We start from the raw sequence: 226,592 nt of genomic DNA, 5'->3' as shown, positions 1-226,592 counted from the left end.
ACCACGCCAGCAGCTCGCCGCCGGCCAGTTCGGGCGCGTCCGGGAAGCCCACCGGCTCCAGCCGCCGCTCCGCCACGTACCCGGCCGCCCAGCGGTGCACCGACCCGGTGTGGCGCAGCAGGTCGGTGACGTGCCAACCGGGACAGGTGGGGACCGGGGCGTCCGTACCGGCCTGTTCGGCCACGTCGGCGAGCAGCTCGCCCTCTCGTGCGAGGGTCTTCACAAGTTCGGTGATCTCCATACCGGGAGTCTTATCAGCCCGCCCGCGACAATGGGGGCATGGATGGGGAACTCTTCCCGCGCGAGCGGACCCTGATCGCTCCCGGCGCCGTGCACGTGCCCGACTGGCTCGGGGCCGGGCGGCAGGGCGAGTTGCTGGCGGCCTGCCGTGCGTGGGCCCGTCCGCCGGCCGGCCTGCGCACCGTACGGACCCCGGGCGGCGGGGTGATGACCGCCCGGCAGGTGTGCCTCGGGCTGCACTGGTATCCGTACGGGTACGCACGCACCGTCGTGGACGGGGACGGGGCGCCGGTCAAGCCGATGCCGGGGTGGCTCGCCGAGCTGGGGCGGGAGGCGGTGGCCGCGGCGTACGCGGACGTGCCGGAGCTGCCCGGCCTTCCTGACCAGCCCGGCCTGCCTGACCCGGCCGACCCGGCCGCGGTCTACGACATCGCGCTGATCAACTTCTACGACGGCGACTCCCGCATGGGCATGCACCGCGACGCCGAGGAGAAGTCCGCGGCTCCGGTGGTCTCGCTCAGCCTCGGCGACACCTGTGTCTTCCGCTTCGGGAACACCGCCTCGCGCGGGCGCCCGTACCGGGACGTGGAGCTGCACAGCGGGGATCTCTTCGTCTTCGGGGGCGAGAGCCGCATGGCCTACCACGGAGTGCCGAAGGTCCTGCCGGGCACGGGCCCGCGGGACCTCGGGCTGACCGGGCGGCTGAACATCACCCTGCGGGTCGGCGGGCTGGGCTGAGCGGCGGCGTCCGGCACCCTCCGATCATGCGAGGATCGATGGCATGAACGGCAACGGGGCCCCGCCGCGGGTGGGGGATGTGACCACGCCATCCGCGTCCACGACCGCCACGCGGACCAGACTGGAACGCGGTCGCGGCGCGCTCGGGCCGGCGCTGGAGCTCGTGCACACCGGCCGCGCCCCGACCCGCGCGGTCCTGACGGCCGAGCTCGGGGTCACCCGCGCCACCGCCGGAGCCGTCGCCGCCGAGCTGGAGGCGCTCGGGCTGATCCGCGTGGACTCCCGCCCCGGCGGGGCCGGCGGCGCCCAGGGCCGCCCCTCGCACCGCCTCTCCGTGGCCGAGGACGGCCCGGTGGCGCTCGCGGCCCAGGTGCACTCGGACGGCTTCCGGGCGGCCCTGGTCGGCCTCGGCGGCCGCATCGTGGCCACCGCCCCCGGCAAGGTCACCGTCTCCGCCGACCCGGCCCAGGTGCTGGGCGCGGTCGTGGAGGCCGGCGCCGAACTGCTCGCGGACAGCGGCCGCCGCTGCGTCGGCGCGGGGCTCGCGGTCCCCTCGGCCGTTGCGGAGCCGGAGGGCACGGCGCTGAACCCGCTGCACCTGGCCTGGCCGGCCGGTTCTCCCGTACGGGCCATCTTCGCGGAGTGCGTGAAGGCGGCCGGCATCGACGGTCCGGCCCTGACCGGGAACGACGTCAACCTCGCGGCCCTGGCCGAGCACCGGCACGGCGCGGGGCGCAGCGCGCAGCACCTGCTGTGCGTGGCCACCGGGCACCGGGGCGTCGGCGGGGCGCTGGTGCTGGACGGCCGCCTGCACAGCGGAAGTTCGGGCCTGGCCCTGGAGGTCGGGCACCTCACCGTGAACCCCGAGGGACGGGCCTGCCACTGCGGCGGCCGCGGCTGCCTGGACGTCGAGGCGGACCCGCTGGCCTTCCTCACCGCGGCGGGCCGCAGCCCCGGCCCCGAGGTGTCCCTGCTCCAGCAGGCCCGCGACCTGCTGCGCGACGAACCCGCGGAGCCTGCGGTACGGGCCGCCACGGAGGAGCTGATCGACAGGCTCGGCCTCGGCCTCGCCGGCCTGGTGAACATCCTGAACCCGGACCGGATCATCCTCGGCGGCCTGCACCGGGAACTGCTGCACGCCGACCCGGAACGGCTGCGCGCGGTGGTCGCCGACCGCAGCCTGTGGGGGCGCAGCGGCGGCGTGCCGATCCTGCCGTGCACCCTGGACCACAACAGCCTGGTCGGCGCGGCGGAGCTGGCCTGGCAGCCGGTGCTCGACGACCCGCTGGGGGCCCTGGCCTAGGCCTGCCGATGAGGCAGGGCGTGGCGAGCAGGGAGTCGGCGTCCGGGCTACCCCGGTCCGGCGCCCACCGGCGATGCCACCGGTACGCCCGTCCCTACGGAGCTCGGGTCGAGGACTCCCGGGTCGAGGACTCCCGGGTCGACGGAGACGACCACCGTCCGCGCGGGTTCCCGTACGGGCCTGGTCTCGATGCGTACCGGCTGCTGGGGCGTCGCGGGGGCGGGGGCCGCCGTGAGCGAGAACCACACCACCTTGCCCGGCCCGTCGGGCTGCTGCCGCGCACCCCAGGACTCGCTGAGCGCCGCCACGAGGGCGAGGCCGCGTCCGCAGGTCTCCAGTGCGCCGGCCTGAACCTCGTGCAGCACCGGGAGCCGCGGATCGCTGTCGATCACCGAGACGGTGAGGCGCCCGAGGCGCAGTTCGATCTCGACGATGCAGGTCTTGTCCGGCTGCGCGTGGCGATGGACGTTCGTGAGCAGTTCCGTCACGCCGAGCGCAGCCCGGTCTATGAGCGGATCGAGCTGCCAGTGGCGCAGCTGTGCAGAAACGATTCTGCGGATTTGGCCGATCCGCGACGGCAAGGCCTGCAGTTCGACGACGCAGTGCCTGCGGGAATGACTGATCACGGCTGCGACTCCCCGACATGAGTGTTACGGGTGCTGCACCCTCGGTAATGCTCCACCAGGGTCACCCACGGTGCCGCGCAGTGCAACCGAACGCCATCGAAAGCAATGTGCATGGAAACCCAAAGCGAACGTTTGTGCAGGTGAGCGAGGTACATTGCGAAAGGAGGGGGCGAATTACACCCATGAAGGAGCGCGGCGCATGAGCACCACCGGCACCACCGGCAGCACTGGTACGACGGCCACCACCATCGACGTCGACCACAGCGACGCGGACTACCGCGCCTGGCTGAAGGAAGCCGTCCGCAAGGTCCAGGCCGACGCGAACCGCTCCGCGGACACCCACCTCCTGCGTTTCCCGCTCCCCGAGGAGTGGGGCATCGACCTCTACCTCAAGGACGAGTCCACGCACCCGACGGGCTCCCTCAAGCACCGCCTGGCGCGCTCGCTGTTCCTGTACGCGCTCTGCAACGGCTGGATCCGCCCCGGCCGCCCGGTGATCGAGGCCTCGTCCGGCTCCACCGCCGTCTCCGAGGCGTACTTCGCCAAGCTGATCGGCGTTCCCTTCATCGCCGTCATGCCGCGCACGACCAGCCCGGAGAAGTGCCGGCTCATCGAATTCCACGGCGGCGCATGCCACTTCGTGGACGACTCGATGAAGATGTACGAGGAGTCGGCGCAGCTCGCCGCCCGTACGGGCGGGCACTACATGGACCAGTTCACGTACGCCGAGCGGGCCACCGACTGGCGCGGCAACAACAACATCGCCGAATCGATGTACCAGCAACTCAAGCTGGAACGTTTCCCCGAGCCCGCCTGGATCGTGGCGACCGCCGGCACCGGCGGCACCTCGGCGACCATCGCGCGCTACGTGCACTACATGCAGCACGACACCCGCATCTGCGTCCCGGACCCGGAGAACTCCTGCTTCTTCGACGGCTGGACCAACAACGACCCGAACGCGAGCAGCGATTGCGGCTCGCGCATCGAGGGCATCGGCCGGCCGCGGATGGAACCGAGCTTCGTGCCCGGCGCCATCGACCGCATGATGAAGGTCCCGGACGCGGCGAGCATCGCGGCCTGCCGCGCGCTGGAGACGGCCATAGGGCGCAAGGCGGGCGGCTCGACCGGCACCGGTGTGTGGAGCGCCCTGAAGATCATCTCGGAGATGGTGGCGGAGGGCCGTACCGGCAGCGTCGTCACCCTGCTGTGCGACCCGGGCGACCGCTACCTCGACAAGTACTACTCCGACGAGTGGCTGGCGGCGCAGCGGCTCGACATCGCCCCGTACGCGAAGACCATCGACACCCTGCTGACGACCGGGGTCTGGCGCGAGCCTGCGGCCTGACCGGCCCGGCGGCCTGACTGGCCCGACGACCTGACCGGCCCGACCTGGCTGACCGGGTCCGTGGCGCGACCGTGACGGTCCGGGGACGAAAACGCCCTGGGTGCAGCCGAGTCGGCTGGTTACGCTGTGCGGACTTTTGCGCGGGGCGGAACATTGGGGGAGCCATGGCGGGCATCGAGTACAACAGACCAGAACGGGACGCGCGTACCCGGGCGACGCGGCTGGAGTGTCCGAGCTGCCGCCGCTCGGACGAGGTGCGGGCCGTCCCCGCCATCTGCGTGAGCGGACACAGCAGGTACCGGGAGGAAGCCGGCGGCGACCGGGGCATCAGCACCCTCGAGGTCGTCCCGAGGCTGGCCGAGGCGCTGGCCGTCGCCCCGCCGCCGCCGGTGACCGCGGGGCGGACGGCGCTGGGCGTGCTGCTGGTCCTGCTGTCGATCGGTACGTTCATCGGCGGCGCGGCGGGCGGGCACTGGTTCGCCGACGCGCCCGCGGCCGAGGTGGAGCACGGGTCGATGACGCTCTGGGGCGGCGCCACGTGGGCCACCGCGCCCGAGCCCGAGGCCGAGCTGCTGTTCCTGGCCTGGATCTCGGCGTTCGCCCTGCTGGGGGCGGTCCTGCTGATCGTCTCGGCCGTGCGGACCCAACGGGCGTTCCGGACCCGGATCGCGGCCGGCCGGGATGCCGCCGAGGAGGTCTGGTCCCGCGGCTGGTGCTGCGCGCGGTGCGCGGTGGTCCATCTCGGAACGGGGCCGGCGATGACCCTGCAGCAGTTCCGCGGGGCCGTCTGGGGTGCGGGCGGCTACGGAGACCTGGCCGAAGCGCACCGCGCGACCGGCACCGTGGCGGACCCGGCTACTGATCCGCCGCGCGCCGGGCGGTGAGCCGCGCGTCCAGCGTGCGGACCGCCGTGCGGAAGGAGTGGCCCAGGCCCGGGCGGGCGGCGGTCAGGCCGAGACGGAACGGGGCCGAGCCGTCCGCGGCGAAGGTCCAGCGGACGTGCGTGCCCGAGCCGGCCGGTGTCAGCCGCCACTCCTCCAACAGGGCTCGCACCCCGGGGGCGTTGGTCGTGTCGACCCGGTACGCGTAGCGCTGCTCGGGATCCGCGGCCATGATCGTCTCCTGGAAGCGCACCCCGCCCATCAACCTGACCTCGCGGCCCGCGCCGCCGTGCGTGGGCCGGGCCAGGGTCACCGCCTTGAACCAGCTCGGCCAGCCCGCCACTTCCTCGGCGAGCGCCTGGTACACGGCCTCGGGCGGCGCCGCCGCCTCGGTGGCGAAGACCAGCCGGATCGGTGCGTCGTCGATGAAGTCCAGCCCCACCGGACGGAGTCGGCGAGCCATGGCGGTACCCCCTGGGACGAGGTTCGGGATCTGCGTGGGCGTCACCATAGCCGGGCGGCCCCGAGAAGTCCGCTGCGATCTCGCACGGGTTACCCGCCCGGTTCCCCGCCCCGTTCCCGTCTCGGTGAATTCGCCCCCGCGTGGGGGATTCCCCCGGCGCGGGGCCTGGGCACGGGAGGCGGCGCGCGGGATGCTGGAGTCGCGCCGATCCCGCCCCCGCGAGCGGAGGCCGCTGTGCCCGACCGTCCCACCCCGGATCCTCCCCTCGCCCTCGAACTCCTCGTCCACGGAGTCGCCGGCGCCGCCCCCGGCGAGCTGCTCGGCGACCCGCGCACCGTCCGCGTCACCGGCGACTCCACCGCCGCCGTCTTCCGCCGCACCGAGGACGCCGACGCCGAAGCGCACCCCGAGCGGTACGCCGGGCGGCCCGTCCCCGAGGCCTACTGCTGGTCCCGGCTCACCTCCGGCAACGGCGCCCGCGCCCTGTGGCTGCTGCTCCTGCCCTTCATGGTGGCCAACCTCGCCCATTGGGCCCGGCCGGCCACGCCCGCCGCCGACCCCGCCCCGCGCGCGGTGCGCACGTACGGCGTGCTCGTACGGATCCTCGCGCTCAGCCTGACCGTGCTGCTGATCGCGGCCGCCTGCGAGGTGGCGCTCGACCTCTTCGCCTGGCAGTGCGCGGGCTCCGGCACGTGCACCGGCTCCCGCTCCTGGCTCGGCTTCCCCGCGCCCGGCGGCGGCTGGTGGGCCCAGCCGGGGCGCCGCCTCGCCCTCGGAGCGCTGGTCCCCGCCGCGCTGACCGGGCTGCTCTGGTTCCTGTCCAACCGCACCTGGAGCGCCTACGAGTCCCAGCCGCCGCCCGCCGGCTCCGCCGACCCGGACGCCGCCTCCGGGACGGCGCCCGCGCTCGGCCGCCCGGGATTCTGGTACGGCCGCCGGATCGTGGCCCGGCTGCGCGCCGCGCACACCGCCGCCGGGCTGCTCACCGTGGCGGTGGCCGTCGCCGTCCCCACGGCCCGCTACGACCGGCGGGCCGCCGCCCCCGTACTCGAAGCGCTCGGCTGGGTCATCCTGGCCCTGCTCGCCGCCGGCGCCGTCACCGTGGCCTGGGTCGTCTGCCGGCGCGGCCGCTCCGAGGTCCGGGCGGACCACCGGCTCGACCGGGCCGCCGTCGCGCTGCTGCCCGGCGCGGCCCTCGCCCTGCTCGCCGTCGTCGTCCTCCACGCCTGCTGGTCGCGCCCCGGCTGGGCCTCCACCGGGCGGCTCCCCGGGGACTTCGCCTTCGGGGTGCTCATGCTCGGGCAGGGCTGCTGCGTGCTCGCCCTGGCCGCCGTCGCCCGGTCCCTGCACCGGCGGGCCCCCGATCCGGCGGCCGCCCTGCACGGCCTCGGCGGGCCCGCCGTCGCCATGCTGGGCTGCGCGCTCGGCGGGGTGATGTCCGGCGGGGTCGCCCAGCGGGTCGCCGACTGGCTGGACGGCGGGGCCACGCCCGGGATGGCCGGCACCCCGCTGCCCGGGCCGCCCGTACTGCTGTCGTGGCAGGCCGCCGTGTTACCGCCGATGCTGCTCGTCCTGGCCCTGCTCGCCGTCTGGTTCGCGGTGCGCGGAGCCCGTGCCCGGGGCCGCCTCGCCGCGGCCGTGGCCGCCGAATACCCGGGGGAGGCGCCGGACGGGGCCCGCAGCCGCCGGATCGCCGGGGCGCGGACCGCGGCCGCGCTCACCGACTCCGCGCCCTGGTTCGTCGCGGCCGTCTCCGGGATCACCCTGGTGCTCGGCGCGGGCGCCCTCGCCGGGGCCTGGCTCAGCGGGCAGGTCCCGGGCGAGGCGGCCCGGGGGACCCAGCCGCTGCTCGAAGGGGCCGCCCGCGCCGCGCAGGACGCCGGGTCCTGGCTCATCGGCCTCGGCATCGCCGTCTTCGTCACCTGGGGCCGCCGCGCCTACCGGGACCCCTCCGCCCGCCGGACCATCGGCATCCTGTGGGACGTCGGCACCTTCTGGCCGCGCGCCGCCCACCCCTTCGCACCGCCCTGCTACGCCGAGCGCGCCGTCCCCGACCTGACCTGGCGAATGGCCGGCTGGACCGGCCGCACCGGCGGCCGCCTCGTCATCTCCGGCCACTCCCAGGGCAGCGTGCTCGCCGCGGCGGCCGTCTGGCAACTCCCGCCGCCCGCCCGCCGCCGGGTCGCCCTGCTCACGTACGGATCCCCGCTCGGCCGGCTCTACGGCCGCTGGTTCCCCGCCTACTTCGGTCCCGGGCCGCTCGCCGCCCTGCACGCCGAGGTCGACTGCTGGCGCAACCTGTGGCGGGCCACCGACCCCATCGGCGGCCCGGCGCTTCCCGGCGCGGGGCAGGACGTGGACCGCGGGCCGCTCGCCGATCCGATCGCCTACGGACGCAGCGTCCGCCACCCGCTGCCCGCGCCGATCCTGGGCCACTCCGACTACCAGGCCGATCCGGCCTTCGCCGCCGAACGCGACGCCCTGCTGGCCCGGCTGGACGCGGCCGCGCGGGGCGACCTGCCCGCTCAGCGGGCCCGTGTCAGCAAGGAGCGGGCAGGGCCGGCAGGGCCGGGAGATCCGCCGGGAACAGCAGGGTGAGCTCGTCCGTACTGGGCTCCGACAGCTGGGCCACCCGGCCCGCGTGCCGCTCCACCATCGACTCGAAGGTCTGGCGCGCGGTGCGGCCGTTGCCGAAGGCCGGCCCCTTCGGCAGCTCCGTGAAATACGTCAGCAGGGCCTCGGAGGTGCCCTCCCCGAGCCGGTACTCGTGCTCCTCCGCCTGCTGCTCGACGATCCGCAGCAGTTCCCCGGGCCCGTAGTCGCCGAAGGTGATGGTCCGGGAGAACCGCGAGGCCACACCCGGGTTGACGGTCAGGAAGCGGTCCATCTCCGCCGTGTACCCGGCGACGATCACCACCACCGCGTCCCGGTGGTCCTCCATCAGCTTCACCAGCGTGTCGATCGCCTCGCGCCCGAAGTCCCGGCCCGAGTCCTCCGGGGCCAGCGCGTACGCCTCGTCGATGAACAGCACCCCGCCGCGCGCCCGCTCGAAGGCCTCCTGCGTACGGATGGCCGTGGACCCGATGTGCTCGCCGACCAGGTCCACGCGGGACACCTCGACCAGGTGACCGCGCTCCAGCACCCCGAGGGAGGCGAGGATCTCCCCGTACAGCCGGGCGACCGTGGTCTTGCCCGTGCCGGGGGAGCCGGTGAAGACCAGGTGCCGGCGCACCGAGGCGGCCTTGAGGCCCGCCTGCTGCCGCCGCCGGCCCACCTCGATCATGTCGGTGAGCGCCCGCACCTCGCGTTTGACGCTGTCCAGGCCCACCAGCGCGTCGAGCTGGCCCAGCACCTCGCCGGAACCCCGCGCGGCCGCCGCCGCGCCGTCCTCCGGCCGGTCCGACGCGGGCCGCGGTACGGTCGCGGACGCCTGGGCCGGCGGCGGTACGGAGCTCTGCGCCGCCGTGACCGTACGGATCCCCGCCTGCGCCCCGGCGAACCCGCCGCCCGAGGCCGACTGGGCGGCCAGGCGCGGGCCCGACTCGTCGCTCGTGCACTCCTCGGCGAGCGGGCCGTCCTCCGCGAACTCGTAGCCCCCGCGGGCGCAGCGCTCGGTGTGGCAGCGGGTCAGGGTGGTGCGGCAGCCGTCTATGACGTGGAAGCCGAAACCGGAGCTGCCCGTCACCCGGCAGGCCGTGAAGGTGCCGCGGCCGCCCGCCGACACGTAGTACCCGGCCTCGGCCGGGGAGGTGACCGTGCACCGCTCCAGGGTCGGATCGGCGCCCTTGGTGACGATCACGCCGGTCTGCACGGCGTCGATGGTGCAGTTGGCGAGGGTGCCGCCGCTGCCGTGGTCGCGGAACCAGGCCCCGGTGGCCGCCTCGCGGATCCGGCAGTCGTCGAGCTGCGCGGTGGCCCCGTCGCTCACCGAGACGGCGGTGTTGCGGACCTGGGACAGGTCGCTGTCGACCACGTCGACGCGCGAGCCCCGGTCCAGCACGAACAGCGCGTCCGGAACGTCGTGCACCCGGCAGGAATCGAGGGCGACGGTGGCGCCGTCGCTGATCCACACCGCCGGATAGTCGCCCGTACTGTCGTGGATCTCGCAGGACTCGGCGTCCACCCGGGTGCCGGGGTCCCACACGGACAGACCGTTGCGGCCGAAGCGGCGGACCGTGGTGCGGCTGAGGGTGAGCACCGAACGCGACCGCAGGTCGACGGCGTTCTCCGGAATGTCGTGGATGTCGCAGCCGGCCAGGGTGAGGACCGCGTCGGTGTCGAGGGTGACCCCGTCGGCCGAGGTGCGGTGCACCGCGCAGTCGGTGAGCCGGGCCGTGGCACGGGCGGCGATCTGCACCCCGGCGCCCTTGACCTCGTACACCTCGCAGCCCAGCGCCTCCAGGCCCGAGCCCTCGCCCGTGACCCCGATGCCGGCGCCCGTGGCGTGGTGGATGCGGCAGCGCTCCAGCCGGGGCCGGCCCCCGCCGCGCACCGAGACGCCGGTCTGCCCGGCGGCGACGACCTCGCACTCCTCGAACACCCCGCCGCCGCCGTCCAGTACGGCGATCCCGACGCCGGCCGGGTTCTCCACCGTGCACCGCCGCACGAGGGGCCGGGCCCCGGGGCCGCGTACCTCGATGCCGGCCGCCGAGTGGGTGCTGACCCGCAGGTCCGTGAGCTCGGGGCAGCCGTCCTCCACCAGCAGCGCGGGCGCCGCCCGGTCCTGGCCCTCCAGGTACAGGTCCTGGACCACGGCCGAGGCGCGCACGGTCAGCGCGACCCCGTCGAGCGGGGCGATCCGCACCGACCCCAGCCCGCCCTCGGGTCCGCGCAGGGTGACGGCGTGGTGCAGCACCAGGTTCTCCCGGTAGGTGCCGGGGGCGACGGTCAGCACGTCCCCGTCGCCCGCGGCGGCGAGCGCGGCGGTCAGCGTCGGATACTCACCGGAGCGGCGCCGCCACCGCGAAGACCCGCCGTGCGTCACCTGGACCGTGCCCTGAACCATGGTGCTGTCGTGCCCCCACCCTCGTACTCGCGCTGCCGATGCGACCGAAGCCACTGAAGTCTGAAGTCACCGGAACCACTGGAGTCACCGTAGCGCGCGCGGAGCCGAAGAGGTGCCAGGTCAACTGCCCGCGCCCGCTCGACCCCAGTCCGGTCCGGCGGCCGCCCAGGCCCGGTCCAGACGTATGTACCGCCGATGCACGAGCCGTCGTACGACCAGGCGCCGGACCGTCTCGCCCAGCGCGGCCACCCCGATCGCGGCGGCCAGGCCGGCCATCCCCGCGTGGAACGCGGCCGCGGACGGGTCGAGCGGCTGCCCGACCAGCCGGCCGCGCGCATCGGTCCATATCCGGAACCGGTCGCCGGCGCGCGGCGGTTCCTCCGCGGCCGGCACGGTCCCCTCGTGGCTGCTGCCGTCCGGCGCGGTCCACGAGGCCACGATCTGCGTACGGCGCGGGGCGGTCCGCTGCGCCGACGCGTCGGCGGACACCTCCTCCTCCGCCGGCACCGGCGCGGGCCGGACCACCACCGCCGGCACGAGATGACGCTCCTGCCGCTGCTCCTGAGCCGCCTGCTGCAGCGTGCCGTCCACCCGGACGCCCGCGACCCATCCGATGGCCGGAGCCACCACGAGCACACACACCAGCGCGGCGAACGCCACCCATGCCTCGAAGAGATCGGTCGGCCGGCGCAGCGGATTGCGCCGCCAACGCCACACACCCATTGCTGTCCGCACGGTCCGGCTCCCCCAACTTGTGCCAGTCTCCCTCTGCCCACGTGTCCTGACTGCTCCAACGGCAAGGTCGTGCCTGTTGGTTCCAGCGCGGACGCGGAGCCCCCCGAAGGTGTCATTCCGAGCCGGCTGGTCAGTGCCGGCACGTCCTTCACCCTCTTCGCATCATGTGCGTCATTCGAGGACGCGGACCTCGTCGCCGACGCGCAGCGTGCCCAGCCGTACCGGCACCAGGAGCCGCCCGAACGCCAGCGACTTGCCGATCCTCCGGTGCTTCCCCAGGGTCTTCAGGGGTTCCTTGCCCCGCTGCGCCGTCCGCTGGTCGGTGGTGGTGACGACACACCGGCCGCATTCCCGGGCCCCGCGGAAGACGGCGTCGCCGATCGCGATGCGCCGCCAGCCGTCCTCCGCCCACGCCTCGGCGCCCGATACCACCACATTGGGGCGGAAACGGTTCATCGGCAGGGGACCCTCCTCGGGATGGTCCCCCTGCGCGATCAGCGAGTTGAGCGCGTCCAGCGAGGCGAGGGTGGTGATCAACAGCGGATAGCCGTCGGCGAGGCTCACCGTCTCGCCGGGCAGTGCGTAGTCCGGATCCACGGGACGCCGTACGGCCGGGTCGTCCAGATGCACCAGACGCACCGGCTCTTCGAGGTACGCGCTGAACCAGTCGGCCGCGGCGCTCGCCGCGACCACGGTCTCGACCTTCTTCCCGAACAGGACGACCGGCTCCAGCGGACCCGGCTCGGGCGCGTCCACGACCAGCTCCGCCATGCCCGGCGCGGTCACCGCGATCCGGCCGCCGGGCACCGGGCGGGCCGCCGCCAAGGCCAGCTGCGGATGGCGGCGTTGGGTGATGACGGTGCCCCCGGTGTCGACCAGCGCCCAGCGCCGGTCCCCGGACAGGCCCCAGGGCTCCACGGCCACCTCGTCGGGAGCGGTCCCCGCTACCGACTTGACGGGATGGATGTGGAGCGCCTGGACGTGCAAGTTCGACATGGGGGAATACTGCCAGCCCCCTCCGCTGCCCCGGCGCCTCCCGGTGGCCCGGTCAGTAACCACGCCCCTGGTACTGACGGCCGTACGGGTCCTCGTACGAGGCCGCGGGCACCGGCGCGGGCACCTGCATCGGCCGCGGCGCGGCCGGGCGCATGGCCTCGTACCCGGTGGCCATGGCGGCCGGGCGGGGCTGCTGCGGCTGGGGCTGCGGCACGTACCCGGTACGTGCCGGAACCGGCTGCTGCTGCGGGATGTACGGGGCGGGCGCGTGCTGCAGCGGCATCGGCTGCGGAGCGGCCTGCTGCTGGTACGGGTACCCGTACCCGGAGGTGTGCTGTTGCTGGGGAGCCGCAGGCGGCAGCGCGGGCAGCGCCGACGCCAGGGCCGGCAGGTACCCACCGCTCGAGTAGCCGGCACTCGGGGACTCGTAGGCGGACGGAACGCGGATCGGGGCGATCTGCGGAGTGCCCCGTTCGGCGACGAGGGAGTCGTAGATGGGGGTGTCCGGGAAGGAGGGCGCGGAGTAGTAACCGCCGCCATAAGTGGAGCGGGGGGAGGTCATGGGACCTAAGTTAAGCCCACGACTTCACCGGGTCCATAGCGAGGTGCCGTCAACACCGCCCTGACCTGCATCTTCGCAGGTCAGAGCCTCACCTTTCACTTGACGTTCACGTGCACGATTCGCCACTTCCACCCCACCTTGTTCCTACTCGTACTCACCGGTTGGGTGTTGCACCGACTTCGCGCTGACGCAGCGTCACAATGCGGTGACCTCGGATGACGCCGTGTCGGGCAGCAGTTCGCCGTTTCAGGCGTCGCTGGGACGGGCATAGGTTCGGCCCTTCCAGGACGCGCCGCGGCCCCGGTAGTGCTGAACGGCCGAGTCGACGGTCATCAGGAGGTACAGCAGGGCCGTGAACGGAAGCAGCGGAGCGAGCGCGGCGGGCTGCCGGTAGTAGCGCAGCATCGGCAGGTACGTGCCCGCCATCAGGAGCCAGGCGAGGCCTCCGGCCCAGGCGGTCGCGGGCCGTCCGGCCGCCAGCCCCGTCAGGAGGGCCGCCGGGGGCACGAGGTAGACGAGCACCAGCCCGGCGACCGTCCCGGCCAGCAGGAGGGGCTGGTGGCGCAGTTGGGCGTAGGCGCTGCGCGAGACCATCCGCCACAGATCGGCGAGCGCCGGGTACGGGCGCACGCTGTCCACCCGCTCCGCCAGCCCGAGCCAGATCCGGCCGCCGGAGCGGTGGACCGCGCGGGCGAGGGAGACGTCGTCGATGACGGCCTGGCGGATGCGGTCGGGGACCCCGGCACGCACGGCGGCCTCGGTGCGCAGCAGCACGCAGCCGCCGGCGGCCGCCGCGGTGCGGGCGGAGGGCCGGTTGATCCGGCGGAACGGGTATAGCTGGGCGAAGAAGTACACGAAGGCCGGCACGACGAGCCGTTCCCAGAGGCCGGCGACGCGCAGCCGGGCCATCTGCGAGACGAGGTCGAGGTCGGCGGAGGTGGCGGCGGCGACGAGTTCGCGCAGGCTGTCGGGCTCGTGCGCGATGTCGGCGTCGGTGAGGAGCAGGAAGTCGGGCTCGGTGGCGTGCGCGGTGCGGGCGAGCGCGATGCCGTGGCGCAGCGCCCAGAGCTTGCCGGTCCAGCCGGGGGCGGGGTCGCCGGGGGAGGAGACGGTGAGCGGGAGCCCGGGCTGCCCGGCGGCGAGCCGGAGCGCGAGGGCGCCCGTGCCGTCGGTGCTGCCGTCGTCGACGAGGATGACCTCGGCCTCGCCGGGATAGTCCTGGGCGAGGAGCGAGGGCAGGCTGCGGGGCAGCACCTCGGCCTCGTCGCGGGCGGGGACGACGATCGCGACGGACGGCCAGTGGGCGGGGGCGGTGCGCGGGGGGAGGCGGACGTCGGTCCGCCAGAACATGCCCTGGGCGAGGGTGAGCCAGAGCCAGGCGGCGAGGGAGGCGTAGGCCGCGCAGGCGGCGGTGAGGAGGCCCATGGCGGCAGTGTGCCGGGCCCGGGCGGACGTGTCGCGCATCCGCCCGCGCCGGGTGCGGCGGCCCTCGCCGGGCGGGCCAACGGCACCCGGCCCGGCCCGGGCGGGCCGGTGGCCCGCGGGCTGCGCCAGGCATGGTCCGGCGCGGGTGCGGCGGTCCCCGCGGGGCGGGCGTACGGCGCCCGGCCCGGCCCGGCCGGTGGCTCGCGCCGGGCATGGTCCGGCGGGGTGCCCTGGCTTTCGCAGGGTGGGGCGAACGGCGCCCGGCCTGGCCTGGCCTGGGTCGGCCGGTGGCTCGCGGGGTGCGCCGGGCGGGGGTGGCGGGGGTGGGTGTTGGCGGTGGAGGGCCCGGGCCGGGTGGGGGTCGACTAAGGTGGCCCGGTGAAGATCGCGCTCATGGACTCCGGAATCGGCCTCCTCGCGGCGGCCGCGGCGGTGCGCCGGCTGCGGCCGGACGCGGACCTGGTCCTGTCCTCGGACCCCGACGGGATGCCCTGGGGACCGCGGACCCCCGCCGACCTCACCGAGCGCGCGCTCGCCGTCGCCCGGGCCGCGGCCGAGCGGCGCCCGGAAGCGCTGATCGTGGCCTGCAACACCGCCACCGTGCACGCCCTGGACACCCTGCGCGCGGAGCTGGAGCCCGCCATCCCGGTCATCGGGACCGTACCGGCGATCAAGCCCGCCGCGGTCGCCGGCGGCCGCGTCGCGATCTGGGCCACCCCCGCCACCACCGGCAGCGCCTACCAGCGCGGGCTGATCCGCGACTTCGCCGACGGGGTCCGGGTCACCGAGGTGCCGTGCCCCGGGCTGGCCGACGCCGTGGAGGCCGCCGACGACGCCGCCGTGGCGGCCACCGTGGCCGCGGCCGCCGCGCTGACCCCGTCCGACGTCACCGACGTCGTGCTCGGCTGCACGCACTACGAGCTGGTCGAGACCGCCATCCGGGCCGCCCTCGCCGCGCGGACGGGGGGAGCCGAGCTCGTCTTCCACGGTTCCGCCGAGGCCGTCGCCGTCCAGGCGCTGCGCCGCCTCGGCGCCCGGCCGGAGCCCGCCCTGCCGCGCACGGGCGGACTGACCGTGCTGCGCAGCGGGCGCGAGGGTTCCCTGCCGGCCGCCGCGCTCGCGTACGCCGAGGGCCGACTGCTCGCGGGCCAGGGCGCGCCCGTCGGCTGACGGTCCGACCGGCGGCTGCGCGCGGCCTGCCGGGGGCGTCGCCCGGAGCTTCAGCGGGAGCCGGTGGCCGCGGTCCCGCCGGCCGCCGCGAGCCGCTGAGCCAGCGCCCGCAGGTCGTCCGCGTCCAGGACCCGCTCCCCGAACCCGGGCAGCGGGACGTGGAGCGCGGCCGTCCAGGACTCCGGGACCGCCCCCTGGCCGTACCGGGCTCCGGCCAGGGTCCCCGTCACCGCGGCCACCGTGTCGGTGTCCCCGCCCAGGTCCACCGCTGCCCGTACCGCCTCCGCGAACCCGGAGGTGGTCCGCAGCGCCCACACCGCGGAGCCCAGGCAGGGCCACACCGCCCCGTTGAACTCGGTGGCCAGGCCGGGATGCCAGTCGGGGGCGAGCACGCGGCCGTACCGCTCGCGGTGGTCCGGGTGCACCGCGGCGAGCGTCGCCGGGAGGGCGGCGAGCGGATCGGCGCCGTCCAGGGCGACGCGCACGAGCTCGTGCAGGACCGCCGTCCCCTCCCAGGCGGCCCGGTCGCCGTGCGTCAGCGCCGCGATCCGCCGCGCTGCGTCCATGGACCGGTCCCGCCCGGCGGCGGCGAAGTACACCGCCGAGGTGGCGGCCCGCATCAGGGAACCGTTGCCCGCCGCCCGCATGTTGACCTGGAAGTGCAGGGCGGCCGCGAGGTCCCACGGTTCGCCGTTCGTCAGGACGTCCTCGGTCTGGAGGCCGATGTCCTTGGGCTGCCCGGCCGCCCACCGCCGGAACCGGGCGAAGACGTCCGGGAGTTCGAGACCTCCCCGCTCCAGCAGGGACTCGCCGACCAGCACGGCCATCTGCGTGTCGTCGGTCGCCTCGCCCGGATCCCAGCCGCCGCCCCCGCGCATCTCCTCCCCGCGCGCGGTCAGTTGTCCGGCCGGGCCGAACTCGTACGGCGCGCCGAGCGCGTCGCCCGCCGCCGAGCCCAGCACGGCGCCCACGGCGCGGTCGAGGCGGGTGGTCACCGGGTCTCCTCGGGGCAGACGGCGGCCAGCAGGGTGCGGGCGAAACGGTCGAGGTCGTCCAGGCCGGCCGCCGCCAGGGTGGTCGGAGCGCCGGACAGCAGGTGGGGGATCGCGCCGTGCAGCGCGAGGGTGAGGGCGCGGGCCTGCTCCGGCCCGGCCGGCAGCCCGGCCGCGCCCAGCAGGTGTGCGTACGCGGCGAAGTCCGCCGCGGCGATCGGGTCCAGCAGCGCGGCCAGCCACGGCCGCCGTGCCCCCTCGCTCTGGAGCTCCAGGTACGCGAGGACGCGCGGCCGGCCGGGCCCGGCGACGTTCCGCAGCAGCCCGGCCAGCAGTGCCGCGAGCTGCTGCGCATCGGCGGGCCCCGGCCCGGCCCCGGCCAGGGACGCGGCCAGTGCCCGGTACTGCTCGACGCAGCGTTCGGCGACGGCCCGCAGCAGGGCGTCCCGGGTCGGGAAGTAGTTCTTGGCCGTGCCCGTCGGCACGGCGGCGGCCGCGTCGACGGCCCGGTGGGTGAGCCCGCGCCCGCCCGCTTCCGCCAGTACGGCGATGGCCGCGTCCCGCAGCCGGTCCCTCCGGTCCTGATTCACGTTGCCACCCTAACTACACCCGTGGTACCACAGATGTAGTACCACGGGTGTGGTAGTGGGGCTGGGACGCAGGTGAAGGGACGCGCCATGAGCAGCGAGACCGAGACCGAGACCGAAGCCGTGAACGAGAACGAGGCCGTCGTGGTCGGGGCGGGGGTCGGCGGGCTCGCCACCGCCATCGGGCTGCGCCGCGCGGGCTGGACGGTGACCGTCCTGGAGCGCCGCACCGCACCCGACCGCTACGGCACCGCCTTCGGCATCCACCCCACCGCCCAGGCCGCCCTCGACCGCCTCGGCCTCGGCGACGCGCTGCGGGCGCGGGCCGTCCCGTACCGTGACGCCCGTATCCGGCGCCCCGACGGCACGGTGCTGGCCGCCCTCCCGCTCGAACGGATCGAACGCAAGGCCGGCAGGCCGGAACTGCTGATATCCCGCCCCTACTTGATCGACGCGCTGCTCGCCGAGCTCGACCGGCTCGGCGGCGTACGGATCGAGTACGGGCACCGCCTCGCCGACGCGGCCGCACTCGCCGCCGAGCCGGACCGTCTGGTCGTCGGCGCCGACGGCATCAACAGCGTGGTCCGCACGGCGTACTTCGGGCACCGCAGCGGGCCGCGCCCGATCGGCACGGTCGCCTGGATCGGCATCGCCGGCTTCGAGACCGGCGTGTACGGCGAGACCTGGGGCGCCGGCCGCTTCTTCGGCATGACCCCCGTCGAGCCCGGCCGCACCAACTGGTACGCCACCGTCCCCGAGGCCACCACCGCCCGCGAGGTACGGGACGCCTTCGCCGACTGGCACGACCCCGTCCCGCGCGTCCTGGCCGAGACCGACCCGGCGACCTGGATCCGGTACGAGATGCGCCACCTCCACCCGGCACTCCCCACCTTCGTCGCCGACGGCCGGGTCGCCCTCGTCGGCGACGCCGCCCACGCCATGACACCCAACCTCGGCCAGGGCGCCTGCACCGCCCTCCTCGACGCCGAGGCACTGACCCGCGCCGTCGCCGCCACCGGCACCGCCGGCGGACCGTCCGGGCTGCCCGGCGCCCTGCGCGCGTACGACACCGAGCGCCGCCGCAGCGCCCAGCGCGTGGCCTTCGGCTCCCGGAACCTGCACCGCTTCATGACCGTCCGCCGGCCCGCTCTGCGCGACGCGCTCGTCGGCCTGCTCCCCGGCTGAGGACCCGCCGGCGGGCGCGCTGATCCGACCGGGCGAGGGGCAGTGGCGTACCGGCGCAACGTGAGTACGCTGCTACACATGACGGCTCACCCCCCGGGTCCGTTCTGGACGGGCCGGGCCTCCAACCGCGTGCAGTGGCTGCTCGCAGCGGCCGGCGCGGCCTGTCTGGCGCTCGGCATCGAGCTCGCCGTCGACAACGCCTGGACCTCCGGCTTCGTCCCGCTCCTCATGGCCGTGGCCGGCTGCCTCGCCGCCGGGCTGCTCATCCTCTACGGCACGCTCGCCTTCGTGCACGTCGCCGTCACCATCGACTCCGAGGCCCTGATCGTGCGCTGCGGCCACATAGGGCTGCCGCGCCGCACCATCCGGCTCACCGAGGTGACCTCCGCCCAGTTCCTCCCGCGGATCACCCCGCAGCAGTGGGGCGGCTGGGGCTACCGCTGGCGCCCCGAGAAGGGCACCGCGGTGATCGTCCGCCGGGGCGAGGGCCTGGAACTGCGCCTCGGCGACGGCAAGCTCTTCACGGTCACGGTCGACGACGCGGAGGACGCCGTCCGCGTCATCCGCGCCCACTTGCGCGCCCTCGCCCGCTAGGGCCTCTCCGGGCCGGTTGCCCGGTTGCCCGGGTGTCAGCGGGGGTGGACGCGGGTGACGCCGTACCAGTTCGCGACGCAGGTGGCGACCCAGTCGCGGTCGTAGTCCGCCGTGAAGAAGGGCTCGGCCAGGGCGCCGATGTACAGGGGCCGGTAGCCGACGTCCGTCGCCCCGTGGGCGGCCTCGGTGCGGATGCGGGCGTTCTGGGCGTCCCAGGCGACGGAGCGGGCGACCGTGGTCGTGGTGAGCTGGCGGACGTTCGGGACGAGCGCGGCCACCGAGGCCAGGGCGAGGCAGCCGGCCGCGACGGCGGCGGTCGCGAGGGACGCGTCGGCGGAGCGGCGGCCCGCGAGCCGCCGGCCGCCCCGGGCCCCCAGCAGGGCGCCGTAGCCGCAGAGCGCGAGTTCCATCGGCACGAGGAAGTTCGTCCACGTACGGGCGTACGTCCACCCGCTCGGGCCGTAGCCGCTGCGCAGGCCCACCACCACCGCGAACGACCCCAGCACCACCACGGGCACCGGCAGCAGCAGCGCGGCCGTCAGCATCCGGCGCGGGACGGCCCGCCGCGGCTCCCGCTTCCCGGGCGCCCGTCCCCGCAGGCCGCACGCCAGGCCCAGGAGGACGCCGACGGCGGCGGCCCCGAGGTAGGCCCACTGGCCGGTGACGGAGTCCCACACGCGCAGCCAGTCCGCGACGGTGCCCCGGAGTTCGCCCGCGGACAGCAGGGACTCCTTGTCCGGCTGCTGGGCCCGCCGCCACCGGGCGCCGGGCGAGGTGTAGAGCACGACCAGACCGCAGACGAGGCCGGCGCACCAGAGCAGGCACCAGGTGAACGGACGCCAGTTTCGTGCCAGGCCGAACCGGGGGACGCAGAGCAGCCCGACCAGGCCGGCGAGCAGACCGCTGACCAGCGCGAACGGTTCGCTCAGGGTGCCGAGCGCGAAACCGATGAGGAACGCCGAGACGAAACCGGCCACGCGGACGGGGGACCGCGGACCGCGGACGGTCCACAGGGCCAGCAGGACGGCCCACACGCCGATCACGCTCGGAACGGTGTGCGAGATCGTGGCAGGGGCCCACAGCAGCACCTGGTAGCTGCGGGTGCCCGCGAAGTAGACCAGCGCCTGGACGACCAGCGCGCAGGCGGTCAGGACCAGCGGCCGGGGCCGGCCGCCGAGGAAGCGGACGAGCTCACGCCCCAGCAGGACCAGCCCGGCGGTGAAGCAGACGACGATGACCGTCGGCAGGATCTTGATCCCGGCGAGTCCGTCACCGTAGACGACACCGCTCAGGAAGGCGTTGGTGACCCGGCCGTTCTGGGTCAGGTAGAAATCGGAGGTGATACCGAGGACTCCCAGGTCACGGGCCTTCCACGCGGCGCACCAGTCGTCCGACGTGGGCCGCACGTAGAGACCGAGGAAGCACCCGACGGCGATCAGGCCGCCGGCCGCCGCGACGAGCGTCGCCCCGGCCGCCGGGAGGAGCCCGCGCAGCAGGGGGCGGCCGCCCCTTCCCCCGCCCACCGCGGGGCCGGGGGCGTGGACGCCCTCGTCCTCCCTCGCAGCAGTGCTCATTCACCACCTCTTCGCAGCGGGCCCGCGAGCCCCCATCGTGTGCACGGCCCACCGCCCCCTGCATCCCGGGTGCGCCAGGACGGGTGGGGAGCCACGAGGCCCCTAGGCGTCCCGCGCTCACCCGGGCGGCGGGCGTTCCGTGGCAGCCTCCGCCCGGTGCTCCCAGGATGGGGAGGCCGGGTCCGCACGGGCCCGGGGCCGGCGGAGGGAGTGGCGATGCCCGGTGTCCTCGGCTGCTGGGCGGTCGCCACGGCGGCCTTCGCGAGCTTCACCGTCCCCCTGTGCCCCGCGGGCAGTCACGCGCCGCTGTCGGCTCTCGTCGCACCGACCGTCGGGCTCCTCTCCAACACGACCGCCGCCGAAGGGGTTCCGCCGGCCGTCGCCGACGGCGCGCGGTACGTCGACGGGAGCAACGTCCTGCGGCTGGCGTCGGGCCGGTGGAAGTACCTGCCCGCCGGCCGGAAGACGTCGCTCGTGGTCGCCGACGGCCATCCGCCGGCCGTGCGACAGATCGCGCAGAGCCGCGCCTGGCTGGCCTCCGGCCGGATCCCGGGCAGGTCGCCGGCCCAGCGCGCGGCGGCCGAGCGGGCCCTCCTCGCGATGCGCGCCCTGCTCCGGCCCAACGGCGCCGTGGCCGCGGGGTGGAGCCCCGGCTGGCAGTACTCCTGGCCGCGCGACTCCAGCTTCGCCTCCGCCGCGTTCGCGCACACCGGCCACGACGCGGAGGCCTACCGGATCCTGCGCTACAGCGCCGCGACCCAGCGCACGGACGGCACCTGGGAGGCGCGGACGAAGCTCGACGCCTCCGGCCCGCCCGACGGCAGGTGGTGGCAGCTCGACGCCAACGGCTGGGTCCCGTGGGCCACCTGGCAGTGGTACCAGACGGCCCCCTCGGCCACCCGCCGCCTCCGGCTGACCCCCCTCTACCCGATGATCCGCAAGGCGGCCGACCGCGCGGCGGCCTCCCTGCGGGCGGACGGGCTGCCGCCGGCCTCCCCCGACTACTGGGAGCTGATGACGGCCACCACGAACATCGGTACGGCCGCACCGCTGCTCGCCGGGCTCAACGCCTCCGCCGACCTCGCCCGGGAGGCGGGCCGGCCGGACGACGCGGCGCGCTGGGCCCGGGCGGCGCGGCGGCTCTCGGCCGGGATCTCGGCGCGGTTCGCCCCCCTGGGGTACCAGCGCACCGTCGACGGACGGCACGGACGCGACAGCGCGGTGACGTTCATGGCGCCCCCCTTCAACGCGGCCCCCGCCGGCCTGCCCGGCGCGCTGGACGCCACGTACCGGGCGCTGCTCCTGCCCAACGGGGGCCTGACCCCCGGAAACGACGCCACGGCGCCCTGGGGCGGGAACGCCTGGACGCCCAGTACGGCGCTCTTCGCGCTCGCCTGGGCCGCCACGGGGAGCCCGGCGAAGGCAGGACCGGTGCTCGACTGGGTGCTGGCCAAGCGGAACGCGCTCGGTGAACTGCCGGAGAAGGTGGACAAGGAGGGCAGGCCCGCCTCGGTCGCTCCCCTCGCGTGGACGGGCTCGATCGCGGTCCTGGCCCTCGTGGCGCTCGACGGCTCGGCGCTCCCCACCCCGCCGCTGCGGCCCTGAGGCCGGATCAGACCGGGTTCGTACCGTCACCGGGCGGCGGTGCGGTGCGGAGCCGCTCCAGCGCGGCCAGCAGGTGCCGGTAGGCGAGCCGTTCGGCCGCCACCGCCCGGCCGAGCGGCAGGTCGTGCGGATCGCGCGAGGACCGGGCCCGTGCCGCGGCCGCGAGCCGGAGCCTCCTCGCCCGGTCCACCTCGCTCCTGGCCGCGAGGTACGCCTCGTCGAGGAGCCGGTGGTCGAGGACCTCGGCGAAGGCGCGTTCCGCCAGGGCGTCGAGCCGGTCGAGGTCGCCGGAACAGCTCGCGGAGGCCTGCCCGGCGCAGTCTTCGTCGAGGGCCCGGGACAGCGATCCGAGGGCCGCGCCGAGCTCCGGATAACCCCAGGCCGGTGCCGTGTCGGTCCGGCACCCGGTGGCGAGGGCCACCAGCACGGCGGCGCAGGCCACGGCGCGGACCCTTCCCGGTCCCGCGCTCCCGCGCGCGGTGGAGCAAGTGGTCATGGGAGCTCCGATCACCGGCCCTGGGCCGGTCGGTCGGTCAGCCGGTCGGCCCTTCGGGAGCCGGCCCCGGCCGCCTCCCGACGTGGTGCCCGCCATCGTCGCCCGCACGGGCGGCCGCTGCCACCCGGAGCCGCACGACAGTGCGCTAGGGCCCGGCCTGCACCACCGTCGAGGGCTGGACGGCGCGGTGCCACGGGGAGGAGGGCGGGCGGCTGCCGGCGGGCTCGGATCCGGCCGGGGGAGCCGTCGTCACGTGGAGGCCGGCGTCCAGGCCGAGGGCCGCCGCGAGGGCCGTGCCGTCCGGCTCGGCCACGGCCGCCGGCGCGCCCGTGTAGAGCATCTGGGACTCGAACCAGGACGGCGCGTCGCCCGGGCCCGACACGCCGATCGTGCCCGTGCCCGCGCGGCCCGCGAGCAGCCCGCCCGTCACGCCGACGGCGCCGTAGCCGCCCTCGCCGCCCGCCTCGGTGACCGGGGAGAACGCCGGCGCCAGGCCGCCCGCGGTGGCCAGGCTCGTACCGACGGTGCCCGTGCCGGGGCGGCGGAACCAGAGGCGGACGCCGTCGCCCTGCGGGCTCGCGGACAGCGGGCCGGTGGTCGCCGGCAGGCCGGTCGGGAGGGGGCCGCCGAACGGGGCGTCCGGCGTCGGCTGGACCCAGGCCAGTACGGACTGGGCGGTGGCCGCGTACACGTGGCGGCGTCCCGCCGCGTCGGTCGCGGTGACCGGGTCGCCCTGCAGGGCGGCGCCGCCCAGCGACCGCCACGTGCCGAAGGCGCCGCCGGGGGTGTCCTGCGCGCGGGCGCGCAGGGTGCGCCGGGAGTCGCGTACGTACATGGTCATCCGGCCCGTGCGGTCCACGGCCACGGCCGGTGCGCTGATCGCCGAGGTGCCGGATATGTCGTCCGTGTCCGGGGTGCCGAGCGACTGCCACGGGCCGAACGCGCCGCCGGGGGCGGCCTGGACGGCGTACACGAGGTCGCGTCCGTACTCCTGGGGCGCGGTGCCCAGGGTGGTGCGGGTGCCGAAGACCGCGATCCTGCCGTCGGGGAGCCGGACGGAGGTCGCGCCCGCGTCGATCCCGGCGCCGGGCAGGAACTCGGGGCCCTGCCAGGGGGCCTTGGGGCCGCCGCGCGACCAGTACGCCATCCGGCCGTCGAGGACGGCGAAGGCCCACACCCGGCCGGCGGCGCCCTCGGTCATCCAGGAGGTGCCGTCGCCGCGGCTGTAGCGGATGGTCTGGTTCCAGCCGGCGCCGGTGGGCCGGGTCGCCGTCTTGCGGTCGCCGCAGCCGGCGGTGCTGCCGCACCAGTCCTGGTGGTCCGTCCACGCGTAGGTCTTGAGGTAGCCGAGCTTCTCCTCGGCGGCCTGCGGGTCGAGCGTCGGGGGCAGGGAGCTGTTGGGGTAGCTCACGTAGTTCTGCACCGAGAAGTGCGGCCGGTCCGCGGACCGCGCGTAGCGTTCGGCCGCGGCCTGTACGAAGCGGGCCCCGTACATGTGGTCCTGGTGGTCGAGGAAGGCCCCGCCGCCCTGCGCCCGGCCGGGGGTCGGGTCCTGCGTCCGTATCGTGGTCGGCCGGTACCGGGCGAAGACGTCCGCGATGGCCTCGACGGCCTGGTCCTTCGTGTACGAGAACCCGCTCTTGACCGGCGTCCCGGAGGTCAGCTGGGAGCCCAGGGCGGGTACCTTGCCGTCCCACAGGCCGCGCAGGCTGTCCGGATTGTCGCCGGAGATGCTGCGGGCCTCGCGGAGCTGCATCCATATGAGGTTGACCTCGGGCCGGGCGACGAGGACGTCCACCTCGGCGCTCCCGCCGCCGGCGGTGGGTATGGACGTGCGCTGCCAGGCGCTGGTCCGGTTGCCGGTGGCCATCTGCGCGTAGGCGGCCCGGATGCCGTTCTGCCGGGCCTCCGCGTAGGCGGCGTGGTCGGCGGGGCGTGCCGGGTCCTCCAGGTGCGGGCTGTGGGCCTCGTTCCTGCCGTCGGACTCGCCCGAGGTCAGGTACACCGTGGCGACCTTCACGCCCGTCGATATGGAGCGGCTCAGGTCGGGGTTCATGAAGAAGAGGTCGTCGTCGGGGTGCGCGACGACGTGGAGGACCGTGCCTTCGGTCACACTCGGGCGGACGGCCGCCTCGGGAGCCGCCGGCTCCGGTGCGTTCCCGTATCCGTAGGCCCAGGTCGTCACCCCGGCGGCGCCGATGGTGAGCGCGGTGAGCAGGGCCGCGAGGCGGGTGCGGCTGGCCAGGGACATGTACGACGCCTTGAGGATCGGTCCGGTGCGGAATTCCGCCGAGGGGGTGAGTCGGTGTCCCGATGGCTCCACCGCTTCCGGAGACGACCGGCCCCGATTATGCCCCGCGGGTTTGCGACTGACACACCCTCAAACGGCATATGAAATAAGTCGAGTTGAATGCGGCGTATGCGCTGGATATCCCATTTGTCATTACTTGGGTGGTGATCGCGGCGGGCCGGGACCAGCCCGGGCGCTTACCGTTGTCCGAGGCGTGGGGACGTACACTCCGCCAGATGAGCAGCAGTGTCACCCGCGCGGCCGGGAACGAGCCCTCGCAGCCCGCCGACGGAGCCCCGGCCGAGGCCGCGCCGCCCCACGCCACGGCCCGCGGCGGCGCCGCCGCGGCCCCCGCCGCCGCGCCGCGGAAGGGAGCCTGGCTGGTGCGCTCCCTGCTCGCCGTCCTCTCCGGCGTGCTGCTCTACCTCAGCTTCCCGCCCCGCCCCCTGTGGTGGCTGGCCCCCTTCGGCATCGCCCTGCTCGCCGGCTGCCTCCACGGCCGCCGCGCCCGGGCCGGCTTCGGCCTCGGCTTCCTCGCCGGCCTCGGCTTCCTGCTGCCGCTCCTCGTCTGGACCGGCGAGGAGGTCGGCCCGGTGCCCTGGCTGGCCCTGGTCGGCCTCGAAGCCCTCCTGATCGGTCTCACCGGCCTCGGCATCGCGCTCGTCAGCCGGCTCCCGGCCTGGCCGCTGTTCGCCGCCGCCGTCTGGGTCGCGGGCGAGGCCCTGCGCGCCCGGGCGCCCTTCGGCGGGTTCCCCTGGGGCAAGCTCGCCTTCGGGCAGGCCGACGGCGTCTTCACGCCGCTCGCCGCCCTCGGCGGCACCCCGCTGCTCTCCTTCGGCGTCGCCCTCTGCGGATTCGGCCTCTACGAAGCCCTGCGCATCGCCCGCAGCCACCCCACCCGCACCACCGCGGGGCTGGCCGCGCTCACCATCGCCGCGCCGATCGTCGCCGGACTCGCCGCCCGCCCGCTGGTCTCCGACGCGGCCGAGGACGGCACCGTCGTGGCCGCCGTCATCCAGGGCAACGTGCCGCGCCTCGGCCTCGACTTCAACTCCCAGCGCCGCGCCGTCCTCGACAACCACGCCAAGCGCACCCTCCAGCTCGCCGAGGACGTCAAGGCCGGCCGCGTACCGAAGCCCGACTTCGTCGTCTGGCCGGAGAACTCCTCCGACCTCGACCCGTACGCCGAACCCGACGCCCGCGCCGTCATCGACCAGGCGGTCAAGGCCATCGGCGTACCCGTGGCGATCGGCGCCGTCGTGTCCCCGGAGACGGGTCCGCTGCGCAACACGATGATCCTCTGGGACCCGGTCGCGGGCCCCACCGCGACCTACGACAAGCGCAAGATCCAGCCCTTCGGCGAGCGCATCCCGATGCGCTCCTTCGTCCGGCTCTTCAGCGCCGACGTGGACCGGGTGCGCCGCGACTTCGGCCCCGGCAAGGACCCCGGCGTCTTCGACATGGCCGGCAGCGGCGTGGGCATGGTCACCTGCTTCGAGGCCGCCTTCGACGACGCCGTCCGCTCCACCGTCCAGGACGGTGCCCAGGTCATCGCCGTGCCGAGCAACAACGCCACCTTCGGCCGGACCCAGATGACCTACCAGCAGCTGGCCATGGACCGGATCCGCGCCGTCGAACACAGCCGGACCGTCCTCGTCCCCGTCACCAGCGGGGTCAGCGCGGTCATCCGCCCCGACGGCAGGATCACCGCCGAGACCAGGATGTTCACCGCGGACGCCCTCGTGGCCGAGATCCCGCTGCGCTCCACCCGTACCCCGGCCACCGTCGTCGGACCGCTGCCCGAGTACGCGCTGTTCCTCCTCGCCGCCGGCGGATTCGGCCTGCTCCTGGCCCGACGGATCCGCGCGCGCCGGGCGGGCTGAGACGGGAGCCGGCTCCCCGGCCTCGTAGGGTCGGGGGATGACCACACCCGATTTCATCCGCGCCATCCGAGCCACCGCCGGGCACCAGCTGCTCCTGCTCCCCGGGGTCACGGCCATCGTCCTCGACGACCTGGGCCGGGTGCTGCTCGGCCGGCGCTCCGACACCGGCCGGTGGTCCGTGGTCGGCGGAATCGCCGAACCGGGGGAGCAGCCCGCCGAGACCGCCGTGCGCGAGGTGTACGAGGAGACCGCCGTGCGCTGCGTCCCCGAGCGGGTGGTGCTCGTGCAGATGCTGGAGCCGATCACCTACCCCAACGGCGACGTCTGCCAGTTCCAGGACATCACCTTCCGCTGCCGCGCGACAGGCGGCGAGGCGCGCGCCAACGACCACGAGTCCCTCGAAGTGGCCTGGTTCGAGGTGGACGCGCTGCCGCCGCTGGAGCCCTTCGCCCTGGACCGGATCCACCGGGCCCTGCGCGACGAGCCCACCTGGTTCGCGGCCCCCGCGGAGCTGCCGGAATAGGACGCGTCCGGCAAACCGGCCGGGTGTGGTCCGGCTCACCTGGGGATGGCCGGAAGCGCGCTGTAGGGTTCCGCAGATCCAACGGCGGTCACCGGACAGCCGTACGTTCGCAAGGGTGGTCGAGGGATGGGCGCGGGCAGTGCAGCCGGAGAGCCGCGACCGAACGGCGTCACGCGGGCCGATGCCGCACGTGACGGCAGTTCGCGCAAGGGAGCCGCGGGCGGACGCCTGGCGGTCCTCGACGGCGTCCGGGTCCTCGCCGCGCTCTCCGTGCTCTTCTACCACTACGTGGTCCTCGACAGCGCCTGGGGCGAACCCACCGAGGGCGTCTTCCCGGCCGCCCACGGGTTCGCCGTGTACGGCTGGCTCGGCGTCGAGATCTTCTTCCTGGTCAGCGGGTTCGTCATCTGTATGAGCACCTGGGGCCGGACCGTGGGCGACTTCGCGGTGTCCCGGATATCCAGGCTGTTCCCCGCCTACTGGGCGGCCGTGGCCTTCACCTCCCTCGTGCTGCTCAGCTGGCCCGAGGTGAGGAGGATCAAGGCCGGTGACGCGGTGGTGAACCTGTCGATGATGCAGGGCGGCATCGGGGTCCCCCACATCGACGACGTGTACTGGACCCTCTTCGTCGAGCTCAAGTTCTACGTCCTGTTCGCCCTCGTCGTCATGCGCGGCGTGACCTACCGCAACTGCGTCCTCTTCTGCGGGGCCTGGACCCTCGCGGGCGTGGTGGCCCCCGCCGCCGACAGCGGCGTGCTGTCCTTCTTCGCGGCGTCGTCCGCCTCCCCGTACTTCATCGCCGGCATCGCCTTCCACCTGATGCGGCGCTTCGGGCCGAACGCCGTCCTGTGGGTCGTCGTCGGCCTCCAGTTCCTCCTCGCGCAGCACCACGTGCACGACCGCATGACCGCCAGCCTGGGCCCGGGCGTCACCCAGCAGACGCCCCTCTGGCCCGCCCACGTGATCATCCTGCTCGGCTTCCTCCTCATGGCGGCGATAGCCCTCGGCGCCCTCGACGGCGTCCGGTGGCGCTGGCTCCCGCACGCCGGAGCGATCACGTACCCGCTCTACCTGATCCACATGCTGGCCGGGCTGACCTTCATCCACCACTTCCGTCACCAGGTGGCGCCCGTTCCCCTGGCCATCGGCGTCACCGCCGTCATGGTGCTGCTCGCCTGGCTCATCCACCGGTTCGTCGAACGCCCGCTGGGCCGGTTCCTGCGCGACCGGCTGCGGCGCGGCATCCAGGACATCCGCTCGGGCACCCCGGCCCCGCCCCCGCTCCGAGGGCTGCCGGCGCAGCCCTCCGCGCCCGAGGCGGAACGCATCCCGGCCGTCCGCTAGAGCCCCTGTCCGGGCCAGGCCGTCCAACCGGCGTCGGCCGCCTCCCGGTACAGCTCCACCGCCTGGTCGCCCATCACCGCGCTGTACGAGATCTCCGGCACGCTCCCGCCGCCCTCGTGGCCGCCGAGCACCCCGGCCAGCGCGCCGTCCACCAGCCAGGGGCTGCCACTGGTGCCGCCGCTGAGCTCCGGGCAGCCGATCCGCCGCTGGGTCTCGGAGAACAGGTCGGTGGTGTTGGAGCAGCGCAGCGGGGCCTCCAGGGTCCGCGGGTACCCGATGACCGTCGCCGCGGCGTCGTCCGGCTGCTCGGCGGCCACCGGGAATCCGCCCACGAGGTCCTCGACGGACCCGCTCTGCCCGCCGTCCACCGGGGCCACCGTCGCGAAGGCGATGTCGTCGTCCGGGTCCTGGCCCTCGGTCCAGCCCGGGGCGAGGTGCACCCCGGTGATCCGCCAGAGGCCGTACGGAGCCTCGCCGTCCCGGTAGCCCGGCGCGAAGACGGTGGTGTACGGGCTCTCCAGGCAGTGCGCGGCGGTGGCGATCACATCGCGGTCGTCGCTGCGCACCACGGCGGCGGTGCAGAAGTGCCCGCCGTCGAGCCCGTCCGCGAAGAGCGCCCCCACCCGGTCCGCCGTGGCGTCGGGCAGCGCCCACGCGGTGATCCCGAGCGGCGGTCCGGCCGCCGCGTCGGGCACGTCCACGCCGAGCAGCGCCGCCATCGCGGTCAGCGCGAGCAGGATCCGTGACGCCCGCCGCGCACGGATGCGCCGGGCCGGCCGGGGGAGCATGCGGTGGATCATGCTTCCACCCTGCCCGCCGAACCTATGTCCGGAGCCCGGTGTTCCGTATGAATCCCCTGTGAATCCCGTGGACCCGGAGTGAAATCCGGACGGCCGGGCCCGCGACGCTAACCGCGGCGCTCGTAGACCGTCACGCGGCGTCCCCGCACCTGCCGGTCCTCCACCACCGCGAACTGCTCCCGCAGGACCGCGGCCTTCGCCTTGTCCCGCTCCGCCGACGGGGCCTTCGCGACCTTCGCCGAATCAGTCACGAGCAGCACCCGCCGCTGCCCGAGCAGCGACGCCCGGATCCGCTCCGGTTCCGCCTCCTCGCCCTTGAGCGTGGCCGATTCGACCGGGGTCCGGGCCAGCGCCAGGTCGGTCAGGCCCGTGAAGGCGCCGGGGGAGACCAGCGCGGTGTCCCGCCGCGCGGCCGGCACGAACAGCACCGCGTCCCCTTCCCGCTTCAGCCGTTCCACCTCGCCGGCCACCGCCAGGACGTCGTCGACCCGGCTGGCCGGAGCCCGGTTGCCCAGCTCCACCGGCAGCAGGGCCACCACCGCCACCCCGACCACACCCGGCACGAGCAGGCCCGCCGCCCCCGGGAACCGGGGCGCGCACGCCCGTACGGCCGCGCCCAGCGCGGCGCCGATCAGCAGCGCCAGACCCGCCATCGAGAACAGCACGTACCGGTCCAGGAACAGCGGCTGGACCAGCGACAGTCCGATCAGCCCGAGCTGCGGCACCGCCAGCAGCGGCAGGCCCACCGCCGCCGCCGAGAGGTTCTTGCGATCGGGCCGGTCCGCCCACGCGCCGAGCCCGCCGAGGGCGAGGAGGATCCCCGGGCCGATCAGCATGTGCCAGGTCAGCGGCGGTATCCAGGACACCTGGTCCGACTGGCCCCGGCTGAACAGGATCAGCGGCAGCGCCCCCGCCACCGCGGCCGAACCGTACGCCGCCCAGCGCAGCCACACCCCGCGCCCGGCCCGCACCCACCACAGGGTCGCCGCGTGCGCGGGCAGGACCAGCAGCGACAGCCAGTTCAGCAGGGCGCACGCCAGCACCGTGATCCCGTACGCCGTCCAGCGCGGCCAGGCCCGCCGCCCGGGCCCGCTCTCCACGAGCGAGACCAGCAGCAGGGTCGACAGCCCGGCCCCGGCCGCGACCAGCGCGTACGGCCGGCCCTCCTGCAGGTGGAACTGGACGGCCGGCAGCAGCCCGAGGGCCAGCCCGCCGCCGAGCCCCGCCCAGAAGCCCGCCAGCCGGCTCCCGATCAGCGCCACGCACACGGCGGCGGCGGCGACCGCCAGCACCGACGGCAGCCGCAGGGTCGTCGTACTCGCGCCGAAGACCTCGAAGAGCCCGTGCATCAGCAGGTAGTAGAGCCCGTGCACGGCGTCGACGTTCCCGAGCATGCGCCAAATCTCGCCGGCCGGCCGGCCCGCGACCTGCCAGGTCGCCGCCTCGTCCCGCCACACGCTGTCCTGCCGCGAGAGCCCCCACAGACCGAACGCCACGGTCCACAGGAACGGAACGAGCCGGAGGAGGAGCCCGCGTCGGGCCGCGGATATGTGGCAAAGCATGAAGGTGTGGGGATCCTCGGTCTGGCGTTCGGGCGGAAGACACCAGTCTATGGACGACACGGACGGTTTCCGGACCGCCTGTTGTGCACGACGGAGCGTGATCGCCCGGTGCTGTCGCCCCTAGCCTCGCCGCAGGAGCACGAACGAGGGGCGGTACCCGGTGAACTGGCTCATCCACGACTACCGCGAGAGCGATCTCGCAGCGGTGGTCCACCTGATCGACACCACGGCCGAACTCGGCCAGGAGTCCGTCTTCTCGCTCGCCGAGTGCATCAGCGCGCTGACCGACCGCCAGCCCTGCGTGGTCGCCGTCCACCAGGGCGTCCCGATCGGCGCGGCCCTCGCCTGCGTCACCGGGGAGCGGGCCTGGGTCATGCGCATCGCGATCGCCGCCGGCTGGCGCGGCCGCGGCCTGGCCAGCGCCCTGCTCGTCGAGCTGGAGCGACGGCTCATCGCCGCGCGCGTCGGCCGCATCGCCTACGTCCTGCCCGAGGAGGACCTGCTCGGCGAGGGCCTGCTCAACGCCGGCTACACCCGGCAGCCCGCCGTCGCCTACTTCGAGAAGACCGAGCCCCTGCACGGACCGGCCGCCGGCCTCCTCGACGACCTCGGCGGCCGCTTCCTCCCCAACGACCTGTGGGCGAAGGTCGCCGGCATGGAGAAGGAGAAGGACCTCATCGAGCGGCGCGTGGTGCTGCCGCTCGCCGAGCCTGAGCGAGCCGCCTCGCACGGGGTGCGGCCGCCGCGCGCGATCACCCTCTTCGGCCCGCCCGGCACCGGCAAGACCACCTTCGCCCGGGCCATCGCCTCCCGGCTCGGCTGGCCCTTCGTGGAGCTGCTGCCCTCCCGCCTCGCCGACGAGGGCAACCTGGCCGCCGCGCTGCGCGACGCCTTCGCCCGGATCGCCGAGCTGGAGCGCGTACTCGTCTTCATCGACGAGGTCGAGGAGATCGCACCGGTGCGCACCGAGCCCGCGCAGCCGGGCGGGATCCACGGCGTGACCAACGAGCTGCTCAAGCTGATACCGGGCTTCCGGGAGGGCGACGAACGGCTGCTGGTGTGCGCCACCAACTCCATCCGCTCCCTCGACCCGGCCTTCCTGCGGCCCGGGCGCTTCGACTACCTGATCCCGATCGGCACCCCGGACGCCGGGGCGCGCGCCGCGATCTGGTCCCGCTACACGGCGGGGCGCGCGGACGTCGACGTGGCGGCCCTGGTGGCGGCGACCGAGCTGTTCACACCGGCCGACATCGAGCACGCGGCCCGGATCGCGGCGCAGGTGTCCTTCGAGCGGGACCTGGAGGCCGTGGGCGCGCGGGGCGCGGCCGCCGCGCAGCTGGGCGCGACCACGGAGGACTACCTGGCGGCGGTCCGGCAGTGCCGGCCGACGGTGACCCCGGCGATGACGGGCGAGTTCGAGGCGGACATCACGGCGCACGCCCGGTTCTGACCGGCGCCGCGCCCCCATGGACTTCCGTCCCCCGGTTGCGGCGGGGGAGGGAACGCGGAACGGCCCGCGGCCACTGCCCAAAGCGGCCGCGGGCCTCCCGCGCGGACTTGGCATCCGCGCCGGACGGCCGCCTTCCGCTCGGCCGGACGGCCGAACGCCGGGTCGGCTACCGTCAAGCCATGGGCTTCGTCATCTTCATGACCCTTCCGGGGCTGGCTCTGCTGCTCACCGCCATGGCCTTCCTCGACCTGGCACTGGAACGCGCGGGCCGCGCGGGCCTGCTGCCCTGGCGCTGGAACGGCCGCCAGGGGCAGATCTCCGCCACCGGCTTCGAGCAGCTGCACGCCAGTTTCTCGCCGGGCAAGCAGAACGAGCTCAAGGAACGGCAGAGCGCCCTCGTCCTGCGCGACGACGAGGAGGACGGCGCGCCGCCGCGTTCCCGCGTGGACCTCGACGGCGGGCTCGCCGTCATCCGGCTGCCCGCTACGGGGAGCAGCGGTACGTGAAGTCCACCGCGGCCGTGCGCTGCTCCGGGGACAGCAGGCGCAGTTCGGCCCGCGCGGGGTAGTTCCCCGCGCCCTGGAAGGTCCACAGCAGGTGCAGCCGGGCCTCGCGCTGTCCGCGCGGCACCCGCTCGGTCAGCTCCTCCGACTGCGTGCCGTCGCTGCGGACCCAGCGGTAGGTGAGGGTCCCCGGGCGCCCGTTGGTCCCGACGACGGCGACCACGTCGGCCGTCGCGTCACAGGGCGGGCCCTGGGGATCGGTGCTCACGGCCACGTTCCGGACCTCGATGCCGGGCCCGAACCGCTGCCACCCGAGGTACGCGAGGACGGCGGCCAGCACCACCACGGCGAGGGCGTACCGCCGCAGGCCGAGGACGCGACGGCGCCGGGGCGCGGCGACGGAGGCCACCACCACGGGGAACGGCGCGGGCATGGCCGCGGTCACCCCGGGCCCGAACCGGAGCACGGATCCCTCGACCCGGTCGGGGGTCACCTCCGGGGCCGCCGGCGGACCGGAGAACCAGTGGCTCCCGAGGACGGTGGCGCTGTAGTCGTCGCCCTCGGGGGCGCGGGGACCGGTCATCGGGGCACGTCCTGGCAGCGCAGCAGGTACTGGGAGGCCGACGCCGACTTGTTCCCGGCGGCCGGCTTCGTGGTCACCCGGACGCCTCCGTAGCACCCGCGGTCACGGGTGAAGGTGTGCGACTTGACCACGGTGACCGCCGAGCCGGCCTGGACCGTGAACGACTCCGTGCCGTCGGCGACGGAGAAGGAGCCCTGCGCACCGCCCAGGAACCACTCCAGCACCACGGTGACCGGCCCGGTGCCCTGCGACGCGACCGACACCGTCGCATCGCCCCGGTACACGCCGGTCTTCAGCGACACGTCGACCTTCGTGACCACCAGGGTCGGCGTCGGCGTCGGTGTGGGCGACCAGCTCACCGTCGGCTTCGGGGTGGGGCTCGGCGAGTACGACGGCGACGCGGACGGCGATGTCGATGCGGAGGCCGACGCGGACGTGGACGGCGAAGGGCTCGGGGACACGGAGGCGCCGGGACTCGGCGAAGCGGAAGCGGAAGGGGAGAGCGTCGGATTCGGGATCGGGGACGCCGATCCCGGCGGGGCCGCACTCGTCGTGGCGAAGGCGCTCAACGCCGAGGCCCCGCCGGGGGACGCGCCGATCGCGTCCGTGGTCAGCACCACCACCGCGCCCAGGACCAGCGCCACCCCCGCCGCGAGCCAGCCGCTGCGGCCGGGCGCCCAGCCCGAGCCGCTGCTCAGGGTGGTCGTGGCCACCGCCGTGGTGCCCGCCGCCGGGGCTCCCGCCGAGGGGAACAGCAGCGGCAGCAGCGCGGCCAGCGCCGCCAGCTTGCGCTGCCCGCGCTCCTCCCACTCGGGCCCGTACGCGGCCAGGGCCACGCCCTCCAGCTCCGCGACGAACGCCTCGGCGTTCTCCGGGCGTTGCTCGGGCTGCTTGGCGAGGCCGCGCCGGATCAGCGGTCGTACGGGCTCCGGGGCCTCGGTCTCCGGGACCGGCGCCTCGATGTGCTGGACGGCGAGCTCCGCGAAGTTCTCCCCGTCGTACGGCTTGCGCCCGGTGAGGCACTCGAAGAAGGTAGCCGTCGCCGCGTACACGTCGGCCGCGGGCGAGGCCGGCCGGCCCTGCCACTGCTCGGGGGCCATGTAGGCGGGGGTGCCGGCCACACCGGGTGTGGTGCCGCGGTTCGCCGCGATCCCGAAGTCCACCAGTTTCGACGAGCCGTCGGCCGCGACCAGCACGTTCTCCGGCTTGTAGTCCCGGTGGACGACGCCGGCCCGGTGCGCCGCCGCGAGCCCGAGCAGCGATCCCTTGAGGACCACCAGCGCGGCCTCGGCGTCGGCCTGCCCGGACTGCTTGAGCAGCGCGCGCAGCGAGATGCCGTCGACGAGCTCCATCACGATGGCCGCGCCGGCGGGCGACTCCACGTACTCGTACAGCCTCACGACGTACGGGGTCCCGAGCCCGCCCAGGAGGCGGGCCTCGGCCCGGAACTCCCCGACGAACGCGGGGTCCTCACGCAGCCGGTCGCTGAGGTACTTCACCGCGACCGCCGTGCCCGTGGTGTCGTGGACGGCCAGCACCACGCGGCCGCTGCCGCCCGCGCCGAGTTCCCGGACCTCCGTGTAACCGGGGACCGACCATGCCGCCCGTGTGTCCTTCATCGTTCCCGCCCCCTGTCCGGCTGTCCGCCGTACCGTGCCGTGCCGCACCGTGTCCCCGTGGCCGGTCGGTGACCGGCCACCCCCTGGGACACGGATCCGGCACGGCCGGTTCCCAACCGTGCGGGGGTGTCTCAGGCTGCGGCTCTCAGGCCGCGGCCGCCATCGCGCCGATCATGTCGTGCAACCGGTCGGCGGCCGCCCGTCCGAAGGCCGGGTCGTTGATGTGCGTGTCGTAGTCGTAGAGCCGGGCGGCGCTGCCCCGCAAGCCTTCGCGCAGCGCCGTGAACAGAGCCCGGTCCGCGCCGGGGTCATGGTACGGGCCGCCCGGCGATCCGAGCGTGGACAGTCCGCGGAGCGGGACGCAGACCGCCGTGGGGCCGGTCGCGACGCGGAGTTTGGCCGCGACCCGACGGCCGAGTTCCATGCATTCCTCCTGGTTCGTACGGATCACCGTGATGGACGGGTTGTGGACGTGGACGCCCCGGTCCAGGACCCGCTGCGGCAGGCTCTCCAGCGGGCCGAACTTCACCATGTCCAGCGCCCCCAGGCTCACCACCTGCGGGATCCCGGCCCGCCCGGCCGCACTGAGGCGGTCCGGGCCCGCGGTGAGGATGCCCCCGCACAGGTCGTCGGCGAGCTCGCTCAGGGTCAGGTCGAGGACGCCCGCGAAGATCCCCTGGCCGGCCAGGGTCTCCAGGGTGCGGCCGCCGGTACCGCTGACGTGGAAGACGAGCACCTCGTAGCCGAGGTCCGTCAGCCGCTCGCGCGCCGCGTCCACGCCGGCCGTGGTCACGCCCGCCATGCTCGCCGCGATCAGCGGGCGGGCACCCGCTCCCAGCCGGGGCGGGCGGCGCTCCAGGGAGGTGCGGGCGTAGGCCCTCGCCATCCCGGCGATCGCCGCGGCGGCGTTCGCCAGGACCGGTCCGGAGACGCTGTTGATCCCCGCGATGTCCACCACGCTGTACATCATCGTGATGTCCGAGGAGCCCACGTACGGGCTGACGTCCCCGGACGCCATGGACGAGACCATCAGTTTCGGTACGCCCAGCGGCAGGGCGCGCATCGCCCGGGTGGCGATGGAGGTGCCGCCGCTGCCGCCGATCGCCAGCACCCCGTGCAGCCTGCCCTCGGCGTGCAGGCGTAAGAGCGTCGCCTCCGCGCCGCGGGCCATCGTGGTCACGGCCGCGCCCCGGTCGGCGGCCGCGCGCAGTTCCGACAGTTCCGTTCCCGCCGCCCGGGCGACCGCGTCACGCGGCACGTCGGCGGGCACCCGGGGTTCGCCCATGATTCCTGTATCGACCAGTACCACTTCGACGCCGGCGCGCAGCAGCCTCTCGCGCAGCCAGCCGTACTCCACACCCTTGGTGTCCAGGGTTCCCACCAGCACGACGTTCGTCATATGTGCAATGTCCATGCAGGTGGGAGTGTTGGCAAGCGCAAGTACGAGTCAGCTCTCAAGGCCCCCCAGGAGCCCCAACAGCCGCTCCAGGAAAGGGACCTGAGACTTAATCAGCATTTTTTCGGCCAGTGGCGGAGCAAACCACGACACCCGGTCCAGCTCCGGGAACTCCTGTACGTTCCCCGAGTGCGGCGGCCACTCCATCGTGAAGGTCCCGGGCACCATCAGCTCCGGGTCGAGGTCCGCCTCCACCGCCCAGATGGTCACCAGCTTCCCGCTGGACAGCCGTACCTCGCCCAGCGGCAGGTACTCGCCCTCCGGCGGGGGCAGCCCGATCTCCTCGGTGAACTCCCGGCGGGCCGCGTCCCGCGGTGTCTCCTCCGGTCCGTACTCGCCCTTCGGGATGCCCCAGCCCCCAGCCTCCCGTCCGGCCCAGAGCGGGCCGCCCATGTGCCCGAGCAGGACCTCCACCCCGGACCGCTCCTCTTCCGGCCGTCCGCCGGTCCGCCGGAACAGGAGCAGTCCGGCACTGCGCTTGTGCGTCATGCGTCCATCCATGCCCCATCCGGAGCGGATCAGTGCTCCGGGTCGGTGTTCCGCGGTCGGGAGGACGTCGTCAGGAGAGCGTGGTCAGGAGGCCCTGGCCGGGAGGACCTGGTCAGTGGGCGTGCGGCCCCTGCCGGTGGACCGGCCCGTGCGCGTCCGCGCAGTGGGGGCCCGACGGGCCCTCGCCCGCGCGGCCCACGGTGAGGAGGGAGTCCTGCGTGTGGTCCACCTGGAGGGTGGTGTGCGTGATCCCGTACTCCTTGGCCAGCAGCCCCTCCAGGTCGCGGCGCACGGCGTGGCAGTCGCCCGCCGGCTCCACCAGCACGTGCGCGGAGAGCGCCGCCTGGCCCGAGGTGATGGTCCAGATGTGCAGGTCGTGCACCTCGGTGACGGGCGGGTGCCCGACGAGGCGGTCGCCGACCGCGTCCGGGTCCACATGGGCGGGAGCGGCCTCCAGGAGTATCCGGCCGGACTCGCGGATCAGTCCGTAGCCCGCCTTGAGCATCAGCACCACCACGACCAGCGTGGCGATCGCGTCCGCCTGCCGGAAGCCGGTGGTCAGCACGATCACGCCGGCGACGGCGGTCCCGATGAAGGCGAAGAGGTCGTTCAGGATGTGCTGGTAGGCGCCTTCGACGACGAGCGTGGAACGGTTGGCGCGGGAGATGCACCAGGCCGCGGCCACGTTGACGGCGATGCCGGCGAGCGCCGTCACCACCACCAGACCGCCCTCCACCGGCGGCGGATCCATCAGCCGGCGCACGGCCTCGTACGCCAGCCAGAGCCCCAGCAGGATCAGCGTCAGGCCGTTGGCCTGGGCGGAGAGTATCTCCGCGCGCTTGAGGCCGTACGTGAAGCCGCCGCGGGCGGGCCGCGCGGCCAGCCGCATGGCGATCAGAGCCAGGACGATCGAGACGGCGTCCGTCAGCATGTGCGCCGCGTCGGAGATCAGGGCCAGGGAGTTGGCCATGACGCCGACGACGACCTCGATGGCCATGAACCCGGCGATCAGACCCAGCGCGATCGCCAGCCAGCGGCGGTCGGCGTCCGCGGACACCCCGTGGCTGTGACCCGCGTGCCCGTTCCCGTGCCCGTGTCCGTTCCCGGGCCCGTGGTCGTGGTCGTCGTGCGCGTGGTCGTGCCCACTCATGGCGTCCCCCGTCTCATCGCGGCACCCGTGTGTTCGGATCCGTCGCGTGAAGTGAAGCGCACCCCGGCGAGATCGGCAAAGGCTGCAACGGGGACCGTTGTCATTACCCATAAGGGGCCTCTGACCTGCAATGATGCCGGGCCACTGCCGGGCGGGCGGGTTCATGGGAAAATCTGCTCATGGTCCAGCGCCCCGGTGTGCCGACCGCACCCGAGCTCGTCCTGGTGACCGACACGGGCTCCGTCGCGATGAGCCCGGGCCGGACCTACCACGTCGGCAGGGACCCGCTCTGCGAGATCTGCCTGGAGGACGCCAGGGTCTCCTGGCACCACGCCGTCCTGCGCCCGGAGGGCGACCACTGGACGGTGGAGGACGAGCACAGCACCAACGGCACCTGGGCCGACGGCCGGCGCGTCCACGAATGGAGCGTCGGTGTCGGCAGCCAGTTGCGGTTCGGCGACGCGGAGGACGGCCCGCGCGCCGTCCTCGTCGGTCCCCCGCCGCCCCCGCCGGCCGAAACTCCGCCCTCCGCCGCGCCGGACGCCGCGCACGCCGCCCGGCCGTCGGGGGTCTCGTCGCTGTCCCGGACCTTCCAGCGGCCGACCACCGTACGCCCGCTGCTCGCCCGTACCGCCGTGCGCATCGGCCGCGACCCGGAGAGCGACCTCTTCATCGACGACCTCACCGTCTCCCGCCGGCACGCCGAACTCCGCGCCCTCGCCGACGGCAGCTACGAGATCGCCGACCTCGGCAGCCACAACGGCACCTACCTCAACGGCACCCGCCTCGACCGCCGGGCCGCCCCCCTCCGCCAGGGCGACATCGTCGGCATCGGCCACTCGGCCTTCTGCCTCGTCGGCGACCACCTCGAGGAGTACGTGGACACGGGCGAGGTCTCGCTCGACGTCCAGGGCCTCACCGTCGCCGTCGACAAGGGCCGCAAGATCCTCCTCGACCGGGTCTCCTTCCCCGTCGGAGCCAAGTGCCTGCTCGCCGTCGTCGGCCCCAGCGGCGCCGGCAAGTCCACCCTGCTCGGCGCGCTCACCGGACTGCGCCCCGCCGACCAGGGCACCGTCCTCTACGACGGACGCGACCTCTACCGCGACTACGCCGAACTGCGCCGCCGCATCGGCCTCGTCCCCCAGGACGACATCCTGCACGCGCAGCTCACCGTGCGGCGCGCCCTCGGCTACGCCGCCGAACTGCGCTTCCCGCAGGACACCGCCAAGGCCGAACGCCAGGCCCGGGTGGAGGAGGTGATCGGCGAACTCGGCCTCCAGCAGCGGGCCGACCAGTCCATCCACAGCCTCTCCGGCGGCCAGCGCAAACGCGTGTCCGTCGCCCTGGAGCTGCTCACCAAGCCCTCCCTGCTCTTCCTGGACGAGCCCACCTCCGGCCTCGACCCCGGCATGGACCGCTCGGTGATGCACATGCTGCGCGGCCTCGCGGACGACGGCCGCACGGTCATCGTCGTCACCCACAGCGTGCTCAACCTCGACGTCTGCGACCGCCTCCTGATCCTCGCCCCCGGCGGCCGCACCGCCTACTTCGGCCCTCCGGAGAAGGCCCTCGGATACTTCGGCTTCGAGCAGTGGCCCGAGGCCTACGAGGCGTTCGAGAACGACCAGAACCGCGACTGGGCCGGGCAGTACCGCGCCTCACCGCTGCAGAGCCGCTACGTCGACGTCTCCGCCGGAAGGTCCCCGCCCCCTCCCGCGGGGGAGGCGGCACGGGCGTCCGGCGCCGTGCCGCAGCCGCCGCCCAAGGCCCAGAGCTGGGGCTCCCAGCTCTCCACCCTGATCCGCCGGTACACCGCCGTGCTCGGCGCCGACCGCACCTTCCTGGCCATCATGATCGGGCTGCCGTTCGTCATGGGCTGTCTGGCCCGTGCGCTGGCCGGCAGCGCCCTCACGGCCGAGACGGGCCTGAACGCGCTGTTCATCCTGGTCCTGGGCGGAGTCCTGACCGGCGCCGCCAACGCGGTGCGCGAACTCGTCAAGGAACGCGTCATCTACCAGCGCGAGCGCGCCGTCGGGCTGTCCCGGTCGGCCTACCTGATGTCCAAGGTGGTGGTCCTCGGCGTGCTCACCATCGCCCAGGCCGTGGTCCTCACCGTGGTCGGCCTCGCCGGAGTCGACACCAACGCCCCCGGCGGCAAGGGGATCTTCATGCCGCCGCTGATCGAGATCATCCTGGCCGTCGCCCTGCTGTCGTTCACCTCGATGCTGCTCGGCCTGGTGATCTCCGCCCTGGTGACCAAGGAGGAGGCCACCATGCCCCTGCTGGTCCTCCTCACCATCGTCCAGGCCGCCTTCTGCGGCGCCCTGCTGAAACTCTCCGGCGTCCCCGTCCTCGAACAGCTGGCCTGGTTCGTACCGGCCCGGTGGGCCATGGGCGCGATGGCCAGCACCACCGACCTCGGCGCGATCGTGCCCCTCAAGATCACCCAGGACCCGATGTTCGATCACAAGGCGAGCCTGTGGCTCCTCGACATCGGGATGCTGCTCGCCCTGTCCGTGCTGTTCATCGTGCTGGTGGCCCGGATGCTGCGCCGTACCGAGCCCGCGGTCATGAGGAAGTAGCCGCCCATGACCAGCCCCGGTCCGGGCGAGGACTTCCGGCCCACCCACATCGTCCCCCAGGAGGGTCTTCCCGCCTGGGAGAGCCCCGACGTGTCCCGCCCGACCGTGCCGCTCGACGGCTTCCTCCCGGTACAGCTGCTGTCCCGGCGCGGCGACTGGGGCGAGGTCCTGTGCGCCAACGGCTGGTCCGCCTGGGTGGACGGCCGGCTCCTGGTGTCGGTGCCGCAGCCCCCGCCGACGGCCGACAGGCCGCTCGCCCGTACGGAGGACGCACGGCCGCAGCTCACGCGCGCCGCCGAGGCCCTGGAGCGCTACCGGCGTGCCGTGGACGAGCTCGCCTCGGGCAGGACGGACGCCGACTCCTTCCGGCGGACCGTACGGGGGCTGCGGGCCGGGGTCGTCGTGGACGGGGAGTCCGTGTGGGTCTACGACGTGACGGCGGGGAAGTGGCTGTACGGCGACGAGAGCCGCCTGACGACCTTCGCGGTCGTGGCGGCACCGGGGGCCTCGCCCGAACCGCCGGCGCAGCCACCGCCCGCGCCGCCGACACCCACACAGGTGAGCGCGGGATCGGGCGTACCTCCGGCCCCGCCACCGGCCCCGGCCGACGAGGCCCGCGAGCCTGACGCGGAGCACGACACCACCCGGATCGTGCACACGCACGACCCCGAGACCGACTGAACACGATCCAGGGACCCGGCGAACCCGGGACCCGGCGAACCCGGGACCCGGCGAACCCGGGACTCAGCGACTACGGCACTCGGCGATCACGGGACTCCGGGCGCGGCCGGTGCCGCGGCAGGTTCGCCGACGCGGCCGCGGCGGTGCAGCGGGCGGGCCAGGAGCGCGCCCAGGAAGCCCGCCACCCCACCCCACAGCAGGGCGAGCCCGACCGTGCGCCACAGGACGGGATCCAGCAGGACCGTGCCGCCGAGCCCGTCCACCTCGCCGATGCCCAGCAGGGAGAGGCCGAACTGCGCCTGGATCCGCCCGAGCAGACAGACCGTCAGGGTCGCCAGGGCCAGGGCCACGCCCAGGTGGAGCGCGTGCTGCCAGGGCCGGACGTGGGCGGGGGACCGTACGGCCGCCAGCACGCCGGTGCCGAGCAGCAGGACGGCGGCCACGGCCACCAGCCACCACGCCCGGGAGTCGTGCGCCGCGAGCGAGGCCACGTCCACCGTGGCCGGCTCCGAGCCGCGCAGCACCTGGTCCAGGAGCTGCGGCATCGGCAGCCCGAACGGGCCGTCGACCCGGCCCTCCCAGGCGCCGCCGAAGCCCAGGGTGAAGGCGAGCCACGCGAGGTTCGGCAGCCCGAGCAGCATCACGGCGAAGGTCCGGGCGGCATGGCCCTGGGTCGCGGCCACCACCAGGCCGACCCCGATGCCGAGGACGACGTAGGCGAGGAGCAGCAGCATCGTGGCGAAGGCGGCCGGGCGCAGCGCCGCGTGGAAGCGGACCAGGCCGGCCGGGAGCGGGGCGCGGCGCGAGACCAGCAGGGCGATCAGCAACAGGCCCAGGATCCACAGCAGTCCGAAGAGGAGCGTGGCGGGCAGGTCGGCGCGGAACCCCACCGTCGGGGCGGAGTCGATGAGTTCGGCGATCACCCCGGCCGGGGAGTCGGCGGTGGAGAGGCCGAAGGTCTGCCGGGCCAGGAGCGCGGCGCCGGTCAGTGCGAGGAGCCAGAGGACCACCAACGGCAGGGCCCGGCCGATCAGTTCGCGGGGCCGGGCCACCGCCCGGTTGTGCAGGGGGTGCAGGAAACAGGAGCCGGCCGTGAGGGCGCCGGCCAGGCTCACCGACAGCGGGATCACCGACAGGCTGACGTCCGCCCCCGCCACGGGACCGGCGCTGCCCGACACCTCCAGCGAACCGCCGGCCGCCATCACGACGACTGCGGCGACCACACGGGGGAACGCGCCGCCCGGCAGATCGCCCGCGCCCGCGCACGCCAGCCCGGCGGCGGCGACCGCGGTCATCACGGCGAACCCCGCCACGACGGCGACGAGGGCGTCTCTCCATGCCCTCGCGGAGACCCCGGACGATGGTGATCTGGGTATCCGGCTCATCCTGCAACCGTGGCACCCTCGGCTTGCGGGCACCACCCGGATGGCGCACACAATGGTCCGCAGGGAACTCCCTCCTCCTGGGAAGAAGAGCCCGTGACCACGCAACCCTCCGGCCGGCCGCCCTCGTCAGAGCGCCCCAGCGGGCCGCCTTCCGGTCCGCTCTCGGGCGGGCAGCAAGGGCCGCCGCCACCCCCGCCCCCGTCCGCTCCGCCCACGCCGGGCCCGCCGGGCGGGCCCGGCGGCCCTGACAAGGGGCCGTGGTGGCGATCCGTTCCCCGACTGGCCACGGTGCTCGTCGCGGTGGTGGCGGTCGTCGCCCTGGCCGTCGTACTGACCCGGCCCAGCGGTACCGACAACGCCGGCGGGGAGGTCTTCCTCCAGCCGGCCGCCGCCACGGGTCCCGACCCGTTCACCGAGTCGGTCGCGACCACCCAGGACACGCCGCCGGAGAGCCCGGCGGCGTCCCCCACGGGCCCCACGGGCTCCAAGCCCCCCAGCTCGCCTGCGGGCACCACGACGGGCACCAGGAGCATCAGCGGCTCCGCGCCGGGCGTGTACGGGGGTACGAGGGACACCGCCAGCTGCGACGTCGAGAAGCTGATCGGGTCGCTGTCCGCGGACCCGTCCAAGAACGCCGCGTTCGCCTCGGCCCAGGGCATCCAGCCGCAGGCCGTCCCCGCGTTCCTCCGCTCGCTCACCTCGGTGCAGCTGCGGATGGACACCCGGGTCACGAACCACGGCTACCAGAACGGCAAGCTCAACGCCTACCAGGCCGTACTGCAGGCCGGGACGGCCGTGCTGGTGGACGACCGAGGGGTGCCGCGGGTGCGCTGCGCCTGCGGGAACCCGCTCGGTCCGCCAGTGGCGCTCAAGGCCGACCCGAAGCGCTTCGGCCAGACGTGGTCCTCGTACCAGCCGCAGAAGGTGGTGGTCATCGCACCGGCACCGACCGTGGTCCACAAGATCGTGATCTACGACCAGCACAACCGGAGCTGGTACGAGCGTGACAAGGGCAGCCACCACGGCAAGCCCGACCGGCCGGTGCCCCCGCCGCCGATCCACACGCCGACGATCATCCCGACGAAGCCGACGGGGACGCGCACCGCCCCGACGCCCACGGGTACCCACACGTCCCCGAAGCCGACGGACACCAAGACGTCCCCGACCCCCACGGACACCAAGACGTCCCCGAAGCCGACGGACACCAAGACGTCCCCGACCCCCACGGACACCAAGACGTCCCCGAAGCCGACGGACACCAAGACGACGCCGACGCCCACGGACACCAAGACGACGCCGACGCCCACGGAGTCCAAGCCGACGCCGACGCCGACGCCCACGGAGACCAAGACGTCGGCGACGCCGACGCCCACGGAGACCAAGACGTCGGCGACGCCGACCGAGACCAAGACGTCGGCGACACCGACGGAGAAGGAGACCCCCACGCCCGCGACGCCGACCGAGACGCACACGACGGCGTCGGCGGAGATCACGCCGGAGACGACGCCCGAGACCACCCCGGAGACGTCTACGAAGCCTGAGTCAGCGGCCCCGGCGCGGCCCGAGACCCCGGTTGCGCCGACGCCCGCAAAGCCGGAGCAGGAGCAGCAGCAGCAGGAACAGCAGCAGGAGGTCCCGGGCAACCAGTCCGAGTAGCCCGACAACAGCCTTCAGCGGCACCCCGGAGTGCACCGCTTCACCCGAACGGGCGAAGCGGTGCACTCGCGTGACCTGGCGTACCAGGAGCCGGGTGCCGGATCAGGCGCGGCTGCGCCGGGTCGGCGCGTCGCCCGCCGCGCCCACCGCGAGGCCGAGGACGAGCATGACGACGTAGCCGTAGATCTCGTAGCCGTCGGGGACGAGGAAACGGACGAAGCCCATGAAGTGGATCCAGCCGAGCCACTCGTGCAGGAGACCGCTCGCGCCGCCGACGACGAGGACGAAGGCGAGCAGCCCCGTGACGGCCGCCAGGGGGGATTTCGGGGTGGAGGAGGTCATGCTCCGACGGTAGGAGCCGGGCGCCGGCCACCGGATCGGCCTTAGGGCACTCGGCGCTCGTACTTAAGTATCCGATCCGGGGCGGGCGGGTCCCGTCGTGGGCGGGCCCGCGTAGATTCCGCAGACATGCGCCGCATCCACCGAACCCGCCGGGACTGGGCCGTCGACCTGGGGCTCTTCCTCTTCGCCGCCTGCTTCGCGGCGATCAGCTCGCAGTCCGTCCCGGTGGCGGAGGACCTCGGTCCGGGATGGCGGGCCGCCGACCAGGTGGTCGGCGGGCTGGGGTGCGCAGCGGTCCTGCTGCGGCGGCGCTGGCCGGTCCAGCTCGCCGTGGTCCTGCTGCTGGCGGGCAGCCAGGCGCACTATCTGACCGGTCCGACGATGGTGGCGGTGTTCACGGTGGCCGCGAGCCGGCCGTGGAAGGCCACGGCGTGGGTGGCTGCGCTGGCCTTCGCCCCGCTGCCCGTCTTCCTGTGGCAGCTGGCGGACATGCCCGAGGAGCGGGCGGGCTCGGCCGTGACGTACTTCGCCCTGATCGCCGGATCCATCGGCTGGGGGCTGTTCCGGCGGTCCCGGCAGCAGCTGATCGCCTCCCTGCGCGAGCGGGCCGAACTGGCCGAGGCGGACGCGGAGTCACGCGCGGAGCGGGCGCGGATGGAGGTCCGGGAGGAGATCGCCCGCGAGATGCACGACGTGCTCGGCCACCGGCTGTCGCTGCTGAGCGTGCACGCGGGCGCGCTGGAGTTCAACCCGGGCGCCCCGCGGGCCGAGATCGAACGGGCCGCCGGGGTGATGCGGGAGAGCGCCCACCTGGCCCTGCACGATCTGCGCGAGGTGATCGGCGTACTGCGGGCGGGATCCGGGTCGGGGCCGGCGGAGGGGGAACGGCCGCAGCCGGAACTGGCGGACCTGGCCCGGCTGGTGGCGGAGGCGCGGGCTGCGGGCGGCCGGATCGAGCTGGCCGGGCCGCCCGCGGAGGCCGAGCCGCCGCCCCTGGTGGGGCGTACGGCGTACCGGATCGTCCAGGAGGCGCTGACCAACGTACGCAAGCACGCGCCCGGCGCGGCCGTCGACGTACGGGTGGCCGGGGGGCCGGGGGACGGGCTCACGGTGGAGGTGCGCAACGCGCCGCCGCCCGGGCCGGATCGGGCTCCGGGCACGGAGGCAGCCCTCGGGAGAGCGGGTGCGGAAGCGGGTGCGGAATTGGGGGCGGGTGCGGGCGGCGGGCAGGGGCTGATCGGCCTGGCGGAACGCGCCCGGCTCGCGGGCGGGGAGTTGACGGCCGCCCCCGCCGAGGGCGGGTTCCGGGTGCACGCCTGGCTACCCTGGCAGGGCTGACCGAAGGCCGAGGGCCGAGGGCCGAGGGCAAAGGGACGAAGGCCCGGGCCGACGGGGACGAGGGAGGAGGCGCGGGTGATCCGCGTACTGCTGGTCGACGACGACGCGATCGTCCGGGCCGGGCTGCGCCTGATGCTGGGCGGGGCCCCGGACATCGAGCTGGTCGCCGAGGCCGCCGACGGGGCGGAGGTGCCCGGACTGGTCGCCGCCCACGCACCCGACCTGGTGCTGATGGACATCCGGATGCCCGGTGTCGACGGGCTGGCCGCGACCGAGGCGCTGCGGGCGCGGCCGGGGGCTCCGGAGGTCCTCGTCCTGACCACCTTCCACACCGACGCGCACGTGCTGCGGGCGCTGCGCGCCGGCGCGGCCGGGTTCCTCCTCAAGGACACGCCCCCGCAGGAGATCGTGACGGCCATCCGGACGGTGGCCGCCGGGGACCCGGTGCTCTCCCCGGCCGTCACCCGCCGCCTGATCGACCAGGTGGCGGGTGGCTCAGTGCAGGACGACCGGGTGGCCGCCGCCCGCGCCCGGCTGGCCTTGCTGGCCGAACGGGAACGGGAGGTGGCCCTGGCGGTCGGGCGGGGCCTGTCCAACGCGGAGATCGCGCGGGAACTCCACCTGGCGCTGCCCACGGTGAAGACGCACGTGTCACGGGTCCTGACCCGGCTCGACCTCAACAACCGCGTCCAGATCGCCCTGTTGGTCCATGACGCGAGCCCGCAGGACCCGCCCGGGTGAGGCGGGCCGGCGTCAGCGCGCCGTGCCGCCGCCCGGCTGCGCCACTTCCTCCGCCTGCCGCAGTGCGGCCTTGAGCGCGGTGTCGAGCGCCTGGTCCGCCGGGACCTTGACGTCGGGAACGACGCCCACGCCCTCCCAGTTGGTGCCGGTGACCGTGTTGATGCTCCGGGCCGCAGGCACGGTCACGAGCACGTGCGCGTCGACCGCGTGGCGGGCCGTGGGATGGGCGCCGCCGCGGGTCGTCGCACCGACGACGACGGCCCGGCCCTGGGCCTGCAGGGTGTACGCCACGTCCTCACCGCCGGAGAAGGTGGTCTCGCTCGTGAGCACGTAGACCGGGCGGTCGGTGTAGCGCGGCGCGGGCAGGTGCCCGGACGTCCAGTACTGGCGGGTCGTGTCGGTGGTGCGGTCGTAGATGTCGTTCAGGTGCACCTGGTCGTCGCCGAAGAAGTAGCTGCACCACATCGCGGCCCCTTCCGGCGCCCCGCCGCGGCAGCCGCGCAGGTCCAGCACGAGCGCGGAGCTGCCCGCGACCAGCTGCATGGCCGCGCCGATCACGCTCGCGCCCTCGACGGCGGTGGCGATGAGCCCGATCTCGATGAGCCCTATGTTGCCTTCGAGGTGCTCGACGCGGCGGACGCCCTGGTTCTGCTCCCTCAGCAGGCTGAGGAAGGCGGCCTTCCCGCCGTCCTCGTCCTCCGTTTCCAGGGACTGCGGCTCCTCGGTCCAGAGCAGGCGCAGGTGCTTGTCCGGGCACACCTCCTGGAGGTGCGCCGTCACGGTCTCGCAGAGGGTCGGCGCGTCCAGGCCCTCGTACGCGCCCGCCGCGAGCCGGCCGCGGATCGCGGCCTCGATGACGACGGCCTTCTCGGGGAAGACGTAGCCTGCACCGATCCGGTCCAGGGCCTGTTCGATGATCTGTTCGTTTGTAGGCATGGCGGGTCATGCTAGACGGCCAACAGGCCGCCGACCAACGGGATTTTCCGCGTACCGCGGCGCCTCGGACCGGCGGGGGAGGACGGCCGACCCGGAGGGTCCCGTGGGGTGGCCGTGTCCCACGGGGACACCGGCGGGGGAGAGTGAGACCCTGGCTGCATGGCCCGCAGGGGAAAGAACCCCGAGGTCGACTGGCCCGCGCGGCCCGATACGAGCCTTGCGCTCAACCGCATGGGCACGTTCGACTGGGACCTCGACAGCGGGCGGATGCATCTGGATCCCACCGCCCTCGAGGTCCTCGACCTGCGCCCGGACGAGTACAACGGCACCCCCGAGGGGCTGCGGGTGCGGCTGGCCCCCGCCGAGGAGGCCCGCCTCGACACCCGCGTAGCGCAGGCGATCAAGGACGGCCGAAGCCACTACGGGGCCTACGTCCGCACCCGCTGCCGGGACGGGGCGCCGGCCTGGACCCACATCCAGGGCCACATCCTGCGGCACCCGGACGGGCGCCCGTACCGCGTCATCGGGATCCTGCGCGACGCCGCCCACGACCCGGGCGAGCCCGGGGCTGCCGGGGAGCAGGCCGAGGGCCGGGCCCGGATGACGGGAGTCGTCGAGCGGACCACCGCGATCCTCGCCCACGCCCGCACCGTCAACGACGTGACCGACGTCCTCAAGGACCCCCAGGCCCTCGGGCACCTCGGCGCGGTCAGCGTGATGCTGGGCATCGTCGACGGAGGCCGCATCCACCTGGTCGCGGAGGGGCAGCTCGGCTCGTACGTACCGGAGATCGAGTACACGCGGATCGACGCGCGGTTCCCGATGAGCGAGGCCGTACGCACCATGCAGCCGGTCTTCCTCGTCTCGCGCGAGGAGTTCCAGCGCCGCTACCCGGAGCTGTGGCCGTACATCGAGCCGCTGTCCGTCCGCAGCGGGGTCTACCTGCCGCTGATCGCCCAGGGGCGGCCCATCGGGGCGCTCGGGCTGCTCTACACGCGGGAGGGGGAATTCACCGCCGAGGAGCGGAACCTGCTGATGGCACTGGGCAGCGGCGTCGCGCAGGGCCTCCAGCGCGCCATCCTCTTCGAGCAGGAGCACGACCTGGCCGAAGGGCTCCAGCGGGCCATGCTGCCCCGCCGGATCCCGGAGGTGCCGGGTGCGCGGATCGCCGTACGCTACCGGTCCGCGCGGATGGGGCAGGACATCGGCGGCGACTGGTACGACGTGATCCCGCTCGGCGACGGCCGGGTCGGGGTGATGATCGGCGACGTCGAGGGGCACGACACGGACGCGGCCGCCGTCATGGGGCAGCTGCGGATCGTGATGCGCGCGTACGTCGTCGAGGGGCACACCCCGGCGGCGGCGATGGCGCGGGCCTCGGCCTTCCTGCGCGAACTGGAGACGGAACGGTTCGCCACGTGCACGTACGCCGAGGTGGACCTCACCACCGGGATGATCCGGATGGTCCGCGCCGGCCACCTCGACCCGGTCGTCCGGCGCGGCGACGGCAGCTGCCACCGGATCCAGGTGGCGGGCGGGCTGCCGCTCGGGCTGCCGGCCCGCGAACAGCCCGGCACCGGCACCGGCTACCCCGTCACCAGTCTCGAGCTCCACCCCGGGGACACCCTCGTCCTGTGCACGGACGGCCTGATCGAACGCCCCGGCGCGGACCACGACACCGGCATGCGGGAGTTCATGGCCGCGGTCCACAGCGGCCCGGTCGACGTGGAGGAACTCGCCGACGTGCTGTGTGACCTGGTCGGGGACTCCGGCGGGGGCGACGACATGGCCCTGCTCGTCCTGCGCCGCCGCGGCACGCCCGGCGCGCGCGGCGGCGGTCCGCTGCGCCAGCGGCTGGAACCGGGGGACACGGAGGCGCCGGCGCTGGCCCGGCACCTGATCCGGGCGGCGGTGGCCGCCTGGGGAGCGCGGGACCGGGTCGACGAGATCGAACTGGCGGCGGACGAGCTGATGACCAACGCCCTCGTGCACACGGACGGCGGCGGCGACGTCAGCATGCGGCTCACGGCCCAGGGCCGGATCCGCGTCGAGGTCGAGGACTCCAGCAGCGCCCTGCCGAGGCGGCGGGAGGCGGGGGACTGGGCGGTGTCGGGGCGCGGCCTGATGCTGGTGGACCGGCTGGCGGACGAGTGGGGCGTGGAGCCCCGGGGCGGCGGGAAGTGCGTGTGGTGCGAGTTCGCCGTGGACGCGCCGGAACAGGCGGGCTGAGCACCGGCCGGCCGCCAGGGCCGTCCGGCCGACCGCTGCTCAGGGCTGTCCGGCCCGCCAGGCCCGGCCGGCCGTCAGGCCGTCACAGGCGGACGAGGGTGATCTCGGTGGCCTTCACGCTGGTCCACACCTCGGCCCCGTCGGCGAGGCCCAGCTCGGACGCCGCCTCCGGGGTGATCTCCGCGACCAGGTCGGGCGCATCGGCCGAGGCGATCAGCACGCGCAGCCGGCTGCCGACCGCGGTGATCTCCCGTACGGTGCCCGGCCAGACGTTGCGGGGGCTGCCGGCCGGGCGGTCCCGGTGCACCGACACCGCCTCCGGGGCGATGATCGCCAGCGCCTGCGCCCCCTCGGGCAGCGCCTCCGCGACGACGAGCCGTCCGCCCTCGGCGAGGGCCAGCCCGTCCGCCGACGCGATGCCCGGCCAGGCGTTGCGCCCCAGCATGCGGGCCACCCACGGGGAGCGCGGGTGCCGGGCCACCTCGGCGGGCGGCGCGTCCTGGAGGGTGCGGCCCTCGGCCAGTACGAGGACCCGGTCGGCCAGCGACACCGCCTCGACAGGATCGTGCGTGACGATGAGGCAGACCCCGCCGAAGCCGGCCAGGTGCGTGCGCAGGGTGTGCCGGACGCGGGCCCGCGTGGTCTGGTCGAGGGCGGCCAGCGGCTCGTCGAGCAGCAGCAGCCGCGGGCGGGCGGCCAACGCGCGGGCCAGGGCCACCCGCTGGGCCTGGCCCCCGGACAGCTGGGCCGGCTTGCGCTGGGCGAGGTGCCCGACGCCGAGCCGGTCCAGCCAGGCCTGCGCCTCGCGACGGGCGTCGGCGCGCGGTACCCCGTGCGCGCGCAGCCCGTACGCCGTGTTCGCCAGGGCGCTCAGGTGCGGGAACAGCGCACCGTCCTGCGGGACCCACGCGACCTGCCGCTTGTGCGGGGGCAGCGCGGTGACGTCGGCGTCGCCGAGCCGGAGGTCGGCGTGGGCCCGGGGGGTCAGGCCGAGCAGGGCCCGCAGCAGGGTGGTCTTGCCGGCGCCGTTCTCACCGACGACGGCGATGGTGGTGCCCGGTTCGGCAGCCAGAGTCAGCTGGTTGAAGCCGGTGACGGTGGCGTGCAGCGGCCAGTGGCCGGTCTCCTGCGGCGCCGGCGCCGGCTCCGGCGCGGACTCCGGCCGTGCGGCCGTCTCCGGGGCGCGCCCGGCGGCGGGCACGGCGCCGGGCGCCTCGTCCGGGACCGGCGGCGTGGCGACCGCCTCGCGGGCGGCCACCGGGGTCCCCGTCCAGCGGCCGCGCAGGGCGATCAGTACGGCCATGGCGATCGCCAGCAGCAGCAGCGAGACGGAGGTGGCGGCCTCGGGCTGGTCCTGGAGCAGCAGGTACACCTGGAGCGGCAGGGTCTGGGTGGTGCCGGGCAGGTTCCCGGCGAAGGTGATTGTCGCGCCGAACTCGCCCAGCGCCCGGGCCCAGGTGAGCGCGGCTCCGGCTATGAGGCCGGGGGCCACCATGGGCAGGGTCACCGTGAAGAACACGCGGACCGGCGAGGCGCCGAGCGAGGCGGCGGTCTCCTCGTAGCTCTGCTTGAGCCCGCCGAGGGCGCCCTCCAGGCTGATGACCAGGAACGGCATGGCGACGAAGGTGGCCGCCACGACCGCGCCCGACGTGTGGAAGGGCAGGGTGATCCCGAAGGCGTCCTCCAGCCAGGGCCCGAGCAGCCCGCGCCGGCCGAAGCCGAGGAGCAGGGCGACACCGCCGACGGTCGGCGGCAGCACCATCGGGAGCAGCACGAGGGAGCGGACCAGCGCCTTGCCCTTGAAGGGGACGCGGGCCAGCAGCCAGGCGAGCGGTACGCCGAGGAGCAGCGAGAGGCCGAGGGCCCACAGGGACACCAGGAGCGAGAGCTTCAGCGCCTCGACCACGCCGGGGCTGCCGAGATGGGTGCCGAGCTCGCCCCACTGGGTGCGGACGAGGATGCCGATGAGCGGCATCAGCAGGAACGCGACGGCGAGCAGCGCGGGGATGGCCAGGGTCAGCGGGGGCCGGGTGCGGGTGCGGAGTCTGCTCATGGGCGTTCCTGGCTGGGGAGGGGTGACGGCGGGGGAAGGACGGTACGGACGGTACGGACGGACTCGCGCGGGCACGCCGAGAGGGGCTGCCCGTCCCCCCGGACCAGACAGCCCCTCGTCATGCGGACGCCGGCGGCGCTCAGACCTTCTGGAAGCCCGCGTCCTGCAGGATCTTCTGGGCCTCGGGGGTGCTCAGCCAGGCCACGAACGCGGCGGCGGCCTCGGCGTTCTTGGACTGCTTCAGCGTGGCGGCCGGGTAGGAGGCCACGGCGTTCTGCTCGTCCGGGATGTCCACCGTGACGACCTTGTCGCCGGACTTGGCGGAGTCGGTCTTGTAGACGAGGCCGGCGTCGGCCTCGCCCAGCTCGACCTTGCTCAGCACGGCGCGGACGTTGGGCTCCTGGGAGACCGGCTTCACCTCGACCTTCTGGGCGTCGAGGATCTGCTTGCTGTAGCGGCCGACCGGGACCTCGGGCGCGGCGAGCACGACCTTGAGCTTGGTGTCGGCGAGGTCCTTGAGCTCGTCGACCTTGAACGGGTTGCCCTTGCCGGTGGCGATGACCAGGCGGTTCTTGGCGATGATCGTGGGCTCGCCGGTCTCGGCCTTCAGCCCGTCCATGGTCTTGGTGTCGGCGGTCACCAGCGCGTCGGCCGGGGCGCCCTGCTTGACCTGCGCGGCGAGCTCCTGCGAACCGGCGAAGGAGAAGGTGATCTTCGTGCCGGGGTGGGACTTCTGGTACGCCTCGCCCGCCGTCTTGAAGACGTCGGTGAGGGAGGAGGCGGCGAGGACGGTGAGGTTCGCGGCCTTGGGCTCGGCGGAGGCCGAGGCCGAGCCGGGCGTGGAGCCGGCGGCGGGCTTCTCGTCGGCCTTGCCACAGGCGGCCAGCGGTACGAGCAGGGCGGCGGTCAGTGCGGCGGCCGCGGCACGGCGGCGGGTCAGGGTCGGGAACATGAGCAGGAGCTCCTCGGTCGGGTCGGCGGCCGGCAGGTGCCGGTTCCGCGCGGTGGTGACCCGCGCCGGTGACGGGCGGAGCGGGTGGGGACGTGCGGTGGTGCTGAGCGGGTGGTGCGGGGGACCGCGGTGGACGGCGGGGACCGCGGGGACCGCGGGCGGGGCCGTCCCGGGTTTCAGGTGCGGTCGATGTGCACGCTGGTGGACTTCACGCGGGCGGTGGCCTGCATGCCGACCTCCAGCCCGAGCTCCTCGACGGCCTCACGGGTGAGCAGCGAGACCAGACGGTGGGGACCTGCCTGGATCTCGACCTGGGCGGCCACGTCGCCGAGTTTGACGGCGGTGACGATGCCGGGAAAGGCGTTGCGTGCCGAGGTGTACGGCTCGCCGTCCTCGATGTGTGCGCCCTGGCCCACCTCGACGGAGAAGGCCGCCAGGTCACGGCCGTTGATCAGGCGACGGCCGGCCTCGTCGCGATGGGTCACGACCCGGCCCGCGTCGGCCCAGCGGCGCGCCGTGTCCGGGCTGACGCCCAGCAGACGTGCCGCCTGCCCGATGGTGTAGGACTGCATGTGCGACAAGGTAGGCGCACGTGTGGCGCGTTTGCAATTCTGTTGGGCTCATCTCTATGGCAGATGCCATGCCTCTTGGTGTATCTGCCAAAAGTCGTTCCGCTCCGCCCCGTCCGCGTCGCTAGAGTCGGGGCATGGCTGATGAGGTATCGGGAACGGAATCGGGCACGGTGCGGGTCGACGCGTGGATCTGGTCCGTGCGTCTGACGAAGACCCGCTCGATCGCGGCGACCGCCTGCCGGGCGGGCCATGTGAAGGTCAACGGGGAGCGCGCGAAGCCGGCACAGGCCGTGCGCGCGGGTGACGAGGTACGGCTGTTCCACGCGGGGCGCGAGCGGATCGTGGTGGTGAAGCGGCCCGTGTCCAAGCGGGTGGGCGCCCCCGTCGCCGCCGAATGCATGATCGACAAGAGTCCGCCGCCGCCGACCCCCGTGGAGGCCGCCGTGGTCGGCATCCGCGACCGCGGCGCGGGCCGCCCGACGAAGCGCGAACGCCGCGAGATCGAATCCCTGCGCGGCCGTCCGTAGCCTCCGGCGGTCCGGCTGCACGGTTGTACGGCGGTACGAGCCGGGCGCGGAACCCTGACCCTCTGACCTTCTGAGGGTCAGGTCTTGCGGTACGCGTACGCCTCGGTGGCCGCCGAGGCCACTTCCCCGAGGGGGAGACCGCTGGACGCGGCCACCACGGCGGCCACCGCGCCCTCCACGAAGGGGGCGTCCACCAGCCGGGAGCCCGGCGGGAGCTCGTCGTCCAGCAGCAGGGCCTTCACCGTCAGCACCGAGCTCCCCAGGTCCGCCAGCAGCGCGACCCCGGCGCCCCGGTCCACCTCCCGCGCGGCCGCGACGATCCGCTCCGCGCTCGTGCCGAGCCCGTCGGCGGCGGTGCCGCCCGCCGCGGCCACCGGGGCCAGGGGGCCGCCCGCCGCCAGGCCGCGCGCCAGCTCCGCCACCGACTCCGCGACCAGCGCGCTGTGCGACACGAGCACGATGCCCACCAGGGCCGCGCCCGGACCCCGACTCGGTTCCGGGCCGGTCATCGCGCGCCCTCGCCCGGCTCCGCCACGTCCGCGAGCGCCCGCAGCAGCAACGCCGACGAGGTCGCGCCCGGATCCTGGTGCCCGATGCTCCGCTCGCCCAGGTAGCTGGCCCGGCCCTTGCGCGCCTGCAGCGGAACCGTCGCCAGCGCCCCGTCCTGCGCCGCGTCCGCGGCCGCCCGGTACGAGGTGCTCAGCGCGGCCACCCCCGGCACCAGCGCGTCCAGCATCGTCTTGTCGCCCGGCGCCGCCCCGCCCAGCTGCGCCACCGCGGCCACTCCCGCGTGCAGGGCCTCGCGCAGCTCCGCGTCGGAGACCTCGGCCGCCTCGCCGAGCTCCTTGCCGGTGCGCCGCAGCAGCGTCCCGTACAGGGGCCCCGACGCGCCGCCGACCGTAGAGATGAGCGTCCTGCCGGCCAGCTGCAGCACCTCGCCCGGCGCCGCCGGGCCCTGCGCCTCCAGAGCCGGGAGCACCGCCGTGAACCCCCGGAGCAGGTTGCTGCCGTGGTCGGCGTCCCCGATGGGGGAGTCGAGCTCCGTCAGCCGGTCCGCCTCCCGCTCGACCGCGGCCGTGGTGGCCGCCATCCAGCGCCGGAAGAAGTCTGCGTCGCGCACCGGATCTCCTCGCCTCGCATCAGTCAGGCCGGTCCCACGCCACCTTACGGTCAGCGGCCCCACCGCAGCGCCGCGGTCTGGACGGGCGCGTCCCACAGCCGCAGCATCTCCTCGTCGGCCCGGCACAGCGTCACCGAACACCCCGCCATGTCCAGCGAGGTGACGTAGTTCCCCACGAGGGTGCGCGCCACCCGCACACCCCGCGCGGCCAGCACCCGGGCCACCTCCGCGTGGAACCCGTACAGCTCCAGCAGCGGCGTCGCCCCCATCCCGTTGACCAGCGCCAGCACCGGCCCTTCGGCCGGGCCCAGCTCCGCCAGCTCCTCCAGTACGGCGCCCACCGCGACCTCCGCGATCTCCCCGGCCGGCATCATCGCCCGCCGCTCCCGGCCCGGCTCGCCGTGGATCCCGATGCCCAACTCCAGCTGCCCGTCCGGCAGATCGAAGGTCGGGCTGCCCTTGGCGGGTGTGGTGCAGGCGCTCAGCGCCACCCCGAAGCTCCGCGAGGAGGCGTTGACCCGGCGGGCGATCGCCGCGACCCGCTCCAGCGGCGCCCCCTCCTCGGCGGCCGCGCCGGCGATCTTCTCGACGAAGAGGGTGGCCCCGGTGCCGCGCCGCCCGGCCGTGTACAGGCTGTCGGTCACGGCGACGTCGTCGTTGACCAGGACGCGCTCGATCCGCAGGCCGTCCTCCTCGGCGAGCTCGGCGGCCATGTCGAAGTTCAGCACGTCCCCGGTGTAGTTCTTGACGACGAAGAGGACCCCCTGACCGGAGTCCACGGCCCCGGCCGCCCACGCCATCTGGTCGGGCACCGGGGAGGTGAACACCTCACCGGGACACGCGGCCGACAGCATCCCGTACCCCACGAACCCGGCATGCAGCGGCTCGTGCCCGGACCCGCCCCCGGACACCACCCCGACCCGCCCGCCGGCCCGCGCGTCGCGCCGTACGACGACCCGCCGCTCCACGTCGACGTCCAGCTCGGGATGGGCGGCCGCCATCCCCCGCAGGGCGTCGGCGACCACGGTCTGCGGACTGTTGATCAGCATCCTCATGCGTATCTCCCGGTGACCCGTCAGGTGTCGTGCCGACTGCGAACCGTTCGCTTCGACGTTAGGGCACCCACCCGGCAGCGACAGGCAGACGGGGGTCTCGGGCGTGGCACCGGACTCAGGTCGAGCTGCTGCCGACCCTCAGGCTCGCTCGTGGGCCGAACGAGGAGTCCCGGTCACGGACGGAGTCGCGCGCCGGGTGCTGGGAGCCCAAGCCCGCACGATCCGGACGCCGTTGCCGCCCGCCCTCTTGTTCGTCCTGCTCCTCGGTGGGCCGAGGTCAGCGCCTGCCTCGAAGGCGCCTGAGTATTCCTCGGGCCTGCTCCTGCCTGCGCGGGTCGGAAGCCGCACGCCGTACCGAGGCAATCGTCCGCTGCCCCTTCGGGCTGCGGCCGAACTGCTTGATCCTGGCGAATAGTCCGGACATGAGCCCTCCCGGTGTGACGCATCGTGATGCCACGTCGTGTGCCCCGGGACTCTCGCGCCAAACTGTGGGGTGGCCCCGCGTTGTTGCCCGCACGGGCGAACCTCGTAGCGCTAGGCGCCGGCCTCCGTCACTTCCTGCGCCCGCGCCGTGGCGGTTTCCCAGGGAGGCGGTATCAGCGACTCCGTCCAGGCGGCCAGGCCGTCGCCGTCGACGCAGACGATGTCGCAGGCTGCGGCGTACTCCGTGGCGGGAGCGGTGAAGCCGCTGGTGGTCACGACGATCGCCGCATCGGCTTCGTGGACGGCGAAACAGGTGCCGCCGAAGCGTTGGAGGTCCTGGGAACCGACCCGGTTGCCCTCGCCGTAGTGCTTGCACTGGATGACCACGCGCAGTCCGTCCGCCGTCGTGGCGATCACATCGGCCCCCAAGTCACCTGCTCCGCCCACCACTTCCACCTGCGGGCAGCCGTCCCGAGCGCACAGTGCGGCGACCGTGTGCTCGAAGCCGTCGGCGTCCACCGCCGTGTGGTCCAGGGCGCCGGAGTCCACCTCGGGCAGACAGCCGGCCTCCGGCTCGGCCGGCCCGCGCGAACCCGGCTGCCGCACGGGCGAGCGGCGCAGGCCCGGAGCGACGCTCCACCGCGCCAGTGCCGCTCCGGCGGCCAGTACGAGCACCGTGACGATCGGCAGCACCGGTACGCGGCCCGTCTCCACGGCCGCCTTGACGAAGACGGCCGCCCCGCCCAGGCAGATCCCCACCAGTCCCACCGCCAACACGACGTCCCGCCCCATCGACGCTACGCCAACGCCCCCATCGCGCCGTTGCCTTCCCGATGGCGTCATGCGGGCCCCCTCTTCACTCGTCACGAGCATCGCGCCTCCGCGCGGGCTCTCCCGCCACCCCGCACGGATCGCGCATCGTCCGGGTGGCGGTCCCGGTGTACCTCCCCTCGTCTGATCGCGATCGCCGGATCCAAACCGGTCCGAGGGGACCGGGACTTTCCCCGGTCAGCGGCAGCCTCGGGACCGGGACCGTGGGCCGGGGGTGCTGGACGTGGCCGGTCCGCTGCCCGCCACGGACCGGTCGGCCGGCGCGTACTAGTTCACGCTGCAGACGGGGCCGCCCATGGACCAGTCGTCACGACAGCTTGCCTTCCGGTTGCTGGGGAACTTCGTCCACACACCGGGGTCCAGCCACTTGGTGGTGCCGTCGTACATCATCACGAAGTAGCGGGTGCCCGGGAACGTGAACGCGTCGACGTCGACGGTTCCCCCACCCCGGGTGCCCCCGGGTCCCAGGGACTTCTGCGTGCAGCGGATGTGCCAGCCGAGATCGGGTGCGTTCCACACGTCGCACCAGTCCGGGCCCTCGTTCAGGGTTTCGGTGGTCGCCATCGTGGAAGACGTACGGTTCTCGGCGACACCGCAAGGCTCCCACCAGGAGGAGCAGCCGCCGGCGGCGGCCTGTGGAGCCGCGGCGAGTGAGGCGCCGAGCATCGCGGCCATGGCGCCGCCCGTCACCACGGCCCTGCGCAGGCCCTTCTTCATCGTGTTCATGTTCATTCCGTCTCTCTCTCGCCCGGATCGTCTCTCGTGGCGTGGTCAGCGGGGGTTGCCGTACTGGAAGGCGTTGGTGATCTCCTGCCCGGGGACCGTGTTGGACCGCAGCGCGAAAACGGCAGATTCCCGGAAGAAGACGCCGACCTCGTCCTTGCCGTCGCGGTTCCAGTCACCGGCCAGCGGGAGCGAGTACGGGTTGCCGTACATGAAGGAAGTGGTGATCTCCTGGCCCGGCGTGGTGTTGGAGCGCAGTGCGAACGTGCTCGACTGCGGGTTGTACGCACCCACCTCGTCCTTGCCGTTGCCGTCCCAGTCACCGGCGGTCGGCACCCAGTTGGGGTTGCCGTACATGAAGGAGGTGGTGATCTCCTGGCCCGGGTTGGTGTTGGAGCGCAGTGCGAAGGTGCCCGACTGCGGCATGTAGACGCCGACTTCGTCCTTGCCGTCACCGTCCCAGTCACCGACCAGCGGCAGCCAGTCCCCACCGTTGCCGTACCGGAAGGAGGTGGTGATCTCCTGGCCGGGGTTGGTGTTGGAGCGCAGGGCGAAAGTGCCCGACTCCGGGATGTAGACACCCACTTCGTCCTTGCCGTTGCCGTCCCAGTCGCCGGCGATCGGTATCCAGTTCCCGCCGTTGCCGTACCCGAAGTCGATGTCGGAGTACCCGGCGTTGTTGGAGTTCCGCAGCGCGAAGCGGTTGCCCCGGTAGATCCCCGGAGTGTCGACCCCGTCGCCGTCCCAGTCGCCCATGACCTCGCGCACTCCCGCGCCGAACGGCTGGGCAGGCGCGGTGTCGGCGCCTCGGGCCCGGACGAACTTGCTCACCGGGCCCGCGGGGCCCTGCTGCCGCCAGTCGAAGAACTGGCCGCCGTTGTACGACTCGACCCGGCCGCTCTCGTTGCCGCCCACCGTCTTGATCCTGGACCCGTCCGCCGACACGGCCACGACGATGTTCACGTGGTCGTTTTCCCGGCCCGGCTTGTCGTAGACGGCCACGTCGCCGACCTGCGGCGTACCGAAGAGCCGGTCGTCCCCGTAGTTCAGGAAACTGTCCGCCCACGGGTCGAGGTGGTTGAGATCGGTCACCCCGGCCGTGCGCCACACCCATCTGGCGAAGACCGCGCACCACGGGGGGCAGCTCCCGTTCCCCGAGTAGTACGTGCAACCGTGCGGGTTCGCCAGTTCGGCGAGCGCCACCTCCGCGATCCGGGCTCCGCTGCCCGGGGCCGCCGTCGCGGCGGACCCGGCCTGTGCCTCGAACCGGGCGGCGGTTCGTACCGGCGGCGCGGCCGTGGCCTGCGGGGCGACCGCGAGGGCGCCGGCGGCGCACACGGTGACGAGGGCGGTGGCCGCGAGTCGACGCGTCCGGGTGTGGAATGGGGTGAGCATCAGTCAACCTCCGTCGGTCAGGACCCCGTTGGGTCTCGATGACCGAAGGCTGTCGTAGGCCGGTCCAGGTTTTCTCCAGGTGCACGGCAGACGTACCGGGGCGCGCCGGCGCCCGGCTCACCACACGAGTGATTCCGCCTGCTCACGCGCCTCCAGCTCGGTGAACACGGCCAGGGCGTCGGCACGGAGCGCGGCCGCCTCCGCGTAGGCCTCCTCCGCCTCGCGCACCTCTGCGAGATCGCGCATGGCCCGCGCCCTGAAGAGCGGTACCCCGAGCGGCTCCCAGACGCGCAGGGCATGGAGCAGCGGCCCTGCGGCCTGCCCGGGGCGGCCCGCCGCGAGATGGAACTCGCCGAGCGTGCGCAGCGCCATCCCCTCGCCCAGGGTGTCGTGGTGGGCCCGGCAGACGGCCAGAGCGTCCAGGAGCGGAGGCAGCGTGGCGGTGCCGAGGCGGATCCGGGTCTTCGACAGGGCCAGCCGGGTGTAGGCGATCATCAGCTCGTCGCCCAGGTCCTGCAGCATCCCGAGCGCCTGCTCGAAGAGGCGCTCCGCGACAGAGTGGTCGCCGAGCGCGCGGTGGACCAGACCCGTGGTGCGCAACGTGAGCGCCACCCCCCGGCGGCTGCCGAGGCGACGGTACGCGTGGTGCGCTTCCTCGAGCGTCGTCAGGGCCTGCTCGTGGCGGCCCTGCTCCAGGTCGACCGAGGCCGCGAGCCGGGAGGCGTATCCCAGCCCGGCATCGTCGCGGGTGACACGGAACCCTTCGGCAGCGCGGGAGAGCGCGGCGCGGGCGGCGGCGAACCGCCCCTGTTCACGGTGGACGCTGCCCGTCCCGGCGAGCACGACGGCCAGGCCCCGCAGGTCGTCCGTCTTCTCCACGAGGGCCCTGGCCTGTTCGAAGTACGCAAGGGCCTCGCCGTAGCGGTCCTGGGAGTAGCGCAGTTGTCCGAGACCGGCGAGCAGCATCGCCTCCCCGGAGCGGTCCCCGGCACGCCGGGTGGCAGCGATCGCCGCGTCGTGCGTACGCCACCACTCCTCGAAGCGGTTGGCCACGCCGAAGGAGGAGGAGCCGAGTGCGAGGGCAACTTCGCGTGCGGGGAGGGCGAGGTCGAGGGCCGCGGCCCGCTCCACGGCGGCCACCAAGGCCGCCGCCTCGGACTCGTACCAGGCGGCGGCGTCCTCCGCGACGGGTGCTCCGGCCCGCGCCGTCGTGTAGTGGGCGCACATCTCCAGCTCGCCGGAGGGGGCGGCCGCGGCATGCCGGCGGATGAGCCAGAGCCACGAACCGAGCGCGCGGGTGGCGGCGTCCCTCAGCAGCCGGGGAGCGTCCTCGGCGGCCGCCCGCTCGGCGGCGTACACCCGGTGCAGGTCGTGCAGCCGGTAGCGGAGCCCGCCGCCGCGTCCTCCCGACACGACGGACAGCAGGTGGGCGTCGGTCAGCCGTTCGACGGCGTCGTCGGCGGTGCGGGGGTCGGTGTCCAGCAGGGCCGTCACGAGCCAGGGCGCGAAGTCCGGGACGCCGAGGGCGCCCAGGAGCCGGAAGGCCCGGCGGGCCCCGTCGTCCAGGGCTTCGTAGCTGAGAGCCACGCTGGCACGGACGGCGATGTCTCCCACGGCCAGTTCGTCGAGGCGCCGGTACTCGTCCGAGAGCCGTTCGACCAGGGTCCGCAGGGTCCAGTGGCGGCGCGTGGCCAGGCGCGCCCCGGCGGTCCGCAGGGCGAGCGGCAAATGGCCGCACAGCCGGGCAATGCACTCGGCCGCGGCGGGCTCGGCCGCGACCCGTTCCGCTCCGGCCACCCTGGCGAGCAGGGCGACGGCCTCGGCGGGCCCGAGGACATCGAGTTCGATGCGGTGCGCACCCGTCAGCGCGGGGAGCCTGCTGCGGGAGGTGACCAGGACGGCGCAGGAGGCGGCGCCCGGCAGCAAGGGGCGGACCTGCGCCTCGGAGCCGGCGTCGTCCAGTACGAGCAGCATGCGGCGGCCCGCGAGGGTGGTGCGGAACAGGTCCACGCGCTCGTGCAGGCTGTCGGGGACTGGTCGGCCGAGGGCCCGCAGGAACCGGGCGAGCACCTCTTCGGGGGTGGCGGCGGTGGTGGCGCCGCTCAGGTCCGCGTAGAGATGGCCGTCGGGGTAGGCCTCGGCCGTCCGGTGCGCGACTTCGACGGCGAGCGCGGACTTGCCCACCCCGCCGGTACCGGATATGACGCAGACGGGCAGGGCGGTACGGGTGGAGGCAGTGTCCCCGCCCGCGCCGACGAGGTGGCGCACCAGTTCCGCCAGAGGCCGGGCGCGGGCCGTGAAGTCCGCCGTGGCCGGCGGGAGGAGAGCCGGCACGGGCACCGATGCCGGGACGCTGTCACCGTGCTCGCAGCCCGCTTCGTCGCCGCGCGCGACCGTCAGGGCCGACGCGTGGCCGGTGGGGTCGTCGCTCGCCCGGAGGATCGACACGTGCAGGGCCTGCAAGTCCGGACCGGGCTCGACGCCGAGCTCGTCGGCGAGTGCTTGCCGGCCCTGCGCGAACACCTCGAGGGCCTCCGCATGTCGGCCGGCCCGGTGCAGGGCCAGCATGAGGTGTTTCCTCGCGCGCTCGCGCGTCGGGTGGGCGGCGACGAGGGCCCGCAGCTCGGCGACGACGACAGGTGTGCCCGCGTCGAGCTGTGCCTGAGCCCGCTGCTCCATGACGACCAGGCGTTCCTCGTCCAGGCCGGCGGCAGCGACGCCGAGGGCATCGCCGATCCCGCCCAGAGCCGGACCACGCCACAGGTCGAGGCCCTGGGTGAACAGCGCGGCGGCCTCTGCGTATCGGCCGTCCGCGGCCGCCGCGCTTCCCCGGGCGGCCAGTTCGGCGAAGCGGCCCCGGTCTGTCCAGGCGGGTGCCACCCGAATCCGATACCCGGCCGGCCTGCTCTCGATCACATCACCGAGGGCGCGGCGCAGTACCCACACATACGTTTGGACGAGGGTCCTCGCGCTGTCGGGAGGGGAGTCGCCCCACACCCTGTCGATCAGCGTCTCGGCCGACACCACCTGTCCGTGCTCGAGCAGCAGTGCCGCGAGCAGTGCCCGAGGCTTCCTGCCCGCAATGGTCAGTTGCCCCTCGCCACGCCACGCCTCGACCGGTCCCAGCAACCGGAACTCGGTCATCGGCAGGTCCCCCCCGGGCATTGAGTCCACCCCCTGTCGTCAACGCGGTGATCAAGATACTGGAGGGGACTCGGGGCGGACAGGGCGGAATCCGGACCGTGCCCGGCGCGCAGTGCCACGCAGCCGCCGGTGGGCCCGTCGGCGTGCGACGGGGGCGCCGGGTCGTGCCGTCCCCGCGGTGGAGCTCGTACCGGCCTCTCGCGGAGGGCGTACACGGCTGGTGCGAAGGCGGCCGCGCACGGCTCACCCCGGCCGGTGCACGCGCCCGAGGTGAATCAGCCGGAGCCGGCCGGGCTCCGCGACGCCGTCGGGCTGCCGGGAAAGATCGCCATCGGCGTGCTGTGTCTGTGGTCGATCGGCTTCGCCCTCCACTCGGCGCGTCGGGCTGCTCCGGCGTCCGCGTCACGGGGCCGAAGGTCCCCTGCGGGGGACGTGCTCGGCGTCGGGTGGACGCGGCGTCAACACGGGGGAACGGTCGCGGCGGTGCCCTCACGCGCTCTGCGGCGTGGGCATAGCAGGCCGTTTCACCCGATGGAGCGGTTTTGCCAAGATCCACGGAGCGTGCTGTCTTGATCACCGTCAGTGTTGCCGGCTGGGTGGAAGGGTTCACACATGCGCACGGTTCGAGAAGCGGTCCTGGACGTGCTGAGGGCCCGCGGCATGACCACGGTGTTCGGCAATCCCGGATCGACCGAACTGCCCATGCTCAAGCAGTTCCCGGAGGACTTCCGGTACGTACTCGGCCTCCAGGAGGCCGTCGTCGTCGGCATGGCCGACGGCTTCGCCCTCGCCTCCGGCACCACTGCCCTGGTGAACCTGCACACCGGCCCCGGCACCGGGAACGCCATGGGTGCCATCCTCAACGCCCGCGCCAACCGCACCCCCATGGTGGTCACCGCCGGCCAGCAGGTCCGCGCCATGCTCACCATGGAGGCCCTGCTCTCCAACCCCCAGGCGACGCTCCTCCCGCAGCCCGCCGTGAAATGGGCGTACGAGCCCCCGCGCCCCGCGGACGTGGCCCCCGCGCTCGCCCGCGCCGTCCAGCTCGCCGAAACCCCGCCGCACGGGCCGGTGTTCGTCTCCCTCCCCATGGACGACTTCGACGCCGAGCTCACCGAGGCCGAGGACCGAGGCGCCCAGGCCGCGGCCGCCCGCCGCGTCACCCACGCCACCGGCCCCGCTCCGGAGACCGTGCGGCACCTCGCCGACCGCATCGCGGGAGCCCGTTCGGCCGTCCTCGTCGTCGGAGACGACGTCGACGCGTCCGGCGCCTGGGACGCGGTCGTCGCACTCGCGGAACGCACCGGCCTGCCCGTCTGGGCGGCCCCCGTCTCCGCCCGCGTGGCCTTCCCCCGCGACCACGCGCAGTTCCGCGGGGAACTCGTCCCGGCCATCGGCCCGCTCACCCGGCAGCTGTCCGGCCACGACCTCGTCGTGGTCATCGGCGCGCCCGTCTTCCGCTACTACCCCTACATTCCGGGCTCCTACCTGCCCGACGGCGCCGAGCTGATCCTGCTGACCCGGGACGCGGAAGAGGCCGCGAGGGCCCCCGTCGGGGACGCGGTCGTCGCCGATCTCACGCTGTCCGCCCGGGCCCTCACCGAGCGGCTCGCCGACCTGCTCCCGCCCGGCGGACCGGCCCCCCGGACCCACGAGCGGGCACGGATCCCCGAAGGGCCCGAGGGCGTGCTGACCCCCCTCGCCGCCATGGCCGCCATCGCCCAGGGCGCCCCCGACAACACCCTCTGGGTCAACGAATCGCCCTCCAACGTCCCGCAGTTCCACGAGGCCACCCGCATCAGCACCCCCGGCTCGTACCTCTTCTCCGCCGGCGGCGGCCTCGGATTCGGCGCGGCGGCCGCCGTCGGAGCACAGCTCGGCGCCCCCGACAGGCCCGTCGTCGCGGTCATCGGCGACGGTTCGATCCACTACGCCGTTCAGGCCCTGTGGACCGCCGCCACCTACAACGTCCCCGTCACCTTCGTCGTCCTCAGCAACGCCCGCTACGCGATCCTCCAGTGGTTCGCGCAGATCGAGCACGCGCAGGGCGCCCCCGGACTCGACATCCCGGGCCTGGACATCGCCGCGATCGCCACGGGCTACGGCGTCCGCGCGCACACCGCCCACGGCGCCGGTGAACTCACCAAACTCGTACGGGACTCGGCGGCCCAGCAGGACGGACCGGTGCTCATCGACGTACCGATCACCACCGAGCTCCCCTCCCTCTGAGCACAGCCGCCACGAGCACTGTCACGACCTCCAGAAGGCCCGGTATGCCCACCAGCCCCACTGCCCCCACCACCCCCAATCCCTCCGCTCCCTCCGCCGTGCTCCTCGACAGGCTCCGCGCCGGGCTGCCCGCCGACGCCCTGCGCACCGACCCCGAGGCGCTCGCCGCCCACACCCGCGACGCGGCACCCTTCTCCGAAGCGGGCACCCCCGCGGTCGTCGCCCTCCCGCACGACGCCGAGCAGGTCGCGCACGTCCTGCGCACGGCGTACGAACTCGGCGTCCCCGTCGTCCCGCAGGGCGCCCGCACGGGACTCGCCGGCGCCGCGAACGCCATCGACGGCTGCGTGGTCCTCTCCACCGCCCGGATGGACCGGATCATCGAGATCGACCCGGCCAACCGGCTCGTGCGCTGCGAGCCCGGAGTCGTCACCAAGCACCTGAACGACGCCGTGGCCGAGCACGGCCTGACCTACCCGCCCGACCCCGCCTCCTGGGAGCGCTGCACCATCGGCGGCAACATCGCCACCGGCGCGGGCGGCATCTGCTGCGTGAAGTACGGGGTCACGGCCGACTACGTACTCGGGCTGGACCTCGTCCTGCCCGACGGCCGGCGCACCCGCACCGGACGCGACACCGCCAAGGGCGTCGCGGGCTACGACCTGACGCGGCTGATCGTCGGCTCGGAAGGCACCCTCGCCGTCGTCGTCGGCGCCACCCTCGCGCTGCGCCCCGCCCGCCCGGCCGCGCTCGCGCTGCTCGCGCAGTTCCCCAGCCTCACCGCTGCCGGGGACGCCGTAGCGGCGATCACCGCGGCCGGCCACATCCCCTCCGCGCTCGAACTCCTGGACCGGGCCACGTCCCGGGCCGTCGCCGACTACGGACACGCGCTGCTGCGACCCGGCAGCGCCGCCACCCTCATCGTCGAGAGCGATACGACAGACCCCGCGGGCGACCTCCGCGCGATGGAACTCCTCTGCAAGGAGGCCGGAGCCGAGAACGTCCACACCGCCTCCACCCCCGAGGAGTCCCGACAGGTCATCGAGGCCAGGCGGCTGGTCACCCCCGCCCTCGGGGCCTTCGCCGCCACCCTCGGGGGCAAACCCACCGCGTTCATCGAGGACGTGGCCGTACCCCGCTCGGAACTCCCCAAGTTCATCGGCACGATCGAGGAGATCGCCCACCGCAACCGGCTGCGGATCTTCACCCTGGGGCACGCCGGCGACGGCAACCTCCACCCGACCGTCGTCTTCGACGAGTCGGACCCGGAGGAGTTCCGCCGCGCCCAGGTCGCGTACGACGAGATCATGGCCGCCGGTCTCGCCCTCGGCGGCACCAGCACCGGCGAGCACGGCATCGGCACCCTCAAGCGCGACTGGCTGGCCCGCGAACTCGATCCGGTGAGCCTGGAGTTGCAGCGCGGACTCAAGCGGCTCTTCGACCCGAGGAACCTGCTGAACCCCGGAAAGGTCGTCGAGGCATGACCGGGACCGATGCCCAGAGCGACACGGTGACGGCAGTCGGGAGCGGAAGCGGAAGCGGGAGTCCGACGGACATCCCGACCGTCCCCGCGCCGGGCACCGCCCGCCAGGCCCGCGCGGGCCTGGCCGAGACCGCCCGCTTCGTCGCCACCCACACCCTGCCCGTCTTCATCCGAGGTGTCGTCAGCCCCCGGTTCAAGGTCGTGTCGGCGTATGCCGCCCTCGACCAGTACGGCTGGTCCGCGGCCACCCTGCGGGCCATGCGCGAGCGGCACGGCGGCGCCCCCGTCACCGTGCGCGGGCTCTCCGGACAGATGCTGGTGCTGTTCGACCCGGCGGACATCCGGCAGTTCTTCGAGGAGCCCGTACACACCCTCGCCATGGACGCCGAGGACAAGCTCAAGGGCCTGATCGGCGTCGAGCCCACCGGCGTCATCTGCTCCCACGGCGACCTCCGCGAGAACCGGCGGAAGGTCAACGACCAGGCCCTCGCGTGGGAGAGCCCGGTCCACCCCGCCTGCGCGCAGTACCAGGCCGTCGTCGAGGAGGAGAGCCGGCTGCTCACCGCCGACGCCGTCCTCGACTTCGAGCGGGTGCGCCGCTGCCTCGGCCGGATCTCCCGCCGGGTGGTCCTCGGCGACAGGGCCGCGGACGACGGGGAGCTGGCCGGCCGGCTGCGCACCCTGCGCGACGAGGGCAACTGGATGGGCCTGCGCAAGAGCCGCGCCGAGGCCAACCGGGCGGTGTACGCCAAGGCCTCGGAGCGGATCGCGGCGTACGCGGCCGACGCACCCGACCACACCCTCGTCGCCCGGTCCCTCGCGCACCCCGCCCCCGAGGGCACCGACCCGCTCGGCCAGGTCCACCACTGGCTGCTGGCCATCGACGTCGCCGCCCCGGTCGTCGCCCGCACCCTGCTGCTGCTCGCCGGCCACCCGGCCGAGCAGGACGCCGCGTACGAGGACGCGATCACCGGCGCCCCCGGACTGCCCCGGCTGCGGGCCTGCGTACGGGAATCGGTGCGGCTCTATCCGCTCGTCCCCGACTTGGTACGGGTCACCCGCGCCGAGACCGAGTGGCGCGGGGTGCGCTACCCGGCCGGGACCTCCGTCCTGGTCCCCATCGGCTTCCACCAGCGGGACCCCGACCAGGTACCGGCCGGAGACCTCTTCGTACCCGGCCGCTGGCTCGAGCCGGACGCCGACGGGGACACCCGGATGGCGCCCTTCAGCCACGGCGGCGGACGCTGCCCCGGCGACCAGCTCGCCCTGCTCCTGACCTCGGCCGTCTGCGCGCAAGTGCTGCGGAGCCACCGGATCGTCGGGGGCCGCCCCGCCGTGGACCCGCACCGCCCGCTGCCCGGAACGCTGGACACGGCCGCGATGCGGCTGCGGCTGGCCCACCGCCGAGACCCGGAATGAGTCCCCCCGTGCCCGAAGCCGTCACCGCCCCCTCCACCGCATCCGCCCCCGTCGGCGGCGACCCGGACGTGGCCGGCCTGCACCAGCTCTGCCGCGACCTGGCCGAGGCCGCCGACGCCGTGCGCGAGGCCTCCCGGCACGCCTCCGAACTGGCCCTCGGCAGCCGGCTGCCGCTGGCCGCCCTGGGCACCTCCGGCCGCGCCCGAACCGCACTGCGCACCCTGCTCCGTACGCTCAGCGACCCGAAGGGCCTGGGCTGGGCCGCGGACGGCCGCGGGGTCGCCCGCGTCGGCCGGCTCGCCGGAGTCCTCACCAGCCGGGAGAGCCTGGCGGTCAGCCTCGCCGTCACCGGTCTCAAGGCCCGCATCCGGGCAGCCGCCGTCGCCCATCCCGAGCTGCTCAGCGACCCCGACACCGCACACGTGCTCAGGGCCGTCGACCAGGACCGGCAGCGCGAGGCGGTCCGTACCTTCAAGCGGATCATCGGCAGCCAGGGCGCCGAACGCGCCTTCGCGCTGCTCGCCCCGTCCTTCGCCGACATCCTGGCGTGGAACGCGCTGACCGACGAGAACCCCTTCAACGACGAGGCCGGCTGGGAGATCGCCACCGGCCGGACCCTGACCGCCGCCGAGCCGGTCATGGGCGTCAGCAGCCGGGTCTGGGCCTTCCTGGACCGGGGGCCCGGCCGCGCCGAGCCCAAGTCCCCCGAGCCGGGTCTGCTGGAGCGCCTCGACACCTCCGGCACCATCGGCGGGTACCTCGGCAACATCGGGACGGTCGGCACCGGCGGCGTCCTGCTCGTCCAGCGCGTGTCGGGCCCCGACGGGGTGACGCGGTACGTGGTCCAGCTCGCCGGAATGTCCACGGACGGGGTGCGGAACGAGAGCCCGCAGGACCTGCTCGGCGCCGTCCACGCGGTGGCCAGGCCCAGCACCCCCTATTCCAGGGCCACCGCGCGGGCCCTGCGGCTGGCGGTTCCCACGGGCGCCGAGATCGCGCTGGTCGGCCACAGTCTGGGCGGGATCACCGCGATGAACCTGGCCGCGGACCGGGAGTTCTGCGCGCTGTACCGGGTCACGCACGTCGTCGCCGTCGGCTCGCCCATCGACGGGAAGCGGCCCGCGGACCCGGCCACCCGGGTCTGCTCGCTGATCAACGAGCACGATGTCGTGCCGAGCCTGGAAGGGCGCTCCTCGGTCTCCCCGTACGCCCTGCCCGCGCAGTTCACCGAATTCACCTGGACCGACGACACGCACGCCTTCCCGCTGTGCCACGCGGCCGAACGGTACGAGCACAACCTCCGGTTCGACGTGCCCGAGGCGAGCGCCCACGTCGACGCGGAACTCACCCGGTTCCGCGGCCGGGTCACGGACACCCGGCTCTTCCAGCTCTACGACCGCTGAGGACCTCCTGATGACCGACACGACGGACACCGCGGGCACCGCGGACACCGCGGGCACGAAGGACACGCCCCGCACGACAGGCGCGACCCGCACGACGAGAGCGGCGGGGACCGCCGGCCGGGCGGTGACGGCGGAGACCGCCACACGCCCGGCGACCCTGCCCGCGCAGGCCGGACGCCCCGCCCCCTACGGCCCGCCCGGCCTCCTGGAGCGCCTCGGTTCGGCCGCCTTCGACCGGATCAACCGCTCGCGCGACTGGTGGGAACTGCCCGGTCCGGTCGCCATGCTGAACCTCCGGGTGCTCCGCGACGACCTGCGCCGCAAGAACCTGTACGACACCTTCGGCGCCGGCGGCGAACGCCCCCGCCGGGCCACGCAGGGCCTCGCGCCCCACCGCTCGTACGACGGCTCCGGCTACGACCCGGACGACATCGACATGGGCAGGGTCGGAACGCGGCTCGACCGCAACGCCCCGCTGCACATGGTCTTCCCGGACTCCGACGAAGACCTCATGACTCCGAGCCCCCGCGAGATCAGCAGGCAACTGCTGGCCCGCACCAACGGCTTCACCCCCGCCCCCACCCTCAACCTGCTGGCCGCCGCGTGGATCCAGTTCCAGAACCACGGCTGGGCCAACCACGGGGACAACGAGGAGGCCGAGCCCTTCACCGTCCCGCTCGCCGCCGACGACGACTGGGCGGGCGGCGCCTGCCCGATGCGGGTGAACCGCACGCGCCCCGACCCGGTCGCCCACACCACCGCGGACGCGCCGCCGACGTACGAGAACACCGTCACGCACTGGTGGGACGGCTCGCAGATCTACGGCTCGGACGAAGCCCGCTGCCGGTCCCTGCGCACCGCCGAGCACGGACACCTGATCGTCCGGGACGGCCGGCTGCCCTCCGACCCCCGACCCGACCTGGCCTGCCTCGACGCCACGGGGATGAACAGCGACTACTGGACCGGTCTCTCCCTGCTCCACACGCTCTTCGCGAAGGAACACAACGCGATCTGCGACCAGGTCCGCTCGCACCACCCCACCTGGGACGACGAACGGCTCTTCCACACGGCACGGCTCGTCAACACCGCGCTGATGGCGAAGATCCACACGGTGGAGTGGACCCCGGGCGTCCTCGACACCCCCGTGCTGAAACGCGCGATGGACGCCAACTGGTACGGCGTGCTGCCCCGTTGGGTCTCCAAGCGGTTCGGCCGGATCGGCAGCGGCGAGATGCTCAGCGGCATCCTCGGCTCGCCGACCGACCACCACGCGGCGCCGTACTCGATGACGGAGGAGTTCGTCTCCGCCTACCGGCTGCACCCCCTCATCCCCGACGAGGTGACGGTGCGCGAACACGCGCGCGGGGCCGTCCGCGAGGTCATCGGCTTCGACGACATGCAGGGCGCGACCACCCGCAGCGCCGTCGACGCGTACGGGATGAGCGACCTGCTCTACACCTTCGGGACCGAGCACCCCGGCGCCCTCGTCCTGCACAACCACCCGGACGCGCTGCGCAACCTCGCCCGGCTCTCCGGCGAGCACGTCGACCTCGGGACCGTCGACGTCCTGCGCGACCGCGAGCGGGGCATCCCGCGCTACAACGCCTACCGGCAGATGCTGCGCAAGCGCCCGGTCGCCTCCTTCAAGGAACTCACCGGAGGCCACCCCGGGGACACCCCGCTGCTCAGGGACCTGTACGAGGGAAGGCTCGACCGGGTCGATACCCTGGTCGGGAACCTCGCGGAGCCCCGCCCCGCCGGGTTCGCCTTCAGCGACTCCCTCTTCCGGATCTTCATCCTGATGGCCAGCCGGCGGCTGAAGAGCGACCGCTTCTTCACGACCGACTACCGGCCCGAGGTCTACACGGCCGAGGGCCTGGAGTGGGTCGACCGCAACTCCATGGTCACCGTACTGCTGCGCCACCACCCCGAACTCGCCCCGGCCCTGGCCGGGGTCACCAACGCCTTCGCCCCGTGGAGGTCCCTGTGACCACGATCCCGGCCGCCCGGTCCGAACACCGCCACGCCCCCGTGACCGGCCTGCGCGCCCACTCCGCGGCCCTGCGCGCCCACGCGGACCGCCTGCGCGCCTCGGCCGAGGCCCTCACCTGGCAGGGCCCGGAAGCGGAAGCCTTCCGCCACCGCGTCGAAACCCTGGCCGCCCGCTGCACGGCGGCCGCGGACGGCCTGACCCTCTCGGCGACCCACCTGGAGGCCTACGAGCGTCCTCGCTGACGGGGGGCGCCCCTCCTCTCAGCGCCAGGAGGGATGCCCCTCGGCGCCGCCGCCGGTGGTGAGCGTGCGCTCGCCGGTCTTGTCCGCGCGCACGGCCCAGATCACGGGCTTCTCGTACGGGCCGCGGACGAAGGCCACCCACGTGCCGTCGACGGACCAGGCGGGGTCCATCTCGTGGGCATCGGTGGCGATCAGTTCACGATCGTCACTGCCGTCGGCGTCCACGAGGCGGATGTCGCCCTGAGTGCCCGTGCCGTAGGTCCCCGCCGTGTAGGCGAAGGTGGAGCCGTCGGGTGACCACACCGGGTCGAGTGCCGGATGGGGCAGCCGGGTCACCTGCTGCGGGGCCCGGTTCGGGGCGGCGGGGTCGACCAGGTGGATCTGCCAGTTCTCGGGCGCCGTCTGCAGGCAGACCGCGATGCTCTTGCCGTCCGGCGACCACGCGGGATCCTCGACCTGGCCCCCGCCCGAGGTGAGCTGGCGAGCCGATCCGTCGGCGACGTCGACCACGAACAGCTGCTGGACACCGTCCTTCTTGCGGAGCACGGCGAGTTGGCTGCCGTCGGGCGACCAGGACACCCTGCCGCCGGCGATGGTGGTGATCCGCCGGGGGTTCGAACCGTCGGCCCGGGCGGTCCAGACGGTCGTGCCCTCGGGTGTGCTGCGGGTGAACGCGAACGACCTGCGGTCAGGGGACCACTGGGGCAGGGTGTCGCAGGCGCCTGCGCCTCCTGTGATGAGCCCCACGGGCTTCTCCGCCGCGGCGTCCCGGCGGGCGATGACGCTGTGGCACGTCCCGGGCCAGCCCGGGGCGGTGTCCTGCCGGATCAGCACGGGTTCGGCCGGGAACGCGGCCGGGACGGGGGCCGGGGCGGATCCCGTGGGCGTGGCGGCGCCGGGCTTGGAGTTGTCCTTGGTGGAGTCGGTCCAAGGCTGCCACGCGTACAGGCCGACGACCGCGAGAGACGCCACGAGCACCGCAGCCACCACCACCGTGCGGCGCCGCCCGGGCTTCTCCGCGACCGCCTGCGGCACCTGCGCGGGGGCGGTCGCGGGGGTAGGGGTGGGGGAGAGCCGCGCCGCGGGTCCCGTCACGGTGCGCGGCTGTTCCGTACGGGGCTCCGCGACGACGGGCGGGACGGCGTCCGGTTCCGCGAGGTCCTGCGCGGTGTCCGACGGGCCGTCCGGCACGGTGGGACGCACCGCCGGTTCCGGGGGCGGGAGCAGCTGTGTCGCCGCCTCCGGCAGCCAGGAGCCGCCGTCCGGGTGGCGGACGGTGAGAGTGGCGAGGAAGGCGGCCGGGGTGGGCCGCGCCGCCGGGTCCTTGGACAGGCAGGCGCCGATGGCTTCGCGGAGATCACCGGGCACCGCGGTCAGGTCCGGCTCCTCGTAGACCACCTTGAAGTGCCTGGCCGCGGAGGGGCCGTCACCGAAGGGGGCGCCGCCCGCCGCCTGGGTGAGCACCACCCCCAGAGCGAACATGTCGACCGCCGGGGTGACCGCACCCCCGCCGGTGAGCTGCTCGGGTGCCAGGAATCCCGGCGTGCCGACCTGTAGCCCGGTCTGTGTCAGGGCCGTTCCGTCCAGGGCGCGCGCGATGCCGAAATCGATGACGCGCGGCCCGTCCTCCGCGACGATGATGTTCGCGGGCTTGAGATCGCGGTGGATGACCCCCGCCCGGTGGATCGCCTCGAGTGCCTCGGCCAGGCCGGCCGCCAACACGGTGAGCGTGTCCAGGGGCAGCGATCCGACGCGCGCGAGCACCGCTTGCAGGGTGGGGCCGGGTACGAAGGCCGTCACCAGCCAGGCCGGCTCCCCGTCCGGGTCGGCGTCGACCACCGGCGCGGTGTGGAAGCCGCCGACCCGCCGCGCGGCCGCGACCTCGTCGGCGAACCTGCGCTTGAACCCGGGCTCGGTGCTCAACTCGGGACGTACGACCTTGACGGCGACCGCCCGGCCCGACTGGGAACGGCCCAGGTAGACCACGCCCATGCCCCCCTGGCCGAGCCGTCCCACCAGCCGGTAGCGGCCCTCGCCGAGCGAGGTGGGATCGCCCGTTTCGAGCGGCTTCATATGTCCCCCGTTTCACACCTTGCGCAATGAACAGCCTCTCCCTACCCGTCGCGCCGTCCACCAGTCAAGCGACGTCCGTGCGGAGACCCGGAGAGGTGCCTGCGGTGGGAGCCGACATCTTGCTTGGTCTATCGATATTCGATAGATTCCCATCGTAAGTCGATGTGAGGAGGGGTCATGGGAAAGCTGACCGTGGGTGCGCTGCGGGCCGTGCTCGTGGTGGTGCTCGCCGGCACCGTGTGCGTGCAGGCGGGGATGGTGTGGGTGCTGGTCAGCGGGAACGACCCGGAGGACGGGTCGCTCCCGCTGACCCCACTGCGCGTGATCACGATCCTGGGCATGCTGTCGGCGCAGGTCGCCCTGGTCTGCGTATGGCGGCTGGTGACGATGGTGCGTCGCGGAACCGTGTTCTCCCACGCCGCCTTCCGGTACGTGGACGGCGTGATCGGCGCCATCGTGGGGGCTGCCCTGCTGTGGTTCGCGGTCACGGCCATCAACGCGCCGGGCCAGCGGGAGGACCCGGGCGTCACCGTCATCATGGGCGGGGTCGGCCTGGCCATCCTCGGGGTCGCGCTCATCGTCCTCGTGCTGCGGATGCTGCTCACCCAGGCCGTCGCGCGCGACGTCGAAGCGTCGCAGATGCAGGCCGAGTTGGACGAGGTGATCTGATGCCGATCGCCGTCGACATCGACGTGATGCTGGCCCGGCGGAAGATGTCCGTGGGCGAGCTCGCGGAGCGCGTGGGGATCACTCCCGCCAACCTGGCCGTACTCAAGAACGGCCGCGCCAAGGCGGTGCGCTTCGCGACGCTCGCCGCGCTCTGCGAGGTACTCGACTGCCAGCCGGGCGACCTGCTGCGCTGGGAGACCGAGGACGCGGCCGGCGAATGACGCGCCCGCCCGGGTGGTCCTGACCTGCGGCCGCGCCCAACAGACAGGTTGCATCGCCGCAGCCGCCGGTGTGGACGCCGGCGGCGGCCGGGCGCGGTGGCGCTCACGCCGGAGCACCATGGGGAGGACGGCGACGGGTGTGACGACCGGGCAGGAATCCGACCATGGCGCGTGGACGATTGCGGATCTACCTCGGGGCCGCCCCCGGGGTGGGAAAGACGTACGCGATGCTCGAGGAAGGGCAGCGCCTGGCGCAGGCCGGCGCGGACGTGGTCGTCGGCTTCGTCGAGCCGCACGGGCGGCGGCCCACCGCCGCCCTGGCCGAGGGTCTGGAGATCCTTCCCCGGCGCACCACGGGGTACCGGGGGGCGACGTTCACCGAGATGGACCTGGACGCGGTGCTCGCCCGCAGCCCGCAGGTCGCCCTGGTGGACGAGCTGGCCCACACCGATGTGCCCCGCTCGCGCCACGCCAAGAGGTGGCAGGACGTCGAGGAGCTCCTGGACGCGGGGATCGACGTCGTCACCACGCTCAACGTCCAGCACCTGGAGTCCCTGGGCGACGTGGTCCGGCAGATCACCGGCGTTCCGCAGCGCGAGACCCTGCCCGACGAGGTGGCACGCCGCGCGGACCAGATCGAGCTGGTCGACCTGCCGCCGGAACTGCTGCGCCGGCGCATGCTGCACGGCGAGATCTATCCGTCGGACCGCATCGAGGCGGCCCTCACCCACTACTTCCGCGTGGGAAACCTCACCGCCCTGCGGGAGCTCGCGCTGCTGTGGCTCGCCGACCGGGTCGAGGAGGGACTGCGGCGCTACCGGGCCGAACACGGCATCACCGCCCCCTGGGAGACCCGCGAGCGCATCATGGTCGCCCTGACCGGCGGCCCCGAGGGAGAGACCCTGGTGCGCCGCGCCGCCCGGGTCACCGCCCGCATCCCCGGCAGCGAACTGCTGGCGCTCCACGTCGTACCGAGCGACGGTCTCGTCCGCGGGGACCAGGCCGCCCTCGCCGCCCAGCGCGCCCTCGTGGAGTCGCTGGGCGGCAGCTACCACCAGACCACCGGCGAGGACGTCCCGGAGGCCCTGCTGCAGTTCGCGGAGGCCGAGAGCGTCACGCAGATCGTGCTGGGCGCGAGCCGCCGCGGCAGGTTCTCCACCTTCCTCCGCGGTGGGGTGGGGCACCGGACGATCCAGCGGTCCGGCCCGATCGACGTGCTCGTGGTGACCCACGAGGAGGCCGCCGGCTCGTCGTCCTCCGCCCTGCGGCTGCCGCACCCGGGCCGGGCCACCGGACCACGCCGCTTCCGGACGGCGCTGCTGCTCGCGGCGCTCACGCTGCCGGCCCTGACCGCCCTGCTGGTGCTGCTGGGCGAACACGTGGACCTCGCCCTCGCCCTGGTGCTCTATCTGCTGGCCGTCGTCGTCATCGCCCTGGTCGGAGGCCTCGTCCCCGCCCTGCTGGCCGCGCTCGCCGCCGGGCTGCTCGCCGACTACTACTTCACCCCGCCGCTGCACTCGCTGCGCGTCGAGCGGTTCACCGACGTCTTCGCGCTGCTGGTCTACGTCGTCACGGCCGTTCTCGTCGGCCTCGCCGCGGGTACGGCCGCGCGCCGCACGTACCAGGCGGTCCGCGCGAGTTCCGAGGCCCGGGCGCTGAGCCGGCTGGCCACCGCCATGATGCACGGCGAGGACCTGCCGACCCTGCTCGAACAGGTACGGGAGGACTTCGGCCTGGACGCGGTGAGCCTGCTGGAAAGGGACACCGGGCATGCCGCCGAGCCGCGCTGGTACGTCGTCGCCAGCACCGGCGCGGATCCGCCGGAGCGCCCGTACGACGCCGACGTGGAGAGCCCCGCCGGCGAGGGCCTCACCCTGGCTGCCCGCGGGCGGCCGCTGAGCGGCGACGACCAGCGGATCCTCGGCGCGTGCGCGGCGCAGCTGGGCATGGCCCACTCCCAGGGCCGCCTCGCCGCGCAGGACGCCGCATCGGGCCTGCGCGCCGATGCCGAGCACACCCGGGCCGCACTGCTCCTGACCGCGAGCCGCGACCTGCGGGGCCCGCTGCGCGCGGCGGGCGATGCCCTCGCCGACCTCCGGGGGCCCCTGTCGGACCGGGAGCGGGACGGCCTCCTCGACACGGCCCGGTCGTCGGTGCGCCAGGCGGCCCGGCTCGTCTCGGACCTCGACGCCGTCAGCCGTCTGCACGTCGGGGCGCTCGACCTGTACCTGCGCCCGGTCGACCTCGACGAGGTGGTGACCACCGTTCTCGACCATCTCGGTCCCGGTGGCCGGACGATCCGGTGCAGCCTGCCGGAGCGGCTGCCCTACGTGATCGCCGACGCGGCCGTCCTCACCCGCGTGCTGACCGCGCTGGCGGCCGAGGCCCAGCGGCTCAGTCCGCCGGAACGGACCGCGCTGCTCACGGCCGAGGCCCGGCCACCCGGGTTCGTGGAGATCCGGCTGGCGGACGGGTCCGAGGGCGCCGCACCGGGGACGCGCCCGGCCCGCACGGTCCACGGCCTGACCCTGCGGATGTCCCGCGACCTCGTGGAGACCATGGGGGGAAAGCTCGAACCCGGCGCCGCCGGCACCGGGTTCGAGGTCAGGCTGCTGCTTCCGGCGGCGGCCCCCAGGACCGCCGCCGCGACCGCTACATGAGTCCGTCGGCGATGGTGCCGAGGGAGAGGGCCGGCAGGAAGTTGAGCAGTGCGAGGATCACGGCCGCCGCCGTGGCCAGGACGACGAAGTTGACGCCCTGGGCGCGGAGGGTGCCGACCGTGACCACACCCGGCTGCTGCCTGGCGAGGCGGCCGGCGAGGGCCAGGACGCACACCATCGGGAGGTAGCGGCCCGCCAGCATGGCGACCACCATCAGCACGTTGTGGAAGTCGGTGGCGCCGTTGAAGCCCGCCATCGCGCTGCCGTTGCTGTTGGTGTTGCTGGTGTACGCGTAGACGAGTTCCGTGAGCCCGTGGGCTCCCGCGTTGCCCATGGAGGACTGGGCGTTGCCCGTCGCCAGCGCGATGGCGCTGCACGCGAGGATCACGGTGGGCGGGATCAGCGCGTACACGACGACCCAGCGCATCTCCGCGTAACCGATGCGCTTGCGCAGGTACTCGGGGGTGCGGCCGACCATCAGCCCGCCGATGAAGACGGCCACCAGGACGACGACGATGAGGCCGTAGAGGCCGCTGCCGGTGCCGCCGGGGGCGATCTCGCCGAGCATCATCGCGGCGAGCAGCACGCCGCCGCCGAGGCTGGAGAAGCTGTCGTACGAGGCGTTGGCGGCGCCGTCGGCGCTGCCGGTGGCCGCCACCCCGAAGAGGGTGGAGCCGGGGATCCCGAAGCGGGTCTCGGTGCCCTCGTACTGGCCGCCGACGGCCTCGGTGACCGTGCCGGTGTGCGCCGACTGGGCGAAGGTGCCGGCGGCGAGCAGCAGGGCGAACAGGATGCCGACCACCGTGAGGAGGGTCCAGCTCTGCTTCAGGCTGCCGATCAGCCGGCCGAACATGCGGATGCAGGCCGTCGGGACGAGCAGCATCAGCACGATCTCGAACGCGTTGGTCCACGCGGTCGGGTTCTCGAAGGGGTGCGCGCTGTTGGCGTTGAAGACGCCTCCGCCGTCGCCGGAGAAGAGCTTCAGTGCCTCCCACGACGCCACCGGTCCGTCGGGGATCGCCTGCTCGGCGCCGCCGGCCACCGTGGTGACGGTGTGCCCGCCGCCGAGGCCCTGGACGACGCCGCCCACCATCAGGACCAGGCCGCCGAGCACCGCGATCGGGACCAGGACGCGGAAGATCGTGCGCAGCAGGTCGACCCAGAAGTTGCCGAGGTCGTCGGTGCTGCGCCGGACGAGGCCCCGGACCAGGGCGAGCGCGATGCAGATGCCGACGGCCGCGGAGGCGAACGCCTGGACGCCGAGGCCCGCCATGACGGCCAGGTGTCCGGTCGTGGACTCACCCGCGTAGTTCTGCCAGCTGGTGTTGGTGGTGAAGGAGACGGCCGGTGCAGGGCGAGGCGCCACGGCATGCCCTCGTGCCCGGTCGACCACGGCAGTTTGCCCTGGAGGGTGAAGAGGGTGAAGAGAGCGGCGATGCTGATGAAGGAGAAGGCCAGGACGGCGGTGAGGTAGTGCCGCCAGGTCTGTTCCTTGTCCGGGTTGATGCCGCAGACGCGGTGGAGCGCCTTCTCGGCCCGGTTGTGCCGGCCTCCTTCGAGGACGCGGGCCATGTAGTCGCCGAGGGGGACGTGCAGTCCCACCACCACGGCGAGGATGATCGTTGCCTGGATCCAGGCCGCCATGGTCAGGCCCCCTGCTTCTTCGAGTCGTTCGAGGGGTGCGCGCGGTCCAGCGCGAGGTTGAGCTCGACGACGTTGACCGCCGGCTCACCGAACACGCCGAGTGCGCGGCCGGTGGTGTGCTCGGCGACCAGCTTGCGGATGACGTCCGCGCCGGCGCCGCGCTCCCGGGCGATGCGCGGCACCTGCAGGTCCGCGTAGGCCGGGCTGATGTGCGGGTCGAGCCCGCTGGCGCTCGCGGTGACCGCGTCGGCCGGTACCTCCGAGTGTCCGGGGGCGTCTCCGCGTACGGGGACGGTCACGGCACGGCTGTAGTCCTCGCCGGGCTTCGCGCACTCCACGGCCACGCCCTTGTAGGTGGTGAGGAACGGCAGGGCCGGGCAGGCCTGGTTGAGGCTGACGACCCGGGTGACGGTGCCGCTCGTACCGCCGTCGTGGAAGACGCCCAGGGTCGCGCCGACCCCGTCGTCCGTGCAGAACGGGCGGGCGCCGTCCACCCCTTCCAGGTCGGCGACCGCCTTGGAACGGGAGCAGACCCGGGTGAGCAGGCTCGCCTTGCCGGTGGTGGGGTCGTCGCCGGTGGGCAGGGTGTCCACCACGGACTCGGGGCCCTGGTTCCCGGCGCCGGACGCGCCGGCGTCGTAGCCCGTACCCGCGTTGGAGGGACGGGACTGGAAGTACTGCTTCAGCGGATTGCCGTCGGCGTCCGTGAAGGACTGGCCGATCAGCGAGCTGCCGGCCGTGCTGCCGTCGGGGCCGGTGATCCGCGAGCCCTCCGCCTTGGAACTCAGGCCGGGGACCTGGGCGGCGGCCGTCATGGCCAGCGGGTACACGAGGCCGGTGAGGACGGTGAGGACGAGGACGACACGGACGGCGGCGACGTGCTGCGCCAGCCAGTGCGGGAGTCGTGTGTTCATGGGTCAGATCCCCGGGATGAACTGGACGAGGGCGAAGTCGATGAACTTGATCGCGAGGAACGGGACGATGACGCCGCCGAGTCCGTAGATCCACAGATTGCGGGTCAGCAGGGCGGAGGCACTGCTCGGCCGGTAGCGCACGCCGCGCAGCGCCAGCGGGATCAGCGCCACGATCACCACCGCGTTGAAGACGACGGCGGAGAGGATCGCGGACAGCGGGGAGTGCAGGTCCATGATGTTGAGCTGGTCGAGCCCGGGGTACACGGCCGCGAACATCGCGGGCAGGATCGCGAAGTACTTGGCGATGTCATTGGCGATGGAGAAGGTCGTCAGCGCGCCCCGCGTGATGAGGAGTTGCTTGCCGATCTCCACGATCTCGATGATCTTCGTCGGGTCGGAGTCGAGGTCGACCATGTTGCCGGCCTCCTTCGCGGCCGACGTGCCCGTGTTCATCGCCACGCCGACGTCCGCCTGGGCCAGCGCCGGTGCGTCGTTGGTGCCGTCGCCGGTCATCGCGACCAGGTGGCCGCCCGCCTGCTCCTTCTTGATGAGGGCGAGCTTGTCCTCGGGAGTCGCCTCCGCCAGGAAGTCGTCGACGCCCGCCTCCTCGGCGATGGCCTTCGCCGTCACCGGGTTGTCACCGGTGATCATCACCGTGCGTATGCCCATGGCGCGCAGTTCGTCGAAGCGTTCCCGCAGGCCGGGCTTGACGACGTCCTTGAGGTGGATGACACCGAGGATCTCCGCCGGGCCGTCGCCGTCCAGCTCCGCCACGGCCAGCGGCGTACCGCCGGAGGAGGACACCTGGTCGACGGTGGCCGTCAGCGCGGCCGGTACCTCACCGCCGTTCTCGCGCACCCAGGCCGCGACCGCCGAGGCCGCGCCCTTGCGCAGCCGCTTGCCCTCGGGAAGGTCGACCCCCGACATGCGGGTGGCGGCGGTGAAGGGCACCCACTCGGCGCCCGCCACGACACGCTCGGTCAACTGGTACTCGTGGTAGCCGAATTCGACGATCGAACGGCCCTCGGGCGTCTCGTCGGCGAGCGAGGAGAGCAGCGCGGCACGCGCCAGCCGTCCGACGGGGACGGCGCCGACAGGGAGGAACGCGCCCGCCCGCCGGTTGCCGTAGGTGATGGTGCCCGTCTTGTCGAGGAGCAGGGTGTTGACGTCGCCCGCCGCCTCGACGGCCCGCCCGGACATGGCCAGGACGTTGCGCTGGACGAGCCGGTCCATCCCGGCGATGCCGATCGCGGAGAGCAGCGCGCCGATCGTCGTCGGGATCAGGCACACGAGCAGCGAGACCAGCACGATGCCGGTGACGCCGTCGGCGGTGAGGGCCGCGGTGTCCTGCGCTGCGGCCATCGACTCCTTGGAGAAGATCGCCATGGGCTGGAGCGTGACGGCCGTGACCAGGAAGACGAAGGTCAGCATGACCAGGAGCAGGTTGAGGGCCAGCTCGTTGGGAGTCTTCTGCCGGTTGGCCCCCTCGACGAGGGAGATCATCCGGTCCAGGAAGCTCACGCCGGGTTCCTGGGTGATCCGTACGACGAGCTGGTCGGAGAGGACGCCGGTGCCGCCGGTGACCGCGCTGCGGTCGCCGCCCGACTCGCGGATGACCGGGGCGGATTCACCGGTGATGGCGGACTCGTCGACGCTGGCCGCGCCCTCGATCACGTCGCCGTCACCGGGGATCAGCTTTCCGGCCGGTACGAAGACGATGTCGCCCCGCCGGAGCTCTCCCGCGGAGACGGTCTCCTCGATGTACGAGCCCGCCCGCGCACCCGGCTCCCAGCCGGTCAGCCGACGTGCGGTGGTCTGCTGGCGGGTGCGGCGCAGCGTGTCCGCCTGCGCCTTGCCCCGGCTCTCGGCCACGGCCTCGGCGAGGTTGCCGAAGATCACGGTCAGCCAGAGCCAGGCGGTGATCAGCCAGCCGAAGAGGGAGGGATCGAAGATCGCGATGCCGGTGGTGAGCGCGGCGCCGATCTCGGTGACGAACATGACCGGGTTCCGGAACAGGGCCACCGGGTTGAGCTTGCGCAGCGCCTCGGGGAGCGCGCGCCACAACTGCTTCGGGTCGAGCATGCCGGCGCCGATCCGGCGGGGCCGCTCGGTTCCGGGAGGCCGTACGTCGTGCAGGGCGGCCGGATCCGCCACGGTGGGGGCGGGGGCGGACATCAGAACTTCTCCGGCTTGATCAGGGCGATGACCAGGTAGGTCAGCAGGGCGACGGCCACGATCAGGCCGATGGTGTTTTCGACGGTCATCGAGACCTCGTCCTCAGGGGAATGGGTGTGGGACCCCCGCCGGGCGGACGCCCGGCGGAGGCAGGGGGGCAGGGGAGGTCCGCGGAGTCTCCGGGCGGTCCGGGGACTCCGCGGGGTCCGCGCGGCCGTGGCTACAGGCCGATGTCCCGACGGCTCATGTCGTCCAGGGATTCACGGCGTACGAGCATCCGAGCGGAGCCGTCCCGCACCGCGATCACGGGCGGGCGGCCGATCAGGTTGTAGCCGGAGGCCATGGATAGGTGGTAGGCGCCGGCGGCGGGCACCGCGAGGAGGTCGCCGGGCCGCACGTCTCCGGGCAGCAGCACCTCGTCCGCCAGTACGTCGCCCGCTTCGCAGTGCCGGCCCACCACGGTGACCAGGGAGGGCGCGGCGGTCGAGCGGCGGCCGATCAGCCGGGGCGCGTACCGGACCCCGTACAGGGCGGGCCTCGGGTTGTCGCTCATCCCGCCGTCGACGGCGACGAACGTGCGACCCGAGGTCTCCTTGACCGTGAGGACCCGGTAGACGGCCACGCCGGCGGGGCCGACGAGGGCGCGCCCGGGTTCGATGGTGAGGCGCGGAACGGGCAGCTTCGCGTGGGCGCAGCCGTCTTTCAGCTCGGCGTGGATCCGGCGGGCCAGCATGTCGATGTCGAGGCGGTCCTCGCCGGGGCGGTAGGCGATGCCGTGGCCGCCGCCGATGTTCAACTGGGGCAGTTCCAGGCCGTGGTGGTCCCGCACCTGGGTCATCAGCCCGATCATCCGGCGCATCGCGGCGACGTAGGGCTTGACCGAGGAGATCTGGGAGCCGATGTGGCAGTGCAGGCCCACGAGTTCGAGGCGGGGCTGGGCGAGGATCCGGGCGATGGCGTGCTGGGCGGAGCCGTCCGTGATCGACAGACCGAACTTCTGGTCCTCCGTACCGGTACGGATCTTGGCGTGACCACCGGCCGCGATGCCGGGCACGACCCGGATCATGACCTGCCGGCGGTCGCCCTCGGGCACGATCTCGGCCAGCCGGGCGATCTCCGACGTGCTGTCGAGGACGATGCGGCCGACACCGAGCCGGACGGCGGCGCTCAGGTCCTCGGGGCTCTTGGCGTTGCCGTGCAGCACGATCCGCTCGGCCGGGAAGCCCGCGGTCATGGCGAGGCCCAGCTCGCCGGCGGAGCAGACGTCCAGGCCCAGGCCCTCGTTCTCGACCCAGCGGGCCATGGCCCGGCAGAGGAACGCCTTGGCGGCGTACACGACGTCCGCGTCCGGGAAGGCGGTGCGGTAGGCACGGCAGCGGTCGCGGACCTCGCCCTCGTCCAGCACGTACAGCGGGGTGCCGAACCGGTCGGCGGCCTCGGTGAGGGAGACGTCGGCGACGGTGACGTCGCCTTCGGCGGCCGGGCGGGCGGAGGCCGGCCAGATGGACAGCTCCACGGAGGGGTACGCGCCCGACGATGGGTCCGGGGCGGCGGTCCGGTCCCGGTCGGGGGAAACGGAGGTGACGGTCATGGCTACCCCTCAGCCGATCAGGAGGTTCATGCAGGAGACGACCGCGGCGGCGCCGGTCACGCGCAGGACGCCGATGTGCTGCGGGTCCCAGTCGCGCCAGGCCGGAAGCGGCTTGGCGGTGGCGGGGACGGGAGCAGGGGCGGAGAACTGCGGGTCGACCGTGAGGCGGTGGACGCCCAGCGGCTCGGCGAGGGCCCGCAGCGCGGGCGCGGAGAGCCTGATCCAGGTCTGGCCGGTGCCCAGGGTGGCGGTGAGGCGCGTCTCGGAGGTGAAGCCGACTGCCGTGCGCTCCCCGGGCGGGGTGCGGAAGAAGCGGGCCGAACAGCCCGCGGGTCCCGGCCGGACGGGGACGTAGAGAGGTCCGGCCGGGACTGGTTCGGAAGGCTCGGGGTCCTCGGGGTGCGTTGCCGTAGACATGCTGTTCCTCCTGGTGGGGAGCGTGCGTCGGCGCTCCGGCGGAAGGGCCCGGTGCGCGCTTCGGCGAAGGTATGCCCGTCGGCCGGTCATCGCTCCCGCCGCTGACGCATGTTTGACGCGCTTTCCCGATGCGCTGACGCGATGTTGACGCCGCTCTTGCGGAGGGCGGCCGTCAGAGGTCGGACAGGCGCGCTTCCTCCAGGTCCAGGGACCGCTGGAGACGCCGGCGGGTGGTGTCGCTGATGCGGTGGTCGTCGTAGAGCCGCTGGAGTTCGGCGGCCTCCTTGTCGATCAGATCGCGGCGCAGCTGGCGGTAGACCTGGTCGGCGGATTCGTGCGCTCCGTCGTCGTCGCCGAGCCGGTCCTGCGCGTGGTCGCGGCGGGCGTGAAGGGACCGGCGCAGCCGTTCGAGCACGGCCTCGGGCGCGGCTTCGAGCCCGGACAGTTCGTCCAGGCGGCGCAGTCCCGCTTCGGCGAGGCTCAGCCGTGCGCCGGTCTCCTCACGCTCGGTGTGGTCCGGTTCGAGGGCGATCCCCGAACGGCGTACGACCGGGGCGAGGGTGAAGCCCTGCACGACGAGCGTGACGACCACGACGGAGGAGGTCAGCACCAGGACCAGGGGGCGCTGGGCCAGGGGAGTGCCGTCGGCGGCGGCGACGGGTATGGACAGGGCCGCGGCCAGCGGCATGACTCCCCGGGTGCCCGCCCACGACAGGACGGCCGGCACCCGCCAGTCGGTCCTCTCCCGCCCGCCCTTGCGCTGGAGCAGCGCGGACAGCGGGAAGACCCACAGCACGCGCACGGCGATCAGCGTGCAGGCCAGCGCGAGCGCGTAGAGGGGCCAGCGCCGGTTCTCGTCTCCCAGCTCGCGGATCAGGCCCGGCAGGGAGAGGCCGATCAGGCTGAACACGACGCTTTCGAGCAGAAAGACCACGGTGCCGTAGACGGCGTGCAGTTGGAGGCGTATGCGGGCGCTGGTGAGGCGGACCCCGCTGCCGCCCATGACGACGCCCGCCACGACCACGGAGGTGACGCCGGAGGTGTGGGCCGTCTCGGCCAGCACGTACGCGGCGTACGGGGTGACGAGCGCGACCACGGTCTCCAGGACCGGGTCCTGGGTGCGGCGCCGGATCAGCACCACCACGCCCGCGACCGCCGCCCCGATCAGGGTGCCGCCCCCGGCGAGGAGGGCGAACTCACCGGTGGCGCTGCCCCAGGAAACGGCGGAGGAGGCGACCGCGACGCTCACCGCGACCCGGAAGAGGACCAGCGAGGTGGCGTCGTTGAACAGGCTCTCGGCCTGGACCATGACCTGGACCCTGGGCGGCAGCGCGAGGCGCCGGCCGAGGGCGGTGACCGCGACGGGGTCGGTGCTCGCCAGGACCGCCCCGAGCACGAGCGCCATCTGCCAGGACAGCGGGGTCAGGACGGACGCCACGTACCCGACCACGGCGGCCGAGGCCAGGACGAGTCCCACCGCGAGGATGGACACCGGCTTCCACACGGCGCGCAGCTCGCGCCACGACATCTCCTCGGCGCTGGCGTACAGCAGGGGCGGCAGCACGACGAGGCCGATGAGCTCGGGTGTGACGTGTATCTCGGGGGCGCCGGGCAACAGGGCGACGGCGAGGCCCGCGACGACGAGCAGCGAGGGTGCGGGAATGCGCCAGCGGCGCGCCCCGGTCGCCACGAGAGTGGCGAGGACCACAAGAAACAAGATCGTACCGACGCTGCGCATACCGCCCCTTGGACCCCTGGAATCGAGATCGGGGCCACGCGACCCGTCACGCCGACCAGACTTCCCGGCACACCGCCTTCACCCTATCGCGCAAGGACTGTGTCAGGGCAGCGTCAATGTCTTCCGGCTGTGCGGTGACCCGGTCGGTTTTCACCCGATGATGATCGTGAGCAGCACTTGTGTGCCTCTGCCACCCAGGGAAGGGAAGCCCCCTGCGCGGATCGGGGCGGTTTCGGCGTGAGGAGGCGCGTGGCGTGGCGGAGGCGGTTGCCAAGCCCGGAAGACTGAAGGTCTTTCTCGGGGCAGCCCCCGGTGTGGGCAAGACGTACCGGATGCTCGACGAGGGGCGGCGCCGTGCCGACCGGGGGACTGACGTGGTCGTCGCCTTCGTGGAGTGCCACGGACGTCGCCTGACCGAGGAGAAGCTGGCCGGTCTGGAGGTCGTGCCCCGCGTGGAGCGCACGTACCGGGGGAGCCGCTTCCCGGAGATGGACCTGGCAGCCGTCCTGGAACGGCGGCCCGAGGTGGCGCTCGTCGACGAGCTGGCCCACTCCGTCGTCCCCGGAGGCAGCCCCGCCAAGCGCTGGCAGGAGGTGGAGGAGCTGCTCGCGGCCGGGATCGACGTGGTGACCGCCGTCAACATCCAGCACCTGGAATCCCTCAACGACGTCGTCGAGAAGATCACCAGGGTGCCGCAGCACGAGACCGTGCCGGACGCGGTCGTGCGGCGGGCCGATGAGATCGAGCTGGTCGACCTGCCACCCGAGGCCCTGCGGCGGCGGATGGCACACGGGAACATCTACGCCCCGGAGAAGGTCGACGCGGCGCTGTCCAACTACTTCCGGGTGGGCAACCTCACCGCGCTGCGCGAGCTGGCCCTGCTGTGGCTGGCCGGACGGGTGGACGAGGCGCTGCAGAAGTACCGCGCCGAGCACGGCATAGGCCGCGTGTGGGAGACCCGGGAACGGGTGGTCGTGGCGATCACCGGCGGTCCCGAGGGCGAAACGCTCATCCGGCGGGCGGCCAGGATCGCCGCCCGCTCGGCGGGCGGCGACCTCCTCGCCGTGCACATAGCGCGCAGTGACGGCCTCGCCGCCGGAGCATCGGCCTCCGCGCTGGTGCGCCAGCGCGCGCTCGTCGAGAGCCTCGGCGGCAGCTACCACTCCCTGGTAGGCGACGACGTGGCCACGGCCCTCACCGAGTTCGCCCGCGCGGAGAACGCCACGCAGCTGGTCCTCGGCACCAGCCGGCGCGGACGGGTCGAACGCTTCCTCACCGGGCGGGGCACGGGAGAGACCATCGTCGGCCTGTCCGAGGACATCGACGTCCACATGGTCACGCACGAACGGGCCGGGAGCGGACGGCTGTTGCCGTCGAGGCGGCGGACGCTGCCGACCTCCCGGCTGATCGCCGGACCGGTCCTGGGCCTCGTTCTGCCCTTCGCGCTCACCTTCCTCCTCGACCGCACCCGGGGCAGCCTCAACCTCACCAGCGAGGCCCTGCTCTTCCTGCTGGCGGTGGTCGGCGTCGCGTGCGTGGGCGGCGTGGTGTCGGCCGTCGTCGCGTCCGTGACGGCCTCCCTCCTGCTGAACTACTGGTTCATCCCGCCGGTCGGAGAGTTCACCATCGCCGAGCCGAACAACATCCTCGCGCTGGTGGTGTTCGCGGTGGTCGCGGGGACCGTCGCCGGGGCCGTCGACCGGTCGCTGCGGCTGTCGCGCCGGGCCGCCCGGGCGACGGCCGAGGCGGAGACGCTCTCGTCCCTCGCCGGCTCCATCGTGCGGGGGGACCAGGCCGTTCCCGCGCTCCTCGAACGGACACGGGAGACCTTCGGAATGGAGTCGGTCGAGCTCACCGACGAACCGGTCCCGAAGGACGCCTCCGTCGTACGGGTCGCGGTGGGACGGGACACGCACCTCGTCCTGCGAGGACGTCCGCTGCCCAGCTCCGACCGGCGGGTCCTGGCGGCCTTCGCCGCGCACGTCACCGTCGCCGTCGAGCGGGCCCGACTGGCCGAGGCGGCTGCCGAGGTCGAACCCGTCAAGGCGGCCGACCGGATGCGTACCGCACTGCTCGCCGCGGTCAGCCACGATCTGCGCACCCCGCTCGCCGCCGGCTGGGCCGCCATCGAATCGCTGCGCGCCAGCGACGTGGAGTTCAGCGAGGAGGACCGCAGCGCCCTCCTCGCCACCGCCGACGAGTCCATGGCGCGGCTCAACCGCCTCGTCGAGAACCTCCTGGACATGAGCCGGCTCCAGGCCGGAGCGCTGAAACTGGAGCTGCGGCCCACCGACCTCATGGAGGTGCTGCCCGCCGCACTGGACGGCCTGCCCCCCGACGCCCCCGCCGTCGACAGCCGAAGCCTCGAACACGCCCCGGCCGTACTGGCCGATCCGCCCCTGCTGGAACGCGTGGTCGCCAACCTGCTGAACAACGCGGCCCGGCACACCCCGCCCGGACGACAGGTACTGCTGACGGCGAGCGCGCTCGACGACCGCGTCGAGATCCGGGTGGTCGACCGCGGGCCCGGAATACCGGAGGCGGACCGGGAGAACGCCTTCGTGCCCTTCCAGCGCCTCGGGGACACCGACAACACCACCGGCGTCGGGCTCGGGCTCGCCCTCTCCCGAGGTCTCGCCGAGGCGATGGGCGGCACCCTGACGCCTGAGGACACCCCCGGAGGCGGCCTGACCATGACCCTGTCGCTCCCGGCCGCCCCTGGACTCCCCGCTCAGTCCCTGACGCAATACTGACGCGTCAACTCCCCTTTGACTGCAATGGTGTTGACCCGGATGCGGTCTGATCAGACGTGACGTCGACTCTCCCTCTCCAGCATCTCGGTCCCCGCTCGCAGCACATGGTGATCTGCGGGGACGACGGTCTCGCCCGCCGGCTCGCCGTCGAGCTCGACGCGGTCTGCGGGGAGACCGTCACGGTCGTACTGCCGTCCCGGCGGGACGAGCACGGCGGGGAGATCGACGCACTGCACCGCAACCCGCACTCTCCCGTCGAGCTGATCACCTCGGCCGGCCCCGACGACCTGACCCTGCGGGCGGCGGGCGTCGAGCGGGCCGCCGCGCTCGCCCTCACGTACGGCGACGACCAGACGAACATGATGGCCGCGCTCCTCGCCCGCAGCATCAACCCGTCGATCCGGCTGGTCATCCGCATGTACCACCGCGAGCGCGGGCGCCACCTCGAACAGCTCCTGGACCGTGCGGTCGCCGCCCGTACCCCGGACGTGGAGGAAGGATTCTCCGGGACCGACCGCGACGACCCGCGCAGCCAGGACAGCGCGGAGACACCCGGCGCCGACGGCACCCAGCTCCTCCCGGACACCGTCACCTCGTACCACCGCCAGTTCACGCACGGCCGCCTGATGCTGGAGGAGGTCACCCACGACCACGCCCCGGACGCGCCGGCCGACGCGCGGACACCGGGCGGCTGGCTGCGGGACCGGCTCGCGCACCACACGCGGTGTCTCCGCGGCCCGCGAACTGGGCGTGCCGCTGCTCCTCGACGACGCCACGGACCCGCGCGTGCTCGATCTGGCGAGGATCAGCCGGGCGAGATCGCTCCTCGTGCTCAGCCGGGACGACAGCGCCAACCTGGACATCGTGATGGCCGCCCGCGAGGCCAACCCCGGCATCAGGGTCGTCATGCGGCTCTACGACGACGACTTCGCGGCCACCGTCTCGCACACGCTGCGCGCCTCGTACCCGCACGCGGCGACGCGGAGCCGCAGTGTGTCGGCGCTCGCGGCGCCGTCGTTCGCGGCGGCGATGATGGGCCGCCATGTCCTCGGCGTGATGCCGGTGGAGCGGGGCGTGCTGCTGTTCACGGTGGTGGACATGGCCGGGCATCCCGCCCTGGAGGGCTTCTCGATCCACGAGGCGTTCAAGCAGAACGAATGGCGGGTCCTCGCCGTGGGATCGTCCGGGAACTCGGCGGCGTACCGTCCCGCGTCCCCGTCGGACACCCTGGGCGGTCTGTACCTTCCACGGGTGACCGGTTTCGACTGGCGGCCGCCGCACGGCCGCGTGCTGCGGGCCGGCGACCGGGTGGTGCTCGCGACGACCCGGCGGGGGCTGGACATCCTGATGACAGGAGTCCAGCCCCCGCCGGACCCCCCACTCCCCACCGCCCGGTACGGAAGCCGGCGATCGTGAGGGCCGCCGAACGTGACCGCCGGTCTCGGGGTCAGCCGGGGTGGCCGGGGTGGCCGGGGTGGCTGGTGACCCGGCCCCGGGTCACGTCGTGGCGTCGGCCGGGAGTTCGCCCGTCACCGGACGGGCGTCTCCGGCGATGGGCAGGGTGAGGACCATCGTCAGGCCGCCGCCGGGGGTGTCCTCGGCGGTGAGGGTGCCGTCCATGGCCTCCAGGAAGCCCTTGGCGACCGCCAGCCCCAGACCGACGCCCGTGCCGGCGGGCGCGTCACCGTGCCGCTGGAAGGGCTCGAATATCCGGTCCTTGGCCTCGTCGGGGACACCCGGACCCCGGTCGACGACGCGCAGTTCCAGCCGGTCGGCGAGGGCGCTGGCGGCGACGTGGACGAGCTGGCCCTCGGGGTTGTACTTGACGGCGTTCTCGACGATGTTGGCGACGGACCGCTCCAGGAGGCCGCGGTCGACGGCGACCATCGGCAGCGTCTCGGGGATGTCCAGGTCGACGCTGTCGTCGGGGACCCCGGCCAGAGCCATCGGGACCACCTCGTCGAGGTCGGTCACGCGGATGAGCGGGACGACGGTACCCGTCTGGAGGCGGGACATGTCGAGGAGGTTGCCGATCAGGTGGTCGAGGCGGTCGGCGCCGTTCTCGATGCCTTCCAGGAGGTCGCCCCGGTCCTCCTCGGACCATTCCACGTCGGTGGAACGCAGCGAGGTCACGGCGACCTTGATGCCCGCGAGCGGGGTGCGCAGGTCGTGGCTGACGGCGGCGAGGAGCGCGGTCCGGATCTGATTGCCCTCGATCAGGCGGCGGGCCTCCTCGGCCTCGTCGACCAGGCGCTGGCGGTCGAGTACGACGGCCGCCTGCGCGGCGAACGCGCCGAGCACGCGCCGGTCCTCGGCCGGCAGGACCCGGCCGGTCAGGGCCAGGGCCATGTTCTCGCCGATGGGCATGTCCACGTCGGCGTCCTCGGGCCGGGTGACCGGATTCCGGCCCGTGCTGCCCGCGCACGTCCACGGATCCACGTCGGTACCCCGCTCCAGCAGCGCGACGGATTCCATGGAGAAGGTCTCGCGGACCCGCTCCAGCAGGGCGTCGAGGGCGGTTTCGCCGCGCAGGATGCTGCCCGCGAGGAAGGAGAGGATCTCGGACTCGGCGCGCAGCCGGGCCGCCTGGTGGGTGCGCCGGGCGGCCAGGTCGACCACGGAGGCCACCGACACGGCCACGCCCACGAAGATCGCGATGGCGACGATGTTCTTCGGGTCGGCGATGGTCAGCTTGTGGACCGGCGGGGTGAAGTAGTAGTTCAGCAGCAGGGACCCGAAGGCCGCCGAGGCGAGGGCGGGGAGCAGGCCGCCGAGGAGCGCCGCCGCCACCGTGAAGGTGAGGAACAGCAGCATGTCGTTGGCGAGGCCGAGCTCGGGCACGACCTGACTCAGCAGCACGGTGAGCAGGGCGGGGCCGGCGAGGCCGGTGAGCCAGCCCCAGATGAGCCGGGGTCTGCCGAGTCGCGCGCCCTGGGGGACGGGCAGGCTCCGGCGGCCCTTGGCCGCCTCGTCGTGGGTGACGATGTGGACGTCGAGGTCGGGTCCGGACTCGCGGGCGACGGTGGCGCTGACGCCGGGACTGAAGACGGACTGCCAGGAGCGGCGACGGCTGACGCCGAGGACGATCTGGGTGGCGTTGACCCCGCGGGCGAACTCCAGCAGGGCATCGGGGACGTTGTCGCCGATGACGTGGTGGAAGGTGCCGCCGAGGTCCTCGACCAGCGTGCGCTGGACGGCCAGCTCCTTGGGCGAGGCGGCGGTCAGTCCGTCGCTGCGGGCGATGTAGACGGCGAGGACTTCGCCGCCCGAGCCCTTCTCGGCGAGGCGGGCGGCACGCCGGATGAGCGTACGTCCCTCCGGTCCGCCCGTGATGCCCACGACGATGCGTTCGCGGGCCTGCCAGGTGGTGCGGATGTTGTGCTCGCCGCGGTACTCCCGAAGGTGTTCGTCGACCCGGTCGGCGACCCAGAGCAGCGCGAGCTCGCGCAGGGCGGTGAGGTTGCCCGGGCGGAAATAGTTCGAGAGGGCGGCGTCGACCTTGTCGGGCTTGTAGATGTTGCCGTGAGCCATGCGCCGGCGCAGGGCCTGGGGCGACATGTCGACGAGCTCGATCTGGTCGGCGCGGCGCACCACTTCGTCGGGTACGGTCTCCCGCTGCCGCACATCGGTGATCGTCTCGACCACGTCGCCCAGCGACTCCAAGTGCTGGATGTTGACGGTGGAGACCACGTCGATGCCGGCCTGGAGGAGCTCCTCGACGTCCTGCCAGCGCTTGGTGTTGCGCGAGCCGGGCACGTTGGTGTGGGCGAGCTCGTCCACGAGCGCCACCGAGGGGCGGCGGGCGAGGATCGCGTCCACGTCCATCTCGGTGAACGTGGAACCCCGGTACTCCAGCTCGCGCCGCGAGATCTGTTCCAGACCGTGCAGCATCACCTCGGTGCGCGGTCGGTTGTGGTGCTCGACGAAGGCGACGACGACGTCGGTGCCGCGTTCCACCCGGCGGTGGCCCTCCGAGAGCATCGCGTACGTCTTGCCGACGCCGGGGGCCGAGCCCAGATAGATACGAAACTTGCCGCGACCCATGACGTCATCCCTCGAAGCGGTAGCCCATGCCGGGCTCGGTGATCAGGTACCTCGGGTGCGAGGGGTCCGCTTCCAGCTTGCGGCGCAGTTGGGCCATGTAGACCCGCAGGTAGTTGGTGTTCTCGGAGTATGTCGGACCCCAGACGTCGAGCAGCAGCTTCCGCTGGCTGATCAGTCTGCCGGGGTTGGTGATGAGGATCTCCAGCAGGTGCCACTCGGTCGGCGTCAGCCGGACACTGCGATCGTTTCGCCTCACCTTCTTCGCGACCAGGTCGACGGTGAACTCGTCGGTCGTGACCGTGGCGATCTCGTCGGCGGGCGCCGGAACCTCCCGGCGGCGGACGGCGGCGCGCAGCCGGGCGAGGAGCTCGTCCATGCTGAACGGCTTGGTGACGTAGTCGTCGGCCCCCGCGTCCAGGGCCCGGATCTTCTCCTCGGAGGTGTGCCGTGCGGAGAGGACGAGGATGGGCACACCGCTGGTCTCCCGCACCCCCTTGATCACGTCGATGCCGTCGATGTCCGGCAGGCCGAGATCGAGCAGGATGACATTCGGCTTGCGTGTGGCTGCCAGCCGCAGGGCGGTGTTTCCGTCGGAAGCCGTCTCGACCTCGAACTTCCGCGCCTCCAGGTTGATCTTGAGCGCGCGGACGAGCTGGGCATCGTCTTCCACCACCAGCACCTTGATCATCGGTGTGGGGCCTTCCTCTTTCGTGGGTACGGGGCGGAGCCGGCGGGACGCGGGGGTTTCCCCTTCACCCAGCGGTGGCTGGGGGAGATGCGCGTCCCGCCGGCTCCAGACCCTTGCTGTGCGGAATGTCAGCTCTTGGTCAGTGCCTTGAGCGCGATGTTGAGTTCGAGGACGTTGACTCGGGGTTCGCCCATGAAGCCGAGGGTGCGGCCGGTGGTGTGGTCGGCGACGAGCTTTTCGACCTGCTTGACGTCGAGGTTGTTCTGCTCGGCGACGCGGTGGATCTGGAGCTTGGCGTACTCGGGGGAGATGTCGGGGTCGAGGCCGGAGCCGGAGGAGGTGACGGCGTCGGCCGGTACGTCCTCGGGCTTGACCTGGTGGCCGGTGGTGGAGTTGTCCGCGATGACCGCTTCCTTGGCGGCGATGACCTGGGCGCAGAGGGTGCCTTCCTCGGCGTCCTTGGTGCACTGGCCGTTGACGGCGCCGTTGTCCGCGGAGCGGTTGGTGGCTCCGGAGAGGATGAGTGAGTACTGGGTGTTGACGCTGTTGGAGCCGAGGCCGTTGGAGGGGCGGGGCTGGAACCATTTGAGGTCCGGCTTGGCGGCCTCTTCGGCGTCGTCGGGGTTCTGCTTGGGGAGGTTGTAGGTCTGCCCGATGAGGGAGGAGCCGACGACCTGGCCGCTCTTGTCCTTGATCTCGGAGCCGTTGGCCTTGTCATTGAAGAGGGCCTGGGCGATCCCGGTCACGGCGAGCGGGTAGATGACCCCGCAGATGACCGTGAGGACCAGCAGGGCCCGTAGGCCCGCCCCGATCAACCTTGCTGTGTTGCCTACAGAGTTGTTCATGGGGTCAGCCGATTCCGGGGATGAGGGAGATGAGCATGTCGATGATCTTGATGCCGATGAACGGGGCGATCAGGCCGCCGAGTCCGTAGATCCCCAGGTTCCGGCGGAGCATCTTGTCGGCGCTGGTGGGCCGGTACTGGACGCCCTTGAGGGCGAGCGGGACCAGCGCGATGATGATCAGCGCGTTGAAGATGACGGCGGAGAGGATCGCGGAGTTCGGGGAGGAGAGGCCCATGATGTTGAGCTTGTCGAGGCCCGGGTAGACCACGGCGAACATGGCCGGGATGATCGCGAAGTACTTCGCGACGTCGTTGGCGATGGAGAACGTGGTCAGGGCACCGCGCGTGATCAGCAACTGCTTGCCGATCTCGACGATCTCGATGAGCTTGGTGGGGTTGGAGTCCAGGTCCACCATGTTCCCGGCCTCCTTGGCGGCCGAGGTACCGGTGTTCATGGCGACGCCGACGTCGGCCTGCGCGAGGGCGGGGGCGTCGTTGGTGCCGTCGCCGGTCATGGCGACGAGCTTGCCGCCGGCCTGCTCCCGCTTGATGAGGGCCATCTTGTCCTCGGGCGTGGCCTCGGCGAGGAAGTCGTCGACACCCGCTTCCTCGGCGATGGCCTTGGCGGTGAGGGGGTTGTCGCCGGTGATCATGACGGTCTTGATGCCCATGCGGCGCAGTTCGTCGAACCGCTCGCGCATGCCTTCCTTGACGACGTCCTTGAGGTGGATGACGCCCAGGACGCGGGCGCCCTTCTCGTCCTCGACGGCGACCAGGAGCGGGGTGCCGCCGGCCTCGGAGATCTTGTTGGCGAGTGCGTCGGCGTCGTCGGAGACGCGGCCGCCCTGCTCGGTGACCCAGGTGATGACGGAGCCGGCGGCGCCCTTGCGGGTCTTCTTGCCGTCTACGTCGACACCGGACATGCGGGTCTGCGCGGTGAAGGCGATCCACTCGGCCTGCGACAGCTCGCCCTGGTGGCGTTCGCGCAGCCCGTACTTGTCCTTTGCGAGGACCACGATGGAACGGCCCTCGGGAGTCTCGTCGGCCAGCGACGACAGCTGGGCCGCGTCGGCCAGCTCGGCCTCCGTCGTCCCCTTGACCGGGACGAACTCGGAGGCCTGGCGGTTGCCGAGGGTGATGGTGCCCGTCTTGTCGAGCAGCAGCGTGGAGACGTCACCCGCGGCCTCGACCGCACGACCCGACATGGCGAGGACGTTGCGCTGGACCAGGCGGTCCATGCCCGCGATGCCGATGGCCGAGAGCAGCGCACCGATGGTGGTCGGGATCAGGCAGACGAGGAGCGCAGTGAGGACGATCATGGACTGCTTGGCGTCCGCGTAGATCGCGAACGGCTGCAGCGTGACGACCGCGAGCAGGAAGACGATGGTGAGGGACGCCAGCAGGATGTTGAGGGCGATCTCGTTCGGGGTCTTCTGCCGGGCGGCGCCCTCGACGAGGGCGATCATGCGGTCGATGAAGGTCTCGCCCGGCTTCGTCGTGATCTTGATGACGATCCGGTCCGAAAGCACCTTGGTGCCGCCGGTGACCGCGCTGCGGTCACCGCCCGACTCGCGGATGACCGGGGCGGACTCGCCGGTGATGGCGGATTCGTCGACGGAGGCCACACCTTCGACGACGTCGCCGTCGCCGGGGATGATGTCGCCGGCCTCGCAGACCACCAGGTCACCGATCTTCAGTTCGGTGCCGGGGACCTGCTCCTCGGTCTTGCCGTTGAGGCGGCGGGCGACGGTGTCGGTCTTGGCCTTGCGCAGGGTGTCGGCCTGGGCCTTGCCTCGGCCCTCGGCGACGGCCTCGGCCAGGTTGGCGAAGATCGTGGTCAGCCACAGCCATACGGTGATGGCCCAGCCGAACCAGTTCGTGGGGTCCTTGATCGCGAGGACGGTGGTGACGATCGAGCCGATCAGGACCACGAACATGACCGGAGACTTGATCATGATCCGGGGGTCGAGCTTGCGGACCGCGTCCGGGAAGGACTTCAGCAGTGCCGTGGGGTCGAACAGCCCCCCACCGACACGGCCGGCAGGCGGCTTGTGGCCGGTTGGCAGGTCGTCGTGCGGAGCACGGGTCGGTGTGGCGGTGCTCATGATGCGAGCCCTTCGGCGAGCGGACCCAGCGCCAGGGCCGGGAAGTAGGTGAGTCCGGTGATGATGATGATCGTGCCGACGAGGAGGCCCGCGTAGAGCGGCTTGTCGGTGCGCAGGGTGCCCGCGGTCTCGGGGACGGGCTTCTGCTCGGCGAGCGATCCGGCCAGTGCGAGGACGAAGACCATGGGCAGGAAGCGGCCGAGGAGCATGGCGATGCCGATGGTGCTGTTGAACCACTGGGTGTCGGCGTTCAGGCCCGCGAACGCGGAGCCGTTGTTGTTGGCGCCGGAGGTGTAGGCGTAGAGGATCTCCGAGAAGCCGTGGGCTCCGGTGTTCGTCATGGAGTTGCCCGGGGTGGGCAGGGCCATCGCCGCCGCGGTGAAGCAGAGTACGAGGGCCGGGGTGATGAGGATGTAGCAGGCGGCGAGCTTGATCTCGCGGGTGCCGATCTTCTTGCCCAGGTACTCGGGGGTGCGGCCGACCATGAGGCCGGCGATGAACACGGCGATGATCGCCATGATCAACATGCCGTAGAGGCCGGAGCCGACACCACCGGGCGCGATCTCGCCGAGCTGCATGCCCAGCAGCTGGATGCCACCGCCGAGCCCGGTGTAGGAGGAGTGGAAGGAGTTGACCGCACCGGTGGAGGTGAGCGTGGTCGCGACCGAGAAGATCGAGGAGGCCGCGATGCCGTATCGGGTCTCCTTGCCTTCCATCGCGCCGCCGGTGACTTCGAAGGCCGGACCGTGGTGCGCGAACTCGGTCCACATCATCAGGCCGGTGAAGGCGACCCAGATGATGCCCATGGTGGCGAGGATGGCGTAGCCCTGGCGCAGGTTTCCGACCATGCGGCCGAAGGTGCGGGTCATCGCGAAGGGGATGACGAGGATCAGGAAGATCTCGAAGAGGTTCGAGAAGGGGGTGGGGTTCTCGAAGGGGTGGGCGGAGTTGGCGTTGAAGTATCCGCCGCCGTTCGTGCCCAGTTCCTTGATGACTTCCTGGGAGGCGACCGCGCCGCCGTTCCACTGCTGGGTGCCGCCCATGCTGTGCCCGTTCAAAAACTGGCCGACCTCGTGGATCCCGGCGAAGTTCTGGATGGCGCCGCAGGCGACCAGGATGATCGCACCGATCACGGAGATCGGAAGCAGGATGCGGACGGTGCCGCGGACCAGGTCGGACCAGAAGTTGCCCAGCTCACCGGTGCGCGAACGGGAGAAGCCCCGCACCAGCGCGACGGCGACGGCCATGCCGACCGCTGCCGAGACGAAGTTCTGGACGGCGAGGCCGCCGGTCTGCACGACGTGGCCCATGGCCTGTTCGCCGTAGTACGACTGCCAGTTGGTGTTGGCGACGAAGGAGGCGGCGGTGTTGAAGGCCTGGTCGGGGTCGATCGCGACGAATCCGAGGGAGCCGGGCAGGACGCCCTGCAGGCGCTGGAGGAGGTAGAGGAAGAGGACGCTGACGGCGGAGAAGGCGAGGACGGCGCGCAGGTAGGCGGGCCAGCGCATCTCGGCCGACGGGTTGGCGCCGATGGCCTTGTAGATCCACTTCTCCGGCTTGTAGTGCTTTTCGGAGGAGTAGACGCGGGCCATGTAGTCGCCCAGGGGGCGGTAGGCCAGTGCGAGTGCGGCGATCAGTGCGAGCAGCTGGAGCACACCAGCGGTTACGGGGCTCATATCAGTGCTCAGAACCTCTCCGGGTACACGAGGGCGAGGACGAGGTAACCCAGCAGGGAGACGGCCACCACGAGGCCGACGATGTTCTCGACGTTCACAGCTTGGTCACCCCCCGGGCGATGAGAGCCACCAGCGCGAACACCGCGACCGTGGTGACGACGAAGGCCAGATCGGCCATCGCGAGCTCCTGAGTTAAGTGGAAGAAATGAATCGGCCAGATGGCCGATGACGAGATAACCGTGTCTTCAGCCGGGTGTTAAGCCACCTTGACGGGGTCCATACGGGGGCGCGGAAACCCTTAACGCCACCCTGACGGGGCGGGCGGCCTGCCGGCGATCAGGCCTGGTGAGGCAGGCCGGACGTGTCCAGGGCGGCCCCGGCCTGAGCGGCCAGCGCGACGGCCACCAGACGGGCCTCCTCGGGCGGCAGGGGGCGGTCGGGGTGCGGATTGAGGAGGAAGCGGCCGTAGTAGTGGCCGCCGCCGATCACCCGCAGCTCGGTCTCGCCCTCGGGCCAGTCCGCGTACGCGGTGATCCGGCTGCCGCAGCGCAGCCACACGCTGCCGTCGTGCTCCAGCCGGGGCAGCCGGCCCATCAGGGTTCCGTACTCGAAGCGGCAGCCCCGCAGCCCCAGCAGGCCGACCAGCTCCCGGCGCACGTACTCGACCACCGCCTCCGGCGAGCCGCCGCCCTCGACCAGCCGGGCGGTGCCCTGGAGGCTCGACAGGTGCGCGGTGTCCGTGACCACGACCGCCTGGAGCCGGCGGGTGCGAACCGCCAGCTGGGAGACGATCAGGCCCACGACGAGCAGGAGGACCGCTGTCTGGATCTCGTCGCCGTCAGCGATGGCGAACCGCTGGTAGGGCCTGGTCAGGAAGAAGTCGAACCAGGCGGCCGCCGAAAGGGCGGCCAGCGCACCCGCCGCCCGCGTGCCCAGGGCGGCGACCGCGACCACCACGACGACCATGATCAGTGCCTCGTTCGTCGCCGAGAGGTCCTCGCGGAAGGGCACGAGCGCGAGCGCGACGAGGAAGGGGGCCACGAGGCCCGCGACCAGTGCGAGCGGATCGCGGAGCCGGAACCAGTAGCCGGACATGTGAGGCCTCCCGTCAGGAGGAGCCGATCGAGATGAAGAGCGTCGCTCAGAACTTCTCGGGCTTGATCAGGGCGACCACGAGATAGCCGAGCAGTGCCAGGGCGATGACCAGGCCGACCAGGTTCTCCGCGTCCATGACGTTCTCTCCTTCGCCGCAGTCGGGCGCGCTCGCCCGGATCCAGCCTGCCCCTCCGCGGCGCCGACGCAACACGGGACGCCGCCTATTGACGCACCTCATACGCCGCTCCCGCCCCCGCGTATGGAACACGTGAAGAGTGGTGGGGCGGACGTATGGAATGCGCCAAGAGTGCTGGTAGCCGCCCCGTACGGCTTCGACGCTGTTCTCACTTTGCTCATTCGGAGGGACCGGCGACATGGCCATACACGTAGGAAAACCGACCACGGTCGCACAGGAGCCGGGCCAGGAAGAGCCCCCCGATGGCGGTGCGACCGGAGCCGGAGCCGGAGCCGGAGACCGCCACAAGCTGACCGCTCTCCAGGGCCTCTCCGCGCTGTCGCTCGACGCGATGGCGTCCGTGGCGTACGGACCCGAGTCGATCGTGCTCGTCCTGGCGGCAGCCGGTGCCTACGGCATGGGATTCACGCTCCCGGTCACGCTCGCGATCGCCGCCCTGCTGGCGGTGCTGGTGGCCTCGTACCGGCAGGTCATCGCCGCGTTTCCCGACGGCGGCGGCTCCTACGCCGTGGCCAAGAGGCACCTCGGCCGGCGCACCAGCCTGGTCGCCGCCGCCTCGCTGATCCTCGACTACGTGCTGAACGTCGCGGTCTCCGTCACCGCCGGCGTGGCCGCCCTGACCTCCGCCTTCCCGGCGCTCCACGGTGAGCGCGTGTGGATCTGCCTCGCCGTCCTGATCCTGGTCACCGCCGTGAACCTGCGCGGAGTCGTCGACTCCGCCAAGGCCTTCCTCCTGCCGACCGCGCTCTTCGTCGGGTCGATCCTCGCGATGATCACCGTCGGTCTCTTCCGCGACGGCCCGGTCAGCACCGCCTCCGCCGCCGGACACGCCTCCGCGCTCGGCGAGGGTGCCACCACGGTGGGCGCCCTCCTGCTGCTGAAGGCGTTCGCCGCCGGCTGCTCGGCGCTCACGGGCGTCGAGGCGGTCGCCAACGCCGTACCGTCCTTCCGCGCCCCGGCCGCCCGCCGCGCCCAGCGCACCGAGGTCGCCCTCGGCGCCCTGCTCGGCGTCATGCTGATCGGCCTGTCCATCCTCATCGGCCGCTTCCACCTCCAGCCGGTCGAGGGCGTCACCGTCCTCGCCCAGCTCGCCGACGCCTCGTTCGGGCACAACGCGGCCTTCTACGTCGTCCAGTTCGCCACCATGGTCCTGCTGGCGCTCGCCGCCAACACCTCCTTCGGCGGCCTCCCCGTGCTGATGAGCCTGCTGGCCCGGGACAACCACCTGCCGCACGTCTTCGCCCTCAAGGCCGACCGGCAGGTGCACCGCCACGGCGTGGTCTGGCTGGCGCTCGTCTCCGCCGCCCTGCTCGTCTTCTCGGGCGGCGACACCAACACCCTCGTCCCGCTCTTCGCGATCGGCGTCTTCGTCGGCTTCACCATCTGCCAGGTCGGCATGGTCCGGCACTGGTACGGCGAGCGGCCGAAGGGCTGGCAGACCAAGGCCGCCCTCAACGGCTTCGGCGCGGTCCTGACGGGCGTCTCCGCCGTCGTCGTCACCGCCACCAAGTTCACCGAGGGCGCCTGGCTGATCGTCCTCGCCCTGCCGCTGATCGTGCTCGTCTTCGAGAAGGTCCACCGCGCCTACGCCGAGATCGGCGAGCGCCTCGAACTGGGCCGCGTCCCGCAGCCGCCGCACCAGGCCCACTCGCTCGTCGTGGTCCCCGTCTCCGGCCTGTCCCGGCTGACCTGCCAGGCCCTCACGGCCGCCCGCTCGCTCGGCGACGAGGTCCTCGCCGTCACCGTCACCCATCCCACGGCAGAGGACCGGCTGGCCGCCGAAGCCCTGCGCCGGGACTGGGAGTTGTGGAAACCCGGCGTCGAACTGATCGAACTGTCCTCGGAGACCCGCTCGCTGGGCCGCCCGGTGTCGGCGTACGTGCGCAAGCTCGCGGAGACCCACCCGGACGCCCAGGTCACCGTCCTCATCCCGGAGACCGAACCCGCGCACCTGTGGCAGCGGCTGCTCCAGAACCAGCGCGGCTCCGTCGTCGCCCACGCGGTCCGCCGCGACACCGACGCCGTCATCTGCCGCCTCCGCTTCCGCATCACGGAGGAAGCCGGACCGGCGGTCCTTGACGTCACCCGCACGGGGTCCTGACGCCTTCGATCCGCCCGCCGTTAAGAGGGCACAAATTACCTGTCCGGTACGGCTGCCAAGGCCTCCGGGACCGGTAAGTTCCTGCCCGTTCCACCGCCGGGGATCCCAACGTCACATGACGAGCCGGAGGGGGTCCCACAAGGGACGGATCCCCGGCGGTGCACCCCTCGTTCCGGCTGCGCCGATTCGACCCGAAGGTCTCGCCATGCCTCCCGCCGCCACTCGGCAGGTACCTCCCGTTCCGTCCCCTTCGCAGGCTCCGGTCAACCGACCGCCCAGAAGGCGCCCAGGCCGAGGGCCCCTGCTGGAGTCGATACGGCCGGCGGCCTCCTTCCGCGAGGCGTTACGCAAACTCGAACCCCGTGAACTGATCCGCAAACCGGTCCTGTTCGTGGTCGCGGTCGGCTCGGTACTGACCACGCTGTCGGCGCTCGTCCACCCGTCGGTCTTCACCTGGGTGATCAGCGTCTGGCTCTGGCTGACGGTGATCTTCGCGAACTTCGCCGAGGCCGTCGCCGAGGGCCGGGGCCGGGCCCAGGCCGCTTCGCTGCGGAAGGCGCGTACGGACACCGTCGCGCTGCGGCTGCGGCACTGGACCTACGGCACGAACCTGCGGAACGCCGAGACGGAGGCCGTCGCCCCGAGCGAGCTGCAGCCCCTGGACGTCGTGCTGGTGGAGGCGGGCGAACTGATCCCGGCCGACGGCGACGTCATCGACGGCGCCGCGTCCGTCGACGAATCGGCTGTCACCGGCGAATCGGCGGCAGTGATCCGAGAGGCCGGCGGCGATCGCAGCGGGGTCACCGGCGGTACGACCGTGCTGTCCGACTCGATCGTCGTACGTGTCAGCTCGCGCCCCGGCAACAGCTTCATGGACCGGATGATCGCGCTGGTCGAAGGCGCGTCCCGGCAGAAGACCCCGAACGAGATCGCGCTCAACATCCTGCTGGCCGCCCTCACCGTCATCTTCATCCTGGTCGTCGTCACGCTCCAGCCGATGGCCGCGTACGCGGGCGCCGCCCAGACCACCACCGTCCTCGTGGCCCTCCTCGTCACGCTGATTCCCACGACGATCGGCGCCCTGCTCTCCGCGATCGGCATCGCGGGCATGGACCGTCTCGTCCAGCGCAACGTCGTCGCGATGAGCGGCCGCGCCGTCGAGGCCGCCGGGGACGTGAACACCCTCTTCCTCGACAAGACCGGCACCATCACCCACGGCAACCGCGAGGCGACCGCCTTCATCCCGCTCCCCGGGATCGACCACATCAAGCTGGCGGACGCGGCCCAGCTGGCCTCCCTGTCCGACGAGACCCCCGAGGGCCGGTCCGTCGTCGCCCTGGCCCAGCAGTACGGGCTTCAGCCGGTCGCCCAGGAGGAGCTGAGCAACCCGCGATTCCAGGCGTTCAGCGCCCGCACCCGCATGAGCGGCATCAACCTGAGCTGGGACAACGGCGCCGGCTGCGCCATCCGCAAGGGCGCCGTGGCCCAGGTGTCCGAGTGGGTGTCGCTGCGCGGCGGCACCGTACCGCCGCAGGCCGCCGCATGGTCGGCCTCCGTGTCCGAGTCCGGGGGCACCCCGCTGCTGGTGGCGGTCCACGACTGGGACGGGCCGCGGGTCCTCGGCATCATCCACCTCAAGGACGTCGTGAAGGAGGGGATCCGGGAGCGCTTCGAGGAGCTGCGCAGCATGGGCATCCGTACGGTCATGGTGACCGGGGACAACGAGCTGACGGCCCGGGCCATCGCGCAGGAGGCGGGGGTCGACGAGTACCTGGCCGAGGCCACCCCCGAGGACAAGCTCGCGCTCATCCAGCGGGAGCAGGCCGGCGGCAAGCTGGTCGCCATGATGGGTGACGGCACCAACGACGCCCCGGCGCTCGCGCAGGCCGATGTCGGTGTGGCGATGAACACGGGTACCTCGGCCGCCAAGGAGGCCGGGAACATGGTGGACCTGGACTCCAATCCGACCAAGCTCATCGACATCGTGGAGGTCGGCAAGCAGCTCCTGATCACCCGAGGGGCCCTGACCACCTTCTCGATCACGAACGACGTCGCGAAGTACTTCGCGATTATCCCCGCCATGTTCGCCGCCGCCTACCCGGGCCTGGAAGCGCTCAACATCATGGGCCTGCACAGCCCGTTGTCCGCCATCACCTCGGCGATCATCTTCAACGCCCTGATCATCATCGCGCTGATCCCGCTCGCCCTGCGCGGCGTCCGCTACAAGCCCGCCTCCGCGCACGACCTCCTGCGCCGCAACCTCGGTGTCTACGGCCTCGGCGGCCTCATCCTGCCGTTCATCGGCATCAAGGTCATCGACCTCTTCGTCTCCACGATCCCCGGGCTCGGCTGAAGTCCGCCAAGACCTCGTCAGAGGGTCGTCAGGGCGCTTGAGACCCCAGCCGCGGACCAGTTGGATGGATGGCGTGAACATCGGTCAGCGCCATGACGACCGGCCGCCGTCATGGCGGAGCCGTGCCGTCGTCACGTCGGTGCCGCCGGCCACGCGGCCTGCCCGTTTCCGTCGGCGCAGCGCCCGCTGACCCTTGGCGGCAAGCGCCCGTTGCCCTCTTGCGGTCCACCGCGCGACCGCAGGCGCACCCCCCCCGTACCCGATACGGACCACACCTCACCGCACGGCCGCGCCCCCGGCTTCCCGGCCGCCCGCCGCCGTGCCTGTCCACTGGAACCCCTCATGTCTTCGTTCCTGTCCGGCCGGACCATCATGGTCACCGGTGCCACCTCAGGCATCGGCTACGAGACCGCCCGCCTGCTCGCGGAGTGCGGTGCCACCGTCCTGCTCCACGGCCGCACCGCGGCGGAGGCCCGGGCGGCGGTGAAGCAGCTCCTCGCCCACTACCTGCTCACGCATCTGCTGGAGCCGGCGCTCACGACCGAGCCGGGCGGACGCGTCGTGAACGTCTCCTCCTCCATGCACCGCACCGCGTCGATCATGTGGAACGACCCCAACCGCACGCGCCGTTACTCCAGCCTCGCCGCCTACGCGCAGTCGCGGCTCGCGCTCACCGTCTTCGCGGCCGACCCCCGCGTCACCGCCGTGTCCGTCAACCCGGGCGTCTGCGAGACCGCGCTGAGGCCGCTGTACGGACACGAGGGCGCGACGCCCGCCGAGGGCGCCACCCACATCGTGCGGCTGTGCGACCCGGCCGTCGAGATCGTCAACGGCGCCTACTACGACCGCGGCGAGCGGATGGAACCCGCCGCGGGCGCGACCGAGGAGCGCACGGTCAAGCGGCTGAACAAGCTCGCCGACCAGCTCGTCGGCCACTCCGTCTGACGGGGTGGCACACCAGTCCGAACCCGGCCGCAAGGCCGGCCGGCGCCGACGCCGGCCGGCGCCGGTTCCCCGCAGGGGCGGCCCACCGCCCCGGGCCGCCCCCGCCTCTCTTCCGTCTCCGATGAGGTGGCATCCGCCGTGATCGAGCTCGTTCCCTCCCGTCTCCCCGCTCTGGCCCGCTGGTTCCCCGGCGGGGCTCCCGGCGTCGCGGCTCTCCCCGAGCACGTCGAGGCCACCGGCAGCGGCCGCTGGTGGGCGGACCGGCCCGTGGACCCGAGGGTGGTCGCGGTCTCCAGCGGTGACCACGTCCTGCTGCGCGGCGACCCGGGCGCGCTCGCCCCCGACGCTCTCGCACGGTTCGCGGGCAGCTACATCGAAGCCCCGGCCCGTTTCCTGCCCCTGTTCGGCGGCGTGTTCCAGCGCATCGACCCGTGGGAGCGCATGGTCTACGTGCACCAGGCGCCCGCCATGGCCGCCCGCCCGGCTCACGGCATCACGGTGCGCCGGCTGACCCCCAAGGACGCGGCGGCCGTCGTCGGCCTCGGACCCGGGGCGGCCTGGATCCACAACACCTGGGGCGGCCCCGAGCAGCTCGCGTCCTCCGGTCTCTGCTGGGGCGCCTTTCACCGGGGCCGTGCCCTCTCCCTGGCCTGCACCTACTTCCTCGGCAGCGCATACGAGGACGTCGCCGCCCTTGCCGACCCCGGCCACCGCCGGCAACACCTCGCCCTCGCCTGCGTCACCGCCCTGTGCCAGGACATCGCCGCCCGCGGCCGCACGGCGAGCTGGACCTGCTCCCGCGACAACCGCCCCAGCCGCCTCCTGGCCTGGTCGGCCGGCTTCCGCCTGACCCGCGAGTACGTCCACTACGCGACGGGCCCGCTCGCCGGCTGGCGCTCCCGGGGGCGAAGGCGGCCTGACCCCGTACGGGACCCGCCGGCTTCCCCGTGGGAAGGCTCGTAGCGCGACTCGGGGGAGGAGCCGCTCAGTAGGATGCGGTGGGTGGGTCCCGGAAGGGCGGCGAGGGCCGGACCAGGGGGACCGGGCGGAATGCGGGGGGCCTTGAACATCGCGGGGATGCACATCGGCGGCCGCTACCGGCTGGAGGAACTGCTCGGACGCGGCGGGATGGGCGAGGTGTGGCGGGCCCACGATCCCCGGCTCGCCCGCGAGGTCGCCATCAAGTTCCTCCCCCCGCACCTGGCCGACGGCCACGTCGTGGACCGCTTCCACCGCGAGGCCCGGGTCACGGCGCGGCTCCAGCACCCGGGGATCACCCAGGTCTTCGACACCGGTGCGCAGGACGGGCAGCTCCACCTGGTCATGGAACTGCTCGACGGGCGGAACCTGGGCGAGGTGCTGCGGGAGGAGACGTCCGGGCTGCCCGTGCACCGGGCACTGGACCTGGCCGCTCAGGTCGCCGACGCGCTCTCGTACGCGCACCGGGCGGACGTCGTCCACCGGGACATCAAGCCCGCCAACCTCGTGCTGGTCGCCGACGACCGCGTGAAGGTGTGCGACTTCGGGATCGCGGGGTTCGTCCACGCGGACTCCGGCCTGACCCGGGAAGGCAGCCTCATGGGCACGCCCGACTACATGGCGCCCGAACAGTGCCAGGGGCAGCGGGTCGACGGACGGGCCGACCTGTACGCCCTCGGCTGCGTCCTGTTCGCCCTCCTCACCGGGAGGCCGCCGTTCACCACACACGGAGACTTCCGGGTCGTGATGATGGATCACATCCACACGCCACCCCCGCGGCTGGCCTCGCTGCGGCCCGGCGTGCCCGTGGAGCTCGACCGGCTCGTCTCGGTGCTGCTCGCGAAGGATCCCGGTGACCGGCCCGCCTACGCCGGGGCCGTCGCCGACCGGCTCAGGGACCTCGGTTCCCGGCGTGGCGGGACGACGCCGTCCACGCCCGGGCAGGTCTCCGCGCTCCCCGTCGTCTCCGGACCGGACCCCCGGTACGCGTACGCCGGCCGCCCGGCGCCGGCCGCTCCTGATTCCGATTCCGATTCCGGTTTCACGATGGAGGCGTACTACAACGAATTCCTCCAGCCGGGGGCGACCGAGGTCAGCCCGATCGTGACGGTGACGGGTGCGGGCGCGGCCCCCGGCGAAACCGCGGCCGCGGCGCCCCGCGCGCTGGTCTTCCTGCTCGGTCTCTCCGAGGAGCTTCCCGAAGCGGACTTCCGCGCCGTCCGGGCCGCGGTCGGATCCGCCGTCGACGGCCTGGACGAGGGGGTCTCCTTCGCCGTCGTCGCGGGCTCGGAACATGCCCGGATGCTCTACCCCGACACGATGCGCCTGGTCCGGGCGAACGCGTCGACCAAGGCCGAGGCGCGCGCCGCGCTGGCCGGGCTGGAGCCGATCGGGGCGGCCGCCTTCGGCCGGTGGCTGCGGCTCGCCGACCGGCTGCTGGCCGCGCACGGCGACGCCGTACGCACCGCGATCCTCCTGATGGACCTGAAATCCACGGCCGAGAGCCCCGAGGAGCTGGCGGCCGTGCTCGCCTCCTGCACCGGCCGCTTCTCCTGCCACGTCCGCGGCATCGGCACCGACTGGGAGGTGGCCCCGGTCAGATCCATCACCACGGCGCTGTCCGGGACGATGGACCTCGTCATGGACCCCTCGGAGCCCACGTCGCCGTTCGCGGGGGAGCTGACCTCGCTCATCGCCCGGACCCGCCAGGCGTTCGCCCGCAACCTCGCCCTGCGGGTCGCGATGCCCGGAGGCGGCCGGGTGCGGTTCGTCAAACAGGTCACCCCGTCCGTGGACGACCTCACCGGTCACGGGTATCAGGTCGGCCCCGGCACCAGCGAGTACCCCGTCGACGTTCCGGACGGCGAGTCCTGCGACTTCCACGTCCTGCTGGACCTGCCGGCCGGACGCCGTGCGGACGAGGCCGTCGCAGAGATCGTCGCAGCCGAGCTGAGCCTCGTCGCGCTTCCCCCGTACGGCGACGGACAGACCCTCGCACGGCTGCCGCTCCCGGTCCGGGAGGACGCCGGACCGGTGGTGGACCGGAGCCCCTGAATGCCGGTCACTCCAGACCGGAGACCTTGAAGACCGTGTGGGCCGTCTCGCGGTCGATGCGCCCCGCCAGCTGGCGCAGGGCGGTCGTGCCGCACAGCAGGGTGCCCCGCTCGACGGACGTGCGGGTGTCCTCGTCGAGACGCCGCCACAGGGCGGGATTGCGCACGAGGACGGTCGGGTCGATCTCGACCCGGCTTCCTTCCGAGTCCCGGAGGATCATCCGCTGGGACACCCCGTCGGACCACCGGATCGAGACGAGGGAGTCGGTACGGACGGTGTCCGTCACCAGCAGTCCGCGGGCGGTCAGCCGGCCGGGCCGGGCGGAGACTCGGGGCGGCAGCAGGATCACGAACACGAGGACGGCCAGGCCGGTCCAGAGGGCGCCGCGGATCAGGTCGAGCCGGCCGGCGCCCCCGTCCAGCACCAGTAGGGCGGCGAGCAGCAGGGAAGCGACACCGATCGCCGATCGCCTCTCGCCGGCCCAGTGGATGTCCTGCGCGAGCGGCTCAGGAAGCTCCGCGTGCCCGGCTTCCGCGCCGGCCGCGGACCGAGTGAAACGTCGTCCCATGAGAGCGACGTTAGGACGGGCCGGCGCCGTGACCGTGGACCCTGACGCACTGCTGACGCCGTGGCGACGACATCTTGACGGGTCCGCTCCACGCCCGCCACAGCGGGCCGCCGCGCCGGCAGGAACGCCGGCAGGAACGCCGGACGACTCGGAGCCAGGGGTTCCGTATGAGGGTCGTCAAGGTCGGGTGGCTCACCGTATGGACGTTGTCAAGGCGCCCGGCGGCGGCCCGGAAACCGCTGTTTCATCGAGGGAGCGTTCCATCCGAACACTGCCCTCGTGCCGCCGGACCGGTGGCGGGCGAGCCGTGGCCGGTGGGGGCGGGCAACCACCGTGGGCCGGTCCCGATCGCTCCTTGACGACGTACGACAGGAAGGCGGCACGCCGATGACCCGGGTGCTGGTGGTGGATGACGAACCGCAGCTGATGCGGTCTCTGGTCATCAGTCTGAAGGCGCGGAAGTACGACGTGGCGTCCGCCCAGAACGGGGGCGCGGCCCTGGAGGCCGCCGCGGGACGCCGCCCGGACGTGGTCCTGCTCGACCTGGGCCTGCCGGACATGGACGGGGTCGACGTGATCAGGCGCCTGCGCGGATGGTCGCAGGTGCCCATCCTGGTGGTCTCCGCCCGCCACGGCTCCGACGAGAAGATCCGGGCCCTGGACGCGGGCGCCGACGACTACATCACCAAGCCCTTCAGCATGGACGAGCTGCTGGCCCGGCTGGGAGCCGTCTCCCGCCGGGCGCTGCCACAGGAACCGGTCGCCGCGGACGAGGCGGTGGTGGAGACGGAGGAGTTCACCGTCGACCTGCTCGCGAAGAAGGCGCGGCGCAAAGGACGGAACATCAGGCTCACGCCGACGGAATGGCACGTGCTGGAGGTCCTCATCCGCAACCGCGGCCGGCTCGTCAGCCAGCGGCGTCTGCTCCAGGAGGTGTGGGGCTCCTCCCGCGGCTCGCAGACCAACTACCTGCGCGTGTACATGGCCCACCTGCGGCGGAAGCTGGAAGCGGATCCGTCGCACCCGCGCCATCTGATCACGGTCTCCGGGCTGGGGTACCGCTTCGAGGCGTGAGGGACGCGTCAGGGGAGAGGCAGGGGGGCGAAGCCGGAGCGGGCGCTGTCAAGGCCGCGTCAATTCGGGGCCATTCGCGTATGAAGACCGCCAACTCGCCTGGTACGTCGAACTGTTGAGCCAGATGCTGGCCTGCACGCAGGGCCGTACGAACGGCCCGGTTGTGAGCTGGAGGGCGAGTGACGATCACCGCCGGTACCGAGCACGGCCGGCGGGCGGGGACCCCGGAAACCGCCGCCGAAACCCGGGTACCCGACGTTCCGAGACCCGGCTGCCCCGGGACGTCCGGCAGGACCACCCGGTGTCCGGCCTCGACCAGCGCCGTGGCCAGGGGCAGGGACGCGGAGGCGTTGAAGTTCGTCCCCGCGACGAAGACGACCGTGACCGGGCCGGATCCGGCGGTGACCACGTGCGTCCGTGCTCCGTTGGCGGTGATCGTCGTCCGCTCGTGCGGCACCGGCCACGCGTCCAGCCGGTCGGTGCACCAACTGCGGATGTGCTCCCTGCCCTCGGCGCTGCGGTAGATGGAGTCCATCGGTTGAGTATCGCCGCTCATCCCGCCGCCAGGCGTTCCCTCGCGGCCGGTGCGCCGACGACGTAGTGGGTGTATTCGACCTTGGGGCGGAAGCCCGCCGTCCACGCGAGCAGGCGCCCCGGCCGGTTGCCGGTGGAACAGGTCCAACTCGGCGTGTGGCCGCGGGTGGTTATGTCCGAGGACAGGGCGTTGACGCAGTCGAGCGCCAGGTACTGGATGCGGGGGTCGGGGACGGTGACGCAGGCGATGTCCTCGTAGGCCGTGCCGAGGAAGTAGGTGCAGGCGACCGCCACGATGCGGTTGCCGTGGAAGGCGGCCCAGGCGTAGCCGGAGCGTGCGAGGGCGTCCGGGCCGCCCCAGGTGCGGTGGATCCAGCTCATCGCCGGCGGCAGCGTGGAGAGCGCGCGGGCGTCCCCGGCGTTCAGCCTGCGCACCGTGACGCCCCGCGGCGGCCGGGTGGCCGAGGCGCCCGAGCGTCGGACGTGCACCATCCGCTGCCGGGGCGAGACATCGTCGAAACTGGTCCTGATCAGCGGAAGGAAGCGGCCGGGGGCCTCGATGCGGCGGTCGCCGAAGCGCGCGAGGTCCTTCGGGGTCAGGGCCTGCGGGTCCCCGCGCAGCAGTACGTGGTGCCCGCATTCGGCGGCGATGACGCGTGGCTGGATGACGCGGTCCACCCACCAGTGGCCGGCCCGGGTGGTCAGGGCGTGTTCGGTGAGGGCGGACGGGCCGGGGGCGCCGGTGGGGAACCAGCCGGCCAGGGCCGGCAGTCTGTGGGACGGAGGTTGATCATTTTCTTCCTCGGGCATGAACGTGGGGCGGCCCTGGTAGGAGGGCCGCCCCACGGGTGGGCTGATGGCTAGCAGCAGGGTTTGCTGCCGTGGTTGGAGCCCTTCTTGCGGCGGGCCCTCTTCTTGCGTGCGCGCTTGGACATGTCGGTGTATCCCTTCAGGCGGTGTGGCCGACGAGGAGGTCGGCGAGCTTGTTGAGGCGCTTGATGGTGCGGTCGTCGGTGGCGGCGGCGGCCGGGGCGACGCGCTCGGAGCGGTCGTAGTAGGCGCCGTTGACGATCTCGGTGGCGGGGTCGCAGAGCGCCACGATGTGGTGGGCTCCCTCGGCGGCCGGCGCGCCCTCGTTCCCGTACAGCGGGAGGAGGCCGGTGTCGCAGATGCCGGGGTTGACGGAGACGGCGGTGACGCGCGGGTCCGAGGCGAAGACGGTCAGCGCCAGCTGCGACTGGGCGTAGGCGGCGAGCCGGGCGTAGCGGCGGATGCGGTGCGGGTCGTTCCACTGGATCGCGGCGGTGCGGTGGAGCGAGGAGGAGACGTTGACGACCCGGCCCCCCGGGTCGGTGGTGAGGGCGGCCGCCAGGAGATCGGTCAGGAGGTAGTGGGCGAGGAAGTTGACCTGGAAGGCGATCTCGTTGCCGTCGGAGGTGAGCGTGTGGCGCTCGGGTGCGGCGATGGCCGCGTTGTTGACGAGCACGTCGAGGCGCGGGTACTCGCGTACGACGGCCTGGGCGAGGTTCTCGACCTCCTCCAGGCGGGCGAAGTCCGCGGCGAGCGGCCGTACGAGGTTGCCGTCGATGCCGGCGGTGGCGATCAGCCGGTCGGTGGCGGCCTGGGCCTCCTCGGGGGTGCGGCCGTGGAGGAGGACGGTGGCACCGCGCTCGGCGAGCTGGCGGGCGGTCTCGTAGCCGATGCCGGAGGTGGCGCCGGTGATGAGGACGGTACGTCCGGACAGGGTTGAAGGCATGTCGGATTCCTGGATCCTGGAAGCGGGCATGGCTGACGGGCCCGGCGCCCCGGTGAAACCGCGGGTGTGGGCTCAGCTCATGCGGGTGAGGGTGGAGACGCGTACCCGGCCTGGGTCGGCCCCTTCGAAGGGCGACGGCGGGTACGCGGACGACGCGCGGCCGATATCAGACGGCCGTGCGGACAGCGGGCGCTGTCGGCTGCACCGGATTCGGTGGCCGATCGTCGTAGCGCGGACCGCTGTTCATGACCCCATCCCAGCGCATTCGGGACGCGGAGACAAGATTCTGAACGGGTCCTTGACAGCCTTCTGACGTGCGTCCGGTGACCCGGCTCACCTCTGTTCGCGCACGTCATCAGGGCCGCGTCAAAGATCGGCGGCCGAGCGGAAGGAACACGTCAGGAAGTGTTGTCGCGGCCGCGGGCCGGTCACAGACTGATGGTGCGACGGAGCCGGGTGACGGTCCGGTGGCGCGCGGCTGGAGGACGGTGACCTGAACACCGTCGGGACAGCGCATCCTGGTCCGGCCCGTGGGGGGTCCGTTCCGATGCGACCGCGCGCTGGTCAACCGTCGCACCACACATGAGCCGTCCGGCATCCGGTGCGGGGGCACCGGGGCCGGACGGCTCGCGTGATGCGGCCACCCCCCTCCGACCTGCATGAAGTCCGTCAGGGCGGAGTCAATTGCCCATATCGGTCCTTGAGTACCGCTCCCCAAGGCGGTTGCATGGACTGCATGGGAGTTCGGACAGCGCGAAGCCGACCGTGTGCCGCGCTGCCCTCCGGGCGCCACGGCGCCGTTTGAGACCCTGCGGCCGGCCGTGCCGACCACCGGCCGCCCGCAGGTTCCTCCCTCCGCCCTCCCCGGCCCTCCCCGGCCCTCCCGCTCCGGAGGGAGGCGACGGGAGGATGCGCACTACGCCACAGGTGGCTCTGTTGGCGTTAAGGACGCATCAGGGTTTGTTCGCTTCCGTGCATGAGTGATCAGTCTGCGTACGCTGGCTCAGCTGTCGATGTCGATGGCTTGTTCTTTGCGTACGACAGGAGTACCTCACGATGGCCACCCCTGCCCGCACCTCGCGCCTGCGCGCGTGGATGCTGGAAGGCTTGACCGCCCAGACCAGTTCGCCCGCCGCGAAGGAGGCGGCGGCCCAGCCCCATGGCCGGCCGTGGTGGCGGGTGATGTGCCTGACGGGTCTGGACTACTTCTCCACCCTCGGCTACCAGCCCGGTATCGCGTTCCTCGCGGCGGGTCTGCTGTCGCCGCTGGCGACCATCGTGCTCGTGCTGCTGACCCTGTTCGGCGCGCTTCCCGTCTACCGCAGGGTGGCGGAGGAGAGTCCGCACGGCGAGGGTTCCATCGCGATGCTGGAGCGGCTGCTGACGTTCTGGAAGGGGAAGCTGTTCGTGCTGACCCTGCTGGGGTTCGCGGCGACCGACTTCCTGATCACCATCACCCTCTCCGCCGCCGACGCGACGGCGCACCTGGTGGAGAACCCGCACCTGACCAGCACCCTGCACGGTCACGAGGTGCTGATCACCCTCATCATGATCGCGCTGCTGGGCGCGGTGTTCCTCAAGGGGTTCAGTGAGGCCATCGGGGTCGCGGTGGTGCTGGTGGCGACGTATCTCAGCCTGAACGTCGTCGTGGTGGCGGTCGGGTTGTGGAACGTGTTCACCGAACCGCAGGTCATCACCGACTGGACGACGGCCCTGACCGCCGAGCACGGCAACCCGTTCATGATGATCGCCATCGCGCTCGTCGTGTTCCCGAAGCTCGCGCTGGGCCTGTCGGGGTTCGAGACGGGTGTGGCGGTCATGCCGCACGTCAAGGGCGACCCGGAGGACACCGAGGACAAGCCCGCCGGCCGGATCCGCGGTGCGAAGAAGCTGCTGACCACGGCCGCCGTGATCATGAGCGTCTTCCTGATCTGCTCCAGCCTCATCACCACCCTGCTGATCCCCGCCGCACAGTTCGAGCCCGGCGGCGAGGCCAACGGCCGCGCCCTCGCCTACCTGGCGCACGAGTACCTGGGCTCCGCGTTCGGCACGGTGTACGACATCTCCACCATCCTGATCCTGTGGTTCGCCGGCGCCTCCGCGATGGCGGGCCTGCTGAACCTGATGCCGCGCTACCTGCCCCGGTACGGGATGGCCCCGAAGTGGGCCCGCGCCCTGCGGCCGATGGTCATCGTGTTCACCCTGATCGCGTTCCTGGTGACGTGGATCTTCGACGCCGACGTCGACGCGCAGGGCGGTGCGTACGCCACCGGTGTCCTGGTCCTGATCACCTCGGCGGCCGTCGCCGTGACCATCGCCGCCCGCCGGGCGGGGGAGCGCGGCTGGACCATCGGCTTCGGCATCATCTCCGCCGTCTTCATCTACACCACCGCCGTCAACATCGTGGAGCGGCCGGACGGCGTGAAGATCGGTGCCTGCTTCATCGCCGGCATCATGGCCCTCTCCCTCCTCTCCCGCCTCGCCCGGGTCTTCGAGCTGCGCGTCACGCACGTGGAGCTCGACGACATGGCGCAGCGGTTCATCCGGGACACCGCCAACCGCACGATCCGGTTCATCGCCAACGAGCCCGACAGCCGGGACCTCGCGGAGTACCGGCAGAAGAAGGAACAGATCCGCGCGGACAACGACATCCCGGCCGAGGACGACGTCATGTTCGTCGAGGTCACCGTCCTGGACGCGTCCGAGTTCGAATCCGGCATGCGCGTCCGCGGCGAGGTCCTGCACGACCGATACCGGGTCCTGACCCTGGAGAGCTCCAGCATCCCCAACGCCCTCGCGGCCCTCCTGCTCCACGTCCGCGACCAGACGGGGCAGCGCCCGCACATCTACTTCGAGTGGACCGAGGGCAACCCGATGGCCAACTTCTTCCGCTTCTTCCTCTTCGGCCAGGGCGAGGTCGCCCCGGTCACCCGCGAGGTCATCCGAGAGGCCGAACCGGACCGCGCCCGCCGCCCCCACATCCACGCCGGCTGACCTGTCCGCGTCAAGACGGCGACAGGAATCCCGCCGGACCCTCGCCACGGCGAAGGTCCGGCGGGATTCTCACTGGCGTGACCACTCGCTCGTACTCCGACCGCGCCGTCCGCCGGACCGTACTCGCCCTCGCGGCGGCCGGCCTCGCCGTCGTGACCACCGGCGCCGCCCTCGACACCCTGTGGCTGCTCGGCATCGGCGTGTGGACCCTCATCGCCGCGATGGTGATCGAACTCGTCTACCAGCCTTAGACGCGGAGCGTCTAGCCGCCGATGTCGCGGCTGCGGAAGTCCTCCAGGGTCTCGCGCCTGACCAGCACGCGGGACGTGCCCTCGTGGACGGCGATCACCGGGGGACGCCCGACCATGTTGTAACCGGAGGCCATGGAGAGCTGATAGGCGCCGGCCACCGGTACGGCGAGCAGGTCGCCGGGGTGGATGTCGCCCGGCAGCTCCACGTCGGCGGCGAGCACGTCACCGGCCTCGCAGTGCCGGCCGACGACCGTGGTCGTGCAGGTGTCGGCGGCGGAGTGACGGCCGATCAGGCGGGGCGCGTAGCGCACCCCGTACAGGGCGGGGCGCGGGTTGTCGCTCATGCCGCCGTCGACGGCGACGAAGACCTTCTCGCCGGTGTGCTTGACGGCGAGCACGCGGTACAGGGCGACCCCCGCAGGACCGGCGACGGCACGCCCCGGTTCGATGACGAGCCGCGGTACGGCCAGGCCCGCGGCGGCGCAGGCTTCGCCGAGCTCGGCGCGAAGGCCCCGGGCGAGGGCGGTGAGGTCGAGGGCGGGCTCGCCCGGCCGGTAGCCGATGCCGTGGCCGCCGCCCATGTCCAGCTCGGGCAGGACGACTCCGTGCGCGTCACGGATGCGGGCCATCAGCCCGACCATCCGGCGCACGGCCACCAGGTACGGCTCCACCTCGGTGATCTGGGAGCCGATGTGGCAGTGCAGGCCGGTCAGTTCGAGCTGCGGCTGGCCGAGTATGCGCGCGATGGCGTCCTGCGCCGAACCGTCGGTGAGCGAGAGCCCGAACTTCTGGTCCTCCGTACCGGTACGGATCTTGTCGTGGCCGCCGGCCGAGACGCCCGGCACCACGCGGACCATCACCTTCTGGTGCCCGTCGGGCCCGACGGCGGCGGCGATCCGGGCGATCTCCGACGGACTGTCGATGACGATCCGGCCGACTCCGAGACGCAGCGCCGCCCGGATGTCCCGGGGCGACTTCGCGTTGCCGTGCAGCACGATGCGCTCGGGCGGGAACCCCGCGGTGACGGCGAGCTCCAGCTCCCCGGCCGAGCAGACGTCCAGGCCCAGGCCTTCCTCCTCCATCCAGCGCACCATCGCGCGGGAGAGGAAGGCCTTGGCGGCGTACAGCACGTCGGCGTCGGGGAAGGCGTCCCGGTAGGTCCGGCAGCGCCCGCGCACCTCGCCCTCGTCGAGGACGTAGGCCGGGGTGTCGAAGCGCTCGGCCACCTCGGCCAGGGACACCCCGCCGACGGCCAGGTCACCGTGCGGAAGCCGGGTCGTGGAGGCGGGCCAGACGGAGAGTTCACCGGCGCTGGCCGGTATCTCGGAGAGGGCGACGGTGGTCATGGTGCGGCTCCCTTTCAGGCGGTCCGGGCGACGGTCTCGGGAGCCTGCGGGACCGCGGCGGTGTCCGTCCCGGTCGGGGCCCCCGTCGGCGTCCCGCTGACCGCGGGTGCGGTGAGCGTCGGGTCGACGGTCAGCAGCGACGCTCCGATCGGTTCGGCCATCGCGCGGAGCGCGGACTCGGAGAGCCGGATCCATCGCTGGCCGGCGCCGAGCGTCGCGGCGAGCCGCTCCGCACTGGTGAAGCCCACGGCGGTACGTGCTCCCAGCGGGGTGCGGAACAGGCGTACCAGCACCTCCGCCCTTCCCGACAGGACCGGCACGTACAGGGGCCCGGCCGGGACGCGTTCTTCAGGCTCCGGGTCGTCGTCGTACTGGAACAAACACATGAGGCCCTCCCAGAGGAACCACGAGTGGCGGTTGAGGCCCGGGATGCGGGGAGGCAGTCCAGGGCACGACAACGAAGCTATCCCCGCCGGTACGCACCCGCGGTCACCCCATGACGCGACCTTTACGGCAGCGGGCCAAGTCCATACGGATCACTGACATGCCCCGAGCCCGGGGTGGCGTCAGGGTTCCGTCATGGTGGGGGGCGGCCGCGTGAGAAGGCCGTCAATATCCCCGCCCCGACCTCCGTCGCTGCCTTTCCATGGGAACCGGTGAACGGCGAGGAGAGGGAAGAGGCCATGCCGAAAGTCGTTGTCGGTGCCACGGGCACCCCGGGGAGTCTGGCCGCACTGCACAAGGCCGCCGCGGAGGCGCGTGTGCGCGGCGCGGAGCTGTGGGTCGTCCTGGCCTGGCAGTCGCCCGGCGGTGAACTCGGCAGCCGCAACGGCCTCGGGCCCGCTGCCCTGGCGGAGTGCCGGGCCGCGGTGGTCGAACGGCTCCGCGACGTCCTCGACACGGCCTTCGGCGCCGCGCACCCCGGTGTCACCCTCGCGGGCCTCACGGTACGGGGAACCGCGGGCGCGGCCCTCGTGGACACCGCGAGCGACCCGGACGACCTCCTCGTGGTCGGTACGGGATCGCGCGCCGCGTGGCGCCGCCTCGTCCGCCCCTCCGTGGCCCGCTACTGCGTCGCGCACGCCGCTTGCCCCGTGCTGGCGGTGCCTCCGTCCCCGCTGGAGGCCGAACTCGACGTGGCCCACCGCCGCAACTTCTGGAGAATGCCGCTGGACCTGCGGGAGCTCGCCCGATGAGCCCTGCCCCGGCCTGCGGAGGCGGCCAGGCTTAGTTCATGGTTTCCTGAATTCATGACTCGCTGTACTGTCGAGGGGTGCTGACCGCTGCCTCCGACATCGAGGTGCTGGCCCGTTTCGGCCGCGCGCTCGCCGACCCGATCCGCTGCCGGGTCCTTCTCGCCCTGCGCCGGGCGCCCGCCTTCCCGGCCGACCTCGCGGATGCCCTCGGCATCTCGCGGACCCGGCTGTCGAACCACCTCGCCTGCCTGCGCGACTGCGGCCTCGTCGTCACCGTGCCCGACGGCCGCCGCACGCGGTACGAGCTCGCCGACGAACGTCTGGGCCACGCCCTCGACCACCTGCTCGCGACCGTCCTCGCGGTCGAGACGGACCCGACCTGCGCCGAAGCCGAAGCGAAGGGCTGCTGCTGAGGTGACCGCGATACCCCTCGGGCCCTCCCCGGCCCGCCGTGACGCCCTCGCCCGCCGCATACGCCTCCTGGTCGCCGCGACCATCACCTACAACGTCATCGAGGCGATCGTCGCCCTCACCGCCGGCACCCTCGCCTCCTCGACCGCGCTGATCGGCTTCGGCCTCGACTCGGTCGTCGAGGTCTCCTCCGCCGCCGCGGTCGCCTGGCAGTTCTCGGCCCGCGACCACGCCGCCCGCGAGGCGCGCGAGAAGACCACCCTGCGGATCATCGCCGTCTCCTTCTTCGCGCTCGCCGCGTACGTGTCCGTCGACGCCGTCCGCGCGCTGACCGGCACCGGCGAGGCCGAGCGCTCGGTCCTCGGCATCGTCATCGCGGCCCTCTCCCTCGCGGTCATGCCGTTCCTCTCCGCCGCCCAGCGCAGGGCCGGGAGGGAACTCGGCTCCGCCTCCGCGGTCGCGGACTCCAAGCAGACCCTGCTCTGCACCTACCTCTCCGCCGTCCTCCTCGTCGGCCTAGTCCTCAACGCCACCCTCGGCTGGTCCTGGGCCGACCCGATCGCCGCCCTCGTCATCGCCGGCATCGCCGTCAAGGAAGGCCGCGACGCCTGGCGCGGTGAGGGGTGCTGCGCCGCCCCGCCCACGGCATCGGCGCCGACCGCCCCCCCGGCGGACGCCTGCGGCTGTCGCCCGGGACGCGACTGCTGCGACTAGGCCGTCTCTTTCGGATCCGGCCTGACCCGAAGGGACGGCCTAGCGGCAGCCGATTTCCACCCACACACACTTGCCGTTGCCGCCCACCGGGCTCCAGCCCCAGTTCCGGCCGAGCCGTTCCACGATGAGGAGCCCGTGGCCGCCGGGCCGGGACGGGTCGGTCCGGTGCGTGGCCCGAGGTGCGGCGGGGCTCGCGTCCGTCACCTCGATCCGCAGCCGCTCGCTCGTACAGCGCAGTGCCAGGGACGTGGGGCCGCCCGCGTGCAGGCAGGCATTGGCCACGACTTCGGACACGAGGAGCAGGACGTCGTCGGTCACCTCGGCTCCGGGTGTGCCCTCCTCCACGGGGCCCGGTGGCCAGCGCCAGTCCGTCAGGGCCCGGCGCGTGAAGTCGCGGCACCGGGTGACCGCGTTCGCGGCCCCGTGCAGCACGAGGAGCCGGGTCAGCTCCGGCGACCGGCCCTCGTCCATCGGTGATCCTCCCCTACGGGTGCTGGGACGTCGCGAGCGCCGCTTCCAGGTCCGTGTGGAGCCGGAAGAGCCGGTCCGCCCCCGTGATGTGGAACATGCGTGCGACAGGTGGGTGCAGGCCGACCAGTTCAAGGGTGCCACCGGATTCCCGGACGGCGAGCCGGCCGCGCAGCAGCACGTTCAAGCCCGTCGAGTCGCAGAAGTCCAGGCGGGTCAGATCGACGAGCAGCCGCCCGCCGTCCGGCCATGCGGTGTCCAGGGCCTGCCGCAGGGGCTCGGCGGTGTCGTGGTCGAGTTCCCCCGCCATGGCCAGGACCGTGGCCCCCTGGAGGGACCGCGCCTCGACGGTGAATCGTTCTCCGTTCGCCGTGGGCATCAGGCACACACTCCCTCTCCCGTCCGGGATTTTCGGGGTACAGCGCGCCTACCCCGTCGCTTGCCGTCCAAGCCTGCGGCCCGGGGGCGCGCACGGCCTGTCGACGCCGTGGCGCGGCCGCGCCCGGTGGGCCGGTTCACGGGTCGTCCGGGACGTGGACGTCGAGGACGCAGATGTCGTCGCGGTTGCCCGGGCAGAGCGCGGCGAGCGTCCGGGCGAGGGTTTCGCCGTGTCCCGCCCGCAGCAGCCGCAGGGTGGACGCGGCGAGCCGGTCGAGTCCGATGCCGATGTCCTCGCCCGGTTCCTCCACGAGTCCGTCCGTGTAGAACAGCAGGCGGTCGCCGGGCTTCAGGTCGAGGACGGCCTGACCGTACGAGGCGTCGAAGGTCGCGCCGAGGAGGCTGCCCGGCGGCTGATCGAGGAAGCTCGCCCGGTCGCCGCGGACCAGCAGGGGCGGCAGGTGGCCGGCCCGTACCCAGGTCAGGCGCCGGTCCCAGGGCTGGTAGCGGGCCATGACCATGGTGGCGGTCGCGGTGGCGGACGGGTCCTTGGCGGTGTGGAGCAGGAGGGTGTTGAGCCGGCGCAGCACGTCGGGCAGGGGCGAGCCGGTGATCGTCATGCCCTTCGTGGTGAACCGCAGCTGCGCCATCGTGCCGACGGCGGCCAGCCCGTGGCCGGCCACGTCCCCGACGACGAACAGGGCGCTTTCGTCCGGAAGTTCGATGGCGCTGTACCAGTCGCCGCCGACGTTGACCCCTCGGTCGGCGGGGACGTACGCGACGTCGATGCACAGGCCGGCCAGTTCCAGGGACTGCTCGGGGATCGGCAGCAGGGTGTCCTGGAGGCTTGCGGCGAGCGCCCGTTCGGCCTGGAGCATGCCGCGCTGGACGAGGACGGCCCGCTCGCTCTCGCGCAGGGCGAGCTCGACGCCGCGTTGCGCGCTGAGGTCCTGGAAGAACCCGTGCACCTCCACCGGTGAGCCGTCGGCGTCCGTCCGGGCCTCGGCGACGATCCGCAGGTGACGCACGCCGTCGGTGGTGGTGATCCGGAACGGCTGGTCGACGGGCTCCCCCGTGCTCAGCAGCTGCCTGAGGGCGGTGCCCAGCCTGGGCAGGTCGTCGGGGAGGACGCGCCGCGGCAGTTCCTCCAGTGCCATCGGCCCGTGGCGGGGGTCGCGGTCGAAGATGGCGTAGACCTGATCGGACCAGGTGACGGTGTCCGTCGCCAGGTTCCATCCGGCCCAGCCGAGGTTGCCCAGCCGCTGCATGTCGGCCAGCCGCCGTGCCTCGCGCTCGCTCGTGTCGTGGCGGATCCAGGACACGACCAGCCGGTTCCCCAGCCTGGAGGCCCGGACCGAGTAGACGGACTGCTGCGGGACCCCGGCGACCACCTCCTCGTAGGTGAAGGGCTCGCCCTCGTACGGCGTTCCCGTCGTGAGCGTCTCCAGGTACCCGTCCCACAGCGCGGTGCCGACCACGGTCGGGTACGTCTCCAGGACCCGGCGGCCGACGAGCTCCTTGCCGCGCCGCCCGGCGACGTCCACCGACTCGGGCGCCGCCGCGTCGATGCGGTAGTCCTCCACCTCGCCGGCCTCCGAGCGCAGGGGGGTGAGCAGGATCGCGGGCCCGGCCAGCGCGTCCAGCATCCGCTGGGCGGAGGCCACGTCCACGCCCGCCGGCTCGGCTTCGGCCTCGCGGGGCCGCTCCGGCATGCCCAGCGGACCGGCGCACAACCGGGCCGCCCGCCGCAGCAGCGCCCGGATGTCGGCGGGGAAGGGCCCCGGCCGCGTCCGCAGGAAGCCGATGGCCTTGTCCGGGGCGCCGTCGGCGGGTACGGGAATCCAGGCGCGGGAGTGCCACCGGTCCGTCGCGTCGGCGATCAGCAGGTAGTGGCGGGCGTCCTGCGCCGGATCCTCCAGCCACAGGGGCCGGCGCCCGGTGACCGCCTCGTGGGCGGCCACGCCGGGGAGCGGGGGGATCTGGCGCCACCGCGCGGCCAGCACGTCGTCGATCCCGGCGTGGCCGATCAGCTCCAGGTTTCCGGCGGACGTCAGGGCGTAGATCATCACCGCGTCCACGCCGGCCCCGGTGCCGAGCACGGTCCGCAGCAGCTCCGCGACGTCGTCACCGTCGTGCGCCGCCGCCAGGCCGTCGGCGAGCCGGGCCAGCGGCGGGCGGAGGGCGGCCGGTTCGCTCCTCGCGCCGGGCGAGGGGGTGACGGGCGCCGCGGCGGGTGGGGATGGGGGTACGGGTGCCGTTCCGGGCGACGGGTGCGCGGGGATCTGCCCCAGGGTGAGCCAGCACTCCTCCAGAAGGGTGCGGCCCCCCGCGGCGGCCCGGCCGAGCAGCATGTCCTGGGCCGTGTCCGCGGATACGCCCGACTGGGCCATCAGGACGCCCTTGGCCCGTTCGACGACGGCCGTGGTCGCGGCGGAGCCTTCCAGGTCCACGACTTCCGATCGCAGCCTGGCGACCACCTTGGCGAGCGCCAGCACCTCGGGCCCGGCGCCCTCGCCCGCAGGCGCGGCATCGCCCTTCATTCCTTGAGCATGCCACGGCCGTACATTCATCCGAGAATTCGGCACGAATTGCGGAGCGCCTGTCACGGAAGCAAGGTGGGCAGCAACCCCTTCCAGAAAGGAACCACCCCGTCATGAGCAAGGCAAAGGGCAAGGCCAAGCAGGTCAAGGGCAAGATCAAGGAGCGCGCCGGCAGTGCCATGGACGACAAGGGCATGCAGGCGGAGGGCAGTGCCGAGCGGATGAGCGGCAAGGCGGAGGAAATGACGGCGAAGGCCTCGGACAAGATGAAGAGGGCCACGGGCAAGTCCTGACCCGCCCCCGAACCGAATCCCGTACGGAGTGCCCCGCCCGGCAGCGGCCCGGCGGGGCACTCGCGCACGCTCCGGTGAATGAAGCGCCGGGAGCGGGGCAGCCGAGTCCGGGCGGGGCACCGATGCCGCCGCGTGCGCCACGGAAGGAGTTGTTTTCGCGTGACCGAACATGCGTGGACCTACCGCTCGACCGCCGGCCACCTGGCCGGTGCCGATCTGACCGGGTACAAGGTCGAGGCGACCGACGGCGACATCGGCAAGGTGGACAAGCACTCCTACGAGGTCGGTGACGCCTACCTGGTCGTCGACACCGGTGTGTGGATCTTCGGCAAGGAGGTCCTGCTCCCGGCGAGCACCGTCATCCGGATCGACGCGGACGAGGAGAAGGTCTACGTCGACGGCACCAAGGAGCAGATCAGGAACGCCCCCGAATTCCACCGTGACAGGCACCTGGGCGACGTCGACTACCGCGAGGCGCTCGGCACGTACTACTACTCGGCCGGTGGCCCCCTCGGCCGCCGCCCGGTCTGACCCGGCACGGAATGGGGCCCGAACTCGTCGAGTTCGGGCCCCATTTCGTGTCCACCGTTCTGTTCGTACCCGAAGTTCGAGGGTAGACGCGATTCGAGAGGCCACGGCGGATCCAATTGTTCCGCCGAATTCCCAACGTGAGAACGAGGGACAACATGATTCTCGTCGGACTGATTCTCCTGATCGTGGGATTCCTGACCGGAATTTCCATCCTGTGGACCCTCGGGGTCATCCTGCTCGTGGTGGGGGCGGTGCTGTGGGTCCTGGGTTCGGTCGGGCACGCGGTCGGCGGCCGGCGCCATTACTGGTAATGGTCCGGGCGGTCCGCGGACGGAGCCGTACGGCTCCGTCCGGCACAGACAGCAGCTCAACGGTCGGGGTGAGGCGACAGTGGACACGACGGGAGCAGCCGCCGGCGATCCTCGGCGTGCGGGCGTACCGGTCACCGGCCAGCGCCGCCGGCTCGCCCTGCGCAGCGTCCGGGGCGCGGTCGGCAAAGGCCGTGACTTCACCCGCCAGACCCTGCGGGACTGGGGCTGGGACCGCGGCGAGAGCGCCGAGGACGCCCTGCTCGTCGTGTCCGAGCTGGTGACCAATGCGGCCCTGCACGCGCGGGGTTGCCACGAACTCGTCCTGACCGCCGGTGAGACCCTGCGCATCGATGTGCTCGACGGCGCGAGGGCGCTGCCGCGCCCCCGGGCCGTGCCCCGGCCCGGTGTCCCCGGCGGCCACGGCCTGCACATCGTGCAGCGGCTCTCCGACCGGTGGGGTTCCTACGCCCACGGCACCGGCAAGGTCGTCTGGGCGGAGATCGAGGCCTCCCGGCTGGCGGACCGTCAGCCGGGTCCGCGTAACGAACCGTTCGCCGGGTAGGCGCGCCCGTATGACATGGAGTGGAGCGCGGCGCGGTGAGCAGGCCAAGGAAGCGGTTGTTCCGGTCTCCGGGGAGCGGCACCGTCCGGCGCACCCGGCCGTCCGGGCACTGGCCATGGTGGCGGCCTTCGCCGGCACCGTCGCGTTCAGCGTGGTCCTGGCTCGGCTGACGCTGGAACCGTCCGCCGCCTCGGCGGCCCTCGTGCACAGCAACGTCCACCCCGGCCGCTCGATCAACGCCTACCTGGACGGGACGTCGACGATCGAGGCGGTGCGCCAGCTGGGCGGGAACCTCCTGCTGGGCGTGCCCTTCGGGGTGCTCCTGCCCGTCCTGCTGCCCCCGGCCCGGGGGCTGTTGCGGGTCGCCGCCGTGACGGTCTGCCTGATGACCCTGGTGGAGCTCACCCAGGGGGCCCTCGTCACCGGCCGCGTCTTCGACATCGACGACGTCATCCTCAACACGGCCGGAGCGCTCCTCGGGTACCTGCTGATCGGCCGCCGGCTGGGCCGGGCCGTGCACCCGCGCCGCAGGCACTGGTGGCACCGCCTGACCCGTCACCGCCTGACCCGCCGCCGCCTGCCCCACCGCCGTCCGCGGGTGCGTCCGGCGGCAACGGAGCCTCGTGACACCTGAGTTGTGACTCATGAGTACTGCACACCCCATCGGTGACAGCGGTGACTGTCGCCGCGTCCGCCGGGCGTGACACCTTCGGTCTGCCGCCGACCGAGGGAGCAGGAGTGAACAAGGGGTACGCAGCCTTCTGCGACACGGACCGCTGGTTCTACGACGCGCCGTACCGGCGGGCCGGTGAGAACTACGCGGCGGCCGACGCCCCCGTCCCGGCGGGGTGGCGCTCGCACCGCAGCGGCGACTGGTACGCCCTGCGCCCCGTCGACGCCGAACTGCCCTCACAGGGCTGGAAGATCCACGTATCGGCCACGCTCGACAACGCCGAGTCGCTCCTGACGACGGTGTACGCGTACTGCACCGCCCGGGGCATCGCCTTCAAGTTCATACCGAGCCGGTACCTGCTGCACCTGCGCAACGCCAAGTACGCCGACCGCGCCGCGAGCGGGAAGTTCATCACCGTCTACCCGGCCGACGAGGAGCAGTGCCGCCGGATCGCGGAGGACCTCGACGCCGCGCTGGCGGGGGCGGCCGGCCCGTACATCCTCAGCGACCTGCGGTGGGGCGCCGGACCGGTGCACCTGCGCTACGGCAGCTTCACCCTGCGGCACTGCTACGACGAGCACGGCGAACTGGTACCGGCCATCGAGGCCCCCGACGGGCGGCTCGTACCGGACCTGCGCGGGCCCGCCTTCCAGCCGCCCGAGTGGCTCGAACTGCCCGACTTCCTGAAGCCGCACCTCGCGGCGCGCTCCGCGGTCACCCTGACCGACATCCCCTTCACGGTGGAGCGGGCCCTGCACTTCTCCAACGGCGGCGGTGTCTACGTCGGGAAGGACAGCCGCACCGGCGAGTCCGTGGTCCTCAAGGAAGCCCGGCCGTACGCGGGCCTCGCGGCCGACGGCGCCGACGCCGTGACCCGGCTGCACCGCGAACGGGCCGCACTGGAAAGGCTGGCGGGCCTGGACTGCGTCCCGGCGGTCCGCGGCACGTTCACCGTCGGCGACCACCACTTCCTGGTGCTGGAACACCTCCCCGGAAAACCGCTCAACACCTACTTCGCCCGACGCCACCCCCTGATCGAGGCGGATCCCGACCCCGCGGAGCTCGCCTCGTACACCGAGTGGGCCCTCACGATCCACCGGCGGGTCACCGAGGCCGTCGACGCCGTGCACGCCCGCGGCGTGGTCTTCAACGACCTCCACCTCTTCAACATCATGGTCGCGGAGGACGAGAGCGGCGAACCCACCGTCGCGCTCCTGGACTTCGAAGCCGCCGCGCACGTCGACGAGGGGCTGCGCCAGACCGTGGCCAACCCCGCCTTCGTCGCCCCGGCCGAGCGGCGCGGGTTCTCCGTGGACCGCTACGCCCTCGCCTGCCTGCGGCTCGCCCTGTTCCTCCCGTTGACCAGCCTGCTCGTCCTGGACCGGGCCAAGGCCGCGCATCTGGCCGCCGTAGCCGCCGAGCAGTTCCCCGTACCGCGGCGGTTCCTCGACGAGGCCGTCGAGGAGATCCTGTCCGGCGTCCCGCAGGGCGCGCCGGGCGGGCGGCTGCCCGCACCGGCCGGACCGTACCTGCCCGTCGAACCGGGGCAGTGGCCGGCCGCTCGTACGTCGATGACCGCGGCGCTGCGGGCGAGCGCCACCCCGGACCGCGAGGACCGCCTCGTCCCGGGCGACATCGCCCAGTTCGCGGCCGCCGGGGGAGGCGTCGGCTTCGGCTACGGGATCGCCGGAGTGCTCCACGCCCTCGCCGAGACCGGTGCCGGACCCTGGCCCGAGGCCGAGGAATGGCTGCTCGACCAGACCGCGAAACCCGTCTCCGGCACCCCGCTCGGCTTCTACGACGGTCTGGCCGGCACGGCCTGGACGCTGCACCGGCTCGGACACCACGACCGCGCCCTCGCCCTCGTCGGCCTGCTGCTGGACCAGCCCTGGGAGAGCGCGGGCCCCGACCTGCACAGCGGACTGGCCGGCATCGGCCTGGCCCTCGACGCGCTCGGCACCGCCACCGGCGAGAGCGGACTGCACACCGCCGCCCGGCGCTGCGCCGAACTGATCGTCCGGCCGGACCGCCGGCCCCGCCGCGCGGGACTCCTGTACGGCAACTCCGGCGCCGCCCTGCTCCTCGTGCGGCTGTACGAGCGCACCGGCGACAAGGAACTGCTGATCCAGGCCGCCGAAGCGCTCCACCGCGACCTCGACCGCTGTGTCACCAGCGCGTTCGGCACCCTCCAGGTGAACGAGGGCTGGCGCACGATGCCGTACCTCGGCGAGGGCAGCGTCGGCATCGGCATGGTGCTCGACGACTGGCTGGAGCACGGCCCGGACGAGCGCTTCGAACAGGCCCGGCGCGAGATCGTACGGGCGGCGCAGGCGACCTTCTACGCCCAGCCCGGGCTGCTGCGCGGCGCCGCCGGGATGATCCTCCACCTGGCCCGGACCACCACACCCGGCCCGGGCACCGGGCCCGGAGCCATCGCCCGCCAGATCGACGCACTGGCCCGGCACGCCGTGCCGTACCAGGGGCATCTGGCCTTCCCCGGCGAGCAGATGATGCGGCTGTCCATGGACCTCGCCACGGGCACGGCCGGTGCTCTCCTCGCCCTCGGCAGCGCCGCGCCCGGCGGGCGCGCGCACCTGCCGTTCCTCCCGCCGCTGCGCGAGCGCGCGGCGGCCCCCAAGCCGGTCCCATCCGGGGCCGTGACCCATCGCACCACCCCAGAGAAGAAGAGGAACCTGACATGACGCTTCTTGACCTGCAGTCGATGGAGACCCCGAAGGAAGAGACCACCGAGGCGATGGGCGGCGGCGGTGGTGGCGGCAGCCGCGCCAGCCTGCTGCTCTGCGGCGACAGCAGCCTGAGCCTCACGACCTGTCACTGACCCAGGTCACCTCGGGCCCGGGCGGTTCTCCGCCCGGGCCCGCACCACATCTCTGGAGGCATCCGCACCGATGAGTCCTCCCGACGCGGCGTCCGACGCGGTGCCCGACACGGCGCGGGAGCCCGCCGTGGGACGCACCGCCGACCGGGCGCTCGTGGCAGCGGCCCGGCACAGTGGCGGGCGCACCGCGGCCGTCCTCGGATGCGCCGTGACGGCCGCCGCGGCGGCACTCGCCGAGCCCGCCGTCCTCGGCCACACCCTGGACCTGCTGCTCCGACGCGACCCGTCGGGCCCCGTCTGGACGCTGCTGTGCGCCGCGGTCATCGTGGCGGAGGTGGCACTGGACGCCGTCGCCGCCCGGCTGACCGGCGAGGTGGACGGCCGTTCCACCGCCCGGCTGCGCAGGCTCGGGCTCGCCGGGCTGCTGCGGACGGCCCCGCACCACGCCGCCCGCCACGCGCCCGGCGAAACCGCCGCGCGGCTGACCGCGCACGCCGCCGAGGCCGGGAAGGTCCCGGCCGCCGCCGCGCACGCCGTCGCCGCACTGCTGCCGCCGCTCGGCGCGGTGGTCGCGCTCTTCCTCATCGACGTGTGGACGGCGCTCGCCTTCCTCGCGGGCGTGCCGCTGCTGGTGCTCCTGCTGCGCGCCTTCACCCGCGACACCCGTACCAGCATCGCCCGCTACCAGCAGGTCCAGCTCGCGACCGCCGGCCGCCTCGTCGAGGCACTGGCCGGAGCGCGCACGATCGCCGCCGCCGGTACCGCCGACCGCGAACGCGCCCGGATCCTCGCCCAGTTGCCCGAGCTCGGCGCCGAGGGCAGGCGCATGTGGCAGGTCTACGGCGGCACCACGGCCCGGTCCACTGCCCTCATGCCGATGCTCCTGTACGCGGTCCTCGCCGTCGGCGGCATCCGCCTGTCGGCCGGGGCCATCGGGGTCGGCGAACTCCTCGCCGTCCTGCGGTACGCCGCCCTCGCGGCCGGCATCGGCGCCGTGACGGGCGGGCTGGCGGCCGTGATCCGCGGCCGGGCCGCCGCCCGCCGGACCGCCGACCTGCTGACACTGCCCGTACTCGACCACGGCCGGGCGGAGCTGCCGGACGGCGGCCCCGGCACCCTGGAACTGCGCGGGGTCCGGGTCGCACGGGGAGGCACGACGGTCTTGCACGACATCAGCCTGGTGGTCCCCGGAGGCTCCACGGTGGCGGTGGTGGGCAGGTCGGGCGCCGGCAAGACGCTGTTCGCCGCCGTGGCCGGCCGGCTCACCGACCCCGACGCGGGGGAGGTGCTGCTGGACGGCGTACCCCTGCGGGAGCTGACCGCCGAAGCACTGCGCCGCGAGGTCGGGCACGCCTTCGACCGGCCCGTGCTCCTCGGGGACACGGTAGGCGAGGCGATCGGGTTCGGCGCCGGTCCGGCCCCGGACCCCGAAGCGGTGCGCGCCGCGGCCCGCGCCGCCGGCGCCGACCCGTTCGTACGGCGCCTGCCCCACGGGTACGGCACGCGCCTCGCCGATGCCCCGCTGTCCGGTGGCGAGTTCCAACGCCTCGGCCTGGCCCGGGCGTTCTGCCACGCGGGCCGGCTCCTCGTGCTGGACGACGCCACCTCCAGCCTCGACACCGTCACCGCCCGGGAGGTCGAGCGGGCGCTCATCCACCGGGTCCGGCCCGGCACCCGGATCGTGGTCGCGCACCGCCTCTCGTCCGCGGCCCGCGCCGACCTCGTCGTATGGCTGGAGGAGGGGCGGATGCGGGCGGCCGGCTCCCACGCCGCACTGTGGCGGGACGAACCCGCCTACCGGGCGGTGTTCGCCGCCGACGCGAGGGCCGCGGCGGACGGGGAAGCGGCGACCGAAGCGGTATCGGAGGCGGCGCGGTGACCGAAGGCGAACGCAAGAGCGGGGGCGGGGGCGAGGGCGAGGCCTGGCGCCGGGTGGCCCCCGAGGGCCGCCGGTTCCTGCACGGCCGCAAGGGCGCCGTGGGACGGCTGGCGGCCTGGTCGCTGCTGGAGTCCGCGCACACCTTCCTCGGCGGCTACGGCGTGGCCCGCGCCCTCGACGACGGCTTCCTCGCCGGCCGCACCGCCACCGGTCTCGCCTGGCTGGCCGCGGCCGGAGCCGGAGCCCTGCTCGGCGGGTTCGCGCTGCGCGGTGTGTTCGCCGGACTCGCCGACCTCGTGGAGCCGCTGCGGGACGGCCTGGTCCGGCGGGCGGTGCGGCATGCCTTGGACCGCGCGGTCGCCGACCCGGTGCGCGCCTCCGACGCGGGCGCGGTCTCCCGGCTGACCCAGCAGACGGAGATGGCCCGGGACTCCTTCGCGGGACTGGTCCTGACGGTGCGTTCGTTCGCGTTCACCGCCGTGGGCGTCCTCGCGGGCATGGCAGCCCTGGACCCGGTCCTGCTGCTGGTCGTGCTGCCCCCGCTGCTGCTGGGCGTGGCCGCCTTCCTGGCCACCCTGCGCCCCATGGCGTCCGTGCAACGCCGCTCCCTGGACACCGACGAGGCGCTCGCGGACCGGGTGGGGGCACTGGGGGAGGGCCTGCGTGACGTCGTCGCCTGCGGCGGACAGGAGGCGGCGCGAGCCCGGGTGGAGCCGCTGATCGCCGCCCAGGAGCGGCTGGCGCGGACCCTCGCGCGCTGGGCGGCCGTACGCACCCTGGCCCTGGCTGCGGCGGGCCGGCTGCCGGTGATCGCGCTCCTCGCCGCGACGCCCTGGCTGCTCGGGCGCGGGATCACCGCCGGTACGCTGGCCGGCGGTCTCACGTACGTGGCGCAGGCGCTGCTGCCCGCCCTCAACTCGCTTATGATGGCGCTGGGTTCGGCCGGGACCCGGCTGGTGGTGGTCCTCGAGCGCTTCTGTGAGCCGTCGCCGGGGGAGCCGGACGGACACCGCGCGACGAAGCCCCGGGCGTCGGTCCACACCGGCCGGCGGACCGCCGCCGCGGCCGAGCTCCGGGACGTCACCTTCGCCTACGGCCCCGGCGCGGCCCCCGTACTCGACGCCCTCGACCTGGTGGTGCGGCCGGGGGAGCACCTCGCCGTGGTCGGGCCGAGCGGCATCGGGAAGTCGACGCTCACCGCGCTGCTCGCCGGAATGCTCTCACCCGACGCGGGGACGGTCCTCGTCGCCGGCGCGGCCGCCCGCCGGGACCCGGCCGCCACGGGACCGGACCCGCGGCGGACCCTGCTGCCGCAGCAGGCCTACGTGTTCACCGGCACGGTGCGGGAGAACCTCACCCACCTGTCCCCGCACCCGGGTGCCCCCGGGGCCGGGGACGCCCCGGTGCGGCGCGCCATCGGCGCCCTGGGACTGGAGGACCTGGTGGAGCGGCTGGGCGGCCTCGACGCCGAGGTGTCCCCCCGGCTGCTGTCCCGAGGGGAGTGCCAGCACCTCGCGCTCGCCGCCGCCTATCTCTCGCCGGCCCCGCTGCTGCTGCTCGACGAGGCCACCTGCCACCTGGACCCGCGTACGGAGGAACGTGCGGAACGGGCCCTCGCGGACCGTCCCGGCACCCTCGTCGTCGTGGCCCACCGGGTCTCGTCCGCGGCCCGCGCCGACCGGGTCCTCGTCCTCGACGGGACCCGGGCCGTGTGCGGCACGCACGCGGAACTCCCGGCCAGGTCGCCGCTGTACCGCGATCTGGTGGGCGGGTGGAACGGCACGGACGATTGACGCGGCCGGCCGCCTCCGCCGGGGGGGCCTGAGCAGGCCCGTCCGCGGCAGCCGCGGATCACACCCAGCCGGCCCGCCGGGAGATGCGGATCGCGTCGATGAGATTGCGCGCGCCGGTCTTGCGGGTCGCCGCGGCCATGTAGTTGCGTACCGTTCCGCTCGCCAGGTGCAGGGTGCGGGCGATCTCGGCGATGGAATCGCCCTCCGCGGCGCGGGCCAGCACGCTGAGTTCCCGCGGGCTCAGCGGTACGGGGTCGGCCTCCATGAAGGCGGAGGCCAGCGAGGCGTCGATGAACCGTTCCCCCGCGGCGACCTTCCGGACCGCCCGGACGAGCCGCCCCGGCGAGCCGTCCTTGTCGACGTAGCCGAGGGCCTCGGCCCGGAAGGCCCGGTGCAGCGAACCCGGGGCGCCGGTCGACGCGAGGACCAGGACCGTCGACGGGGGCGCGAGGACCTGGCGGTCCGCGCGCCCGCCGTCGGCCAGGACGGCCGTGGTCCCCGGACAGTCGAGGTCGACGACCGTCACGTCTGGTCGTAAGGACTCGGCCTGGCGCACCGCCGTCCTCCAGCCCGCCGACGTGACCTCGAAGCGCCCTTCCGATCTCAGCAGGGCGGCCAGTGCCGACCTGACCAGGCTGACGCTGTGCAGGACGAGGACCTTCGTCATCAGTGCTCTCCTCGGTAGACGAACCAACGGCACCACGGGTGCCCCCGTTCAGGGGTGATGGAACGTCACTGCGGGGGGCGTGCAGGGGCGTACGGACAACTTGGCCGAGATACCGGGGGAATCCGCCTCCGTTAGGCGGGTAACCCCCTTGAAGACCGGCCCCGTACCGCCCTGCCCGCCCGTCCGACGGGGATCACACCTCGCCGCGCCAGGCTCCCGTCGCGACCCCGCGCGACTCGATGAACAGCTTGAACCGCTTCAGATCGCCCATCACCTGACGCTTGACGAAGCCGAGCTTGTCGGCGGCCGTCTCGGCCAGACCGTCGGGCACCCAGTTCATGTGCAGCACGACCTTGGTGGTGGTCGCGTCGATCGGCTGGAAGACGACCAGCCCGGCCTGGCGGGCCTCCCCGTCGACCGTCATCCACGCGACGCGCCGGTCCGGGAGCTGCTCGGTGATCTGCGCGTCGAACTCGCGCTGCACACCGTTCACGTTCGTCACCCAGTGGGTGAGCGTGTCCGTGCGCTGGTCGACGCGTTCGACCCCCTCCATGAAGGCGGGGAACTCCTCGAACTGCGTCCACTGGTTGTAGGCCGTGCGTACGGGGACGTTGACCTCGACGTACTCCTCGACGTGCGACATGTGCACCTCTTCCGTGTGGTCGGCCCCGCACCCTGGGGTGCGGGTCGTCCGTCAGGACGTCTTGAGGCGCGGCTACCCGGCCCGGAGCGGAAAACGCCCCCTAGCGGTGCCGGGCGAGGGTGTGGACGAGGACGATCAGCGCGAAGCCGATGACGAGCAGGTGCACCCAGGCGGGCCCGGGGGCCGGGGTGAGGGACAGGGTGGTGAGCTGATGGGAGGTCATGCCGCGCGTGTGCCCGCGGCGGCCGGATTCACGCCCCGGGTACCGGGCGGGCGGGACCGCCGGTCAGTGCCCGGTGGGCCTGCCGGACACCAGTCGGGCGGCCTCGATCTCGGCCCAGACGGTCTTCCCGCCCGCGTGCGCCTGTGCGCCCCAGCGGTCGGACAGCCGCTCCACGATGTGCAGCCCGTGGCCGCCCGGGAGGCCGCGCTGCGGGGCCGGGTTGGGGTAGGGCAGCGTCGTCGTGCCGTCGTACACCTCGATGCGCAGGCACTCCCCGGCCGTGAGCACGAGCTCGTGACAGCCGCCCGCGTGCAGCGAGGCGTTGGTCAGCAGCTCGGACACGAGGAGCAGGGTGTCCTCGGAGGTCTCGGTCCCGTCCCAGCCCCAGTCCCGCAGGGCCTGGCGCGTGAAGTCGCGGCCTTTGGCCACGGAGCCGCGGACGCCCGTCAGGGCGAGCCGACGGCGCTGCCCCCGGACGGGAACGGCGGCGCTCACGGTATCGCCCGTTTCCGGACCGATGGTCTCCACTGTGGTCTTTCACCCCCACGTCGCTTCTGGACTCTGCTCTCGGAACCTGCCGTGACAGTCTAGGGGACCGCCGCTCTCAGAGCGTCGCCATGTGGAGCCGCAGCGTGAAGCCGCTCTCCGTGGCACGGACCTCGACCAGATCGCAGAGCTGGTGGATCATCCACAGTCCGCGGCCTCCCTCGGCCGAGGCCAGGGAAGGGCGGCGGCGCCCGGCCAGGGGGTCGGCCAGCCGGCCGCCGTCGTGGATCTCGGCGACGACCCCCGCTCCGGGTCCGGCGCCCGCTCCCGCTCCGGCGGTGGTCCACAGCCGCAGGGTGCCCTTCCCGCCTCCGTGGGAGAGGGAGTTGGCCGCCGCCTCGCTGATGGCCAGGACGAGGTCGCCGCGCCGCGCGGGGGTCAGGGCCGTGGCGCGCGCCCAGTTCTCGGCGTGCTCGCGCACCTCGGCCAGCCCTCCGGGGGCGTAGTCGAGCCGGGACACCTCGCCGTCGTGTTCGGGCAGGGGGAGATCGCAGTCCGCGCTGACCCTGGAGGCGTCGGTGTAGGCGGGGCTCGGCAGGTCCCGGCCCTCCTCGATGAGCGTGGGGTGCGTGCGCCGGGCGTCGGCCACCACCGAGGGCGCCAGCCCCCGTACGTCGTACGGGCACAGGACGGTCGCCGGCCGGCCGGCGAAGGCCGTGTTGATGAGGGCCTCGTGGCGGGTGGCCTCCAGCACCTCCGCGGGGGAGCGGCCGGGCCAGATCGGCTCGCCGACGATCCGGGCCGCGCGGCCCGCGTGCCGGTCGGCGAAGTCCTGCAGGGAGGCCAGGATGCGGCCGGGGTTGCGGCCCAGCTCCGTCATGTCCGTCCAGGTGATCCCGGTCCCGCTCGTGCCGAGGCTCTCGCGCAGGGCGTCCAGGTGCGGGCCCGGCACGGCGACGAGGACCGGCTCGTCGGCCGACAGGGCGGCCCGTACGAAACCACCCACGCCGGTGACGTACTCGCCGAGGTCCCGGTAGAAGAGGGCGGGGTGGACGAAGGTCCCGGCTCCGGCGGGCGCAGGAACAGTGATCATGCTGCGACCTCCAGCGCGGCGCATTCGTCCGGGAACATCTCCACTACCTTGCGCAGCGAGTATGGCGGGTCGTGGAGCAGCAGGCGCCGCCCCTGCCCGTTGAGGGCGGCCGATGCCTCCACCAGGGCGGCGACCGCGGCCGGGTCGAGAAAGGCCACGGCGGAGAGATCGAGGTGGACGACGGGTCCGGGGATCCCGGCCACGACGCCGAGCGCGGCGGACAGCGCCTGCCGGGTGTCGAGGTCGCAGCTGCCGCTCAGGCGTGCGCCGGGGCGGCCCGGCAGCGGCAGGGCGGTCAGCGGGACCGCCGGGCCCGCTCCCGCACCCGTTCCCGTCCGCACGGAGGCCATGGCCCGGCCCTACACCGTGAGCATGCCGGCGCGCAGGCGGGCCAGGGTCCGGGACAGGATGCGGGAGACCTGCATCTGGGAGATGCCCAGTTCGGCCCCGATCTCGGCCTGGGTCTTCTCCTCGCCGAAGCGCATCCGCAGGATCCGCCGGTCGCGTTCGTCCAGCTGCTCCAGCAGGGGCGCGAGGGTGTGGAACTCCTCGAAGAGCTCCATGGCGGGGTCCACCTCGCCGAGGCGTTCCGCCAGCGGCCGCGTCGACGGGCTCGTCGTGGAGGGTGCGTCGCTCTCCGCGCCGGCGGAGTCGAGGGAACCGCTCGTGTAGCCGTTCGCGGCCACCAGCCCGTCGATGACCTCCTCCTCGGACAGCTTCAGGTGCCGGGCGACCTCCTTGACCGTCGGCGCCCTCCCCAGGTCGTCGGTCAGGGTCTCCTGGGCCTTGGCGAGTTCCATGCGCAGTTCCTGCAGGCGCCGCGGGACGTGCACGGCCCAGGTGGTGTCGCGGAAGTAGCGCTTGATCTCACCGGTGATGTAGGGGAGGGCGAGAGTGGAGAACTCGACCTCGCGCTCCAGGTCGTAGCGGTCGATGGCCTTGATCAGGCCGATGGTCCCCACCTGGATGATGTCGTCCATGTCCAGACCGCCGCCGGCCGCGCGGGAGCGGAACCGTCGCGCGGCGAACTGCACGAGGGAGAGGTTCATCTCGATCAGGGTGTTGCGCGTGTACTGGTACTCGCGCGTCCCCTCCTCCAGAGTGCGCAGTCTCCCGAAGAAGAGCCGCGACAGTTCGCGCGCGTCGGCGGGCGCCATCTCGCGGGCGTTCTCCACAAAGAACAGGTCCTCGTCCCGTGTTGGCGCTCCCGCGGTGCCTCGGTCACAAGCAGGGACGTGTGCCTCTGTTGCACGAATGGGGCCTACTGCGGTGGACGAGCGAGACATGGTGGCCGCTCCCTCCCGATTGACTGACGGCTGCCCGGGCCCTTCTGCCCCGACTTCGCGGTCCTACACACCTCGGTGACATTCTTTTATCCGCCGGGTCGCCCCGTGCGGCCGAAGGTGCGCCGACGCGGACGGGGGCGGCAGCGTCGGCGCGATGAGCAGGCATACTCCCTGAGGACGACGTACAGACGTACAGGTGGCGATCCGGGGAGGCGGACATGACCGGAGCAAGGGACGCGCACCGGCAGGGTGTGGTCGGGGAGACCTACCCGGCGGGGGCCGGGTGGGTGGTGGCGGCCCACGGGGAGCTCGACCAGGACACGCTGGCCCCGCTGGAGGAGGCCCTCACCGCCGCCGCCGACCGGTGTCCGCTGGTGGTGCTCGACGCCGGCGCCATCACCTTCGGAGACTCCTCCTTCCTGAACCTGCTGCTGCGTCTGCACCACCTCACCGCCCTGCGCGTCGCCGCCCCCGGCGAGCAGTTGCGCCGGCTGTTCGCCGTGACCGGCGCCGATACCGTGCTGTCCCTCCACGCGAGCGTCGAGGACGCCCTGGGGGCGTGAGCCCGCGCCGGACGGCCGGCGCACGGGCCGCCCGCCGATGGTGTGCCCCGGCGCCGGAGGTGTTGCCTCCGGTGTGATCGACTGGGGTCCGTCGTCCCTTCGGTGGCGTTAGCCTTCACCGGACCGGTGCCCGGGCGTCGTCGGACTGCGGCGGAGCCGGGCGCTCCGGCGCGCCCTGATGCCAGGGGTCCGTCCTGTCCCGGGTGCCGGTGCGGGTGAGATCGAGAGTGAGGTTGGCCGATGGCCGAGCGGGCGGGCACGGATTCACCGAACGGGATGCCTCCGTTGCCGGGTGAGGGCGGGATCGGCGAGTCGGAGCTGCGGCAGCTGCTGGCCGGGCTGACCGCCGTACGCGACGGGGACTTCCGCACCCGGCTGCCCGATACGGCGGACGGGCTGCTCGGGGAGATCGCCACCGTCTTCAACGGGATGGCCGACCAACTGTCGCTGTTCACCTCCGAGGTGACCCGGGTGGCCCGCGAGGTGGGCACCGAGGGCACCCTGGGCGGCCAGGCCGACGTGCCGGGCGTCGGGGGCGCCTGGCTGGACCTCACGGATTCGGTCAACTTCATGGCCGGAAACCTCACGGCCCAGGTGCGCTCGATCGCCGAGGTCGCGACCGCCGTGGCCAAGGGCGACCTCTCGCAGAAGATCAACGTCACGGCCCGCGGGGAGATCCTGGAGCTGAAGGAGACCATCAATACGATGGTCGACCAGCTCTCCGGGTTCGCCGGCGAGGTGACGCGGGTGGCCCGCGAGGTCGGCACCGAGGGCCGGCTGGGCGGCCAGGCGGACGTCATGGGCGTCTCCGGAACGTGGAAGGACCTGACGGAATCGGTCAACGTCATGGCCGACAACCTGACCGCCCAGGTCCGCTCGATCGCCGAGGTCACCACCGCCGTGGCCCAGGGCGACCTGACGCAGAAGATCCGGGTGGACGCGCGCGGGGAGATCCTGGAGCTCAAGGAGACCATCAACACGATGGTCGACCAGCTGTCCGCGTTCGCCGACGAGGTCACGCGGGTCGCCCGCGACGTCGGGACCGAGGGCAACCTGGGCGGCCAGGCCACGGTCCGCGGGGTCTCCGGCACCTGGAAGGACCTCACCGACAACGTCAACGTCATGGCGTCCAACCTGACCGGTCAGGTGCGGTCGATCGCCCAGGTCGCCACCGCCGTGGCCCGCGGAGACCTCTCGCAGAAGATCGTGGTGGAGGCGAGGGGCGAGGTCGCCGCGCTGGCCGGGGTCATCAACACGATGGTCGACACGCTGTCCGCCTTCGCCGACGAGGTGACGCGCGTGGCCCGCGAGGTGGGCACCGAGGGCCGGCTCGGCGGCCAGGCGCAGGTTCCCAACGTGGCGGGCACCTGGAAGGACCTCACCGACAACGTCAACTCCATGGCGGACAACCTCACGGGCCAGGTCCGCAACATCGCCCTCGTCACGACGGCCGTCGCCAACGGCGACCTGTCCAAGAAGATCGACGTGCACGCCCGCGGGGAGATCCTGGAGCTGAAGACGACCATCAACACGATGGTCGACCAGCTGTCCGCCTTCGCCGCCGAGGTCACCCGGGTCGCCCGCGAGGTCGGCAGCGAGGGCAGGCTCGGCGGCCAGGCCGAGGTCGAAGGCGTCTCCGGCACCTGGAAGCGCCTGACCGAGAACGTCAACGAGCTGGCCGGCAACCTGACCCGGCAGGTCCGGGCCATCGCCGAGGTCGCCAGCGCGGTCGCCGAGGGCGACCTGACGCGCTCGATCACGGTCGACGCCTCGGGCGAGGTCGCCGAACTCAAGGACAACATCAACTCCATGGTCGGTTCGCTGCGCGAGAGCACCCGGGCCAACCAGGAGCAGGACTGGCTCAAGTCCAACCTGGCCCGCATCTCCGGCCTGATGCAGGGCCACCGGGGTCTCGCCGCCGTCGCCGAACTCGTCATGGACGAACTGACGCCGCTCGTCGCCGCCCAGTACGGCGCCTTCTACCTCGCCGAGGACCGCCCCGGCGGCACGGTGCTCACCCTCGTCGGCTCCTACGGACGGTCCGCGGACGCCGGGGAGCGCGTCACGTTCGCCCTCGGCGAGTCCCTCGTCGGACAGGCGGCCCGCAGCCACCGGATCATCGCCACCGACGAGGTCCCCGGCGGCTACGTCATCTCCTCCGGGCTGGGCCACACCACTCCCGGCAGCCTGATCATCCTCCCGATCGTGGTGGACGAGCAGGTGCTCGGAGTGATCGAACTCGCCTCCTTCACCGCCTTCACCCCCGTCCACCGCGACTTCCTGGCCCAGCTGATGGAGACCATCGGCGCCAACGTCAACACGATCGTCGCCAACGCCCGGACCGACGAGCTCCTCGGCGAGTCCCAGCGGCTCGCCGGCGAACTCCGGGCCCGCTCGGAGGAACTCCAGGTCCAGCAGGAGGAACTCCAGCGCTCCAACGCCGAGCTGGAGGAGAAGGCCGCCCTCCTCGCCAGCCAGAACAGCGACATCGAGGCCAAGAACCTGGAGATCGAGCAGGCCCGGCAGGAACTGGAGACCCGCGCACAGCAGTTGTCGCTGGCCTCCACCTACAAGTCCGACTTCCTGGCCAACATGAGCCACGAGCTGCGCACCCCGCTCAACAGCCTCCTCATCCTCGCCCAGCTCCTCGCCCAGAACCCCGCCCGCAACCTCACCCCCAAGCAGGTCGAGTACGCGGGCATCATCCACTCGGCCGGCTCGGACCTGCTCCAGCTGATCAACGACATCCTCGACCTGTCCAAGGTCGAGGCCGGGAAGATGGACATCAACCCCGAGCGCGTCGACCTGCCCCAGCTGCTCGAATACGTCGACGCCACCTTCCGGCCGATGACCACCCAGAAGAGCCTCGACTTCACCGTCACCACCGCCCCGGACGCCCCCGACGACCTGCTCACCGACGACTCGCGGCTGCGCCAGGTCCTGCGCAACCTGCTGTCCAACGCCGTCAAGTTCACCGAACGCGGCGGCGTCGAGCTCCGCATCGAACCGGCGGCGGCCTCCGAGATGCCCGCCGGGCTTCCCCGGCGCGGACCCATGCTGGCCTTCCGGGTACGGGACACGGGCATCGGCATCCCCGCACAGCAGCTGGAGTCCGTCTTCGGGGCCTTCCAGCAGGCCGACGGCACCACCAGCCGCAAGTACGGGGGCACCGGCCTCGGGCTCTCCATCAGCCGGGAGATCGCCCAGCTGCTCGGCGGGGCCGTCACCGCGGAGAGCACACCCGGCCAGGGCAGCACCTTCACCCTCTACCTGCCGGTCAGCCGCGTGGACTACGAGGACGCCCCCGACCCCGACGCCCCCGCGGAGCCCTTGTACGCCGACGCGTCCGGGCAGGCGGGTCCGGGCCGTCCCGGCACCCCCGTGCTCCCGGCGCAGCGGCGGGCCCGCCGCCTGCTCGTCATCGAGGAACGGCCGGGCGGGCTGCTGTCCCTGGTCGCCGAGAGCGCCGGCCGGGACTTCGCCCCCAGCCATCAGACGACGCGCGAGCACGCCGGCATCCACGTGGTCGGCGTCACGAGCTCACGGGAGGCCGCCGCCGCCCTGGCGTCCGACTCCTTCCACTGCGTCGTCCTGGAACTGGACATGCCCGACGGCGAGGCACTGCGCTTCCTCGACGCGCTCGACGGGGACCCGGCCCTCTCCTCGCTCCCCGTCCTCGCCCACAACAACCCGCGGGGCAGAAGCGGTCAGGAGGAGGCCCTGCGGGAGCGGTCCGCGACCCGTCACGTCGAACTGCTGTCCAGCCTCGACGAGTTGCGGGAACGCATCGCGCTCCACCTGTCCGCCGAACAGCCCGGGGACGTGCTGCCCCTCGTACAGGGAGACACCCCACGGCAGCAGGCGGCCCACGTGCTCGACGGCGACCTGGCCGGACGCACCGTCCTCGTCGTCGACGACGACGCGCGCAACCTCTTCGCCCTCAGCGGGGTCCTGGAACTCCACGGCATGCGCGTGGTCCACGCCGAGGACGGCCGCAAGGGCATCGACGCCCTCACCCGCCACGCGGGCGTCGACCTCATCCTGATGGACGTGATGATGCCCGAGATGGACGGCTACGCCGCCACCGCCGAGATCCGGCGGATGCCGACGTACGCGGGCCTGCCCATCATCGCGGTCACCGCCAAGGCGATGCCCGGAGACCGGGAGAAGAGCCTCGCCGCCGGCGCCAGCGACTACGTGACGAAGCCCGTGGACGCCGACGACCTCATCGGCCGCGTCCGGTACTGGCTCACGCGATGACCGGGGACACGCAGCGGCACAACGGCGCGCTCCCGCAGCCGACGCCGGTCGGCGACCAGCCGGCCGGCGCCCTCCCGCACCAGGTCCCGACCCCGATGGGACGCCTCGTCGCCACCGTGGAACGGCTGCGCCGGGAGGTCCTGGAGGCACAGGCCGCCGCCGACGGCCGCGCCCTGGTCGAGCTGGCCAAGGGCATCCTGATCGGGCAGCTGCACTGCACGCCGGCCGCCGCCGCGCGCCAGCTCGACCTGCTGTGCCGGGAGAGCGGGACGTCCCCGCTCGAACTCGCCGCCGACATCGTCAACCAGGCGTCCCGCGACCACGTCAGCGAGATCGCCGCCGCGTTCGTCGAGCGCACCGGGACGGACGAGGAACCGGCCGAGCCGTACTCCACGGTCTCGGTCCGCCTGCGCACCGCCGAGAGCGGCATGCTGGCGGCCGACGCCGACACCCAGGCGGTGGCCGAGTCCCTCCTGACGAACGCCCTGAGCCCGCTGGGCGCGGTCGCCGTCGCCGTGTGGACCGCGGTCCCCGACGGCTCGCTGGCCCTCGCCGGCCACGCCGGTTTCCCGCCCAGGGAGGCCGTCCGCTGGCGCCACGTGCCCCCGGGCGTGTCCACCGTCGCCCGCCTCGCACTGCGCGAGCGCCGCCTGGTCACCCTCGCCCGCCTCAAGCGCGAGGGGCTGCCCTCCATCGGCCATCTGCACTGGCCCGAAGGCGGCCGGATGGCCGTACCGACGGGGACGGGCGGACGGATCCACGGCGTCCTGGAGATCTGCTGGCCGCAGCCCCTGGCGCCGCAGCCGCCGCAGATCGAGCGCCAGGTCGAGGCCCTCGCCGAGTTGTGCGCCCGGACCATGGACGCCTCGCCCCCGCGCGAGTTCGCGGCGACCGAAGGGGTGCTCCCGGACGTCGCCGAGCTCATCGACCTCGCCGAAGGACTACAGGACCCCGCCGTCGTGCTCACTCCGGTCCTCGACGCCGAGGGCCGGCTCGGCGACTTCCGGATCCGGCACGCCGGCAGCCGCTTCGTCGACCCGGTGGGACGGCCGCGCGGCGACGTCAACGGTGCGCTGCTGCTGGAGGCCTATCCGATGGCCGCCGGCGAGAGCGGGCTGTTCGACATCATCGAGCGCGTGCACGCGACGGGGGAGCCGTTCAGGGCCGAACGCATGAGCCTGACCGCGCTCGTCGACCAGATCCCGCTCACCTCGGTCGCGGACATCAGCGTCAGCCGGCACGGCTCCGCCGTCCTGCTGATCTGGCGGATCGAGGACGAGCGGGCCCGGCTGGCCAACCTCCTCCAGCACGCCCAGCGCCTGGGCCGCATCGGTGGTTTCGAGGAGAACCTCGCCACCGGGGAGACCACCTGGAACGCCCAGCTCTACGCCCTCCACGGACTCCCCGCCACCGCGCCCCCGGTCCGGCTGCGGGAACTGCCCGGGCACGCCCATCCGGACGACTCCGCCGCCCTCGACCGCTTCCTGCGGGCGGTGCTCCGCCACCGCCGTCCCGCCTCCGTCGACTTCCGCCTCCAGAGGTCCGACGGGATCACCCGCCACATCCGTGTCGTCGCCGAGCCCGTACTCGACGCGGACCAGCAGCTGCACGCCGTGCGCGGCGCCTACCAGGACATCTCCGCCCAGCACTGGACCGAGGTCGCGCTGGCCGCGACCAGGGACCAGCTCGCCCACAGCGAGGCGGAGTCCGCCGAGCGCAACCGGCTGGCCCTCCAGCTCCAGCACGCCATCATGCCGCCCACGCCACCGGCCATCGAGGCCCCGGGCCTGCGGGTCGCCGTCCGCTACCGGCCGGCGGAGACCGAGTCGCTCGTCGGCGGCGACTGGTACGACACCGTGGTCCTGCCCTCCGGGCTGATCATGCTGTCCGTGGGTGACGTCGCCGGCCACGGCATCGAGGCGGCCACCGGCATGGTCGTGCTGCGCAACGCCCTGCGCGGCCTCGCCGTCACGGGCGCGGGCCCCGCCCAGCTGCTGTCCTGGCTCAACACGGTCACCCACCACCTGGCCAAGCACGTGACGGCCACCGCCGTCTGCGGGCTCTTCGACCCGAGCACCCGGGTGATGCGCTGGGCGCGTGCGGGGCACCTGCCGCCCGTACTCCTGCGCGGGGGCGAGGCCGAGGCGTTCCCGCTGATCGAGGGCCTGCTCCTCGGGGCGCTGCCGGACGTCACGTACGTGGAGCGGGAGGTGCAGCTCGAACCGGACGACACCCTGCTGATGTTCACGGACGGCCTGGTGGAACGGCGGGACTGCTCGGTCCAGGACTCGCTGGGCCATCTGGTGGAGGCGGCGGCCGCCGGAGCCGGGGATCTGGACGGGCGGCTGGACCGCCTGCTCGCCGAGAGCCGGTCCGACACGGACGACGACACGTGCGTGATCGGCATCCAGGTCGGCTGAGGCCCGCCGCCGCCCATCGTCACGGCGCCGGTGTCAGGCCGGCGGGCCACCGCCCGCACGGCGCCGGCGGTCAGGCCACCGCTCGGGCCCGCAGGACGCGGGCCGGGTCCTGACCGCCGCCGGTCGCCAGCACGCGGACCTCGCCCCCGCTGCTGATCTCCGCCCGGAGGATGCCGCTGGCGTCCTGGTAGACGGGGTGGCCGCCCGGCCCCGCCGCGTCGGTGCGGGTCATCCGGACCACGTCCTCCCCGGTCCGGTCCGTGGCCGCGAACACCACGTCCCAGGCTTCCGCCTGCCGGTCCTCGTGCGGGGCTTCAGTTTCGTGGCCTGTGCTCATGGCGGACCCTCCTGCCGTGGGCGTGCGCCCGGGGTGGCTGTCCCCCACCAGCCACGCTAAGCCTCACCCGCTGCTCTGTCCTCAGCGGGAGAGCCGGTCGCCCCGGCGGGGGAGGCAGGCTCGGCGGACGCCGTCGGCCCGGTCAGGGGGCCGGCGAGGTAGGCCAGCAGTCCGGCGATCTCGCGGCCGGCCTCGGCCGGGTGGCGGAAGCGCGCGCCGGGGGCGATCGCGTAGCGGTTGCGCCGGCCGTCCCGGGTCCGTGTGAGATATCCGTCCGCCTCCAGGTCCGTGACGATCGTCTGCACGGTGCGTTCGGTCAGGTCACAGATCACCGCGAGGTCGCGCAGCCGGACCCCCGGGTCGCGCGCGATCGCGATCAGCACCCGGGCGTGGTTCGTCAGGAAGGTCCAGTGGTTCCGGCGGGAACCGGTGTGCTCGTTCTCCACGCGGACATCCTTGGACGACGACCCGCGAAAAGCAAATCCAGAAATGTATTTCCGGTATGACTTGACGTGTGTCCGTGGCCCCGGCAGGGTGCAGGTGAGCGGAAGCGGACTTCCGCATGACCCGAGCAGTCGCGCAACGCGCCGCAAGCACCCGTGCCCAAGGAGCGACGACGATGACCCCCACGGCCACGGCCGAGGCCACGAGCCCGGCCACGCCCCCGACGACGACCCCTGCCGCCACCGGCGGGGTCGGATCCGTCCCTGCCCTCAACGGGCTGCCCTTCGTGCCCCGCCCGCGGGAAGTGCCGACCGGGGACGCCCGGCAGCTGACCCGCGTGTTCTTCGAACGGCTGCGGAGCCTCGAAGAGGGGACCCGCGAGTACCAGTACGTGCGCAACACGCTCATCGAGATGAACATCTCACTCGTGCACTTCGTCGCCCGCCCGTTCCGCGACCGCCCCGGCGGCCCCGAGAACGAGGACGTCATGCAGGTCGGCGTCATCGGCCTGATCAAGGCCATCGACCGCTACGACCCCGAGCGCAACACGCAGTTCTCCACGCTCGCCGTGCCGTACATCACCGGTGAGATCAAACGCCACTTCCGGGACACCACGTGGGCCGTGCGGGTCCCGCGCCGGCTGCAGGAGCTGCGCGTGGAGCTGGCGAAGGCCACGGAGGCGCTGACCTCCGAGTCGGAGCACCCGCCCACCCCGGCGGAGCTCGCCGCGCACCTGGGCCTGACCGAGGACGAGGTCCGCCAGGGCCTGGTCGCGGCCAACGGCTACTCCACCCAGTCCATCGACGCGCCCCAGCAGCACACCGCCGGCAGCGCGCAGGCGCCCTCGGCCGGACAGGCTCCGCGCAGTCTCGCCGAGACCCTGGGCGAGACCGACCCCGCCCTGGAGGCGGTCGAGGACCGGCACGCGCTGGCACCCCTGCTCGCCGACCTGGACGAACGCAGCACCCGCATCCTCCAGCTGCGCTTCGGCGAGGAGCTGACCCAGGCGGAGATCGGCGCGGAGCTCGGCCTCTCCCAAATGCAGGTCTCCCGCCTGCTCTCCCGCACGCTGGGCAGCCTCCGCGAGGAACTGCTGCACGACTGAGCCGCCGGTCGCCCGGCGGCCCGGTCACCAGGTCACCAGGTCACCAGGTCACGTGGAGGGTCTGCGGCGAGCGGTGGATCAGCGTGGGCCGCATCCGCGGTCGCGGACGGTCCTCGTCGAGCCGCAGCTCCGGCAGGCGGCGCGTGAACAGGTCCAGTGTCAGACGGAGTTGCTCGCGCGCCAGCCGGGAGCCGGGGCAGCCGTGGGCTCCGTGCCCGAACGCGAGGTGGTGGCGGTTCGCGGGCCGGGTGATGTCGAACTCGGCCGGCCGCTCGTACCGCTCCTCGTCGCGGTTGGCCGCACCGTACGCCACCAGCACGGTGGCCCCTGCCGGGAGTTCCGTCCCGGCCAGGGTCACCGGCCGGGTGGTGATCCGCCGGAAGGCCTGGATGGCGGTGTCGTGGCGGGCGGCCTCCTCCACCGCTGCCGGGACGAGCGACGGATCGGCGCGGAGCATCCGCCACTGCCGCCGGTCACCGAGCAGGTGCAGCAGCGTGGTGCCGATGAGGGCGCTGGTGGTGAGGAATCCGGCGATCAGCAGGTTCTGCAGACTCGTCACCAGTTCGTGGCGCTGTTCGAGGGTGAGTTCGGCGTCACCGGGGGCGAGGGCCGCCACCATGGTGGAGCACATGTCGTCCCGGGGCTTTGCGCGCCGGTCGCGGACGTACCCGTCCAGCAGGTGCTGGAGCGCCACCACGTCCTCGGCGGCAGCCGCCTGTTCCTCCGGTGACAGCGGCCGGAACAGCAGTTCCTCGGCCCGGTAGCCGCCGTGCACGGCGGCGGGCACGTCGGCCGGGTCCAGCCCGATCAGCCGCCCGACCACCATCCCGGGCAACCGCCGGGCGTAGGCCTCCACCAACTCCGCCGATCCGTCCGCCGCGAAACCGTCCACCAGCTCGCTCGCGCACGCGCGGGCGTACGGCATCAGCGCCGCGACCCGGGCGGCGGACAGCCCCCGGTTCAGCGGGGCCCGGTGCCGCCGGTGGGCGGCGCCGTCCGAGGACACGACGGTCGGCCGCGGCCCGAAGCCCCGGGGCAGGACACCGAGCGCCGCCTCCGACAGCGTGACGTCCGGCAGCAGGGAGTTGGCCGAGGAGAAGTCCTCCGCGCGCAGCAGCACTTCCCGTACGTCCCGGTCGCGCGCCACCAGCCACGCGCCGAACTCGGGTACGTACGTCAGCCCTTCGGCCCGGCGGGCCCGGTCGTACAGCGGGTACGGGTCGCGGTACAGCTCGTCACGCCGCGCCTGGTCGTCGTACGGCGTCACGGGGACCTCCGGATCACGGTCGGGCCGGGCAGGGGTCACCGCCGTCGGCGACGACCTTCGGTGCGCTCGGTTCGGTCGGTGCGCCGGTCATCCTGCCCGAACCCCGCCCGGGCCGGTAGGGCGCCCTTCCTGCGCCCTTCCCGCGCCCTTCTCCGGTCAGGAACGTGCCGCGGCGAGGCGGTGCTCGTGGACGCGCAGGTGCAGGGCGGCGAGGTCCAGCAGGGGGGTGGCCACCCCCAACGCGCGGGCGCGGACGGTGAGATCGGTCAGCACGTGGTCGGCCTCCGTGGGCGCCCCGGCCACGAGGTCGCGGTAGAGGGACGGGGTGAGGGGGGAGCCGGAGGCCGTGACGGTCGAGGTGGTGAAGGCGCGTTCGGACTCCGGCACCGGGTGGCCGGCGGCCTCGGCCACCGCTGCCGCCTCGGCGAGCAGGGACGGCCCGAGGGCCGAGCCGCCCGGGACGGCGTTGACCTCGCCGACCGTGCCGCGCATCAGGCAGGTCAGGGCCACCAGCGTGGAGATGAAGACCCACTTGTGCCACATGGCCGCGATGATGTCCCCGGTCTCCGGCGAGTCGATGCCAGCGTCGGCCAGGGCGGTACGGATCCGCTCGACGCGGGCCGAGGGGCGGGCGTCGGTCTCACCGGTCAGGATGACCGCGGGCGGAGCCATGCGGAGGATGTCGCCCTCCGCGCTCAGGGTGGTGACCACCTTCGCGACCCCGCCGAGGACGGCTCCGGCCCCGAGGCGCGCGGTGAGCGCGTCGAGGTGGGCGACCCCGTTGAGCAGGGGTACGACGGCGGTGTCCGGGCCGACGGCGGGCTCGATGTCCGCCAGGGCCGGGTGCAGGGCGGTCGCCTTCACCGAGAGCAGCACCAGGTCGTACGGCCCGCCCGGGGCGTCGGCCGTCACCAGCTTCGGCGTCAGGTGGAGCTGCTCCCCTTGGCCTTCGACGCGCAGTCCGCGTGCCCGCAGGGCCTTCGCGCGGGCCGGCCGGACCAGGAAGGAGACGTCCTGGCCCGCCGCGGCGAGCCGGGCGCCGAAGAAGCCGCCGACGGCGCCCGCGCCGACCGTGAGGATCCTCATGAGGAGCGCCTTTCGTGGGATCCGGTCAGGCCGGGTTCCGGACGGTCCGCGGGGAGCGGCCGGTCGCGGCCGGGAGCCTGCGGGGAGCGCGGTCCGTACCGGGACACCGCGACCCCGGCGAGGCAGAGCAGGCCGCCGAGCAGGGACAGCCAGGCGGGTACCTCACCCAGGAAGGCCCAGCTCAGCAGGACGACGATGGCCGGTACGGCGTAGGTCGTCGCGCCCAGCTTGCCGGCGGGCATGCGGGCCAGGGCGTAGGTCCAGGTGGTGAAGGCGAGGGCGGTGGGCACCACGCCGAGGTAGACCATGTTCAGGGTGGCCGACAGCGGCGCGTGCGGCAGTTCCGAGGCCAGTTGCCCCGCGAACGGCAGGCAGACCACGGCTCCCGTCAGGCAGCTGAAGGCGGTGATCTGCAGAGGTGTTCCGTAGGAGAGCGCGGGCTTCTGCGCGACGACCCCCGACGCGTAGGCCACGGCCGCGAGCAGGCACAGTACGACGCCCAGCACCGAGGTCGAGCCGCCCTCGCCGGACGACATGGACAGGCCCACGACCACCGCGCCGGCGAAGGAGACGCCCATGCCCGCCAACAGCCGCGGGGGCAGTGCCTCGCCGAGGAGGCGGGCCGCGAGGAGGGCCATGAGGATGGGCCCGGTGTTCACGAGCAGGGACGCCGTTCCCGCGTCGACCAGACGCTCACCCCAGTTCAGCGCCACCGTGTAGCCGCCGAACCAGACCACGCCCGACACCAGGATTCCGCGCCATGCCTCGCGGGGCGGCAGCCCCTGGCGGCGGACCAGGAGCAGGACGGCGAGCACCAGCGAGGCGGCCAGGAGCCTGCCGAGTGCGAGGGCCCCGGGGGAGTAGGCGGTGCCCGCGCTGCGGATGGAGACGAAGGCGGAGGCCCAGGCGAACACCGTGAAGGAGACGGCGCCGATCGTGAGCACGTGGGGTGGGATTCGACCCGAGCGGAACGTCATACGCCCACCCTACGACCGCAACATTTCGCTGTCGACCGAAATATTGATCCGGATTCGGACCTGGCTCCCGATGCGGGTGGGCGCGGGCTCTCCCGGATCAGCTCCACGCGTCCGGCGTGAGCCCCAGCAGATCACCGAAGGCCTGCTCCCCGGCCCGGGTCACGTCCAGGGCCCGGCCGCCGCCGGCCGGGCGCACCACCCATTCCTCGCCCAACGCGTGCGCGCACAGCCGCGCCCCGGTGATGCCGCCCAGGTGGCGGCGGCGCTCGGTCCAGTCCAGGCAGGAACTCGCCAGCGGCCTGCGCCCCTCGTGGGCGAGGCCGATGCCCGCCTCCGCGCACCAGGACCGGCCCTCGTCCGTCAGCTCGAAGAGGCCCTCCGTGCGCAGCAGTCCGCGCCGCTCCATCGCGTCGGTCACCGCCATGCCGAACCGGCCGGCGAAGTGGTCGTAGCAGGTGCGGGCGCGGGCCAGCGGGTCCGGCGCGGCGACCACGGGGACCGCGTGCGCCGCGTCCCGGTCCGGGATCGCGTACGAGGCGAGCTGGTCGACGAGGCGGGCGGTCGCGGCGTCCGCGATGCGCACATAACTGTGGCGGCCCTGCCGTTCGGTCACGCAGAGGCCCGCGTCGAGCAGCCGGGACAGGTGGCCGCTGATGGTGGACGGCGCGACCGCGGTCATCCGGGCCAGCTCGCCCGCGGTCCAGGCCCGCCCCTCCAGCAGCGTCATGCAGATGGCGGCCCGCGTCTCGTCGGCGAGGGCCGAGGCGAAGGCGGCGAGGCGGGCGGCGGGCGCCGGCTCGTCCGTCGGCGTTCCGTCATGCGAGGTGTTCATGCATCCAGGATGCCCCATGATTTCGGCAGACAGCGAACGATCCCTCGGAAGGGGGGTCTTGTGGAGGTCCTCTGTCGTGGCGGGTGCTTCCCGGGCCACACTGATGACCTCGGGGCAGGACGCCCCGTCACGAGGAGGGTGGTGGGGAGTTGTCGGGTGGATCCGCGGAGCAGCCCGCTCCGGTCGTACGCCCCGCGGTTTGGGAGACGTACGGACCGGCCGATCTCAGCGCCGTGCCGGTGTTCGCCGGCGGGTTCATCAACTTCGGCTTCTGGGGGTCCGTCGATCTCGAACGGCCGTTGTCACAGGGCGACCGGATCCGGAGCGAGCAGGACCTCTACCGGCACGTGCTCGACGCCGCCGCCCCCGCGGGCGGCAAGGCCGTGGAGATCGGCTGCGGTCTCGGCCTCGGCTGCGCCCTCGCCCTCGACGAGTACGGGCCCGCGGCGATGACCGGCGTGGACATCCACCCCCAGCAGCTCCAGCGGGCCCGCGAGGCGAACTCCGCGCACCTGGAGGCCCGGCCGCACCGGCTGCGCTTCGTCCTCGGGGCGGCGGAGAGCCTCCCGCTCGGCGACGGGGAGTTCGACTCCCTCTTCAGCGTCGAGGCGGCCCAGCACTTCCCGGACCTGTCCGCCTTCGCCCGGGAGGCGGCGCGGGTCCTGCGCCCCGGCGGGCGGGTCGCGGTCGCCAGCTTCTTCACCGTCGACGGCGCGCCCTCGCACGCGGAGCGGCTCGCGGGACTCCTCGACTCGTTCGCCAGCGGCCTGGACATCGCCCGGCCCGTGTCCCGGCTCGCCGAAGCCCTGGGGGAGGCCGGTTTCGCCGATGTCGAGGTCGCCTCGATCGGGGCGCAGGTCTGGCCCGGCTGGGACCGCTGGCTCGCCCGCCTCTGGAAGCCCGGCACCTGGCCCCGGAACTTCCTGGCCGCCTGGGAGCAGCAGATCCTGGACTACTACCTGGTGACGGCCACCCGCTCGTAATTCTCCCGCGGCCCCGGAGCCCACGGGAGCCGTACGTCGGCCTTCGGTCCGTGCGTCAGCCTTCGGGCCGTACGGTCAGCCTTCGAGCAGTGCCTGGCCGACGTACGTGCCCGGGGTGGCGCCGGCGGGGGCCACGAACAGGGACGACGCCTCGTGGACGACGTAGCGCGCGAGGGCGTCGCCGCGGGCGAGGCGGTGCTGCACGGGCACGAAGCCGGTGCGGGGGTCGGACTGCCAGGCGAGGAAGAGCATGCCCGCGTCCGGGGCGCCGTCCGGGCGGAGACCGTCGTGGTAGGACCAGCCCCGGCGGAGCATGGTCGCGCCGCCGGTGGTGGCGGGGGCGGCGAGGCGGATGTGGGCGTTGGTGGCGATGACGGGGACGCCGTCGGGCCGGGCCGCGCCGAGGTCCGCCGGGGTGGTCTCCGTACCGCCGGTCAGCGGCGTGCCGTCGGCGGTACGGCGGCCGATGGCCTGGTCGCGGTGGTCCCGGGGGAGGGTGTCCCAGTGGTCGAGGAGCATGCGGATGCGGCGGACGACGAGGTAGGAGCCGCCGGCCAGCCAGGCGGGGGCGGCCGGGTCCGACACGAGGATCAGCGCGCGTGCGGCGGGATCGGCCGGGTCGGGGTTGGCGGTTCCGTCGAGGTGCCCCATGAGGTTGCGGTGGGCGCCGCCGGCCGAGGCACCCTCCGGCGCACTGGTGAAGCCGGCCATCGTCCAGCGGACCGTGGCTTCGCCGTGGGCCAGGCGCTGGAGCGTCCGCAGCGCGTGGACGGTGACGAGCGGGTCGTCCGCCGCGATCTGCACGAACAGGTCGCCGCCGCCACGGGCGGGGTCGAGCTGGTCGTCCGGGAAGGCGGGCAGGGGCGCGAGGGCCTCGGGGCGCGCCGAGGCCAGGGCGACCCGGTCGAAGAAGCTCGCGCCGAGTCCGAAGGTGAGGGTGAGGGAGGCGGGCCCCGCGCCGAGCGCGGAGCCCGTGTCGACGGCGCGGGAACCGGGCGGCGAGAGCTCCTCGCCCACCGGCTCGCCCCGGGTCAGCCGTTCGGCGGCGGTGCTCCAGCGCAGCAGCAGGGCGGCGGCCCGGCCGCGGTCGGTCCGGGCCCCGAAGTCGAAGGCGGCCAGCCGGGCGTGCGCTTGACGGGGATGCAGGATCCCGGCCTGGTGCCGTCCGTGGAAGGCCACGGTCCGCGCGCGGGCCGGTGGTGCGCCGCCCGTGCGCAGGCCCGCCACGGCCGCCGTCCCGGCGCCGACGACGCCGAGCCCGGCGGCGCCGAGCAGGGCCCGCCGGCCGAGGCGCCGATCGGCCCGTACCGGTTCGGTGTCAGTGCTGTCCACCGTCGACCACCGGATCGACGACACCGACCCACAGTTGGTTGAGCTCGGACACGTAGCGGCCGCCCTTCGTGTCCTGGGGTGCGACCAGGCGCGGACCGGAGGCGTCCTCGAAGGGGACGTCGTCCTCGGAAACCGCGAGGAGGACCTGGGACTTGGCGAAGCCCGGGTCGATCTCGGCCCAGGCGAACACGGCGCGGTAGTCCCCGCCGCCGGTCGCGACGGCGACCCCGCGCAGCTGTCCGTTCTTCTTCGAGGCGTCGAAGCGCGGCTGGGCGTTCTTGAGCACGTCGTGGAGCAGGACGCCCTTGTACGTGTGCTTCTGTGGGCCCTTGGCGCTGGTGAACTCCACGGAGACCGAGGTCTGCGGCAGGGCGCGGAGGTCGGTCAGGGTGAGCGTGTACGGCTTGTCGACCTGGCCCGCGACACGCACCTCGCCCGGCTTCAGCGGGGCCGAAGAGGACGGTGCGGCCGACGGGGACGCGGACGCGGAAGCGGAACTGGAAGCGGAAGTCGCCGCGGCCGGCTCGGCCTTGGAGTCGGCGGATGCTCCACAACCGGTCAGGAGCAGTCCGCTGACAGCGAGCGAAGCCCCCCAGGCCGGCGGGCGGAGGCTGATGTGCTGAGGCATGGGCGTGTCCCTCCTGGCGACTGGTCGACTGCCCCGCAGGTGCGTGGTTGACGATGCCGATGCAGCGCAAATGCCGGGTGAAACATACATGACAGATGGTAGATGCGGGGATCACGTCTGCGGGGTGAGCGGCGGCGTAATTCGCTCGTCGCCCCGGTCCGACCGCCGTAGCATCCGCCCGTGAACGAGAACGAGTTGGACGACGCGCCCGACACGACCGACCGCGTGCTGTGCTGGCGGGGCAGGACGGTCGGTTTCGCGCCGCTCGACGCCGAGGACGCTGAGCTGATGCACGCCTGGCGGTCCGATCCCGTGGCCGTGTTCGAGATCGGCTTCTGGCCGCGCTCCCTCACCTCGGTCCGTGAACGCCTGGAGCGGGACCGGGACGAACACGATCGGGACGACTTCCTGGTCCTGCTCCCGGACGGCACCCCGATCGGCCACATCGCCCTGGTCGAGCAGGACATGGTCGACGGCACGGCGGAGATCCATCTGGTGATGGACCCGCGGCACCGGGGCCGGAACCTCGGCACCGACGCCGTGGACGCACTGACCGATCTCGCCTTCGGCGAACTGCCCATGCAGCGCGTGCAGGCCGTCACCCACACCGGCAACACGGCCGCGCTGAACGTCCTGGCCAAGGCGGGGTTCGTCCAGGAGGGAGTGCGGCGCTCGGCCTGCCTGCACCGGGGGCGCCGCCACGACGTCGCCGTCCTCTCCCTGCTCCGCGCGGAGTGGGAGGCGCTGGCGCGCCCGCGGTCCTGGGAGCTCTGACCGGCTTCGCCCCGCCCGGCCGGTGCGTGGTTTGATGATCGCACCGGGCGGGACCACCTCCGGGCGCCCGCAACGGGCGGCGGTGCACAGCGGCATGACGGAGGACCGGGCGTGGTACGTGAGCAGGGGCGGCGGCGCAGGCCGCTGCTGATCGGCGGCGCCGCGGTGGCGGCGGTCGGGCTGGCCTTCGGTCTGTACTGGTTCGAGCCCTGGAAGCTGTGGGTGGAGGAGTCGGTCAACGAGGCCGCCCCGTCCGCCGCGGCCGCCCCGAACCCCGCCGCGTCGGCGAACCCGCCCGCCGCGCCGCGGACGGTGGCCGAAGGCAGCCTGATCAGCCACGAGCACGCCACCACCGGCACCGTCAAGCTCCTCCGCCTCGCCGACGGCTCCCACGTCCTGCGCGTGGAGGACCTGGACACGAGCAACGGCCCCGCCCTGAGGGTCTGGCTGACCGACGCGCCCGTCATCGAGGGCGTCGACGGCTGGCGCGTCTTCGACGACGGCAAGCACGTCAGCCTCGGCGCTCTCAAGGGCAACAAAGGCGACCAGAACTACCCCGTTCCGGCCGGGGTGAACCCGGCCGACTACACGAGCCTCGCCATCTGGTGCGACCGTTTCGACGTCTCCTTCGGCGCGGCCACCCTCAAGCCGGTCTAGTTCGCGGCCGTCCCGCCCGAACCGAGGTGGTCGCGCTGGATGCGGTGGGCGAGGGCGCGCCGCACCGAGGCCGACGCGGTGGTGGCGGTGCCGGTGGCGGCCGCCTTCGGCGGGACGTCGAGGCCGCGGCTGATCTCGTCGTACGCGCTCCGGTGACCGGCGGGCAGCTCGGCCCGGTGCAGCCTCAGGTCCTCCTCCACCAGGCGGCGCAGCGCGTCGACGTTCCCGGGCGTGAAGCGCTTCCTCCCCCGGGCCAGGGCATCGGCGAGCCGGGCGCAGCGGGCGGTGTCGCCGAACGCCTCGGAGATCTCCTCCGCGAGGCCCCACAGCCGCCCCTCGAGCCAGGGCACGTCGTACTGGTCGAGGGCGAGCCCCATCGGCACCGGCGGCCCGTCCGTCCGGTGCTTCGCCGCCTGCTTGGACACGGCGGGCTGGCTCATGTCGGCGAGCCGGGCGATCCGGTCCTGGGTCCAGCCCCATCCGGTCAGCACCCGGATCATCTCGGTGCGCAGCCGCCGCATCTCCTCCCCGGCGCGGATGACCTCGTTCATGCCGGCGAACATCCGCCGGGCCTGCTCCTCGGTCAGTGCCCCGGTGTGGTGGTGCGTGTCCTCTTCCCCTGTCATGCCTCGGTTATACACCGGTGCCCCGCCTCGCCATAACCGGGTTGTACAACCTGGTTATGGCTGCCAGGATCCGGGACATGCCCACCTTCTCCGCGCCCGATGGAACCCGGCTCGCCTACCGTGTGACCGGCGACGGCGAACCGCTCGTCTGCCTTCCCGGGGGTCCCTCGGACTCCCGCTACCTCGGCGACCTCGGCGGCCTGTCCGCGCACCGCCGGCTCATCACCCTGGACCTGCGCGGCACCGGCCGGTCCGCGGTTCCCGAGGACCCCGCCTCCTACCGCTGCGACCACCTCGTCGGCGACGTCGAGGCCCTGCGCGAACACCTCGGACTCTCCCGGATCGACCTGCTGGCCCACTCGGGCGGCGCGAACCTCGCGGCGCAGTACGCCGCCCGCCACCCCGACAAGGTCGCCCGGCTCGCCCTGATCGGCCCCGGAGTCCGGGCCGTCGGCATCGCCGTCACCGGGGAGACGCGCCGCGAGCTCGCGCTGCTCCGGAGCGACGAGCCGTGGTTCCCGGCCGCCTTCGCCGCCCTGGAGGCGCTGGCGGACGGCACCGGCGGCGACTGGGAGGCCGTCGCACCCTTCTTCTGCGGCCGCTGGGACGCCGCGGCGCAGCACCACCACGCGGCCGGCCGGCCCACCAACGGCGAAGCCGTCGCCCTCTTCGCCGCCGAGGGCGCCTTCGACCCGGAGACCACCCGCGCGGCGCTCGCCGCCTTCGAGGCCCCCGTACTCCTGGTCGCCGGGGAGTTCGACCTGAACAGCCCACCCCGGACGGTGACCGAGTTCGCGGACCTGTTCCCCGACGCCACCCTCGCCGTACAGCCCGGAGCGGGCCACTACCCATGGCTCGACGACGCCACCCGCTTCGTCGCGACAACCACGGCATTCCTGGACCGGTGACCGCCCGAGCTCACGACCCGATGGTCACCACCCGGGCCCACTCCGGCGGCGCGTCCGGCACGTAGTCGGGATTCTCCTCGTCCCACTGGTCCGCCAGCCCGCGGGGGAAGAGCCCCACCACCGTCCGGCACGGCGGCCGGCTGTCCGGCCAGGGCGTCCGGCCGTCGGTCAGGACCACGATCACGTCCGGCCGCGGCCCCGTCCGGAGCGCTTTGGCAAAGCCCGCCCGCAGGTCCGTGCCCCCACCGCCCAGCAGCGGGATGCCCTCGCCGCGGCACAGCGGGTGCACGATCCGGGCCGCCGCGTCACACGGCACCACGGTGACCAGGTCGCGCCGGCCGCCCACGGCGCGGGAGATCGAGGCGACCTCCAGGAGCGCACTGCCCAGTTCGGCGTCACTGACCGACCCCGAGGTGTCGATGACCACCGAGACCCGGGGCGGCCTGCGCCGCAGGCTCGGCAGAACGGCCCCGGGCACCCCGGCCGAACGCCGGGAGGGGCGGCCGTAGCTGTAGTCCTCGCCCGCGCCCGAACCGGAGACCGCCGACAGGATGGCGGCCCCCAGCAGGTCCCGCCAGGGCTGCGACGGGTGGAACGCCTCCTCCGCCCAACGCTTCCACCCCTGCGGGGTGTTGCCCGGACGGCCGTTGATGCCCTGGGCCACCCGGAACCGGACCGCGTCCCGTTCCTGCGTGCTGAGCCCGTGCGCGCCGTCCGGGCCCAGGTCCCACTCCCGGTCCAGTCCGTCGGCGCCACTGCCGCAGTCCAGCCAGGCCAGGCTCTCCGTATGCGCCGAGAGCCGGAAGCGGCGCAGGTATTCCTCCATGAGCCGGCCGGCGGGCAGCCCCAGCGCCTCCGGCGTGACGGCGTCCTCCGGCCCGACCAGACCGTCACCGAACGCGTCGTCGTTGATCTCGCAGTCCGCGGCGATGTTCATCCGCAGCCGTTCCGCGGGGCCGGTCAGTCCGTGCGCCCGCGCGTACCGGTCACCGCGCCCGTGATGGTCGCGCAGGAGGTGCGACACCTCGTGCACCCAGACCCCGGCGAGCTCCTCCACCGGCGTCCGGTCCACGAATGCGGGGGAGACGTAGCACCGCCAGTGTCGGTCGACGGCCATCGTCGGCACCCGCCTCGACTCCACGGTGTGCAGGGCGAACAGTGCCGTCGCCAGGTACGGCCGGACCCGGGCGGCGTGCAGCCGGGCGGCGAAGAGCTTGTCGAGGTCCAGGGCCCCCGGCGCGTCCGGGCTCACCGCCCGGCCTGCGCGGGGACCGCGATCCGTGCCGCGGACCGGTCCGCCGCCCGGTCCGCGCGCCGGGACAGGGTCACCACGCCGGCGAGCCGCTCGATCGACGCCGGAACGTCCCAGTCCGCCCGGCGCAGCGTGGCGAGCGTGGTCGCGGGGACGACCAGCAGGTCCGGAGCCCCGGTCTCCAGCGCCCGGACCAGCAGGGCCCAAGCCGCGTCCCAGCGGGACTTCTCCGGACGCCTGCGGACCGCCGCCACCACCGCGTCGAGCGCGGCCTGGCGCAGGTCTCCCCGCTCGGGCAGCACGGCACCCGCCGGGTCGGCGAGCAGATCCTCGGGATCGGGGAGGTCCATCCGGTCGAGTCCGGCGAGCAGTTCCAGGGCCGGACCGTCCCCCACGGTGCCTCTGACCAGCAAGGACAGCACCTCCCTGGAGGAGCCTGCGGCGGTCGCGAAGGCGATCAGGCTCAGGGTCATGTCCCAACTGCGCGGGGAGGGCCAGGGGCCGCCCCGCCGCGTCTCACTGCTGGGCAGCCGGTGTACGAGCGTGGGGCGGGCGGAGAGGAAACCGCACACCGCACGGCGGGCGTGGTCCACGGCCGCCGGCAGCGCCTGCGCGTCGAGGCGCGGCAGGCTCGCCCGGGGCCACGTCCCGCCGAGCCCGCGCACCACGACCTCGTGGTCGTGGGTCCACTGGAGATGCACGAACCGGTTGGCCAGCGGTGGACTGAGCTCCCAGCCGTCGGCGGCCGAGGACCGCGGGTTGGCGGCGGCCACGATCCGGACCTCGGGCGGCAGTTGAAGGGCGCCGATCCGCCGTTCGAGTACGAGGCGCAGCAGGGCGGCCTGCACGGCGGGCGGCGCTGTGGACAGCTCGTCGAGGAACAGCAGCCCCCGGCCGGCCCGTACGAGGCGGACGGCCCAGTCCGGCGGGGCCATCGGGACGCCCTGTTCGGCGGGGTCGTCGCCCAGGACGGGCAGGCCGGAGAAGTCGGACGGCTCGTGGACGCTGGCGATGACCGTGGTCAGCGGAAGGCCCAGGGACTCGGCGAGCCGGGTCAGGGCCGCCGTCTTCCCGATCCCCGGCTCTCCCCACAGGAGGACGGGCAGGTCGGCGGCAACGGCCAGGGTCAGGGCCTCCAGTTGGACGTCGGGGCGCGGTTCGGTGGTGGAGTCGCGGAGCAGCGACAGCAGCTCACCGGCGACGTCGAGCTGGGAGGGGCCGGCCGGCTCGGCCGGGGAACCGGCTTGCGGGGAAGTGGCGTTGGCGACGTCGACAGCAGCGGACGGGGTGTGTGCGGGCATGTTCGATCACCTTGTGGGTTCGTGAGCGGCGGAAGGAACCGGTGCGGGGACGGAAGTCCCCGGTCAGCGCATGGCTTGGCGCGGGTGCGGGCGGTACTGGCGGGGGCGGCGGGGGCCCCCTCCGGTGCGGCCGGGGCCGGGTCCGGCCAGCCCCGCCCGGAACAGCCCGTAGGTGATCCGCCGCTGTGCGGCCGCCTCCAGGGCATCGCGCAGGGCGCCTGCGCGCAGCAGCGCGCCGGGGCCGAGCAGACCCTCGACGACGGCCAGCGCGCCGGCGGTGTCACCGTGGTCCAGGCGTTCGCGGACGCCGGTGAGGCAGTCCGGATGCCGGTGCGCCGCGTCGATGGCCTGCAGGCAGGGGACCGGAGTACCCGTCAGCGCCGCCAGCAGTTCTTCCCGGCGGATCTCGGCCGGGTCGTGGTCCAGCGGGGCGAGTACCCCGTCGACCAGGCCGATCCGGTGCCGGGCTCCCCGGCATTCGACGAGGCGCGGTTGCCCCGCCCGGTCCGGGATCCGGGACGCACGGACCGGCGGATGACCCGGTACGAGGCCGGCGGCGACCAAGGGGTGCAGCTGGTCGGCACCGAGCGCACCGGCGCGCAGCAGCTCCAGGTCGGGCAGCACCCGGACCGCAGCGTCGGGCAGCACCGGCAGGGCGGAGGTGCTCCCGTCCGGGGGCGCCACTGCGATCCGCAGGGCGGGCGCCCCATCGGCCCCTTCCCCGTGCGCGTGCAGGTCCACGACCAGTCGCTGTCGGCCGCCGAACCGTACGGTGACGGCTCCGGCGGCCCGCCCCTCGGCACGGAGCAGAATCTCCGCCTCGGCGGCCCAACGGTCCACGGCGCAGCCGTGACCCGGTGGGAGCACCTCCCGTAGCACCGGGTCCGCCGGGGACCGGTCGGCTCCGGAGCGGACCCTCAGCTCGTCGGTCCGGCGCGCGTCCCACAAGTGGCGGTGCAGGTCGAGGCGGAACCGCCGTGCGGGACGGGCGTACGGGCGCGGATCACCACAGCCGCCGGATCCGTCCCACAGTGCGAGGCTGATCCGCTGACCGGCGTCCGCCCAGGCCGGAGCCGTCCGGGCCACGAGGTGGACCGCATGGGTGCGGGTCCGCTCCGTGACCTCGTACCGGGCCAGCGAGAGGGTCAGATCGGGGCGCAGCAGCCCGTCGGGAGCGATGCGCGGCATGTGCCAGCGCAACAGGTCGGGCGTCAGATGGCGCAGGTCGGCCCGGATCCGGGCCGCGAGGTCGTGCCCGTACGAGCGGGCCACGGAACGCAGGTTGAGATCGACATCGACACCTGCGGCGGCGCAGGCCCCGGCCCAGTCCCCGACGGAACGCCGGGCGGTCGCGGTCTCGATCATGGAAGGCGGCACGGCGTACTCGCGTACGCGCAGCCAGAACGAAAGGCGGGAATCCCCATGCGCGGTCTGAGTGAGCATCAGCACTCACCTTGCGCGGACGGGACCCCCGATCTGTGAACGCAATGGGTGGTCATCGCCGTGATCGTAGCCACCTCGCCGGAGTCCCACCAGTGGTTTCCGGCGGGTTGCGGGGCTGTCAGGGCCAGTGGGGGTGGTGGTGGTCGATGACGTAGTGGTGGTCGTGGCGCCAGCCGGTGGCGGATGGGTGGGCGTCGGCGAGGTGGGGGTGGCCGGGGGGCAGGTCCGGGTGGACGTGTTCCAGGCGGTACGGGTCACGGGCGGGCCAGGAGGCGGCCGCGGCCGTGGTGGAGCCGAGGGCGACGGCCCCCAGGACCATCGCGGCCAGCGGCAGGCCCGCCCCCGCGCCGAGCCACCCCGCCAACGGGTAGGTGAGCAGCCAGCAGCCGTGGGAGAGGGAGAACCGGGCGGCGAAGGCGGCGGGCAGGTCCGCGTCGGCGGTGGAGCGGCGGATCAGGCGGCCCCCCGGCGTCAGGACGGCGGAGCAGGCGGCGCCGAGCGCGGCCCAGACCACGAGGAGCGCCGGCCAGGACCAGGAGCCCGGGGCGGTCGAGGTGACGGCCGCCGCGGCGGCCAGGAGGGCCGGGAGGGCGAAGGCGGCCCGCAGCATCACCGTACGGTCGGTGGCGCGTTGCAGGAGGCGGGGCAGGACCAGCGCGGTCAGGATCGATCCGGCGCCGTACGCGCCCAGGGCGAGCGAGACGGCGCCGGCCGGGCGGCCGAAGTGGCCGCGGACCAGGGTCACGGTGCCGACGAAGACGAGGGCCCCGGCGGCCGCGACGGCCAGGTCGAGGGCGAGCAGGGCGCGCAGTCGGGGAGTGGCCCGGAAGAGGCGGATGCCGAAGCCGGCCCGGGCGCGGATGCCGCCGTTCCGTTCGACCGGGGCGGGCCGGGGCAGCACGGTGGCGAGGACGAGCACGGCCGAGCCGAGGAATCCGAGGACCGTGCCCGCGAACAGCCAGTCGTAGGAGACCAGGGTCAGCAGGGCCGCGGCCAGTACCGGACTGAAGAGGCTCTCGAGGTCGTAGGCGAGCCGGGTCATCGACAGGGCCCGGGTGTAGTCGCGTTCGGCGGGCAGGACCTCGGGGAGGGTGGCCTGGAAGGTCGGGGTGAAGGCCGCCGACGCCGCCTGGAGCAGGAAGACCAGCAGGTGGATCTGCCAGACCTCGGTGACGAACGGAAGGGTCGAGGCCACTCCGGCGCGGGTGAGGTCCGTCGCCGCCATCAGGGTGCGGCGGGGGATCCGGCCGGCGGCCGCTCCGATCAGCGGGGCGATGCCGACGTAGGCGATCATCTTGATCGCCAGTGCGGTACCGAGGACCGCGGAGGCGTCGGAGCCCGCGAGGTCGTAGGCGAGCAGGCTCAGCGCGACGGTGGCGAGACCGGTCCCGACCAGGGCGATGACCTGGGCGGTGAACAGGCGGCGATAGGTGCCGTTGCGCAGTACGGACAGCACGGGCGGCCCCGTCCGGTCGGCGGGTCGATGACTCCACGTCAGCGTAGCCAACATGTGCGTACCTGTGCACCTGTTGGTCGCCCGTACGAGCGGGAGCCCCGACGGTCGCCGTGTCAGTCGTGCGGGGGCAGCGAACCGAGCTGGTGGTCGGCGGCGTTCAGGGCCTCGTCGACCAGCCGCCGCAGGTGCCCGTGGCGTACGGCGTACACGACCCGGCGGCCGTCCTTGCGGGTGGTGACCAGTCCGGCGAGGCGCAGCTTGGCGAGGTGCTGGCTGACCGAGGCCCGGGCCGCCCCGCACGCCTCGGTGAGCGTGGTGACATCGGCCTCGCCCCTTGCGAGCCGCTCCATCAGCGCCAGCCGGGTGCGGTCCGCGAGCAGGGCCAGGACGGACGCGGCGACCTCCAGCCGGTCACCCCGTTCCTGCGGGACCTGCGGGACCTGCGCACCTGCCAGATCCGTGCGTGCGCTCATGCGCACATCGTAGGGCGGCCACGGCGCGATGCCACGGGCCCCGGCGCAATGCCACGGGCCCCGCCGCCCCCGGCAGGGGTGACGGGGCCCGTTGTGCGGGCGGCGCGGCGGATCAGCCGGCCGCGGGCGCCGGCTGCTGGGCGGGCGCTTCCGCGCCATCGGTGCGCGCGGCCAGGAGCCGCTGGGCCAGGACGCCGAAGACGATGGCGAACACCGCCCACAGGACCAGCTGGACGGCCAGCGAGGCGACCCGGAACTCCCACAGCAGGGCGGCGGGGAAACCGGGCTGGACGGCGTCGCTGTTGTCCGGCAGGAACGCGAACGCCAGGGCCGCGGCGACGACGAACGCGCCGCTCGCGGTCAGCGTCGCGTTCCAGTTGCCCAGGCGCGGTGCCAGCCGTCGCCCGAGGATGATCGCGCCGACGCCGAGCAGCACGCTCAGCAGGATCATCAGGAAGAACAGCGTGGTGCGCTGTCCGATCGTGTCCGGGTTGCCGACCGCCGGCGGGGTGGCCGGGTACTTGAGGAACGGCACCAGGTAGACGGTCGCGAAGGCACCGGCCGCGGTGAGCGCCGCCGTGGCCCGCGGGCTGAACCCGCCGACGCGGCCGAGGGCGAACGAGAACGCGAGCGAGGCGATGCCGCCCAGCGCGACCCCGTACACCAGGACGCCGGTGGCCAGGCCGAAGGTGGACTGCACCGGCCGGCTGACCAGTTCCTCCTCCTCTTCGGCGGCTTCGGCCGGTGCGGCGTCGCCGCCGCCGTGCCCGGCGTGGGCGCTCAAGGCACCCGCAGCGTCCTTGGCGGCCGCGGCCTCCTCCACGGCGATGGAACCCCGGACCGGGGGCTCACCCACCACGTAGGCGACGGCGAAGGCGAACAGCCCGGCGATCAGGCCCGCGAGCATGCCGCGGACCAGTAGACCTCTGACAGTGGAGGCGTACATGTGCGTGCCTCTCAGTGGCAGGGGAAGCCGAGCAGGTGACGACCGTCGTGGACCCACTCGTGCACGCCCTCGCCGGCGAACACGGCCGTGGCACCCTGTTCGGCACCGACGAAGTACAGGGCGACGAGCATCAGGAGACCGACGAAGAGCGCCCAGGGCAGCACCGCGCGGACAGGCAGCGGAGCCGACAGGGAGCCGGCGGGGGTGGATATGGCAGCGGAAGCGACAGCCTCGGCCATGATGGAACCTCCTCGGGGAACAACGCGTCCCATACGGTGGTGCAGGACGACGGTCCTCGGGTCTGACTCGCCGCGGCGCGCCCCCCGGAGGGGATGTCACCGCAGCACACAGTGGCGCGACCATGCCGGATTCACACCGGGCTTCCGTCTCGCCGTCGTCGCTATGTGCAAATGTCGCGGTGACGCTACCGTGCGGCGGGCCTGCGGCCAAGTGGCTGAGTCTCTGATCACACGCGGCCGCGGGGAAGATTTTGCCCCGGGCCCGGGGCGGGGGCCGGGAGTGTCCAAGGAGTGGTACGGAAAAGACTGCTAGAATCACGGTGTTGGCCTTCGGCGAGCGTGCCCCGTGCACGTGCCCGGAGGCTTTTTTCATGCCTTCTTCCGTTCCTTCCTCTTCCTCCCCTTCCTCCTCTCCTTCCCCTTCGTCCTCCAAGTCGGCTGCCACTCCCGCGCCGGCCCCCGGCTACCGCGACCTGCTCCGCAACCGGGAGTTCACCGGCCTCTACGCCGGCTTCACCCTCACCGCCGCCGCGAGCACCCTGTCGGGCTTCGCCCTCGGCACCCTCGTCGACCAGCAGACCCGTTCCCCGTTCCTGACGGCCGTGAGCATGTACGGCGCCACGTTCGCCACGGTGCTCGGCGCGCTGACGCTGATGTCGGTCGCGGACGGGAACCGGCCGCGCCGGACCATCGTCGCGCTCCAGTCCGCCTCGCTGATCGGCGTCTGCGCCCAGGCCGTTCCGGGGCTGCCGCTGGTCGCCCGGTTCGCGCTGCTGCTGATGCTGGGCTTCTTCCAGTCCCTGGGGACCGGCACCCGGCTGGGCCTGCTCGCGGAGATCGTGCCGAACTCCGCCTACGCACCGGCGCGTTCGCTGATCAACATCACCTCGGGCGGTACGGCGGTCCTCGGCTACGCCCTCGGCGCCGTGCTGCTCTCCTACCTGAGCCCGCACGGGCTCTTCCTCGTCGCCGCCGCCCTGACCGCCCTCGGCCTCGCCGTGGTGGCGGCCACCGTCCGCGAACGCTCCGTCCGGCTCACCCGTCGCCCCGGACTGCGTCAGACCTGGACGACGAACACCGAGTTGTTCTCCCACCCCGGCCGGCGGGCGCTGCTGCTGAACCTGTGGGTGCCCAACGGTCTGATCGTCGGCTGCGAAGCCCTGTTCATCTCCTACGACCCCAGCCACGCCGGCACCCTCCTGGCCGCCGGATCGGCGGGCATGCTCCTCGGAGACCTGGCCGTCGGCCGGCTGCTGACCGCCGGGCAGCGCCGCCGCCACGCCTTCGCCCTGCGGCTGCTGCTCGCCGTCCCCTTCCTGCTGTTCGCGTTCCACCCGCCCCTCCCGGTCGTCGCGGTCGCGGTGTTCCTCGCCAGTGCCGGGTTCGCGGCCACCCTGCCCCTCCAGGAGCAGCTCCTGGACCTGACCCCCGACCCGGTGCGCGGCCAGGTCCAGGGGGTCGAGTCGGCCGGCCGGATGACCTGGCAGGGCCTCGGCGCCGCACTCGCCGGCGGGCTGGCCCAGTACCTCGCCCCGGGCGCCGCGATCGCCGTCGTCGCCGCGGTCTCCGTCGCCGTCACCGTCCTCACCCGGCCGTACGTCGTCCGCGCGGGTGGCAGTTGAGCGGGTGCGGCGGGGCGGGGCCGGACCTACGGTGGGAGAACGGTCCGGGGCAGCCGGCACGTGACCGGTGACGGCTGACGTGGCGGCTGGCAGTGACGGGAGTCGGCGATGGCCGGTGAGCTTTCCTTCTTCGAGCTTGGTGCGGGCGACAGCGAGCAGGCCCGTACCTTCTTCGCCGGACTCTTTGGCTGGTCCTTCGAGCCGGGTCTCTCCGACGGCGGCGGGTACGCGATCCGGACGCCCAACGTCCCCGGCGGACTGCACGGCAACGACCCCGGCGCCCGCCCGTACCTCTTCTTCGCGGTCGACGACATGGAGACGGCGCTCGCGCGGGTCCGCGCGCTCGGCGGCTCCGTCGACGGCACCGACCTGGGGAGCGGCGAGGAGTCGGTCGCCCGGTTCGGCGCCTTCCGGCTCTGCCACGACGACCAGGGCACGCCCTTCGGCCTGCACCAGCCCCCGCCCGGCCGCTGACGCGGCGGCCAGCGCGTGAGGCGCCGGGCCGCACCCATGTATTCGTGCATGTGTTCGGTTCATGGGGTTAGGCTGGGGTCATGCACGCAGTCCAGGGGCTTCAGGGCTCCCTCTTCGACCAGGGTGACGAGATCCGGCTCGGCCCGCTGGGCGGCCTGCGGCGCACCGAGCTCGGCGCCGGGGCCTGGGTCGACCACCTGCCCGGCTGGCTGAGCGGCGCCGACGCGCTCTTCGAGCGGCTGGCCGCCGACGTGCCCTGGAAAGCCGAGCGGCGGCAGATGTACGAGCGCGAGGTGGAGGTGCCCCGGCTGCTCGCCTTCTACAGGGAGGGCGAGGCCCTGCCGCACCCCTCGCTCACCGAGGCCCGCGAGGCGCTCACCCGTCACTACGCCGCCGAGCTCGGCGAACCCTTCACCACCGCCGGACTGTGCCTGTACCGCGACGGCCGGGACAGCGTCGCCTGGCACGGAGACCGGACCGGCCGCTCCTCCACCGAGGACACCATGGTCGCCATCGTCTCCGTCGGCGACCCGCGCGATCTCGCCTTCCGTCCCCGCGCCGGCGGAGCCACCCTGCTGAGGCTGCCGCTCGGCCACGGCGACCTCGTCGTCATGGGCGGCTCCTGCCAGCGCACCATGGAGCACGCGGTGCCCAAGTCGGTCCGGGCGGTCGGGCCCCGCATCAGCGTCCAGTTCCGGACCCGGGGCGTCCGCTGAGCTCCCGGCCGCCTCGCGCGGTCGGGGTTGCGGCGCCGCCCGGGGGCGTTCAGGCTGGTGCGCATGGATCTTGGCGCCTTCTCCGTGAGCCTGACCGTGCGCGACCTCGATGCCTCCCGGGCGTTCTACGAGAAGCTCGGGTTCTCGGCTTTCGGCGGGAACCCCGAGCAGGGCTGGCTGATCCTCAAGAACGGTGATGTCGTCCTCGGGCTGTTCGTCGGCATGTTCGAGAAGAACATGCTGACCTTCAACCCGGGCTGGGACGGCAGCGCGACGGCGCTCGAGTCGTTCACCGACATCCGGGACCTACAACGGCAGCTGAAGGCGCAGGGTGTGGAGTTCGCGACGGAGGTCGACGAGTCCGGTTCCGGGCCGGGCAGCTTCCTCGTCCTCGACCCGGACGGCAATCCGGTCCTCTTCGACCAGCACCTCTGACCCGGGCGCTGGCTCAGGCGGTGGCGCCGGGCTCCTTCGTGGGGCGGACGGCCCCGGCCGCCGCGTGCAGCGAGCGCAGCGCCAGCAGCAGCAAGCCGATGTCGTCGAGGTACACCGGGTCCGGGATCAGGTCCACCGGCGAGACGGTGTAGATCACGGCGACCCAGAACAGGGCCTTGTCCCGTAGTGGGATCCCCGCGTCGAGCAGCAGCCGCCGCGCCTTGAAGACCCGTACGAGCAGCACGGCCGCGGCGATCGCGAGCCCCACCGCGACGACCGTGAGCAAGGTGAGCCAGACCTTTCCCTCCATGGCGCCCCTATACCCCGAAACCGGCACTCGCTACCCGAACGGCGGCCGGTTCTACTCAGGCACCCTGCTCGCGCAGCCTGCGGCCGACCTCGCCCAGCCCGTCGGCGAGCGCGTCGAGCTGCCCGGGGGTCAGGACGTCGACGAGGATCTCCCGGACCGTCGCCACGTGCCCGGGAGCGGCCTGCTCCAGCTTGGCGCTGCCGGCGTCGGTCAGTACGGCGAAGACGCCGCGCACGTCGGAGGGGCAGCTGCGGCGGCGGACCAGTCCGGCCTTCTCCATCTGGGTGACCTGGTAGGTCAGCCCGCTCTTGGAGTTGATCAGGCCGTTGGCCAGCTCGGTCATCCGCAGCTCGCGCCCGGGTGCCGCGGCGAGCCGTACGAGGATCTCGTACTGGGGGTGCGAGAGGCCGGCCTCGTCCTTGAGCTGTTGGTCGAGACGGCGGTTCACCAGGGCCGATGCGGCCAGGAAGCCGCTCCAGGCCCGCATCTCGCGGTCGTCCAGCCATCTCGGTTCTGCCATGCCGCCAGCCTACACAGGTTGTTCCAATTTGAATCAATGGTTAGGGTCGACGATCAGCGGTTCGAATTTGAACAACCCCCTGCCAGCTCCACCGGACCGCCCGACCGGAAGGACCCCCCCATGACCAGCCCCTCCGTCACCACGACGAAGCCGCAGGCCGCCGCACCGGCCGTACGCCCCCAGAGCGCCACCCTCTCCACCCCCGGCCACGACACCGGCCTGCTGCTCCTGCGCCTCGTCCTCGGCCTGACGATGGCCGCGCACGGCACGCAGAAGCTCTTCGGCTGGTTCGAGGGCGGCGGCATCAGCGGCACCGGCCAGTTCTTCACCGCCAGCGGATACCCCGCCGGCGACGCCATGGCCGTCCTCGCCGGACTGACCGAGACCCTGGGCGGCCTCGGCCTCGCCCTCGGCCTGCTCACCCCGCTCGCCGGCGCCGCGATCGTCGGCACCCTCATCAACGCGATCGCCGTCCACGGCGCCGACGCCTTCTTCGCGCCCAAGGGCATCGAGTACGAACTGCTGCTGACCGCGGGCGCCGCCGCCCTCGCCCTCACCGGCCCCGGCCGCTACGCCGTCGACCGCTTCCTGCCCGTCCTGCGCAGCCACCGCCTGGCCCACGGCGCCCTCGCCGTCGCCCTCGGCGTGGTCCTCGCCGCGGTGCTGCTCCTCGTCCGCGACTAGAGGCGGGGGAATGGTCCCCAGAGCCTGACGTAGCGCGCACGGGGGTGTCCGGGGCCCGAGCTGATTGGCCCCGGGCATTCGCGGGAAGAGCGCACCAATGACACAACCCATCGAAGACTACGCACTCATCGGCGACCTGATGACCAGCGGACTGGTCGGCCGTGACGGGTCCATCGACTGGCTGTGCCTGCCCCGCTTCGACTCGGCCGCCTGCTTCGCCAAGCTCCTCGGCGACGAGGAGAACGGCCACTGGCGCATCGCCCCCGTCGACGCCGAAGACGGCGAACCGTGCACCCGCCGGGCCTACGTCGACGGCACGCTCGTCCTGGAGTCGTACTGGGTGACCGACACCGGCACCGTCAAGGTCACCGACTTCATGCCGCAGCGCGACGTGGCCCCCGACGTGGTCCGCATCGTCGAGGGCATCAGCGGCACCGTGCGCATGCACAGCACCCTGCGCCTGCGCTTCGACTACGGGAACGTCGTCCCCTGGGTGCGCCGCGTCGAGGAGGACCGGGTCGCCGTCGCCGGGCCCGACTCCGTCTGGTTCCGCAGCGACCCCCCCGTCCGCACCTGGGGCGAGGCCAACAGCACCCGCTCCCAGTTCCCGGTCACCGCAGGCCGGCGGGTGGCGTTCGTCCTCACCTGGCACCCCTCGCACGAACCGCGGCCCGATCCCTGCGAGCCCTTCGAAGCCCTGGAGCAGAGCCTCGCGGACTGGCGCGACTGGAGCTCGCAGTGCCGCTACGAGGGCCCCTACAAGGAGGCCGTGAACCGCTCGCTGATCACCCTCAAGGCCCTCACCTACGCCCCGACCGGCGGTATCGTCGCCGCCTCCACCACCTCCCTCCCCGAGGAACTCGGCGGCGTCCGCAACTGGGACTACCGCTACTGCTGGCTGCGCGACTCCACCCTCACCCTCGGCTCCCTCCTCGCCACCGGCTACCTCGACGAAGCCCGGGCCTGGCGCGCGTGGCTGCTGCGCGCGGCCGCCGGCGACCCCGCCGACCTGCAGATCATGTACGGCATCGCCGGCGAGCGGCGGATCCCCGAGAGCGAACTGCCGTGGCTGGGCGGCTACGCCTCCTCCGCCCCGGTCCGGGTCGGGAACGCGGCCGTGGACCAGCTCCAGCTGGACGTGTACGGCGAGGTCATCGACTCCCTCCACGTGGCCCGGTCCGCCGGGCTGCCCTCCGAGCGGCACGCCTGGCGGATCCAGCTCGCGCTCCTCGACTTCCTGGAGCGCAACTGGCAGCGGCCGGACGAGGGCCTGTGGGAAGTCCGCGGCCCGCGCCGCCACTTCGTCCACTCCAAGATGATGGCGTGGGTCGCCGCCGACCGGGCCGTACAGGCACTGGAGCGCGATTCCTCGATGCCCGGCGACGTGGAACGCTGGCGCGCCATGCGGGACGCGGTGCACCTCGACGTGTGCACCAAGGGCTACGACCCCGCGCGGGGCACCTTCACCCAGTACTACGGCTCCAGCGAGCTCGACGCGGCGGCCCTGCTCATCCCCAGGACCGGATTCCTGCCGCCGGACGACCCGCGGGTCATCGGCACGGTCGACGCCGTGCGCGCGGAGCTGGGCCGCAGCGGACTCGTCCGCCGCTACACCACGGAGGGTCCCGCCGTCGACGGACTGCCCGGCGACGAAGGAGCCTTCCTGGCGTGCTCGTTCTGGCTGGCCGACGCCCTGTACCTGACGGGCCGGGAGAAGGAGGCCCGCGACCTCTTCGAGCGGCTGCTGGCCGTACGCAACGACGTGGGACTGCTCTCGGAGGAGTACGACCCCGTCGCCGGACGCCAACTCGGAAACTTTCCGCAGGCGTTCAGCCACGTCGGCCTGGTGAACACCGCGCTGATCCTGGCGGGCGAAGCGTGCGGCACGGGCGGTTCCACGGGCGGCGTCAAGAAAACGGGCTGACGGGGCTCTACGCCTCCTCGCCCGTGCGGGACGCCAGCAGCAGGGCGATGTCGTCCGGCCGGTCGGCGGTGCCGTCCGCCTCGCCGATCAGCCGGTCGGCGGTCTCGGTCAGCGGTGACGGCCGGGCCGCCGCCAGGGCCACCCGCAGCCGCTCGACCCCGTCGTCGATGTCGATGCCGGGCGTCTCCACCAGGCCGTCCGTGTAGAGGGCGAGCACCGCGCCCGTCTCCAGCCGCAGTTCCGTGACCGGGTACGAGGCCTCCGGGTCGACGCCGAGCACCACCCCGCCCGCCAGGTCCAGCACCTCGGTCCGGCCGTCGGGGTGCCGCAGCAGCGGCTGGGGGTGACCCGCCCGGACGGCCCGCACGGCGCCCGACGCCGGGTCGAGCACCATGTAGCAGCAGCTGGCGAACTGGCCCGGATCCAAGTCGATGAGCAGCTGGTTGGTGCCCCTCATCACCTGCTCCGGCGTACTGCCGCTGAGGGCGAAGGCCCTTACGGCGCTGCGGAGTTGACCCATGGTCGCCGCGGCCGCCACGCCGTGGCCCTGGACGTCCCCGATGACGAGGGCCAGCAGGCCGCGAGCGGTCTCGACGACGTCGTACCAGTCGCCGCCGACGTCCATGCCCGCGGTGCCCGCGAGATAGCGGCCGACCGTGTCCACGTTCTCGCGCACCGGCAGCCGGTGCGGCAGCAGGGCCGACTGGAGCCCGCGCGCCAGGGCCGCCTCGCTGTCATAGCGCCGGGCCCGCGCCAGGGCCTGCGCGATCAGGCCGGCCAGCGCCGTGAGGACCGTACGCTCCTCCGAGCTGAAGCCGCGGGGCGAGTCGAAGCCCAGGATGCACGAGCCGACCGGCCGGCCGGAGGCGATCAGCGGCAGGAAGGCGCGGGCACCGACGTCGGCGTCGAGCGGAATGCCGGGATAGGCGGCGGCGAGATGCTCCATCGACTCGAAGAACATCGGCCGGCCCGTGGTCAGCGTCTCCACGCCGGGCAGCCGCACATCGAGCGAGACCCCGTCGAACCGGTTGAGGAAGCCCCGCGGGAAACCGGTCTCCCAGGCGAGGTACAGGTGCCGCTCGTCGAGGAGGTAGATCGCCAGCTGGCGGCCGCCGAAGGCCGGCAGCAGCTCCTCGGTGACCACCGCCGACACCTGCCGGGCCGTGACCGCCTCCGACAGCGCGATGGCGAGCGCCACCGGCCGGTACAGCGCGGAGGTCGGGTCGACGGGCGAACCCGGGCCCGCGTCCGGCCGGAGCGTCGAGTCGGGTGCGAAGGCGGGCTTCTCGGCCCTGCCGATGCTCAGGGTCACGCCGTCGGGGGCCGGGTTGAGGTCCACCGACAGCCACTCCCCGGGCGGGTGGCGGCCGCGACGGGCCGGGAAGTGCGCCGGCTCGCCGGACATGAAGACGGCCCGGAAGTGGTCGTCGTAGGCGTGGTGCCCCAGCCACGGCAGGGCCTCCCACAGCACCTTCCCGTACAGCTGACGGCCGGCGAGGCCGAGCAGTTCCTCGGCCGCCCTGTTGACGAAACCGATCCTGCCCTGCCGGTCCAGGGAGAGCACCGCCAGCGCGAGCCGGTCCAGGGCCGCGCGGGCGCCCGCGGACCCGGTGTCGGGCGGCGGCGTCGGCACCGTCACCGGGTCGCCCTCCCACGCCACGGGCGCCCCGGCCGCCGCAAGCTCCGCGAGTTCCCAGGCCAGCCGGTCCGCGGCCTCCCGCAACCGCTCCCGGTCGACGGCCCCGATCGGGATGCCGGGGGTCGCCGGGCGCAGCACCAGCAGTACGCCGAACCGCTGCGTCCCGGCGGTCACCGGCTCGTACAGCGAGGCGAAGGGGAACGGCAGGCTGGCCACCATCTGCGGGAAGCGGCCCACCGCCGACTCCGCGTCGGCCAGGTGCACGGCCTGCCCGGTGCGGTAGGCCTCGGCGGGCGGGTACGGGCGGTTCACCTGGATCCGCCACCACGGGCGGAACAGGGGCAGCGGCAGCCCCATGAACACCGCCAGCAGCAGGAGGCCGGAGGTGGGCGAGCGCATGTAGATCCCGCCCGCGTACCCACCCACGGCCTGCACGGCGCTCACGGTCGCCCGGGCGAGTGCCTGAGTCATGGCATCGGGGGCCGGGTCGCCGCCGCTGTCCGCTCTCGCGATCACACAGTCAGGATGCGCCCTCGGCGGCGGCCACTGCATCCCGGCCGCGCCCGCGCCGCCCCGCCCGATACCAGGTGACCACCGCGGCCGACGCGCACAGCAGCACCACGGCCACCGTGCGCAGCGCGGCCCCCATCGCGTCGGTGAAGGCGGCGACCTGAGCCGGATCCTGCGGGTTCCCGTGGAAGCGCGAGGCCAGCACGGTGCCGACCACCGCCACGCCGAGGGCGGCGCCGATCTCCCGGGCCGCCGTGTTCAGCCCGGAGCCGAGCCCGGCCTGGTGGGAGGGCAGCTCGGCGACCACCGTCAGCGTCAGCGAGGGCGCGCACAGGCCCGTGCCGACGGACAGCACCAGCAGGTAGAGCGCGTACACGGCGTACGGGGTGCCCGCGTCGGCGGTGGAGACCAGCAGCAGCCCCGCCCCGATCAGGCCGAGCCCGGCGCCGACCGGCAGCCGCGGCCCGATGCTCTCCTGGAGCCGGGCTCCGAGGCGGGGCACCAGTGCCATGCCGACGGTGAGCGGGACGATCGCGAAGCCGGTCTGGGCGGGGGAGAAGCCCTTCGCGTACTGGAGGTACTGGGCATTGACGAAGAACAGGGCGAAGAGCCCGAAGAACGCGGTGCCGATGCCGAGCGTCCCGGCGCGCAGCCTGCGCGAGCCGAAGATCCGCGGGTCCAGCAGCGGGCGGGCGGCGCGCAGCGCATGGCCGGTGAACGCGGCGAGCAGTACCGCGCCCAGACCGAAGGCCACCAGCACCTGCACCGAGGCCCAGCCGTACGCCGGCCCCTCGATGATCCCGTAGACCACCGCGAGCAGCGCACCCGCGAGCAGCGCCGCCCCGAGGGGGTCGACGGCAGCGTGGGGCTGGGACGGAGTACGGGGGACCGCGCGGGCGACCGCGAGCGCGAGCAGCACGCCGAGCGGGACGACGGCCCAGAACAGGGCCCGCCAGGTCAGGTACTCCCCGGCAAGGCCACCGCCGACGTTGCCCGCCAGGCCCCCGAGGCCCGCGGACAGCGTCCAGGTGGCCAGGGCGCGGCCGCGGCGCTCGGGCGGAGTCAGGTGGACCAGGACGGACATGGTGGCGGGCATGATCAGGGCCGCGCCCGCCCCGCACACGCCGCGCCCGGCGATGAGTAGGGCCGGGGCCTGGGCGAGGGCGCTGGCGGCCCCGCCGGCCGCGAACAGGCCGAGCCCGGCGAGCAGGGCGCCCTTGCGGCCGTAGCGGTCGCCGAGCGCCCCGGCGGGGATCAGCAGAGCGGCGAAGACGATCACGTACGCGTCCACCGACCACAGCAGCTCGCCGGGATCCGGATGCAGCTCGGACGCGGCGAGCTGCGGGATCAGCAGGTTGACGGCGGCGACCATCCCCTGGGCGACCAGCACGCAGGCGCACAGGACGAGCAGGGCGGGCCGGGTGAGGGTGGGCGCGGGGACGGCGGGACCCTGCGTGACGGCATGGCGGAGCACGGCTCCTCCTCGGAGTCGGTGACGTGGCGGTACGGCGAAAGGAAGGAAAGAAAGAAGGAAGAAGGGGAGATGGGAGGGCGGCCGGCAGCGGCCATCACCCCTGGTCCACCGTAGAGTTGGGCCGACCTGCTTTCCAGTGCAACTTATGCAAGGGATGTATGCGTGTGACGCAATCCGGGCTGGACCTGAATCTCCTCGTCGCCCTGGACGTCCTCCTGGAGGAGGCGAGCGTGTCCCGGGCCGCGGCCCGCATGCACCTGTCCGAGCCCGCCATGAGCCGGACCCTCGGCCGGATCCGCAAGGCCCTCGGCGATCCGGTCCTGGTCCGGGCCGGCCGGGTCATGGTGCCGACCCCGCACGCGCTCGCCGTACGGGGGGAGGTCCGCGCGGTCGTGGAACGGGCCCGCGCCCTCTTCCTCACCGGCGCGGAGGTGGACCTGCCCACCCTCACCCGCACCTTCACCGTGCTGGCCAACGACGCCTTCACCGCCGTCTACGGGGCCACGCTCTTCAACCGGATGACCCGCGAGGCGCCGGGGGTGCGGCTGCGTTTCCTCCCGGAGAGCCACGTGGACGTCCCCGCGCTGCGCGAAGGCGTCGCCGACCTGGAACTCGGCGTCGTCGACACCCGTTCCCCCGAAGTGCGCGTCGAGCACCTCTCCGACGAGCGCATGCTGGGCGTCGTACGCCGCGGGCACCCGCTGCTCCGCGGACGCCTCACGGTGCGCCGGTTCGCCGCGGCCGAGCACCTGACCGCCTCCCGGCGCGGCCGCCTCGAAGGCCCGGTGGACGCCGCGCTCGCCGACCAGGGGCTGTCCCGGCGCGTGGTGGGCAGCGTGGGCACCTTCCCCGCCTCCCTGTTCGTCCTGCGCGAGAGCGACCTCGTAGGGCTGCTGACCAGCCAGGTCGCACCGCTCGCCGCCGCGCTGGGACTGGAGGCCTTCGAGATACCGCTCGACCTGCCGCCGCTGCCCTTCGGCATGGCCTGGCACCCGCGCCACGACGCCGACCCGGCGCACGCCTGGCTGCGATCCTGCGCCCGCGAACTGGTGCCGGCGCCGGACCGGGAGCAGCCGCGATAGGCCGACCGCCTCCCTCGTCCGGGGGACGTTACGGGTGTACGGCCCGGCCCCCGGCCGCGCCGCGGGGGACGATACGCACGCGTCCCACCTGCGGCAGGCCCCCGGAAGGCAGAGCATGCGGTTCCAGTACGACACCATCGGCGAGCGTTACGCGGAGTCGAAGACCACGGCGGCCTTCTCGGCAGCCGACACCTACACGCTGCACGGAGCCCTCGACGCGCTCGGCGGGGTGCGCGGGCTCGACGCCCTCGACCTGGCCTGCGGATACGGGTACAACACCCGGCTGCTGGCCCGCGGCGGGGCCCGCCGGACCGTCGGCGTGGACGTCTCGGAGGAAATGATCCGGCTGGCCCGCGAACACGAGGCCACGAAGGACCGGCCGGACGTCGAGTACCACGTCGCCGACGCCGCCGGCCTTCCCCACCTCGGCCCCTTCGACCTGGCCACCGCCGCGTACGTCTTCAGCTACGCGCCCGACCGCAGGTCCCTGCACGCGATGTTCCGGTCCGTCCGCGCCAACCTGCGCGGCGGCGGGCGGCTGCTGGCCATCGTGCCCAACGCGGGGGCGTTCCCGCGCGTGGACTGGTCGCCGTACGGGGTCCGCATCCTCGACCGGATCCCGGACGGCGACGCGCCGCTGCTGAAGGCGCACTTCCTGACCGAGCCGCCGGTGCCCTTCGAGTTCCGCGAATGGGCCCACGCCGACCTCGCCGAAGCGGCCGTCGAGGCGGGCTTCGTCACCGTCGGCTGGCAGCCGAACCGGACCCCGCCCGCCGACGCCGTACGCGACGAGGCGTACTGGACGGGGTACCGGTCCTGGCCGATCAGCTCACTGATGACCTGCACGGCGTAGGACACCCGGCGTGGGCGGACAGGTCATGACGGACAGGCCGGGACGGCGGCCGGGTCACAGCTCCGCCGTCGCCCTGATCAGCTCGACGATCCGGTCGCGCGCCGCCCGCCCCTCCGGCACCGGAAGCAGCGGGTAGCCGTGCGGCAGCCCCACGGCTTCGTGGAACTCCACCTCGGCCCCGTCCGCGCGCGCCCGGCGCAGCAGCTCCCTGCTGTCCGTGATCAGCACGTCCCGGGTCCCGGTGAACACCGTCAGCGGCGCCAGCCCCGCGAAGCTCCCGTGCAACGGGCTCACCCGGGGATCGTCGGCGGCCAGGGTCCCCGCGTACAGCCGGCCGGCCTCCCGCAGCCCCGAACGGGCCAGCATCGGATCGGCCGCCTCGATGGCCGCCTGGTCCGGATGGCTCATCGTCACGTCCAGCCAGGGCGAGATCAGCACGATCCGGGAGGGCTGCGCCCCCGTGCGGTCGCGCAGCCGCTGCGCGGCCGCCAGCGCCAGTCCGGCCCCCGCCGAGTCCCCGATGAGGACCGTCCCGCCGCCACCGCCGCCCGCGATCAGGCCGCTCAGCAGGTCGGCGGCGACCGGGACGGTCCGGTCGGCGGTACCGCGCGGCGCGAGGATGTACGCCGGTACGACGACCCGCGCCCGCGCCTGCGTGACCAGGGTCCGGATCAGCGCCCAGTGCGGGCGGACCAGTTCGTTGATGTACCCGCCGCCGTGCACGTACAGCACCTGCGCCGCGGGCTCGCTCCCGAGCGGGGAGACGTCGTACACCGGCCAGGCTCCGACGAAGGTCCGCGAGATGTCCGCGACCCGCCCCAGCGAACGCGGCGGCAGATGGGAGGCCGGCCGGCGGGCGGACTCCGCCACCCGGGTCCGTACCGCCTCGGCGCTCGCGAACCGTCTTCGGCGTCCCGCCGCGATCAGCGCCGCCGACAGCGCCCTGCTGCGCAGACTCGGCACGCCCCTCACCTCCCCTTTTCCCCGCGCCGCCACCGGCGCGGGCCCCTGCCCCGTCACCTGAGGAGCATAGGCGTGAAGCTGCGCTGTCGACCCGCTTAAGAAAGTCTCGATGGACTGATCACCGCGCCGATCGGCAGATTGGTGCCCGTCACCGACGCCGTCCGGGCCCGCACGCCCGCGGCGCCCCCTTCCGCATGCCTGGAGCCACCCCATGAAGGCACTCGTCAAGCACAAGGCCGAGCCCGGACTGTGGCTGATGGACGTCCCCGAGCCCGAGTACGGCGCCGGCGACGTGCTGATCAAGGTGCTGCGCACCGGCATCTGCGGAACCGACCTCCACATCCGGGCCTGGGACGGCTGGGCGCAGGGCGCGGTCAAGACCCCGCTCGTCCTCGGCCACGAGTTCGTCGGCGAGGTCGCGGCGCTCGGCGCGGACGTCCGTGACATCGAGATCGGCGCGCTCGTCAGCGGCGAGGGCCACCTGGTGTGCGGCAAGTGCCGCAACTGCCTGGCCGGCCGCCGCCACCTGTGCCGCAGCACGATCGGGCTCGGCGTCGGCCGGGACGGTGCCTTCGCCGAGTACGTGGTGCTGCCCGCGCAGAACGTGTGGGTCCACCGCACCACCGTGAACCTGGACGTCGCCGCGATCTTCGACCCGTTCGGCAACGCCGTGCACACGGCCCTGTCCTTCCCCATGGTCGGCGAGGACGTACTGATCACCGGCGCCGGCCCGATCGGGATCATGGCGGCGGCCGTGGCCAAGCACGCCGGTGCGCGCAACGTGGTCATCACCGACGTCAGCCCCGAGCGGCTGGAGATCGCCCGCAAGGCGGGCGCCACGCTCGCGGTGAACGTCGCCGAGTCCTCGATCGCCGAGGCGCAGACGCAGCTCGGCCTGCGCGAGGGCTTCGACGTCGGCCTGGAGATGTCCGGCCGCGCCGAGGCGATGCGCGACATGATCGCCAACATGACGCACGGCGGCAAGATCGCCATGCTGGGCCTGCCCGCGCAGGAGTTCCCGGTGGACTGGGCGAAGGTCGTCACCTCGATGATCACCATCAAGGGCATCTACGGCCGTGAGATGTTCGAGACCTGGTACGCGATGACCGTGCTGCTGGAGGGCGGGCTCGACCTCAGCCCCGTGATCACCGGCCGCTACTCGCACCGTGACTTCGAGGCCGCCTTCGACGAGGCGTCGACCGCCCGCAGCGGCAAGATCATCCTGGACTGGACGGCGTAACCGCCCTCCGGCCTGCCCCTGAACCATCTCCCTCCGGCCGGGCCCCGCACACCCTCCCCCCTCCGCGGGGCCCGGCCCCCCTCCCCCCTCCTCCTCCTTCCTTCCTCGTCCCCTGGCCGCCCGACGTCCGCCGCCGCACAAGGAGAACCGCACATGTTCGAGACCGTCCGCGAGGACCTCCGCACCACCCTCGACGAGATCCGCGCCGCCGGCCTGCACAAGCCCGAGCGCGTCATCGGCACCCCGCAGAACGCCGCGGTCGCCGTCACCGCGGGCGGCACCCCCGGTGAGGTCCTCAACTTCTGCGCGAACAACTACCTGGGGCTGGCCGACCACCCCGAGGTCGTCACCGCCGCGAAGGAGGCGCTGGACCGCTGGGGCTACGGCATGGCCTCCGTCCGCTTCATCTGCGGCACCCAGGAGGTGCACAAGGAGCTGGAGGCGCGGCTGTCGGCCTTCCTCGGCCAGGAGGACACGATCCTCTACTCCTCCTGCTTCGACGCCAACGGCGGAGTCTTCGAGACCCTCCTCGGCGCCGAGGACGCGGTCATCTCCGACGCCCTCAACCACGCCTCCATCATCGACGGCATCCGGCTGAGCAAGGCCAAGCGCTTCCGCTACGCCAACCGCGACATGGCCGAGCTCGAAGCCCGCCTCAAGGAAGCCACCGAGGGCGGCGCGCGCCGCAAGCTGATCGTCACCGACGGCGTCTTCTCCATGGACGGCTACGTCGCCCCGCTCGCCGAGATCTGCGACCTGGCGGAGCGCCACGACGCCATGGTCATGGTCGACGACTCGCACGCGGTGGGCTTCGTCGGCCCCGGCGGCCGCGGCACCCCGGAACTGCACGGGGTCATGGACCGCGTCGACATCATCACCGGCACCCTCGGCAAGGCCCTCGGCGGCGCCTCCGGTGGCTACGTCGCGGCCCGCGCCGAGATCGTGGAGCTGCTGCGCCAGCGCTCGCGCCCGTACCTCTTCTCCAACTCCCTCGCCCCGGTCATCGCCGCGGCCTCCCTCAAGGTCCTCGACCTGCTGGAGTCCGCCGGCGACCTGCGCGAGCAGCTCGCCTCCAACACCGCGCTCTTCCGCACGAAGATGACCGAGGCCGGCTTCGAGATCCTCCCCGGCGACCACGCCATCGCCCCCGTGATGATCGGCGACGCGGCCGAGGCCGCCCGGATGGCGGAGCTGCTGCTGGAGCGCGGGGTCTACGTGATCGGCTTCTCCTACCCGGTGGTGCCGATGGGTGCGGCGCGCATCCGCGTCCAGCTGTCGGCGGCCCACTCGACGGCCGACGTGGAGCGCGCCGTGGCCGCGTTCGCCGACGCCCGCACGGCGCTGGCGGCCGAGAAGGCCTGAATGGCCCGAGAGGCCCGAGAGGCCCGAGAGGCCCGACTGGCCGGAGAGGCCGGAGAGGTCTGAGGGCTCCGGTGAGCTTCGAGCGGCCGAGGGGCCCTGCGTGGCCTGCGACAATGGAGGGGTGATCGACCCCCGCCGGCTGCGCATCCTGCGGGCCGTGGCGGACCACCGTACGGTGACCGCCGCGGCCGCAGCCCTGTACCTCACCCCCTCGGCCGTCTCCCAGCAGCTCGCGGCGCTGGAACAGGAGACGGGCCACGCGCTGCTCACCCGCAGCGGCCGGGGCGTACGGCTCACCGCGGCCGGTGAGATCCTCCTCGGCCACACCCACGAGGTGCTGGCGCAGCTGGAGCGGGCGGAGGCCGAACTCGCGGCGTACGCGGACGGCTCGGCGGGCGAGGTCACCGTGGCCGCCTTCGCGACGGGGATCGCGGAGGTCCTGGCCCCGGCCATCGCCCGGCTCGCGCTGGAGCGGCCGGGCATCCGGCTGCGGGTCCGTGACGCGGAGGGCGACCAGAGCCTGCCGCTGCTGCTGGACGGCGAGGCGGACGTGGCCCTGGCGGTCGAATACCGCGGCGGCCCGGGGGCGGACGACGCCCGGCTGTCGGTCCTCCCGCTGTACGCGGAGCCCTTCGACGCGGTGCTGCCCGCGGGGCACCCGCTCGCCGACCCGCCCGCGGTGTCGCTGGCGGACCTGTCCGACGCGGACTGGGTGGGCCAGTACCCCGGCAACCCGTGCCACGACGTGACGCTGCTCGCCTGCGAACTGGCGGGCTTCCAGCCACGGTTCGTCCACTCCTCCGACGACTTCCGCGCCGTGACCGCGCTCGTGGGCGCCGGGGCCGGGGTGGCCCTCGTACCGCGCTCGGCACTGCGGGGCATGGACCTCAAGGAGGTCCAGGTCCGCCCGGTCACCGGCCCGGCCGCCACCCGCCGCGTCTTCGCCGCCACCCGCCGCGGCGCCGAGACCCACCCCCTGATCGCCCCCGTACTGGCCGCCCTGGTCCGCGAGTCGGAACGCCTGCCCGCGCACTGAGCCGACGGCGGGCCCGACAGGAGGCCGACTGAGGCTCCCGCCGGGCGCCGCGGGCCCTCACACCCGTACCACCTCGACGCCCTGCGCCCCGAACGCGGCGGCCACGGCCGGGGTCAGGCCGGTGTCCGTCACCAGCACGTCCACCTGTGAGGTCGCGCAGATACGGGCGAAAGCGCGCACGCCCAGCTTGCTGGAGTCGGCCGCGATGACCACCCGGCGGGCCCGTTCGCACAGCAGGCGGTTGACCGAGGCCTCGTCCTCGTGCCGGGTCGCGGCGCCGTCCGCCGGGTCGAAGCCGTCCACGCCGAGCACCGCGGTGTCCACGGCGAGTTGGCCGAGCACCTGCTCGGCGAGGGGGCCCGTGAGCTCGTACGACTGGGGGCGGGCGACACCCCCCGTCAGCACGATCTTGAACTGCGGCCGGATCACCAGCTCGCCCGCGATGTTGAGGGCGTTCGTCACCACCGTGAGCGCGGGCGAGCCCTGGGCCAGGTCCGGGCGGCCGGCCAGGGCCCGCGCCACCTCGGTGGTCGTCGTGCCGCCGGTCAGGCCGATCACCTCGCCCGGGGCGACCAGGGCCGCCACCGCCTCGCTGATCCGGCGCTTCTCGGCGGCGCGGCGCGAGGTCCGGTAGCGCAGCGGGAGTTCGTACGAGACCCCGTGCAGCACGGCCCCGCCGCGGGTGCGGACCAGCAGCTGCTGCTCGGCGAGCTGGTCGAGGTCGCGGCGGATGGTCGCGGCCGACACGCCGAGGGCCTCCGCCGCCGGCTCCACCTCCAGCTCGCCCCGCTCCACGAGCAGGTCCAGCAGTGTCTGCCAGCGCTCCTTGCGCGTCATCGGCCGCCCCCTTCGATGTTCTGCGACATTCGTTCCACGACGCCCGCCGGTGAGTTCCCTCGGCCTCCAGCGGCCCGCCCGGCGACACTAACTCAGTCGATCACCCCGTGGATGCTTGAAGTTGCGTGAAACTGCCCGATACCTTGCAGGAAAACGCATTCAGACCCGCCTGTCGCACGAGGGAGCCTGTATGAGTCACGTCGCGTACGAGTTGGGCACACAGCCCGCATGCTGGGAGCGGGCCGCCGAACTGGCCCCGGCCCAGCGGGCGGTGCTGCCGCAGCCGGGGGAGCGTACCGCGATCGTCGGGTGCGGGACCTCGTACTTCATGGCCCAGGCGGCCGCCGTCCTGCGCGAGGAGGCCGGGCAGGGCGAGACCGACGCCTTCGCCGCCTCCGAGTTCCCCCGGCACCGCCGCTACGACAGGGTCGTCGCCCTGACCCGGTCCGGCACCACCACCGAGGTGCTGGACCTGCTGGGCGCCCTGCGCGACGCGGGCGTGCCCACGACCGCGGTCATCGGCGATCCCGCGACCCCGGTGATGACCCTCGCGGACGAGCTGGTCGTCCTCGACTTCGCCGACGAACAGTCCGTCGTGCAGACCCGCTTCGCCACCACCGCCCTCACCCTGCTGCGCGCCCACGTCGGGCTGCACACCCCCGCCGTGGTCGACGACGCCCGGACCGCCCTCGTCGAGCCGCTGCCCGCCGAGCTGGCGAGCCGGGGGCAGTTCACCTTCCTCGGCCGCGGCTGGAGCGTCGGGCTGGCCAACGAGGCCGCGCTGAAGATGCGGGAGGCCTCCCTCTCCTGGGCCGAGTCCTACCCGGCGATGGAGTACCGGCACGGGCCGATCAGCGTCTCCGGACCCGGCACCGCCACCTGGTCGCTCGACGAGGCCCCCGAAGGACTCGCCGCGCAGGTACGGGCCACCGGCGCCCAGTGGGTCGCCGGGCGGCTCGACCCGCTCGCCGAACTGGTCCGCGTCCACCGCCTCGCGCTCGCCGTCGCCGCCCACCAGCAGCTGGATCCGGACGCGCCGCGCCATCTCACCCGCTCGGTGATCCTCGCCACCGGCGAGGAGGCGGTCCGATGAGCCTCGTACCCGCGGGCCCCCTCGTCCTGGAGGCGGCCCGCGCGGGCCGCGCCGTCGCCGCCTTCAACATCATCACCCTGGAGCACGCCGAAGCGGTCGTGGCCGGGGCCGAGGCCGCCGGGCTGCCGGTGATCCTGCAACTCAGCGAGAACGCCGTGAAGTTCCGCGGCGGACAGCTGCTGCCCATCTCCCGCGCGGCCGCCGCCTGCGCGGAGGCCGCCGGGGTCCCCGTCGGCCTGCACCTGGACCACGTCAAGAGCACGGAACTGCTGCGCCAGGCCTGCGACGCCGGATACAGCTCGGTGATGTACGACGCCGCGCAGCTCCCGTACGGGGAGAACCTGGAGGCGACGCGTTCCGCCGCCGACTGGGCGCACGCCAACGGGCTGTGGATCGAGGCCGAGTTGGGCGAGGTCGGCGGCAAGAACGGCGCCGCCCCGCTGGACCCGCACGCGCCCGGCGCCCGTACGGACCCCGACGAGGCACGGCGGTTCGTCGCCGACTCCGGGGTCGACGCGCTCGCCGTCGCGATCGGCAGCAGCCACGCCATGACCAGCCGGACCGCGGCCCTGGACCACGTACTGCTGGCTCGGCTGGCCAAGACGGTGGACGTGCCGCTCGTCCTGCACGGCTCCTCAGGGCTGCCGGACACCGAGCTCGCGGCGGCCGTCGCCGGCGGCATCCGCAAGGTCAACATCGGCACCGCGCTCAATGTGGCCATGACCGAGGCCATCCGCACCCACCTCACCCCGGCGGACCCCCGCCCGTACCTGACGGCCGCCCGTACGGCGATGACGGCGACGGCGGCGGCTATGATCAGCGCCCTGAACTGACGGGCACGGGGGGCGGGGCGGTCGTGGAAGCACAGCCGGGACGGACGAACCGACGCAGGTTCCTGCTGATCGCCGGGCTGCCCCTGCTCGCCGTGGGAGGGCTCACCACGTACGCCGCGTGGCCGGAGCCGAACCCGGACAAGGTCCGCGTCCGCACCGACCTCGACCCGCTGAAGTCCCGCTTCGGGACGTACGTGGGCGAACTGACCGAGGCGCACTGGCTGGGCTACGACATGGACGAGAGCCCCGGGGACCGGACCATCCCGAGCCCGGACTCCCGGATCCGCCTGGTCGGTGTCGCCCGCCTCGCGGCCGGCACCGCGGCGGCGATCGTGCGCAACGCCGAGTACGCCTTCACGCCCACCGTCCCCGCGGCCGCGCTGCCGGCCCCGCTGGAGAAGTACCTGCCCGCCGACGCCGCCTGGCAGCACAGCCCGCAGTACGACGCGTACGTGAACCGCCCGCAGTCGGACGCCCGCCCCTCGGGCGCGTACCACCTCGACGAGGCCCGGGACCTCGTCCACTTCGACCTCGTCTACCTCTACACCTGACGGCCGGCGGCCCAGATTCCGACGGCGCCGTCCAAGTCCCCGTCGGGATCGGCCGGGGAGGAGAACAGGGGCGGCGCGTCGGCTCGGGCTCGACGAAGAATTCCGCTCTGCTCCGTGGGCTCGTCACAGCCGGGAGTATTCCCAATTTCTGAAACTGGTTCTACTCTGACCGCCGCCACAGCGAACCGGCTGGACCGCGAGACTCCCGGAGGGGCAGTGCACCTCGAATACACGCCTGAGCAGCAGCAGTTGCGCACCGAGCTGCGTGCCTACTTCGCCGAGCTGGTACCGGACGACGTGTACGCCCGCTACGAGGACCCGGCCGCCCAGAAGCGCTACTACCGGGAGACGATCCGCCGGCTCGGCGCCGACGGCTGGCTCGGGGTCGGCTGGCCCAAGGAGTACGGCGGCCGCGGCATGTCCCCGATGGACCAGTTCATCTTCTTCGACGAGGCCGCGCAGGCCGTCGTACCGCTGCCCCTGATGGCGCTCAACACGGTCGGGCCGACCATCATGCAGTTCGGCACCGACGAGCAGAAGGCGTACTTCCTGCCGAAGATCCTCGCGGGCGAGATCGACTTCGCCATCGGCTACAGCGAGCCCGACGCCGGCACCGACCTCGCGGCGCTCAAGTGCAAGGCCGTCCGCGAGGGCGACGAGGAGAGCGGCACCTACGTCGTCAACGGCCAGAAGATCTGGACCACCAACGGCGACACCGCCGACTGGGTCTGGCTCGCCGTGCGCACCGACCCGGACGCCCCCGCGCACAAGGGCATCACCATGCTCCTCGTGCCGACCTCGGACCCCGGCTACTCCTGCACCCTGATCAACACCCTCGCCTCGCACGACACCACCGCCAGCTACTACGAGAACATCCGCGTCCCCGCGAACCGCCGGGTCGGCCAGGAGAACAAGGGCTGGCGCCTGATCACCAACCAGCTCAACCACGAACGCGTCACCCTGGCCGCGCACGGCACCATGGCCATCCGCGCCCTCCACGACGTCCAGCGCTGGGCCGCCTCGACCAAGCTCGCCGACGGCCGCCGGGTCATCGACCTCGGCTGGGTCCGCGGCCGCCTCGCGCGCACCCACGCCCGGCTCGACGCGATGAAGCTGCTCAACTGGCAGATGGTGAACGCCGTCCAGGCCGGCACCCTCACTCCGCAGGACGCCTCCGCGGTCAAGGTGTACGGCTCGGAGGCCCGCCGCGACGCGTACGCCTGGCTCATGGAGATCGTCGGCGCGGCCGGCTCCCTCAAGGACGGCTCCGCCGGCGCGGTCCTGCACGGCGAACTCGAACGCGGCTACCGCAGCGCCGTCATCTTCACCTTCGGCGGCGGCAACAACGAGATCCAGCGCGAGATCATCTCCTGGATCGGCCTGGGCATGCCCCGAGTCCGCCGCTGACGCCGGATGCAGGGGAAGGGCTCCACCCGGTGCGTGCGTACGGGTGGAGCCCTTCACTGTGTGACGTGACTGCCTGGTCGGGTTACTCCTGCGCGGTGCGGCGGCGCCGCATCCACCACGTCAGGGTGACGCCGGCCGCTGCCAGGGCCGCGGCGAGACCGGCGATCAGGCCCACCGGTGTGTGGGAGCCGGTGTCGGCGAGGTCGCCGTCGGGGTCCTCCGGTGTGGGCGGCGTGTTGTCACCGCCGCCGGGGTTCGTGGGGTCCGGGGCCGGGGTCGTCGGGGGGTTGGTCGGCTTGCCGGTGCCCGACGGGGTCGGTGTCGGGGTGGGGTCGCCGCCGGGATCTTCGCCGCCCGGGTCCTCGCCGCTGCCGTCTGTGACCGGGCCTCCGCCGAGGTACAAGGTGTCGAGGTCCCGGTAGGAGGTGTCATCGGACTTGCCGGAGTTGACGGTGGTGTTGTCCAGGTCCCGGTTCTTGGTGTCGAACTCGGCCTTGGGGATGTTCTGCTTGGGCTGCTTGGAGAAGTCGACGCCGCCGACGCCCTGCTTATAGAGCTTGCCGCCGTACTCCAGCTCGAACCACTCGATGCCCTCCTTGATGGACTGCATGTACGTGTCCCAGACCTTTTCGCGGGTCCAGTCCTCATGCGGAGCGCGGATCGGCCAGGCGGAGACGTCGTTGGAGTTGATGATGTCGTGGAAGTCCGTCGGGGACTTGGCGTCCTGCTGACGGATGTACTCGGCGGCGACGCGGGCGTTGTAGACGGCGCGTAGCTCGGCGTACTTGGGGTCCTTGTTCACTCGCTCCTGGATGACCGGGACGATGTTGGCGTTGACCGAGCGTTCGATGGCCTTCTTCTCGGCGTCCGAGAGGTCGGTGCATTCGGTGGAGCCGGGGACGGTGTAGTCGACGTCCAGCCACTCGGCGGAGACGTCCATCGGCGATTCGAGGATGTAGATCCCGCCGTCCTGCTCGCGGACCTTGGCCTCGTCGGGCTCGATCCAGAAGCGGGTACCGGGGAAGCAGGGGATGCCGTTGCGGCGCGGCGCGGTGTCCCAGTACAGCTTGCCCCCGGGATGCTTGTCGGGGTTCAGGGCCTCGGAGAAGTCGTGCTTCATGACCAGGTCGGCGTCGAGGAGGACGCGGCCGGCGTCGGTCTTGCCGAACTTGGCGTCCATGACCTTGTCCGGCTGGTCCGGATTCAGGTTGACCCAGAACTTTTCGGGGGTCAGGGCGAGCCAGGTGAACAGGGCGTCGGAGGAGAGCTGCATCCGGGCTTCGCCGCCGAAGCCGGGGTTGTTGTCCGGGTCGGGCATCTGGTCGGCGCGCATGGAGAAGCTCATGCCCTTGCCCTTTTCGAGGCCGCCGACGTACCGGAGTTCCATGGTGGTGAAGTCGACGCCGCCCGGGCCGCCCCTGGGGAGGGTGCCCCTCGGGTCGAGGCGGTTGGCGTCCCGCTGATAGCGCTTCGCCTCTTCCAGGGTCTTCCCGGAGGACAGGGCCCGGTCGTTGGCGGGTCCGCGGGTGCCGCACGTGTTGGCGCCGGCCGCCGAAAGCTGCGTCGTGCCGGTCTGGCAGGCGGGCGCGAACCACCGCTGATGGTCCGAATACCCCTGGATCGGGGTGGTCTTGGGCACCGGGTTGTACATGCGCTGGTTTCCGCGCACCTGCCCGGTCTGCCCGTTCCGCATATTGCGGACGTCGCGCTCCAGGTCGTCGATGAGCTTGGCCTGGCCCTTGGTGAAGGGCTTCGCGCCGGTGAAGCGGAACTTGTGGTCGGGCAGCGACTTGGCGACGACCCGGTCGTTCGCAAGCTGCTTCGCCGTCAGCTTCGAGTTCGACTTGAACTCGTTGAACTCCTTGCTCTTCTGGTTGTAGGCGTCGTACCGGCGCTCGCCGACCTTGTCGCCGTTCTTGTCGAACAGCTCGACGGTGACCTCGCACAGCCAGTCCGGGCCGATCAGCTTGTAGTCCTTGACGAGCTGCCGTTCGAAGCCCGAGCCCTTGTGGTTGTTGATCTGGTTGCGGATGTACCGCTTGTCGAACCAGTGCTTGAACCCCAGGTTCTCCTTGTTCGCGAAGTACCGGGCGTAGATCTCCATCGCCCGGTCCGCAGGCTTCCCCGACGTGTTGGCGATCTTCTTCCACGCCTCGACGTTCTTGTCCAGGTCCCCGGGGACCTTGGACAGGGCCTCGGTCTTCTGGGCGGCCGTCGGTGTCTGAAGGCCGTCGTACGCCTGCCCCGGAAGGTCGAACTCGAAGTTCTTGGGGAGGGCGGTGTCCTTGTACAGGTTCCCGGTCGGGTTGTCGGGGAACCCGGAGTCCGGCGGTGTCGTCGGGGCGGTCGGGAGGCCGTTGCGGGTGTCGCAGCGCTTCCCGGATCCCGCCTTCATCTTCGCCGAGACCGGCGGCAGCTTCGGTGGTGCGGCCTCGACTGCCTGGAGGCCGGTGGTGACGATCGCGAATGTCAGGCCGACAGCGGCCGTTAACCTGGCCGCGAAGCGCCACTTGGACGGTATTCGGATGTGTTTGTTCAAGAGCTCGTCTTTCCCTCTCCGGTGGGGCCTGAGGGGGTGTGGGCGGCGCGTGGGCCCCCGTGACATGTACGCGCCACCCGGCCACCATAACCCCCACCCACCACAAGCAAAGACGAGTTAAAGCGTGTCGACGCAGCATCAACACCATTGTCTGGGGCGCCAGTTCACGCATCGCGGCCCTCGGCCCCGGGGGCGCCCGCCGGCTTGCGCCTAGACGAAGTACAAGCTCTCCATATCCCTGACCGCGGCCTCGGAGTGCCGCACACGGAACGCCGTCGTCTCCAGCTCATCCCACCCCCAGGGATCCGACTGCCCGAGCGCCAAGCCCCCCAGGCCGGGCCAGTAGACCTCGTTCGCGGGCACGCCCAGGTCGACGCCGGCGTTGTCCACCATCCACCCTCTGAGATCCAGGGACGCGATCACCGCACGCGGATCGCCCGAGACGACGAACGGCTCGTCATCCGGCCATCCCGATGCGTGGAACATCGTTCCGTCCGGCAACCACACGATGTTCTCGGTGTGCTCCATCCCCCCGTGGTAGGAGACCCGTCCCACGATCCGCGCATCCGGGAACCGCACCCGCAACTCCTTCGCGGCCGACCGGAGCGGCTCGTCGTTGCCGTCGGTCGCGAATGCGGGAGTCGCGATGCTCAACATGCCGCCCCACGCGGCAGCGTGCACGATGTCCAGATCGGACCGTGCTGCGGAGGGGAGCGGGGTCTGCGCGGAGCGCGGCCCGAGGTCCTCCAGGACGGCCTCGATGCCCTCGAACGACTCGACGAACGCGCGTGCGCGCGCAGGGTCGTTGGGGGGCAGGCTGCGGGCGTCGACGTTGAAGGGCGCCTCGAACACTGTCAGGTGACACAGACTCATCGAGCCGCGCACGAGGCGGTCCGGCGCAGAGGTCCAGTAGGTGTTCTCGTTCATGCGGGCCACCGTAATGGCCGGCGATGACAGAAGCGCCGTTACTGGGCGTTCGATTGTGCAGCGTGGCATTGCGTGAGGCCCAAGCGCAGCCTGATCCGGCGGCCGTTGACGCGCTGTTCGCGGCGGTCGGTGGCTTCGCTCGTGCGGGAGCGCCCCGCGGCGCGTGGCTGTGGGGCGCCTTGTGGGGTTTAGTCGACCTGCTCCCCGTCGCGCGTACCGCCCTTGCAGTAGTTGCCGTCCTCATTGATCGCGGGCGTTCCGCCGCCCTGCTTGCACTCAGAGGGGGTGACAACGGATGGGACGCTCTGTGTGGCGGCGGTGGCGGTGGCGGCGCCTGTGAGGCCGAGTCCGGCGAGGGCTGCCGTCGCGATGACGGCGGCGAAGATTCGTCGAATGCGCATTCGGTTCCCCTTTCGCGGATTGCCTCTCTTGGGGCACTGTTCAGCTTCTCACCCATGGGGGTGGCACGTCATGTCGGGCCGTGCGGGTGACGGTTCCGGAGGGGGCGGCGTCCGCAACCGGCCCGCTGCTGAGAGCCGTGTCCACCTGCGGAAACGTGCCCGTGCGAGCCGTCTCGATCGGCTGCTCCTGCCGACGGACGACGCGCAGCCGCTCCGTGTCGGGCATGACCTGTCTTGACGGTGCCTGTGCGCACGCCCAGCAAGGCGGCGGCGGTGCGTTCGTCCAGGCCCTCGACGTCACGCAGCATCAGCACGGTGCGGATCGAATAGCCAGTAGATCCCTGCCAAGGCGCGCAGCGAGAGGCCTGCGGCCACGGCCAGGGTGCCGACGCGGAGGAGCAGGTGGCGGGGCCGGCGGGAGTGAGCGGGGACGAAGCCGACGGTGGTGAGGAGCAGGGCGACAAGAGGAGTCCTCCTACGTCGGCGAGGGAATCCGTCGCCCTGTTGAGGAGCCGTCCGCGCGAAAGGTTCCCTCGGAGTGCGTGAAATCTTTCGGAAGCGTGCGAAGCTCCCCGGTGCCCAGGACGGGTGGGGGAGAGGGTGCGACGCTGGAGTGAGGGCCGGCCCGCCGGGGCTACGGCCGCGCGACCAACCCGGAAGGCAGGTGCGTCCCATGCGCACGTCGACCCGTATCGCCGGTGCCCTCACCGGCCTGACCCTCGCCCTCGGCGGTGCGGTCCTCGCCGCTCCCGCCGTCCAGGCGGACATCCCCGCCTGCACGCGGATGGCCGAACTGGCCGGTGCCACCGCTTCCGACTCCGTCACATCGGCCTGCAGCCGTGGCGTGGTCGGAGACCAGCAGAGTTGTGTGACCGGGCTGACCGAGGCCGGAGTGGCGGGCGGCGCCGCGGCCGGTGCCTGCCGCGCGGCGGCCCACGAACCGCGTTAGAGCGAGGTCGCTGACGTCATGCCTCTCCGGGTCCGGGCAGTCACCGCCCGTGCGCGGCGCCCGGCCCGACCTCGCGGGGTTCATGCGGAGCGCCCATGCTGAGTAGGAGGGCGCCGTCGTCTTGAGACTTGTCCTTCCCGAAGGCCGAACGAAGGCGCCTGAGAGGAGGAGGAAGTCATGCGCATGCGAAGAATCCTGGGCCTCGCCCTGGCCGCGGCAACCCTTGCGGGCGCGAGCGCCATCGGGGCTGTCAGCGCCGGTGCCGCCTCGTCTCCGAACATCACCAGAGACGAGTGCACGGCCGCCGGCGGACAGATCGTCGCACGCCCCTACGCCGGCTATACCTGCTCGCTGCCTGACGGGACATCGCAGACGATCACTTGAGCCCCCTCCGGTGACCTGACCTGCGAGACGGCGCCTTAACAGCACGACAACAGCACGACAACAGCACGACAACCGCACGACCAACGAGCCGACCGGCACGGTGCACCCGCCGGTCGGCTCCGTCGTGCCCTCGACGACTCCGGGGACGACCCAGGGGACGACTCCGTCGTTCGGCCCATCAAGGGCATCGCCCGCAAGGCCGAAAAGGATCAGGCGGAGTCGCCCCACCCTCGCGTTCCGGTACGCCTCCGCGCCCCGGGCCGCCCCGATGACGGCGGTCCCGTGTCCCAGCCGACAGGCCCGGAGGAGATCCCGTATGCGCGTCTCGCTGCCCCTGACCGCCGTCACCACCGCCGCGCTCCTGCTCGTCACGGTCACCGGCGCGAGTCCCGCCGCAGCAGACCGGAACCCCGACGGCACACCGCTGGTCAAGGTGTCCCAAGGCGACCCGTACGCGGACTGCACCATCGGCGCGATCTCTCCCGACAGCGTCGTCTATCCGGGCACCGAGGTCGAGCCGTACCTCTCCGTCGATCCGCGCGACTCGAAGCGCGTGGTCACCGTGTTCCAGCAGGACCGCTGGAGTGACGGCGGTGCCCGCGGCCTGGCGGCCGCCTGGACCACGGACGGCCACACCTACCACGGCAGCACGCTGCCGTTCAGCCTCTGCGCCCCGGGTGGCGCGGACTTCGAACGGGCCACCGACCCCTGGGTGAGCACCGGACCGGACGGCACCGTCTACGCGAGCGGCGAGGGCGTCGACTTCGTCAAGAGCACGCGCACCGGCCTCCTGGCCGCCACCTCCCGCGACGGCGGCCGCACCTGGCGCAACGTCACCACCACGCACGTCGACGAGCAACCGTTCTTCAACGACAAGCCCTCGCTCACCGCCGACCCGATCCGCAAGGGCACCGCCTACCAGGTCTGGAACCGCCTCGACAACGACCCGCCCGGCCCCAGCTCCCTCGACGGTCCCGGCTACATCTCCCTCACCCGCGACGGCGGCCGCACCTGGAGCGAGGCCCGGCCGTTCGTCGACACCGGCACCGTGCCCAACACCCAGACCATCGGCCATCAGATCGTCGTCGACCGGCGCACCGGCACCCTGTACGACTTCTTCGACCGGATCACCTACTCCGAGGACCTGAGCACCGTCGTCGAAGCACGCTACGAGGTGGTCACCTCGACCGACGCCGGAGACACCTGGAGCGCCCCGGTCCCCGTGGCCCGGGACACCTCCGTACCGGAGGTCGACCCGAACGACCCCGCCACACTGCTGCGCGCCGGGTCCACTCTGCCCAGCCCGGCCATCGACCCGAAGACGGGCACGCTCTACATGGCGTACGAGGGCTCGGACTTCTCCGGCGGCAGGTTCGACTCCGTTCAGCTGGTGCGCTCCACCGACGGCGGACGCACGTGGGGAGCCCCGGAGCTGATCAGCCCGAAGGACGTGCCGGCCTTCTCCCCGTCGATCGCGGTCGACGAGCGGGGCACGGTCGCACTCACCTACTACGACCTGCGCTTCCTCAAGCCGGGTGACACCACCACCCTGCCCACCGCCTACCAACTGGCCACCCTGCCGCACGGGGACCCGCAGCGCCTGACCGAGCGGCGCATCTCGCGGATCTTCGACTGGCTGCAGGCACCGTTCGCCGGGGGCTACTTCCTCGGCGACTACCAAGGCCTGGTGGCAGACGGCGAGGGAGTACGGGCCGTGCTCACCGAGACCAACTCCGGCGCACCACAGAACCGTACGGACGTGTACACCGGCAGCTTCCGCACCACCCACTGACCGGCGTCACGGACGTGGCCCCGTGCGGGAGTCACCACTCCGGCCCGATCGGGGGCAGTGGTTCGCGGGCTGTGTGCCAGGCGGGCGGGAGGGCGGTGACGCCCGTGCGGGCGGCGATGACCCCGCCCGCGATGGCGCAGGTCGTGTCGATGTCGCCGCGTCCGGCGACGGTGAACCACAGGCCCTCGTGCAGGTCGTCGAGGTGTCCCGCCGCGCACCAGAGGGCGTACGGAACGGTGTCGGGACCGGACATCCGGTAGCCGGAGCCCAGGACCTCCGCGGCGTGCCGGAGCGAGGTGCGTGCCGGCATCCGGGCCGCGACGCGCACCCCCGACCGGACGTCGCTGTCGGGGAGTCGTGCGGCGACCGCTCCGAGGAAGTCCGGGCGGGCCGGGGCGGGCCCGCCCCGGCTGCGCGTGGCCAGTGCCGCGGCCACGGCCACCGCCACCGCCCCGGCGACCGCCTCCGGGTGGTGGTGCGAGACCGTGCTCTGGCGGGCGGCCTGCTCGACGACGGTGTCGAGGTCGGCGGCGTGCCAGGCGCCGAGCGGGGCGACGCGCATGGCCGCGCCGTTGCCCCACGAGCCCTGGCCGTCGAACTGCCCGGCGACCACCTCCCGCCAGGGCTCGCCCGCGCCGATCCGGCGGAGGACGTCGTGCATCGAGGCTCCGTAGCCGCGGTGCGTGTCGTCGGCGTAGGCCGCGGCGAGGCGCAGGGCGAGGCGGTCCTGGTCGACGCTGCCGCCGCCCTCGGCGAGTTCCCGGACGAGAACGAGCGCCTGGGCGGTGTCGTCGCTCCACCTCCACAGCGGCTCCGGGGGCGGGGTCCGCGCCTCCAGGGCTGCCGGCCCTTCGCGGCGCAGGATGCCGAACCAGCGGTCACCGAAGGCATCGCCGAAGGCGAGCCCGGACAACGAATCCAGCGCGGCGGCAGGCAGGTTGATCATCGGAGCAGTATCACAAGGCGACGGCACGCCCGGCACCTCTGTTTGGGGTGGGGGCTCGGCTACGGGGTCTGCGCCGGGGCGAACTGCGTGAGGACCAGCAGGGTGTCGACGAGGTCCGCGGCGGGGGCGCCGGTGGCCAGGCGGCGCAGCTGCTGGCCGAAGACCAGGGCGACGGCCACGCCCGCCAGGCGTTCGGGGTCCGGTACGCCGAGTTGGGTCAGGACCCGGGTGGCCAGCAGGTCGTAGGCGGCGAAGCACTCGGCCGCGGCGACGCGCAGCCGTTCGTCGCGGCCGGCCTGGACGTACAGCTCGAACGGCGCGATGTGCCGGCTGTCGAAGGCGTTGCCGCCCGCGACCTGCGCCACCACCTCGGCCGCCTGCCCGATGTCGAAGCGGTCGTCGGAGCACGCGTCGGCGAGCGCCGTGAAGTGGCGGGTCTCCTCGGCCACGAAGTGCAGCAGGCTCTCGCGCAACAGCTCGTGCTGGGTGGCGAAGTGGTAGGTGACGGACCCGAGGGAGACGGCCGCCTCCTTGGCGATCCTCCGGTTGGTGACGGCGGCGATGCCGTCCTGCCCGATGATCCGCAGCACGGCGTCGATGATGCTCTGGCGGGTGTCGGAAGCATGGGGCATGTCCGCATTCTGCCCCATCGGATGCGTGTCGGCCCCGGCGGGGAAGGGGAGTTGGGGCGTCCGCGGTGTGGACAGGGGGCAGTGCGATCCCTACTGTTCGTTCGAACGAACAGAAGAGTGCCGTCGCGCGGGAGTCACGGGAGTCGTCGTGGACATATCCGGATCGAACGTTCTGCTCACCGGGGCCACCGGAGGCATCGGCTCCGCCCTGGCCTCACGCCTGACCGCGCAGGGGGCCCGTCTCACGGTCACCGGGCGGCGGGCGGAGGCCCTCAAGGCCACCGCGGAGGCCTGCGGTGCCCGCACCGTGGTCGCCGACCTGGCCGTCCGGGCCGACGTCGTCGGCCTCGCCGAGAGCTGCGCCGATACGGACATCCTCGTCGCCAACGCGGCCCTGCCCGCCAGCGGCAACCTGCTGGACTACACCGAGGAGCAGCTCGACCGCGCCCTCGACGTCAACCTGCGCGCCCCCGTGCTGCTGTCACAGCTGCTCGCGGCACACATGGTGGCCCGCGGCCGCGGCCACATCGTGCTGGTCGGTTCCATCTCCGGCAAGGCGGCGACCAAGTCGACCTCCCTGTACAACGCGACGAAGTTCGGGCTGCGCGGATTCGCCCTCGCCCTGCGCCAGGAGCTCAGGGGCACGGGGGTGGGAGTGTCACTGGTCCAGCCCGGCTTCGTCCGCGACGCCGGGATGTTCGCGGCCACCGGCGCCGCCACCCCGAACGGCATCAGGACCGTCACACCCGGCCAGGTCGCCGACGGCGTCGTACGAGCCGTCCGGCGCGACCGGTGCGAGGTCAACGTGGCGCCGCTGGAGCTGCGGCTGCTGAGCGCCATCGCCGGGCAGTTCCCCGGATTCGCCGAGCGGATCCAGGCCCGGGCGGACGTCGACGGCTCCGTACGCCAGATCGTCGAGGCCCAGCGCTCACGCCGCTAGGACGCCATCGCACCCGTACGTCCCGCCCCTCCGTACCTCATCGCATCCGCACGTCTTCCCTGTCACTTCACGTGAAGGAGAGCACGGCTGTGCCGAGTGAACACCTCCCCTGCCCGGCGCCCGACCCCGCCCCCGGCCTGGGTGTCGAGCGCCGGTCCCTGCTCCGATTGGGGGCCATGCTCGCCGCGGGCGGCGCCGCCGCGCTGGTTCCCGCGCCGGTCGTGTACGCCAGGACCAGGGGTCAGGGGACCGGCACGGAGACCACCACCTACAAGGGGCACTCCCCGTACGGCAACGACCAGTGGGCGTACGTCGCCTTCGACGTCCCCGCCGGAGTGCAGCGGATCTCCGTCTCCACCTCCCACGACGCCGCCGCCGGCATCCTGGACCTCGGGATCTTCGGCCCGTCCGGGTTCCGCGGCTGGTCGGGCGGCGAACGGGCCGGGTTCACCCTCTCCGGGGCGGACGCCACCCCCGGCTACGTCCCCGGGCCCGTCGAGCCCGGCGGCTGGTTCGTCATCCTGGGGCCGATGGTCGGCGCCGCCGGCGGCATGGCCTGGCAGGTCGACGTCACCCTGCACCACGGAGATCCGCTGCCCCGGGCCCCGTACGACCTCCTGTCGGCCTCGGTGGCGGGGCGCGGGCCCGGCTGGTAGCGGGGTGACCTGCACCTGCACTCCGTGCACTCCGACGGGAAGCGCACGGTGGACGAGATCGTGGCGGCCGCCCGCCAGGAGGGGCTGCACTTCATCGCCACCTCCGACCACAACACCAGCTCCACCGGGGTGACCTGGCGCGGAATCGTCCCGCGCCACCAGGCTGTCGGCGCCCGCCGTTCCGGACGCACTGCGCCTGGGCCGGTTCCACCCCGCCCTACTGCCTCCGTACGACGTGGAGCGGCGCGTGCTCTTCCACGCCGAGCGCCACCCCGATGGGGCGTGGGGTGGCATGCGTCCTGCCGGGGCCGGCGCCGGCCGGCAGGGGCGAGCAGGGGCTGAGGCGTTGACACGCAAGAGTGTGAGTGGTTGAGTACTCACATGACGAACGAACACCCCCGGAAGCTGTCCACCGCCGAAGAGCGCCGCGAGACGGTGCTGCGCACCGCCATCGGCGCCTTCGCGGCGCGCGGCTACTGGGGCACCACCACGACCGAGGTGGCGAAGGCGGCCGGCATCTCGCAGGCGTACGTCTACCGCCTGTTCCCGAGCAAGGAGCAGCTGTTCACCGCGGTGGTCGAGCACTGCTTCGTGCAGGTCCGGGCCGGTCTGGAGCGGGCGGCGGCCGAGGCGAAGGGCAGCTCCGCCGAGGTGGTGCTGGAGGCCATGGGGGATGCGTACGCGCTGCTGATCAAGGACAACGACCTGATGCTGATCCAGCTGCACGCCCAGGCCGCGGCCGTCTCGGAGCCGGCCGTGCGCGAGGTGGTCCGGCAGGGCTACGCCCGGGTGGTGGAGTACGTCCGCGGCGCCTCCGGTGGCACCGAGGAGCAGGTCCAGCAGTTCTTCGCGCTCGGCATGCTGTGCCACCTCATCGTCTCCATGGGGGCCGACGAGGTGGACGCCCCCTGGATCCGCACGCTGTCCGCGGGCATCACGCACTACTGAGGTCCGGAGTCGCCGCGTCGCCGCGCGGTCGGGCCCGTCGGCGGGGCACCAGCCCCGCCTTTTCTTAGGCGTCAAGTGTGAGTGGTTAACCACTCAAGGAGGATCGCGTGAGGATCACCGCCACCACCCGGAACCCCGGAGCGGCGCTCGCAGCTTTGGCGGGGGCGCAGTTCACGGTCATGCTCGCCACCTCGATCGTGAACGTGGCCCTGCCGCAGATCCGCGCCGGCGTCGGGCTCTCCGACAGCGGCACGACGTGGGTGGTCAACGCCTACGGCCTGGCCTTCGGCGCGCTGCTGCTGGCCGGCGGGCGGGCGGCCGACCTCCTCGGCCGGCGCCGGGTGCTGATCGCGGGGCTCGCGGTGTTCGGGGCCGCCTCTCTGGCGGCCGGGCTGGCCGTCTCCTCCCCGGTCCTGATCGCGGCCCGTGCGGTACAGGGCCTGGGCGCGGCGGCGATCGCCCCGGCGGCGCTGGCCCTGGTGATGGACCTGTTCCCGCCGGGATCCGGGCGGGGGAGGGCACTTGGCGTGTGGGGTGCGGTGTCCGGCGCGGGAGGCGCCGCCGGGGTCCTGCTCGGCGGGGTCCTCACCCAGGCGTGGGGCTGGCAGTGGATCTTCTTCGCCGTCGCCATCGGCATCCTGCCGGTCCTCGCCGGCACCGCGATGAGCGTGCCGCGGACCCCGGTCACCGGCAGCGGCCGGTTCGACCTGCCCGGCACCACCACCGTCACCCTCGCGCTGACCGCCCTGGTGTGGGGCCTGACCACCGCCCGCCGCTCGGGCTGGACGGACACCGCCGTCCTCGGGGCCTTCGCCCTCGCCGCCGTGCTGCTGGCCGCGTTCGTCCTCGTCGAGCGCCGCCACCCGAATCCGCTGCTGCCGCCGAGGCTGTTCCGCGCCGGCCGCGTCACCGTGGGCAACGCGCTGATGGCACTGCTCGGCTCGGTGTGGATCGCCCTGTTCTTCTTCCTGCCGCTCTACCAGCAGCAGGTCCTCGGCTCCAGCCCGCTGGTCACCGGCCTCGGCCAACTCCCCCTCGCCGCGGCCAACATGCTCGGCTCCGCCCTCGCCCCACGGATCTCCCGCCGGATCGGAGCCACCGCGACGGTGACCGGAGCCCTGCTGACCGAGGCCGCCGGACTGCTCTGGCTGTCCCGGATCAGCGCGGACGGCAGCTACCTCGTCGACCTCCTCGGCCCCGGCATCCTCATCGGCCTGGGCCTGAGCATCGCCTTCGTCCAGCTCACCGCCCTGTCCGTGGAGGGCGTCCCCCGCCAGGACGCCGGGCTGGCCGGCGGCCTGGTGAACACCTCCCGGCAGGTCGGCGGAGCCATCGGCCTCGCCGTCCTGGCCACCCTCGCGGGCACCGTCACCACCCACGCGGCCGCCCATCAGCCGCAGCTTGAAGCGCTCACCGCCGGTTACCGCACCGCCTTCGGCGTCTCCGCCGCCGTCCTCGTGGCCGCCGCCGCCCTCGCCCCCCTCCTCACCCGCCGCACCGCCGCCGCCCCCTCCACGGCGACCGACAAGACATCCCCCGACCACGCCCCGCAGCCCGCTGCCGACGGCTGCCGCTGACCATCCGGCCGTACGCACCACCGACAGCACACCAACCGAGAGGAAGAACAGCCGTGTTCACCATCGACGAGACCGCTCCCGCCATCGTCCGCCTGTCCACCGTGATCGACGCCCCGCTGGAGCGGATCTGGGCCCTGCACACCGACATCGACGCCTGGCCCAGCTGGAACGCCCACGTCGACCAGGCCGAACTCGACGGCCCGCTGCTGCCGGGGAACTCCTTCAGCTGGAAGACGCACGGGCTGGACATCACCTCCACCGTCCGGGAGATCGTCCCCGGTGAGCGGCTGGTCTGGGGCGGCCCGGCCAACGGCATCGAGGGCATCCACGTGTGGACCTTCGAACAGACCGGCAGTCAGGTGACCGTCCGCACCGAAGAGTCCTGGAGCGGCGCCCCCGTCGACGCCGCGCCCGCCGAGCTCGGCCAGGCCCTGCACGACTCACTGACCGCCTGGCTCGCCGCGCTCAAGGCCCGCGCCGAGCAGGCCGCCTGACCCGGCAGCCCGTCCCGCCCGTCCCGCCCGCGAAGCCGGCCCGAGCGCCTGCCCGAGCACCAGCACCAGAACCGACCCCGATCACCCTCACCGTCACGCAAAGCGAGGTTCCCGCCATGGTCACCACCGCCCCGAAGCCGTACCTGACCGGCCACTACACCCCGGCCGTCGACGAGATCACCGCCACCGAGCTGACCGTCGAGGGCTCCCTGCCCCCCGAGCTGACCGGCCGGCTGATCCGCAACAGCCACAACCCCAAGCCCGGCGTGACCCCCACCCACTGGTTCAAGGGCAGCGGCATGGTCCACGGCATCCGGCTTCGCGAGGGCCGCGCCGAGTGGTACCGCAACCGCTGGGTGCACACTCCCGCCCTCGACGGCGCCCCGTACATGACCGATCGCGGCCCCGACCTGACCGCCAGTACCGCCGGCACGCACGTCATCGAGCACGGGGGGCGTCTCCTGGCCCTGTGCGAGGCGAACCTGCCCTTCGAGCTCACCCGGGACCTCGACACCGTCGGCGCCTACGACTTCGACGGCAAGCTGACCGGCGCGATGACCGCACACCCCAAGGAGGACCCGGTCACCGGCGAGCTCCACTTCTTCGGCTCCTCGCCGTTCCCGCCGTTCCTCACGTACTACGTGGCCGACGCCAAGGGGCAGATCAGCCACAGCGCCGAGGTTCCGGGAGCGACCGCCTCCCTCAAGCACGACTTCGCCCTCACCCGCAACCACGTGGTCTTCTTCGAGGGCACCGTCACCTTCGATCCCACCGAGCACTCCGGCATCCCCTACGGCTGGAACGAAGCGCAGCCGGCCCGCATCGGCGTCATGCCCCGCGGCCCGCAGGGCGCGGCGAAGACGCGCTGGTTCCTCATCGAGCCGGGCAGCATGCTGCACGCCGCCAACGCCTACGAGGACGCCCGCGGCCGGATCGTGCTGGAGGGGCCGACCGTGGACCGGGAGGGCTTCCGGCTCTCGTGGAACTGGTGGGTCGGCGCGCCCGGACGCGGCGCCGAGCCCAACACCCGCTCCTTCAACCGTCGCTGGGTCGTCGACCTCGCCGCGGGCCGCGTGGACGAGCAGGTCATCGACGACCTCGCCATCGAATTCCCCACGCTCAACGAGGAGTTCCTCGGCGCCGAGCACCGCTACCAGTACGCGGTCTCCTTCCCTGACCAGGAAGGCCGCGACGGCTACGGCATCGTCAAGTACGACCGCACCACCGGCGCCCGGCACATCCACGAGGCCGGCGACGCCCGCCTTCCCAGCGAGGCCGTGTTCGTCCCCGCCGCCGGGGCCACCCGCGAGGACGACGGCTACCTGCTGACCGTCGTCTCCGACCTCAAGCAGGACGCCTCCCAGCTCCTGGTCCTCGACGCCTCCGGGCTGGACCGGATCGCCACCGTCCACCTGCCGCGCCGGGTCACCGGCGGCATCCACGGCTCCTGGATCCCCGACAGCGACCTGGACGGCAACCCCGACGGCGACCTCGACAGCGACTTCGCCGGCTCTGACAGCTGAACGCCGGCGGCCGTGGCCCCGGGGGACTCCACCCCCGGGGCCCGGCGCCGTCTCAGGGGGCGATCGGGAGCTGTCGCTTGTGCTCGGTGAGGCGGTAGCGGTGGGTGATGGCCGCATAGGCGGCCTCGCCGACGGGCTTGCCTTCGAGGAGGTCGTCGATGTCGTCGTACGTGACGCCGAGCGCCTCCTCGTCGGGCCGGCCCGGCTTCAACGTCTCCAGGTCCGCGGTCGGGGTCTTCACGGTCAGGCCGGCGGGCGCGCCCAGAGCCTGGGACAAGGCCCGTACGCGCCGCTTGGTGAGGCCGGTGAGCGGCACCACGTCGGCCGCGCCGTCGCCGAACTTCGTGAAGAAACCGGAGACCGCCTCGGCGGCGTGGTCGGTGCCGACGACCAGGCCCTCGTGGGCGCCCGCCACCGCGTACTGGGCGATCATGCGCTGCCGGGCCTTGATGTTGCCGTGCACGAAGTCCTGGTGGTGCGCGTCGCGGAAGACCGTGCCGCCCGCCAGTACCGCCTCCAGCGCCGCGTCGCTTGAGGCCTTCACGTCGACGGTCAGGACCTGGTCGGGCCCGATGAACTCCAGCGCCAGCTGCGCGTCCGCCTCGTCGGCCTGGGTGCCGTACGGCAGCCGCATCGCGAAGAACGTCGCGTCCTGCCCGGCGGCACGGACCCGCTCGACGGCGAGCTGGCACAGCCGGCCCGCGGTGGTGGAGTCCACGCCTCCGCTGATGCCCAGTACCAGGGAGCGCAGGCCCGTGGAGGTCAGCTGGCCGGCCAGGAAGGCCACCCGGCGCTCGATCTCCTGCTGTACGTCGAAGGACGCACTCACCTGGAGATCCCGGGCGATCTCCTGCTGCAGGGGTATGGACGCCAGGTCGGTCACGGCTGCTCCTCGGTCGGGCCCGTGGGCGGGGTCGGGGCGCGCCGCAGGGCCGGTGCCACGGGCGCGTGGATGGGGGACGGAAGCACTCTAGAGGACGACCGCGACCGCATGCTCGGGGCATCCGGCCAGGTGAGCGCGGCCCCGGCACGGGCGCCCCGCACGGGCTCCCCGGCTGCGCGCATCCCGGCTTGGGGGGTCCCGGCGCCGCGGGCCGGCGCACGGCCTACTCGTCCGGCCGTCAGCCTGTTGGCCCAGTGGTGACTGACATGCCGTCACCCGGGGTCCTACGCTGCGCAGTGCGCATGCCCCCCGGCATACGGCAGCGCACCGCTGTCGCGACCTCGAGCGCCGCCCGACAGTGCCCGGACCCGCCGGTGAGGTCTCGCCCCGATGGCGGGCCTGCCCCCGAACCTGCCCCCCGAACCTGCCCCCGACCTCCGGCCGAAAGGTCTGCCTCCCGATGCCCCCACGCACCCCGTGCGGCTCCCTGCCCCGGACCCGCCGACGCCGCCGCCCGCACCGGGCGTTCCAGCTGGCCGCCGCCCTGCTCCTCAGCCTGATCAGCCTGCCCGTGGCCTCGGCCCCCGCCCGCGCCGACGCCGGGGACATCACCGAGTACCCGCTCCCCACGGTCGGCAGCTTCCCCGGCGACATCACCACGGGATCCGACGGGAACCTCTGGTTCACCGAGCAGGGCATCAGGAAGATCGCCCGGATCACCCCCACCGGGGACCTGACCGAATACCAGCTGCCCGGCGACGACACCAGCCCCATCGGGATCACCGCCGGGCCCGACGGCAAGCTGTGGTTCACCGACATCAGCCGCCGGATCGGGAACATCACCACGGCGGGCCTGATCACCGAGTACGACCTGCCCGCCGGCAGCGGCACACCGTTCGCCATCACCACGGGGCCCGACGGGAACCTCTGGTTCACCGAGGACCCCGGTGACCGGATCGGCCGGATCACCCCCACCGGGAAGATCACCGAGTACCCCCTGCCGAACCCGGGCAGCGGCCCGGAGTCCCTCGTGACCGGGCCTGACGGGAACCTGTGGTTCACCGAGATCTCCGGCAACCGGATCGGGAGGATCACCCCCAAGGGCAAGATCACCGAGTACCCGCTGCCCAACGCCGACAGCGGCCCGGACGTCATCACCGCCGGGCCCGACGGGAACCTGTGGTTCACGGAGCTCTTCGGCAACCGGATCGGCAGGATCAGCACGGCCGGCGTCATCACCGAGTACCCGCTGCCGGACGCCGACAGCGGCCCGGACGGGATCGCCGCCGGTCCCGACGGCAACCTGTGGTTCACCGAGCAGCTCACCGACGGGATCGGCCGGATCACCCCCGACGGGGACTTCGCGCGGTACCCGCTGCCCCACCCGGGCAGCCTCCCGGTCCGCATCACCGCGGGGCCGGACGCCGCCATGTGGTTCACCGAGATCGGCGGCGACCGCGTCGGACGGCTGGAGCTCGATGCCGGTCCGCCCCGGGCCGACCTGGCGGTCCGGCTGAGCGCACCGGCCTCCGTACGCGCCGGCGCCGAGTACACCTACGACGTCACGGTGACCAACAAGGGGCCCTTCGCGGCGGCGGACCTCGCCGTGACCCTGACCCTGCCGCGCGGGGTGGCCGTCGCGGACGCGCCCGCCGGCGCCGACCGCCGCACCCCCACCCCGCTGACCTGGCGCGTCGAGGCCCTGGGTGCCGGACAGCTGCGCGTCTTCCACGTCACGGTGCGGGCCACCCAGCGGCCCGCCGTCACGGCCAAGGCCGCCGTGACCTCCGCGATCCCGGACCGGAACAGGAGGAACGACAGCGACCAGGCGACCACCCGGGTCCTCGGCCGCTGAGTCCCGACCCGAAGTCCGTCTCGTCGGAAGGCGGGGACCGCGGTCTCGGCGACCGAGGCCGCGGCGTCCCGCGCGACACCCCCCTGACGGGACCCGGATCGGTAGGCTGGGACCGCCGGGCGCCTGCGACGGGGAGGTACGGGATGGGTGACACCGCGACCGCACCAGAACCGGAGCGGGGACGCGCACCAGAACCGAAACCGGGACCCGCGCCAGGACCCGTACCGCAACCCGGGCCCGGACCCGTGGCCGGACCCGTGGCCGACGCCGATCCGGGGCTGTACGGCCCGGCGTCCGTCACCTGGCACTGCCACGGCGACCCGATGATGTGGATCGCCGGCGTCCGGGCGCTCTACCTCCAGGCCCTCCACCCGCGCGCCGTCCGCGGAGTCATGGAGAACTCGGACTTCCGCCGGGACGCCTGGGGCCGGCTGCTGCGCACCGCCGACTTCGTCGGCACCCTCACCTACGACACCACCGAGGCCGCCGAGCGCGCCGGCAGCCGGGTCCGCGCGATCCACCGCAAGCTCTCGGCCACCGATCCCGGCACCGGCGACCGCTTCCCCGTCGACGACCCCACCCTGCTCCTGTGGATCCACTGCGCGCAGGTAGACAGCTTCCTGCACGTCCTGCGCCGCTCCGGCGTCCGCCTCACCGCCGCCCAGGCCGACCGCTACGTCGACGAGAACCGCGTCAACGCCCGCCTCGTCGGCCTCGACCCGGCCGGCGTGCCCGCCGACACCGCCGGGCTCGCCGCCTACTTCGAGCGGATCCGCCCCGAGCTCGCCGCCGGCCCCGACGCGCACGCCGTGGACGACTTCCTGCGCGCCCCGCCGATCCACCCGCTCCTCGTGCCTGGCCGAAACCTGCTGTGGCGCCCGCTCGCCGGCCTCGCGTACGGTTCCCTCCCCGGCTGGGCGCACCAGCTGTACGGGCGACCCGCACCGGCCCCGCGCAGCACCTCCCGGCGCCTGCGCCTCACCGGACGCGTGTTGCGCAGCATTCCCGCAGGTCTGCGCTGGAAGCTGCCTCCAGGTCACATCTTGAAAGCGATGCGCCGCATGGGCCCCGGGAGCCGCCCCTCGCCGTACACACTGCGTACATCAGCGGCCATACTGGACCGGCCGGGGAGGGCGTAGCACGACAACGGGGGCGGCTTTAAGACATGGCGGAGTCCAGACTGATCCAGGGCCGGTACCGGTCGCTCGATCTGATCGGGCGCGGCGGCATGGGCGAGGTGTGGCGCGCCCGCGACGAATCGCTGGGCCGGCAGGTCGCGGTGAAGTGCCTCAAGCCGATCGGCGCCGAGCAGGACGCCCACTTCACCCAGGTGCTGCGCGAGCGGTTCCGGCGCGAGGCGCGCGTGGCTGCCTCCCTCCAGCACCGTGGTGTCACGGTCGTCCACGACTTCGGCGACGACAGTGCCGCCGGCGGTCCCCTCTACCTGGTCATGGAGCTCCTCGAAGGCCGCAACCTCAGCCAGCTCCTGGAGGACAACGAGACCCGGCCGCTCCCCGTGGACGTCGTCGTCGACATCGCCGAGCAGATGGCCGCCGCCCTCGGCTACACCCACGACCAGGGCGTCGTGCACCGCGACCTGAAGCCGGCCAACATCATGCGGCTCACCGACGGCACGGTGAAGATCTGCGACTTCGGCATCGCCCGCCTCGCCCACGACATCGGCTTCACCGCCAAGCTGACCGGCGGCGGCATGGCCATGGGCACCCCGCACTACATGTCGCCCGAGCAGATCGCCGGCGGCGAGGTCGACCACCGCAGCGACCTCTACTCCCTCGGCTGCGTGCTCTACGAGATCGCCACCGGTGCCCCGCCCTTCGACCTCGGCGACTCCTGGTCCGTGCTGGTCGGCCACCGCGACACCCCGCCCGTGCCGCTGCGCGAGCACCGCCCCGAACTGCCCGTCTCCTTCGAGCGGGTGGTCCTGGACCTGCTCGCCAAGCGCCCCGAGGACCGGCCCGGGGACGCCCGCCACGTGCACCGCCGGCTCGTCGAGGCCCGGCTGGGACCGGGCGGGCTGCCCGGCGCCCAGGCCCCGCTCCCGGCGTGGGCCCGCGGGATGACCGCCGGGCGCAAGGCCGGTATCGACGCCCGCCCCGCGAGCGGGGAATGGGCCGTGCTCACCGGGTCCTGGACCGCCGCCCGCCCCGGCGGAGGGCTGCCCGCCGCTCGCACGAGCGCCGAGAACCACGCCGTCCGTGCGAGCGGCGGAAACCCCGCCGTCCGTGCGAGCGCCGAGAACCCCGTCCTCCGTCCGAGCGGCGGGCAGCCCGCCGTGGGCCCCGGCGTCCGCATCGTCCGCCCCGAGCCCACCGAAGACCCGCGCCTGACCGTGGCGTACGGCGTCCCGCGCGGCCCCGGCCCCCGGGAATCCGGCCCCGACGCCCTCGCCGCCGGCCACACGCGCGCCTACGCCCTCAGCCGCTCGGGCCGGCCCGAGGAAGCGCTCGCCGTGTACACGGCCGTGGCCGCGGGGCGCGCGCGGGAACTCGGCCCGGACCACGCCGACACCCTCGCCGCGCGCCAGGAGACGGCGTACGAGCTGGGCCGGCTCGGCCGCCACCAGGAGGCGTACGACACCTACCGCGCGGTGCTCGTCGCCCGCGAGCGGACCACGGGCCCGCTCCACCCCGACACCCTGCGCTGCCGCCACAACCTGGCCTGCGCCCTGGGCGCGCTGGGCCGGTTCGCGGACGCCCACGCCACCGCCGTCGCGGTCGCCGCCGACCGGGCCGCCGTCCTGGGCCCCGAGCACGCGGACACGCTGCTGACCCGGTACGAGGCGGCGTACGCGCTCGGCCGCCTGGAGCGCTGGCACGAGGCCCTGGCCGGCTTCCACGAGGTCGCCGCCGTACGGGAGCGGGTGCTCGGCCGCGACCACCCCGACACCCTGGCCGCCCGCTACGAGGTCGGCATCGCGCTCGGCCGCACCGGGAACAGCGCCCAGGCCCTCGACCTGTTCCGGGCCCTTGTCCGCGACCGCACCCGCGCCTACGGGGCCGCCGACCCCGAGACCCTGCGCGCCCGGCACGTCCTCGGGGTCAACCTGGGCCGCCTGGAGCGCTGGGAGGAGGCGGTGACCGAGGCCCGGCAGGTGGGCGCCGTACGGGCCGAGGTGCTCGGAGTCGAGCACCCGGACACCCTGGTCAGCCGCCGGGAACTCGCCGTCGGGCTCGGCCGGCTGGGCCGCTGGGACGAGGCCCTGCCGATCTACCGGGAACTCTCCGGAATCCGCGAACGGTCCCTGGGCGACGAGCATCCCGACACGGCGCTGGCCCACGCCGACGAAGCCCACTGTCTGGAGCGGCTCGGCCAGGTGTGTTACCAAGAGCCATGACGACCTTCGGGCGGGACGTGTACGACGACGTGATCGTGGGCGGCGGGCACAACGGCCTCGTGGCCGCCGCATACCTGGCCAGGGCGGGCAGATCGGTCCTCGTCCTGGAACGGCTCGGGAACACGGGCGGAGCGGCGATCTCCAGCCGCCCCTTCACCGGCGTCGACGCCCGCCTCTCGCGCTACTCGTACCTCGTCTCGCTGCTCCCGGCGAAGATCGTGCGCGATCTGGACCTGCGGTTCGCGGTGCGCAGGCGGACGATCTCCTCGTACACGCCCGTGGAACGCGACGGCCGGCCCGGCGGACTGCTCGTCGGCGGCGGCGAGCAGCGCACCCGGGAGTCCTTCGCCCGGCTGACCGGCTCGGACCGGGAGTACGAGAGCTGGCGCGCCTTCTACGGGACCACCGGGCAGGTGGCGCGGAAGGTGTTCCCCACGCTGACCGAGCCGTTGCCCACCCGTGCGGAGCTGCGGGCCGGGATCGACGACGAGGCCGCGTGGCGGATGCTGTTCGAGGAGCCGCTCGGGCAGGCGGTGGAGCGGCACTTCGCCGACGACCTGGTCCGCGGGGTGGTCCTCACGGACGGGTTGATCGGCACCTTCGCGGACGCGCACGACCCCTCGCTCGCGCAGAACCGCTGCTTCCTCTACCACGTCATCGGCGGCGGGACGGGGGACTGGGACGTCCCGGTCGGCGGCATGGGAGCCCTGACGGACGCCCTCGCCGCCGCCGCGCGGTCCGCCGGGGCGGAGATCGCCACCGGCCACGAGGTGCTGCGGATCGACACGGACGGGATCGCTCCGGCCGAGGTGGTGTTCCGTACGGCCACGGGGGAGGGCCGGGTCGTCGGCAGTACGGTGCTGGTGAACGCGTCACCGCGGGCCCTGGCCGAACTCCTCGGCGAGGAACCGGCGAAGGAGGCGCCCGAGGGCGCCCAGCTCAAGGTCAACATGCTGCTGCGCCGGCTGCCCCGGCTGCGGGACACGGCCGTGGACCCCCGCGAGGCCTTCGGCGGCACCTTCCACATCGCCGAGGGGTACGCCGAACTCGCCCGGGCGCACGCGGAGGCCGCGTCCGGGGAACTGCCCTCCGTACCGCCCTCGGAGATCTACTGCCACTCGCTGACCGACCCGACGATCCTCGGACCCGAGCTGGTGGAGCAGGGCTACCAGACGCTCACCCTCTTCGGCCTGCACACCCCGGCCCGGCTGTTCGCCCACGACAACCACCAGGCCCGCGAGGTGCTGCTGACCGCCACCCTCGCGCAGCTCGACGCGCACCTGGCCGAACCGCTCACCGACTGCCTCGCCTTCGACGCCGACGGCCGCCCGTGCATCGAGGCGAAGACCCCGCTGGACCTGGAGCGCGAACTGCGGCTGCCCGGCGGGCACATCTTCCACCGCGACCTGTCCTGGCCGTTCGCCGACCCGGACTCGGGCGGGGGCGGCCGCTGGGGCGTGGAGACGGCCCACCGCAACGTACTGCTGTGCGGTGCGGGCGCGGCCCGGGGCGGCGGCGTCAGCGGGGTCCCCGGACACAACGCGGCGATGGCGGTGCTCGGGCACTAGGATTCTACTCATGAGTAACTTAACTGACGGCGTGCAGACCGACGCGCAGGAGGACGCGCAGCGGCGCGGGGCGCCCACCTTCGTCCTCGTCCACGGCGCCGGGAGCAACTCCCACGGATGGTCGCCCGTCCTGCGCGAACTCGGCACGCGCGGGCACCGGGCGGTCGCGGTGGACCTGCCCGGGCACGGGACGGGCGCGTACTTCCCGCTCTCCTACCAGACCCCCCAGGACCCGGAGCGGCTGCGCACCGAGCCCTCGCCGCTCTCCGGGGTGACCCTGGCGGACTGCGCGTCGCACGTCGTCGGCGTCGTGCGTGCCGTGCACCGCAACGGCCCCGTGATCCTGGTCGGGCAGAGCCTCGGCGGGGTGACGGTGAACGCGGTCGCCAACCGGGTGCCCGAGCTGATCTCCCACCTGGTGTACGCGTCGGCCTTCTGCCCGACCCGACACGCGTCGGTGGCGCAGCTGATGGCCACCCCGGAGGCGGCCACCAGCGCCCTGTTCCGGCTCACCGCCGTCCGGACCCCGCCGGAGCTCGGGGTCAACCGCGTCAACTGGCACTCGGGCGACCCCGCCTTCCTCGCGGCGGCCAAGGAGGCGCTGGGCAGCGACCTGCCGGACGCCGAGGTGCGCGCGCTCCTCAACACCCTGGAGCCGGACGAGTCCGCGGCGATCGGCGCCGCCGACGCCCGGGGGCTCCCGGAGGCGTGGGGACGCGTGCCGCGGACCTTCCTGCGCTTCACCGAGGACCGCTCCATCCCGCCGGCGCTGCAGGACCTGATGATCCGCGAGGCGGACGAGACGACGCCGCGCAACCGCTTCCGCGTACGGTCCCTGCCCGCGCCCCACATCGGCCCGCGGGAGGTGGCCGTGTGGGGGGACGAGCTGGAGCTGGTGGCGCGCCTGTGCCGCTGAGGTGACGGAGCCCCCCGGCGATGCCTAGGCGAGCGGCTCGATGACCACGATCGGGATCTCGCGGTCCGTCTTGGTCTGGTACTCGTCGTACGCGGGCCAGTGCTTCACCATCACGGGCCAGTACGCGGCGCGCTCCTCGGCGGTCGCGGTGCGGGCCGTGCCCTGGACGATCTTGGCGCCGACCTGAACGCGGACCTCGGGGTGCGCGGTCAGGTTCCGGAACCAGAGCGGGTGCTCGGGGGCGCCACCCTTGGAGGCGACGAGCAGATAGCGGCCGTCCGCCTCGCCGTAGATGAGGGGGGTGCGCACGGGGTTGCCCGAGACCCGGCCCACGGTGGTGAGCAGGAGGGTCTGGGTGCCGTTCCAGTCGTGGCCCTCGGAGCCGTTGGACGCCACGTACTGCTTGACGTGGTCGAGCTGCCAGCTGCCCGGCCGCGGGTCGGTCGGGTGGTCCCAGTCGATGACGCTGGTCATGCGCTTTCGCCTGCCTTCGTGTTGAACAGTCAACGAACCTCACCAATCAGTACCAACGCCCGCGGGCGCACCGTCGATTCCGCCCGGGAGGGTGAATCCGTCGAAGAGGGCGTCCATCGCCCGGTGCGCGGCACGGGCCGGGGTCGCGCGGACGGCGAGATCGCGGACGGCCACGGCGAGCGGGTGGGTGACGGCGGCGATCCGGCCCGCGCGGCGGGCGCGGACGCGGATGGCGTCGGTGCGTGCGCAGCGGGCCAGGCTGTACGCGGCGAGCGCGGCCGGCACGTCCGTACCGCCCGCCCCGTCCAGCAGATGGGCGAGGACGACGGCGTCCTCGATGGCCTGGCAGCCGCCCTGCCCCAGGTTGGGCGTCATGGCGTGGGCGGCGTCGCCGAGCCAGGCGAGGCGCCCGTGGTGGAAGCGGGGGAGCGGGGCCGCCAGGTCGTACAGGTCGTGCTGGAGCACGGCCGCCGGATCGATCCTCTCCAGCAGGGCAGGGATCGGGTCGTGCCAGTCGCCGTAGCGGCGCAGGAGCTCGGTGCGGACGTCGGCGGGGCGGTGGCCCTCGGGGGCGACGGCGGTGGCGTAGACGTACGTACGGCCGTCGGCGAGCGGGACGACGCCGAAGCGCTCGCCGCGCCCCCAGGTCTCGGCCGTGACCGCTTCGGCGCGGCCCCCGGCGGCGGGCAGGACGGTGCGCCAGGCGGTCTCCCCGCTGTAGCGGAGGCCGGGGTGGTCCGGGAAGTACCGGCGCCGGAGCGGGCTGTGGATGCCGTCGGCGGCCAGCACCAGGTCGGCGCCCCCGAGGTCGCCGTCCGAGGTGCGGACCACCGGGGACCCGTCCGCGTCGTCCACCGAGTCGACCGCGACGCCGTACCGGATCGCGCCTTCGGGCAGCGCGGCGGCCAGGGCGTCGGCGAGGGCCGAGCGGTGCACGGCGAGCGGCGGACCGCCGTAGCGGGCGGCGAGCGCGGCCGTGTCGGCGCGGCTCAGCCAGCGGCCGTCCGCGCGGCGCAGGCCCATCGCGGCGGGGACGGCCCGGCCCACCGCGCGGGTGATGTCGAAGCCGATGGCGTCGAAGGCGCGCAGGGCGTTGGGGGCGAGGACGATCCCGGCGCCGACGGCGGTCGGCCCGGGCGCCCGCTCGCACACGATGACCCGCCAGCCCCGCCGGTGCAGGGCCACGGCCGCGGTGAGCCCGCCGATCCCCGCGCCTGCCACGACCGCGTCACGCTGAAGTGCCGACATCACGCATCCCCCTCTTTCCTTCGCTCCGCTCTTTTTCTCGGTCCTCTACATCCGTAGAGGACCGAGGGCCCTCACTCTACAGCTGTAGAGTGAGGGGATGTCCACCCCTCGCCAGCGCGCACGCACCCCGGACCGCAGGACCCTGATCGCCGACACCGCGATCGGCCTCGTCGCCGCCACCGGGCTCCGCGGCCTCACCCACCGCGCGGTCGACGGCGCGGCCGGGCTGCCGGCGGGCAGCACCTCGTACTACTTCCGTACGCGGACGGCGCTGATCGCCGCCTGCTACCAGCGGCTGGCCGACCTGGACCTCGGTGACCTCGGTGACGTCGAAGGCGGGGCCCCGCCCGTGCTCCCGGTGCCCGACCGGGACGCGGCCGCCACCGCGCTGGCCGGACTGCTGTACCGCTGGCTGACGGTGGGGCGCGAGCGCCAGCTGGCCCGCTTCGAACTCAGCCTGGAGGCGGCCCGCAACCCCGCACTGGAGGCGGATTTCCTCCGGGCGGGTCAAGGCCCCCGAGCCCGGGCCTCGGGCGTCCTCGCGGCCCTCGGGGCCGAGCGGCCCGAGGAGGCGGCCGAGTTGCTCGTCGCCTGGACGGACGGGCTGCTGTACGACCGGCTGGCCGGCGCCTTGGCCCGCTCCCGCGTGGCTCCGGACCAGGCCGAACTGGCCGCCGTAGCGCGCCGGATGATCGACGCGGCCCTCGCGTCTCACGGCTAGGATCCGGCCGGGCACCCGTTCTGTCTGGTCCGCCACTGGCGGGTTCTGGGTTCTGGGTTCCGGGTGCCGGGGGGCCGGTGTCCGACAAGTCGGACCCCGCCCGCATCGACCAAGATCATCAGATGCAGAATGTCCACATGCTGATACCGAACACGCTGAAGACGGCAGCGATCGACGATGCTGCGCTGATCAGCCGCTCCCTGGCCCGGGCTTTCGACGACGACCCGATGATGCGCTGGTTCTTCCCCGACGACGCCTCGCGCGAGGCGTCACTGGGCAGTTACTTCACCACGCTCTTCACCCGGCAGTACGTCTCCAATGCCGTGTGCGAGGTCACCGAGGCCGCTGCGGCGTTCTGGGTGCCGCCGGAGGCGCAGGCCAAGGCCGTTCCCGACGCGGAAACCATCCAGCAGCTGCAGAACATCCTCGGCGACCGCGCCGAGCTGTTCGGGGCCGCCGTGGAGGCGGCCGCGCAGCACACCCCCCGGGAGCAGCACTGGTACCTCGCGGTGATCGGCGCCGACCCCGCCGCCCAGGGCACGGGCCAGGGGGCCGCACTGCTGCGCTCGGGCCTGGCCAAGGCCGACGCGGCGGGCCTGCCCGCCTGTCTGGAGTCCTCGAAGGCGTCCAACCTCCCCTTCTACGAACACTTCGGCTTCACCGTGCGCGAGGAGATCCGGCTGCCCGGTGGCGGCCCGACCCTGTGGGCGATGCGCCGCGCACCGCGCCCTGCGGCCGACACCGGGGCCGTGTGACGCACCGGGGCGAGCGGACCCGTCCGCGTGCGTACGGACGGCCGCTCGCCCCGGCCCACCAGGCGTCGTAGGCTGCATCCCGCACGGGACGGACGGGAGGCCGAGATGGCCGAGACGGTGGTGGCCGAGATGACGGTGACCGAGGTGACGGTGTCCGAGGTGATGGCCGAGCTGGCCGCGCTCGAGGACCCGAAGGCCCGCGCGGTCAACGAGAAGCACGGTGACGATCACGGTGTGAACCTCGGCAGGCTGCGCGCGCTCGCGAAGCGGCTGAAGACGCAGCAGGACCTCGCCTGCCGGCTCTGGGAGACGGACGACACCGCGGCGAGGCTGCTGGCGATCCTGATCTGCCGCCCGAAGGCGTTCGCACGTGACGAGCTGGACGTCATGCTGCGCGGGGCGCGCGCCCCCAAGGTGCAGGACTGGCTCGTGAACTACGTGGTGAAGAAGAACCCGCACCGGGAAGAGCTGCGCCTGGCCTGGTCCGCGGACCCGGACCCGGTGGTCGCCAGTGCCGGCTGGGCGCTGACCACCGAACGCGTCGCGAAGCAACCTGAGGGCCTCGACCTCGCGGGACTCCTCGACGTCATCGAGGCGCGGATGAAGGACGCCCCGGATCGCCTGCAGTGGGCGATGAACCACTGCCTGGCGCAGATCGGCATCGAGCACGCCGAGTACCGCGCCCGTGCCCTCGACATCGGTGAGCGCCTCGAAGTGCTCAAGGACTACCCGACTTCCCCGGGTTGCACCTCCCCCTTCGCGCCGGCCTGGATCACCGAGATGGTGCGCCGCCGGCACGCCAAGTGAAGGCCCGCCCGCCACCGAGGAGTCCTGATGATCACCTGGCGCCGGCTCGCGGAGCCCGACTTCCCGCGACTGGGGCAGTGGCTGGCGCAGCCGCATGTCGCACGCTGGTGGAACCACGAGACCTCCCCGGAGGCCGTCGAGCGCGACTTCGGCCCCGCGGTCCGGGGGGAGGAGCCGGCCGAGGACCTGCTCGTCCTGCTCGACGGCGAACCGATCGGGCTCGTGCAGCGCTGCCGCCTCGCCGACTATCCCGACTACCTGGCCGAGCTGGCGGCGGAAGTCGACGTGCCCGACGGTGCGGTGACGATCGACTACCTGATCGGCGATCCCCTCCTGGCCGGCCGGGGGCACGGCACCCGCATGATCCACGCGGTCGTCGAGGCGACCTGGACCGACCATCCCGACACCACCGCGATCATCGTCCCGGTACAGGCCGCCAACCGGGCCTCCTGGCGGGCACTGGAGAAGGCGGGCCTGCAGCGCGTCGCCGAAGCCTCCCTGGAACCCGACAACCCCGTCGACGACCGCACCCACTTCGTCTACCGCACGAACCGCCCGAACGGCCCGTCCCACCCGACCCCCGCCCGGTAGGCCCGCCCGGCCCGCGGAGCGGCCCCCTCCTGTTCTAGTCCGTGGAGCGGGTCCAGCCGATGGCCTCCAGGCGGGGGGCGTCGGCGGGGCGGTCTTCCGCGAAGAGGAGGTGGGCCGGTTCCGATACGCGGACGATGTCGACGTAGATCCCGCGGCCCACGTAGCGGCCGGTCGCGGTGTGGCGGAAGCGCAGGCGTACCTCGCGGCCCGCCCAGGCGGCCGTGAGGGGGGCTTCGAGGCGGTGCCAGGTGCGGCCGGACCAGCCGCTCACCGAGCCGCCGGGCCATTGCTCGGGCGCGCCGCCCGTGGACCGGACGGTGCTGAAGGGCAGTGGTTCCCAGTGCTCCCCGTCGGGTGAGGCCTCCAGGTGCAGGGCGCCCTCGCCGGGCACGGTGTCCCACCACACGGCGCAGCGCAGCCGGGCCGCCGCCGTGGCCGGGGTGAGCGGCGGCAGGGTGAGCGTGCCCGAGGCGCCCGGCTGGATCCCGGAGAACCAGGCCGCGCCGCCGTGCCGGGTGCGGACCGGAACGGCGCGGGCGAAGCGGTTGCCGACGGCGACGCGCGGCGCGCTGCCGGCACGCCAGGTGCGCACGGGGTGGACGGAGTTGCCGAGCAGGATCAGGAAGGAGTCGGTGGACGGGTCGAGGACCAGGGAGGTGCCGGTGAAGCCGGTGTGGCCGGCGGAGTGCGGGGTGGCCATCGCGCCCATGTACCAGTGCTGGTAGAGCTCGAAGCCGAGACCGTGGTCGTCGCCGGGGAAGGCCGTGTTGTAGTCCGTGAAGAGCAGCTCGACGGAGGCGGGGCGCAGGATGCGCTTGCCGGCGTAGACCCCGCCGTCGAGGAGGGCGCGGGCGAGGACGGCCAGGTCCCAGGCGGTGCCGAAGATGCCGGCGTGGCCCGCGACCCCGCCGAGCGCGTACGCGTTCTCGTCGTGGACCTCGCCCCACACCAGCCCGCGGTCGAGGCCGGACCAGGGCGGGCGCTGCACCTCGGTGGCGGCGGTGACCCGGCGCCAGGAGAGCGGTGGGTTGAAACGAGTGCGCTGCATCCCGAGTGGAGCAGTGATCTCGTCGCGGAGCAGGACATCCAGAGTGCGACCAGTGATCTGTTCCAAGAGCAGCTGGAGGGTGATCAGGTTCAGGTCGGAGTACCGGTAGACCGTCCCGGGAGTCTCCTGCGGCCTCACTGACCACAGCAGCCTCAGGCGACCCTCCCGCGTGGACTCCTTGTAGAAGGGCGCCCAGGAGCGCAGCCCCGAGGTGTGCGTCAGCAGTTGGCGAACCGTGATCGCCTCCTTGCCGCCCCCGGTGAACTCCGGCAGGTACCGGCGCACCGGAGCCTCCAGCTCCAACTGCCCCCGCTCCATCTGCTGCACGGCCAGGATGGAGGTGAACAGCTTGGTCAGCGAGGCCAGATCGAAGACGGTGTCCTCCGCCATCGCGATCCGCTCGGCGGCCGGGAACTCCCGGACCCGGTCGGTCCGCCCGTCGTAGTCCGCGTACCGCACGGCCTCGCCCATGGCCCGGTGCAGGGCGATGGTGCGGCCCCGGCCCGCGAGGACCACCGCACCTGCGTAGTAGGGGCGTTCGGGGGAGGGGCCGAGGAACCGCCGCGCCTCGTCCGCGACCCCCTCCAGGTGCTTCTCCAGCAGCCCGGCCTGGCGTGCGGACCCGTACCGCAGGCGCAGGCCCTGGAGTGCGCGTCGCTCGGCCGGGTTGCCCGAGGCGCCGGCGGGGCCGGGGAGCGCGGCGTGCAGGACGAGTACCCCGCCGAGGGCGAGCAGCCGCGCCCCGAGCCGGCGGCGGCTCAGCCCGCCGCCGGCGGCTCCGGGCCGGCCGTTCGTCTTCTCGGGCCCGCCGCCTGTCTTCTCGGGCCCGCCCGTTGCGGCCTGCGCGGGCCGCGCTTCTGCGCCCGCCACGCCGTAGGCCCCCGTGCGTACTGTCATGTCCGCCCTCCTGTCCGCTGTCCACCTGCGGCGCCGTCTCCCAGGGCTCCGCCCCGGACCCCGCGCCTCAAACGCCGGCGGGGCTGGGATGGCCCGCCGACCGCCTGCCCCGCCGACCGTCTGCGGCAAGCCGCCCCGGACCCCGCGCCTCAAACGCCGGCGGGGCTGGGATGGCCCGCCGACCGCCGGCGGGGCCGGTACGGCCCTGGAACCGTCGAGCGCGCCGTCGGCGAACGGCTCCGGGCCGCCCGGACCCGCTGTGCGCGCCACAGGCGATCCGCACGCTAGTGGGTATCTGCCCGTCCGTCGGGCACCCTCCGCACCGACCGGCCCGTAAAGAATCTGACACTGCATCAGAAAATCTCTTCCCTCGCATGCCGGGCTGCGGCATCCTGCCGCCCATGGAGACGGAGCTGAGCAAGAAACTGGGAGTCGAGCACGCCATCTTCGGCTTCACGCCCTTCCCGGCGGTCGCCGCTGCCATCACCCGCGCGGGCGGCCTCGGCGTGCTCGGCGCGGTCCGCTACACCGCTCCCGACGACCTCAAACGCGACCTCGACTGGATGCAGGAGCACACTGACGGCAAGCCCTACGGCCTCGACGTCGTCATGCCCGCCAAGAAGGCCGTCGACGGAATCAGCGAAGCCGACATCGAGGCGATGATCCCGGCCGGGCACCGCGCCTTCGTCCGCGACACCCTCGCCAAGCACCACGTGCCCGAACTCGCCGAAGGCGAGGCCTCCGGCTGGCGGATCACCGGCTGGATGGAGCAGGTCGCCCGCAACCAGCTCGACGTCGCCTTCGACTACCCCATCAAACTCCTGGCGAACGCCCTCGGTTCCCCGCCCGCCGACGTCATCGCCCGCGCCCACGACCACGGCGTCCTCGTCGCCGCCCTCGCCGGCAGCGCCAAGCACGCCCGCCGCCACGCGGAAGCCGGCATCGACATCGTCGTCGCCCAGGGCTACGAGGCCGGGGGCCACACCGGCGACATCGCCACCATGGTCCTCGTCCCGGAGATCGCCGAAGCCGTCGCCCCGCTCCCGGTCCTCGCCGCCGGCGGCATCGGCAGCGGCGAGCAGATCGCCGCCGGACTCGCCCTCGGCGCCCAGGGAGCCTGGCTCGGCTCCCTCTGGCTCACCACCACCGAGGCCGACCTCCACTCGCGCGCCCTCACCGGGAAACTGCTCGCCGCGGGCTCCGGTGACACCGTCCGCTCCCGCGCCCTCACCGGGAAGCCCGCCCGCCAGCTGCGCACGGAGTGGACCGACGCCTGGGACGACCCGGAGGGCCCGGGCGCGCTTCCCATGCCCCTCCAGGGCCTGCTCGTCGCCGAGGCCGTCTCCCGGATCCAGAAGTACGAGGTCCACCCGCTGCTCGGCACCCCCGTCGGCCAGATCGTCGGCCGGATGAACAGCGAACGCAGCGTCCAGGCCGTCTTCGACGACCTCACCAGCGGCTTCGAACGCGCCATCGACCGCATCAACCGCATCGCCGGCCGGGCGTGAGAGGTGTGACCAGCATGAGTGACCAGTCGCCCAACGGTTTCTGGGCCCAGGCGGCCGCCGACCCCGAGCGCACCGTCCTCGTCACCCCCGAGGGCGAGGAGTGGAGCGCCGCCCGGCTGCACGCCGACGTCAACCGCCTCGTCCACGGCCTGCGTGCCGCCGGACTCGAGAAAGGCGACGTCTTCGCCGTCGTGCTGCCCAACGGCGTCGAGTTCCTCACCGCCTACCTCGCCGCCTCCCAGGCCGGCTTCTACCTCGTCCCCGTCAACCACCACCTCGTCGGCCCCGAGATCGCCTGGATCGTCTCCGACTCCGGCGCCAAGGTGCTCATCGCCCACGAGCGCTTCGCCGACGCCGCCACCGCCGCGGCCGACGAGGCCGCCCTCCCCGCGAGCCACCGCTACGCCGTCGGAGCGGTCCCCGGCTTCCGCCCGTACGGGGACCTCCTCGCCGGGCAGCCCGGAACGGTCCCCGGGGAGCGCACCCTCGGCTGGGTCATGAACTACACCTCCGGCACCACCGGCCGCCCGCGCGGGATCCGCCGCCCCCTTCCCGGCAAGCTCCCCGAGGAGACGTACCTCGGCGGCTTCCTCGGCATCTTCGGCATCCGCCCCTTCGACGGGAACGTCCACCTGGTCTGCTCGCCGCTTTACCACACGGCCGTCCTCCAGTTCGCGGGCGCCGCCCTGCACATCGGGCACCCGCTGGTCCTGATGGACAAGTGGACCCCGCAGGAGATGCTGCGCCTGATCGACGCGCACTCCTGCACGCACACCCACATGGTCCCCACCCAGTTCCACCGGCTCCTCGCGCTCCCGCAGGAGACGAAGGACGCGTACGACGTCTCCTCGATGCGGCACGCCATCCACGGCGCCGCGCCCTGCCCCGACCACGTCAAACGGGCGATGATCGACTGGTGGGGCGGCTGCGTGGAGGAGTACTACGCGGCCAGCGAGGGCGGCGGCGCCTTCGCGACCGCCGAGGACTGGCTGAAGAAGCCGGGAACCGTCGGCAAGGCCTGGCCGATCAGCGAACTCGCCATCTTCGACGACGACGGCAACCGGCTGCCCGCCGGGGAACTGGGCACCGTCTACATCAAGATGAACACCGGCGGTTTCAGCTACCACAAGGACGAGGGCAAGACGAAGAAGAACCGCATCGGCGACTTCTTCACCGTCGGCGACCTCGGGCTGATGGACGAGGAGGGGTACCTCTTCCTCCGCGACCGCAAGATCGACATGATCATCTCGGGCGGGGTCAACATCTACCCGGCCGAAATCGAGTCGGCCCTGCTCACCCACCCGGCCGTCGCGGACGCCGCCGCCTTCGGCATCCCGCACGCCGACTGGGGCGAGGAGGTCAAGGCGGTCATCGAACCCGCCGAGGGCTTCGCCGCGGGCGACGCGCTCGCCGCGGAGATTCTGCACCACTGCGAACGGCAGCTCGCCGGCTACAAGCGCCCCAAGACGGTCGACTTCATCGAGACGATGCCGCGCGACCCGAACGGCAAGCTCTACAAGCGGCGGCTGCGCGACCCGTACTGGGAGGGCCACGACCGCGCCATGTGAGCCCGCGTCACCAACGGGTGAAGCCGTGCACCGCCGCGCCGTACGAGTCCTCGGGGGTGCCGGAGCGGAAGGTGCGGTAGGCGCGGCAGGTGCGGAAGGCGGGCCCGCCACGCCCGGCGCGTGCGTGAGAAGGGCCACGTCAGGGCGGTGAAGGCGGCGCTCGGGCCGCATCGGAGGGACACTTCTGGCAAGTTGGCTGATATGAGTACGGCTACCCGCAGATCAGCCCTGACCGACTGGACCCTCGTCGTCCCCCTGGTGGCGCTCGTCGCGCTCGTCCTCAGCTGGGGACGCGACCTGCCCGCGCTCGGGGTGGTGCTGGTCGCGCTCTGCCTCGCGGGCGCGGTGCTGGCGGCCGTCCACCACGCCGAGGTCGTCGCCCACCGCGTCGGGGAACCCTTCGGCTCCCTCGTGCTCGCCGTCGCGGTCACCGTCATCGAAGTCGCCCTCATCGTCACCCTGATGGCCGATGGCGGGGACAAGACCGCCTCGCTCGCCCGGGACACGGTCTTCGCCGCCGTCATGATCACCTGCAACGGCATCGTCGGCCTGTCCCTGTTCGTCAGGGCCCTGCGCAACCGGGTCGCGGTCTTCAACCCCGAGGGCTCCGGCGCGGCCCTCGCCACCGTCGCGACCCTCGCCGTCCTCAGCCTGGTCCTGCCGACCTTCACCACCAGCAAGCCCGGCCCGGAGTTCTCCTCCGCCCAGCTGACCTTCGCCGCCGTCGCCTCGCTCGCCCTGTACGGCCTGTTCGTCGCCGTCCAGACCGTCCGCCACCGGGACTACTTCCTGCCCGTGGAGACCGAGCGGCCGGCCGACCGGCCCGAAGGCAACGGCGACGACGAGGACCACGCCGCCCCGCCCACCGCCCGCGCCGCCCTGATCAGCACCGGCCTGCTGCTCGTCGCGCTCGTCGCGGTGGTCGGCGATGCCAAGGCCGTCTCCCCGACCATCGAGAAGGGCGTCGCCGACGCCGGCCTGCCCAACGCCGTCGTCGGCGTGATCATCGCCCTGCTCGTCCTGCTGCCCGAGACCCTGGCCGCCGTCCGCGCCGCCCGCCGCGGCCGGGTCCAGACCAGCCTCAACCTGGCCTACGGCTCCGCCATCGCCAGCATCGGCCTGACCATCCCCGCCATCGCCCTGGCCTCGATCTGGCTCTCCGGCCCGCTCCTGCTGGGCCTCGGCCCGGTCCACATGGTGCTGCTCGCCCTCACCGTCGTGGTCAGCGCCCTCACCATCGCCCCCGGCCGGGCCACGCTCCTCCAGGGCGGCGTGCACATCGTGCTGCTGGCCGCGTACCTCTTCCTGGCCGTCAGCCCCTGAGGGCCGACGGCCGGGAAGAGGACCCGTTCAGGACCAGGTCAGCGACGCTCGCGGGCCCAGACCACCTTCAGCTGCGGCGAGGTGAGGATGTCCCGCTCGCAGAAGCGCGCCGTGACCCAGCGTTCCCGGGAGAACAGCCGGGTCTGGTCCGCGGAGTGCGGCGAGCCCGGGTTCGAGGACTGGCCGTACGTCAGCAGGGTGCGCGCCACCGGGCAGTGGCCGCGGTCCCAGCCGACCGCCTGGATGTGGCTGGAGCCGTGCGCGACCTCCGCGTAGCCGCCGGCCGCCGCGTTCCACGGAGCCTCGATCTTGTTCCAGACGCCGAGCGCCTCCGTACCGCCGCCCACCGGCAGCTTCTGCCCGCCCCGCACCACGAACTGGTGCTCGCCCAGCGGGGCGTCCAGCGCGATCCCGGCCGCCCTCAGCTCGGCCACCGCGTCCGCGAGCGCGCGGCCGATGCCGGGCGCCGCCTGGTTGAGCGTACGGGGAGTGCGTACGGGATCGGCCGCCGAGAACGGCACCAGCCACAGGTCCTTGGCCGCGGTCGAGGCCGTCAGCCGGCGCCAGAACCGGTCGAAGAGCAGCGCGCCGCGGCTGGTGCTGTCGGCCGTACGGTCCCAGCCCGCCAGGACCGGGCAGGCGGCCGAGACGTCCACCGCGCTCCCGTCGCTGCCCGTCGCCGTACCGCCGGGCAGCGCGGCGCAGGCCTTCGCCGCGTCCGCCGCCGCCAGATCGCCGGCCGGAACCCGGTTGGCGAACTGCTGCTTCTCCAGGTCGGCCACGGTCAGCCGGCCCTTCGCGGCCATGGCCGACACGTCCTCGACCGCGCCGCGCGTGCGCAGCGAACGCGGGGTGGCGACGCTGCCCCAGACCCGCTCGTAGCCGGTCAGCGGACGGTCGGCATGGGCCAGCCAGGCGCTGTCGTTGGAATTCTCGGCGTACGGGGCGTCGCGCAGCGTCGGCGCCTTCCCCGGGCCGAACACGCCCGGCTGTACCGCGTCCGGATCCGAGCCGAGCGCGCAGTCCGTGCGCGAGCCGTCCAGCACCGCCAGTCCCGAGGCCGGGTACGTCGCACGGCCCAGCGGGGTGGAGCAGCGGGCCGCGAGCTCGTCGGTGATGCGGGGGAGCACCTGGGACTGGGTGAAGAGGGTGCCGCCCGCGGAGTCGGCGGCCACCGTGTTGACCCAGGGCAGGCCCTGGGTGCGGGCCAGGGCCTCCTGGATCCCGGCGACCGAGCGGGCCCTGCCCATCGCCAGGGCGCTGTCGGAGCCGCGCAGGTTCGCCGCGTTGGGGTCGTTCAGCGCGTACGCCGTACCGGCCGTCCAGGGCAGCGGCAGGCCCGCGCCGAGGTGGGAGACCACGGGTCCGTAGCGCGTCCACCACTGGGTACGGGTGACCGGATCACCGCCGGACACCGGGACGGTGACGGTCCGCCGGGTCATCCTCTCCGGTTTGCCGTCGACCAGGTAGGCGGTCGCGTCGGCCGGGTCGAGCGTGAGCTGGTGCAGGCTGACGGGGGTGCCGGTGGCCACCGTGTGGCTCCAGGCCACCTTCTCGTTGAAGCCGATGTTGACCACGGCGGTGCCGAGGAGGGAGCCGCCCGAGACGTTCAGCTTGCCGGGGATGGTCTGCTGCGACTGCCAGAAGCGGCGTCCGCCCTGCCACGGGTAGTGCGGGTTCCCGAGCAGCAGCCCGCTGCCGCTCGCCGTGGTGGAACCGGCGAAGGCGACCGCGTTGGAACCCATGTCGTACCGGCTGGTGTCGAAGAACTCCCGCGCGGCCTCGGCCGCCGTCGCCGGATCGGGCGCGGAGGCCGGGCCGAGGGGCGTCGCCGGGGAGCCCGGTGCAGCGGCGGCGGGCGGCTGGGCGGTGGGCGGCTGCGCGGCGGCGGGCGGCTGTGCGGCCGTGATGCCGTCGATGCCGCGTCCCTGGCCGCCGAGGACGGAGACCGCGAAGCCGCGGGCGGCCACGTCGGTGGTGGTGACCGGGCGGACCCAGCCGGCGCCCTTGCAGGCGGGGTCGTCGATCCTGTTCTGGGCGAGCCAGGCGTTGTACCCGGCGGCCCAGCCGCGCATCAGCTCCTTGAGGTCCTTGGTGGGGCCGGCCGGGGCGGGGGTCGCCAGCAGTTTCTCCACCGTGCCGGACTCGCGGACGCCCTTGAAGTACAGGTCGCTGGAGAGGTTCCGGGTGGCGGAGGAGAGGGATCCGTCGGGTGCGGCGTCGGGCCCGAACCAGCGCGAACGCTCACCGGCGACGGTCACGAACCCGTCGGCGAGGACACAGACCTGATCGGCCGCCTGTGCCCAGCCGGTGCCGAAGCCGAGCTGGGCGTAGTCGCGGGCGAGGATGTGCGGGATGCCGTTCTCGGTGTACCGGATGACGGCGGACAGACCGCCGCCGGCCGGTATCCGGTCACCGGTCGCCGCGGAGGCCTGCGGCACCGCGGCCGTCGCGGCGAGCAGCGCGGCACCGGTGAGGGCGACGCGGCGGAGTATCGGACGGGTGCTGAGGTGCAAGGTGCCTCCCAAGTGACCTGCGGGTGGGCGTGGTTGCCCGTGGGACAGGCGGTGCGTCCGTGCCCCCACACTCATGCAGGCGGTCCGATGATCTGTCAACATCCCGTTTGGTATCCCGGTCATTGACCTGGGGAGTCCGGGCGGCGAGGATCGCGCCATGACGGCAGCGCGAGCAGGGCGGGCAGTGCGAGCAGTGCGGGACAACACGGTCGACGGGCTGGTGCGCGACAGTGCGCGAAGGGTCCCCGACCGCCCCGCCGTCCGCTACCGGGACCGCAGCTGGACGTACGCGGAACTCGACGCGGCCGTCACGACCGGCGCCGCCGTCCTGCGGGAGCGGTACGGCCTGGCCGCCGGCGACCGCGTCGCCACCTTCGCCCACAACTGCGACGCCTACCTCCTCGCCTTCCTGGCCTGCGCTCGGGCCGGACTCACCCACGTCCCGGTGAACCAGAACCTCACCGGCGAGGACCTCGCGTACATCCTGGACAACTCCGGGAGCGCCCTGGTCCTCGCCGATCCGGACCTGGCGGGGCGGGTCCCGGACGGGTATCCCGTCCGGGCGCTTCGCGACGCCCCCGGCTCGTTCCTCGCGGAACTGGCCGAGCCGTCGCCCTTCGCCCCCAACGCGGACACGGACACGGACACGGACGGGACCGCGGACGGGACCGCGGACCCGGGCCGGGTGGCGCAGCTGCTCTACACCTCGGGGACCACCGCCCTGCCCAAGGGCGCGATGATGACCCACCGGGCCCTCGCCCACGAGTACGAGAGCGCGATCGAGGCGCTGGACCTGGCCGAGGAGGACCGGCCGGTGCACTCGCTGCCGCTGTACCACTCGGCTCAGATGCACGTCTTCCTGCTGCCGTACCTCGCGGTGGGGGCGCGCAACACGATCCTGGACGCGCCGGTCGCGGAGCAGGTCTTCGACCTGGTGGAGGCGGGGGAGGCGGACAGTCTCTTCGCCCCGCCCACCGTGTGGATCGGCCTGGCCAACCACCCGGACTTCGAGGCGCGCGAGCTGGGCGCACTGCGCAAGGCGTACTACGGGGCCTCGATCATGCCGGTTCCGGTCCTGGAACGGCTGCGGGCGCGGCTGCCCGGGCTCGGCTTCTACAACTGCTTCGGGCAGAGCGAGATCGGGCCGCTGGCCACCGTGCTCGGACCGGGCGAGCACGAGGGGCGGATGGACTCCTGCGGGCGGCCGGTACGCCATGTCGAGGCGAAGGTCGTCGACGAGGACGGCAAGGACGTGCCGGACGACACGGCGGGCGAGGTGGTCTACCGCTCGCCGCAGCTGTGCCTCGGGTACTGGAACGACCCGGCGGCCACGGAGAAGGCCTTCCGGGACGGCTGGTTCCGCTCGGGCGACCTCGCCGTGCGCGACGCGCAGGGCTACTTCACGGTCGTGGACCGGGTGAAGGACGTCATCAACTCGGGCGGGGTGCTGGTTGCCTCGCGCCAGGTGGAGGACGTGCTCTACACCCACCCGGGGGTGGCCGAGGCGGCCGTGGTCGGGCTGCCGGACGAGCGGTGGATCGAGGCGGTCACGGCGGTGGTGGTCCCGCGCGGGGAGGTGACGGAGGCGGAGCTGATGACGTACGCGCGGGAGAAGCTCGCCCACTTCAAGGCCCCGAAGCGGATCCTCTTCGTGGACGCCCTCCCGCGCAACGCCAGCGGCAAGATCCTCAAGCGCGAACTCCGCGACCGTTTCCGATCCTCATCGGCCTCTTGACGGCCCGGTGACCGACCTCAGGTCGGCTTGCGCCACACGGAGATGTGCTTCGCGGAGTCCTGGGTGAACGGCGCCCCGTCCCAGTCCGCGACGCGACGTTCCCTCTCGAGCCCGGCGATGCGTGCCATCAGGTCGAGCTCGGCCGGCCAGGCGTAGCGGTGCCGGGAGGCCTCTCGGCGGTAGCGGCCGTCGTCGCCGTCGCGGGTGAGGTGGTGCGAGACGAGGATCTGCTCCACGAGGTCGAAGGTGTCGAAGCCGAGGTGCTGCTCGGAGACGTCGAAGGGCACCGCGACCTGGCCGGGCGGCAGGAACCGCAGCGGCGGCACGCCCAGCTCGATGACGAATCGGCCGCCGGGCGCCAGATGACGTGCGGCGTTGCGGAAGCACTCGACCTGCTCGTCCTGCGTGAGCAGGTTCGTGATGGTGTTGTAGACGAGATAGACGAGGGTGAACTCGCCGGGAACGACGGTGGTGGCCATGTCCCCGATGACCACCGGGAGCGTGTCCTCGTCGATCTTGCGGCGGAGCACCGCTGTCATGTGCTCGGACAGTTCGATGCCCACGACCGGCACGCCGCGTTCCCGGAGCGGGACGCCCACGCGTCCGGTCCCGATGGCGAACTCCAGTGCCCGGCCGTCTCCGGCGAGCTCGGCCAGGAAGGCGAGAGTCGGTCCGAGAACGGCGGCCGAGGACGTCTCGGTCTCCTCGGCGTCGTAGCGGTCGGCGGTCGCTCGGGTCCACACTTCACTGCTCGTCACGGACGGCCACTTTGCCGGGTACCGAGGGGCGCTGTCGACGCATTTACCTTCCACCGGGTCCGGTCACTGGGGGTGTGCGGTGTGCGGGGGGAAGGCTTCGGGCGGGAAGAGCCCGCTCCGGCGGAGGCGGCGGAGGGTGAGGTGTTCGTGGACGAGGCGGCCGACGAGGGCGCCGCCGTACACGACGAAGCCGACGCCGACCAGCCAGGACTGGACGACGAGCAGGGTGCCGAAGGGGCCGTACGTCACCGCGTTGGACGCGATGAGCGGGGAGAACACCAGCTGCGAGAAGATCCGCAGCCCCAGCAGCCCGAGGCTGGTCGCCACCGCCCCCGGTACCAGGGCGCGCCAGCGGACCCGGCCCCCGAGCAGCAGACGCTGTGAGCCGACGAAGAACAGGCAGGTGCCGAGGAGGTCGCCCGCCGTGCCGAGGACGGTGCCGATGACGTCGTTCGAGGGCGCGGGGATCTCCACGAGCAGGGCGAGGTAGCAGACCAGGAGAGCCAGCCAGACGACGTGCCGCCACATGGTGTGCCAGCGGGCGGTCGGCAGGTCCCAGACCTTCTCATAGCCGGTCTGCACGGCCGAACCGAAGGTCAGGCCGAACACGGCGAGGGCGGCCAGACCGAAGGCGGTGGTCCGCTCCAGCGCCAGGTCCGCGGCGCCGAAGAGCATCTCGACCCGGGCCCGCGAGGACGGCGCCACCCCGAGGGCCTGACCGAGCCACCGGCCGAACCCGGAGCCGCTGCCCGGTGCGGCGGCCGCCACGACCACCAGCAGCGGCACCAGGGTGAGGAACCCGAGGGCCGCGAAGCCCATCGCCCGGTGCATCAGCTCCATCTCCCGGCCCCGGCTCCAGGCCAGCCCGATGTGGGAGCCCTGGAGCCGGTCGTGCAGCTGCCGGAAGAACGAGATCACAGGTCATGCACTACCCGCGAGGGCGATCACGCTCCCGGGCGCCACCCCGAATTGGGCCCGAAGGGGTGGTTTCAGCCGCCCGGACGCGGGTCCGTCGCCGCCCCCGCGCCGCGGAGGTCCACCAGCCGCTTGATCTTCCCGACCGAACGCTCCAGGGTCTCCGGGTCGACCACCTCGATCCGGACGGAGACCCCGATCCCCTCCTTGACGGCCCGGACCACCTGGGCGGCCGCGGCCTCCCGACCCTCCGCGTCCGTCTCCCGGCGCGCCTCCACCCGTACCGTCAGGGCGTCCATCCGCCCCTCCCGGGTCAGCCGCAGCTGGAAGTGCGGAGCCAGTCCGGCCGTCCGCAGGATTATCTCCTCGATCTGTGTCGGGTACAGATTCACGCCGCGCAGGATGATCATGTCGTCGCTGCGGCCCGTGATCTTCTCCATCCGGCGGAAGGCGGGCCGGGCCGTGCCGGGCAGCAGCCGCGTCAGATCGCGCGTGCGGTAGCGGATGACGGGCATGGCCTCCTTGGTGAGCGAGGTGAACACCAGCTCGCCCTGCTCGCCTTCCGGCAGGACCGCGCCCGTCAGCGGATCGACCACCTCCGGGTAGAAGTGGTCCTCCCAGATGTGCAGGCCGTCCTTGTGTGACGCGAATTCCTGCGCCACGCCCGGGCCCATGACCTCGGACAGGCCGTAGATGTCCACCGCATCCATGCCCAGCCGCTCCTCGATCTCCCGGCGCATCTCCTCGGTCCACGGCTCCGCCCCGAAAATGCCGGTGCGGAGCGAGGTGGCGCGGGGATCGATGCCCTGGCGTTCCATCTCGTCGAGCAGGGTCAGCATGTAGGACGGGGTCACCATGATGACCTCCGGCCGGAAGTCCTCGATGAGCCGGACCTGGCGGTCGGTCATGCCGCCCGAGGCGGGCACGACCGTACAGCCGAGGCGCTCCGCGCCGTAGTGCGCGCCGAGGCCGCCGGTGAAGAGCCCGTAGCCGTAGGCGATGTGGACGATCTGGCCGGGCCGGACGCCCGCCGCACGTATGGACCGGGCGACGACATCGGCCCAGGTGGAAAGATCCCCGTCGGTGTACCCCACGACCGTGGGCCGCCCGGTGGTGCCGCTGGAGGCGTGGATGCGCCGTACCTCGGACCGAGGCACGGCGAACATCCCGAAGGGGTACTGGTCGCGCAGATCGGTCTTGGCGGTGAAGGGGAACAGGGCGAGATCGGCGAGCGAGCGGCAGTCGTCCGGGTGGACGCCCGCCTTGTCGAAGGCCTGCCGGTAGAACGGCACGTTCTCGTAGGCGCGGTGCAGGGTCGCGCGCAGCCGCGTCAGCTGGAGGGCGGCCAGCTCGTCGCGACTCAGCCGCTCGCCTTCGTCGTGGAGATCCGCGTACACCGCCATGCCGTCACCTCATCCTGAGTCAACCGAACGATCATTCGGTAGATTGCCAGGACCCGGCACTCCAAATCAATGACTCGAACGAGTGATCGTCTGTTGTGATGGCTCCCATGCCTACCTTCACCACCTACGACGGAACCGAACTCGCCTATCACCTGCAAGGCGAGGGCGAACCGCTGATCTGCCTCCCGGGCGGCGCCATGCGGGCCTCCGAGTACCTGGGCGACCTCGGCGGACTGGCCGCCGGCCGCCGTCTCGTCCTGCTCGACCTGCGCGGTACGGGTGACTCCGCGATACCGGCGGACGAGTCGACGTACCGCGTCGACCACCAGGTCGCCGACGTCGAGGCGCTCCGGGTGCACCTCGGCCTGGAGCGCATGGACCTCCTCGCGCACTCGGCCGGCGGCAACCTCGCCCAGCTCTACGCGGCCGCGCACCCGCGGCGGCCGCGCCGGACCGTCCTGGTCACCCCGACCGCGTGGGCGGTGGACCTCCCGGTCACCCCGGAGCAGCGGCTGGAGGCGGCCCGGCTGCGCGCGGGAACCGAGCCGTACGACACGGCCATCGAGGCCTACGAGCGCATCCTCGCGGGCGACGGCCGTGGCGAGGCGGACTGGGACCTGGCCGCGCCGCTGTTCTACGGGCGCTGGGACGAGACGGCCCGGGCGCACTGCGCGGCGAACGGACGGCAGCAGAACGAGAAGGCCGCCGACGCCTACGCGGGCCCCGGCGCCTTCGACCCGCCCGCCACCCGGGAAGGCCTGCGGCAGGTCGCGGGCGAGGTGCTGGTGCTGGCCGGTGAGCTGGACGGCAACCCCAGTCCGGCGCTCGCGGCCCGGCTCGCCGCACTGTTCCCCGCGGGATCGCTCGACGTCCAGTCCGGGGCCGGGCACTTCCCGTGGCTGGACGACGCCGGCTGGTTCGCGTCCCGGGTGGAGCGTTTCCTCGCCACCGGCACCTGACGGCCGCCGAGCCCACACGGGCCCCGCGGTCGGTCGGTCAGGCGGTCAGGCGGTCAGTCGGCGGTCCGGCGCAGGACCAGGGAGACGAAGCCCCAGGTGTCCCGGTAGCCCCGCAGCCATTCGGAGCGCCGGAGGGAGGCGGTTTCGAGTGCCTGCGCGCTGTCCGGATGGGCGGGGTGGTCCAGGGCCCACGAGGCCAGCGACCCCCAACAGGCCCATTCGTAGTCGTCGAGCTCGCGCCGCGTGCTGACGTGCCCGGTGACGGGGGTCCAGCCGTCGGCCTCGACGCGGTCCACGGTGGTCGCCAAGTCGGCGAATTCCCCGAGTATCTCGACGGCCTCCGGGGAAGGCGTACGGTCCCAGAACCCTTCACCGATCAGGACGCGGCCGCCCGGGGCCAGGTGCTTGCGGGCCGCAGCGAGGGTGGGGAGCAGACCACCGAAGGCGTGCGTGGCGCCCACGCTCACCACGAGGTCGAACGGCTGCCGCGAGACGAAGTCCTCGGCTGCCTGCCGGTGGAGGACGAGCCGTTCCCCGACCCCGCGGCGGTCCGCTTCCGAGCGGGCCTGCGCGAGGGCGTCCTCGGAGATGTCGACGCCCTCGGCGTGCAGCAGCGGTCGCGCGGCCAGGGCGCGCAGGAGCCATTCGGCGGTGCCGCAGCCGAGGTCGAGCACGCGCTCGTCGCCGCGCGGGGCGCCGCGTTCGAGGAGCCGGCTCACGGAGTCGTCGTCGAGCGGGGACTTGATCGGGTGATCGGTGTGGGCGATGCGGGATATCTGTTCACGGTTCACCGGGACACGCTGTCAGCACCGGGGACCGCTCGCACCTTGTTTTGGAGGGGCCGGATCGGATCGCCCGGGGGTCCGGCCCCTCCTCCGTCCGCGGACCGTCGCCTACCCCTGCGGGGCCGTGTCGGCCTCCGTCGCCACCGTCTTCGCCCAGCGGTAGTCCGCCTTGCCGCTCGGAGAGCGTTGGATGGCGGGGGTGATGACCAGTTGGCGGGGGATCTTGTAGCCCGCCAGGCGGGTGCGGCAGTGGCTCTGTATCTCGTCCAGCGTCGGAGCCGGGGACCCGGAGCGGACCTGGACCACCGCGGCCACGTGGCTGCCCCACGTCGGGTCCGGGACGCCGGCGA

At 73.2% G+C, this 226,592-nt stretch carries 200 protein-coding genes and 3 pseudogenes (2 of these 203 only partly in view); 101 read left to right on the top strand and 102 right to left on the bottom strand.

All coding sequences use genetic code 11. The features are described from left to right. On the bottom strand, positions 1–241 hold the beginning of the coding sequence (locus ACFYZ4_RS02145) for a maleylpyruvate isomerase family mycothiol-dependent enzyme (RefSeq protein ID WP_390782732.1). The gene continues 503 nt to the left of window position 1, outside the view; only the first 241 of its 744 coding nucleotides appear in the window; it begins with the start codon at positions 239–241; the stop codon falls past the left edge of the window. 38 nt (positions 242–279) lie between these two features. On the opposite strand from ACFYZ4_RS02145, the gene ACFYZ4_RS02140 reads away from it, so the two are divergent. Both ACFYZ4_RS02140 and ACFYZ4_RS02135 read left to right on the top strand, forming a co-directional pair. Continuing rightward, a complete protein-coding gene (locus tag ACFYZ4_RS02140) occupies positions 280–978 on the top strand; it encodes an alpha-ketoglutarate-dependent dioxygenase AlkB family protein (RefSeq protein WP_390782731.1) in 699 nt (232 codons plus the stop codon). 43 nt (positions 979–1,021) lie between these two features. Continuing rightward, entirely contained in the window at positions 1,022–2,281 is a 1,260-nt protein-coding gene (locus ACFYZ4_RS02135; protein ID WP_351286813.1) for an ROK family protein, read from the top strand. Positions 2,282–2,328: 47 nt separating this feature from the next. Here the strand turns inward: ACFYZ4_RS02135 and ACFYZ4_RS02130 are convergent, their stop codons facing one another. Continuing rightward, positions 2,329–2,907 (bottom strand): ATP-binding protein, encoded by a 579-nt coding sequence (locus tag ACFYZ4_RS02130; protein ID WP_390782730.1) that lies wholly within the window; start codon positions 2,905–2,907, stop codon positions 2,329–2,331. Positions 2,908–3,106: 199 nt separating this feature from the next. On the opposite strand from ACFYZ4_RS02130, the gene ACFYZ4_RS02125 reads away from it, so the two are divergent. Continuing rightward, positions 3,107–4,252 carry a PLP-dependent cysteine synthase family protein gene (locus tag ACFYZ4_RS02125; protein WP_351286809.1) on the top strand — a complete coding sequence of 382 codons (1,146 nt, stop codon included), beginning with the start codon at positions 3,107–3,109 and terminating at the stop codon, positions 4,250–4,252. A 164-nt stretch (positions 4,253–4,416) separates the two neighbouring features. Next, a complete protein-coding gene (locus tag ACFYZ4_RS02120) occupies positions 4,417–5,136 on the top strand; it encodes a hypothetical protein (protein ID WP_390782729.1) in 720 nt (239 codons plus the stop codon). On the opposite strand, the gene ACFYZ4_RS02115 is transcribed toward ACFYZ4_RS02120, so the two are convergent. Further along, on the bottom strand, positions 5,108–5,596 hold the full coding sequence (locus ACFYZ4_RS02115; protein WP_351286805.1) for an SRPBCC family protein: 489 nt from the start codon (positions 5,594–5,596) through the stop codon (positions 5,108–5,110). The genes ACFYZ4_RS02120 and ACFYZ4_RS02115 overlap by 29 nt on opposite strands. Before the next feature lie 234 nt (positions 5,597–5,830). On the opposite strand from ACFYZ4_RS02115, the gene ACFYZ4_RS02110 reads away from it, so the two are divergent. Beyond that, positions 5,831–8,194, top strand: coding sequence for a hypothetical protein (locus ACFYZ4_RS02110; RefSeq protein WP_390782728.1), 2,364 nt, complete (start codon positions 5,831–5,833; stop codon positions 8,192–8,194). On the opposite strand, the gene ACFYZ4_RS02105 is transcribed toward ACFYZ4_RS02110, so the two are convergent. The 5 genes from ACFYZ4_RS02105 to ACFYZ4_RS02085 all read right to left on the bottom strand — a co-directional run bounded on the left by ACFYZ4_RS02105 (position 8,136) and on the right by ACFYZ4_RS02085 (position 14,319). Continuing rightward, positions 8,136–10,601: a right-handed parallel beta-helix repeat-containing protein gene (locus ACFYZ4_RS02105; protein ID WP_384349294.1), complete on the bottom strand. Its 2,466-nt coding sequence runs from the start codon at positions 10,599–10,601 to the stop codon at positions 8,136–8,138. The two genes, ACFYZ4_RS02110 and ACFYZ4_RS02105, sit on opposite strands and share 59 nt — an antisense overlap. Before the next feature lie 120 nt (positions 10,602–10,721). Beyond that, complete coding sequence (locus tag ACFYZ4_RS02100; RefSeq protein WP_351286800.1) at positions 10,722–11,336, bottom strand: hypothetical protein; 615 nt, start codon at positions 11,334–11,336, stop codon at positions 10,722–10,724. Positions 11,337–11,507: 171 nt separating this feature from the next. Further along, entirely contained in the window at positions 11,508–12,332 is an 825-nt protein-coding gene (locus ACFYZ4_RS02095; RefSeq protein ID WP_384349291.1) for an MOSC domain-containing protein, read from the bottom strand. 52 nt (positions 12,333–12,384) lie between these two features. Further along, a complete protein-coding gene (locus tag ACFYZ4_RS02090) occupies positions 12,385–12,894 on the bottom strand; it encodes a DUF6643 family protein (RefSeq protein WP_351286798.1) in 510 nt (169 codons plus the stop codon). A gap of 246 nt (positions 12,895–13,140) precedes the next feature. After that, on the bottom strand, positions 13,141–14,319 hold the full coding sequence (locus ACFYZ4_RS02085) for a glycosyltransferase (RefSeq protein WP_390782727.1): 1,179 nt from the start codon (positions 14,317–14,319) through the stop codon (positions 13,141–13,143). A gap of 378 nt (positions 14,320–14,697) precedes the next feature. Here ACFYZ4_RS02085 and ACFYZ4_RS02080 point away from each other — a divergent pair, with 378 nt between their 5' ends. Beyond that, entirely contained in the window at positions 14,698–15,489 is a 792-nt protein-coding gene (locus tag ACFYZ4_RS02080; RefSeq protein ID WP_351286794.1) for an aspartate/glutamate racemase family protein, read from the top strand. A 50-nt stretch (positions 15,490–15,539) separates the two neighbouring features. On the opposite strand, the gene ACFYZ4_RS02075 is transcribed toward ACFYZ4_RS02080, so the two are convergent. Beyond that, on the bottom strand, positions 15,540–16,484 hold the full coding sequence (locus ACFYZ4_RS02075) for an ADP-ribosylglycohydrolase family protein (RefSeq protein WP_390782726.1): 945 nt from the start codon (positions 16,482–16,484) through the stop codon (positions 15,540–15,542). Beyond that, on the bottom strand, positions 16,481–17,071 hold the full coding sequence (locus tag ACFYZ4_RS02070; RefSeq protein ID WP_390782725.1) for a TetR/AcrR family transcriptional regulator: 591 nt from the start codon (positions 17,069–17,071) through the stop codon (positions 16,481–16,483). Before ACFYZ4_RS02070 ends, ACFYZ4_RS02075 begins: the two co-directional genes overlap by 4 nt. Positions 17,072–17,158: 87 nt before the next feature. On the opposite strand from ACFYZ4_RS02070, the gene ACFYZ4_RS02065 reads away from it, so the two are divergent. Next, positions 17,159–18,253 (top strand): FAD-dependent oxidoreductase, encoded by a 1,095-nt coding sequence (locus tag ACFYZ4_RS02065; protein WP_390782724.1) that lies wholly within the window; start codon positions 17,159–17,161, stop codon positions 18,251–18,253. A 78-nt stretch (positions 18,254–18,331) separates the two neighbouring features. Continuing rightward, entirely contained in the window at positions 18,332–18,847 is a 516-nt protein-coding gene (locus ACFYZ4_RS02060; protein WP_390782723.1) for a hypothetical protein, read from the top strand. Between the two features lie 35 nt (positions 18,848–18,882). Here ACFYZ4_RS02060 and ACFYZ4_RS02055 read toward each other — a convergent pair whose 3' ends face one another. After that, positions 18,883–20,421, bottom strand: a complete 1,539-nt coding sequence (locus ACFYZ4_RS02055) for a DUF6056 family protein (protein WP_390782722.1) — start codon at positions 20,419–20,421, stop codon at positions 18,883–18,885. Positions 20,422–20,637: 216 nt separating this feature from the next. Here ACFYZ4_RS02055 and ACFYZ4_RS02050 point away from each other — a divergent pair, with 216 nt between their 5' ends. Further along, positions 20,638–22,026: a hypothetical protein gene (locus ACFYZ4_RS02050; protein WP_390782721.1), complete on the top strand. Its 1,389-nt coding sequence runs from the start codon at positions 20,638–20,640 to the stop codon at positions 22,024–22,026. A gap of 7 nt (positions 22,027–22,033) precedes the next feature. On the opposite strand, the gene ACFYZ4_RS02045 is transcribed toward ACFYZ4_RS02050, so the two are convergent. After that, the gene (locus tag ACFYZ4_RS02045) at positions 22,034–22,522 is read right to left on the bottom strand and encodes a hypothetical protein (protein WP_351286781.1); all 489 of its coding nucleotides are present in this window, start codon (positions 22,520–22,522) and stop codon (positions 22,034–22,036) included. Between the two features lie 145 nt (positions 22,523–22,667). After that, entirely contained in the window at positions 22,668–24,773 is a 2,106-nt protein-coding gene (locus ACFYZ4_RS02040) for a PIG-L family deacetylase (protein WP_390782720.1), read from the bottom strand. A gap of 275 nt (positions 24,774–25,048) precedes the next feature. Between ACFYZ4_RS02040 and lnt the strand changes: the two genes are divergently transcribed. The 3 genes from lnt (at position 25,049) to ACFYZ4_RS02025 (ending at position 28,562) form a co-directional block, all read left to right on the top strand. Beyond that, on the top strand, positions 25,049–26,695 hold the full coding sequence (gene lnt, locus ACFYZ4_RS02035) for an apolipoprotein N-acyltransferase (RefSeq protein ID WP_390782719.1): 1,647 nt from the start codon (positions 25,049–25,051) through the stop codon (positions 26,693–26,695). Positions 26,696–26,732: 37 nt separating this feature from the next. Further along, positions 26,733–27,218, top strand: a complete 486-nt coding sequence (locus tag ACFYZ4_RS02030) for an NUDIX domain-containing protein (protein ID WP_351286777.1) — start codon at positions 26,733–26,735, stop codon at positions 27,216–27,218. 126 nt (positions 27,219–27,344) lie between these two features. Beyond that, positions 27,345–28,562, top strand: a complete 1,218-nt coding sequence (locus ACFYZ4_RS02025) for an acyltransferase family protein (protein WP_390782718.1) — start codon at positions 27,345–27,347, stop codon at positions 28,560–28,562. Here ACFYZ4_RS02025 and ACFYZ4_RS02020 read toward each other — a convergent pair. Further along, entirely contained in the window at positions 28,559–29,362 is an 804-nt protein-coding gene (locus ACFYZ4_RS02020) for a trypsin-like serine peptidase (RefSeq protein ID WP_384347367.1), read from the bottom strand. The genes ACFYZ4_RS02025 and ACFYZ4_RS02020 overlap by 4 nt on opposite strands. Positions 29,363–29,469: 107 nt before the next feature. Then, positions 29,470–30,924: a hypothetical protein gene (locus ACFYZ4_RS02015; RefSeq protein ID WP_351286953.1), complete on the bottom strand. Its 1,455-nt coding sequence runs from the start codon at positions 30,922–30,924 to the stop codon at positions 29,470–29,472. Positions 30,925–31,084: 160 nt separating this feature from the next. Here ACFYZ4_RS02015 and ACFYZ4_RS02010 point away from each other — a divergent pair, with 160 nt between their 5' ends. Together ACFYZ4_RS02010 and ACFYZ4_RS02005 are read left to right on the top strand one after the other, a co-directional pair. Further along, complete coding sequence (locus ACFYZ4_RS02010; protein ID WP_351286772.1) at positions 31,085–32,374, top strand: bifunctional GNAT family N-acetyltransferase/ATP-binding protein; 1,290 nt, start codon at positions 31,085–31,087, stop codon at positions 32,372–32,374. A 179-nt stretch (positions 32,375–32,553) separates the two neighbouring features. Beyond that, complete coding sequence (locus ACFYZ4_RS02005) at positions 32,554–32,880, top strand: DUF6191 domain-containing protein (protein ID WP_351286770.1); 327 nt, start codon at positions 32,554–32,556, stop codon at positions 32,878–32,880. On the opposite strand, the gene ACFYZ4_RS02000 is transcribed toward ACFYZ4_RS02005, so the two are convergent. From ACFYZ4_RS02000 to ACFYZ4_RS01980, 5 genes are all read right to left on the bottom strand, one after another. Next, the gene (locus ACFYZ4_RS02000) at positions 32,858–33,460 is read right to left on the bottom strand and encodes a hypothetical protein (protein WP_351286768.1); all 603 of its coding nucleotides are present in this window, start codon (positions 33,458–33,460) and stop codon (positions 32,858–32,860) included. The genes ACFYZ4_RS02005 and ACFYZ4_RS02000 overlap by 23 nt on opposite strands. Further along, the gene (locus ACFYZ4_RS01995) at positions 33,457–35,079 is read right to left on the bottom strand and encodes a serine/threonine-protein kinase (RefSeq protein WP_390782717.1); all 1,623 of its coding nucleotides are present in this window, start codon (positions 35,077–35,079) and stop codon (positions 33,457–33,459) included. Before ACFYZ4_RS01995 ends, ACFYZ4_RS02000 begins: the two co-directional genes overlap by 4 nt. Before the next feature lie 145 nt (positions 35,080–35,224). After that, a complete protein-coding gene (locus tag ACFYZ4_RS01990; RefSeq protein ID WP_390782907.1) occupies positions 35,225–36,478 on the bottom strand; it encodes a Tm-1-like ATP-binding domain-containing protein in 1,254 nt (417 codons plus the stop codon). A gap of 48 nt (positions 36,479–36,526) precedes the next feature. Further along, positions 36,527–37,024 carry an NUDIX domain-containing protein gene (locus ACFYZ4_RS01985; protein WP_384347353.1) on the bottom strand — a complete coding sequence of 166 codons (498 nt, stop codon included), beginning with the start codon at positions 37,022–37,024 and terminating at the stop codon, positions 36,527–36,529. Between the two features lie 112 nt (positions 37,025–37,136). Next, positions 37,137–38,174 (bottom strand): cation diffusion facilitator family transporter, encoded by a 1,038-nt coding sequence (locus ACFYZ4_RS01980; RefSeq protein WP_390782716.1) that lies wholly within the window; start codon positions 38,172–38,174, stop codon positions 37,137–37,139. A 179-nt stretch (positions 38,175–38,353) separates the two neighbouring features. Between ACFYZ4_RS01980 and ACFYZ4_RS01975 the strand changes: the two genes are divergently transcribed. Continuing rightward, the gene (locus ACFYZ4_RS01975; protein ID WP_390782715.1) at positions 38,354–40,756 is read left to right on the top strand and encodes an FHA domain-containing protein; all 2,403 of its coding nucleotides are present in this window, start codon (positions 38,354–38,356) and stop codon (positions 40,754–40,756) included. A gap of 6 nt (positions 40,757–40,762) precedes the next feature. Next, a complete protein-coding gene (locus tag ACFYZ4_RS01970; protein WP_390782714.1) occupies positions 40,763–41,437 on the top strand; it encodes a hypothetical protein in 675 nt (224 codons plus the stop codon). Positions 41,438–41,523: 86 nt separating this feature from the next. Here ACFYZ4_RS01970 and ACFYZ4_RS01965 read toward each other — a convergent pair whose 3' ends face one another. Next, positions 41,524–42,822, bottom strand: a complete 1,299-nt coding sequence (locus ACFYZ4_RS01965) for a streptophobe family protein (RefSeq protein ID WP_390782713.1) — start codon at positions 42,820–42,822, stop codon at positions 41,524–41,526. A gap of 93 nt (positions 42,823–42,915) precedes the next feature. Here ACFYZ4_RS01965 and ACFYZ4_RS01960 point away from each other — a divergent pair. Further along, a pseudogene (locus tag ACFYZ4_RS01960) lies at positions 42,916–44,160 on the top strand (DUF6777 domain-containing protein); the annotation flags it as partial. A 420-nt stretch (positions 44,161–44,580) separates the two neighbouring features. On the opposite strand, the gene ACFYZ4_RS01955 reads toward ACFYZ4_RS01960, so the two are convergent. Then, a complete protein-coding gene (locus tag ACFYZ4_RS01955; protein WP_351286757.1) occupies positions 44,581–44,820 on the bottom strand; it encodes a hypothetical protein in 240 nt (79 codons plus the stop codon). A gap of 126 nt (positions 44,821–44,946) precedes the next feature. Here ACFYZ4_RS01955 and ACFYZ4_RS01950 point away from each other — a divergent pair, with 126 nt between their 5' ends. After that, positions 44,947–46,158, top strand: coding sequence for a histidine kinase (locus ACFYZ4_RS01950; protein WP_351286756.1), 1,212 nt, complete (start codon positions 44,947–44,949; stop codon positions 46,156–46,158). A gap of 75 nt (positions 46,159–46,233) precedes the next feature. Then, entirely contained in the window at positions 46,234–46,899 is a 666-nt protein-coding gene (locus ACFYZ4_RS01945) for a response regulator transcription factor (protein ID WP_351286755.1), read from the top strand. Positions 46,900–46,911: 12 nt separating this feature from the next. On the opposite strand, the gene ACFYZ4_RS01940 is transcribed toward ACFYZ4_RS01945, so the two are convergent. Next, positions 46,912–47,835, bottom strand: a complete 924-nt coding sequence (locus ACFYZ4_RS01940; RefSeq protein WP_351286753.1) for a S41 family peptidase — start codon at positions 47,833–47,835, stop codon at positions 46,912–46,914. A 159-nt stretch (positions 47,836–47,994) separates the two neighbouring features. On the opposite strand from ACFYZ4_RS01940, the gene ACFYZ4_RS01935 reads away from it, so the two are divergent. Beyond that, positions 47,995–50,064 (top strand): SpoIIE family protein phosphatase, encoded by a 2,070-nt coding sequence (locus tag ACFYZ4_RS01935; protein ID WP_351286752.1) that lies wholly within the window; start codon positions 47,995–47,997, stop codon positions 50,062–50,064. 82 nt (positions 50,065–50,146) lie between these two features. Here the strand turns inward: ACFYZ4_RS01935 and ACFYZ4_RS01930 are convergent, their stop codons facing one another. The 3 genes from ACFYZ4_RS01930 to ACFYZ4_RS01920 form a co-directional block, all read right to left on the bottom strand. Then, on the bottom strand, positions 50,147–52,117 hold the full coding sequence (locus tag ACFYZ4_RS01930) for an ABC transporter permease (protein ID WP_390782712.1): 1,971 nt from the start codon (positions 52,115–52,117) through the stop codon (positions 50,147–50,149). A 139-nt stretch (positions 52,118–52,256) separates the two neighbouring features. Beyond that, positions 52,257–53,069 carry a molybdate ABC transporter substrate-binding protein gene (gene modA, locus ACFYZ4_RS01925; protein WP_351286748.1) on the bottom strand — a complete coding sequence of 271 codons (813 nt, stop codon included), beginning with the start codon at positions 53,067–53,069 and terminating at the stop codon, positions 52,257–52,259. 176 nt (positions 53,070–53,245) lie between these two features. Then, positions 53,246–53,641, bottom strand: coding sequence for a helix-turn-helix transcriptional regulator (locus ACFYZ4_RS01920; protein ID WP_351286746.1), 396 nt, complete (start codon positions 53,639–53,641; stop codon positions 53,246–53,248). A gap of 134 nt (positions 53,642–53,775) precedes the next feature. Here ACFYZ4_RS01920 and ACFYZ4_RS01915 point away from each other — a divergent pair, with 134 nt between their 5' ends. Then, positions 53,776–54,168, top strand: coding sequence for an RNA-binding S4 domain-containing protein (locus ACFYZ4_RS01915; RefSeq protein ID WP_351286745.1), 393 nt, complete (start codon positions 53,776–53,778; stop codon positions 54,166–54,168). 77 nt (positions 54,169–54,245) lie between these two features. Here the strand turns inward: ACFYZ4_RS01915 and ACFYZ4_RS01910 are convergent, their stop codons facing one another. The 7 genes from ACFYZ4_RS01910 to ACFYZ4_RS01880 all read right to left on the bottom strand — a co-directional run bounded on the left by ACFYZ4_RS01910 (position 54,246) and on the right by ACFYZ4_RS01880 (position 62,859). Next, the gene (locus tag ACFYZ4_RS01910) at positions 54,246–54,677 is read right to left on the bottom strand and encodes a PTS-dependent dihydroxyacetone kinase phosphotransferase subunit DhaM (RefSeq protein ID WP_390782711.1); all 432 of its coding nucleotides are present in this window, start codon (positions 54,675–54,677) and stop codon (positions 54,246–54,248) included. After that, positions 54,674–55,288, bottom strand: a complete 615-nt coding sequence (gene dhaL / locus ACFYZ4_RS01905; protein ID WP_390782710.1) for a dihydroxyacetone kinase subunit DhaL — start codon at positions 55,286–55,288, stop codon at positions 54,674–54,676. The genes ACFYZ4_RS01910 and dhaL overlap by 4 nt, the downstream gene beginning before the upstream one ends. Before the next feature lie 50 nt (positions 55,289–55,338). After that, positions 55,339–56,343 carry a dihydroxyacetone kinase subunit DhaK gene (gene dhaK, locus ACFYZ4_RS01900; protein ID WP_384347321.1) on the bottom strand — a complete coding sequence of 335 codons (1,005 nt, stop codon included), beginning with the start codon at positions 56,341–56,343 and terminating at the stop codon, positions 55,339–55,341. A gap of 534 nt (positions 56,344–56,877) precedes the next feature. Continuing rightward, complete coding sequence (locus ACFYZ4_RS01895) at positions 56,878–57,558, bottom strand: restriction endonuclease (protein ID WP_390782709.1); 681 nt, start codon at positions 57,556–57,558, stop codon at positions 56,878–56,880. 306 nt (positions 57,559–57,864) lie between these two features. Beyond that, entirely contained in the window at positions 57,865–58,323 is a 459-nt protein-coding gene (locus ACFYZ4_RS01890) for a hypothetical protein (RefSeq protein ID WP_351286738.1), read from the bottom strand. A gap of 45 nt (positions 58,324–58,368) precedes the next feature. After that, positions 58,369–59,715, bottom strand: coding sequence for a CHAP domain-containing protein (locus tag ACFYZ4_RS01885; protein WP_351286737.1), 1,347 nt, complete (start codon positions 59,713–59,715; stop codon positions 58,369–58,371). A 117-nt stretch (positions 59,716–59,832) separates the two neighbouring features. Then, a complete protein-coding gene (locus tag ACFYZ4_RS01880; protein WP_390782708.1) occupies positions 59,833–62,859 on the bottom strand; it encodes a BTAD domain-containing putative transcriptional regulator in 3,027 nt (1,008 codons plus the stop codon). Positions 62,860–63,471: 612 nt separating this feature from the next. Between ACFYZ4_RS01880 and mdlC the strand changes: the two genes are divergently transcribed. From mdlC to ACFYZ4_RS01850, 6 genes are read left to right on the top strand one after another with little or no spacing between them, the layout of a single operon-like run. Then, entirely contained in the window at positions 63,472–65,088 is a 1,617-nt protein-coding gene (gene mdlC, locus ACFYZ4_RS01875; protein ID WP_390782707.1) for a benzoylformate decarboxylase, read from the top strand. Positions 65,089–65,132: 44 nt separating this feature from the next. Beyond that, positions 65,133–66,572, top strand: coding sequence for an FAD-binding oxidoreductase (locus ACFYZ4_RS01870; protein ID WP_390782706.1), 1,440 nt, complete (start codon positions 65,133–65,135; stop codon positions 66,570–66,572). Next, on the top strand, positions 66,569–67,990 hold the full coding sequence (locus ACFYZ4_RS01865) for a cytochrome P450 (RefSeq protein ID WP_390782705.1): 1,422 nt from the start codon (positions 66,569–66,571) through the stop codon (positions 67,988–67,990). The genes ACFYZ4_RS01870 and ACFYZ4_RS01865 overlap by 4 nt, the downstream gene beginning before the upstream one ends. An 8-nt stretch (positions 67,991–67,998) precedes the next feature. Continuing rightward, positions 67,999–69,393, top strand: a complete 1,395-nt coding sequence (locus tag ACFYZ4_RS01860) for a hypothetical protein (RefSeq protein ID WP_390782704.1) — start codon at positions 67,999–68,001, stop codon at positions 69,391–69,393. Between the two features lie 10 nt (positions 69,394–69,403). Continuing rightward, positions 69,404–71,383 carry a peroxidase family protein gene (locus tag ACFYZ4_RS01855; RefSeq protein ID WP_390782703.1) on the top strand — a complete coding sequence of 660 codons (1,980 nt, stop codon included), beginning with the start codon at positions 69,404–69,406 and terminating at the stop codon, positions 71,381–71,383. Then, complete coding sequence (locus ACFYZ4_RS01850) at positions 71,380–71,628, top strand: hypothetical protein (protein WP_351286723.1); 249 nt, start codon at positions 71,380–71,382, stop codon at positions 71,626–71,628. Before ACFYZ4_RS01855 ends, ACFYZ4_RS01850 begins: the two co-directional genes overlap by 4 nt. An 18-nt stretch (positions 71,629–71,646) precedes the next feature. On the opposite strand, the gene ACFYZ4_RS01845 is transcribed toward ACFYZ4_RS01850, so the two are convergent. Then, the gene (locus ACFYZ4_RS01845; protein WP_390782702.1) at positions 71,647–73,701 is read right to left on the bottom strand and encodes a protein kinase; all 2,055 of its coding nucleotides are present in this window, start codon (positions 73,699–73,701) and stop codon (positions 71,647–71,649) included. Between the two features lie 177 nt (positions 73,702–73,878). Between ACFYZ4_RS01845 and ACFYZ4_RS01840 the strand changes: the two genes are divergently transcribed. The 3 genes from ACFYZ4_RS01840 to ACFYZ4_RS01830 all read left to right on the top strand — a co-directional run bounded on the left by ACFYZ4_RS01840 (position 73,879) and on the right by ACFYZ4_RS01830 (position 77,251). Continuing rightward, entirely contained in the window at positions 73,879–74,370 is a 492-nt protein-coding gene (locus ACFYZ4_RS01840; protein ID WP_351286719.1) for a DUF2975 domain-containing protein, read from the top strand. Next, a complete protein-coding gene (locus ACFYZ4_RS01835; RefSeq protein ID WP_351286718.1) occupies positions 74,370–74,591 on the top strand; it encodes a helix-turn-helix transcriptional regulator in 222 nt (73 codons plus the stop codon). The genes ACFYZ4_RS01840 and ACFYZ4_RS01835 overlap by 1 nt, the downstream gene beginning before the upstream one ends. A gap of 164 nt (positions 74,592–74,755) precedes the next feature. Beyond that, the gene (locus ACFYZ4_RS01830; protein WP_390782701.1) at positions 74,756–77,251 is read left to right on the top strand and encodes a DUF4118 domain-containing protein; all 2,496 of its coding nucleotides are present in this window, start codon (positions 74,756–74,758) and stop codon (positions 77,249–77,251) included. Here ACFYZ4_RS01830 and kdpA (ACFYZ4_RS01825) read toward each other — a convergent pair. The 8 genes and pseudogenes from kdpA (ACFYZ4_RS01825) to ACFYZ4_RS01790 all read right to left on the bottom strand — a co-directional run bounded on the left by kdpA (ACFYZ4_RS01825) (position 77,244) and on the right by ACFYZ4_RS01790 (position 85,730). Next, positions 77,244–78,617: a potassium-transporting ATPase subunit KdpA gene (gene kdpA, locus ACFYZ4_RS01825; RefSeq protein WP_390782700.1), complete on the bottom strand. Its 1,374-nt coding sequence runs from the start codon at positions 78,615–78,617 to the stop codon at positions 77,244–77,246. The genes ACFYZ4_RS01830 and kdpA (ACFYZ4_RS01825) overlap by 8 nt on opposite strands. Before the next feature lie 41 nt (positions 78,618–78,658). After that, positions 78,659–78,823: pseudogene (locus ACFYZ4_RS01820) on the bottom strand (potassium-transporting ATPase subunit KdpA); the annotation flags it as partial. 74 nt (positions 78,824–78,897) lie between these two features. Continuing rightward, on the bottom strand, positions 78,898–79,809 hold the full coding sequence (locus tag ACFYZ4_RS01815; RefSeq protein ID WP_390782699.1) for a potassium-transporting ATPase subunit C: 912 nt from the start codon (positions 79,807–79,809) through the stop codon (positions 78,898–78,900). 3 nt (positions 79,810–79,812) lie between these two features. Next, positions 79,813–81,984, bottom strand: a complete 2,172-nt coding sequence (kdpB, locus tag ACFYZ4_RS01810; protein ID WP_390782698.1) for a potassium-transporting ATPase subunit KdpB — start codon at positions 81,982–81,984, stop codon at positions 79,813–79,815. Beyond that, positions 81,984–82,073, bottom strand: coding sequence for a K(+)-transporting ATPase subunit F (gene kdpF / locus ACFYZ4_RS01805; protein WP_351304624.1), 90 nt, complete (start codon positions 82,071–82,073; stop codon positions 81,984–81,986). The genes kdpB (ACFYZ4_RS01810) and kdpF (ACFYZ4_RS01805) overlap by 1 nt, the downstream gene beginning before the upstream one ends. A 131-nt stretch (positions 82,074–82,204) precedes the next feature. Further along, entirely contained in the window at positions 82,205–83,575 is a 1,371-nt protein-coding gene (lysA, locus tag ACFYZ4_RS01800; RefSeq protein ID WP_390782697.1) for a diaminopimelate decarboxylase, read from the bottom strand. A 9-nt stretch (positions 83,576–83,584) separates the two neighbouring features. Beyond that, complete coding sequence (locus tag ACFYZ4_RS01795) at positions 83,585–83,992, bottom strand: SAV_915 family protein (protein ID WP_351300331.1); 408 nt, start codon at positions 83,990–83,992, stop codon at positions 83,585–83,587. A 172-nt stretch (positions 83,993–84,164) separates the two neighbouring features. Continuing rightward, a complete protein-coding gene (locus tag ACFYZ4_RS01790; RefSeq protein WP_390782696.1) occupies positions 84,165–85,730 on the bottom strand; it encodes a Na+/H+ antiporter in 1,566 nt (521 codons plus the stop codon). A gap of 254 nt (positions 85,731–85,984) precedes the next feature. Between ACFYZ4_RS01790 and ACFYZ4_RS01785 the strand changes: the two genes are divergently transcribed. From ACFYZ4_RS01785 to ACFYZ4_RS01775, 3 genes and pseudogenes are all read left to right on the top strand, one after another. Beyond that, positions 85,985–88,483 (top strand): ATP-binding protein, encoded by a 2,499-nt coding sequence (locus ACFYZ4_RS01785; protein WP_390782695.1) that lies wholly within the window; start codon positions 85,985–85,987, stop codon positions 88,481–88,483. 104 nt (positions 88,484–88,587) lie between these two features. Continuing rightward, positions 88,588–88,878: pseudogene (locus tag ACFYZ4_RS01780) on the top strand (NAD-binding protein); the annotation flags it as partial. A 355-nt stretch (positions 88,879–89,233) separates the two neighbouring features. Next, positions 89,234–89,899, top strand: coding sequence for an NAD-binding protein (locus ACFYZ4_RS01775; RefSeq protein ID WP_390782694.1), 666 nt, complete (start codon positions 89,234–89,236; stop codon positions 89,897–89,899). An 81-nt stretch (positions 89,900–89,980) separates the two neighbouring features. Here ACFYZ4_RS01775 and ACFYZ4_RS01770 read toward each other — a convergent pair whose 3' ends face one another. The 8 genes from ACFYZ4_RS01770 to kdpF (ACFYZ4_RS01735) form a co-directional block, all read right to left on the bottom strand. Then, on the bottom strand, positions 89,981–92,527 hold the full coding sequence (locus tag ACFYZ4_RS01770; RefSeq protein WP_390782693.1) for an ATP-binding protein: 2,547 nt from the start codon (positions 92,525–92,527) through the stop codon (positions 89,981–89,983). A 4-nt stretch (positions 92,528–92,531) separates the two neighbouring features. Continuing rightward, complete coding sequence (locus tag ACFYZ4_RS01765; RefSeq protein WP_351300316.1) at positions 92,532–93,215, bottom strand: response regulator; 684 nt, start codon at positions 93,213–93,215, stop codon at positions 92,532–92,534. Between the two features lie 128 nt (positions 93,216–93,343). Continuing rightward, a complete protein-coding gene (locus tag ACFYZ4_RS01760) occupies positions 93,344–94,060 on the bottom strand; it encodes a potassium-transporting ATPase subunit C (protein WP_351300313.1) in 717 nt (238 codons plus the stop codon). A gap of 4 nt (positions 94,061–94,064) precedes the next feature. Beyond that, positions 94,065–96,164 (bottom strand): potassium-transporting ATPase subunit KdpB, encoded by a 2,100-nt coding sequence (gene kdpB / locus ACFYZ4_RS01755; RefSeq protein WP_390782692.1) that lies wholly within the window; start codon positions 96,162–96,164, stop codon positions 94,065–94,067. After that, positions 96,161–97,840: a potassium-transporting ATPase subunit KdpA gene (gene kdpA / locus ACFYZ4_RS01750; protein ID WP_390782691.1), complete on the bottom strand. Its 1,680-nt coding sequence runs from the start codon at positions 97,838–97,840 to the stop codon at positions 96,161–96,163. Before kdpA (ACFYZ4_RS01750) ends, kdpB (ACFYZ4_RS01755) begins: the two co-directional genes overlap by 4 nt. Before the next feature lie 8 nt (positions 97,841–97,848). After that, positions 97,849–97,938 carry a K(+)-transporting ATPase subunit F gene (gene kdpF / locus ACFYZ4_RS01745; protein WP_136227956.1) on the bottom strand — a complete coding sequence of 30 codons (90 nt, stop codon included), beginning with the start codon at positions 97,936–97,938 and terminating at the stop codon, positions 97,849–97,851. A gap of 238 nt (positions 97,939–98,176) precedes the next feature. Beyond that, positions 98,177–98,935 carry a DUF4118 domain-containing protein gene (locus tag ACFYZ4_RS01740; RefSeq protein WP_390782690.1) on the bottom strand — a complete coding sequence of 253 codons (759 nt, stop codon included), beginning with the start codon at positions 98,933–98,935 and terminating at the stop codon, positions 98,177–98,179. Between the two features lie 46 nt (positions 98,936–98,981). Further along, positions 98,982–99,071, bottom strand: a complete 90-nt coding sequence (gene kdpF, locus ACFYZ4_RS01735; RefSeq protein WP_390782689.1) for a K(+)-transporting ATPase subunit F — start codon at positions 99,069–99,071, stop codon at positions 98,982–98,984. 238 nt (positions 99,072–99,309) lie between these two features. On the opposite strand from kdpF (ACFYZ4_RS01735), the gene ACFYZ4_RS01730 reads away from it, so the two are divergent. From ACFYZ4_RS01730 to ACFYZ4_RS01710, 5 genes are all read left to right on the top strand, one after another. Further along, positions 99,310–101,232, top strand: coding sequence for an APC family permease (locus ACFYZ4_RS01730; protein ID WP_351300299.1), 1,923 nt, complete (start codon positions 99,310–99,312; stop codon positions 101,230–101,232). A gap of 205 nt (positions 101,233–101,437) precedes the next feature. Continuing rightward, entirely contained in the window at positions 101,438–103,585 is a 2,148-nt protein-coding gene (gene kdpB, locus ACFYZ4_RS01725; RefSeq protein WP_390782688.1) for a potassium-transporting ATPase subunit KdpB, read from the top strand. Between the two features lie 342 nt (positions 103,586–103,927). Then, the gene (locus ACFYZ4_RS01720; RefSeq protein ID WP_390782687.1) at positions 103,928–104,530 is read left to right on the top strand and encodes an SDR family NAD(P)-dependent oxidoreductase; all 603 of its coding nucleotides are present in this window, start codon (positions 103,928–103,930) and stop codon (positions 104,528–104,530) included. A 138-nt stretch (positions 104,531–104,668) separates the two neighbouring features. Further along, the gene (locus tag ACFYZ4_RS01715; RefSeq protein WP_390782686.1) at positions 104,669–105,493 is read left to right on the top strand and encodes a GNAT family N-acetyltransferase; all 825 of its coding nucleotides are present in this window, start codon (positions 104,669–104,671) and stop codon (positions 105,491–105,493) included. Positions 105,494–105,580: 87 nt separating this feature from the next. Further along, positions 105,581–107,563 carry a serine/threonine-protein kinase gene (locus ACFYZ4_RS01710; RefSeq protein WP_390782685.1) on the top strand — a complete coding sequence of 661 codons (1,983 nt, stop codon included), beginning with the start codon at positions 105,581–105,583 and terminating at the stop codon, positions 107,561–107,563. A 7-nt stretch (positions 107,564–107,570) separates the two neighbouring features. Here ACFYZ4_RS01710 and ACFYZ4_RS01705 read toward each other — a convergent pair whose 3' ends face one another. After that, entirely contained in the window at positions 107,571–108,131 is a 561-nt protein-coding gene (locus ACFYZ4_RS01705) for a hypothetical protein (protein ID WP_384352302.1), read from the bottom strand. Positions 108,132–108,518: 387 nt separating this feature from the next. Between ACFYZ4_RS01705 and ACFYZ4_RS01700 the strand changes: the two genes are divergently transcribed. Both ACFYZ4_RS01700 and ACFYZ4_RS01695 read left to right on the top strand, forming a co-directional pair. Next, positions 108,519–109,205 (top strand): response regulator, encoded by a 687-nt coding sequence (locus ACFYZ4_RS01700; protein ID WP_390782684.1) that lies wholly within the window; start codon positions 108,519–108,521, stop codon positions 109,203–109,205. Positions 109,206–109,528: 323 nt separating this feature from the next. Beyond that, on the top strand, positions 109,529–109,729 hold the full coding sequence (locus tag ACFYZ4_RS01695) for a hypothetical protein (protein WP_390782683.1): 201 nt from the start codon (positions 109,529–109,531) through the stop codon (positions 109,727–109,729). A gap of 28 nt (positions 109,730–109,757) precedes the next feature. Here the strand turns inward: ACFYZ4_RS01695 and ACFYZ4_RS01690 are convergent, their stop codons facing one another. Next, positions 109,758–110,549 carry a GNAT family N-acetyltransferase gene (locus ACFYZ4_RS01690; RefSeq protein ID WP_390782682.1) on the bottom strand — a complete coding sequence of 264 codons (792 nt, stop codon included), beginning with the start codon at positions 110,547–110,549 and terminating at the stop codon, positions 109,758–109,760. Positions 110,550–110,688: 139 nt separating this feature from the next. Next, complete coding sequence (locus ACFYZ4_RS01685; RefSeq protein ID WP_351288857.1) at positions 110,689–111,495, bottom strand: SDR family NAD(P)-dependent oxidoreductase; 807 nt, start codon at positions 111,493–111,495, stop codon at positions 110,689–110,691. Between the two features lie 1,056 nt (positions 111,496–112,551). Here ACFYZ4_RS01685 and ACFYZ4_RS01680 point away from each other — a divergent pair. Together ACFYZ4_RS01680 and ACFYZ4_RS01675 are read left to right on the top strand one after the other, a co-directional pair. Continuing rightward, entirely contained in the window at positions 112,552–114,489 is a 1,938-nt protein-coding gene (locus tag ACFYZ4_RS01680) for an APC family permease (RefSeq protein WP_390782681.1), read from the top strand. A gap of 77 nt (positions 114,490–114,566) precedes the next feature. Beyond that, positions 114,567–114,740, top strand: coding sequence for a hypothetical protein (locus tag ACFYZ4_RS01675; protein ID WP_351288861.1), 174 nt, complete (start codon positions 114,567–114,569; stop codon positions 114,738–114,740). Positions 114,741–114,751: 11 nt separating this feature from the next. On the opposite strand, the gene lysA (ACFYZ4_RS01670) is transcribed toward ACFYZ4_RS01675, so the two are convergent. Together lysA (ACFYZ4_RS01670) and ACFYZ4_RS01665 are read right to left on the bottom strand one after the other, a co-directional pair. Continuing rightward, entirely contained in the window at positions 114,752–116,086 is a 1,335-nt protein-coding gene (lysA, locus tag ACFYZ4_RS01670) for a diaminopimelate decarboxylase (RefSeq protein ID WP_351288863.1), read from the bottom strand. 14 nt (positions 116,087–116,100) lie between these two features. Continuing rightward, positions 116,101–116,472, bottom strand: coding sequence for an SAV_915 family protein (locus ACFYZ4_RS01665; protein WP_351288865.1), 372 nt, complete (start codon positions 116,470–116,472; stop codon positions 116,101–116,103). 297 nt (positions 116,473–116,769) lie between these two features. Between ACFYZ4_RS01665 and ACFYZ4_RS01660 the strand changes: the two genes are divergently transcribed. The 3 genes from ACFYZ4_RS01660 to ACFYZ4_RS01650 all read left to right on the top strand — a co-directional run bounded on the left by ACFYZ4_RS01660 (position 116,770) and on the right by ACFYZ4_RS01650 (position 118,407). After that, positions 116,770–117,282 carry a universal stress protein gene (locus ACFYZ4_RS01660; RefSeq protein WP_390782680.1) on the top strand — a complete coding sequence of 171 codons (513 nt, stop codon included), beginning with the start codon at positions 116,770–116,772 and terminating at the stop codon, positions 117,280–117,282. A gap of 77 nt (positions 117,283–117,359) precedes the next feature. Next, on the top strand, positions 117,360–117,695 hold the full coding sequence (locus ACFYZ4_RS01655; protein WP_390782679.1) for an ArsR/SmtB family transcription factor: 336 nt from the start codon (positions 117,360–117,362) through the stop codon (positions 117,693–117,695). Between the two features lies 1 nt (position 117,696). Further along, positions 117,697–118,407 carry a cation diffusion facilitator family transporter gene (locus tag ACFYZ4_RS01650; RefSeq protein ID WP_390782678.1) on the top strand — a complete coding sequence of 237 codons (711 nt, stop codon included), beginning with the start codon at positions 117,697–117,699 and terminating at the stop codon, positions 118,405–118,407. Between the two features lie 39 nt (positions 118,408–118,446). Here the strand turns inward: ACFYZ4_RS01650 and ACFYZ4_RS01645 are convergent, their stop codons facing one another. The 3 genes from ACFYZ4_RS01645 to ACFYZ4_RS01635 all read right to left on the bottom strand — a co-directional run bounded on the left by ACFYZ4_RS01645 (position 118,447) and on the right by ACFYZ4_RS01635 (position 121,793). Then, on the bottom strand, positions 118,447–118,878 hold the full coding sequence (locus ACFYZ4_RS01645; protein WP_390782677.1) for an ATP-binding protein: 432 nt from the start codon (positions 118,876–118,878) through the stop codon (positions 118,447–118,449). A 13-nt stretch (positions 118,879–118,891) separates the two neighbouring features. Continuing rightward, positions 118,892–119,254, bottom strand: coding sequence for an STAS domain-containing protein (locus ACFYZ4_RS01640; RefSeq protein ID WP_351592565.1), 363 nt, complete (start codon positions 119,252–119,254; stop codon positions 118,892–118,894). Positions 119,255–119,390: 136 nt separating this feature from the next. Further along, entirely contained in the window at positions 119,391–121,793 is a 2,403-nt protein-coding gene (locus tag ACFYZ4_RS01635; RefSeq protein ID WP_390782676.1) for a SpoIIE family protein phosphatase, read from the bottom strand. 113 nt (positions 121,794–121,906) lie between these two features. Between ACFYZ4_RS01635 and ACFYZ4_RS01630 the strand changes: the two genes are divergently transcribed. The 9 genes from ACFYZ4_RS01630 to ACFYZ4_RS01590 all read left to right on the top strand — a co-directional run bounded on the left by ACFYZ4_RS01630 (position 121,907) and on the right by ACFYZ4_RS01590 (position 130,674). Further along, a complete protein-coding gene (locus ACFYZ4_RS01630; protein WP_351288879.1) occupies positions 121,907–122,086 on the top strand; it encodes a CsbD family protein in 180 nt (59 codons plus the stop codon). Positions 122,087–122,245: 159 nt separating this feature from the next. Continuing rightward, positions 122,246–122,617, top strand: a complete 372-nt coding sequence (locus ACFYZ4_RS01625; protein ID WP_351288881.1) for a PRC-barrel domain-containing protein — start codon at positions 122,246–122,248, stop codon at positions 122,615–122,617. 155 nt (positions 122,618–122,772) lie between these two features. After that, on the top strand, positions 122,773–122,928 hold the full coding sequence (locus ACFYZ4_RS01620; protein ID WP_351288883.1) for a DUF6131 family protein: 156 nt from the start codon (positions 122,773–122,775) through the stop codon (positions 122,926–122,928). Positions 122,929–123,007: 79 nt separating this feature from the next. Continuing rightward, positions 123,008–123,490, top strand: coding sequence for an ATP-binding protein (locus ACFYZ4_RS01615; protein WP_390782675.1), 483 nt, complete (start codon positions 123,008–123,010; stop codon positions 123,488–123,490). A gap of 10 nt (positions 123,491–123,500) precedes the next feature. After that, positions 123,501–124,124 carry a VanZ family protein gene (locus ACFYZ4_RS01610; RefSeq protein WP_351288887.1) on the top strand — a complete coding sequence of 208 codons (624 nt, stop codon included), beginning with the start codon at positions 123,501–123,503 and terminating at the stop codon, positions 124,122–124,124. A 104-nt stretch (positions 124,125–124,228) separates the two neighbouring features. After that, positions 124,229–126,865, top strand: a complete 2,637-nt coding sequence (lanKC, locus tag ACFYZ4_RS01605; protein ID WP_384340639.1) for a class III lanthionine synthetase LanKC — start codon at positions 124,229–124,231, stop codon at positions 126,863–126,865. Further along, the gene (locus ACFYZ4_RS01600; RefSeq protein ID WP_351288889.1) at positions 126,862–127,002 is read left to right on the top strand and encodes a SapB/AmfS family lanthipeptide; all 141 of its coding nucleotides are present in this window, start codon (positions 126,862–126,864) and stop codon (positions 127,000–127,002) included. The genes lanKC and ACFYZ4_RS01600 overlap by 4 nt, the downstream gene beginning before the upstream one ends. 70 nt (positions 127,003–127,072) lie before the next feature. Then, positions 127,073–128,881 (top strand): ABC transporter ATP-binding protein, encoded by a 1,809-nt coding sequence (locus ACFYZ4_RS01595; protein ID WP_390782674.1) that lies wholly within the window; start codon positions 127,073–127,075, stop codon positions 128,879–128,881. Continuing rightward, entirely contained in the window at positions 128,878–130,674 is a 1,797-nt protein-coding gene (locus ACFYZ4_RS01590; RefSeq protein ID WP_390782673.1) for an ATP-binding cassette domain-containing protein, read from the top strand. Before ACFYZ4_RS01595 ends, ACFYZ4_RS01590 begins: the two co-directional genes overlap by 4 nt. A gap of 58 nt (positions 130,675–130,732) precedes the next feature. Here ACFYZ4_RS01590 and ACFYZ4_RS01585 read toward each other — a convergent pair whose 3' ends face one another. The 7 genes from ACFYZ4_RS01585 to ACFYZ4_RS01555 form a co-directional block, all read right to left on the bottom strand. Beyond that, positions 130,733–131,341 (bottom strand): LuxR C-terminal-related transcriptional regulator, encoded by a 609-nt coding sequence (locus tag ACFYZ4_RS01585; RefSeq protein ID WP_390782672.1) that lies wholly within the window; start codon positions 131,339–131,341, stop codon positions 130,733–130,735. A 193-nt stretch (positions 131,342–131,534) separates the two neighbouring features. Further along, a complete protein-coding gene (locus tag ACFYZ4_RS01580; protein ID WP_319721307.1) occupies positions 131,535–131,984 on the bottom strand; it encodes an SRPBCC family protein in 450 nt (149 codons plus the stop codon). A 100-nt stretch (positions 131,985–132,084) separates the two neighbouring features. Then, entirely contained in the window at positions 132,085–132,207 is a 123-nt protein-coding gene (locus ACFYZ4_RS01575; RefSeq protein WP_351288897.1) for a hypothetical protein, read from the bottom strand. A 63-nt stretch (positions 132,208–132,270) separates the two neighbouring features. Further along, positions 132,271–132,702, bottom strand: coding sequence for an ATP-binding protein (locus ACFYZ4_RS01570; RefSeq protein ID WP_351288899.1), 432 nt, complete (start codon positions 132,700–132,702; stop codon positions 132,271–132,273). Between the two features lie 109 nt (positions 132,703–132,811). Further along, positions 132,812–133,786 (bottom strand): anti-sigma factor RsbA family regulatory protein, encoded by a 975-nt coding sequence (locus ACFYZ4_RS01565; RefSeq protein ID WP_390782671.1) that lies wholly within the window; start codon positions 133,784–133,786, stop codon positions 132,812–132,814. After that, positions 133,783–134,136 (bottom strand): STAS domain-containing protein, encoded by a 354-nt coding sequence (locus tag ACFYZ4_RS01560; protein WP_384340625.1) that lies wholly within the window; start codon positions 134,134–134,136, stop codon positions 133,783–133,785. The genes ACFYZ4_RS01565 and ACFYZ4_RS01560 overlap by 4 nt, the downstream gene beginning before the upstream one ends. A 9-nt stretch (positions 134,137–134,145) precedes the next feature. After that, the gene (locus tag ACFYZ4_RS01555; RefSeq protein ID WP_390782670.1) at positions 134,146–135,072 is read right to left on the bottom strand and encodes a SigB/SigF/SigG family RNA polymerase sigma factor; all 927 of its coding nucleotides are present in this window, start codon (positions 135,070–135,072) and stop codon (positions 134,146–134,148) included. A 218-nt stretch (positions 135,073–135,290) separates the two neighbouring features. Between ACFYZ4_RS01555 and ACFYZ4_RS01550 the strand changes: the two genes are divergently transcribed. The 3 genes from ACFYZ4_RS01550 (at position 135,291) to ACFYZ4_RS01540 (ending at position 142,315) form a co-directional block, all read left to right on the top strand. Next, positions 135,291–135,635 (top strand): STAS domain-containing protein, encoded by a 345-nt coding sequence (locus tag ACFYZ4_RS01550; RefSeq protein ID WP_351594835.1) that lies wholly within the window; start codon positions 135,291–135,293, stop codon positions 135,633–135,635. Positions 135,636–135,911: 276 nt separating this feature from the next. Then, entirely contained in the window at positions 135,912–139,895 is a 3,984-nt protein-coding gene (locus ACFYZ4_RS01545) for a HAMP domain-containing protein (RefSeq protein ID WP_390782669.1), read from the top strand. Continuing rightward, complete coding sequence (locus ACFYZ4_RS01540; RefSeq protein ID WP_351288911.1) at positions 139,892–142,315, top strand: SpoIIE family protein phosphatase; 2,424 nt, start codon at positions 139,892–139,894, stop codon at positions 142,313–142,315. The genes ACFYZ4_RS01545 and ACFYZ4_RS01540 overlap by 4 nt, the downstream gene beginning before the upstream one ends. Before the next feature lie 70 nt (positions 142,316–142,385). Here the strand turns inward: ACFYZ4_RS01540 and ACFYZ4_RS01535 are convergent, their stop codons facing one another. Beyond that, positions 142,386–142,652, bottom strand: a complete 267-nt coding sequence (locus ACFYZ4_RS01535) for a DUF6296 family protein (protein ID WP_351288913.1) — start codon at positions 142,650–142,652, stop codon at positions 142,386–142,388. Between the two features lie 56 nt (positions 142,653–142,708). Beyond that, positions 142,709–143,098 (bottom strand): helix-turn-helix domain-containing protein, encoded by a 390-nt coding sequence (locus ACFYZ4_RS01530; protein ID WP_351288915.1) that lies wholly within the window; start codon positions 143,096–143,098, stop codon positions 142,709–142,711. Between the two features lie 173 nt (positions 143,099–143,271). On the opposite strand from ACFYZ4_RS01530, the gene ACFYZ4_RS01525 reads away from it, so the two are divergent. Further along, the gene (locus ACFYZ4_RS01525; protein WP_351288917.1) at positions 143,272–144,201 is read left to right on the top strand and encodes a SigB/SigF/SigG family RNA polymerase sigma factor; all 930 of its coding nucleotides are present in this window, start codon (positions 143,272–143,274) and stop codon (positions 144,199–144,201) included. A gap of 40 nt (positions 144,202–144,241) precedes the next feature. Here the strand turns inward: ACFYZ4_RS01525 and ACFYZ4_RS01520 are convergent, their stop codons facing one another. The 4 genes from ACFYZ4_RS01520 to ACFYZ4_RS01505 form a co-directional block, all read right to left on the bottom strand. Further along, complete coding sequence (locus tag ACFYZ4_RS01520; protein WP_390782668.1) at positions 144,242–145,468, bottom strand: cytochrome P450; 1,227 nt, start codon at positions 145,466–145,468, stop codon at positions 144,242–144,244. Positions 145,469–145,624: 156 nt separating this feature from the next. Continuing rightward, on the bottom strand, positions 145,625–146,554 hold the full coding sequence (locus tag ACFYZ4_RS01515) for a 2-dehydropantoate 2-reductase (protein WP_351288921.1): 930 nt from the start codon (positions 146,552–146,554) through the stop codon (positions 145,625–145,627). Beyond that, on the bottom strand, positions 146,551–147,531 hold the full coding sequence (locus ACFYZ4_RS01510; RefSeq protein ID WP_390782667.1) for a DMT family transporter: 981 nt from the start codon (positions 147,529–147,531) through the stop codon (positions 146,551–146,553). Before ACFYZ4_RS01510 ends, ACFYZ4_RS01515 begins: the two co-directional genes overlap by 4 nt. A 97-nt stretch (positions 147,532–147,628) precedes the next feature. Continuing rightward, positions 147,629–148,363, bottom strand: a complete 735-nt coding sequence (locus ACFYZ4_RS01505; protein ID WP_390782666.1) for an ArsR/SmtB family transcription factor — start codon at positions 148,361–148,363, stop codon at positions 147,629–147,631. Positions 148,364–148,512: 149 nt separating this feature from the next. On the opposite strand from ACFYZ4_RS01505, the gene ACFYZ4_RS01500 reads away from it, so the two are divergent. Then, a complete protein-coding gene (locus ACFYZ4_RS01500) occupies positions 148,513–149,346 on the top strand; it encodes a class I SAM-dependent methyltransferase (protein ID WP_390782665.1) in 834 nt (277 codons plus the stop codon). A 75-nt stretch (positions 149,347–149,421) separates the two neighbouring features. Here the strand turns inward: ACFYZ4_RS01500 and ACFYZ4_RS01495 are convergent, their stop codons facing one another. Both ACFYZ4_RS01495 and ACFYZ4_RS01490 read right to left on the bottom strand, forming a co-directional pair. Then, on the bottom strand, positions 149,422–150,678 hold the full coding sequence (locus ACFYZ4_RS01495; protein WP_390782664.1) for a Dyp-type peroxidase: 1,257 nt from the start codon (positions 150,676–150,678) through the stop codon (positions 149,422–149,424). Continuing rightward, positions 150,665–151,306: a molybdopterin-dependent oxidoreductase gene (locus ACFYZ4_RS01490; RefSeq protein WP_390782663.1), complete on the bottom strand. Its 642-nt coding sequence runs from the start codon at positions 151,304–151,306 to the stop codon at positions 150,665–150,667. The genes ACFYZ4_RS01495 and ACFYZ4_RS01490 overlap by 14 nt, the downstream gene beginning before the upstream one ends. 180 nt (positions 151,307–151,486) lie before the next feature. Here ACFYZ4_RS01490 and ACFYZ4_RS01485 point away from each other — a divergent pair, with 180 nt between their 5' ends. Continuing rightward, a complete protein-coding gene (locus tag ACFYZ4_RS01485; RefSeq protein ID WP_390782662.1) occupies positions 151,487–152,080 on the top strand; it encodes a GNAT family N-acetyltransferase in 594 nt (197 codons plus the stop codon). Positions 152,081–152,191: 111 nt separating this feature from the next. Beyond that, the gene (locus ACFYZ4_RS01480) at positions 152,192–152,737 is read left to right on the top strand and encodes a DM13 domain-containing protein (protein WP_390782661.1); all 546 of its coding nucleotides are present in this window, start codon (positions 152,192–152,194) and stop codon (positions 152,735–152,737) included. Here ACFYZ4_RS01480 and ACFYZ4_RS01475 read toward each other — a convergent pair. Next, on the bottom strand, positions 152,734–153,363 hold the full coding sequence (locus ACFYZ4_RS01475; protein ID WP_390782660.1) for a sigma-70 family RNA polymerase sigma factor: 630 nt from the start codon (positions 153,361–153,363) through the stop codon (positions 152,734–152,736). The genes ACFYZ4_RS01480 and ACFYZ4_RS01475 overlap by 4 nt on opposite strands. 77 nt (positions 153,364–153,440) lie before the next feature. Here ACFYZ4_RS01475 and ACFYZ4_RS01470 point away from each other — a divergent pair, with 77 nt between their 5' ends. Beyond that, positions 153,441–154,271 (top strand): alpha/beta hydrolase, encoded by an 831-nt coding sequence (locus ACFYZ4_RS01470; RefSeq protein WP_351289021.1) that lies wholly within the window; start codon positions 153,441–153,443, stop codon positions 154,269–154,271. Between the two features lie 10 nt (positions 154,272–154,281). On the opposite strand, the gene ACFYZ4_RS01465 is transcribed toward ACFYZ4_RS01470, so the two are convergent. From ACFYZ4_RS01465 to ACFYZ4_RS01435, 7 genes are all read right to left on the bottom strand, one after another. Further along, on the bottom strand, positions 154,282–155,523 hold the full coding sequence (locus ACFYZ4_RS01465; RefSeq protein ID WP_390782659.1) for a VWA-like domain-containing protein: 1,242 nt from the start codon (positions 155,521–155,523) through the stop codon (positions 154,282–154,284). After that, on the bottom strand, positions 155,520–156,824 hold the full coding sequence (locus ACFYZ4_RS01460) for an AAA family ATPase (protein ID WP_390782658.1): 1,305 nt from the start codon (positions 156,822–156,824) through the stop codon (positions 155,520–155,522). The genes ACFYZ4_RS01465 and ACFYZ4_RS01460 overlap by 4 nt, the downstream gene beginning before the upstream one ends. A gap of 63 nt (positions 156,825–156,887) precedes the next feature. Next, entirely contained in the window at positions 156,888–158,267 is a 1,380-nt protein-coding gene (locus ACFYZ4_RS01455; protein ID WP_390782657.1) for a hypothetical protein, read from the bottom strand. 118 nt (positions 158,268–158,385) lie between these two features. Continuing rightward, positions 158,386–159,723 (bottom strand): MFS transporter, encoded by a 1,338-nt coding sequence (locus ACFYZ4_RS01450; RefSeq protein WP_390782906.1) that lies wholly within the window; start codon positions 159,721–159,723, stop codon positions 158,386–158,388. A 113-nt stretch (positions 159,724–159,836) separates the two neighbouring features. Next, positions 159,837–160,196, bottom strand: coding sequence for an ArsR/SmtB family transcription factor (locus tag ACFYZ4_RS01445; RefSeq protein ID WP_390782656.1), 360 nt, complete (start codon positions 160,194–160,196; stop codon positions 159,837–159,839). 112 nt (positions 160,197–160,308) lie between these two features. Continuing rightward, the gene (locus ACFYZ4_RS01440; protein WP_390782655.1) at positions 160,309–161,142 is read right to left on the bottom strand and encodes a CbtA family protein; all 834 of its coding nucleotides are present in this window, start codon (positions 161,140–161,142) and stop codon (positions 160,309–160,311) included. A gap of 11 nt (positions 161,143–161,153) precedes the next feature. Continuing rightward, positions 161,154–161,381, bottom strand: a complete 228-nt coding sequence (locus tag ACFYZ4_RS01435) for a CbtB-domain containing protein (RefSeq protein WP_030384356.1) — start codon at positions 161,379–161,381, stop codon at positions 161,154–161,156. A 371-nt stretch (positions 161,382–161,752) separates the two neighbouring features. Here ACFYZ4_RS01435 and ACFYZ4_RS01430 point away from each other — a divergent pair, with 371 nt between their 5' ends. From ACFYZ4_RS01430 to ACFYZ4_RS01415, 4 genes are all read left to right on the top strand, one after another. Beyond that, a complete protein-coding gene (locus ACFYZ4_RS01430; protein WP_390782654.1) occupies positions 161,753–163,003 on the top strand; it encodes an MFS transporter in 1,251 nt (416 codons plus the stop codon). Positions 163,004–163,111: 108 nt separating this feature from the next. Beyond that, entirely contained in the window at positions 163,112–163,477 is a 366-nt protein-coding gene (locus ACFYZ4_RS01425; RefSeq protein ID WP_390782653.1) for a VOC family protein, read from the top strand. An 80-nt stretch (positions 163,478–163,557) separates the two neighbouring features. After that, on the top strand, positions 163,558–164,193 hold the full coding sequence (locus ACFYZ4_RS01420) for an alpha-ketoglutarate-dependent dioxygenase AlkB (protein WP_390782652.1): 636 nt from the start codon (positions 163,558–163,560) through the stop codon (positions 164,191–164,193). A 63-nt stretch (positions 164,194–164,256) separates the two neighbouring features. Beyond that, on the top strand, positions 164,257–164,628 hold the full coding sequence (locus tag ACFYZ4_RS01415; RefSeq protein ID WP_384340604.1) for a VOC family protein: 372 nt from the start codon (positions 164,257–164,259) through the stop codon (positions 164,626–164,628). A 13-nt stretch (positions 164,629–164,641) separates the two neighbouring features. Here ACFYZ4_RS01415 and ACFYZ4_RS01410 read toward each other — a convergent pair whose 3' ends face one another. Together ACFYZ4_RS01410 and ACFYZ4_RS01405 are read right to left on the bottom strand one after the other, a co-directional pair. Then, a complete protein-coding gene (locus ACFYZ4_RS01410) occupies positions 164,642–164,938 on the bottom strand; it encodes a DUF1232 domain-containing protein (RefSeq protein ID WP_390782651.1) in 297 nt (98 codons plus the stop codon). A gap of 55 nt (positions 164,939–164,993) precedes the next feature. Further along, positions 164,994–165,458: a MarR family transcriptional regulator gene (locus tag ACFYZ4_RS01405; RefSeq protein ID WP_351288959.1), complete on the bottom strand. Its 465-nt coding sequence runs from the start codon at positions 165,456–165,458 to the stop codon at positions 164,994–164,996. A 120-nt stretch (positions 165,459–165,578) separates the two neighbouring features. Between ACFYZ4_RS01405 and ACFYZ4_RS01400 the strand changes: the two genes are divergently transcribed. Both ACFYZ4_RS01400 and ACFYZ4_RS01395 read left to right on the top strand, forming a co-directional pair. Further along, positions 165,579–166,142: a DoxX family protein gene (locus tag ACFYZ4_RS01400; protein WP_351585678.1), complete on the top strand. Its 564-nt coding sequence runs from the start codon at positions 165,579–165,581 to the stop codon at positions 166,140–166,142. A 97-nt stretch (positions 166,143–166,239) separates the two neighbouring features. Further along, the gene (locus tag ACFYZ4_RS01395) at positions 166,240–168,066 is read left to right on the top strand and encodes a glycoside hydrolase family 15 protein (RefSeq protein ID WP_390782650.1); all 1,827 of its coding nucleotides are present in this window, start codon (positions 166,240–166,242) and stop codon (positions 168,064–168,066) included. A gap of 7 nt (positions 168,067–168,073) precedes the next feature. Here the strand turns inward: ACFYZ4_RS01395 and ACFYZ4_RS01390 are convergent, their stop codons facing one another. Both ACFYZ4_RS01390 and ACFYZ4_RS01385 read right to left on the bottom strand, forming a co-directional pair. After that, positions 168,074–170,176, bottom strand: a complete 2,103-nt coding sequence (locus ACFYZ4_RS01390) for a SpoIIE family protein phosphatase (RefSeq protein ID WP_390782905.1) — start codon at positions 170,174–170,176, stop codon at positions 168,074–168,076. 49 nt (positions 170,177–170,225) lie between these two features. Beyond that, entirely contained in the window at positions 170,226–171,689 is a 1,464-nt protein-coding gene (locus ACFYZ4_RS01385; protein WP_390782649.1) for an MFS transporter, read from the bottom strand. Positions 171,690–171,847: 158 nt separating this feature from the next. Here ACFYZ4_RS01385 and ACFYZ4_RS01380 point away from each other — a divergent pair, with 158 nt between their 5' ends. Together ACFYZ4_RS01380 and ACFYZ4_RS01375 are read left to right on the top strand one after the other, a co-directional pair. Then, entirely contained in the window at positions 171,848–172,771 is a 924-nt protein-coding gene (locus ACFYZ4_RS01380) for a LysR family transcriptional regulator (RefSeq protein ID WP_351288967.1), read from the top strand. Between the two features lie 115 nt (positions 172,772–172,886). Further along, on the top strand, positions 172,887–173,624 hold the full coding sequence (locus ACFYZ4_RS01375) for a class I SAM-dependent methyltransferase (protein ID WP_351288969.1): 738 nt from the start codon (positions 172,887–172,889) through the stop codon (positions 173,622–173,624). Positions 173,625–173,678: 54 nt separating this feature from the next. Here the strand turns inward: ACFYZ4_RS01375 and ACFYZ4_RS01370 are convergent, their stop codons facing one another. Further along, positions 173,679–174,587: an alpha/beta hydrolase gene (locus tag ACFYZ4_RS01370; protein ID WP_351288971.1), complete on the bottom strand. Its 909-nt coding sequence runs from the start codon at positions 174,585–174,587 to the stop codon at positions 173,679–173,681. A gap of 211 nt (positions 174,588–174,798) precedes the next feature. Between ACFYZ4_RS01370 and tdh the strand changes: the two genes are divergently transcribed. The 3 genes from tdh (at position 174,799) to ACFYZ4_RS01355 (ending at position 178,225) form a co-directional block, all read left to right on the top strand. Then, positions 174,799–175,827 carry an L-threonine 3-dehydrogenase gene (gene tdh, locus ACFYZ4_RS01365; protein ID WP_351288973.1) on the top strand — a complete coding sequence of 343 codons (1,029 nt, stop codon included), beginning with the start codon at positions 174,799–174,801 and terminating at the stop codon, positions 175,825–175,827. A gap of 153 nt (positions 175,828–175,980) precedes the next feature. Next, positions 175,981–177,189, top strand: a complete 1,209-nt coding sequence (locus tag ACFYZ4_RS01360) for a glycine C-acetyltransferase (RefSeq protein ID WP_351288975.1) — start codon at positions 175,981–175,983, stop codon at positions 177,187–177,189. 121 nt (positions 177,190–177,310) lie between these two features. After that, positions 177,311–178,225 (top strand): LysR substrate-binding domain-containing protein, encoded by a 915-nt coding sequence (locus ACFYZ4_RS01355; RefSeq protein WP_351288977.1) that lies wholly within the window; start codon positions 177,311–177,313, stop codon positions 178,223–178,225. Between the two features lie 57 nt (positions 178,226–178,282). On the opposite strand, the gene ACFYZ4_RS01350 is transcribed toward ACFYZ4_RS01355, so the two are convergent. After that, positions 178,283–179,062 (bottom strand): DeoR/GlpR family DNA-binding transcription regulator, encoded by a 780-nt coding sequence (locus tag ACFYZ4_RS01350; protein ID WP_351288979.1) that lies wholly within the window; start codon positions 179,060–179,062, stop codon positions 178,283–178,285. Positions 179,063–179,252: 190 nt separating this feature from the next. Here ACFYZ4_RS01350 and ACFYZ4_RS01345 point away from each other — a divergent pair, with 190 nt between their 5' ends. The 4 genes from ACFYZ4_RS01345 (at position 179,253) to ACFYZ4_RS01330 (ending at position 182,946) form a co-directional block, all read left to right on the top strand. After that, the gene (locus ACFYZ4_RS01345; RefSeq protein ID WP_390782648.1) at positions 179,253–180,155 is read left to right on the top strand and encodes an SIS domain-containing protein; all 903 of its coding nucleotides are present in this window, start codon (positions 179,253–179,255) and stop codon (positions 180,153–180,155) included. Beyond that, entirely contained in the window at positions 180,152–180,988 is an 837-nt protein-coding gene (locus ACFYZ4_RS01340; protein ID WP_351288983.1) for a class II fructose-bisphosphate aldolase, read from the top strand. The genes ACFYZ4_RS01345 and ACFYZ4_RS01340 overlap by 4 nt, the downstream gene beginning before the upstream one ends. A gap of 23 nt (positions 180,989–181,011) precedes the next feature. Further along, the gene (locus tag ACFYZ4_RS01335) at positions 181,012–181,539 is read left to right on the top strand and encodes a hypothetical protein (RefSeq protein WP_390782647.1); all 528 of its coding nucleotides are present in this window, start codon (positions 181,012–181,014) and stop codon (positions 181,537–181,539) included. Positions 181,540–181,755: 216 nt separating this feature from the next. Next, positions 181,756–182,946, top strand: coding sequence for an acyl-CoA dehydrogenase family protein (locus ACFYZ4_RS01330; protein WP_351288987.1), 1,191 nt, complete (start codon positions 181,756–181,758; stop codon positions 182,944–182,946). Positions 182,947–183,028: 82 nt separating this feature from the next. On the opposite strand, the gene ACFYZ4_RS01325 is transcribed toward ACFYZ4_RS01330, so the two are convergent. The 3 genes from ACFYZ4_RS01325 to ACFYZ4_RS01315 form a co-directional block, all read right to left on the bottom strand. Next, positions 183,029–185,485 carry a hypothetical protein gene (locus ACFYZ4_RS01325; protein WP_390782646.1) on the bottom strand — a complete coding sequence of 819 codons (2,457 nt, stop codon included), beginning with the start codon at positions 185,483–185,485 and terminating at the stop codon, positions 183,029–183,031. 210 nt (positions 185,486–185,695) lie between these two features. Then, positions 185,696–186,412, bottom strand: a complete 717-nt coding sequence (locus ACFYZ4_RS01320) for a DUF6333 family protein (RefSeq protein ID WP_390782645.1) — start codon at positions 186,410–186,412, stop codon at positions 185,696–185,698. Positions 186,413–186,600: 188 nt separating this feature from the next. Then, entirely contained in the window at positions 186,601–186,813 is a 213-nt protein-coding gene (locus ACFYZ4_RS01315; protein ID WP_390782644.1) for a hypothetical protein, read from the bottom strand. Positions 186,814–187,486: 673 nt separating this feature from the next. Between ACFYZ4_RS01315 and ACFYZ4_RS01310 the strand changes: the two genes are divergently transcribed. The 3 genes from ACFYZ4_RS01310 (at position 187,487) to ACFYZ4_RS01300 (ending at position 189,938) form a co-directional block, all read left to right on the top strand. Continuing rightward, on the top strand, positions 187,487–187,762 hold the full coding sequence (locus ACFYZ4_RS01310) for a hypothetical protein (protein WP_351288995.1): 276 nt from the start codon (positions 187,487–187,489) through the stop codon (positions 187,760–187,762). 177 nt (positions 187,763–187,939) lie between these two features. Then, positions 187,940–188,146 (top strand): hypothetical protein, encoded by a 207-nt coding sequence (locus ACFYZ4_RS01305; protein WP_351288997.1) that lies wholly within the window; start codon positions 187,940–187,942, stop codon positions 188,144–188,146. A gap of 316 nt (positions 188,147–188,462) precedes the next feature. Beyond that, positions 188,463–189,938, top strand: a complete 1,476-nt coding sequence (locus ACFYZ4_RS01300; protein ID WP_390782643.1) for a sialidase family protein — start codon at positions 188,463–188,465, stop codon at positions 189,936–189,938. 31 nt (positions 189,939–189,969) lie between these two features. Here the strand turns inward: ACFYZ4_RS01300 and ACFYZ4_RS01295 are convergent, their stop codons facing one another. Together ACFYZ4_RS01295 and ACFYZ4_RS01290 are read right to left on the bottom strand one after the other, a co-directional pair. Beyond that, complete coding sequence (locus ACFYZ4_RS01295; RefSeq protein WP_390782642.1) at positions 189,970–190,884, bottom strand: ADP-ribosylglycohydrolase family protein; 915 nt, start codon at positions 190,882–190,884, stop codon at positions 189,970–189,972. A gap of 59 nt (positions 190,885–190,943) precedes the next feature. Beyond that, positions 190,944–191,516 (bottom strand): TetR/AcrR family transcriptional regulator, encoded by a 573-nt coding sequence (locus tag ACFYZ4_RS01290; RefSeq protein WP_390782641.1) that lies wholly within the window; start codon positions 191,514–191,516, stop codon positions 190,944–190,946. A 148-nt stretch (positions 191,517–191,664) separates the two neighbouring features. Here ACFYZ4_RS01290 and ACFYZ4_RS01285 point away from each other — a divergent pair, with 148 nt between their 5' ends. The 7 genes from ACFYZ4_RS01285 (at position 191,665) to ACFYZ4_RS01255 (ending at position 197,654) form a co-directional block, all read left to right on the top strand. Next, positions 191,665–192,456: an SDR family oxidoreductase gene (locus ACFYZ4_RS01285; protein ID WP_351289005.1), complete on the top strand. Its 792-nt coding sequence runs from the start codon at positions 191,665–191,667 to the stop codon at positions 192,454–192,456. A gap of 89 nt (positions 192,457–192,545) precedes the next feature. Beyond that, entirely contained in the window at positions 192,546–193,112 is a 567-nt protein-coding gene (locus tag ACFYZ4_RS01280) for a hypothetical protein (protein WP_390782640.1), read from the top strand. 9 nt (positions 193,113–193,121) lie between these two features. Further along, positions 193,122–193,454, top strand: a complete 333-nt coding sequence (locus ACFYZ4_RS01275; protein ID WP_390782904.1) for a hypothetical protein — start codon at positions 193,122–193,124, stop codon at positions 193,452–193,454. Positions 193,455–193,493: 39 nt separating this feature from the next. Continuing rightward, complete coding sequence (locus ACFYZ4_RS01270; RefSeq protein WP_390782639.1) at positions 193,494–194,060, top strand: TetR/AcrR family transcriptional regulator; 567 nt, start codon at positions 193,494–193,496, stop codon at positions 194,058–194,060. A 107-nt stretch (positions 194,061–194,167) separates the two neighbouring features. Then, positions 194,168–195,637, top strand: a complete 1,470-nt coding sequence (locus tag ACFYZ4_RS01265) for an MFS transporter (protein WP_390782638.1) — start codon at positions 194,168–194,170, stop codon at positions 195,635–195,637. 53 nt (positions 195,638–195,690) lie between these two features. Continuing rightward, entirely contained in the window at positions 195,691–196,131 is a 441-nt protein-coding gene (locus tag ACFYZ4_RS01260) for an SRPBCC family protein (RefSeq protein WP_390782637.1), read from the top strand. A 116-nt stretch (positions 196,132–196,247) separates the two neighbouring features. Continuing rightward, positions 196,248–197,654, top strand: coding sequence for a carotenoid oxygenase family protein (locus ACFYZ4_RS01255; RefSeq protein WP_390782636.1), 1,407 nt, complete (start codon positions 196,248–196,250; stop codon positions 197,652–197,654). A gap of 52 nt (positions 197,655–197,706) precedes the next feature. Here the strand turns inward: ACFYZ4_RS01255 and nadE are convergent, their stop codons facing one another. Next, positions 197,707–198,537 (bottom strand): ammonia-dependent NAD(+) synthetase, encoded by an 831-nt coding sequence (gene nadE / locus ACFYZ4_RS01250; protein WP_390782635.1) that lies wholly within the window; start codon positions 198,535–198,537, stop codon positions 197,707–197,709. A 460-nt stretch (positions 198,538–198,997) separates the two neighbouring features. Between nadE and ACFYZ4_RS01245 the strand changes: the two genes are divergently transcribed. The 5 genes from ACFYZ4_RS01245 (at position 198,998) to ACFYZ4_RS01225 (ending at position 206,231) form a co-directional block, all read left to right on the top strand. Then, positions 198,998–200,392 (top strand): hypothetical protein, encoded by a 1,395-nt coding sequence (locus ACFYZ4_RS01245; protein WP_390782634.1) that lies wholly within the window; start codon positions 198,998–199,000, stop codon positions 200,390–200,392. Between the two features lie 245 nt (positions 200,393–200,637). Next, entirely contained in the window at positions 200,638–201,531 is an 894-nt protein-coding gene (locus ACFYZ4_RS01240) for an oxygenase MpaB family protein (protein ID WP_384343089.1), read from the top strand. Between the two features lie 26 nt (positions 201,532–201,557). Beyond that, positions 201,558–203,747: a tetratricopeptide repeat protein gene (locus ACFYZ4_RS01235; RefSeq protein ID WP_390782633.1), complete on the top strand. Its 2,190-nt coding sequence runs from the start codon at positions 201,558–201,560 to the stop codon at positions 203,745–203,747. Further along, complete coding sequence (locus ACFYZ4_RS01230; protein ID WP_390782632.1) at positions 203,744–205,315, top strand: phytoene desaturase family protein; 1,572 nt, start codon at positions 203,744–203,746, stop codon at positions 205,313–205,315. Before ACFYZ4_RS01235 ends, ACFYZ4_RS01230 begins: the two co-directional genes overlap by 4 nt. A 10-nt stretch (positions 205,316–205,325) precedes the next feature. Then, the gene (locus ACFYZ4_RS01225; RefSeq protein WP_390782631.1) at positions 205,326–206,231 is read left to right on the top strand and encodes an alpha/beta fold hydrolase; all 906 of its coding nucleotides are present in this window, start codon (positions 205,326–205,328) and stop codon (positions 206,229–206,231) included. A gap of 24 nt (positions 206,232–206,255) precedes the next feature. On the opposite strand, the gene ACFYZ4_RS01220 is transcribed toward ACFYZ4_RS01225, so the two are convergent. Further along, positions 206,256–206,705, bottom strand: a complete 450-nt coding sequence (locus tag ACFYZ4_RS01220; protein ID WP_351302180.1) for a nitroreductase family deazaflavin-dependent oxidoreductase — start codon at positions 206,703–206,705, stop codon at positions 206,256–206,258. Positions 206,706–206,744: 39 nt separating this feature from the next. After that, the gene (locus tag ACFYZ4_RS01215) at positions 206,745–207,953 is read right to left on the bottom strand and encodes an FAD-dependent monooxygenase (protein ID WP_390782630.1); all 1,209 of its coding nucleotides are present in this window, start codon (positions 207,951–207,953) and stop codon (positions 206,745–206,747) included. Between the two features lie 97 nt (positions 207,954–208,050). Here ACFYZ4_RS01215 and ACFYZ4_RS01210 point away from each other — a divergent pair, with 97 nt between their 5' ends. The 4 genes from ACFYZ4_RS01210 to ACFYZ4_RS01195 all read left to right on the top strand — a co-directional run bounded on the left by ACFYZ4_RS01210 (position 208,051) and on the right by ACFYZ4_RS01195 (position 210,827). Next, on the top strand, positions 208,051–208,674 hold the full coding sequence (locus tag ACFYZ4_RS01210; RefSeq protein WP_390782629.1) for a TetR/AcrR family transcriptional regulator: 624 nt from the start codon (positions 208,051–208,053) through the stop codon (positions 208,672–208,674). A gap of 137 nt (positions 208,675–208,811) precedes the next feature. Then, on the top strand, positions 208,812–209,429 hold the full coding sequence (locus ACFYZ4_RS01205; RefSeq protein ID WP_390782628.1) for a GNAT family N-acetyltransferase: 618 nt from the start codon (positions 208,812–208,814) through the stop codon (positions 209,427–209,429). 105 nt (positions 209,430–209,534) lie between these two features. Then, on the top strand, positions 209,535–210,236 hold the full coding sequence (locus tag ACFYZ4_RS01200) for a DNA alkylation repair protein (RefSeq protein ID WP_390782627.1): 702 nt from the start codon (positions 209,535–209,537) through the stop codon (positions 210,234–210,236). 27 nt (positions 210,237–210,263) lie between these two features. After that, the gene (locus ACFYZ4_RS01195) at positions 210,264–210,827 is read left to right on the top strand and encodes a GNAT family N-acetyltransferase (protein WP_390782626.1); all 564 of its coding nucleotides are present in this window, start codon (positions 210,264–210,266) and stop codon (positions 210,825–210,827) included. A 34-nt stretch (positions 210,828–210,861) separates the two neighbouring features. Here ACFYZ4_RS01195 and ACFYZ4_RS01190 read toward each other — a convergent pair whose 3' ends face one another. After that, positions 210,862–212,772, bottom strand: coding sequence for a serine hydrolase (locus ACFYZ4_RS01190; protein ID WP_390782625.1), 1,911 nt, complete (start codon positions 212,770–212,772; stop codon positions 210,862–210,864). Positions 212,773–213,173: 401 nt separating this feature from the next. Here ACFYZ4_RS01190 and ACFYZ4_RS01185 point away from each other — a divergent pair, with 401 nt between their 5' ends. The 3 genes from ACFYZ4_RS01185 (at position 213,174) to ACFYZ4_RS01175 (ending at position 217,171) form a co-directional block, all read left to right on the top strand. Continuing rightward, complete coding sequence (locus ACFYZ4_RS01185) at positions 213,174–214,280, top strand: NAD(P)H-dependent flavin oxidoreductase (RefSeq protein ID WP_390782624.1); 1,107 nt, start codon at positions 213,174–213,176, stop codon at positions 214,278–214,280. 14 nt (positions 214,281–214,294) lie between these two features. After that, the gene (locus tag ACFYZ4_RS01180) at positions 214,295–215,848 is read left to right on the top strand and encodes an acyl-CoA synthetase (RefSeq protein ID WP_390782623.1); all 1,554 of its coding nucleotides are present in this window, start codon (positions 214,295–214,297) and stop codon (positions 215,846–215,848) included. A 201-nt stretch (positions 215,849–216,049) separates the two neighbouring features. After that, on the top strand, positions 216,050–217,171 hold the full coding sequence (locus tag ACFYZ4_RS01175) for an ionic transporter y4hA (RefSeq protein WP_351301841.1): 1,122 nt from the start codon (positions 216,050–216,052) through the stop codon (positions 217,169–217,171). 38 nt (positions 217,172–217,209) lie between these two features. On the opposite strand, the gene ACFYZ4_RS01170 is transcribed toward ACFYZ4_RS01175, so the two are convergent. Beyond that, on the bottom strand, positions 217,210–219,687 hold the full coding sequence (locus ACFYZ4_RS01170; protein ID WP_390782622.1) for a penicillin acylase family protein: 2,478 nt from the start codon (positions 219,685–219,687) through the stop codon (positions 217,210–217,212). 184 nt (positions 219,688–219,871) lie between these two features. Here ACFYZ4_RS01170 and ACFYZ4_RS01165 point away from each other — a divergent pair, with 184 nt between their 5' ends. Further along, complete coding sequence (locus ACFYZ4_RS01165; protein ID WP_390782903.1) at positions 219,872–221,422, top strand: fatty acyl-CoA synthetase; 1,551 nt, start codon at positions 219,872–219,874, stop codon at positions 221,420–221,422. Between the two features lie 17 nt (positions 221,423–221,439). On the opposite strand, the gene ACFYZ4_RS01160 is transcribed toward ACFYZ4_RS01165, so the two are convergent. The 3 genes from ACFYZ4_RS01160 to paaK all read right to left on the bottom strand — a co-directional run bounded on the left by ACFYZ4_RS01160 (position 221,440) and on the right by paaK (position 224,498). Further along, positions 221,440–222,180, bottom strand: coding sequence for a class I SAM-dependent DNA methyltransferase (locus ACFYZ4_RS01160; protein WP_390782621.1), 741 nt, complete (start codon positions 222,178–222,180; stop codon positions 221,440–221,442). A gap of 63 nt (positions 222,181–222,243) precedes the next feature. Then, positions 222,244–223,098 (bottom strand): YhjD/YihY/BrkB family envelope integrity protein, encoded by an 855-nt coding sequence (locus tag ACFYZ4_RS01155; protein ID WP_351301853.1) that lies wholly within the window; start codon positions 223,096–223,098, stop codon positions 222,244–222,246. 71 nt (positions 223,099–223,169) lie between these two features. Next, positions 223,170–224,498, bottom strand: coding sequence for a phenylacetate--CoA ligase PaaK (paaK, locus tag ACFYZ4_RS01150; protein WP_390782620.1), 1,329 nt, complete (start codon positions 224,496–224,498; stop codon positions 223,170–223,172). A 107-nt stretch (positions 224,499–224,605) separates the two neighbouring features. Between paaK and ACFYZ4_RS01145 the strand changes: the two genes are divergently transcribed. After that, a complete protein-coding gene (locus ACFYZ4_RS01145; RefSeq protein ID WP_390782619.1) occupies positions 224,606–225,457 on the top strand; it encodes an alpha/beta fold hydrolase in 852 nt (283 codons plus the stop codon). A gap of 53 nt (positions 225,458–225,510) precedes the next feature. On the opposite strand, the gene ACFYZ4_RS01140 is transcribed toward ACFYZ4_RS01145, so the two are convergent. Both ACFYZ4_RS01140 and ACFYZ4_RS01135 read right to left on the bottom strand, forming a co-directional pair. Further along, a complete protein-coding gene (locus ACFYZ4_RS01140) occupies positions 225,511–226,248 on the bottom strand; it encodes an SAM-dependent methyltransferase (protein WP_384343126.1) in 738 nt (245 codons plus the stop codon). A 102-nt stretch (positions 226,249–226,350) separates the two neighbouring features. Continuing rightward, positions 226,351–226,592, bottom strand: partial view of an acyl-CoA synthetase gene (locus ACFYZ4_RS01135; protein ID WP_351301865.1) — the final stretch only. Its footprint extends 1,396 nt past the window's final position; 242 of the gene's 1,638 nt are visible here — the last part of the coding sequence; the start codon falls outside the window, past its right edge — the gene reads right to left on this strand; it ends in the stop codon at positions 226,351–226,353.

The organism is Streptomyces sp. NPDC001513 (assembly GCF_042894695.1).
GTDB lineage: Bacteria > Actinomycetota > Actinomycetes > Streptomycetales > Streptomycetaceae > Streptomyces.
The sequence above is the reverse complement of the archived record's forward strand: the minus strand, read 5'-3'. Positions and strand labels throughout refer to the sequence as shown.

Coding starts and splice junctions, on each gene's coding strand:
- ACFYZ4_RS02020 (WP_384347367.1), bottom strand. CDS start 29,362: ATGATCCACCGCATGCTCCCCCGGCCGGCCCGGCGCATCCGTGCGCGG.
- ACFYZ4_RS01620 (WP_351288883.1), top strand. CDS start 122,773: ATGATTCTCGTCGGACTGATTCTCCTGATCGTGGGATTCCTGACCGGA.
- ACFYZ4_RS01690 (WP_390782682.1), bottom strand. CDS start 110,549: ATGCCCGAGGAAGAAAATGATCAACCTCCGTCCCACAGACTGCCGGCC.
- ACFYZ4_RS01990 (WP_390782907.1), bottom strand. CDS start 36,478: ATGACGAACGTCGTGCTGGTGGGAACCCTGGACACCAAGGGTGTGGAG.
- ACFYZ4_RS02105 (WP_384349294.1), bottom strand. CDS start 10,601: ATGGTTCAGGGCACGGTCCAGGTGACGCACGGCGGGTCTTCGCGGTGG.
- ACFYZ4_RS01720 (WP_390782687.1), top strand. CDS start 103,928: ATGTCTTCGTTCCTGTCCGGCCGGACCATCATGGTCACCGGTGCCACC.
- ACFYZ4_RS01225 (WP_390782631.1), top strand. CDS start 205,326: ATGAGTAACTTAACTGACGGCGTGCAGACCGACGCGCAGGAGGACGCG.
- ACFYZ4_RS01585 (WP_390782672.1), bottom strand. CDS start 131,341: ATGACGAAGGTCCTCGTCCTGCACAGCGTCAGCCTGGTCAGGTCGGCA.
- kdpA (WP_390782691.1), bottom strand. CDS start 97,840: ATGAGCCCCGTAACCGCTGGTGTGCTCCAGCTGCTCGCACTGATCGCC.
- ACFYZ4_RS01795 (WP_351300331.1), bottom strand. CDS start 83,992: ATGTCTACGGCAACGCACCCCGAGGACCCCGAGCCTTCCGAACCAGTC.
- ACFYZ4_RS02135 (WP_351286813.1), top strand. CDS start 1,022: ATGAACGGCAACGGGGCCCCGCCGCGGGTGGGGGATGTGACCACGCCA.
- ACFYZ4_RS01360 (WP_351288975.1), top strand. CDS start 175,981: ATGTTCGAGACCGTCCGCGAGGACCTCCGCACCACCCTCGACGAGATC.
- ACFYZ4_RS01205 (WP_390782628.1), top strand. CDS start 208,812: ATGCTGATACCGAACACGCTGAAGACGGCAGCGATCGACGATGCTGCG.
- ACFYZ4_RS01935 (WP_351286752.1), top strand. CDS start 47,995: ATGGCCCGCAGGGGAAAGAACCCCGAGGTCGACTGGCCCGCGCGGCCC.
- ACFYZ4_RS01345 (WP_390782648.1), top strand. CDS start 179,253: ATGAGTCACGTCGCGTACGAGTTGGGCACACAGCCCGCATGCTGGGAG.
- ACFYZ4_RS01210 (WP_390782629.1), top strand. CDS start 208,051: ATGTCCACCCCTCGCCAGCGCGCACGCACCCCGGACCGCAGGACCCTG.
- lysA (WP_390782697.1), bottom strand. CDS start 83,575: ATGACCGTCACCTCCGTTTCCCCCGACCGGGACCGGACCGCCGCCCCG.
- ACFYZ4_RS01975 (WP_390782715.1), top strand. CDS start 38,354: ATGGTCCAGCGCCCCGGTGTGCCGACCGCACCCGAGCTCGTCCTGGTG.
- ACFYZ4_RS01885 (WP_351286737.1), bottom strand. CDS start 59,715: ATGCTCACCCCATTCCACACCCGGACGCGTCGACTCGCGGCCACCGCC.
- ACFYZ4_RS01845 (WP_390782702.1), bottom strand. CDS start 73,701: ATGAAGCCGCTCGAAACGGGCGATCCCACCTCGCTCGGCGAGGGCCGC.
- ACFYZ4_RS01505 (WP_390782666.1), bottom strand. CDS start 148,363: ATGAACACCTCGCATGACGGAACGCCGACGGACGAGCCGGCGCCCGCC.
- ACFYZ4_RS01420 (WP_390782652.1), top strand. CDS start 163,558: ATGCACGCAGTCCAGGGGCTTCAGGGCTCCCTCTTCGACCAGGGTGAC.
- ACFYZ4_RS01380 (WP_351288967.1), top strand. CDS start 171,848: ATGCGTGTGACGCAATCCGGGCTGGACCTGAATCTCCTCGTCGCCCTG.
- ACFYZ4_RS01145 (WP_390782619.1), top strand. CDS start 224,606: ATGCCTACCTTCACCACCTACGACGGAACCGAACTCGCCTATCACCTG.
- ACFYZ4_RS01880 (WP_390782708.1), bottom strand. CDS start 62,859: ATGACCGAGTTCCGGTTGCTGGGACCGGTCGAGGCGTGGCGTGGCGAG.
- ACFYZ4_RS01515 (WP_351288921.1), bottom strand. CDS start 146,554: ATGAGGATCCTCACGGTCGGCGCGGGCGCCGTCGGCGGCTTCTTCGGC.
- ACFYZ4_RS01460 (WP_390782658.1), bottom strand. CDS start 156,824: ATGCCCGCACACACCCCGTCCGCTGCTGTCGACGTCGCCAACGCCACT.
- ACFYZ4_RS02030 (WP_351286777.1), top strand. CDS start 26,733: ATGACCACACCCGATTTCATCCGCGCCATCCGAGCCACCGCCGGGCAC.
- ACFYZ4_RS01230 (WP_390782632.1), top strand. CDS start 203,744: ATGACGACCTTCGGGCGGGACGTGTACGACGACGTGATCGTGGGCGGC.
- lnt (WP_390782719.1), top strand. CDS start 25,049: ATGAGCAGCAGTGTCACCCGCGCGGCCGGGAACGAGCCCTCGCAGCCC.
- tdh (WP_351288973.1), top strand. CDS start 174,799: ATGAAGGCACTCGTCAAGCACAAGGCCGAGCCCGGACTGTGGCTGATG.
- ACFYZ4_RS01940 (WP_351286753.1), bottom strand. CDS start 47,835: ATGCCTACAAACGAACAGATCATCGAACAGGCCCTGGACCGGATCGGT.
- ACFYZ4_RS01895 (WP_390782709.1), bottom strand. CDS start 57,558: ATGGGGCGGGACGTCGTGTTGGCGGTGGGACTGGTGGGGATCTGCCTG.
- ACFYZ4_RS01890 (WP_351286738.1), bottom strand. CDS start 58,323: ATGAACACGATGAAGAAGGGCCTGCGCAGGGCCGTGGTGACGGGCGGC.
- ACFYZ4_RS01175 (WP_351301841.1), top strand. CDS start 216,050: ATGAGTACGGCTACCCGCAGATCAGCCCTGACCGACTGGACCCTCGTC.
- ACFYZ4_RS01255 (WP_390782636.1), top strand. CDS start 196,248: ATGGTCACCACCGCCCCGAAGCCGTACCTGACCGGCCACTACACCCCG.
- ACFYZ4_RS02125 (WP_351286809.1), top strand. CDS start 3,107: ATGAGCACCACCGGCACCACCGGCAGCACTGGTACGACGGCCACCACC.
- ACFYZ4_RS01290 (WP_390782641.1), bottom strand. CDS start 191,516: ATGCCCCATGCTTCCGACACCCGCCAGAGCATCATCGACGCCGTGCTG.
- ACFYZ4_RS01930 (WP_390782712.1), bottom strand. CDS start 52,117: ATGAGCAGACTCCGCACCCGCACCCGGCCCCCGCTGACCCTGGCCATC.
- ACFYZ4_RS01865 (WP_390782705.1), top strand. CDS start 66,569: ATGACCGGGACCGATGCCCAGAGCGACACGGTGACGGCAGTCGGGAGC.
- ACFYZ4_RS01375 (WP_351288969.1), top strand. CDS start 172,887: ATGCGGTTCCAGTACGACACCATCGGCGAGCGTTACGCGGAGTCGAAG.
- ACFYZ4_RS01545 (WP_390782669.1), top strand. CDS start 135,912: ATGCCTCCGTTGCCGGGTGAGGGCGGGATCGGCGAGTCGGAGCTGCGG.
- ACFYZ4_RS01870 (WP_390782706.1), top strand. CDS start 65,133: ATGCCCACCAGCCCCACTGCCCCCACCACCCCCAATCCCTCCGCTCCC.
- ACFYZ4_RS01310 (WP_351288995.1), top strand. CDS start 187,487: ATGCGCACGTCGACCCGTATCGCCGGTGCCCTCACCGGCCTGACCCTC.
- ACFYZ4_RS01995 (WP_390782717.1), bottom strand. CDS start 35,079: ATGAAGGACACACGGGCGGCATGGTCGGTCCCCGGTTACACGGAGGTC.
- ACFYZ4_RS01835 (WP_351286718.1), top strand. CDS start 74,370: ATGCCGATCGCCGTCGACATCGACGTGATGCTGGCCCGGCGGAAGATG.
- ACFYZ4_RS01705 (WP_384352302.1), bottom strand. CDS start 108,131: ATGGGACGACGTTTCACTCGGTCCGCGGCCGGCGCGGAAGCCGGGCAC.
- ACFYZ4_RS01270 (WP_390782639.1), top strand. CDS start 193,494: ATGACGAACGAACACCCCCGGAAGCTGTCCACCGCCGAAGAGCGCCGC.
- ACFYZ4_RS01985 (WP_384347353.1), bottom strand. CDS start 37,024: ATGACGCACAAGCGCAGTGCCGGACTGCTCCTGTTCCGGCGGACCGGC.
- modA (WP_351286748.1), bottom strand. CDS start 53,069: ATGTTCCCGACCCTGACCCGCCGCCGTGCCGCGGCCGCCGCACTGACC.
- ACFYZ4_RS01220 (WP_351302180.1), bottom strand. CDS start 206,705: ATGACCAGCGTCATCGACTGGGACCACCCGACCGACCCGCGGCCGGGC.
- ACFYZ4_RS01470 (WP_351289021.1), top strand. CDS start 153,441: ATGCCCACCTTCTCCGCGCCCGATGGAACCCGGCTCGCCTACCGTGTG.
- ACFYZ4_RS01475 (WP_390782660.1), bottom strand. CDS start 153,363: ATGACAGGGGAAGAGGACACGCACCACCACACCGGGGCACTGACCGAG.
- dhaK (WP_384347321.1), bottom strand. CDS start 56,343: ATGAGGATGCTGATCAACAGTCCGCAGACCGTGGTCGCCGACGCCCTG.
- ACFYZ4_RS01630 (WP_351288879.1), top strand. CDS start 121,907: ATGAGCAAGGCAAAGGGCAAGGCCAAGCAGGTCAAGGGCAAGATCAAG.
- ACFYZ4_RS01915 (WP_351286745.1), top strand. CDS start 53,776: ATGGCTGATGAGGTATCGGGAACGGAATCGGGCACGGTGCGGGTCGAC.
- ACFYZ4_RS02015 (WP_351286953.1), bottom strand. CDS start 30,924: ATGCTTTGCCACATATCCGCGGCCCGACGCGGGCTCCTCCTCCGGCTC.
- ACFYZ4_RS01730 (WP_351300299.1), top strand. CDS start 99,310: ATGGCCATACACGTAGGAAAACCGACCACGGTCGCACAGGAGCCGGGC.
- ACFYZ4_RS01965 (WP_390782713.1), bottom strand. CDS start 42,822: ATGAGCCGGATACCCAGATCACCATCGTCCGGGGTCTCCGCGAGGGCA.
- ACFYZ4_RS01185 (WP_390782624.1), top strand. CDS start 213,174: ATGGAGACGGAGCTGAGCAAGAAACTGGGAGTCGAGCACGCCATCTTC.
- ACFYZ4_RS01315 (WP_390782644.1), bottom strand. CDS start 186,813: ATGCGCATTCGACGAATCTTCGCCGCCGTCATCGCGACGGCAGCCCTC.
- ACFYZ4_RS01395 (WP_390782650.1), top strand. CDS start 166,240: ATGACACAACCCATCGAAGACTACGCACTCATCGGCGACCTGATGACC.
- ACFYZ4_RS02140 (WP_390782731.1), top strand. CDS start 280: ATGGATGGGGAACTCTTCCCGCGCGAGCGGACCCTGATCGCTCCCGGC.
- ACFYZ4_RS01600 (WP_351288889.1), top strand. CDS start 126,862: ATGACGCTTCTTGACCTGCAGTCGATGGAGACCCCGAAGGAAGAGACC.
- ACFYZ4_RS01830 (WP_390782701.1), top strand. CDS start 74,756: ATGGCGCGTGGACGATTGCGGATCTACCTCGGGGCCGCCCCCGGGGTG.
- kdpF (WP_351304624.1), bottom strand. CDS start 82,073: ATGACCGTCGAAAACACCATCGGCCTGATCGTGGCCGTCGCCCTGCTG.
- ACFYZ4_RS01680 (WP_390782681.1), top strand. CDS start 112,552: ATGGCCACCCCTGCCCGCACCTCGCGCCTGCGCGCGTGGATGCTGGAA.
- ACFYZ4_RS01300 (WP_390782643.1), top strand. CDS start 188,463: ATGCGCGTCTCGCTGCCCCTGACCGCCGTCACCACCGCCGCGCTCCTG.
- ACFYZ4_RS02055 (WP_390782722.1), bottom strand. CDS start 20,421: ATGAGCACTGCTGCGAGGGAGGACGAGGGCGTCCACGCCCCCGGCCCC.
- ACFYZ4_RS01635 (WP_390782676.1), bottom strand. CDS start 121,793: ATGAAGGGCGATGCCGCGCCTGCGGGCGAGGGCGCCGGGCCCGAGGTG.
- ACFYZ4_RS01910 (WP_390782711.1), bottom strand. CDS start 54,677: ATGACCGGCCCGGAACCGAGTCGGGGTCCGGGCGCGGCCCTGGTGGGC.
- ACFYZ4_RS02000 (WP_351286768.1), bottom strand. CDS start 33,460: ATGACCGGTCCCCGCGCCCCCGAGGGCGACGACTACAGCGCCACCGTC.
- ACFYZ4_RS01550 (WP_351594835.1), top strand. CDS start 135,291: ATGACCGGAGCAAGGGACGCGCACCGGCAGGGTGTGGTCGGGGAGACC.
- ACFYZ4_RS02005 (WP_351286770.1), top strand. CDS start 32,554: ATGGGCTTCGTCATCTTCATGACCCTTCCGGGGCTGGCTCTGCTGCTC.
- ACFYZ4_RS01955 (WP_351286757.1), bottom strand. CDS start 44,820: ATGACCTCCTCCACCCCGAAATCCCCCCTGGCGGCCGTCACGGGGCTG.
- ACFYZ4_RS01790 (WP_390782696.1), bottom strand. CDS start 85,730: ATGCGCAGCGTCGGTACGATCTTGTTTCTTGTGGTCCTCGCCACTCTC.
- ACFYZ4_RS02040 (WP_390782720.1), bottom strand. CDS start 24,773: ATGTCCCTGGCCAGCCGCACCCGCCTCGCGGCCCTGCTCACCGCGCTC.
- ACFYZ4_RS01320 (WP_390782645.1), bottom strand. CDS start 186,412: ATGAACGAGAACACCTACTGGACCTCTGCGCCGGACCGCCTCGTGCGC.
- ACFYZ4_RS01305 (WP_351288997.1), top strand. CDS start 187,940: ATGCGCATGCGAAGAATCCTGGGCCTCGCCCTGGCCGCGGCAACCCTT.
- ACFYZ4_RS01815 (WP_390782699.1), bottom strand. CDS start 79,809: ATGAACACACGACTCCCGCACTGGCTGGCGCAGCACGTCGCCGCCGTC.
- ACFYZ4_RS01415 (WP_384340604.1), top strand. CDS start 164,257: ATGGATCTTGGCGCCTTCTCCGTGAGCCTGACCGTGCGCGACCTCGAT.
- paaK (WP_390782620.1), bottom strand. CDS start 224,498: ATGGCGGTGTACGCGGATCTCCACGACGAAGGCGAGCGGCTGAGTCGC.
- ACFYZ4_RS01685 (WP_351288857.1), bottom strand. CDS start 111,495: ATGCCTTCAACCCTGTCCGGACGTACCGTCCTCATCACCGGCGCCACC.
- ACFYZ4_RS01700 (WP_390782684.1), top strand. CDS start 108,519: ATGACCCGGGTGCTGGTGGTGGATGACGAACCGCAGCTGATGCGGTCT.
- ACFYZ4_RS01245 (WP_390782634.1), top strand. CDS start 198,998: ATGCCCCCACGCACCCCGTGCGGCTCCCTGCCCCGGACCCGCCGACGC.
- ACFYZ4_RS01215 (WP_390782630.1), bottom strand. CDS start 207,953: ATGTCGGCACTTCAGCGTGACGCGGTCGTGGCAGGCGCGGGGATCGGC.
- ACFYZ4_RS02115 (WP_351286805.1), bottom strand. CDS start 5,596: ATGGCTCGCCGACTCCGTCCGGTGGGGCTGGACTTCATCGACGACGCA.
- ACFYZ4_RS01400 (WP_351585678.1), top strand. CDS start 165,579: ATGACCAGCCCCTCCGTCACCACGACGAAGCCGCAGGCCGCCGCACCG.
- ACFYZ4_RS01575 (WP_351288897.1), bottom strand. CDS start 132,207: ATGACCTCCCATCAGCTCACCACCCTGTCCCTCACCCCGGCCCCCGGG.
- ACFYZ4_RS01295 (WP_390782642.1), bottom strand. CDS start 190,884: ATGATCAACCTGCCTGCCGCCGCGCTGGATTCGTTGTCCGGGCTCGCC.
- ACFYZ4_RS01425 (WP_390782653.1), top strand. CDS start 163,112: ATGGCCGGTGAGCTTTCCTTCTTCGAGCTTGGTGCGGGCGACAGCGAG.
- mdlC (WP_390782707.1), top strand. CDS start 63,472: ATGCGCACGGTTCGAGAAGCGGTCCTGGACGTGCTGAGGGCCCGCGGC.
- ACFYZ4_RS01595 (WP_390782674.1), top strand. CDS start 127,073: ATGAGTCCTCCCGACGCGGCGTCCGACGCGGTGCCCGACACGGCGCGG.
- ACFYZ4_RS01765 (WP_351300316.1), bottom strand. CDS start 93,215: ATGATCAAGGTGCTGGTGGTGGAAGACGATGCCCAGCTCGTCCGCGCG.
- ACFYZ4_RS01540 (WP_351288911.1), top strand. CDS start 139,892: ATGACCGGGGACACGCAGCGGCACAACGGCGCGCTCCCGCAGCCGACG.
- ACFYZ4_RS02090 (WP_351286798.1), bottom strand. CDS start 12,894: ATGACCTCCCCCCGCTCCACTTATGGCGGCGGTTACTACTCCGCGCCC.
- ACFYZ4_RS01490 (WP_390782663.1), bottom strand. CDS start 151,306: ATGCCTCAGCACATCAGCCTCCGCCCGCCGGCCTGGGGGGCTTCGCTC.
- ACFYZ4_RS01710 (WP_390782685.1), top strand. CDS start 105,581: ATGCGGGGGGCCTTGAACATCGCGGGGATGCACATCGGCGGCCGCTAC.
- ACFYZ4_RS02120 (WP_390782729.1), top strand. CDS start 4,417: ATGGCGGGCATCGAGTACAACAGACCAGAACGGGACGCGCGTACCCGG.
- kdpB (WP_390782688.1), top strand. CDS start 101,438: ATGCCTCCCGCCGCCACTCGGCAGGTACCTCCCGTTCCGTCCCCTTCG.
- ACFYZ4_RS01560 (WP_384340625.1), bottom strand. CDS start 134,136: ATGGCCTCCGTGCGGACGGGAACGGGTGCGGGAGCGGGCCCGGCGGTC.
- ACFYZ4_RS01435 (WP_030384356.1), bottom strand. CDS start 161,381: ATGGCCGAGGCTGTCGCTTCCGCTGCCATATCCACCCCCGCCGGCTCC.
- ACFYZ4_RS02045 (WP_351286781.1), bottom strand. CDS start 22,522: ATGACCACTTGCTCCACCGCGCGCGGGAGCGCGGGACCGGGAAGGGTC.
- ACFYZ4_RS01840 (WP_351286719.1), top strand. CDS start 73,879: ATGGGAAAGCTGACCGTGGGTGCGCTGCGGGCCGTGCTCGTGGTGGTG.
- ACFYZ4_RS01340 (WP_351288983.1), top strand. CDS start 180,152: ATGAGCCTCGTACCCGCGGGCCCCCTCGTCCTGGAGGCGGCCCGCGCG.
- ACFYZ4_RS01855 (WP_390782703.1), top strand. CDS start 69,404: ATGACCGACACGACGGACACCGCGGGCACCGCGGACACCGCGGGCACG.
- ACFYZ4_RS01440 (WP_390782655.1), bottom strand. CDS start 161,142: ATGTACGCCTCCACTGTCAGAGGTCTACTGGTCCGCGGCATGCTCGCG.
- ACFYZ4_RS01510 (WP_390782667.1), bottom strand. CDS start 147,531: ATGACGTTCCGCTCGGGTCGAATCCCACCCCACGTGCTCACGATCGGC.
- ACFYZ4_RS02060 (WP_390782723.1), top strand. CDS start 18,332: ATGACGGCTCACCCCCCGGGTCCGTTCTGGACGGGCCGGGCCTCCAAC.
- ACFYZ4_RS02065 (WP_390782724.1), top strand. CDS start 17,159: ATGAGCAGCGAGACCGAGACCGAGACCGAAGCCGTGAACGAGAACGAG.
- ACFYZ4_RS01770 (WP_390782693.1), bottom strand. CDS start 92,527: ATGGGTCGCGGCAAGTTTCGTATCTATCTGGGCTCGGCCCCCGGCGTC.
- ACFYZ4_RS01920 (WP_351286746.1), bottom strand. CDS start 53,641: ATGCAGTCCTACACCATCGGGCAGGCGGCACGTCTGCTGGGCGTCAGC.
- ACFYZ4_RS01455 (WP_390782657.1), bottom strand. CDS start 158,267: ATGCTCACTCAGACCGCGCATGGGGATTCCCGCCTTTCGTTCTGGCTG.
- ACFYZ4_RS01665 (WP_351288865.1), bottom strand. CDS start 116,472: ATGTGTTTGTTCCAGTACGACGACGACCCGGAGCCTGAAGAACGCGTC.
- ACFYZ4_RS01950 (WP_351286756.1), top strand. CDS start 44,947: ATGCGCCGCATCCACCGAACCCGCCGGGACTGGGCCGTCGACCTGGGG.
- ACFYZ4_RS01190 (WP_390782625.1), bottom strand. CDS start 212,772: ATGACAGTACGCACGGGGGCCTACGGCGTGGCGGGCGCAGAAGCGCGG.
- ACFYZ4_RS01610 (WP_351288887.1), top strand. CDS start 123,501: ATGACATGGAGTGGAGCGCGGCGCGGTGAGCAGGCCAAGGAAGCGGTT.
- ACFYZ4_RS01660 (WP_390782680.1), top strand. CDS start 116,770: ATGCCGAAAGTCGTTGTCGGTGCCACGGGCACCCCGGGGAGTCTGGCC.
- ACFYZ4_RS02085 (WP_390782727.1), bottom strand. CDS start 14,319: ATGGGCCTCCTCACCGCCGCCTGCGCGGCCTACGCCTCCCTCGCCGCC.
- ACFYZ4_RS01350 (WP_351288979.1), bottom strand. CDS start 179,062: ATGACGCGCAAGGAGCGCTGGCAGACACTGCTGGACCTGCTCGTGGAG.
- ACFYZ4_RS01390 (WP_390782905.1), bottom strand. CDS start 170,176: ATGACTCAGGCACTCGCCCGGGCGACCGTGAGCGCCGTGCAGGCCGTG.
- ACFYZ4_RS01980 (WP_390782716.1), bottom strand. CDS start 38,174: ATGAGTGGGCACGACCACGCGCACGACGACCACGACCACGGGCCCGGG.
- ACFYZ4_RS02095 (WP_384349291.1), bottom strand. CDS start 12,332: ATGTCGAACTTGCACGTCCAGGCGCTCCACATCCATCCCGTCAAGTCG.
- ACFYZ4_RS01740 (WP_390782690.1), bottom strand. CDS start 98,935: ATGTCCGGCTACTGGTTCCGGCTCCGCGATCCGCTCGCACTGGTCGCG.
- ACFYZ4_RS01445 (WP_390782656.1), bottom strand. CDS start 160,196: ATGAGCGCACGCACGGATCTGGCAGGTGCGCAGGTCCCGCAGGTCCCG.
- ACFYZ4_RS01640 (WP_351592565.1), bottom strand. CDS start 119,254: ATGCCCACGGCGAACGGAGAACGATTCACCGTCGAGGCGCGGTCCCTC.
- ACFYZ4_RS01200 (WP_390782627.1), top strand. CDS start 209,535: ATGGCCGAGACGGTGGTGGCCGAGATGACGGTGACCGAGGTGACGGTG.
- ACFYZ4_RS01195 (WP_390782626.1), top strand. CDS start 210,264: ATGATCACCTGGCGCCGGCTCGCGGAGCCCGACTTCCCGCGACTGGGG.
- ACFYZ4_RS01180 (WP_390782623.1), top strand. CDS start 214,295: ATGAGTGACCAGTCGCCCAACGGTTTCTGGGCCCAGGCGGCCGCCGAC.
- kdpB (WP_390782692.1), bottom strand. CDS start 96,164: ATGAGCACCGCCACACCGACCCGTGCTCCGCACGACGACCTGCCAACC.
- ACFYZ4_RS01645 (WP_390782677.1), bottom strand. CDS start 118,878: ATGGACGAGGGCCGGTCGCCGGAGCTGACCCGGCTCCTCGTGCTGCAC.
- ACFYZ4_RS01555 (WP_390782670.1), bottom strand. CDS start 135,072: ATGTCTCGCTCGTCCACCGCAGTAGGCCCCATTCGTGCAACAGAGGCA.
- ACFYZ4_RS01535 (WP_351288913.1), bottom strand. CDS start 142,652: ATGAGCACAGGCCACGAAACTGAAGCCCCGCACGAGGACCGGCAGGCG.
- kdpF (WP_390782689.1), bottom strand. CDS start 99,071: ATGGACGCGGAGAACCTGGTCGGCCTGGTCATCGCCCTGGCACTGCTC.
- lysA (WP_351288863.1), bottom strand. CDS start 116,086: ATGACCACCGTCGCCCTCTCCGAGATACCGGCCAGCGCCGGTGAACTC.
- ACFYZ4_RS01760 (WP_351300313.1), bottom strand. CDS start 94,060: ATGAACAACTCTGTAGGCAACACAGCAAGGTTGATCGGGGCGGGCCTA.
- ACFYZ4_RS02050 (WP_390782721.1), top strand. CDS start 20,638: ATGCCCGGTGTCCTCGGCTGCTGGGCGGTCGCCACGGCGGCCTTCGCG.
- ACFYZ4_RS01235 (WP_390782633.1), top strand. CDS start 201,558: ATGGCGGAGTCCAGACTGATCCAGGGCCGGTACCGGTCGCTCGATCTG.
- kdpB (WP_390782698.1), bottom strand. CDS start 81,984: ATGTCCGCCCCCGCCCCCACCGTGGCGGATCCGGCCGCCCTGCACGAC.
- ACFYZ4_RS01430 (WP_390782654.1), top strand. CDS start 161,753: ATGCCTTCTTCCGTTCCTTCCTCTTCCTCCCCTTCCTCCTCTCCTTCC.
- ACFYZ4_RS01525 (WP_351288917.1), top strand. CDS start 143,272: ATGACCCCCACGGCCACGGCCGAGGCCACGAGCCCGGCCACGCCCCCG.
- ACFYZ4_RS02025 (WP_390782718.1), top strand. CDS start 27,345: ATGGGCGCGGGCAGTGCAGCCGGAGAGCCGCGACCGAACGGCGTCACG.
- ACFYZ4_RS01565 (WP_390782671.1), bottom strand. CDS start 133,786: ATGATCACTGTTCCTGCGCCCGCCGGAGCCGGGACCTTCGTCCACCCC.
- ACFYZ4_RS01970 (WP_390782714.1), top strand. CDS start 40,763: ATGACCAGCCCCGGTCCGGGCGAGGACTTCCGGCCCACCCACATCGTC.
- ACFYZ4_RS01580 (WP_319721307.1), bottom strand. CDS start 131,984: ATGTCGCACGTCGAGGAGTACGTCGAGGTCAACGTCCCCGTACGCACG.
- ACFYZ4_RS01405 (WP_351288959.1), bottom strand. CDS start 165,458: ATGGCAGAACCGAGATGGCTGGACGACCGCGAGATGCGGGCCTGGAGC.
- ACFYZ4_RS01410 (WP_390782651.1), bottom strand. CDS start 164,938: ATGGAGGGAAAGGTCTGGCTCACCTTGCTCACGGTCGTCGCGGTGGGG.